This window comes from Sphingomonas sp. 77B (assembly GCF_056497825.1).
The window spans coordinates 1206382-1430511 of sequence record NZ_JBWMBY010000001.1; the positions used below are offsets into that span (position 1 = coordinate 1206382).

At 65.4% G+C, this 224130-nt stretch carries 235 protein-coding genes, 2 tRNA genes, 1 pseudogene and 1 riboswitch (2 of these 239 cut by a window edge); of the genes and pseudogenes, 141 read left to right on the plus strand and 97 right to left on the minus strand.

What is annotated here, in order from left to right; translation table 11 throughout:
* From AC1GI4_RS05435 to AC1GI4_RS05445, 3 genes are all read left to right on the plus strand, one after another.
* A protein-coding gene (locus tag AC1GI4_RS05435; protein ID WP_479628845.1) for a tryptophan halogenase family protein crosses the window boundary here: on the plus strand, positions 1-1095 show its 3' portion. The gene continues 516 nt to the left of window position 1, outside the view; 1095 of the gene's 1611 nt are visible here — the last part of the coding sequence; the start codon falls outside the window, past its left edge; its stop codon occupies positions 1093-1095.
* Between the two features lie 5 nt (positions 1096-1100).
* Entirely contained in the window at positions 1101-2894 is a 1794-nt protein-coding gene (locus tag AC1GI4_RS05440) for a glycoside hydrolase family 9 protein (protein ID WP_479628846.1), read from the plus strand.
* Between the two features lie 61 nt (positions 2895-2955).
* Positions 2956-4401 carry a GH1 family beta-glucosidase gene (locus AC1GI4_RS05445; RefSeq protein WP_479628847.1) on the plus strand — a complete coding sequence of 482 codons (1446 nt, stop codon included), beginning with the start codon at positions 2956-2958 and terminating at the stop codon, positions 4399-4401.
* Between the two features lie 170 nt (positions 4402-4571).
* Here the strand turns inward: AC1GI4_RS05445 and AC1GI4_RS05450 are convergent, their stop codons facing one another.
* The 5 genes and pseudogenes from AC1GI4_RS05450 to AC1GI4_RS05470 all read right to left on the minus strand — a co-directional run bounded on the left by AC1GI4_RS05450 (position 4572) and on the right by AC1GI4_RS05470 (position 11567).
* The gene (locus AC1GI4_RS05450) at positions 4572-7481 is read right to left on the minus strand and encodes a TonB-dependent receptor (protein ID WP_479628848.1); all 2910 of its coding nucleotides are present in this window, start codon (positions 7479-7481) and stop codon (positions 4572-4574) included.
* A gap of 358 nt (positions 7482-7839) precedes the next feature.
* Complete coding sequence (locus AC1GI4_RS05455; RefSeq protein WP_479628849.1) at positions 7840-8895, minus strand: arabinan endo-1,5-alpha-L-arabinosidase; 1056 nt, start codon at positions 8893-8895, stop codon at positions 7840-7842.
* 264 nt (positions 8896-9159) lie between these two features.
* Positions 9160-10712, minus strand: a pseudogene (tnpC, locus tag AC1GI4_RS05460) (IS66 family transposase).
* A gap of 61 nt (positions 10713-10773) precedes the next feature.
* Positions 10774-11121 carry an IS66 family insertion sequence element accessory protein TnpB gene (tnpB, locus tag AC1GI4_RS05465; RefSeq protein ID WP_479628850.1) on the minus strand — a complete coding sequence of 116 codons (348 nt, stop codon included), beginning with the start codon at positions 11119-11121 and terminating at the stop codon, positions 10774-10776.
* Positions 11118-11567: a transposase gene (locus AC1GI4_RS05470; protein ID WP_479628851.1), complete on the minus strand. Its 450-nt coding sequence runs from the start codon at positions 11565-11567 to the stop codon at positions 11118-11120. The genes tnpB and AC1GI4_RS05470 overlap by 4 nt, the downstream gene beginning before the upstream one ends.
* Positions 11568-11896: 329 nt before the next feature.
* On the opposite strand from AC1GI4_RS05470, the gene AC1GI4_RS05475 reads away from it, so the two are divergent.
* The 18 genes from AC1GI4_RS05475 to AC1GI4_RS05560 all read left to right on the plus strand — a co-directional run bounded on the left by AC1GI4_RS05475 (position 11897) and on the right by AC1GI4_RS05560 (position 25250).
* Complete coding sequence (locus AC1GI4_RS05475) at positions 11897-13117, plus strand: tyrosine-type recombinase/integrase (protein WP_479628852.1); 1221 nt, start codon at positions 11897-11899, stop codon at positions 13115-13117.
* A 249-nt stretch (positions 13118-13366) separates the two neighbouring features.
* Complete coding sequence (locus AC1GI4_RS05480; RefSeq protein ID WP_479628853.1) at positions 13367-13738, plus strand: hypothetical protein; 372 nt, start codon at positions 13367-13369, stop codon at positions 13736-13738.
* A 99-nt stretch (positions 13739-13837) separates the two neighbouring features.
* Entirely contained in the window at positions 13838-14026 is a 189-nt protein-coding gene (locus tag AC1GI4_RS05485) for a helix-turn-helix domain-containing protein (protein ID WP_479628854.1), read from the plus strand.
* 260 nt (positions 14027-14286) lie between these two features.
* Complete coding sequence (locus tag AC1GI4_RS05490) at positions 14287-14526, plus strand: hypothetical protein (protein ID WP_479628855.1); 240 nt, start codon at positions 14287-14289, stop codon at positions 14524-14526.
* On the plus strand, positions 14523-14744 hold the full coding sequence (locus tag AC1GI4_RS05495) for a hypothetical protein (protein ID WP_479628856.1): 222 nt from the start codon (positions 14523-14525) through the stop codon (positions 14742-14744). The genes AC1GI4_RS05490 and AC1GI4_RS05495 overlap by 4 nt, the downstream gene beginning before the upstream one ends.
* Positions 14741-15211, plus strand: coding sequence for a hypothetical protein (locus AC1GI4_RS05500; RefSeq protein WP_261269774.1), 471 nt, complete (start codon positions 14741-14743; stop codon positions 15209-15211). The genes AC1GI4_RS05495 and AC1GI4_RS05500 overlap by 4 nt, the downstream gene beginning before the upstream one ends.
* Entirely contained in the window at positions 15208-16194 is a 987-nt protein-coding gene (locus AC1GI4_RS05505) for a DUF7146 domain-containing protein (protein ID WP_479628857.1), read from the plus strand. The genes AC1GI4_RS05500 and AC1GI4_RS05505 overlap by 4 nt, the downstream gene beginning before the upstream one ends.
* A complete protein-coding gene (locus AC1GI4_RS05510; protein WP_479628858.1) occupies positions 16191-17729 on the plus strand; it encodes a DUF3987 domain-containing protein in 1539 nt (512 codons plus the stop codon). Before AC1GI4_RS05505 ends, AC1GI4_RS05510 begins: the two co-directional genes overlap by 4 nt.
* On the plus strand, positions 17722-18150 hold the full coding sequence (locus AC1GI4_RS05515; protein ID WP_479628859.1) for a hypothetical protein: 429 nt from the start codon (positions 17722-17724) through the stop codon (positions 18148-18150). The genes AC1GI4_RS05510 and AC1GI4_RS05515 overlap by 8 nt, the downstream gene beginning before the upstream one ends.
* Before the next feature lie 284 nt (positions 18151-18434).
* On the plus strand, positions 18435-18734 hold the full coding sequence (locus AC1GI4_RS05520) for a hypothetical protein (RefSeq protein WP_479628860.1): 300 nt from the start codon (positions 18435-18437) through the stop codon (positions 18732-18734).
* Complete coding sequence (locus AC1GI4_RS05525) at positions 18731-19159, plus strand: DUF5681 domain-containing protein (RefSeq protein ID WP_479630354.1); 429 nt, start codon at positions 18731-18733, stop codon at positions 19157-19159. Before AC1GI4_RS05520 ends, AC1GI4_RS05525 begins: the two co-directional genes overlap by 4 nt.
* The gene (locus tag AC1GI4_RS05530; protein WP_479628861.1) at positions 19156-19350 is read left to right on the plus strand and encodes a hypothetical protein; all 195 of its coding nucleotides are present in this window, start codon (positions 19156-19158) and stop codon (positions 19348-19350) included. The genes AC1GI4_RS05525 and AC1GI4_RS05530 overlap by 4 nt, the downstream gene beginning before the upstream one ends.
* A gap of 53 nt (positions 19351-19403) precedes the next feature.
* Positions 19404-19577 (plus strand): hypothetical protein, encoded by a 174-nt coding sequence (locus AC1GI4_RS05535; protein WP_479628862.1) that lies wholly within the window; start codon positions 19404-19406, stop codon positions 19575-19577.
* A 54-nt stretch (positions 19578-19631) separates the two neighbouring features.
* Entirely contained in the window at positions 19632-20210 is a 579-nt protein-coding gene (locus AC1GI4_RS05540) for an AbiU2 domain-containing protein (RefSeq protein ID WP_479628863.1), read from the plus strand.
* A 130-nt stretch (positions 20211-20340) separates the two neighbouring features.
* Positions 20341-21159 (plus strand): hypothetical protein, encoded by an 819-nt coding sequence (locus tag AC1GI4_RS05545; RefSeq protein WP_479628864.1) that lies wholly within the window; start codon positions 20341-20343, stop codon positions 21157-21159.
* 38 nt (positions 21160-21197) lie between these two features.
* Positions 21198-21878 (plus strand): hypothetical protein, encoded by a 681-nt coding sequence (locus AC1GI4_RS05550; protein ID WP_479628865.1) that lies wholly within the window; start codon positions 21198-21200, stop codon positions 21876-21878.
* Positions 21844-22134, plus strand: coding sequence for a D-Ala-D-Ala carboxypeptidase family metallohydrolase (locus AC1GI4_RS05555; protein ID WP_479628866.1), 291 nt, complete (start codon positions 21844-21846; stop codon positions 22132-22134). The genes AC1GI4_RS05550 and AC1GI4_RS05555 overlap by 35 nt, the downstream gene beginning before the upstream one ends.
* On the plus strand, positions 22134-25250 hold the full coding sequence (locus AC1GI4_RS05560) for a hypothetical protein (RefSeq protein WP_479628867.1): 3117 nt from the start codon (positions 22134-22136) through the stop codon (positions 25248-25250). Before AC1GI4_RS05555 ends, AC1GI4_RS05560 begins: the two co-directional genes overlap by 1 nt.
* A 378-nt stretch (positions 25251-25628) precedes the next feature.
* Here the strand turns inward: AC1GI4_RS05560 and AC1GI4_RS05565 are convergent, their stop codons facing one another.
* The 6 genes from AC1GI4_RS05565 to AC1GI4_RS05590 form a co-directional block, all read right to left on the minus strand.
* Positions 25629-26081, minus strand: a complete 453-nt coding sequence (locus AC1GI4_RS05565) for a hypothetical protein (RefSeq protein ID WP_479628868.1) — start codon at positions 26079-26081, stop codon at positions 25629-25631.
* Positions 26062-26544: a DUF421 domain-containing protein gene (locus tag AC1GI4_RS05570; RefSeq protein WP_056435158.1), complete on the minus strand. Its 483-nt coding sequence runs from the start codon at positions 26542-26544 to the stop codon at positions 26062-26064. Before AC1GI4_RS05570 ends, AC1GI4_RS05565 begins: the two co-directional genes overlap by 20 nt.
* The gene (locus AC1GI4_RS05575; protein WP_479628869.1) at positions 26544-27071 is read right to left on the minus strand and encodes a hypothetical protein; all 528 of its coding nucleotides are present in this window, start codon (positions 27069-27071) and stop codon (positions 26544-26546) included. The genes AC1GI4_RS05570 and AC1GI4_RS05575 overlap by 1 nt, the downstream gene beginning before the upstream one ends.
* 105 nt (positions 27072-27176) lie before the next feature.
* A complete protein-coding gene (locus tag AC1GI4_RS05580; RefSeq protein ID WP_479628870.1) occupies positions 27177-27899 on the minus strand; it encodes a phosphatase PAP2 family protein in 723 nt (240 codons plus the stop codon).
* 87 nt (positions 27900-27986) lie between these two features.
* Positions 27987-28859 (minus strand): transglutaminase family protein, encoded by an 873-nt coding sequence (locus tag AC1GI4_RS05585; protein ID WP_479628871.1) that lies wholly within the window; start codon positions 28857-28859, stop codon positions 27987-27989.
* On the minus strand, positions 28856-29938 hold the full coding sequence (locus AC1GI4_RS05590) for an extracellular catalytic domain type 1 short-chain-length polyhydroxyalkanoate depolymerase (RefSeq protein WP_479628872.1): 1083 nt from the start codon (positions 29936-29938) through the stop codon (positions 28856-28858). The genes AC1GI4_RS05585 and AC1GI4_RS05590 overlap by 4 nt, the downstream gene beginning before the upstream one ends.
* Before the next feature lie 245 nt (positions 29939-30183).
* On the opposite strand from AC1GI4_RS05590, the gene AC1GI4_RS05595 reads away from it, so the two are divergent.
* On the plus strand, positions 30184-30402 hold the full coding sequence (locus tag AC1GI4_RS05595) for a hypothetical protein (RefSeq protein WP_479628873.1): 219 nt from the start codon (positions 30184-30186) through the stop codon (positions 30400-30402).
* 62 nt (positions 30403-30464) lie between these two features.
* On the opposite strand, the gene AC1GI4_RS05600 is transcribed toward AC1GI4_RS05595, so the two are convergent.
* From AC1GI4_RS05600 to AC1GI4_RS05610, 3 genes are all read right to left on the minus strand, one after another.
* Positions 30465-30866, minus strand: coding sequence for an N-acetyltransferase family protein (locus AC1GI4_RS05600; RefSeq protein WP_479628874.1), 402 nt, complete (start codon positions 30864-30866; stop codon positions 30465-30467).
* A gap of 93 nt (positions 30867-30959) precedes the next feature.
* Complete coding sequence (locus tag AC1GI4_RS05605; protein ID WP_479628875.1) at positions 30960-33044, minus strand: hybrid sensor histidine kinase/response regulator; 2085 nt, start codon at positions 33042-33044, stop codon at positions 30960-30962.
* Between the two features lie 105 nt (positions 33045-33149).
* Positions 33150-33398: a helix-turn-helix domain-containing protein gene (locus AC1GI4_RS05610; RefSeq protein ID WP_479628876.1), complete on the minus strand. Its 249-nt coding sequence runs from the start codon at positions 33396-33398 to the stop codon at positions 33150-33152.
* 134 nt (positions 33399-33532) lie between these two features.
* Between AC1GI4_RS05610 and AC1GI4_RS05615 the strand changes: the two genes are divergently transcribed.
* The 7 genes from AC1GI4_RS05615 to AC1GI4_RS05645 all read left to right on the plus strand — a co-directional run bounded on the left by AC1GI4_RS05615 (position 33533) and on the right by AC1GI4_RS05645 (position 36920).
* Positions 33533-33907 (plus strand): hypothetical protein, encoded by a 375-nt coding sequence (locus AC1GI4_RS05615; protein ID WP_479628877.1) that lies wholly within the window; start codon positions 33533-33535, stop codon positions 33905-33907.
* A gap of 30 nt (positions 33908-33937) precedes the next feature.
* Positions 33938-34480: a hypothetical protein gene (locus AC1GI4_RS05620; RefSeq protein ID WP_479628878.1), complete on the plus strand. Its 543-nt coding sequence runs from the start codon at positions 33938-33940 to the stop codon at positions 34478-34480.
* Positions 34481-34483: 3 nt separating this feature from the next.
* A complete protein-coding gene (locus AC1GI4_RS05625; protein WP_058744695.1) occupies positions 34484-35107 on the plus strand; it encodes a hypothetical protein in 624 nt (207 codons plus the stop codon).
* Between the two features lie 3 nt (positions 35108-35110).
* Positions 35111-35842 (plus strand): hypothetical protein, encoded by a 732-nt coding sequence (locus AC1GI4_RS05630; RefSeq protein WP_479628879.1) that lies wholly within the window; start codon positions 35111-35113, stop codon positions 35840-35842.
* Position 35843: 1 nt separating this feature from the next.
* Positions 35844-36074, plus strand: coding sequence for a hypothetical protein (locus tag AC1GI4_RS05635; RefSeq protein ID WP_479628880.1), 231 nt, complete (start codon positions 35844-35846; stop codon positions 36072-36074).
* Positions 36071-36340 carry a hypothetical protein gene (locus AC1GI4_RS05640; protein ID WP_479628881.1) on the plus strand — a complete coding sequence of 90 codons (270 nt, stop codon included), beginning with the start codon at positions 36071-36073 and terminating at the stop codon, positions 36338-36340. The genes AC1GI4_RS05635 and AC1GI4_RS05640 overlap by 4 nt, the downstream gene beginning before the upstream one ends.
* Before the next feature lie 82 nt (positions 36341-36422).
* Positions 36423-36920 carry a hypothetical protein gene (locus tag AC1GI4_RS05645; RefSeq protein WP_479628882.1) on the plus strand — a complete coding sequence of 166 codons (498 nt, stop codon included), beginning with the start codon at positions 36423-36425 and terminating at the stop codon, positions 36918-36920.
* A gap of 18 nt (positions 36921-36938) precedes the next feature.
* Here AC1GI4_RS05645 and AC1GI4_RS05650 read toward each other — a convergent pair whose 3' ends face one another.
* Positions 36939-37616 (minus strand): hypothetical protein, encoded by a 678-nt coding sequence (locus tag AC1GI4_RS05650; RefSeq protein WP_479628883.1) that lies wholly within the window; start codon positions 37614-37616, stop codon positions 36939-36941.
* Between AC1GI4_RS05650 and AC1GI4_RS05655 the strand changes: the two genes are divergently transcribed.
* A complete protein-coding gene (locus AC1GI4_RS05655) occupies positions 37615-37905 on the plus strand; it encodes a hypothetical protein (RefSeq protein ID WP_206362465.1) in 291 nt (96 codons plus the stop codon). The genes AC1GI4_RS05650 and AC1GI4_RS05655 overlap by 2 nt on opposite strands.
* Positions 37906-38760: 855 nt before the next feature.
* Here AC1GI4_RS05655 and AC1GI4_RS05660 read toward each other — a convergent pair.
* Both AC1GI4_RS05660 and AC1GI4_RS05665 read right to left on the minus strand, forming a co-directional pair.
* Positions 38761-39501 carry an RES family NAD+ phosphorylase gene (locus AC1GI4_RS05660; RefSeq protein WP_479628884.1) on the minus strand — a complete coding sequence of 247 codons (741 nt, stop codon included), beginning with the start codon at positions 39499-39501 and terminating at the stop codon, positions 38761-38763.
* Between the two features lies 1 nt (position 39502).
* Positions 39503-40006: an antitoxin Xre-like helix-turn-helix domain-containing protein gene (locus tag AC1GI4_RS05665; RefSeq protein WP_479628885.1), complete on the minus strand. Its 504-nt coding sequence runs from the start codon at positions 40004-40006 to the stop codon at positions 39503-39505.
* Positions 40007-40371: 365 nt separating this feature from the next.
* Here AC1GI4_RS05665 and AC1GI4_RS05670 point away from each other — a divergent pair, with 365 nt between their 5' ends.
* The 4 genes from AC1GI4_RS05670 (at position 40372) to AC1GI4_RS05685 (ending at position 42645) form a co-directional block, all read left to right on the plus strand.
* A complete protein-coding gene (locus tag AC1GI4_RS05670) occupies positions 40372-40635 on the plus strand; it encodes a hypothetical protein (protein WP_479628886.1) in 264 nt (87 codons plus the stop codon).
* Complete coding sequence (locus AC1GI4_RS05675; RefSeq protein ID WP_479628887.1) at positions 40632-41066, plus strand: LexA family protein; 435 nt, start codon at positions 40632-40634, stop codon at positions 41064-41066. The genes AC1GI4_RS05670 and AC1GI4_RS05675 overlap by 4 nt, the downstream gene beginning before the upstream one ends.
* A complete protein-coding gene (locus AC1GI4_RS05680; protein ID WP_479628888.1) occupies positions 41063-42331 on the plus strand; it encodes a Y-family DNA polymerase in 1269 nt (422 codons plus the stop codon). Before AC1GI4_RS05675 ends, AC1GI4_RS05680 begins: the two co-directional genes overlap by 4 nt.
* A 104-nt stretch (positions 42332-42435) precedes the next feature.
* Complete coding sequence (locus AC1GI4_RS05685) at positions 42436-42645, plus strand: hypothetical protein (RefSeq protein WP_479628889.1); 210 nt, start codon at positions 42436-42438, stop codon at positions 42643-42645.
* A gap of 160 nt (positions 42646-42805) precedes the next feature.
* Here the strand turns inward: AC1GI4_RS05685 and AC1GI4_RS05690 are convergent, their stop codons facing one another.
* The 5 genes from AC1GI4_RS05690 to AC1GI4_RS05710 all read right to left on the minus strand — a co-directional run bounded on the left by AC1GI4_RS05690 (position 42806) and on the right by AC1GI4_RS05710 (position 47316).
* On the minus strand, positions 42806-43402 hold the full coding sequence (locus AC1GI4_RS05690) for a manganese efflux pump MntP (RefSeq protein ID WP_479628890.1): 597 nt from the start codon (positions 43400-43402) through the stop codon (positions 42806-42808).
* Positions 43385-43558, minus strand: a riboswitch (yybP-ykoY riboswitch). (Overlaps the previous gene by 18 nt.)
* A gap of 100 nt (positions 43559-43658) precedes the next feature.
* The gene (locus tag AC1GI4_RS05695; protein ID WP_479628891.1) at positions 43659-44285 is read right to left on the minus strand and encodes an SOS response-associated peptidase family protein; all 627 of its coding nucleotides are present in this window, start codon (positions 44283-44285) and stop codon (positions 43659-43661) included.
* Positions 44286-44405: 120 nt separating this feature from the next.
* Positions 44406-46208, minus strand: coding sequence for a methyl-accepting chemotaxis protein (locus AC1GI4_RS05700; protein WP_479628892.1), 1803 nt, complete (start codon positions 46206-46208; stop codon positions 44406-44408).
* Positions 46209-46455: 247 nt separating this feature from the next.
* Entirely contained in the window at positions 46456-46899 is a 444-nt protein-coding gene (locus tag AC1GI4_RS05705; protein WP_479628893.1) for a hypothetical protein, read from the minus strand.
* Between the two features lie 222 nt (positions 46900-47121).
* Complete coding sequence (locus AC1GI4_RS05710) at positions 47122-47316, minus strand: hypothetical protein (protein ID WP_479628894.1); 195 nt, start codon at positions 47314-47316, stop codon at positions 47122-47124.
* Between the two features lie 228 nt (positions 47317-47544).
* Here AC1GI4_RS05710 and AC1GI4_RS05715 point away from each other — a divergent pair, with 228 nt between their 5' ends.
* Positions 47545-47880, plus strand: a complete 336-nt coding sequence (locus AC1GI4_RS05715) for a hypothetical protein (protein ID WP_479628895.1) — start codon at positions 47545-47547, stop codon at positions 47878-47880.
* 96 nt (positions 47881-47976) lie between these two features.
* On the opposite strand, the gene AC1GI4_RS05720 is transcribed toward AC1GI4_RS05715, so the two are convergent.
* From AC1GI4_RS05720 to AC1GI4_RS05750, 7 genes are all read right to left on the minus strand, one after another.
* The gene (locus AC1GI4_RS05720) at positions 47977-48288 is read right to left on the minus strand and encodes a hypothetical protein (RefSeq protein ID WP_479628896.1); all 312 of its coding nucleotides are present in this window, start codon (positions 48286-48288) and stop codon (positions 47977-47979) included.
* 112 nt (positions 48289-48400) lie between these two features.
* Positions 48401-49315: an endonuclease/exonuclease/phosphatase family protein gene (locus AC1GI4_RS05725; protein WP_479628897.1), complete on the minus strand. Its 915-nt coding sequence runs from the start codon at positions 49313-49315 to the stop codon at positions 48401-48403.
* A 77-nt stretch (positions 49316-49392) separates the two neighbouring features.
* Positions 49393-49845, minus strand: a complete 453-nt coding sequence (locus tag AC1GI4_RS05730; RefSeq protein ID WP_479628898.1) for a hypothetical protein — start codon at positions 49843-49845, stop codon at positions 49393-49395.
* Positions 49846-49870: 25 nt separating this feature from the next.
* On the minus strand, positions 49871-50329 hold the full coding sequence (locus AC1GI4_RS05735; RefSeq protein ID WP_479628899.1) for a hypothetical protein: 459 nt from the start codon (positions 50327-50329) through the stop codon (positions 49871-49873).
* 45 nt (positions 50330-50374) lie between these two features.
* Positions 50375-50728 carry a hypothetical protein gene (locus AC1GI4_RS05740; RefSeq protein ID WP_479628900.1) on the minus strand — a complete coding sequence of 118 codons (354 nt, stop codon included), beginning with the start codon at positions 50726-50728 and terminating at the stop codon, positions 50375-50377.
* Between the two features lie 37 nt (positions 50729-50765).
* Entirely contained in the window at positions 50766-51269 is a 504-nt protein-coding gene (locus AC1GI4_RS05745; RefSeq protein ID WP_479628901.1) for a LuxR C-terminal-related transcriptional regulator, read from the minus strand.
* A 92-nt stretch (positions 51270-51361) separates the two neighbouring features.
* Entirely contained in the window at positions 51362-52573 is a 1212-nt protein-coding gene (locus AC1GI4_RS05750; RefSeq protein WP_062127151.1) for an IS256 family transposase, read from the minus strand.
* A 191-nt stretch (positions 52574-52764) separates the two neighbouring features.
* Here AC1GI4_RS05750 and AC1GI4_RS05755 point away from each other — a divergent pair, with 191 nt between their 5' ends.
* Both AC1GI4_RS05755 and AC1GI4_RS05760 read left to right on the plus strand, forming a co-directional pair.
* The gene (locus AC1GI4_RS05755) at positions 52765-52968 is read left to right on the plus strand and encodes a hypothetical protein (protein ID WP_479628902.1); all 204 of its coding nucleotides are present in this window, start codon (positions 52765-52767) and stop codon (positions 52966-52968) included.
* A 436-nt stretch (positions 52969-53404) separates the two neighbouring features.
* Entirely contained in the window at positions 53405-53659 is a 255-nt protein-coding gene (locus AC1GI4_RS05760; protein ID WP_479628903.1) for a helix-turn-helix domain-containing protein, read from the plus strand.
* A 154-nt stretch (positions 53660-53813) separates the two neighbouring features.
* Here AC1GI4_RS05760 and AC1GI4_RS05765 read toward each other — a convergent pair.
* From AC1GI4_RS05765 to AC1GI4_RS05775, 3 genes are all read right to left on the minus strand, one after another.
* Positions 53814-53898, minus strand: a tRNA-Leu gene (locus AC1GI4_RS05765).
* A 57-nt stretch (positions 53899-53955) separates the two neighbouring features.
* A complete protein-coding gene (locus AC1GI4_RS05770; RefSeq protein WP_479628904.1) occupies positions 53956-54228 on the minus strand; it encodes a hypothetical protein in 273 nt (90 codons plus the stop codon).
* Positions 54229-54251: 23 nt separating this feature from the next.
* Positions 54252-55766, minus strand: a complete 1515-nt coding sequence (locus tag AC1GI4_RS05775) for a YifB family Mg chelatase-like AAA ATPase (RefSeq protein WP_479628905.1) — start codon at positions 55764-55766, stop codon at positions 54252-54254.
* Positions 55767-55962: 196 nt separating this feature from the next.
* On the opposite strand from AC1GI4_RS05775, the gene rpmH reads away from it, so the two are divergent.
* The 6 genes from rpmH (at position 55963) to AC1GI4_RS05805 (ending at position 59908) form a co-directional block, all read left to right on the plus strand.
* Entirely contained in the window at positions 55963-56097 is a 135-nt protein-coding gene (gene rpmH, locus AC1GI4_RS05780) for a 50S ribosomal protein L34 (protein ID WP_007404632.1), read from the plus strand.
* A gap of 59 nt (positions 56098-56156) precedes the next feature.
* Entirely contained in the window at positions 56157-56543 is a 387-nt protein-coding gene (gene rnpA / locus AC1GI4_RS05785; protein WP_433911427.1) for a ribonuclease P protein component, read from the plus strand.
* A 2-nt stretch (positions 56544-56545) separates the two neighbouring features.
* Complete coding sequence (gene yidD / locus AC1GI4_RS05790) at positions 56546-56758, plus strand: membrane protein insertion efficiency factor YidD (RefSeq protein ID WP_294271828.1); 213 nt, start codon at positions 56546-56548, stop codon at positions 56756-56758.
* An 18-nt stretch (positions 56759-56776) separates the two neighbouring features.
* Positions 56777-58474 carry a membrane protein insertase YidC gene (gene yidC / locus AC1GI4_RS05795; protein WP_479628906.1) on the plus strand — a complete coding sequence of 566 codons (1698 nt, stop codon included), beginning with the start codon at positions 56777-56779 and terminating at the stop codon, positions 58472-58474.
* On the plus strand, positions 58471-59145 hold the full coding sequence (gene yihA, locus AC1GI4_RS05800; RefSeq protein ID WP_294271760.1) for a ribosome biogenesis GTP-binding protein YihA/YsxC: 675 nt from the start codon (positions 58471-58473) through the stop codon (positions 59143-59145). Before yidC ends, yihA begins: the two co-directional genes overlap by 4 nt.
* Before the next feature lie 100 nt (positions 59146-59245).
* Positions 59246-59908 carry a glutathione S-transferase gene (locus tag AC1GI4_RS05805; protein ID WP_479628907.1) on the plus strand — a complete coding sequence of 221 codons (663 nt, stop codon included), beginning with the start codon at positions 59246-59248 and terminating at the stop codon, positions 59906-59908.
* A 118-nt stretch (positions 59909-60026) separates the two neighbouring features.
* Here AC1GI4_RS05805 and AC1GI4_RS05810 read toward each other — a convergent pair whose 3' ends face one another.
* Positions 60027-60200, minus strand: coding sequence for a hypothetical protein (locus AC1GI4_RS05810; RefSeq protein ID WP_294271754.1), 174 nt, complete (start codon positions 60198-60200; stop codon positions 60027-60029).
* A 108-nt stretch (positions 60201-60308) separates the two neighbouring features.
* On the opposite strand from AC1GI4_RS05810, the gene dapE reads away from it, so the two are divergent.
* Positions 60309-61424: a succinyl-diaminopimelate desuccinylase gene (gene dapE, locus AC1GI4_RS05815; protein ID WP_479628908.1), complete on the plus strand. Its 1116-nt coding sequence runs from the start codon at positions 60309-60311 to the stop codon at positions 61422-61424.
* On the opposite strand, the gene AC1GI4_RS05820 is transcribed toward dapE, so the two are convergent.
* From AC1GI4_RS05820 to AC1GI4_RS05830, 3 genes are read right to left on the minus strand one after another with little or no spacing between them, the layout of a single operon-like run.
* Positions 61402-61929: a Smr/MutS family protein gene (locus AC1GI4_RS05820; protein ID WP_479630355.1), complete on the minus strand. Its 528-nt coding sequence runs from the start codon at positions 61927-61929 to the stop codon at positions 61402-61404. The genes dapE and AC1GI4_RS05820 overlap by 23 nt on opposite strands.
* Before the next feature lie 25 nt (positions 61930-61954).
* Positions 61955-63313: a murein transglycosylase A gene (mltA, locus tag AC1GI4_RS05825; protein WP_479630356.1), complete on the minus strand. Its 1359-nt coding sequence runs from the start codon at positions 63311-63313 to the stop codon at positions 61955-61957.
* Positions 63314-63339: 26 nt separating this feature from the next.
* Positions 63340-63963 (minus strand): Tim44/TimA family putative adaptor protein, encoded by a 624-nt coding sequence (locus AC1GI4_RS05830; protein WP_479630357.1) that lies wholly within the window; start codon positions 63961-63963, stop codon positions 63340-63342.
* Between the two features lie 218 nt (positions 63964-64181).
* Here AC1GI4_RS05830 and secB point away from each other — a divergent pair, with 218 nt between their 5' ends.
* From secB to AC1GI4_RS05850, 4 genes are read left to right on the plus strand one after another with little or no spacing between them, the layout of a single operon-like run.
* Positions 64182-64688: a protein-export chaperone SecB gene (secB, locus tag AC1GI4_RS05835; RefSeq protein WP_042490310.1), complete on the plus strand. Its 507-nt coding sequence runs from the start codon at positions 64182-64184 to the stop codon at positions 64686-64688.
* Positions 64689-64701: 13 nt separating this feature from the next.
* Positions 64702-66279 carry a murein biosynthesis integral membrane protein MurJ gene (murJ, locus tag AC1GI4_RS05840; protein WP_479628909.1) on the plus strand — a complete coding sequence of 526 codons (1578 nt, stop codon included), beginning with the start codon at positions 64702-64704 and terminating at the stop codon, positions 66277-66279.
* 8 nt (positions 66280-66287) lie between these two features.
* Positions 66288-67295: a tryptophan--tRNA ligase gene (trpS, locus tag AC1GI4_RS05845; RefSeq protein WP_479628910.1), complete on the plus strand. Its 1008-nt coding sequence runs from the start codon at positions 66288-66290 to the stop codon at positions 67293-67295.
* A complete protein-coding gene (locus AC1GI4_RS05850; RefSeq protein WP_479628911.1) occupies positions 67295-67852 on the plus strand; it encodes a P-loop NTPase family protein in 558 nt (185 codons plus the stop codon). The genes trpS and AC1GI4_RS05850 overlap by 1 nt, the downstream gene beginning before the upstream one ends.
* 83 nt (positions 67853-67935) lie before the next feature.
* On the opposite strand, the gene dnaA is transcribed toward AC1GI4_RS05850, so the two are convergent.
* The 3 genes from dnaA to mutM form a co-directional block, all read right to left on the minus strand.
* The gene (gene dnaA / locus AC1GI4_RS05855; protein ID WP_479628912.1) at positions 67936-69480 is read right to left on the minus strand and encodes a chromosomal replication initiator protein DnaA; all 1545 of its coding nucleotides are present in this window, start codon (positions 69478-69480) and stop codon (positions 67936-67938) included.
* A 478-nt stretch (positions 69481-69958) separates the two neighbouring features.
* Positions 69959-70222: a 30S ribosomal protein S20 gene (gene rpsT / locus AC1GI4_RS05860; RefSeq protein WP_007404699.1), complete on the minus strand. Its 264-nt coding sequence runs from the start codon at positions 70220-70222 to the stop codon at positions 69959-69961.
* Between the two features lie 87 nt (positions 70223-70309).
* Positions 70310-71125 carry a bifunctional DNA-formamidopyrimidine glycosylase/DNA-(apurinic or apyrimidinic site) lyase gene (gene mutM, locus AC1GI4_RS05865; protein WP_479628913.1) on the minus strand — a complete coding sequence of 272 codons (816 nt, stop codon included), beginning with the start codon at positions 71123-71125 and terminating at the stop codon, positions 70310-70312.
* 74 nt (positions 71126-71199) lie between these two features.
* Here mutM and AC1GI4_RS05870 point away from each other — a divergent pair, with 74 nt between their 5' ends.
* From AC1GI4_RS05870 to AC1GI4_RS05905, 8 genes are read left to right on the plus strand one after another with little or no spacing between them, the layout of a single operon-like run.
* Entirely contained in the window at positions 71200-71931 is a 732-nt protein-coding gene (locus tag AC1GI4_RS05870) for a class I SAM-dependent methyltransferase (RefSeq protein WP_479628914.1), read from the plus strand.
* 42 nt (positions 71932-71973) lie between these two features.
* Positions 71974-73509: a 2-polyprenylphenol 6-hydroxylase gene (ubiB, locus tag AC1GI4_RS05875; RefSeq protein WP_433910002.1), complete on the plus strand. Its 1536-nt coding sequence runs from the start codon at positions 71974-71976 to the stop codon at positions 73507-73509.
* 15 nt (positions 73510-73524) lie between these two features.
* Positions 73525-74631, plus strand: coding sequence for a hypothetical protein (locus AC1GI4_RS05880; protein WP_479628915.1), 1107 nt, complete (start codon positions 73525-73527; stop codon positions 74629-74631).
* A complete protein-coding gene (coaBC, locus tag AC1GI4_RS05885) occupies positions 74628-75815 on the plus strand; it encodes a bifunctional phosphopantothenoylcysteine decarboxylase/phosphopantothenate--cysteine ligase CoaBC (RefSeq protein ID WP_479628916.1) in 1188 nt (395 codons plus the stop codon). Before AC1GI4_RS05880 ends, coaBC begins: the two co-directional genes overlap by 4 nt.
* The gene (dut, locus tag AC1GI4_RS05890; protein WP_433909999.1) at positions 75812-76261 is read left to right on the plus strand and encodes a dUTP diphosphatase; all 450 of its coding nucleotides are present in this window, start codon (positions 75812-75814) and stop codon (positions 76259-76261) included. Before coaBC ends, dut begins: the two co-directional genes overlap by 4 nt.
* Positions 76258-76674, plus strand: coding sequence for a hypothetical protein (locus tag AC1GI4_RS05895; RefSeq protein ID WP_433909998.1), 417 nt, complete (start codon positions 76258-76260; stop codon positions 76672-76674). The genes dut and AC1GI4_RS05895 overlap by 4 nt, the downstream gene beginning before the upstream one ends.
* Positions 76671-77438, plus strand: coding sequence for a HesA/MoeB/ThiF family protein (locus tag AC1GI4_RS05900; RefSeq protein ID WP_479630358.1), 768 nt, complete (start codon positions 76671-76673; stop codon positions 77436-77438). The genes AC1GI4_RS05895 and AC1GI4_RS05900 overlap by 4 nt, the downstream gene beginning before the upstream one ends.
* Entirely contained in the window at positions 77435-77785 is a 351-nt protein-coding gene (locus AC1GI4_RS05905) for a hypothetical protein (RefSeq protein ID WP_294271500.1), read from the plus strand. Before AC1GI4_RS05900 ends, AC1GI4_RS05905 begins: the two co-directional genes overlap by 4 nt.
* A gap of 228 nt (positions 77786-78013) precedes the next feature.
* Here AC1GI4_RS05905 and galU read toward each other — a convergent pair whose 3' ends face one another.
* Entirely contained in the window at positions 78014-78874 is an 861-nt protein-coding gene (galU, locus tag AC1GI4_RS05910) for a UTP--glucose-1-phosphate uridylyltransferase GalU (RefSeq protein WP_433909997.1), read from the minus strand.
* Between the two features lie 112 nt (positions 78875-78986).
* Between galU and wecB the strand changes: the two genes are divergently transcribed.
* The 4 genes from wecB (at position 78987) to AC1GI4_RS05930 (ending at position 82629) form a co-directional block, all read left to right on the plus strand.
* Positions 78987-80117: a non-hydrolyzing UDP-N-acetylglucosamine 2-epimerase gene (gene wecB, locus AC1GI4_RS05915; protein ID WP_479628917.1), complete on the plus strand. Its 1131-nt coding sequence runs from the start codon at positions 78987-78989 to the stop codon at positions 80115-80117.
* Entirely contained in the window at positions 80101-81363 is a 1263-nt protein-coding gene (wecC, locus tag AC1GI4_RS05920) for a UDP-N-acetyl-D-mannosamine dehydrogenase (protein ID WP_479628918.1), read from the plus strand. Before wecB ends, wecC begins: the two co-directional genes overlap by 17 nt.
* 127 nt (positions 81364-81490) lie before the next feature.
* Positions 81491-82195, plus strand: coding sequence for a metallophosphoesterase family protein (locus AC1GI4_RS05925; RefSeq protein WP_479628919.1), 705 nt, complete (start codon positions 81491-81493; stop codon positions 82193-82195).
* A gap of 161 nt (positions 82196-82356) precedes the next feature.
* A complete protein-coding gene (locus tag AC1GI4_RS05930) occupies positions 82357-82629 on the plus strand; it encodes a hypothetical protein (RefSeq protein WP_294271484.1) in 273 nt (90 codons plus the stop codon).
* A gap of 934 nt (positions 82630-83563) precedes the next feature.
* Here the strand turns inward: AC1GI4_RS05930 and AC1GI4_RS05935 are convergent.
* Together AC1GI4_RS05935 and rpsU are read right to left on the minus strand one after the other, a co-directional pair.
* On the minus strand, positions 83564-84136 hold the full coding sequence (locus tag AC1GI4_RS05935) for an FKBP-type peptidyl-prolyl cis-trans isomerase (protein ID WP_294271479.1): 573 nt from the start codon (positions 84134-84136) through the stop codon (positions 83564-83566).
* A gap of 145 nt (positions 84137-84281) precedes the next feature.
* On the minus strand, positions 84282-84488 hold the full coding sequence (rpsU, locus tag AC1GI4_RS05940) for a 30S ribosomal protein S21 (RefSeq protein WP_007404630.1): 207 nt from the start codon (positions 84486-84488) through the stop codon (positions 84282-84284).
* A gap of 388 nt (positions 84489-84876) precedes the next feature.
* Between rpsU and cysS the strand changes: the two genes are divergently transcribed.
* Positions 84877-86322, plus strand: coding sequence for a cysteine--tRNA ligase (gene cysS / locus AC1GI4_RS05945; RefSeq protein ID WP_479628920.1), 1446 nt, complete (start codon positions 84877-84879; stop codon positions 86320-86322).
* Positions 86323-86467: 145 nt separating this feature from the next.
* On the opposite strand, the gene AC1GI4_RS05950 is transcribed toward cysS, so the two are convergent.
* From AC1GI4_RS05950 to AC1GI4_RS05960, 3 genes are all read right to left on the minus strand, one after another.
* Positions 86468-86782, minus strand: a complete 315-nt coding sequence (locus AC1GI4_RS05950) for a hypothetical protein (RefSeq protein ID WP_294272352.1) — start codon at positions 86780-86782, stop codon at positions 86468-86470.
* A gap of 320 nt (positions 86783-87102) precedes the next feature.
* A complete protein-coding gene (locus tag AC1GI4_RS05955) occupies positions 87103-88935 on the minus strand; it encodes a methyl-accepting chemotaxis protein (protein ID WP_479628921.1) in 1833 nt (610 codons plus the stop codon).
* Positions 88936-89042: 107 nt separating this feature from the next.
* Positions 89043-90074 carry a M48 family metalloprotease gene (locus AC1GI4_RS05960; RefSeq protein WP_479628922.1) on the minus strand — a complete coding sequence of 344 codons (1032 nt, stop codon included), beginning with the start codon at positions 90072-90074 and terminating at the stop codon, positions 89043-89045.
* A gap of 203 nt (positions 90075-90277) precedes the next feature.
* Between AC1GI4_RS05960 and AC1GI4_RS05965 the strand changes: the two genes are divergently transcribed.
* The 4 genes from AC1GI4_RS05965 (at position 90278) to AC1GI4_RS05980 (ending at position 92831) form a co-directional block, all read left to right on the plus strand.
* On the plus strand, positions 90278-91651 hold the full coding sequence (locus tag AC1GI4_RS05965; RefSeq protein WP_479628923.1) for a class II 3-deoxy-7-phosphoheptulonate synthase: 1374 nt from the start codon (positions 90278-90280) through the stop codon (positions 91649-91651).
* Between the two features lie 121 nt (positions 91652-91772).
* A tRNA-Glu gene (locus tag AC1GI4_RS05970) sits at positions 91773-91847 on the plus strand.
* Positions 91848-92095: 248 nt separating this feature from the next.
* The gene (locus AC1GI4_RS05975; protein ID WP_479628924.1) at positions 92096-92377 is read left to right on the plus strand and encodes a hypothetical protein; all 282 of its coding nucleotides are present in this window, start codon (positions 92096-92098) and stop codon (positions 92375-92377) included.
* Positions 92370-92831 (plus strand): hypothetical protein, encoded by a 462-nt coding sequence (locus AC1GI4_RS05980; protein WP_479628925.1) that lies wholly within the window; start codon positions 92370-92372, stop codon positions 92829-92831. The genes AC1GI4_RS05975 and AC1GI4_RS05980 overlap by 8 nt, the downstream gene beginning before the upstream one ends.
* A gap of 49 nt (positions 92832-92880) precedes the next feature.
* Here the strand turns inward: AC1GI4_RS05980 and AC1GI4_RS05985 are convergent, their stop codons facing one another.
* The 10 genes from AC1GI4_RS05985 to AC1GI4_RS06030 form a co-directional block, all read right to left on the minus strand.
* Positions 92881-93930, minus strand: coding sequence for a tyrosine-type recombinase/integrase (locus AC1GI4_RS05985; RefSeq protein WP_479630359.1), 1050 nt, complete (start codon positions 93928-93930; stop codon positions 92881-92883).
* A 5-nt stretch (positions 93931-93935) separates the two neighbouring features.
* Positions 93936-94145, minus strand: coding sequence for a hypothetical protein (locus AC1GI4_RS05990; RefSeq protein WP_479628926.1), 210 nt, complete (start codon positions 94143-94145; stop codon positions 93936-93938).
* 41 nt (positions 94146-94186) lie between these two features.
* Positions 94187-94648, minus strand: coding sequence for a hypothetical protein (locus AC1GI4_RS05995; RefSeq protein ID WP_479628927.1), 462 nt, complete (start codon positions 94646-94648; stop codon positions 94187-94189).
* An 11-nt stretch (positions 94649-94659) separates the two neighbouring features.
* A complete protein-coding gene (locus tag AC1GI4_RS06000) occupies positions 94660-94839 on the minus strand; it encodes a hypothetical protein (RefSeq protein ID WP_479628928.1) in 180 nt (59 codons plus the stop codon).
* A 333-nt stretch (positions 94840-95172) separates the two neighbouring features.
* Positions 95173-97074 carry a ParB/RepB/Spo0J family partition protein gene (locus tag AC1GI4_RS06005; RefSeq protein WP_479628929.1) on the minus strand — a complete coding sequence of 634 codons (1902 nt, stop codon included), beginning with the start codon at positions 97072-97074 and terminating at the stop codon, positions 95173-95175.
* Positions 97075-97076: 2 nt separating this feature from the next.
* Positions 97077-97991, minus strand: coding sequence for a hypothetical protein (locus tag AC1GI4_RS06010; RefSeq protein WP_479628930.1), 915 nt, complete (start codon positions 97989-97991; stop codon positions 97077-97079).
* Entirely contained in the window at positions 97988-98449 is a 462-nt protein-coding gene (locus tag AC1GI4_RS06015; RefSeq protein WP_375243447.1) for a hypothetical protein, read from the minus strand. Before AC1GI4_RS06015 ends, AC1GI4_RS06010 begins: the two co-directional genes overlap by 4 nt.
* Positions 98449-99471, minus strand: a complete 1023-nt coding sequence (locus AC1GI4_RS06020; protein WP_375243448.1) for a hypothetical protein — start codon at positions 99469-99471, stop codon at positions 98449-98451. Before AC1GI4_RS06020 ends, AC1GI4_RS06015 begins: the two co-directional genes overlap by 1 nt.
* Entirely contained in the window at positions 99471-99722 is a 252-nt protein-coding gene (locus AC1GI4_RS06025; RefSeq protein WP_479628931.1) for a hypothetical protein, read from the minus strand. Before AC1GI4_RS06025 ends, AC1GI4_RS06020 begins: the two co-directional genes overlap by 1 nt.
* An 80-nt stretch (positions 99723-99802) precedes the next feature.
* On the minus strand, positions 99803-100633 hold the full coding sequence (locus tag AC1GI4_RS06030; protein ID WP_375243450.1) for a LexA family transcriptional regulator: 831 nt from the start codon (positions 100631-100633) through the stop codon (positions 99803-99805).
* On the opposite strand from AC1GI4_RS06030, the gene AC1GI4_RS06035 reads away from it, so the two are divergent.
* From AC1GI4_RS06035 to AC1GI4_RS06195, 33 genes are all read left to right on the plus strand, one after another.
* Positions 100622-100864, plus strand: coding sequence for a carph-isopro domain-containing protein (locus tag AC1GI4_RS06035; protein ID WP_375243451.1), 243 nt, complete (start codon positions 100622-100624; stop codon positions 100862-100864). The genes AC1GI4_RS06030 and AC1GI4_RS06035 overlap by 12 nt on opposite strands.
* Positions 100861-101553, plus strand: a complete 693-nt coding sequence (locus AC1GI4_RS06040) for a hypothetical protein (protein WP_375243452.1) — start codon at positions 100861-100863, stop codon at positions 101551-101553. The genes AC1GI4_RS06035 and AC1GI4_RS06040 overlap by 4 nt, the downstream gene beginning before the upstream one ends.
* On the plus strand, positions 101550-102029 hold the full coding sequence (locus tag AC1GI4_RS06045; RefSeq protein WP_375243453.1) for a hypothetical protein: 480 nt from the start codon (positions 101550-101552) through the stop codon (positions 102027-102029). Before AC1GI4_RS06040 ends, AC1GI4_RS06045 begins: the two co-directional genes overlap by 4 nt.
* The gene (locus AC1GI4_RS06050; protein ID WP_375243454.1) at positions 102029-102301 is read left to right on the plus strand and encodes a hypothetical protein; all 273 of its coding nucleotides are present in this window, start codon (positions 102029-102031) and stop codon (positions 102299-102301) included. Before AC1GI4_RS06045 ends, AC1GI4_RS06050 begins: the two co-directional genes overlap by 1 nt.
* Positions 102301-102861 carry a hypothetical protein gene (locus AC1GI4_RS06055; RefSeq protein ID WP_375243455.1) on the plus strand — a complete coding sequence of 187 codons (561 nt, stop codon included), beginning with the start codon at positions 102301-102303 and terminating at the stop codon, positions 102859-102861. Before AC1GI4_RS06050 ends, AC1GI4_RS06055 begins: the two co-directional genes overlap by 1 nt.
* The gene (gene dnaN, locus AC1GI4_RS06060; protein WP_479628932.1) at positions 102858-103970 is read left to right on the plus strand and encodes a DNA polymerase III subunit beta; all 1113 of its coding nucleotides are present in this window, start codon (positions 102858-102860) and stop codon (positions 103968-103970) included. The genes AC1GI4_RS06055 and dnaN overlap by 4 nt, the downstream gene beginning before the upstream one ends.
* Positions 103971-103974: 4 nt before the next feature.
* Positions 103975-104712 (plus strand): hypothetical protein, encoded by a 738-nt coding sequence (locus AC1GI4_RS06065; RefSeq protein WP_479628933.1) that lies wholly within the window; start codon positions 103975-103977, stop codon positions 104710-104712.
* The gene (locus AC1GI4_RS06070) at positions 104709-104888 is read left to right on the plus strand and encodes a hypothetical protein (RefSeq protein ID WP_375243458.1); all 180 of its coding nucleotides are present in this window, start codon (positions 104709-104711) and stop codon (positions 104886-104888) included. Before AC1GI4_RS06065 ends, AC1GI4_RS06070 begins: the two co-directional genes overlap by 4 nt.
* Entirely contained in the window at positions 104888-105652 is a 765-nt protein-coding gene (locus AC1GI4_RS06075) for a Rha family transcriptional regulator (protein ID WP_375243459.1), read from the plus strand. Before AC1GI4_RS06070 ends, AC1GI4_RS06075 begins: the two co-directional genes overlap by 1 nt.
* Complete coding sequence (gene ssb, locus AC1GI4_RS06080) at positions 105649-106125, plus strand: single-stranded DNA-binding protein (RefSeq protein WP_375243460.1); 477 nt, start codon at positions 105649-105651, stop codon at positions 106123-106125. The genes AC1GI4_RS06075 and ssb overlap by 4 nt, the downstream gene beginning before the upstream one ends.
* A gap of 81 nt (positions 106126-106206) precedes the next feature.
* Positions 106207-109050, plus strand: a complete 2844-nt coding sequence (locus tag AC1GI4_RS06085; protein WP_375243461.1) for a phage/plasmid primase, P4 family — start codon at positions 106207-106209, stop codon at positions 109048-109050.
* A 292-nt stretch (positions 109051-109342) separates the two neighbouring features.
* The gene (locus AC1GI4_RS06090; protein ID WP_479628934.1) at positions 109343-109780 is read left to right on the plus strand and encodes a DUF6362 family protein; all 438 of its coding nucleotides are present in this window, start codon (positions 109343-109345) and stop codon (positions 109778-109780) included.
* A gap of 163 nt (positions 109781-109943) precedes the next feature.
* The gene (locus AC1GI4_RS06095; RefSeq protein ID WP_375243463.1) at positions 109944-110297 is read left to right on the plus strand and encodes an HNH endonuclease; all 354 of its coding nucleotides are present in this window, start codon (positions 109944-109946) and stop codon (positions 110295-110297) included.
* On the plus strand, positions 110291-110440 hold the full coding sequence (locus AC1GI4_RS06100) for a hypothetical protein (RefSeq protein ID WP_007405285.1): 150 nt from the start codon (positions 110291-110293) through the stop codon (positions 110438-110440). Before AC1GI4_RS06095 ends, AC1GI4_RS06100 begins: the two co-directional genes overlap by 7 nt.
* 91 nt (positions 110441-110531) lie before the next feature.
* Positions 110532-110999 carry a hypothetical protein gene (locus AC1GI4_RS06105; protein WP_240193717.1) on the plus strand — a complete coding sequence of 156 codons (468 nt, stop codon included), beginning with the start codon at positions 110532-110534 and terminating at the stop codon, positions 110997-110999.
* A 13-nt stretch (positions 111000-111012) separates the two neighbouring features.
* On the plus strand, positions 111013-112764 hold the full coding sequence (locus tag AC1GI4_RS06110) for a terminase large subunit (RefSeq protein WP_479628935.1): 1752 nt from the start codon (positions 111013-111015) through the stop codon (positions 112762-112764).
* A complete protein-coding gene (locus AC1GI4_RS06115) occupies positions 112761-114020 on the plus strand; it encodes a phage portal protein (RefSeq protein ID WP_479628936.1) in 1260 nt (419 codons plus the stop codon). The genes AC1GI4_RS06110 and AC1GI4_RS06115 overlap by 4 nt, the downstream gene beginning before the upstream one ends.
* Position 114021: 1 nt before the next feature.
* Positions 114022-114894: a S49 family peptidase gene (locus AC1GI4_RS06120; RefSeq protein WP_205396477.1), complete on the plus strand. Its 873-nt coding sequence runs from the start codon at positions 114022-114024 to the stop codon at positions 114892-114894.
* A gap of 91 nt (positions 114895-114985) precedes the next feature.
* Positions 114986-116287, plus strand: coding sequence for a phage major capsid protein (locus tag AC1GI4_RS06125; protein ID WP_479628937.1), 1302 nt, complete (start codon positions 114986-114988; stop codon positions 116285-116287).
* 69 nt (positions 116288-116356) lie between these two features.
* Positions 116357-116806, plus strand: coding sequence for a hypothetical protein (locus AC1GI4_RS06130; RefSeq protein WP_479628938.1), 450 nt, complete (start codon positions 116357-116359; stop codon positions 116804-116806).
* A 12-nt stretch (positions 116807-116818) separates the two neighbouring features.
* Positions 116819-117472: a hypothetical protein gene (locus tag AC1GI4_RS06135; RefSeq protein ID WP_479628939.1), complete on the plus strand. Its 654-nt coding sequence runs from the start codon at positions 116819-116821 to the stop codon at positions 117470-117472.
* Between the two features lie 15 nt (positions 117473-117487).
* Entirely contained in the window at positions 117488-118033 is a 546-nt protein-coding gene (locus AC1GI4_RS06140; RefSeq protein WP_479628940.1) for a head-tail connector protein, read from the plus strand.
* Positions 118033-118395, plus strand: coding sequence for a head-tail adaptor protein (locus AC1GI4_RS06145; protein WP_479628941.1), 363 nt, complete (start codon positions 118033-118035; stop codon positions 118393-118395). Before AC1GI4_RS06140 ends, AC1GI4_RS06145 begins: the two co-directional genes overlap by 1 nt.
* Positions 118395-118826 carry an HK97-gp10 family putative phage morphogenesis protein gene (locus tag AC1GI4_RS06150; protein WP_287423475.1) on the plus strand — a complete coding sequence of 144 codons (432 nt, stop codon included), beginning with the start codon at positions 118395-118397 and terminating at the stop codon, positions 118824-118826. Before AC1GI4_RS06145 ends, AC1GI4_RS06150 begins: the two co-directional genes overlap by 1 nt.
* Entirely contained in the window at positions 118816-119220 is a 405-nt protein-coding gene (gene gp17 / locus AC1GI4_RS06155; RefSeq protein WP_375243471.1) for a tail completion protein gp17, read from the plus strand. The genes AC1GI4_RS06150 and gp17 overlap by 11 nt, the downstream gene beginning before the upstream one ends.
* 13 nt (positions 119221-119233) lie before the next feature.
* Positions 119234-119698 (plus strand): phage tail protein, encoded by a 465-nt coding sequence (locus AC1GI4_RS06160; RefSeq protein ID WP_479628942.1) that lies wholly within the window; start codon positions 119234-119236, stop codon positions 119696-119698.
* Complete coding sequence (locus AC1GI4_RS06165) at positions 119698-120186, plus strand: hypothetical protein (protein WP_479628943.1); 489 nt, start codon at positions 119698-119700, stop codon at positions 120184-120186. The genes AC1GI4_RS06160 and AC1GI4_RS06165 overlap by 1 nt, the downstream gene beginning before the upstream one ends.
* Positions 120187-120492: 306 nt before the next feature.
* Positions 120493-123633 (plus strand): phage tail tape measure protein, encoded by a 3141-nt coding sequence (locus AC1GI4_RS06170; protein ID WP_479628944.1) that lies wholly within the window; start codon positions 120493-120495, stop codon positions 123631-123633.
* Positions 123633-124229 (plus strand): hypothetical protein, encoded by a 597-nt coding sequence (locus AC1GI4_RS06175; protein WP_479628945.1) that lies wholly within the window; start codon positions 123633-123635, stop codon positions 124227-124229. Before AC1GI4_RS06170 ends, AC1GI4_RS06175 begins: the two co-directional genes overlap by 1 nt.
* The gene (locus tag AC1GI4_RS06180; protein ID WP_479628946.1) at positions 124229-124798 is read left to right on the plus strand and encodes a hypothetical protein; all 570 of its coding nucleotides are present in this window, start codon (positions 124229-124231) and stop codon (positions 124796-124798) included. Before AC1GI4_RS06175 ends, AC1GI4_RS06180 begins: the two co-directional genes overlap by 1 nt.
* On the plus strand, positions 124791-125213 hold the full coding sequence (locus AC1GI4_RS06185) for a DUF6950 family protein (RefSeq protein ID WP_479628947.1): 423 nt from the start codon (positions 124791-124793) through the stop codon (positions 125211-125213). Before AC1GI4_RS06180 ends, AC1GI4_RS06185 begins: the two co-directional genes overlap by 8 nt.
* Entirely contained in the window at positions 125201-127246 is a 2046-nt protein-coding gene (locus AC1GI4_RS06190) for a phage tail protein (RefSeq protein ID WP_479628948.1), read from the plus strand. Before AC1GI4_RS06185 ends, AC1GI4_RS06190 begins: the two co-directional genes overlap by 13 nt.
* Before the next feature lie 15 nt (positions 127247-127261).
* The gene (locus AC1GI4_RS06195) at positions 127262-129784 is read left to right on the plus strand and encodes a hypothetical protein (protein ID WP_479628949.1); all 2523 of its coding nucleotides are present in this window, start codon (positions 127262-127264) and stop codon (positions 129782-129784) included.
* On the opposite strand, the gene AC1GI4_RS06200 is transcribed toward AC1GI4_RS06195, so the two are convergent.
* Both AC1GI4_RS06200 and AC1GI4_RS06205 read right to left on the minus strand, forming a co-directional pair.
* The gene (locus AC1GI4_RS06200) at positions 129777-130595 is read right to left on the minus strand and encodes a 2OG-Fe(II) oxygenase (RefSeq protein ID WP_479628950.1); all 819 of its coding nucleotides are present in this window, start codon (positions 130593-130595) and stop codon (positions 129777-129779) included. The two genes, AC1GI4_RS06195 and AC1GI4_RS06200, sit on opposite strands and share 8 nt — an antisense overlap.
* Positions 130596-130660: 65 nt before the next feature.
* Positions 130661-130984: a hypothetical protein gene (locus tag AC1GI4_RS06205; RefSeq protein WP_479628951.1), complete on the minus strand. Its 324-nt coding sequence runs from the start codon at positions 130982-130984 to the stop codon at positions 130661-130663.
* Between the two features lie 121 nt (positions 130985-131105).
* Between AC1GI4_RS06205 and AC1GI4_RS06210 the strand changes: the two genes are divergently transcribed.
* The 6 genes from AC1GI4_RS06210 to AC1GI4_RS06235 all read left to right on the plus strand — a co-directional run bounded on the left by AC1GI4_RS06210 (position 131106) and on the right by AC1GI4_RS06235 (position 135059).
* Positions 131106-131552 carry a hypothetical protein gene (locus tag AC1GI4_RS06210; protein WP_479628952.1) on the plus strand — a complete coding sequence of 149 codons (447 nt, stop codon included), beginning with the start codon at positions 131106-131108 and terminating at the stop codon, positions 131550-131552.
* 20 nt (positions 131553-131572) lie between these two features.
* A complete protein-coding gene (locus AC1GI4_RS06215; RefSeq protein ID WP_479628953.1) occupies positions 131573-131953 on the plus strand; it encodes a hypothetical protein in 381 nt (126 codons plus the stop codon).
* A 93-nt stretch (positions 131954-132046) separates the two neighbouring features.
* A complete protein-coding gene (locus AC1GI4_RS06220; protein ID WP_479628954.1) occupies positions 132047-132634 on the plus strand; it encodes a glycoside hydrolase family 19 protein in 588 nt (195 codons plus the stop codon).
* Positions 132631-133032: a hypothetical protein gene (locus AC1GI4_RS06225; RefSeq protein ID WP_479628955.1), complete on the plus strand. Its 402-nt coding sequence runs from the start codon at positions 132631-132633 to the stop codon at positions 133030-133032. Before AC1GI4_RS06220 ends, AC1GI4_RS06225 begins: the two co-directional genes overlap by 4 nt.
* Positions 133033-133203: 171 nt before the next feature.
* Entirely contained in the window at positions 133204-133662 is a 459-nt protein-coding gene (locus tag AC1GI4_RS06230; RefSeq protein WP_479628956.1) for a hypothetical protein, read from the plus strand.
* Complete coding sequence (locus AC1GI4_RS06235; RefSeq protein ID WP_479628957.1) at positions 133662-135059, plus strand: polysaccharide deacetylase family protein; 1398 nt, start codon at positions 133662-133664, stop codon at positions 135057-135059. Before AC1GI4_RS06230 ends, AC1GI4_RS06235 begins: the two co-directional genes overlap by 1 nt.
* A gap of 275 nt (positions 135060-135334) precedes the next feature.
* Here AC1GI4_RS06235 and AC1GI4_RS06240 read toward each other — a convergent pair whose 3' ends face one another.
* Both AC1GI4_RS06240 and AC1GI4_RS06245 read right to left on the minus strand, forming a co-directional pair.
* A complete protein-coding gene (locus tag AC1GI4_RS06240) occupies positions 135335-135859 on the minus strand; it encodes a serine O-acetyltransferase (protein WP_479628958.1) in 525 nt (174 codons plus the stop codon).
* A complete protein-coding gene (locus AC1GI4_RS06245) occupies positions 135856-136920 on the minus strand; it encodes an acyltransferase family protein (RefSeq protein WP_479628959.1) in 1065 nt (354 codons plus the stop codon). Before AC1GI4_RS06245 ends, AC1GI4_RS06240 begins: the two co-directional genes overlap by 4 nt.
* Positions 136921-137152: 232 nt before the next feature.
* Here AC1GI4_RS06245 and AC1GI4_RS06250 point away from each other — a divergent pair, with 232 nt between their 5' ends.
* The 6 genes from AC1GI4_RS06250 (at position 137153) to AC1GI4_RS06275 (ending at position 143773) form a co-directional block, all read left to right on the plus strand.
* Complete coding sequence (locus AC1GI4_RS06250) at positions 137153-138370, plus strand: glycosyltransferase family 4 protein (protein ID WP_479628960.1); 1218 nt, start codon at positions 137153-137155, stop codon at positions 138368-138370.
* Between the two features lie 162 nt (positions 138371-138532).
* A complete protein-coding gene (locus tag AC1GI4_RS06255) occupies positions 138533-139111 on the plus strand; it encodes a polysaccharide biosynthesis/export family protein (protein ID WP_294274683.1) in 579 nt (192 codons plus the stop codon).
* A 34-nt stretch (positions 139112-139145) separates the two neighbouring features.
* Entirely contained in the window at positions 139146-139634 is a 489-nt protein-coding gene (locus tag AC1GI4_RS06260; protein WP_479628961.1) for a hypothetical protein, read from the plus strand.
* Positions 139635-139683: 49 nt separating this feature from the next.
* Entirely contained in the window at positions 139684-140973 is a 1290-nt protein-coding gene (locus AC1GI4_RS06265) for an outer membrane beta-barrel protein (RefSeq protein WP_294274679.1), read from the plus strand.
* A gap of 12 nt (positions 140974-140985) precedes the next feature.
* Positions 140986-143130, plus strand: coding sequence for a GumC family protein (locus tag AC1GI4_RS06270; protein ID WP_479628962.1), 2145 nt, complete (start codon positions 140986-140988; stop codon positions 143128-143130).
* A complete protein-coding gene (locus AC1GI4_RS06275; protein WP_479628963.1) occupies positions 143108-143773 on the plus strand; it encodes a hypothetical protein in 666 nt (221 codons plus the stop codon). The genes AC1GI4_RS06270 and AC1GI4_RS06275 overlap by 23 nt, the downstream gene beginning before the upstream one ends.
* Here the strand turns inward: AC1GI4_RS06275 and AC1GI4_RS06280 are convergent.
* From AC1GI4_RS06280 to AC1GI4_RS06300, 5 genes are all read right to left on the minus strand, one after another.
* On the minus strand, positions 143698-145065 hold the full coding sequence (locus AC1GI4_RS06280; RefSeq protein WP_479628964.1) for an O-antigen ligase family protein: 1368 nt from the start codon (positions 145063-145065) through the stop codon (positions 143698-143700). The two genes, AC1GI4_RS06275 and AC1GI4_RS06280, sit on opposite strands and share 76 nt — an antisense overlap.
* A gap of 46 nt (positions 145066-145111) precedes the next feature.
* Entirely contained in the window at positions 145112-146527 is a 1416-nt protein-coding gene (locus AC1GI4_RS06285; RefSeq protein ID WP_479628965.1) for a polysaccharide deacetylase family protein, read from the minus strand.
* Positions 146524-146937 carry a hypothetical protein gene (locus tag AC1GI4_RS06290; protein ID WP_479628966.1) on the minus strand — a complete coding sequence of 138 codons (414 nt, stop codon included), beginning with the start codon at positions 146935-146937 and terminating at the stop codon, positions 146524-146526. The genes AC1GI4_RS06285 and AC1GI4_RS06290 overlap by 4 nt, the downstream gene beginning before the upstream one ends.
* Positions 146938-147019: 82 nt before the next feature.
* A complete protein-coding gene (locus tag AC1GI4_RS06295) occupies positions 147020-148354 on the minus strand; it encodes a cell wall hydrolase (protein WP_479628967.1) in 1335 nt (444 codons plus the stop codon).
* Positions 148344-149660, minus strand: a complete 1317-nt coding sequence (locus tag AC1GI4_RS06300; RefSeq protein WP_479628968.1) for an exopolysaccharide biosynthesis polyprenyl glycosylphosphotransferase — start codon at positions 149658-149660, stop codon at positions 148344-148346. Before AC1GI4_RS06300 ends, AC1GI4_RS06295 begins: the two co-directional genes overlap by 11 nt.
* Positions 149661-149959: 299 nt before the next feature.
* Between AC1GI4_RS06300 and AC1GI4_RS06305 the strand changes: the two genes are divergently transcribed.
* The gene (locus tag AC1GI4_RS06305) at positions 149960-150163 is read left to right on the plus strand and encodes a hypothetical protein (protein ID WP_294274659.1); all 204 of its coding nucleotides are present in this window, start codon (positions 149960-149962) and stop codon (positions 150161-150163) included.
* Positions 150164-150285: 122 nt separating this feature from the next.
* A complete protein-coding gene (locus AC1GI4_RS06310; RefSeq protein WP_479628969.1) occupies positions 150286-151284 on the plus strand; it encodes a transglutaminase-like cysteine peptidase in 999 nt (332 codons plus the stop codon).
* A 3-nt stretch (positions 151285-151287) separates the two neighbouring features.
* Here AC1GI4_RS06310 and AC1GI4_RS06315 read toward each other — a convergent pair whose 3' ends face one another.
* Positions 151288-152397: a hypothetical protein gene (locus AC1GI4_RS06315; RefSeq protein WP_479628970.1), complete on the minus strand. Its 1110-nt coding sequence runs from the start codon at positions 152395-152397 to the stop codon at positions 151288-151290.
* Between the two features lie 79 nt (positions 152398-152476).
* Here AC1GI4_RS06315 and AC1GI4_RS06320 point away from each other — a divergent pair, with 79 nt between their 5' ends.
* A complete protein-coding gene (locus tag AC1GI4_RS06320) occupies positions 152477-153364 on the plus strand; it encodes a glycosyltransferase family 2 protein (RefSeq protein ID WP_479628971.1) in 888 nt (295 codons plus the stop codon).
* Between the two features lie 15 nt (positions 153365-153379).
* Here AC1GI4_RS06320 and AC1GI4_RS06325 read toward each other — a convergent pair whose 3' ends face one another.
* A complete protein-coding gene (locus AC1GI4_RS06325) occupies positions 153380-154855 on the minus strand; it encodes a lipopolysaccharide biosynthesis protein (RefSeq protein ID WP_479628972.1) in 1476 nt (491 codons plus the stop codon).
* A gap of 133 nt (positions 154856-154988) precedes the next feature.
* Between AC1GI4_RS06325 and AC1GI4_RS06330 the strand changes: the two genes are divergently transcribed.
* Positions 154989-156038 carry a glycosyltransferase family 2 protein gene (locus tag AC1GI4_RS06330; RefSeq protein WP_294274646.1) on the plus strand — a complete coding sequence of 350 codons (1050 nt, stop codon included), beginning with the start codon at positions 154989-154991 and terminating at the stop codon, positions 156036-156038.
* Positions 156039-156061: 23 nt separating this feature from the next.
* Here the strand turns inward: AC1GI4_RS06330 and AC1GI4_RS06335 are convergent, their stop codons facing one another.
* On the minus strand, positions 156062-157096 hold the full coding sequence (locus AC1GI4_RS06335) for a glycosyltransferase family 2 protein (protein ID WP_479628973.1): 1035 nt from the start codon (positions 157094-157096) through the stop codon (positions 156062-156064).
* A gap of 230 nt (positions 157097-157326) precedes the next feature.
* Between AC1GI4_RS06335 and AC1GI4_RS06340 the strand changes: the two genes are divergently transcribed.
* The 3 genes from AC1GI4_RS06340 (at position 157327) to AC1GI4_RS06350 (ending at position 159905) form a co-directional block, all read left to right on the plus strand.
* Positions 157327-158523 (plus strand): glycosyltransferase family 2 protein, encoded by a 1197-nt coding sequence (locus AC1GI4_RS06340; protein WP_479628974.1) that lies wholly within the window; start codon positions 157327-157329, stop codon positions 158521-158523.
* On the plus strand, positions 158520-159239 hold the full coding sequence (locus tag AC1GI4_RS06345; RefSeq protein ID WP_479628975.1) for a WecB/TagA/CpsF family glycosyltransferase: 720 nt from the start codon (positions 158520-158522) through the stop codon (positions 159237-159239). Before AC1GI4_RS06340 ends, AC1GI4_RS06345 begins: the two co-directional genes overlap by 4 nt.
* Positions 159240-159362: 123 nt before the next feature.
* A complete protein-coding gene (locus tag AC1GI4_RS06350; protein ID WP_479628976.1) occupies positions 159363-159905 on the plus strand; it encodes a hypothetical protein in 543 nt (180 codons plus the stop codon).
* Here the strand turns inward: AC1GI4_RS06350 and AC1GI4_RS06355 are convergent.
* The 3 genes from AC1GI4_RS06355 to AC1GI4_RS06365 are packed head-to-tail and all read right to left on the minus strand — an operon-like array spanning position 159894 to position 162204.
* Positions 159894-160985 carry an acyltransferase family protein gene (locus AC1GI4_RS06355; RefSeq protein ID WP_294274636.1) on the minus strand — a complete coding sequence of 364 codons (1092 nt, stop codon included), beginning with the start codon at positions 160983-160985 and terminating at the stop codon, positions 159894-159896. The two genes, AC1GI4_RS06350 and AC1GI4_RS06355, sit on opposite strands and share 12 nt — an antisense overlap.
* Positions 160982-161530, minus strand: a complete 549-nt coding sequence (locus AC1GI4_RS06360) for a sugar O-acetyltransferase (RefSeq protein ID WP_294274635.1) — start codon at positions 161528-161530, stop codon at positions 160982-160984. The genes AC1GI4_RS06355 and AC1GI4_RS06360 overlap by 4 nt, the downstream gene beginning before the upstream one ends.
* 2 nt (positions 161531-161532) lie before the next feature.
* Positions 161533-162204 carry a DUF1349 domain-containing protein gene (locus AC1GI4_RS06365; RefSeq protein WP_479628977.1) on the minus strand — a complete coding sequence of 224 codons (672 nt, stop codon included), beginning with the start codon at positions 162202-162204 and terminating at the stop codon, positions 161533-161535.
* Positions 162205-162318: 114 nt separating this feature from the next.
* On the opposite strand from AC1GI4_RS06365, the gene AC1GI4_RS06370 reads away from it, so the two are divergent.
* Genes AC1GI4_RS06370 through AC1GI4_RS06380 form a run of 3 tightly spaced genes read left to right on the plus strand, consistent with a single transcriptional unit; the run spans position 162319 to position 164035 of the window.
* Complete coding sequence (locus AC1GI4_RS06370) at positions 162319-162876, plus strand: TetR/AcrR family transcriptional regulator (RefSeq protein ID WP_294274630.1); 558 nt, start codon at positions 162319-162321, stop codon at positions 162874-162876.
* 60 nt (positions 162877-162936) lie between these two features.
* On the plus strand, positions 162937-163725 hold the full coding sequence (locus AC1GI4_RS06375; protein ID WP_294274629.1) for an SDR family oxidoreductase: 789 nt from the start codon (positions 162937-162939) through the stop codon (positions 163723-163725).
* A 43-nt stretch (positions 163726-163768) separates the two neighbouring features.
* A complete protein-coding gene (locus AC1GI4_RS06380; RefSeq protein WP_294274627.1) occupies positions 163769-164035 on the plus strand; it encodes a hypothetical protein in 267 nt (88 codons plus the stop codon).
* A gap of 120 nt (positions 164036-164155) precedes the next feature.
* Here AC1GI4_RS06380 and AC1GI4_RS06385 read toward each other — a convergent pair whose 3' ends face one another.
* The 4 genes from AC1GI4_RS06385 to AC1GI4_RS06400 form a co-directional block, all read right to left on the minus strand.
* Positions 164156-165001 (minus strand): fumarylacetoacetate hydrolase family protein, encoded by an 846-nt coding sequence (locus tag AC1GI4_RS06385; protein ID WP_294274625.1) that lies wholly within the window; start codon positions 164999-165001, stop codon positions 164156-164158.
* Positions 165002-165303: 302 nt separating this feature from the next.
* Positions 165304-166092 carry a kinase gene (locus AC1GI4_RS06390; RefSeq protein WP_294274623.1) on the minus strand — a complete coding sequence of 263 codons (789 nt, stop codon included), beginning with the start codon at positions 166090-166092 and terminating at the stop codon, positions 165304-165306.
* Positions 166082-167053 carry a 2-hydroxyacid dehydrogenase gene (locus tag AC1GI4_RS06395; RefSeq protein WP_479628978.1) on the minus strand — a complete coding sequence of 324 codons (972 nt, stop codon included), beginning with the start codon at positions 167051-167053 and terminating at the stop codon, positions 166082-166084. The genes AC1GI4_RS06390 and AC1GI4_RS06395 overlap by 11 nt, the downstream gene beginning before the upstream one ends.
* Before the next feature lie 44 nt (positions 167054-167097).
* Positions 167098-168177 (minus strand): PLP-dependent cysteine synthase family protein, encoded by a 1080-nt coding sequence (locus tag AC1GI4_RS06400; protein ID WP_479628979.1) that lies wholly within the window; start codon positions 168175-168177, stop codon positions 167098-167100.
* Positions 168178-168292: 115 nt separating this feature from the next.
* Between AC1GI4_RS06400 and AC1GI4_RS06405 the strand changes: the two genes are divergently transcribed.
* A complete protein-coding gene (locus AC1GI4_RS06405) occupies positions 168293-169300 on the plus strand; it encodes an SMP-30/gluconolactonase/LRE family protein (RefSeq protein WP_479628980.1) in 1008 nt (335 codons plus the stop codon).
* Positions 169301-169658: 358 nt separating this feature from the next.
* Here the strand turns inward: AC1GI4_RS06405 and AC1GI4_RS06410 are convergent, their stop codons facing one another.
* Positions 169659-171116, minus strand: coding sequence for a sensor histidine kinase (locus AC1GI4_RS06410; protein ID WP_479628981.1), 1458 nt, complete (start codon positions 171114-171116; stop codon positions 169659-169661).
* Between the two features lie 266 nt (positions 171117-171382).
* On the opposite strand from AC1GI4_RS06410, the gene AC1GI4_RS06415 reads away from it, so the two are divergent.
* The 8 genes from AC1GI4_RS06415 (at position 171383) to AC1GI4_RS06450 (ending at position 193656) form a co-directional block, all read left to right on the plus strand.
* Positions 171383-173644, plus strand: a complete 2262-nt coding sequence (locus tag AC1GI4_RS06415; RefSeq protein WP_479628982.1) for a TonB-dependent receptor — start codon at positions 171383-171385, stop codon at positions 173642-173644.
* 96 nt (positions 173645-173740) lie between these two features.
* The gene (locus AC1GI4_RS06420) at positions 173741-175117 is read left to right on the plus strand and encodes a glycoside hydrolase family 27 protein (protein ID WP_479628983.1); all 1377 of its coding nucleotides are present in this window, start codon (positions 173741-173743) and stop codon (positions 175115-175117) included.
* 104 nt (positions 175118-175221) lie between these two features.
* On the plus strand, positions 175222-176202 hold the full coding sequence (locus AC1GI4_RS06425; protein ID WP_479628984.1) for a family 43 glycosylhydrolase: 981 nt from the start codon (positions 175222-175224) through the stop codon (positions 176200-176202).
* A 115-nt stretch (positions 176203-176317) separates the two neighbouring features.
* Entirely contained in the window at positions 176318-188347 is a 12030-nt protein-coding gene (locus AC1GI4_RS06430) for a BapA/Bap/LapF family large adhesin (RefSeq protein WP_479628985.1), read from the plus strand.
* A gap of 186 nt (positions 188348-188533) precedes the next feature.
* Entirely contained in the window at positions 188534-189796 is a 1263-nt protein-coding gene (locus AC1GI4_RS06435) for a TolC family protein (protein WP_479628986.1), read from the plus strand.
* Complete coding sequence (locus tag AC1GI4_RS06440) at positions 189793-191943, plus strand: type I secretion system permease/ATPase (RefSeq protein WP_479628987.1); 2151 nt, start codon at positions 189793-189795, stop codon at positions 191941-191943. Before AC1GI4_RS06435 ends, AC1GI4_RS06440 begins: the two co-directional genes overlap by 4 nt.
* Positions 191940-193127 (plus strand): HlyD family type I secretion periplasmic adaptor subunit, encoded by a 1188-nt coding sequence (locus AC1GI4_RS06445; RefSeq protein WP_479628988.1) that lies wholly within the window; start codon positions 191940-191942, stop codon positions 193125-193127. The genes AC1GI4_RS06440 and AC1GI4_RS06445 overlap by 4 nt, the downstream gene beginning before the upstream one ends.
* 76 nt (positions 193128-193203) lie before the next feature.
* Positions 193204-193656, plus strand: coding sequence for a MarR family transcriptional regulator (locus AC1GI4_RS06450; RefSeq protein WP_294274357.1), 453 nt, complete (start codon positions 193204-193206; stop codon positions 193654-193656).
* A 107-nt stretch (positions 193657-193763) separates the two neighbouring features.
* Here AC1GI4_RS06450 and AC1GI4_RS06455 read toward each other — a convergent pair whose 3' ends face one another.
* The gene (locus AC1GI4_RS06455) at positions 193764-194615 is read right to left on the minus strand and encodes an IclR family transcriptional regulator (protein WP_479628989.1); all 852 of its coding nucleotides are present in this window, start codon (positions 194613-194615) and stop codon (positions 193764-193766) included.
* A gap of 62 nt (positions 194616-194677) precedes the next feature.
* On the minus strand, positions 194678-195694 hold the full coding sequence (locus AC1GI4_RS06460; RefSeq protein WP_479628990.1) for a zinc-binding alcohol dehydrogenase family protein: 1017 nt from the start codon (positions 195692-195694) through the stop codon (positions 194678-194680).
* Between the two features lie 139 nt (positions 195695-195833).
* On the opposite strand from AC1GI4_RS06460, the gene AC1GI4_RS06465 reads away from it, so the two are divergent.
* Both AC1GI4_RS06465 and AC1GI4_RS06470 read left to right on the plus strand, forming a co-directional pair.
* Positions 195834-196172: an L-rhamnose mutarotase gene (locus AC1GI4_RS06465; protein ID WP_479628991.1), complete on the plus strand. Its 339-nt coding sequence runs from the start codon at positions 195834-195836 to the stop codon at positions 196170-196172.
* Positions 196169-197287, plus strand: a complete 1119-nt coding sequence (locus AC1GI4_RS06470; protein ID WP_479628992.1) for a mannitol dehydrogenase family protein — start codon at positions 196169-196171, stop codon at positions 197285-197287. Before AC1GI4_RS06465 ends, AC1GI4_RS06470 begins: the two co-directional genes overlap by 4 nt.
* Before the next feature lie 147 nt (positions 197288-197434).
* On the opposite strand, the gene AC1GI4_RS06475 is transcribed toward AC1GI4_RS06470, so the two are convergent.
* The 8 genes from AC1GI4_RS06475 to epsC form a co-directional block, all read right to left on the minus strand.
* A complete protein-coding gene (locus AC1GI4_RS06475; protein ID WP_479628993.1) occupies positions 197435-198658 on the minus strand; it encodes a UxaA family hydrolase in 1224 nt (407 codons plus the stop codon).
* A complete protein-coding gene (locus AC1GI4_RS06480) occupies positions 198655-198954 on the minus strand; it encodes a UxaA family hydrolase (protein ID WP_294274367.1) in 300 nt (99 codons plus the stop codon). The genes AC1GI4_RS06475 and AC1GI4_RS06480 overlap by 4 nt, the downstream gene beginning before the upstream one ends.
* Positions 198951-199979: an aldo/keto reductase gene (locus AC1GI4_RS06485; RefSeq protein ID WP_479628994.1), complete on the minus strand. Its 1029-nt coding sequence runs from the start codon at positions 199977-199979 to the stop codon at positions 198951-198953. Before AC1GI4_RS06485 ends, AC1GI4_RS06480 begins: the two co-directional genes overlap by 4 nt.
* Positions 199976-200863 carry an amidohydrolase family protein gene (locus tag AC1GI4_RS06490; protein ID WP_479628995.1) on the minus strand — a complete coding sequence of 296 codons (888 nt, stop codon included), beginning with the start codon at positions 200861-200863 and terminating at the stop codon, positions 199976-199978. The genes AC1GI4_RS06485 and AC1GI4_RS06490 overlap by 4 nt, the downstream gene beginning before the upstream one ends.
* Entirely contained in the window at positions 200860-201591 is a 732-nt protein-coding gene (locus AC1GI4_RS06495) for an SDR family oxidoreductase (protein WP_294274374.1), read from the minus strand. Before AC1GI4_RS06495 ends, AC1GI4_RS06490 begins: the two co-directional genes overlap by 4 nt.
* On the minus strand, positions 201588-202910 hold the full coding sequence (gene fucP, locus AC1GI4_RS06500; RefSeq protein ID WP_479628996.1) for an L-fucose:H+ symporter permease: 1323 nt from the start codon (positions 202908-202910) through the stop codon (positions 201588-201590). Before fucP ends, AC1GI4_RS06495 begins: the two co-directional genes overlap by 4 nt.
* A gap of 175 nt (positions 202911-203085) precedes the next feature.
* Positions 203086-203826, minus strand: a complete 741-nt coding sequence (locus AC1GI4_RS06505) for a gamma-glutamyl-gamma-aminobutyrate hydrolase family protein (protein WP_479628997.1) — start codon at positions 203824-203826, stop codon at positions 203086-203088.
* A complete protein-coding gene (gene epsC / locus AC1GI4_RS06510) occupies positions 203823-204779 on the minus strand; it encodes a serine O-acetyltransferase EpsC (RefSeq protein ID WP_479628998.1) in 957 nt (318 codons plus the stop codon). Before epsC ends, AC1GI4_RS06505 begins: the two co-directional genes overlap by 4 nt.
* A 221-nt stretch (positions 204780-205000) precedes the next feature.
* Here epsC and AC1GI4_RS06515 point away from each other — a divergent pair, with 221 nt between their 5' ends.
* Positions 205001-206020: a class 1 fructose-bisphosphatase gene (locus AC1GI4_RS06515; RefSeq protein ID WP_479628999.1), complete on the plus strand. Its 1020-nt coding sequence runs from the start codon at positions 205001-205003 to the stop codon at positions 206018-206020.
* A gap of 244 nt (positions 206021-206264) precedes the next feature.
* On the opposite strand, the gene AC1GI4_RS06520 is transcribed toward AC1GI4_RS06515, so the two are convergent.
* The 9 genes from AC1GI4_RS06520 to AC1GI4_RS06560 all read right to left on the minus strand — a co-directional run bounded on the left by AC1GI4_RS06520 (position 206265) and on the right by AC1GI4_RS06560 (position 215198).
* A complete protein-coding gene (locus AC1GI4_RS06520; protein WP_479629000.1) occupies positions 206265-207314 on the minus strand; it encodes a LacI family DNA-binding transcriptional regulator in 1050 nt (349 codons plus the stop codon).
* A gap of 63 nt (positions 207315-207377) precedes the next feature.
* Entirely contained in the window at positions 207378-209060 is a 1683-nt protein-coding gene (locus AC1GI4_RS06525; protein WP_479629001.1) for a GMC family oxidoreductase, read from the minus strand.
* Positions 209061-209119: 59 nt separating this feature from the next.
* Positions 209120-209953 carry a sugar phosphate isomerase/epimerase family protein gene (locus tag AC1GI4_RS06530; protein ID WP_479629002.1) on the minus strand — a complete coding sequence of 278 codons (834 nt, stop codon included), beginning with the start codon at positions 209951-209953 and terminating at the stop codon, positions 209120-209122.
* Positions 209950-210534, minus strand: coding sequence for a gluconate 2-dehydrogenase subunit 3 family protein (locus AC1GI4_RS06535; RefSeq protein WP_479629003.1), 585 nt, complete (start codon positions 210532-210534; stop codon positions 209950-209952). Before AC1GI4_RS06535 ends, AC1GI4_RS06530 begins: the two co-directional genes overlap by 4 nt.
* Complete coding sequence (locus AC1GI4_RS06540) at positions 210531-211352, minus strand: 3-keto-disaccharide hydrolase (RefSeq protein ID WP_479630360.1); 822 nt, start codon at positions 211350-211352, stop codon at positions 210531-210533. The genes AC1GI4_RS06535 and AC1GI4_RS06540 overlap by 4 nt, the downstream gene beginning before the upstream one ends.
* A gap of 17 nt (positions 211353-211369) precedes the next feature.
* Positions 211370-212290: a hydroxypyruvate isomerase family protein gene (locus AC1GI4_RS06545; RefSeq protein ID WP_479629004.1), complete on the minus strand. Its 921-nt coding sequence runs from the start codon at positions 212288-212290 to the stop codon at positions 211370-211372.
* Positions 212287-213591 carry an MFS transporter gene (locus tag AC1GI4_RS06550; RefSeq protein WP_479629005.1) on the minus strand — a complete coding sequence of 435 codons (1305 nt, stop codon included), beginning with the start codon at positions 213589-213591 and terminating at the stop codon, positions 212287-212289. The genes AC1GI4_RS06545 and AC1GI4_RS06550 overlap by 4 nt, the downstream gene beginning before the upstream one ends.
* Before the next feature lie 159 nt (positions 213592-213750).
* Positions 213751-214791: a sugar phosphate isomerase/epimerase family protein gene (locus AC1GI4_RS06555; protein WP_479630361.1), complete on the minus strand. Its 1041-nt coding sequence runs from the start codon at positions 214789-214791 to the stop codon at positions 213751-213753.
* A gap of 14 nt (positions 214792-214805) precedes the next feature.
* Positions 214806-215198, minus strand: a complete 393-nt coding sequence (locus AC1GI4_RS06560; protein WP_294269058.1) for a c-type cytochrome — start codon at positions 215196-215198, stop codon at positions 214806-214808.
* 124 nt (positions 215199-215322) lie between these two features.
* On the opposite strand from AC1GI4_RS06560, the gene AC1GI4_RS06565 reads away from it, so the two are divergent.
* The 3 genes from AC1GI4_RS06565 to AC1GI4_RS06575 all read left to right on the plus strand — a co-directional run bounded on the left by AC1GI4_RS06565 (position 215323) and on the right by AC1GI4_RS06575 (position 217721).
* Entirely contained in the window at positions 215323-216510 is a 1188-nt protein-coding gene (locus tag AC1GI4_RS06565) for a Gfo/Idh/MocA family protein (RefSeq protein ID WP_479630362.1), read from the plus strand.
* Between the two features lie 26 nt (positions 216511-216536).
* Positions 216537-216995 carry a nuclear transport factor 2 family protein gene (locus AC1GI4_RS06570; protein WP_479629006.1) on the plus strand — a complete coding sequence of 153 codons (459 nt, stop codon included), beginning with the start codon at positions 216537-216539 and terminating at the stop codon, positions 216993-216995.
* Between the two features lie 75 nt (positions 216996-217070).
* Entirely contained in the window at positions 217071-217721 is a 651-nt protein-coding gene (locus tag AC1GI4_RS06575; protein WP_479629007.1) for a hypothetical protein, read from the plus strand.
* Between the two features lie 13 nt (positions 217722-217734).
* Here the strand turns inward: AC1GI4_RS06575 and AC1GI4_RS06580 are convergent.
* Both AC1GI4_RS06580 and AC1GI4_RS06585 read right to left on the minus strand, forming a co-directional pair.
* A protein-coding gene (locus AC1GI4_RS06580) for an IS5 family transposase (RefSeq protein WP_479630363.1) occupies positions 217735-218486 on the minus strand; the annotation gives its coding sequence in 2 pieces (ribosomal slippage) (positions 217735-218156 and positions 218156-218486; 753 coding nt in all).
* Between the two features lie 199 nt (positions 218487-218685).
* Positions 218686-219162, minus strand: a complete 477-nt coding sequence (locus AC1GI4_RS06585; protein WP_479629008.1) for a DUF4126 family protein — start codon at positions 219160-219162, stop codon at positions 218686-218688.
* 90 nt (positions 219163-219252) lie between these two features.
* Here AC1GI4_RS06585 and AC1GI4_RS06590 point away from each other — a divergent pair, with 90 nt between their 5' ends.
* The 3 genes from AC1GI4_RS06590 to AC1GI4_RS06600 all read left to right on the plus strand — a co-directional run bounded on the left by AC1GI4_RS06590 (position 219253) and on the right by AC1GI4_RS06600 (position 220856).
* Positions 219253-219462, plus strand: coding sequence for a hypothetical protein (locus AC1GI4_RS06590; RefSeq protein WP_294269046.1), 210 nt, complete (start codon positions 219253-219255; stop codon positions 219460-219462).
* Positions 219463-219468: 6 nt separating this feature from the next.
* Positions 219469-220425: an aldo/keto reductase gene (locus AC1GI4_RS06595; protein WP_479629009.1), complete on the plus strand. Its 957-nt coding sequence runs from the start codon at positions 219469-219471 to the stop codon at positions 220423-220425.
* Between the two features lie 71 nt (positions 220426-220496).
* Positions 220497-220856 carry a response regulator gene (locus AC1GI4_RS06600; protein ID WP_433909927.1) on the plus strand — a complete coding sequence of 120 codons (360 nt, stop codon included), beginning with the start codon at positions 220497-220499 and terminating at the stop codon, positions 220854-220856.
* Between the two features lie 24 nt (positions 220857-220880).
* On the opposite strand, the gene AC1GI4_RS06605 is transcribed toward AC1GI4_RS06600, so the two are convergent.
* Complete coding sequence (locus AC1GI4_RS06605) at positions 220881-222278, minus strand: helix-turn-helix domain-containing protein (RefSeq protein WP_479629010.1); 1398 nt, start codon at positions 222276-222278, stop codon at positions 220881-220883.
* Between the two features lie 185 nt (positions 222279-222463).
* Here AC1GI4_RS06605 and aceA point away from each other — a divergent pair, with 185 nt between their 5' ends.
* The 3 genes from aceA to AC1GI4_RS06620 form a co-directional block, all read left to right on the plus strand.
* Positions 222464-223741, plus strand: a complete 1278-nt coding sequence (aceA, locus tag AC1GI4_RS06610; protein WP_479629011.1) for an isocitrate lyase — start codon at positions 222464-222466, stop codon at positions 223739-223741.
* 25 nt (positions 223742-223766) lie between these two features.
* The gene (locus AC1GI4_RS06615; RefSeq protein WP_167345467.1) at positions 223767-223925 is read left to right on the plus strand and encodes a hypothetical protein; all 159 of its coding nucleotides are present in this window, start codon (positions 223767-223769) and stop codon (positions 223923-223925) included.
* Between the two features lie 162 nt (positions 223926-224087).
* On the plus strand, positions 224088-224130 hold the beginning of the coding sequence (locus AC1GI4_RS06620; protein ID WP_479629012.1) for a cation diffusion facilitator family transporter. Its footprint extends 917 nt past the window's final position; 43 of the gene's 960 nt are visible here — the first part of the coding sequence; it begins with the start codon at positions 224088-224090; the stop codon falls past the right edge of the window.

A 224130-nucleotide genomic window follows, 5' to 3' on the forward strand; every position in this document is an offset into this window, starting at 1 on the left:
TATCTGCGCGGCTATGCCGAGCGCGGCGGGGTGACACGGGTCGAGGGACGGATCGACACGGTAAACCTGCGGCCGGAGGACGGCTATGTCGAGGCGGTGACGCTGGCCGATGGGCGGCGGATCGAAGGCGACCTGTTCATCGACTGCTCGGGCTTTCGCGGCCTGTTGATCGAGGAGGCGCTGGGCACCGGCTATGAGAGCTACGCCCAGTGGCTGCCCTGCGACCGCGCGGTCGCGGCGCCGTGTGCGCTGCCCAACCCGGCCGAGCCCGATCCCTTCACCCGCGCCACCGCGCGCGAGGCCGGGTGGCAATGGCGCATCCCGCTACAACACCGGATGGGCAATGGCCTGGTCTATTGCAGCGACTATTGGGATGCCGAGGCGGCCGAGACACAGTTGCTGGACAGCCTGGAGGGCGAATTGCTGGGCGATCCGCGCCATCTGCGCTTCACCGCCGGGCGGCGGCGGCAGAGCTGGAACCGCAACGTCGTGGCGCTTGGCCTGTCGAGTGGCTTCCTGGAGCCATTGGAATCGACCAGCATTCATCTGGTCCAGGCGGCGATCCAGCGGCTGATCGCCCTGTTTCCCGACAAACGCTTCGATCCCGCCGAGCGCCATGAGTTCAACCGCCAGATGCACGACCTGTACGAGGATGTGCGCGACTTCATCATCTTGCATTACAAGGCGACGCGGCGCGACGACACGCCCTTCTGGAACCGGGTGCGCACCATGGAGGTGCCCGACAGCCTGGCGCGCAAGATGGCGCTGTGGTCGGGCAAGGGACGGCTGTTCCGCGAAGGCTATGACCTGTTCAGCAACCCGAGCTGGGTCGCCGTCTGCCTGGGCCAGGGGCTGGTCCCCGAAAGCTGGGAACCCGCCGCCGATGCGCTGGACGAGGATCTGGTCGCGCAGGCCTTGGCGCAGATGCATGCCGGTTATGCCGACACCGCGGCGCGCATGCCCAGTCACGGCGACTTCCTGCGTATGACCGCCCCCTCCCCGCTCGCCCCCGCCATGGCGGCGCGCGGCGGGCAGGACGGGTTCGACTTTGCACGGACGAGCGGCACGGTGCAGAGCAAAGCGCCGTTGCTGTGACCCGCGTGATCCTTCCCCTGCTCGCGCTGGCCGCGACCGGCGCGGGGGAAGCGCCGGGGCCGCGTCTGAACCAGGTCGGCTTCCGCCCCGACACCGCCAAGCGCGCCATCATCGTGAAAGATGGCGTGGCCGTGCCGTGGGCGTTGCTCGACGACAAGGGCCGCACGGTCGCACAAGGCACCGCCACCGTCTTCGGCCCCGATGCCGCCTCGGGCGACACGGTGCAGCAGATCGACTTCGGCGCGTTCCGCACGCCCGGCACCTATCGCCTGAAGGTCGATGGCCGCACCAGCCATGTCTTCACCATCGCGGCCAATGTCTATCGCCCGCTGTCGCGCGCCGCGCTCAACTTCTTCTACCAGCAGCGTGCCGGGGTTGCGATCGATGCGCGGTTCGCGGGCGGCACCCAATGGGCGCGTCCGGCGGGGCATGCCCATGAGGTTGTGACCTGCTTCAAGGGTGTGGATCAGGCGGGCACCGACTGGCCGGGCTGTCCCTATACGCTGGACGTGACCGGCGGCTGGTATGATGCGGGCGATCAGGGCAAGTACGTCGTCAATGGCGGCATCGCCTTGTGGATGCTGCAGAATCTCTATGAAGTCGATGCGGCGTCGCCCCCCTTCCCCGATGGCGGCGCCGCGCTGCCGGAGGCGGGGAACGGCATCAACGACCTGCTCGACGAAACCCGCTGGGAGATGCGCTTCCTGCTGGCGATGCAGGTGCCCGACGGCCAGACCATGGCCCTGCCGCTCGGGCGGCAGGGGCGCGGGCCGCTGCGGCTGACGCCGGTCGATGCGTCGGGCATGGCGCACCACAAGATCGCCGACCGCCACTGGACCAAGCTGCCCACGCCGCCCGCCGACGATCATGAGGAGCGGCTGCTCTTCCCGCCTAGCACGGCGGCCACGCTGAACCTCGCCGCCACCGCCGCGCAATGTTCGCGCATCTGGCGGGGGATCGACAACGACTTCGCCCGACGCTGCCTGATCGCGGCGGGCAAGGCCTATCGCGCGGCGCTGCGCAACCCGGACGTCTATGCCGCGCAGGCCTTTGACGGCAGTGGCGGCTATGGCGATAGCGAGTTGTCCGACGAACTCTATTGGGCGACCGCCGAGCTTTATGCCGCGACCGGCATGCCCGAGCTGGCCGAGGCGCTGCACAGGGTGCCGCTCCACGCCGCCGCGCTGACCGGCGAGCCGAGCTGGGGCAGCACCGCTGCGCTGGGCACGATCACGCTGGCGACCGCGACGGGTGTCCAGCCCGCCGAACGCGCAGCGGCGCGGGCCAAGCTGATCGCGCTGGCCGACCGCTTCCTCGCCGAGGAAGCCCGGTCGGGCTATCACATTCCCTATGCGTCGACCGCCTATCACTGGGGGTCGAACAGCGTGCTGCTGGGACGCGGACAGATTTTGGCGCTGGCCGCCCGCTTCACCGGCGAAGCGCGCTACCGCGACGGCGCGGTCGACGCGATGGACTATGTGCTGGGGCGCAATCCGCTCGACCAGAGCTATGTCAGCGGCTTCGGCTGGAAGCCGATGCAGCACCCGCATCATCGTTTCTGGGCGCATCAGTTCGACGCACGGCTCCCCGGCCCGCCGCCGGGCGTGCTGAGCGGCGGCGCGAACAGCACCGTCTTTCCCGACCCCGCCTCCGCCGCGCTGAAGGGCCGATGCGTGGGCACACGCTGCTGGATCGACGATGCGCGCGCCTATGCGCACAACGAGGTCGCGATCAACTGGAACGCGCCGCTCGTCTGGCTGGCGACCGATCTGGCCCGCCCCCTGCCCGCCCGCCCCTGACGGCGGCGACAGGCTTCATTCACCCGAACATCGTTACAACAGATACAGAAGAGGACAGAATATGGACCGTCGTAATTTCATGAAGTCCGGCGTCACGCTGGGCGGCGCCGCGCTCGCCACCGGGGGCGGCGCGCTGGCCTCCGCCCGCGCGGCAGCGGCCACGGCGCCGGATCTGGGCTTTCCCAAGGACTTCCTCTGGGGTTGCGCCACCGCCTCCTACCAGATCGAGGGCGCGGTGAAGGAAGACGGACGCGGCCTGACCAACTGGGATGTGTTCTCGCACACCCCCGGCAAGGTCGCGAACAACGACTCCGGCGACGTCGCCTGCGACAGCTATCACCGCTATAACGAGGACATCGCGCTTCTGAAGAATCTGGGCGTGAAGGCCTATCGCATGTCGATCGCCTGGTCGCGCATCTTCCCCGAAGGACGCGGCAAGTTCAACCAGAAGGGCCTCGATTATTACAACCGCGTGATCGACGGGCTGCTGGCGGCGGGCATCCAGCCCAACGTCACCATGTTCCACTGGGACCTGCCGCAGGCGCTGCCCGGCGGCTGGCAGAATCGCGACACCGCCAAGGCCTTCGCCGACTATGCGGGGTTCATGGCGGGCAAGCTGTCCGACCGCGTCCACCGCTTCATGACGGTTAACGAACTGCGCTGCTTCACCGATCTGGGCCACATGGTCGGCATTCACGCGCCGGGCCTGAAACTGTCCCAGGGTCAGGTGAACCAGGTCCGCCACCATGGCTGCCTCGCGCACGGTCTGGGCGTGCAGGCGATCCGCGCCAACGCCAAGGCGGGCACCGAAGTCGGCATCGCCGACAATGCCAGCATCTTCGTCCCCGTCATCGAGACGCCCGAGCATATCGAGGCGACAAAGAAAGCCATGCGCGAAGAGAACGCGATGTTCCTGACCGCCGTCATGGAGGGCAAGTACACCGACACCTATCTGAAGAACGCAGGCGCCGACGCCCCCAAGGTGCAAGCGGGCGACATGGCCGCGATCGGCGCCCCGCTCGATTTTGTCGCGTTGAATATCTACACCCCGACCTTCGTGAAGGCGAACCCGGAGGATCCGCGCGGCTATACGCCGCTGCCGCATTTGGACCATTCGCCGCGCATGGCCTCGCCCTGGCTCTATGTCGGCCCCGAGGCCGCCTATTGGGGCGTGCGCGCGGTCAGCGAGATGTGGAACCCCAAGGCGATCTACATCTCCGAGAACGGCACCTCGGCCGACGACAAGCTGAACGACAAGGGGCTGGTCGATGACGGCGACCGGATCATGTATCTGCGCAATTATCTGGGCCAGTTCCGCCGCGCTGCCGTTGAAGGCTATCCGCTCAAGGGCTATTTCCTCTGGAGCCTGATGGACAATTTCGAATGGGCCGACGGCTATGGCCTGCGATTCGGCCTGCACCATGTCGACTATGCGACCCAGAAGCGCACGCCCAAGCTGAGCGCCCAATGGTATAAGGAACTGATCCGCCGCAACGCGCTGGTCTGATCCGAAAGACTGACGAACAGGAAGCCCCGCCCGTCGCAGGACCGGCGGGGTTTTTCGTGCGCGTTATCCGGCACCGATAGAAAAAGGGCAGAGACGGCGGTTGCCATCCCTGCCCTGCAAGGCTCCGTTGGGGATCATCGCGGGGTGGGCCGAAACCCACCCCGATCCGGTCAGAAGCGGAAGCGCATGCCCAGGCCGTAATAGCGACCCTCGTCACGCACATCGCGCGGATAGGACAGGCCGTTGCCATAGGCACGATAATTATTGAAGGGCTTGGCCAGAATATTGGCTACGTCGAGGGCAACCGTGACTTCCTTGGTGATGTTATAATTGAAGCCGAAGTCAAGACGCTGCAAGCGGGTTACACCCTCACCATTATAAAAACCGGCGCCGTTGATGAAATTGCTGTTCAGATACGCGTCGCGATTGTTGAACGACAGGCGGGTCGACACATCGCCCTTCTCGTAGAAGAGCGCGATATTATAGGTCCACTTCGACAGGCCGGGGATCGGCACGAACGGCGGCGCGGTGGTACCGCCAGTCGAAGCGAACAGGTTGGCCGGGTATTGCTGCTTCCCCTCCAGATAGGTCACGTTCGCCTGCACGCCGATACCGCTCCACAGCCCCGGCAGGAAGTCGAAGAAGGTCTGGCCGCCGACCTCGATGCCCTTGATGCGACCCTTGCCCGCATTTTCCGGACGGTTGATTTCAATCAGCCCGTAAATGGGGTCGATGGTCCGATTGATATAATTTCCGATAAACCCGTTGAGATCACGGTAGAACACGGCCGCCGTCAGCGAAGCGGTCGGCGAGAAATAATATTCGACCGTCGCGTCATAGTTGTTCGAGATCAGCGGCCGCAGATCCGGGTTGCCGCCATCGCCATAGGCGTTGGGACGGGTGTTCAGACCGGCCGGGAAGCGCGGGTCGAGCGGCTGCTCGGGAACGACCTGTTGCGTATTCTGGGTGATGTTCAGCGCCGGGTTCAACTGGCCAAACTGCGGCTTGGTCCGCGTCTTGGTAACGCCGAAGCGGATCTGCAGCTTGTCGCTGGGCCGAATGCGGAGCGAGATGTTGGGCAGGATATCGACGTAATTGACGCGGGTACGGCGAACCTCGCTGCGACGAACGCTGTCGAACAGCACGGTCGAGATACCGCTATATTCGCCCACCGTGTTGACCACGCGCGTGCCCAGCATACCGTCGAAGCGGATCGAGCCGATGTTGAACTCATATTTGGCCTGCCCGTAAAAGGCATAGGTCTGCTCGGTCGCGTAGAACGCGGCCAACGGGTCCAACTGGACATTGGGCGTCGAAAAACGGTTCAGCGCATCGCGATAACCCTGATCGGCGGGGTTCCCCGCCACCAGTCGCTGGAGCGCATTGAAGGCATATTGGCGAAGCTCCGGCGCATTGCCCGCAATGCCGTCACGCGACGGCATCAGCCAGCTGGTAAAGCCCTGATTGCCGCGGAACGCATTCTGGGTCAGCCCCAACTGGCCCGCCGGAACGTCGGCCAACGGGATCGCCAACGGCTCGGTATAGGCATAGCGGTTGCCGCGCTTCAGCGAGGCATCGCGGTCGGTCCAACGGATACCGAATTGCAGCTTGGGGATCAGCGACAGGTCGGTGTCCAGGTCCAGGTCAGTGCGCCACTGCCACCCCTTGCCCTGCACACGGTACGTCGCTTCGAAATAGCCGCGCCAGATGTAGTTGGCCGGATTGGTGTTGTCGAAGCCGGGCAGGTCGAACGATACGCCATCGTTGACGAAGAAATTGACGTTCGCGACCGGCGGCTTGGAAAAAGCCGTGTCGAAGCTCCACTCGTCCGAACCATATTCCGAATTGGTATAGGCCAGGTCCGTCGACAGATGCGCGCGACCGATATCCCATTTGGCGCCGCCCGCCGCCTGGTAGGTGTTGGTGTACCCCTTGGCCGTGCTGCGATAGGCCTCGGGGCGGTAGCCGCCGGTCTTGGTCAGGCTCTGCACCTGAAGCGGCTCACCGGGGCGCAGCACGATGTCGCTCAGCGTCGGATTATTGTCGAGCAGCGGAACGCGGAACCAGTCATTCGCGATCTCGCCGCGATAGCCCTGATAGAGGAAGTCGTAATAAAGTTCGAGGTTATGCGCCGGGCGCCATTGGACGCTGGCGTTCATGGCCGGTCGCCAGCGCTTGCCGCTGTCATTATAGACGCCGACCGCAGTCGGGATCTGGAAATTGCGACCGACCGACGTCGGCAGCACCGTCGTACCCGTCGTCGGCGAATTGGTGTTGCCCTCGCCCCAGCGCACCGCGTTACGATACTGCGCCTGGGTGTAGGTGGCGTTGATGAGCCAGCCGATCTCGCCGATCGGGGTATCGGCGCGCTGGCTGAGAAGCAGATTGCCCAGCGGGTCGAACTTCTTCGACTGGTCGTTATAGGTGCCGCGAACACCGCCCGCGATCGTGAAGCCCTTTTCGAAATCGAAAGGCCGACGCGAACGCACGTTGATGAGGCCCGCCAGGCCCGGTTCCAGCAGATCGGCCGTGCCCGACTTATAGACTTCGAGACCGGCCAGCGCGCCCGCCGGGAAATCCTGGAGCGCGACGCCGCGGCCTTCGGCGGTAAAGATGTCGCGGCCGTTGAAGGTGGTCGCCACGTCGGGCAGGCCACGGACCAGCACCTGGTTCACTTCGTCGCTGTAGCGGCTGACCTGGACGCCGGTGACGCGAGCGAGCGATTCCGCCGCGGTATTGTCGGGCAGTTTGCCGATATCCTGCGCGACGATCGCGTCCAGGATCGCGTCCGAATTGCGCTTGATCGCCTGCGCCGAACCCAAGCTGGCGCGGAAGCCGGTGACGACGATGTCGCGCGGGTCGGTCTCCGGCCCGGGCAGGCCGGTGGTCGACGCCTGGACCGGGCTGCGATCCGGCACCTCACCGACATCCTGGCGGATTCCCGTCGCCGTCTGCGTTTCGATCGGGGGCGCGGCGTCCGCACTCTCGGCCTTTTGCGGCGTGGTCGACGACTGCGCCATCGCGGGTACGGCCAGCAACGCCCAAGGCGTAACCGACAGCAAAAGGATGTGACGCTTCATCAGACTTCCCCTCAAATTGGCCCGAGTTTTCGGTGCCCGTGACGGCGGCATTTGTCTGACTATGACGGTACGGCGTCAAGATAGAGATAACAAAAATGTTAAACGGCTGTCAGGTCGTGGATTTTGGGCCACACCCGCAGCCGGTGCCACGTCCGTCTTGATAGCGCTATTAATGTGTCATTTCATTTAAGAATCAGAGGGTAACGACACATATTCGTGCGGTGCACACGCATTTGGACTTGTCGGTCTTTTTAAATGGAACGGCGGATGAAAGGCGGCCCCAGGCAAGACCATGAATATAGGGCGAAAGCGCGGATCGCCTCATTCAGAGCCTGAAGCGTCTGAGCCCTTCATCGAATCACGGCGTCGATCCGGCAGCCGCCGGATCGACGAACGGCCATCCTGCCTTATCCCAGTGCAGTCGTGCGATCCGCAGGGTCGCGACGCCTTGGGCGGCCGCGTCATAGGCGTGATGGATCAGGTAATCGCTACCGTCCCGGTCGCGCAGCACGGCCGCATGGCCCGGCCCTCGAAACCGATCGCGGCCCGCCGCATCCGCCTGGAGCAGCACCGTTCCGCCACCCTCGCGCATCGCCAGCCCGGCCCGGTCCAGATATGGCCCCTCGATCGACCGCGCACGACCGATGCGCAGATGGTAACTGCTCTTCACGCCCCGACAGCAAAAGTCGAACGACACGATCAGCCAGTACCAGCCGCCATGATCGACGATGAAGGGCGCCTCGATCGCGTCCTCCTTGCTCTCCGCCCCACGCCGGGCGATCGTCATCGGCTTGGCGCCTGTCGCGGGTTTGCCGGTGAGCGGATCGAGCCGGATCAGTTGGATCCCGCCCCAGAAACTGCCGAATGCCAGCCACTCGCCACCCTGCCGATCCCGTGCGAAGGCCGGATCGATCGCGTTATAGGGGTCGCCCTCCCGCGAGGCGATCACCAGCCCTTCGTCCCGCCAACCATAGCCGGGGGCTTCCGGATCGAGCGTCGCGGCGGTTGCCAGCCCGATCGCCGACTGCTGGGTGCCGAAGCGGGAGACCGAGTAATAGAGCCGATAGCGTCCGCCGACTCGCGATATGTCGGGCGCCCACATCTCGCGCGCGCCCGCCACCATCGCTTTCGCCCAACCGGGCAGGTCGGGCAGCGGCGACGGCAACGGACGCCAGTGCCGCAGATCGCGCGACGTCCGGGCGACCAGCGGCCGACGATCGCGCTGGCCGGTCGAGAAGGCGAAATAGCGGTCGCCTTCGCGGATCAGCACCGGGTCATGCGCGGGCACAACATCGCCCGACAACGGCATCTCCTGCGGCGCAGCCCCCACGGCTTTGCCCCCCGGCGCCATCACCGCCAGGACCATCAGCGCGCACAGGTCGTAAGGACGGCACGATCGGCCCGATTGGCGCATGGTCGGTGGCATCCTCGCTTCGCCGCCGGATCGGCAATATCGTCCCGCGCGCTTATATGTCGAAACTATAGTCGGACATATCTCGACGCAAGTCGGCCAATTACCGGGACCACGAAGGCGATGCCTCCCGCGAGAGAGACAATACTCTTAGGGTGTCTACCGCCCACTACGGCAGATCGTCGGCGTCCCATGCTCGATATAGGGCAGCCGTGCATGATCCGCAGCCGCGCTGAAGCAATGTAAGCGTGACGTGGAAGCCGCAGATTATGCTGCTTGCGCAATCGGCTGATCTGCCGGCGGCATCCAGTTCCAGGGCATGAGTTCATCCCATCGGCTGGCAGGCCAGTCTGCGGCGACTTTGGCATGACGTCGGCGATATAGGCCTGCGGGTCGACGCCGTTGGCCTTGCAGGTCTGGATGACGGTGTAGATGGCCGCGGCCCGCTCGCCGCCTGCGCGCGAACCGGCGAACAGCCAGTTGCGGCGTCCGACCGCGACACCGCGTAGCGCACGCTCCGCGATATTGTTGTCGATCTCCAAGCGGCCATCGTCGAGGAAGCGCGACAGCGCTGGCCAGCGCTTCGTGCCATAGGCGATGGCCCTTGCCATGTCGGACTTCGGTGACAGGCGGCGCAAGCTGGCGTCGAGCACCTCGCGCAAGGCGTCGACCAGCGGTCGACTTTTCTCCTGTCGGGCTCGATATCGCACGTCGGGTGGTTGGCCACGGACCTCGGCCTCGACAGCGTAAAGCGTGCCGATCCGCTCGAGGATGTCGGTGGTCAGCGGCGTGGATGACCGCTCATGCAGGTCGAAGACCTTGCGCCGGAAATGCGCCCAGCACGCGACCTCGGTGGCGCCGCTGCGATACAGCCCGTCATAGCCGGCATAGGCATCGGCCTGGAGGAAGCCGCGGAAGCTGGCGAGATGCGCCAGCGGGTGCGCGGCGGTTCGGTCTGGCGTGAAGCGATACCAGGTCGCACGCGGTGCCGTGCTGCCGGACGCCTGGTCGTCGGCCGCATACACCCACAGCCGTCCGGTCGCGGTCTTGCCCCGGCCGGGGTCGAGCACCGGCACGGGCGTGTCGTCGGCATGGATCTTGTCGGCCTTAAGGACTTCGTCCCGAATGCGGCTGACGATGGGGTCGAGAAGTGCTGCGGCCTGTCCGGTCCAGCCCGCCAATGTCGAGCGGTCGATGTCGAGCCCTTGCGCCGCCATCATCTCGGCTTGGCGGTATAGCGGCAAATGGTGGTCGAACTTGGAGACGACGATATGGGCCAGTGTCGCGAAGGTCGCCTTGCCTCGCGCGATGGCGCTTACCGGCGCGGGTGCCTGGACGATCTTCTCGCAGGACCGGCAGCTGTATTTGGGGCGGACGTTGCGCACGCCCCGCCAGCGCACCGGCACTATGTCGAGCATCTCGTGCGCATCCGAGCCGAGCGGACGTAACGCACCACCGCAGTCCGGACAGGTGCAGGCACCCGACGCCGGCTCATGGACGACCTCCTCGCGCGGCAGATGTCCGGGTAGACTGCGGACGGGCACGGGACGCGCCACCACGCCAGGGTCAACCATCTCAGGCCCAGGCGCATCTCGCTCGGTCTCGGGTTCTTCCAGCGCCAGTTCGAGTTGCTCGATCTCGCGGCCTAGCTTTTCGGAGGAGGCGCCGAACTGCATCCGCCGCAGCCGGGCGATCTGTCCGCGCAGCGTATCAATGAGCAGGTCGCGGGCCGCGAGCGCAGCATTGGCCCGGGCGAGCGATGCCTCCAGCGCGGCAATCCGCGCGGTCGCATCAGCAGGGGAAACGGGTGCTTCCGACACCCTGTTTACATAGCAGATTGCAGGTCGGCGAGCGAGCAAAAGCGGCGTAAAACCGCCGTTCTCACCCCGCCAGCGTCGGCGTAAACGTCCGCTCGGGCCGACGCCAGTCGATGCCCTCCAGCAGCATCGACAATTGCGCGGGCGTCAGCGTCACCGTGCCGGTCGCGGTCACTGGCCAGACGAAACGGCCACGGTCGAGCCGCTTGGAAAACAGGCAAAGCCCCTGGCCGTCGAACCACAGCAGCTTGACCAGATGCCCGCGCTTGCCCCGGAACGCGAACAAGGCACCTGAATGCGGGTTCTGCGCCAGCACCTCCTGCACCAGCACCGCCAGGCCATCGAACCCCTTGCGCATGTCGGTCACCCCGCATGCCAGAAACACCCGCGTCGGTAGCGGCGTCGGGCTCATCGCAGCACCGACAGCACCCGTGTCAGCGCGCCTGCATCCACCGCGGCATCCACGCTCACCCGCACGCCGCCCGGCAGCTCGATATGGATGAACCCCGGTGGACATGGTGCCGGCTGCGGTGTCGACGCGACCGGGGCGACAACCTGTACCTCGGCAAATACCGGCAACGAAGCCACGACGCCCGCCAGCTTGCCTTCACGCAATTGCTTGCGCCACGTGTAGACCAGGCTGCTCGACACCTCGCGACGGGCGATGACGTCGCAAACCCGCACCCCGGCCGGAACGCCTCCGCCAGGATCTCCAGCTTCTCCGCGTCCGACCATCGCCGTCGACCCGACACACGGCCGACCACCTCCATCCGACCAGTCATACGAGTGCTCGTATGACCAGTCGTAGAACCGATAACTTCCCGCACCGCCCGCGCCCTCGTCAAAGGCGACAAGCATCCCGGCTACCGGCGTTACCGCAAGGTGGCCTGCTGACCACGCTTACGAAGCAATACGCGGTCATGCCATTGCTGAAGCAAAGTAGGAGAACGCCCCGATCCGACACTCTGGAACATGACTGGGCAAGCGGCGATGCCGCCCTATCCATGGCGCCCGGCTTTGACCGGAAGTGGTGCCCCTGGCCGGTATCTAACTATTTGACCGCCACCGTTCGTTACCGACCGCTCCCCCTCCTATGATGAGAACAGACAAAGTCCATTTGTTCCGCAATCGTTCGTAGACGTTCGCTATAAGCCGCGATATAGTGAGGGAACGGTTGAGGGATAAATATGGGCAAGCTGACAGCCCTATCGGTCAAGAACGCCAAGCCCGGACGCCATGCCGATGGCGATGGCCTGTACCTGCTTGCCAAGCCGACTGGCGCAAAGTCCTGGCTGCTGCGCGTGCAGGTCGATGGGCAGCGGCGGGATATTGGCCTCGGCTCGGTCGACACGTCCAGTCGCGTTGGAGCGGATCGCAACTCCCCTCCCCCGATCGCAATACCCATCCTGCATAAGAAAGTCCTGACGCTCAGCGAAGCGCGGGAGAAGGCTGGGCTGCTGCGCACGGCCGCCAAGTCCGGGCTGGACCCTATCGCTGAGCGCGACCGGGAGCGCCGGAAGGTGCCGACATTCGAGGAAGCAGCGAAAGCGACCCACGACGCGCTGAAGAGCGGCTGGTCGGAGAAGACCGCGACCGTCTTCCTCAGCTCGCTCAAGAATCACGCCTATCCGTCCTTGGGCAAGATGCGTGTCGACCGGATCGATGCCGAGCATATCCGGGACGCGGTTGCTCCCATCTGGACGAGCAAGACCGACATGGCGCGGAAAGTGAGGTTCCGTATCAGCAAGGTGCTGGACTTCGCCAAGTCGAAGGGGTGGCGGAAAAGTGAGGCGCCGCGCAAGTCGGTGACGGTCGGCTTGGCCAAGCAGGCACAGGGCGGGAATTACGCTGCCATGCCATATGACCAGGTGCCAACCGTCGTGGCGCAGCTGAATGCCGGGGCACCGACAAAAGGCCGCCAGGCACTATTGCTGACGATCCTGACGGCCGCTCGCTCGGGTGAAGTTCGGTCGGCACGGCGCAAGCACTTCGATCTCGACAAGGCGGAGTGGCACCGGCCGCCCGAGGTGATGAAGGCCAGGACCGCGCATACCGTGACGCTGAGCAAGCCCGCAGTGGCGTTGCTGAAGCAGATATTCGAGGAAGGCGGCCACGAGCCTGACGACCTCGTCTTCCCCAACCGTAAGGGTGAGCAGCTTTCTGATATGACGTTGAGCAAGGCCCTGCGGGACGCAGGACACGCCTATACCGTGCATGGCTTCCGCAGCTCGTTCCGGGACTGGGCAGCCGAGAAGATGCCAGAGGTGCCCGACGCGGTAGCCGAAGCCGCCCTGGCTCACGTCGTGCCGGACAAGGTGATCCGCGCGTACAAACGCGCCAAGTTCCTCGACATGCGGCGCGGGCTGCTGGAGGCGTGGGGGACGTATTTGGTCACTCGGACGACTTAATTTCGAAGGTGGCACATAGTTATTCCGTGCCCATGAACTATCTTTTCTCGACGGGGATAGGACGGCCATCCGACAAGCGCGCTTCCCACGCGCTTCCCCCTTGAAATTGGGAGCCGCTTGGGAGGCGGTATGTCATCGTACGTTTGGGCTACCTCACGCAAAGCATATGAATACTATCTAGAACGTATGAACCGCACGCCAGCGGACCTTTGGCGCGCCGTACACGACGGACATATTCGCGTATCGATCATGGACGTGGAATTTTCCGGTGACCAGATACGGGCGTTGTTAAACCTAATGCATAAAGACGTCGCTGAAAATGACCGTAAATTTGAACTGCCGATTTGGATGGCCGTTCATATGGATGACGTAGAACGGGCGCTTTGTGCTGTAGACCTTCCCGCCGCTCGCCGGGGGCGCCCCGCGAAGACACGTGACCAAAATAACCGCGATTACCGCCTAGCACTCGAAGTATCAAAGCTATTGGGCACCCGAAAAGCGAGTTCTGTTGCCGACGCAGCTCGTCTCCTCATCGATGAAGGCAACATAGACGGCGCCAGCCATGAGGCAAAAATGAAAACGGTGCAGCGCGCCTACTCGAAGTATTTTCGCCACGATTAAATGTCCGTTTTTGTCCTTTGCGGCTGAGCTCAAGCGCTGCCAACTAATCGTCCCATGAAGTCCGCGGACAACCCGTGCTGACCAAATGGGACCAGTAATATGCAGCCCATCAACAACAATACACCGAAGATTGGCTACAGCGTGCGAGAAGCGAGCCGCGCTTCCAGCTTGGGCCGCACAACGCTCTATAACCACATCTCAGCTGGTCGGCTTCGCGCCGTACGTGTTGGTGGCAGGACAATCATTCCCGCCGATGCTCTTCACGCTCTGATTGCGGGGGATGCTTGAGCCATGCCCCATAAAAGCAAAACCCCGGCTGGCACCGGGGCTTCGCGCGATAGATTTGCAGGCCTGTCGCTTCCCCTCTCTACCCCGCTCGACATGCAAACGCAATTCCTGATCGGGGCATATCATGTCCGCCCCGAATTGGCGGCCATGGTTGCCGGACTGGCATTTGGTGGAGATGCTCGATGAGGAGCCGCACCGATACTAGCGCCGCAGCTTGGGCATCCATCGCCGACGCTACCGGCCATCTCGAGCGCATTGTCATGAAGACGCTGCACGCTCATCCCGACGGCCTCACCGTCGACGAGACCTGCGCGGCGGCGGGCTATCCGCGATATTCGCTGCAACCACGGTTTTCGGCATTAAAAGACCGCAAAGCGATCTTCGACACTGGCTTGCGTCGTCGCAATGTCAGCGGCGCGAAGGCAATCGTCTGGCGGATCACTCAGTTGCAGGCAGACGCGGCGAACGATCGCGATGCCCAGGAAGGCGATGCCGCATGATGAACATCGAGATGTTCAGCGGCGCGATGCCGGTCGGGGACGGGTTCACCGTCTCCTTCCGGTTCGCCAACCAGCAGCTTGAGGCGGATTGGTCCCCCCGTATGCCGGTCGGGCCCTCTGGTCGGAAATACCTTCCGGCCTACCGTCTGGCACGTGACGAGTTCCTGCGCCGCATCGCTAAGCGCACCGGGATCAGCATGATGGTGGTCGACCTATGAGCGGCGCCATTATTCCCATCGCGTCGCGTCAGACGCCTGAAGTGCAGGCCCGCGCCATCGCCGCTGTCACCGCATTGCGGCGGCAGGTGAACGAGCCACGCAGCCTTGCCCGCGTCCTGGGCGTGGATCGTGGGATCGTCGGCTATCCGACGCTTGACGCCTGGTACCGTGCCCAGCCCGTCCCGAAGGGGCGGCTGGGTGCGCGCCTACGCCTCTCCCCCGATGAAAAGCGACTGTATGGCCTGCGCCCCTCTGCCGAACTGATCGAACTGCGCGGGCTGGGTGAAGAGTCGGAGCGCTGGTCGGTCTGCGTCTTCCCCGTCGCAGGCGGTTACATCGTCGGGGTGAAGGCCCCCATGGGCGGCGGTGGCGTCGGCGTGCGCTTTACCAAGTCGCATCAGGCATCGGATTATGCCCACCGCCTGTCGGTCGAGCATGATCTCCCGATCGTGGAGCGGTACGCATGACCCGGCGGCTCGACACCAATACGCTCGCTTCCGTCGTTGCGAGCATTCGCGACCGCTTCCCCTTGTCGGGTGTTGCCGCGAAGGCGGGGGTGAAGCTGCAGCGTGCAGGCCGGGAATGGAAAGCATGCTGCCCGTTCCATCCTGACAGGACGCCTTCGTTTACGATCTATCAGGACGATCGGCGTGCCCATTGCTTCGGGTGCGGCTGGACTGGCGATGTCCTGGACTTCGTGAAGGCATCCTACAGGGTTTCGCTGATCGAGGCGATCGACATGCTTGACGGCGGCGTCCTGCGTGAACTCGAACAGCAGCGTGCTCCTGCCAAGCCGAAGCCCGACATGCGGGCCGTGGCTCAGCGGATCGTCGATGCGTCTGTCTCGATCGATGGTACTCCGGCGGAAGCGTACCTCCGCTCGCGTGGCATCACGATGCCGCTGCCGCATACCCTGCGGTTCGCTCGGATCGCTCCCCCGAAGATCGACGGCAACGGCCTGTTGGCTGCGAACGGCCGCGCACCGCTTCCCGCCCTGATCGGCATCGCCACCAACCCGGCCGGAGAACTGGTCGGTGTGCAGCGCACCTATCTGACCGAGAATGGGCGCAAGGCAGCCACGACACCGACCAAGTCCGACCCGAAGCCGAAGGTGAAGTATAGCCTGGGTCAGGTGATCGGTGGCGCGATCCAACTCGGGCCGCCCGCCGCCAGCATGCTCGTGACGGAAGGACTTGAGGACGGTCTGACGCTTGCCCAAGCGCTGGGGCGGTCTGTGTGGGTGGCGGCAGGCACTTCGATGATGCCGCAGATGACGTTCGCGGATGTGACCCGCGCTATCGTCATTGGCGCAGACGGCGATGCTGCTGGGGCCGTCGCTGCGGGTAAAGCGGCAGAGGCGTTCGCAGCAACCGGCTTGGCGGTACGCATCATGCGCCCGAACCCGCCGTACAAGGACTTCAACGATGAGTTGATGGGGACGCGGTCATGAGCGCGGCATCCATGCAATCCCGGTTCGACGACGCAGAGTCGTTCACCTCGATGCCCTTCGAAAGGTACGCGACCTCGGGTCGCACAACTGGATGGTCGACGCCCGACATGTCGGTTACGCGTGCCAGCCTGGCGCCAGCTCCGCTTTTCCCCGGCGATGTGCTGGGCGACCTGATGCCGCTCGTTCGGGATCTGGCGGCGGGCAAGGGTGCGCCCGTCGACTATGTCGCTATCGGTGTCCTGACCGTTGCGGCGTCACTTATCGGCGGAAAGCGCTGGGTTTCTGCCTGGGAGGGCTTCGACCAGCCTTGTATCTTGTGGGGCGGTCTTGTCGGTGACCCATCGTCCAACAAGTCACCCGGTATCGATGCCGCCACCCTCCCCTTGCGCGCCATGGAAGGTGAGCTGGCCGAGCAGCACCGCATGGTCCTGATGGGCCATGCCACGGTCGCAGAGCGCGCCAAGGCAGAGCGGAAGCAGTGGGAGGACAGGGTAAAGCAGGCGACCAAGGACAATGCCGAAACCCCCGACATGCCCGAGGAAGCCGAAGCGCCGGAGGCGCCGCAGCGCCCGCGTCTGATGGTTCAGGATTCTACGCCCGAGGAGATGGCGTCGATCCTGGCCGGTAACGTCAACGGCACACTGCACCTGCGTGACGAGCTGGCCGGATGGCTGGACAGCTTCGAGCGCTATTCGCCTGGTGGCCGGGCGTTCTGGCTCGAGGCGTACGGCGGGCGGCACTTCGTCGTCGACCGGAAAAGCCAGACCAAGCCACTCGTCGTCCCGTTCAACGGCGTCAGCGTCCTGGGCGGCATTCAGCCGGACAAGCTGCGGGACGCTCTACTTGGCGTATCGGACGATGGCCTTGTGGCACGATTCATGTGGGTATGGCCGGAAGCAATACGGTTCAGCCGCCCGCGTCAGATCGCGGACACCGCGCGCTTGGATAGGCTTTATCGCCGCCTTCAGCAGATATATCGCCCCGCAGACGAGACGGTGACCATCCCGCTTGATGCCCGCGCCGCTGACGTCTTCGAGGAATGGATCGCTGACAATGACGCAGACGTGCGGCAAGCGGCAGGTCTCTATGCGTCTTGGGCGGGCAAAGCGCGTGGCCTGGCGCTTCGCCTCGCTCTGACGCTGGAGTATCTGACCTGGGCGGACGCTGGCGGGCGTGAACCGTCTTGCGTGTCGGTTCTGTCCCTGACCAACGCCCTGACGCTGATCGAGGACTATCTCAAGCCGCATGCGCGGCGGGTCTTTGGCGATGCCGCTCTGCCGCCGGTTGAGAAGGACGCAGCGGCCTTGGCTCGTTTCATTCTCAAGGAGGGCTTGCAGCGCATCAATGGTCGAGAATTGCGGCGAGACGCCCGACTGCCGACGCTGAAAGTGGCCAGCGATGTCGAAGCGGCATGTGCCGCTCTCGAGGAAGCGGGGTGGTTGCGAGAAGCCCCGAGCCGCAGCGGCAATGCGCCAGGACGTCAACGCAAAGACCACCTCGTCAATCCGGCAGTGCATGGTGCAGCCCATGGGTAACTGGCGCCAATCGGCGGCGGCGGCGCTGGCAGACACGGCGCCGACCTATATCCGCACATCGGCCTATGGCCTGCCCACCGCCATAGAAGCCGGACTTCGGGCGCTCGCGAAGCAGAAGCGACCACGACTGGCCAGCCACGACGAATGGCACGCAACCGTTGCCGACGCGATCCGGCTGGCGTCCGAAGGCTGGGCAACCACCGCGCTGTCGATGGGGTGGACCGAGCACGACGTGTTCGGGATCGGCCCGCATGGGAGCAACGAATGGCTGTCGCTCGCGGTCTGGATAGCGGGACGGTCGATCGTCGCGATGGACGACCACCGCGCGTTCACGGTCGACGACGTCTATTACCTCGAACGCTGGGGTCGACCCAACACGACCTTCGTGGACCCGGTGATGCTGTGGGAGATCGGCCGGTGACCGGGGCTATTGGCACTATTGGCGCTATTGGCACGGACGCTGCGTCTCACTCTCTGCCCGCCTCCGCCCTCGCGTCGTCTCCTAAAAAGACTTCTATCTATCTATATAAAAAGGAGAACTTCGTGACGGACGCGCAGGCTCTGCCAATAGTGCCATTAGCGCCAATAGGTGGCGGACCAAGTCGAACGGTGATGGATGACGCCCGTTCCCTTTCGCTCCGACCAACCCGCGCAACAACATGCGGCGGCGGCGGAACCCACCCCAATCGACCCCAGGAGCGCATGATGACCCCGACCAACCTGCCGTTCGTTTCCGGCGGCACGAATGCCGAAACCAAAGAGCAGAGGGCGCGCCGCCTCTTCGACCGGATGGCGCGCAGCATCGGTCGCGAGGCCGTCAACCACCTGAAGACGATGTACCCGGATCACCTCACTGAGCGTGCGCACGCCTCGAAGTCCTGGGAGACCAGCCTGACCAACAGCGTCCGCAACGACATCAACTGGCACATGCGCCCGCTACTGATGGCCCTGATCGCCATGCATCGCGAATGGGACGAAGAAGCAATTGAGGGGCAGTGCGGATGACCGAGCCCCGTAACGAACCCGCAAAATCGGGAGACGGTCGGTTCAAGCCCGGCAACCCCGGAAAGCCAAAGGGCGCACGTTCGCGAGTGACCCTGGCCATTGAGGCGCTGCTGGAAGGCCAGCACGAAGCCTTGACCAAGGCGGCGATCGACAAGGCGCTGGAGGGCGACACCGTTGCCCTGCGCCTGTGCCTGGATCGGCTGGCCCCGCCCCGTCGGGACGCACCAGTATCGATCGAGCTGCCCCCGGTTCGATCGGCCGCCGATGCGGTTGAGGCGTCAGCGGCGGTCCTGGCGGCAATATCCGCAGGTGACATCACCCCGGATGAAGCGGGTCGCATCATGGCCCTGCTGACGGCTCATAAAGCAATCGTGGAAACCGGCGATCTGGAAGCTCGGATCGCGGCATTGGAGGAGAAGGCATGATGATCAAAAAACGACTTGCGGCACTGGAAGCACGGACGACCGGTGGCGGTCTGTCTCTCGCGGCCCGTGCATGGCTTGGGCACACCCTAACCAGCGAAGAGCGCACAATCGCTGAGCGAGAGATGGCAGCAGTCATGCCTGTCGATTGGTCGCGCATCTCGAAGGAGGCAACGACGTGGTTGCAGGCATAAACCACAGGCGCCGGGTGGCGGCGCTGGAAATGAAAACACGGAGGATGAAGCCAATGAATATCCCGCTGATCTGTGCACATCTGGACGAAACGACGGACGACGCTATCGCTCGCCATGTGGCTGAACACGGCCCTTTGCCCGACGACGAGGGCAATCCCACTGTGACGACTGGCATCGTCTTGATCCCGGTTGCCCCTGCCCTGCAAGACGCAGCACGCGTCCACTAAATGGGCGCATCGGCGCCCTTGAGCGAAGGAGGTTGACTAGATAACGTCCGCAAAATGCAAAGCCAGTCGACCCCGCTGCCACTGGACCGCCAGGTCAAAGATCTTGCCCATCAAATCGCGCGCGGTCGCATCTTTTATGATCTTTGGTGGCAACTTCAGGGAGAACCACTAGAAAACCACATCGATGGCATGAATTTATACCCCGACTTCTTCCGCTTCACTCGGCATGCATATCTCTACGCCATGATTGTTCAAACTATGATCCCATTCGATCAACGGCGCGACACCCTGAGCTTTAAGACAATTCTTAAGCAGTTTAGGAAAGACACCAACCAGATAAGCATCGCCGAGAAAGCGGAACAAAAAATATCAGGATCAGCGCTGCTTTGGCAGAAACTTAAAATTGTTCGAGACGAATGCTTCGCACATCGCTCGCGGCTCATCAGCTATGATGCGGTTTGGGATCGAGCCGCTATCCGGCCGATGGATATATACTATGCTCAAAATACCGCAATTGAAGCTGTAAATTTACTGGAACGGGCGTTGGGCATCCCCACAACCGAACCTCACCCCACACCGGGACAAGAAGCGGTTGCACTCTTGAATTTCCTTCAGAAACAAGCACTAGCTTAGTCAAGTAAGTTACATCGCCGCCCCGCCGACCAATTTTCGTTGCCTATCGCCACTAGTTCCGCTATAAAGTCTGAGCGTGCCCATCTGCCCTGCTGCAGAAGCCGTTTCCATCCAGCGGAGACAGGCGGCCATGCATATCAAAACCTCGTCGATCAATGTTTACCCCTCGGACATGGCAGCTGCGGCGGCTGGTAATCTCGATGGGTATCGCGAGCTGCGTGACTTTGCGATCGAGCAAGCCGCCGGGGACACCTATCCTCTTCTTGAATCGCTTATTGCAGCCGAATGCTATGCACGGTTTGCGTCCGCGATTGGCGATCCAGATGATCGCAAGGCGCTGGCCCTGATACTTCAGGCTCGGATCGATGAACGCGAGACGCGCGGGTATTCGAGCGAGCGCCATCTGGCCGAAGTTGCGCACCATTTTCAGGTGTTGGCTGATGCTGGCGATGCGGAAGCGACCGACCAATTGGCTAGGTTGGAGATCGGTCCGGTCTGGCATGCAGACGAGGAAGTCGCGCGGGACATTCGCGCTAGCGAGGCCGAGTTTTCCAGGGCCGCGTATGGCAACACCCAAGCGCTAACCAGCCTGATCGACGTCGTCGTGTCGGGCAAAACGCCAGGCACCGTCAGCTTTGGCGACTTGGTATACATCGAACACATCGCCCGCGTCGGAAGCGAAAGCGGCAATCCCGAACTGCTTGAACGGCTTGCGATGATTTTATGCGCGCGTCGTAAATTTGAACTGCATCAGGGCACGAACCCACGACTGGCGGATAGCCTCGGCGTCGAGGCGGTTTCCATCATGGTTGATCTGGCGCTGCGGGATTGCGGCAAGAACGACCTACTACACCAGGCAATATCCGAAATGACGTGGCGTGACGTCCAGGATTATGCAGCGGCAGTCCCTGCCCTCCTCGCTTTCATCGCTCCGATGGGAGCCGCCTGATGCTTCCCGGTATCATGCCCCCCTTCAATTTGGGCGCCATGTCTAACATACTTGGGCAGCAGCCGAGTGGCATGTTCTTCCGGGGCTTCGGCCAGAAACCGGACTATGCGACGCCGGGTTACGGCGGTCAGGTTGGTGGCATGTCGCAGCAAGCCGCGCCGCAACTGCCCGAAGACCAGGGCTTCTTCTCGCGTGGGGGCATGGGCGTTCAGCTTCTCGGCTCGATCGGCGATGCCGTGTCTTCGGCTTATGGCGGGGGCACGCCGTTCGCAGCCGCCAGCAACCAGTATCGCCAGCGCCAGCAGCAGCTTGAGGATTACCGTATGCGCCAGGCTGACGAGATGGCGCAGTGGACCGCGCAGCAGGAGTGGGAGCGCGCGCATCCGAAGCCAGTCAACAACGACACGGTGAACGATTATCGCTTCATTGAGCAGCAGTTGGGGCCGGAAGCCGCCAAGCAGTACCTAAGCAACGTCGCGGCGGGGCCAGTAACGGCAGTTGACGGCTTTGACGCACAGGGCAACCCGACCAAGACGTTTTTGCCGCGCGGATCGTTCAACCAGAAGCCAACGGCGTCTACGCCTCCGGCTGGAGCGGTCGATTACCTGCGCAAGAACCCCGGCTTGGCGGCTCAGTTCGACCAGAAGTACGGCGCAGGCGCATCGCAGCGCATTTTGCAGGGAGGTGCGGCCCCAAGCGGGTCGCAGACCTTTCCCTGACCCCTTCAAGGCGCCTGGCACGATGACCAGCGGGCGTCGCACCGTCGAGGGCAACCGTCTGGTTGGCGGCGTGCCAAACAGCAGCCACCTGTCGGGCGATGGCGTCGACTATGCGGGCACGAACATGGCGGCTCTACGCAGCTATTATGGCCCTGGCGCCCGCTTGCTGAACGAGGGCGATCATATCCACGTGACGCTGCCCGGCTATGGCCGCGTCCCCTATTTTGGCCGTCGCGGAACGGTTGGAGCGCGTTGATGCATAAGAACCCTTTCGACCAGTTCGATGATGCGGGCGCCAGCAACCCGTTTAACACGTTCACGACCAATCGCGATCCTCTGGCAGTGCGTCGGGATGAGCGGGCCGATCGCACGGACGCTCGTGCGGCAGAAGCAGCGGCCCGTGCGGCGGCGGCGGCGGATCGGGCGGCCGCGAATGAGAACGAGCGGCTCCGTCTGGCCAATCTGGAATACGGTCAGCGCGAGCGCAATTCCAGAAAATCCCAGGCCGCAGAGCTTCGCAACAGCTACGAAACGCTGCCTTCGTACAAGGCCTATGCTCAGGCGCTTCCGAGCTATGCGGCGGGATTGGGTTCCAAGCCGGATTCCGCAGGCGATTTGGATCTGATCTATGCCTACGCCAAGGTAATGGACCCGAACAGCGTGGTTCGTGAAGGCGAGCAGGCATCGGTTGCAGGGGCGGACACTTGGGCAAATCAGACGATCGCCCATCTGCAAAAGCAGACGGGTAACGGTGGCACGTTTCGCCCTGAGTTCCGCCATCGCCTTCGGGAAGAAATGGCGAACCGGATGGCGCAGCTCAATCAGTCGCTGATCGCCGATCGCGTGCGCTACAAGGGGATCGCTGATCGCAACGGCTTGAACCCCATGGATGTGGTTGGGGAACATCCGGGCGCACGGTTTCAGGAACTGTCGGAACGCGTTCTCGGTCGCAAGCAACAGCAGCTAGATTATAACGGCAATCCGATCCCGCACGACACGACGCCAGAGCGTCCCGAATTGATCGGGGCTCCGTCTCTTGGCACCCCACAGCTCGCCTCGGGCGGCCAGAAAACCGAGCGGAATCCGGCGCTGGAGCAGTCGCTGACCGAGCTGCTGCGCAAAGGCGCAGACATCGAGACGCTCAACACGCTGTCGCGCGCCGCCGGATATGGCGAGCTCGATCCTGCCCGTGTGGCTCAAGCCGGGCAGTGGCTCCGGGCGCATCCCCAGTACAAGGGTTCGTTGTTTGACAGCGCGCGCGACGTGCCCACCAGTGGATGGGAGAATTTTGCATCGTCTCCTGCCGGTGTCGCCACGCTTGGCGCTGTTGATGGCGTGTTGGGCGGCACGTCCGACGAAATTACCAGCATGCTCGGCGGCGGCGATTTGGCCGATCTGAATGCCCGCAAGCAGGGCGCCTTTGCGGCTCACCCCTATGCTGCCATTGCAGGCGAGACATTGGGGACGATGGGGGCGATGTACGGTCTGGGGATGGCTAGTCGCGCGACTGGCTTGGCGTCGCGCTTCGCGTCCCCCAACCTCGCTGGTGACATCGCGTTCGGCACCCTGTCTGGTGCAGGCCAGAACAATGACAATCGCTTCCTTGGGGCAGGTATTGGCGCGGCAGGCGGGATGGCTGGCAATCTGGCAGGCCGAGGAATTTCCTCCGGCATCGGCGCCACAATCCGCACTCAGCCTGGGCAGGCTGCGACCAATGCCATCCGCACCTATTTCGGGCGCGCACCCCTCCCCTCCGCCGCGCCGCTCAATCCGGCCGACACGATCGCTGCCAACACGATCAACCGCATTGGTGCGGACAACATTCGCGCTCCCCTGACTGAAGCTGCTGACCTCGGCATACCCATGGCCCTAGTAGACACAAATCCCGCCTTGCGCGAGCTTGGCGGCGCTGCGGTCCGTCGCTCGCCTGTCGCGTCCCAGATCGCGGAAGATGCGTTGATCCCACGCAATCGGGGGCAATATGACCGCTTCGTCAGTTCGGTGGAGCGCGACCTGGGGCCGTCCGCAAACATTCCCCAAATGAGCGACGGCCTAACTCGTCAGGCACAGACGGCAGCCGCGCCGCTGTACGACCAGGCTTATCGCCAGCCGGTCACGTCGACGCCAGAACTGGAAAGCCTACTGAACACGCCGTTCGGGCGCAGCGCAACCGGTCGCGCTCGCACGATCGCCGCCAATGAGCGCCGCAATCCCATGGAGATGGGGTTCGTGCAGGAGGCAGACGGCACCGTGCGCCTGAACCCTGCCCCGACGCAGCAGATCGACGCCGTTGCCCGCGCCCGTGCTGACCTCGACGCAGCGCAAGTGGCATATCGCGAGGCGCGTAATAGCCCAGCTGGAAACTTGGACAGTGCCAGAACCCGTGTGGCAAATGCGCGCGAGGGTCTTCGCCAAGCAGAGGCATCGTTCAATGCCGCGCCCCGCGCTGGGGAAGCCATGCGTCAGCCGGGGTATACCACACAGACGCTCGACTATGTGAAGCGCGGCATGGACGACGTGCTGGAGCAGTATCGCAACCCGATCACAAACCGGCTGGTCCTTGACGAAGCAGGCCGCGCACAGAACGGCGTGAAGAACAATCTGCTGTCCGAGCTAGATCGCCTGAACCCGACCTACGCTCAGGCTCGGGGCGTGTATCAGGGACCGATCGCATCGCGTGACGCCCTCATTCGTGGTCAGGACGCCTATACGCTCCCCACCGATCAGCTTGCCTTGCAGGTTGGCCAGCAGACGCCTGAGCATCTAGGGCAGATGCGGCTTGGCTTTCAGGACTCGCTTCTGAAGCGTGCGGCCGGTGTACGCGACAATGCCAACCCGTTCGAGGCGACACTGGGCACGCCTGCGATGCGCACCCGGCTCGATACGCTGTATGACAGCAACGCGAATGTACCGCGGCTCCTACGCACCCGCGACATCGAGGGAGGCTTGCAGCAGACGACCAACGCTATCCTGGGCAACTCCCGGACTGCCCGCAATCAGATCGCGGACGCCAATTTCTCGACCAATCCGCTGCTGGAGGGCTCGCTGCATGCCGGAGCAGCGCTGGCCACAGGCGGAGCTTCCCTACCCGGCACTGCTGCCCGTGTCGCTGGGACATGGGCACGCGACCGGCTGACGCTGGGGATGGGAAAGCAGGCTGAGGCTAAGGCGGAAGCGCTGGCGCCGTTCCTATTCGACACCAATCCGCGCGCTGCGCTGTCGTCAGTCGATGACCTGATGGGGCGCTATGTCGATTGGCAGGCGCTGGTCGAGGCATCGCGACCGAAGCGGCTGGGGATGATGTTCAACGCTCCGTGGGTCAGCACCGTCAACCAAGCGGGCAATAACCTAACGAACCCGAACTCTAGGTAAGGAAATGAATCTGGCGGAGTGGTCGGCCCCCTGCGACTCATCTGCCGGGGACCATAATCGTCCAGCCCACCGCCGCGCCGCAAATAAACAAGGCTAGGACGAGTAAAATTCCGAAGCGTTCTATCCGCTTAATAGTCAGATCCGGGACGTATACCCCCCGCCAATTCCTCCGAGCCGTCCTAACACGAGGGCCGTCGCGCCATGCTCGATACTTGCCGAGAGCCGGAACCAATACGCCTCTGTACAGCATGATTCCGATCGAGGTGGCTATGATCGGGGCAAGATTCACCCAATAGCCATAGACGAATTCCAACCATCATCCAACAGTGTGGGTCACTATCCGTTGATGCATTTATCAGCCACGATCGCCCCGACCGTCTAGCGATCGATCTGGTTGGGCGACAGCGGGGCCGCCGGATCAGAGATAGGCCGATCCGGATCTTGGTGCGGCTCATACGCGATCACCCATCGCGGATAGCCTTCTGGCGACATGGTGATGTCGGCATGCCCAACCGGGTCGTTGCCGGTTTCGATCCACCCCGCCCCGTGGCAATAATCGCAGATTGCCCGCTTGCACCGGAAGCTGACCAGATCGATCTCAGTGTTCCATTGCCCGTATCCCCTACAGATCGGGCATTTTGCATCTAAGGTCCCGTTTCGTGGCTGAAGCGGGATGATGTCGAAAGCGTGGGGGCTGTTCGGTCCGTCGCAAAAGACGACGTTGCTGGCATGGGCGATCGGTCTTCTCCTAGGCTCTGGCCAACGATTCATCCGAGACGGAGTTTCCACCATCGTGACGGCGTGCATCGCGTTACGCAGTACCAGCGTCATCGTCGTCGGGCTTCACCTCACCACCGTCTTTGCGGATGAAGCTGATCTTGCCCTGTGTCTCCAAGATAGCCCAGGCGACCTGATTCATGTGGGCGATGCCCGCTAGGCGCATCTCGGCTTCGACCTCTGCGCGCGTGATGCGGTCGCGGCGGAGATTCGCCTCGATCAGTTCGCCATCCCGAATGATGACCTGCGGCCGACCGTCCAAGAGCGTTTCCAGCTTAGGCGACAGATAGGTCGCCCAGCTCATTACCAAGGCCCAGAAGGCGAACGTGGCGATCGCCAGGATCGATCCGGTGAGGCTGAAGTCGTTATGCGTGACGCCTTGCTGGACCAGGTCGCCCATCACCACGATGACCACCAATTCGAATGGCGTCAGCTGGCCGATCTCGCGTTTGCCCAGCAACCGCAGCAACAGGTAAAGCGCCGCGAATGTGACGGAGGCCCGTAGGACGATGTCCATTATGGCAGGACCGGGATAGTGACATGGGCCTTGGTCAGGGGGGTGTCGTCATCCAGAAGCGTGACGCTTCCTGCTACGCGCCCGATCAGTGGTGGATTTGTCTGGCCGTCTATTTTGACCTCCAACGTCTCCCCCGCCTTCAATGGGCCGTACTCAAAGCGATACTGTCCGTCCTTGAAACTCTCGTTGGCGGGGGCTGGGACCTGGCTGTTGATGGTCAGATCGCGCCACAGGGATGCATCAACCCCGATTACCGGCTTGGCGATAGCTTGTCTGGCAGTCACCCGAATGTGGGTCTCGAAGAACAAGCCGCTACGCAGCGGGCGGGCGATCTTTAACTCCAATGAAGCGGCGGGAGCAGAGACAGACGTCACGGGCGCAGGTGTACCGCCGAGCAGTCCAGTCGCCGCAACTGCCATAGCCGTGCCTAGCACGATGAAGGCGAGCGGACTGGCGTGCGCCCGCAGACCTCGGACGGGTGCCACATGGCGCTCATCTATGCCGTCAGGCAGGTCGGTGTCACCCATTTGGGTCATCAAGCCATTTTACATCGCAGACGTGTAGACACGACGTCATACAGCTCGGTCCTCAGGGGCCATCCCATCATGAGGCATAAGGGCCTCTTGGCTCAGTTAATGCAATAAACTCAGGTCAATAAAACGCGGTTGGGATGATCCCACGTCTTTGCCATCTTGCTTAAGCCGAGGCGACGACAGCGCCCCTGCAAGACGGATGACCGGCATCGCGTCATCGCCACCGATCGAACGCTGCGGCGCTGCAAGCGCACGCCTAACCCATTGCACCGCTAAATCGATCCCCGCGTCACTGACCCGTTCAGCGATCAGGCCAATGGCGATCCCGGCCAGGACATCGCCCGCATAATGCGTTCCGCGCGGCACCTGTACGACGGACACTGACAGTGCGGCACCACGGGCCGCGCCCGCATGATCGGGATACGCTCGCGCAATTGCCTCTGCGACCGCGACCGCACCGGCGCTGTGACCTGACGGGAACGAGTTCTCCTCGTGACGGTCGCTATCGCCTTCCCGCACCCGTGGATCATCACCGTCTTTCGGGCGCCTGCGGTCGATCACCGATTTAATTCCGCTCTTGGCCCAAGTGGCAAGCGTGTGAGCCGCCAGCATCCTGAAGCCGGTGCTGGTAAGGTGAACATTCCGGCGCGCAACACCCTCTGCGACCGTGGCGGCGCAGATTATCCGCATCTGCGGCTGATCACCGATCTCGCTGGCTGCGCCGATCAGCCGCACCGGCCAGCTGTCGCGCTCGCCATTCACCTCGGAGGTGATTTTGTGGTCCGCCTGTTCGACAGCGGTAGGTCTGCGTTCCCCATCCATAGTCTTTCAACACATGGATTAATCCTTTGGCTCCGTCAGGCGATGCAGGGATGCGCTGTTATACTGAATGCCTCCGGCTTGATCTGCCTACCGAGACGCACCGGCATCGAGCGCTTCGATGACGACGCTTGCTTCCATGCTTACCGATGCGGACACGTCGCCTATAAACCCACCAACTACAGGCAGTACTGCCTCGCTGGTGATTCCGACCGCAGTCGCGATCAGCCCCGCTCCGCCAATTCGTCGCTGGGTCGGATCGAACGCGATCCAGCCCGCACCTGGCAGGAAGACCTCGCACCAGGCATGGGTCGCTCCAACATCTCCCGCTGCCATTCCCGGATCAAACAAATAGCCCGATACCGCTCTCGCCGCGAAGCCGAGCCGTCGTACGGCCCAAAGGAACAGCGCTGCCAGATCGCGGCATGAGCCACTGGCCAGCATCAGCGTGCGCGATGGCGGCTGCGTACCCTCTTCATCACGCGTGCCATAGGCGATGGTGGCCCCTATCAGCTCATTGAGCGCCTTCAACAGCATTAGAGTGTCGCTCGGGGCAGTCGCTCGGAACCCGGCAAGCCACTGCTCCTGACATCCATCGTCATCCGTTTCTTTGGCAAAGAGCCCCGGCCCAAATAAAGCCAGATCACTAGCCGCATAGCCGAAGGGATGCTGGTGGGCTGTCGGGTCCAATCGAAAAACCGGGTACGGCTCCGCAATGTGCCGCAATTCGTGCTCAGCGGTGATAGTTAGGGTCGTGGACGCATCAGCAATCAGAGCCAAAGCCATGCTGTTGCCAGCTGCGTCCTCGCTCCAGACCAGCGTGGCGGCAGGATCGATCTGCAGGGTCGACCTGATTACCGTCACATCGCGCGATGGCCGTGGGGTCACCAGCAAGCGGTGTTCAAGAAAGCGGACCGGCTTGGAATAGCGATAGACGGTGTCATGCCGAATACGCAGTCTCATGGTTTCATGAGCCCAGCCGCCCTCAGTGCGTCATTGATCGTCGTCGTCGGGTCAAAGCGCAACGACCGCGCCGGGGCCTGCTGCTGCGGTACGATTGCGCTGGTGTCGACGGGCCGGGACGGCGCCACCGCAGGTGCGATCCCCCATGCGGCAGCAATCCGATAAGTGGAGGAAATACCCGCACCGAGCATGTGCGGACCCGGCACGCCGCAGGCCTCATTGCCATCCGCAGCCAGTGGCGTCCCATGTCCCATGCCGGTGACCATATACTCTTCGATCACCGCGCGTCCGGCCCGGTCATGCCAGGCGCGGCGGCTGTGGCCGTCGATCCGCTCCCTTATGTCCGGCTCACCTAGGCGGTGGAGTCCGCGCCACTGGTCGACAATCAGCCCGGCGTTGATCGGGTTCACCGTGGTATCTGCTGTGCCATGCCAGACCGAAACCGTTGGCCAGAGCCCACCATGCGCGGATGCCGTGCGCACCCGATCACTCAGGGTAGCGCGGTCGTGGCCGTGACCACGCATCCGTTCCAGCGCTTCAGGTACGCTGTGAGCGGTGCCGAACGGCAGCCCCGCGATAATTGCGCCCCCAGAAAAAATCTCGGGATGACACGCCAGCATTGCGGATGTCATCGCGCCACCCGCCGACAGCCCGGTAACGAAGACCCGCGCCGGATCAAGTTCATAGCGCCCGACCACCGCGACAACCATTTCACGGATCGACTCGACCTCGCCGCCGCCCCGCCGCGTATCCTCGGGCGAGAACCAGTTGAAACAGAGATTGGGGTTATTGGCACGCTGCTGTTCAGGGAACAGGAGCGCGAAACCGAACCTGTCCGCTAGCGTCGACCAACCCGAGCCATGATCATAGGAGGCGGCGGTCTGCGTGCATCCGTGCAGCACAACGACGAGTGGTGCACGGGCGGGCAGATCGTGCGGGATATGCAGATACCCCCGCAGAGCGCCGGGGTTATGGCCAAAATCATCTATCGGCGTGAGAGGGGCGGCTCGCTGAGCCGTCAGTTCTGCGGAGGCCGCAAGGCCGCGAAGGTGGGCGATGGTGTCGGAAATTGAGCGCATAGCGGTGCCCCTTTTTTCGGCAGAGGCCGGACAACGGATAGGGTATGCCTGCCGCACACATCCTATTGTGCATTGCAGCATAGTTGGTGTGCCGGAGCTCGCAGCGCAAGGCAGTCATGCAGACGCCCGCCACGCCACTTGCGGGAATGCCACCTCATCCCCATTTTGAAAGTATCGGACTGCCATACTGAGCATCGGTCCGGCTGAGAGACGGCTTTGCGCTCCCGCTTTAACGAGGAGTCGCCATGTCCCGTGCAATAAATGTCAACGCAACCGAAGCCGAAGTCGTCAAACTGTGCGCCCGTCACGGTGCCACGGTCAGTGCCATCGAGACTTTGGCATCCGGTGGTACACGCGTCGTTTTGATGAACATGATTGCCGCCGACACGATGCGGGCGGCCTTCGGTCGCAAACTGCTGAAGGGTGCTGTGCGGCGCACCCCATTGCGCGGCTGGGCACTCTAGGGCTGATCTTTGCCTCCGATTAATATAAGCAGCGTCGTCGGCCCTAAGGCGATGGCGCGAAGCTAAAGGTCTCGCCGGAAAAACAGCTCCTGCTCGTCTTGCGGCAGTAGCCCGTCAATATGCCCGGCAGGGGTCCAGCCTGTCCCCTGGATGAGTGACAGTGCGGCCGTGTTAGCGGCTCCCGCAGATATATAGATGCGCCCTCTTAGCGTCTTACCAAGGGCCTGGGTCAACGCTTGGGCGATCCCTCTGCGCCGGTAATTGTCATCGACAACCAGCTTGTTGACATAGTCCTTGCCGATGCACCCGCCGTGTTGCCAGGCGAGGTATCCGACTACGGTCGCGTTCACCTCCGCCACCAGCATACGCCTTTCGACAATCTCATTGATGCGGTCGCCCGAAAAACAGTCGAACTCCATCAATCGCGGCAGGTCGCGCGGCTCCCCGCGCCGGATAGCGACCATTGCAACCCCCTCATTTCGTTGCGCTAATTACGGCACAGCGATTGAAGCGTTGCAAGCGCAATGGTCGAGAAACCGCATTAGACGCGTCGAGATTTAGTCGGTTGCCGCCATCATCTCATTCACCTTGCTGGTCAGCGCATCGAGCGTGAACGGCTTGGTCAAAAGCTCCATGCCTGGCTCGAGGTGTCCGTTACCCACTGCCGCATTCTCGGCATAGCCCGTAATGAACAGCACTTTCAGGCCGGGGCGCAACGATCGCCCAGCGTCGGCCACCTGTCGCCCGTTCATGCCATTGGGCAATCCGACATCCGTGATAAGCAGATCGATACGCGCACCGGACTGTAGCACTTTCAGCCCGGCGGCACCGTCAGCTGCCCCAATGACGGTGTAGCCCACCTCGTCGAGCACCTCGTTTACCAGATGCCGGATAGTCGCCTCATCGTCGACGATAAGGATCGTGCCGCTGCCGTGATCCGGCAATGCGGCCACCATTTCTTCCACGTCGTCTTCGGCATCGCCCACATAGCGGGGCAGATAAATGCAGATGGTCGTCCCCATGCCCAGCTCGGAATATATACGGACCTGCCCACCCGACTGCCGGGCGAACCCGTAGATCATCGACAGGCCCAGACCAGTACCGTGCCCTAGCGGCTTGGTCGTGAAGAATGGCTCGAACGCACGATCGATCGTGTGCTGATCCATGCCCGTCCCGGTATCCGTGACGCAGACGGATATGTATTGTCCTGGGGGCAAGTCGCGCTCCCTGCCGCTGCGGTCATCCAGCCACTTATTTGCCGTCTCGATGGTGAGCCGCCCTCCATCAGGCATGGCGTCGCGAGCGTTGATGCACAGGTTGAGTAACGCGTTTTCGAGTTGCCCAGCATCGATGCAAGCTGGCCACAAGCCCCCGGCGCCAATCACCTCAAGGCTGGTTTCCGGCCCCATCGTCCGGCGAAGCATATCCTCAAGACCGCTGATCAGCCGATTGACGTCGGTGGGGCGCGGATCGAGGGTTTGGCGACGTGAAAACGCCAGCAGGCGCTGCGTAAGCGATGCCGCACGACGGCCGGCGCCTTGAGCCGCAAGAATGAAGCGATCCAGATCTTCCAACCGCCCGCGCGCGACGCGGTGCTGAAGAAGTTCGAGGTTGCCCATAATGCCGGTGAGCAGATTGTTGAAGTCATGGGCTAGGCCGCCCGTAAGCTGGCCCACCGCCTCCATCTTCTGCGCCTGGCGCAGCGCCTCTTCTGTTCGGTGCTGCTCGGTCAGATCGCGACCGATGATGTAGAAAAGGTCCGAACCTACGTCCGGTACCGCCGTCCACATGATCGTGCGAGCGCTGCCGTCGCTCGCCAGCACATGATCGACGAAGCCGGTGACCATCTCCCCCGCCGCCAGCTGCGCGACAACATTGGCAGTTTCGGCATAATCGGTCGGGTCAATGAATTCGACAAAGGGTCGTGAGAGCAATTCAGCTTCCATCCAGCCAAGCAGCCGCGTCCACGCTGGATTCACCTGAATAAGGTACCCATCCAACCGGGCGGTCGCCATCAAGTCATTGGTCAGCTGCCACACGCGGTCCCGCTCTGCGGTGCGTTCCTCCACCCGCTGTTCAAGGATCAGGTTCGCGGCCTTCAACTGGGCCTGGCTTTCCTTCAGCGCGGCATCGGCCAGCACGCGTGCGGTCGTCTCGTTAGTGAAGATGAAGAGGCCTGCAATCTCACCTTCTGCGTCTAGGACACGGGAATAGGAAAAGGTGAACCACGTATCAGCAGCGCCACGATCGGTGTCGAGTTTCCAAGGCAGATCGTTGAAGCGCTGGCTCTGTCCTGCAAAGGCTTGGTCAATGATAGGCTTGGCCTGTTCCCAGGCGTCCGACCACACGTCCTTGAACGGGGTGCCCATCGCCCAGTCGCGTCGCGGCCCCAGCAGTGGGATGTAGGTATCGTTGAAAAAGAACGTCAGCTCGTCCCGTCCCCATGCGAGGATCATTGATTCCGGGGAATTGAGCAGGAGGCTCAGAGCGACCTTCAGTCCCTCAGGCCATGTCTCGGGTGTACCGAGGGGGTGTCCGGTCCAATCCCGTTCAAGGATCAGGCGAGCGGCTTCACCGCCGCCAGACAGGAAGCCTAGCGAGCGGGGGAGTTGCAGAGTATCGGCATGGTCGGAGCGAGGCATGGAAGCGAAATACCTCAAGCGCGCCAGCGTTCAATTTTGCCAGATCAACTTCATGATAATGCGGTAAATTGCCTACGCTTGGCCTGCTTGGCGGCGGCTGCCAGGTCAGTCAGTTTCAGACTTCGCCAAGCGGACACCGACGCCACCGGATGTCGATTTTTGATCCGCCCCGATTAGCGTGACACCGGCGGAAGCAAGCGCGCCGGACAACGCCGCAAGCGAAATGTCTGCGATCGGATTGCCCCCCTCGTAGCGGCGCACTGTCGCGACGCCGATGCCAGCTCGGTCAGCAAGTTCTTGAGCGGACCAACCTAAAAGGGATCGCGCGGCCCGGCACTGCTCGACGGTCATCATGTGATATTTATTAGATCACTTTGAGCTTGATTGCCAGAAATACTGGTGATATAAAAACTATCAGTCAGCCGAGATGGGGCATCCTACCTCCCCACCCCGGCCTGACCACAACCGATCTATTGAGGAGATCGACTATGGCTACTGCCGCGCATAGCATCCTTGCGCCTGCCGTCCAGACGGCGGATTGCATCAACGCCCCTACCCCTGCGAATGACACCACTCCCTGCTGGACGACCGACCGGCGCGCTCGTGCGATCCTGGCGACTGTCGCTGCGCATCCGCCCCATGGTGAATGGCACCGTCCGCGCTTCGGCAACACGGTCGATGAGTACTGGACCTATGTCGGCTATCGCTTCGACTGCTTGACCGCGATCCGGGACGCATACGGCCAAAAGGCGCTGGAGCATTACCACGCGACCGGCAACTTCGCGGTGTTCGGCGCCTATTGCGACGCACCCAATGTTAACGATGCGATCGAAGCGGCTCGCGAAGCCGGGCGGGAGGGCTGAACGATGACCAGCTATGCAATCGCCGCAACCGTGACCGACCCCGTCACAGCCATTGTCGAAATGTCGCTCGCGATCGAACGCGTCATCGTCACGATGAACAACGCCAACAGCGAACTCATGGAGCAGGTGGTCGGGCGGCTGAATGACCCGGCGTCACCCATGCATCATGCCGCCTTCAGCGCGTGGTGCACGCACCAGATCGCCTCCGAGAAGCTGGTCGAGATCAGCACGGTCCTTGATGAGGTGGAAGACAGGCTGTCGACCCCGCCGGACAAATCGCAGGCACAGGAAGCCGAGCATGCCGAATGGCATCGCGCGCACGCTGCTTGGACTGAGGCGCACGCAACCGTTCGGCGATACAATGCGACGCCGGGCGGCGTCCCAGGCGAGACGATGAACGCGGCCGTCCGGATCGAGCGTGAGACCGTCTATCAACTCGCTGCCGCGCCAGCGCCAAACCGCGCCGCCGTGGGCATCAAGATCAACGCCTTGCTCGACTATCTCCAAGACTGCGCGATCGACGAGGCGGCGTTGCGGATGATCGCGGCCGACGCACTGCGGGCGGAGGGCTGAACGATGACCACCGAAACCACCCGTCGCGCCCTGTTCGGGGGCGCTGGCCTCGTCGCGCTTGCCGCCACCGTCCCGGCCGTCGCCTCAACCATGCCCGCTAGTTTGGGCGTCAGCCCTGCCCTGGCCAAGCTGATCGCCGCCGCAGACGAAGCCAAGCGTCAATGCGACGACTTCGACACGGCCACCTATGACCCGCTGAAGGCGCGCACCGACGCTTTGGTCGAAGCCGTCCCGCATGTGACGGTCGACATCAAGAACAGCCCCTTTTGGACGACGGCTGAACCCGCCGCTGTCAGCTTCGCTAGGGACATCGTGCGCGGTGATCCGGGCCGTCGGCATCCCAGCAGCGTGCAACTGCGTCGCCTCGTCGCGGCCGACCTGCACCGAACCCGCCAGGCACAGCGGCTGAAACGTCAGACTGGCCTGCGGGCCGCTTATGACCGCTCGAACGCGCTGGCTGACGCCATGGCGACCACCGAATGGGATGTGGCGCTGTTCCCCTGCGAAACGGCCGCGGACCTTCATGCCAAGCTGGCTTTCATGATGGCCCGGCAGATGGATGACGGCGTCGCAGTGCTCGACGTCCTGCTGCCTGATGCCGCCCGCATCGCGAACAAGGAGGGCTGATCCATGAGGACCCCCAGCGAAACCTTCTGCGTACTTCTCGACGCGCACGATGAGGCCGTTCATCGGTTTAACTCCCTGCCGGATGACGCCGACGACACCCCGGAGTACGAACAGGCATCCCAAGCGATGTGCGAGGCGTCCGACCGGGCAGACCAGGCCGTGCCGACGTCTTGGCCGGAGTTCGAACGCCTGCTGACCCATATGGCGAGCGGCGGACAGACCGGGATCGACGAGGACAACGCGAACCGGCTGATGCTGCACGCCCGTCGGCTGTTGTCGGGTGGGCTTCATGTCGAAGCGCGCACGCCGATCCGCGACCTGATGGCTATGCTCGAGCGTGCAGGCCAACGGGGTGAAGCAACGGATCGCGCGCCACAGAACGCGAAGAACATGATGCCGTCGCGGGCATGGGGTCGCCAGCATTCCGCGCTCACGTCCGCCATCATCCACGAGCCGCCCCTGGACGCGGTTGACGTGCTGGCCGTCCTTATGCGGCTGGCTGCGCACCATGACCTCATCGCCAGCGACGGGGACGAGGCACCGCCACGTGATCTTCAGGACCTGAACGAGATGATCGCGGTCGCACTGCCGAACTGCATCACCAAGCTGGCTGAAATGCTGCCTGACGGCGATTGGCGGACGCGCGAGGTGGCCGCTGAGTTGAACTATCACGCCCTTCAGGTTCAGCGCTGGTTACCAGATGCTGCGCCGATCGGCGATGAGGGGGTACGCTGACATGGCCACCCTCCCCAACCCCACGTCCTTCAGCCCCGCAGCCTGGCTCCACGCCCTCGTCCAGATCGGCGGCGGCTACGCTCTGACGTCTGACCGCAAGCTGTGGCTGGTTATCCAGGACTGCCCGTCGGATGACCTGACGCCGCTCATGGCGCAGATCGTTGGGCATCCTGACCGGGCAGAAGCGGTGCGCCAGACCATCGAGCAGCGGCATTATGGGGAGGCGGCATGATGGGACACGCTGCCGTCACCCCGCCCCCCAGCGCCAACCGTGCGATGCCATGGCGCCGATCGCGCCGCCGTCCCTGGCATCGGCTGGACCGGGTTGCATCACCCCATGCGGTGCTGGCCACCATCCCTTCCCTGCCCCGTGCCGAACTAGCGCGGATCACCGAACGGCTGATCGACCGCATGGACGAGCTGGACGGGGATACGGACCTCGAGCCCGAGGACCTGGAGGAAGACGACCCCATGGAGACGGATGACGTTCACTCCTGAGCCGATCAAGCCGCCGGTCCCTTCCCGGCGCATGGAACACAGGCCCGTCGCTCGCGATCGTCGAGCGGCGGGCTCTCCGCGTGTGCATCGCTTCCGGGACAGCTTGGCGCTGTCAGAGAGCTTCGTGGACGCCGATTGGTGGTTGCCGCTCTATCGGCGCGCGTTCCCAACCATGGTGTCAGCGGTGGCGGTGCGCGAAGACGGATGGGCGCAGCGGGGCGGGATAGACCGGCTGCTCACCTTGTCCTGCGGGCGGACATATACCGTCGACGAGAAGGTGCGGATGCACGACTGGCCGGACGTCCTACTGGAGCGCTGGTCGGACGAAGCGCGCCGTGTGCCTGGGTGGATTCAGAAGCCCTTAGCAGCCGACTTCATCGGATATGCCTATGCCCCGGCCGGGATGTGCCTGTTACTGCCTGTCGTGCCGCTCCAGCGGGCCTGGCGGCAGCATGGGCGCAAGTGGATCAACCTCTACGGGACGCGGTCAGCACAGAACCCCGGCTATGTGTCCGTCGGGGTGCCGGTGCCGCGTCACGTCCTGATGCAGGCCATTGTCGAGGCGATGGTCGTAATCTAGCGTCGCAAATCAGGCTGCTTAAAAGACCGCATTCGGAGGCGGTGGGATTTGTACCCATCGTTGAGCAATGCCAGCACAGGCAGCTTTGACTTCGTTGAAGCGATAAACTGCGTTGCTTGGGGCCACATGGCAGTGCCCAGTCCAAACATCAATCACAGCCGTGATCTCACGATCGGCATCAATCTCCCCCAAGCCCTGCTGGACCTTCGCATTCAAATAGCCAACCGCGATTGCCCCCTGCCAGCAAGCCGTCTCCAGAGGCAACGGCTTCCCCTTCGCATATCGCAAAAATCCTAGGCCCATCTTGGGCACATTGGTTCTCGTGACCCGGCGAAGCACAAAGTGGGGCGTGCAGCGAAGTGTGAAACCTTCAATGTCGAGCCCAGGCATCCGGTCCCCCGGAAAAATCTCTTGGGCTTTGATCGGAAGCTTCGGGGCAGTCGCAAGATAGCGTTCGAGGTAATCGGCGTTGTTCTCCGCCTTTTCGATCTCAAAGGGGCTGCCCTGCAAACCGCTTTTTAAGACCGCTATCCGCTGATCAATCAAATCGTGCTCACCGCCTCCCCTTGACATATGCTCGATGATTGATTCACGAGCGGCATCGTGTTGGATCGTAGGAGCAATCGGCGGGTATTTTGATCGGGTAAGTAGCGTGCGCTTTGCCTGCTCAGACGCCGACATATAATCGGCCAGCATGCGTATAGACATGCCAGGGTTTGGACGCAGATTATGGGTCTTTTTTTCTTCCGGCATCAGAGATCCTGAAGCTATGGCTACCTTGTACTTTACCGGCACATCACCAACCGGCAAGAGCCTGACATTGGCACCGATGACATCTCGCCGTGCGGCCGGGCTCGATCCTCAGCCTATGGACTGGGCGGGATATTTTCTCTTCGAAGCGTCAAACAATGGCGAGCGGGTGATTGCCCGAGTTGACGATGACGAAGCTGCCCTTTGCCTAGCGGGGCTTTTGGGTATCGGTTGATGCTCTGGGCAAGACCGGGAAGCGAGAGGAATGAGGCTGGCTGGTAGCAGCCAGCCTCAAGTTTAACCGGCCTTCCGACTTACCGCGGGGGCAAGCCGGTCACATGGTTTCCCCGCCGCCCGGTGTTGATCTCGGACACACGGCCCGGATTCGTACCATAGTCGGCAGCGATGTCATGCTGGTTGTCTCCCGCCCGGAGGCGAGCCCAGATGTCAGCGATTGCCGCGTCGGACAAAGGGAAGCGAGTGCGGCGCTGAGGCCGCTGGGGGATATTGTTTGCCATTTTACATCCTTGTTCGGCAAACGACCGGTCTTGACGGCACAACCTCAAGGTGTAGACGTTTCCGCCGTACCAAGGGGTACATCCCGCTCTCGCGTCCGGACCAAAAGCCGCGAGAGTTGCCCCCGATCAGAAGCCCCGGCGCCTGCCAGCGCTGGGGTTTCCTCGTTTCGGAAACAATCAACAAACCACGTATCCTGAGTCGACTGAGTCGCCAAGCGACTCAAAATACGCGGCAATTTAATTGATCATAGAAAGCCACGGACCGCGCCGCGACTGACGCGGTCCGTTTGGAAATTCCGGTTCAGGAAGCGGGTGCGTTACACGTCCACCAGGAAGCAGAACGCCTTCTTGCCATATGATTTGGCATAGATGCGGCGACCGCCCCGGGTGATCCACGCAACGCACACCCACTTCTTGCCCGGAGGGGCAGGAGTGGAGGGCATCCGAGAGCTCCCACTATGCGGCCCGGCGTTCTTGCTTCCTTAACCGAATGCGCCTATCTGACGCTTGACTGAGGCTCGGTTTTGGATCGCTCACCCTTCTCAGGGGCCGCGTTCTGATCAGAGCTTTTCCTAAGGGGTGCGGTGCATACTGTGCCCCTTTTTCTTTGCTGGCAGTTCGTCACCGTCATCCACTTTTTCGATCTGGGGATTCGGTGACCCTTGCCATGTCATCCTGTAAACATCGCCCTGCGCTACGGACTGAACTGCATGCGGGAAGAGCGCCGCAATGCATGTGCCCTCAGAACGCCTTACTGACGGATATATTATGCCATTGAGACCCTTAGCTCGCGCAGCGTCGGCCAAGGCATTTCCCGCAGGATAGCCAATACTTTTGTCAGGATGCAAACTAGCATGTCCAGGCTGGCCGCGTAGATCTACAAACTCACCAGCAAAGCTGGCAAATAGCTCTGCATATTCGACGGTCGCCTCGAACACGCCGGTCGCAGCCAATGCTTCCGTCAAATGATATGCAACCTCTTGAAGGCAGGTATCCACGTCTAGTGCGGCATACCAAGCCCCACGATCTGATCCGTTAAAACGGTTTGGCTCACGAGGTTTCGCATATGCGAATGATGCGTTGATGAATGCCGCATGCGGCACGCCATACACCAACTCATAGGACTGAATATCACTCGTCCCACGCGTCTGAGCAACAAGTCTGTTACTCGTAGCGCCTTCAATCTCAGCCAATGCAGCCAACTCGTCAGCATCGACTAAATTGAGAAGAACTGACTCCCTCAGTCGTGCCGTCGTAACCAACCTGACGGTTCGTTGCAAAGCATCCCGGGTGATTGTCAGTCCGTTCAGCATATTACAGGCCGCCTCGCACTGCATCAATGTATCGACGCGTTTCTAGCATCATTGGAATACCGCCCTCAATCATAGCGTTGACGGGACTCTGCCGCTGGAAAAGCGGCCCCTTGTTCGGCAGCTTAGGCCAACGATCCGCCATGGCATCAGCGAAAAGGAGATGCAGCCCTTTGTAAACACCAATGGCTGCGGATGCGCGGGTCATTTGATCTTGGGATAACGGCTGGTCCCATGATCCACGCTTTATGCGATCCCAAGTGCTATCGCTCACACCCAGAAGGGCTGCAGCTTCGCTATTCGAAAGACCCCAGTGCTGAATAATTGCGCGGAACGCCTTAAGCGCCACGCCCGAAAGCCGAGCGCGATCATCGCCATTCGAGAAGGTTTGTACATCGATAGGCGTCAGTGGCGCCTTCGTTCCAAATTTTACAACCTCGGCCATGACAACATTCCTCAATCCCCGCAAAGGAAGATGGTCATCACCTGACGCGATGTCAAGCGTCAAATGACAGATTCGGGCCAATCAGAGGGCATCTCCCCACTCTTAGCCACGCGCCTGCCCAGGCCGACATCGATTTGCGGCCACCGGGCTGCGCGGTGCAATCCTGCCCACCCCCTCTTTAGGGCGACAGATGCTGAGGCAGTATCAGATCGCCGCGACGACCAAACGCAGCTTGAACGGCCGTCGCCCCGCCTCGCTGGTACGCTTCGTGATCACTACCGGGCTAGATGATCAGCGGCCCGTGGGTGACGAGCGAGTCTTTGTCCATGTCGACACTGCGTCCCGCAGTGGTATCAATGGAGATCCCAGCCTGTCCTGAGCCGCCTTCACTTGAAGCTACGCGACTCCCCTCAAGCTCCCTCACCCCCTTGACCTATGTTCGCATTTTGTTCCAGCTAGGCCGGGTCACGAATCGCTGGAATATGAGCATGATGCAGCACGACCCCCGCCTGCGCGAAGCCGCGCGCGCTATCTACGAGGCTTGCTACCCCTCGGACGAATGGGCGCAGTTCGTGTTCGATGAAGCGGAGCGATACGGGACCGTGCATTACCGTCAGGCAGTCGATGGGGCGTTGGCGGCCCGCGCCTGCCTAGCCGCCGCCGGTGAACAGCTCGCGCTTCCCGTCACGTGACACCTCAGCCTGCGATGCGCCTGCATGACGTGCCGTTCGACCTCATCCCACGCGAGGTGCCGTTTTTCCTGTGCCGGACCCCGGCGGGCTTTCCGTCGCCTGCCCAGGACGACATGGAAGAGCCGATCGATCTGGGGGCTTGGCTCGTCGAGCATCCGGCCGCCAGTTACATCATGCGGGTCGAGGGCGGATCTATGGCGGGCGCCGGGATCACTGATGGCGACCTGATCGTGGTCAACCGTGCCAAGCGAGCACGCGCAGGTTCGATCGTCGTCGCGCTGGTCCACGGTGATCGCACGCTGAAGCGCCTGAAGCAGATGGATGGCCGCTATTGGCTTGTCCCGGAGGCGGATGGCTTCTCCCACATTCTCGTCGACGAGTATGTCGAGATCTGGGGCGTCGTGGTGGGCGTAGCGCGCAAGGTCGTATGACCTCGCCAATCGCCCTGATCGACTGCAACAACTATTATGTGAGCTGCGAGCGCGCATTCGACTCCAGCTTGGTGGGCGTGCCGGTCATCGTGCTGTCCAACAATGACGGCTGTGCGATCGCGCGCTCTGCCGAGGCGAAGGCGCTGGGCATCAAGATGGGTGATCCGGCTCATCACCTGCGTGACCTGATCCGACGCCACGGCATTCAGGTCCGCTCGTCCAATTACACGCTCTATGGCGACATGCAGCGCCGCGTCCTGGCTGCCTGCCAAGCGTTCGTCCGAGACTTCGAGATATACTCGATCGACGAGATATTTCTCGACCTAGCCGGGTTCGATGACCGCGACCTTGTCGACCATGCCCATCGCCTCCGCGCTCAGGTTCTGCGCTGGACGACGATTCCGACGTGCGTCGGCATCGCGCATACCAAGACGCTAGCCAAGCTGGCCAATGCCGCTGCGAAGAAGCAGCCGCCCTTCAGTGGCGTCGCTGACCTTCGGGACGAACGTCTGCGCCAGGACGTCATGCGGGCTTTCCCAGTCGGTGACGTATGGGGTGTCGGCAAGGCCACGGCGCTAAAGCTGGCAGCGCTGGGCGTAACCACCGCCGCCGGGCTTCGGGATATGCCCATGAAGCAGGCTCGGGGCGTAGGTACGGTAGTCCTAGAGCGACTGGTCGCTGAGCTGCGCGGCATCCCCGCTGACGCTGTTGAGGCGGTCGAGCCGCAGCGGAAGGGCATGGCCGTCACGCGGTCCTTCGGGACGCCTGTGACTGACTTCGATGGCCTGATGGGCGCGCTATCCCAATATGCGCTGCGGGCTGGAGAGAAGCTGCGCAACCATGGCCTCGTCGCAGGGCGACTGACGGCGTTCTTCCATACCAACAAGCACAAGCCCGACCGGCCACAGTATGCCGGGTCCCGCGCGGTGACGCTGCATCCGATGACGAGCGATAGCCTGGAATTGATCGCTGCCGCTCGACGTTGTGCCGAGCGAGCCTGGCGGGATGGATACGCCTATACGAAGGCCGGGATCTTGCTCGACGACTTGGTGGCGGCGACTGATCGCCCCCGAACGCTATTTGAGGCCGTTACGGAAAAGCGGGACCGTCTGATGGCTGCGCTCGACGAGGTGAACGGGCGCTTCGGGACTTTCACTGCGGTCACCGCTGGACAGGGCTTCAAGCGGCAGTGGCGGCTTCGGTCAGAAATGCGATCACCGGCGTGGACGACGCGGATCGATGAGGTGCCAACAGTTCGCGCGTGATGCACGACGCTGTAACAAAACGTGTCGCACGGACCCTGCCCCAGACTGCGCCGTTTCCCCAGCCTCTAACCTACAATTCCTTGTACCGATCTGGGAGTGGTCGCATGAGACGCAGCACAGGTTTCCTCGGTGTGGGCATAATTGGTGCCACGGTACTGGGCGGCTCGATCGCGGTCGGGTACTTGGACCAGCGGTTCAAGCCGCAGACCGCCGCCAAGTCGTCGTTCGGACAGGGCGCGTCGCCCGCACAGGAAATGGAACGCCGGAGAGGCAGGGCTGCAACCGTTGCGATAGCCGAGGCAGCCGTTCGCTAGGTGAACGGGCAATTGGTTGCAGAACGCCATGCTTCGGACAGCGGGCGTCATTCGCGACATGGCTCGACCAATGAGCTGTTGACCGGCTATCCAGTGCCCAGCCGCATAATAGCGAGACGTAAATACGGCCACGCCCCGCGACCCCGTCCCGCTCTTCTGATCAAGATGACAGATGCTGAGCCAGGATTAATCCGCCGATGACGATCAGGACAAAGCCGCCTAGGATGCCAGCGTACCGACCAAGGTAAGGACCAATATGCTTGCCCAGCATGACGCCGATGGTCGCCATCAACGTCGTCGTCCCGCCAATGACCATGCAGGCAGCCCAAATGTTGACGTCCATAAGGGCCAGGGTCACACCGACGGCCGCCGCGTCGACGCTCGTTGCGATCGCCGTTGCAGCGAGCCGGAGCATGCTGGGCTTGGTTTCGCTGTCAATTTGGTGCGCATCGCCTTCACTCGTCCAGGCTTCCCGGATCGTATAGGCGCCAACCGCGAACAGTAGCGTGAACGCGACCCAATGGTCGTAATCGGCAATCCAGTCATTCAACGCAAAGCCAAGCAGCCAGCCGAGTGCAGGCGTCAGAGCCTCGAAAAACCCGAACACAATGCCGACTTTTACCGCATCACGAAGGCGGGCTCGTCCTTCGGTCGCCCCTTTGCTCAACGAGGCCGCGAAAGCATCGACAGACAGGCTTGCGCCCAAAGCGCCAAGCGTCAAAATTCCGGGCATCACGTCATTACTCAGGGCCAGCAAACCAAACGATGCATGCACCCGTGGCCACAAAGCGGAGTGCTGCATCATTGGTCTCGCCGGGCAGGACGAACCTGCTGCTACCGCCACGAGCCGATGGCTCAAGGATGTTGACGGCAACCCCGCTACTGCGGGTAGCTACTCCCCAAGGACGCAGGCCCAATATCTGGTAACGCCTATCGTCTCTAGACGATAAATACGATCAATTCTATCCGATTAATCGAGAGCAAATGCTGGCCACATGCTCGGCGGCCTGGTCCTAACGTTCCCTCGTTGGAAACACGGGCCCACGCACTTTCATTCGATCCGCACGGTACGGGCGCTGGAGCGTCACCGCTTGTTCTGCCGGTGCGCGCAGCCATGTCGTCACATCCTCAGGACGTAAGACGGTGATCATCGCCTTTGGGTGAATGGGCTCGACCAGTTCGTTCGCGTCGCAGGTAACCATCGCGAACGACCGGCCCTCAGCCGTCTGCTGCCAGAACCCCGCGACCGCGAAAGTCGGCTGGTCGGTGACGCTGAACCACATCTCGCCTTTTAGCGGCGGCTTGCCATCTCCTAGGTTGTGGCGGTCGGGGGTGAACTCGCAAAACTCTGTAAGCGGGATGATGCAGCGGTTCGCGGGATCAGCGGCTAGGCGGCGCCACTGCGGCAGTTCCAGGTTTCTTACGTTGGTCATGGGGTACGGCGCTTTCCCGCCCAGTACGTCCCAGGACATGACGTCCCAAGCGCGCTCGCCATCCTGCTCCCGGATCACATAGGATCGCGCCTTCGGACGCAATTCCTGCGGGTGGAAGCGATTGTCGCGAGGACGCTCCTCGAAGAGCTTGGCGGCCGACTGGAATATCGCCTGCGGCTCTCCATCAAATCGGGCTCGGTTACACATGTGCTCGACTGCCCCTGGGTTACCGCAAGCCGCTTCAACGCTCTGCTAAGGGTCTGTTTCCCTTGGGTTTAGGCTAGCATGAGGCCCGGCAGCCCCGATGCCGCCGGGCCTCTAGGCTGTTCAAAATTCCGACCAATCCTCGGAAACTGCTAAGCCGCCGCCGGAGACGAGACGCATTGCAGGTTTCGGGGCCAGCCGACTCGGTGAGACAGCGGCCTGGGTCGCACGGATCCCCGAAGCGCCAATCCGGAAGCGAGCGACATGTCCCGCCAGCTCGTCCGCCTTGTCCGTCAGTTCGCGAGCCGCGGCGGTGGTTTCTTCAACCATAGCCGCGTTACGCTGGGTCACGCCGTCCATCTCCTCGACCGCAACATTGACCTGACCCAAGCCGCCAGCCTGCTGTTCAGCCGAGTTGGCCAAGCTGTTGATCAGGGCGGTGATCTCTTGGACTCGACCGATGATCTGATCGAGCGAGCGCCCCGTCTCCGCCACCAGTTCGACACCTGTTTCAATCTGCTCGTTGCTGGCGACGATCCGCGACTTCACATCCTTGGCCGCATCTGCCGAGCGCTGCGCCAGCGCACGAACTTCCGAGGCGACCACAGCGAAGCCCTTGCCCGCGTCACCGGCACGCGCCGCCTCGACTCCGGCATTCAGCGCCAACAAATTGGTCTGGAACGCGATGCCATCGATCACGCTGATTATTTCAGAGATCTCATGGCTGGACCGCTCGATACCGCTCATCGCTGCGACTGCATCGCGTACGACCTGCCCACCGTTTTGCGCAGCGCTGCTGGCGTCTGCTGCCACCGTATCCGCACGTTTTGCGTCAGATGCCGAACGCCCGACCATGTCCGTGATTTGCTGCATTGAGGCGGCAGTCTCCTCCAGGCTGGCGGCCTGCTGCTCAGTGCGCTGGGACAAGTCCTCGGACGCTGAACGTATCTCTCCTGAGGCCGCACGAAGGCCTTCGGAAACACCACTCACCGCGATCATCGCCTGCTCAACCTGAGCCATGGCGTTGTTGAAGTCGCTGGCCAGCGATGCAAAGGGTTCATCCAGTGCGACATCGATCCGGGCGGTCAGATCCCCGGCGGCCAGGGCCTGCATCCCCGCCCCGATCGTCGAAACTATGAGCGCCGCCTGTTCGTCCTTTTGCCGATCCGCCTGCGCCAGCTGATCGCGCAGCGTGGCGGCGGCGCGCATCATGTCGCCGACTTCGTCTCGCGCGTCGTTCGCGGGGATCGCGACGGATCGCTCGCCCGCCGCCAGCTTGCCCAGCAGGCCGCTCATCGCACCAACCGGCCGTGCGATCAGGCGAACCAGCAGCATCAACATAGCCATGGTCAGCAGGGCGACGCCGATTACGGTGCCGATTACGATCCGTTCACTGGTCTGATAATTGTCCTTCGCCTCGGCCACCAGCGCGTCGATCGCCTGCGACTGCTTCACGCGCATCGTGTCGGCGGCCTTGTTCGCCGTGACGAAATAGGGCCGCGCGACCCGGAAAAGCGCAATAGCCTGGGGCGACCCGATCGCCGCCGCTCGCGAAGTTTCCTCCGCATGGCTGCGATATTCGTTCCAGTCGCGCACGAAGGTATCGAGCGCATTGCGCGTCTCGTCATTCGCCAGCCGGGGCCGAAGCCAGCGCGTCCGCTCCGCGATCTGGTCGCGAAGCTCGTCGATCCGCCGCTGTGCCACCGCCCGGTCCTCCGGGGTGACGGACAACAAATGCTGGCCGATCGTGGCGCGATAGGTCGCCGTGCTGGCATTGATGACCGCGATCGCCTCGAGTTGGGCACGCTGCTCGCCGCCCAGATTGACCGCAACGTCCCGCATATCGCCCAAGCGAACGACAGCGAGTGCCGCTAGTCCCATGAGCGCGATCAGCAGGATGGAAAAGCATGCGATAAGCTTTCCCAAAATGCGGAGATTTTGCACGGAGGCAGTCCCTTCGATCCATTGGCGCCCCCCAGCGCAGGGAGGGCCAACTGCCTGCCTTCGAGTTAACTTTATGATATTGACTATAGTTAAGAACGGTTAGGTGGGCTGGTGCATACTGACGCGGGAGCAAATCAGCCTATGCCACGGCAGATGGGTGCACACGTCTTTTCGCCAGCCCGACGCTGATGCGTAAGGTCGGGGCAATCTATCACCCCGACCCATGCAATCATTTCGCGGGCAGCGGCGCAACCGGCACGGTCGCGTTGACCGCGAGCGGCGGCGGCGCGGTGGCAGCAATCGAAAGGGGCACGTCCTCGTCTACGAAGCTCTTTACGATCGACCCGGCCGGGACCTTGGCACTGGTGCCGGTCATCAAGAAGCCTGCCACCGGCACCAAGGCAATCGCCCCAACGACGCCAGCCGTCCCCGTCACGCCCTTGTCGTCGAAGGCACCCGACATGCGGATTTGGCGACCGTTGACCGTCACGAACAGGACGCGGCCCGCAAGGTGACCCGACTTGCCCCACATGCCCTTGTTACGGACGTCGGTGATCTCACCCATTGCGGGGCTGCCAGCCGGAATGACGGTGACGCCGTTCACGACGACCGGCTCGGCCGTTTCAAGGTGAAAGCGCTGCCCGACGCGTAGCTGCTTGCCCTTGGTGGTCAACTCTTCAGAAAGGCGAAGAGGAACCTCGGTTCCGACGCGCAGGACGGCGGCGCTGGCAACAGGAGCGGCGATAGGCGTTGGCTGAGCAACTTGCGCGTGCGTAGCGACAGAAGCGAGCGCAATGGCGCCCGCCAGGCAATACTTTAACATTAGGCATCCCCCCGTTTCTGATTCGCGGCTCGCGAAGCATTACGGGGATTAGGATTTAGGACCGACGTTTAGTCAACTGTCCAATGCCGCCACTATGACCGGAATGGCACGCCTGACGTAACCGGCAATTGCGATGATCACCGGCAAGCCCATGATCAGCGCAAGGGCGCAGATCTGAATCCAGTCCAGAACGCTGCGCCACTTGCTGATCGGCGGGTTACTTGATCGGCTTCGCACCAGGCGTTCCGCACTTAGCGAACCGCCCATTCGCGGCCTTGCAGCGCGTGGCCTTCGGTGCGGCCGCCTCAGGGCACTTCACGAATTTGCCCTTCGCGTCGCGACATGGTGCAGCGATCGATGGCGTGGCGACGGCGATGAGCGAAAGAGCGGATGCGATAACGGCAAGCGAGCGCATTGGTCTTCTCCTACCCGTGAGTCGGGCAGCGCGATGCTATTATCGATGTCGAGCGCGTACCAGAGGTTGGGCGTATGCCGATGGCGTCATGGCAAGGGCGCCCAAATCCGGCCGTTCTCATTCTTGCTTTGTGTTCTGGCACCGACCATCCTTCGCTGATGTCCGGCCCAGCAAACGATTCCGATTACCTGATCTACAGGTTTTTTGTGGGATTGCTTGCGTTGGCTGCCGTCGTGATCGCTGGAAGCATGGGATGGGAAATTTCTACGGGAATCGTCCATCATCGCACGGGAGGAATGGCCGTTCGAGCGGATGATCCAAGCGGCTTTTGGATTGACCTAGCAATTCAAGGAACGCTGGCGGTCTTCCTAGGCTGGCAGGCTTATCGAATGCGTCGGCTCGCTCGCCGCAATTGACGTCGTCGTTCAACGCAGCACAGGACCTATTTGGGAAAACTGCCAGTCATTCTGCCTCCCCGAGCAGACATTCCGCTATCGCCCAACTTCGGCCGCTCAATCCGCGGGGGTTGCGTCGTTGCCGGGAAAGCGCTTGCCCATTTCGTTGAAGTGCTCGTCGCTGGTGAAGCCACCACCGAGGTCATAGAGGTATAATGTAACCGGGCACCGCTGCGCGTTTGCCCAAGCTATCGCCTCCTGGACCGAAACGGCTTCTAGCGCATCATAATCTACCACCAGCGACGGATCGCTCTCCGGTGCTTGATCGGCATCATGACAACTATTGTCGTGCTCGACCGCTTCCACGATCGCATTGACCTCGCGCCAACGATAAGGGCGGGTGCGTTTGTCTATGACGTTCCAGAGCATGAAGGCGTTGTAGCCCGCCCTTGATCATCCGCAACGGCAGCTTTCCACCAAAACTAGCCATCCGCCACTTCCCAGACGTCGTCGGCTAGGGCGGACGGCAGGCCCCCTTAATTCAATCGGCCAATAGCGCGCTAACCGGACAATGGTCCGACAGGTGCTTCTGGCCCGACGCATAGGTTGTCTCAGCGAAACCGCTCGCCTGTCCCGCCGCTCGACGATCAAAGACGATGTGATCGATGAACGAGCGATACCGGGGATCGCACCGTGGCGTCACACCCTCATCAGCCAGCCGCAGATCGGCGTTGGCGGGACTGCCATCGTCCAGTTCAGTCCAAACTGCGTCGGCAGGTTCAGCAAGGCGACGGTTCCAGTCCCCCAGGACAATAAACCGATCCGGCCCGACGGACGCTCGGTCAATCCAATCCTCCAGCACCGGCACCTGCTGCTGCAGGACGCCACAGGCCTGAGCGCGGTCGCCGTGAAAGCAGCCGGACTTCAGATGGACCGCCAGCAAGCGGACAGGCTGATGTCCCGGCGCCCTCACGCGGACATCGACCCCCGAGCGCAACTGCGGGTTGCCGAGCTGTAGGGCCGTGACGTCCGGATTGTGGTCGAACGCGATACCCTTCCTGATCGCGAACCCAACGGCTTGGCGGATAAACTGCTGCTGCGGCTGCTTGCCGCCACAACTGCCCGACGCGGCGCCGGGGCGCTTCTCCATCACGATGGTGTAGCGGCTCGGGTTGAACACACGCGCCGCCGCCGCTTCGTTCTCCGCCTCTTGGAAAGCGATCACGTCAGCATCAAGCGTATCCACGATCTGACGCATGGCTGCATAATCCGCGTCGGTTCGCGGCTCGCATCCTGCCCCGTCCTTCTCCGCCAGGAACTCCAGGTTCCAGGACGCCACCTTGAGCGGGCGGGTTGCGATCGCGCCCTCGGTACCATCACGGGGAGTGATCTGTGGGATGGTGCAGGACGCCAAGCCAGCGAGGAGAGATGCAATAACGACGGAGCGGATCATCATGCCCGATGTGTGCCAAGGCATGCGTCGGGGCACAATAAGTCTACTGCCCCAACAATCTCGACGAGCCCGCTACTCACTCAGCGGCAGTCCTTTAGGTACCGCACCATCCTCTCTACCCCGGATGGCGTGAGACCAATCATCCGATAGCGTCCATCCCGTTCGCCAGTCCATGAATGCACCAAGCCCTCCCGCTCTAGCACGGCGATCCAGCGCAACCCGGTCGTCTGGGGCACGCAGGCCCCAATGCACGTCGTACTGACCGACTGCGATTTTCCGTCCTCATATGCAATGAAGAGGTCGAGGAGTATGTCCCATGCGGGCTCGCCAAAAATGGCATCGGTACGCTCAAAATGCTTCCCGCGACGCCGTCTCTCGGCATACAATTTTCGGGCTTTGACTGACTCGTGTTCGATCTCATCCCCTGCATGACGCTGTGACTGCAACGCCGTCAGTTGGGCAATCAGCGACGCTACCGCTTTACGAAGTTCGGCAAGCTGGGTTGGCAAAGAGGTATCGATGTTTTGCATCATACAGCCTCGAGCTTGCGCAACGGGACTATTTGACTGATACGTCCCATTTCCACGGGACATCGTGACCAAACAGACGCTTGCGGCGAACGTGCCGCCAAGTACCGGCGGCGGTCAGGAGCAGCATTCCGTAACCCCAGAAGCGGATTTGAAAGCTGTAACCGATAGGCAGCATATCGGGGACCATCGCTTTCGCGACGTGCGCCATCACGGTCGCAGCCTGGAGCCCGGCGACCCAAACAGGCCAGAAGCGACGTGAAGCTATAGCCAGCGCGGTAAGCGCCATCAGAAGTATAAGGTCGATCGTGAAGAAACCCCACGAGACTGTCGTGTGGGCATACAGGCGAGGCAACCTGGGAATTGCGAAACCTGTAAGGAAGGCTGCCAACTGCAACGCCATCGCGATCCTTTCGACCGCGCCGCCCCGGATCGAGACGTATATCAAGCATAGCACAAAACCTGTGACGAAGATCATGAAGGTGTTCATGCTGGCCGAGCGCCCCTTGTTTCAGGCTCAGTCGGCCGACACGATTCAGGCGTCAACCGGGTGACGATCCGAAATGCGCATACTTGCAGGCGTCGGCGGCTGGGTGTCGCCATAATCGCCGTAAGACACAGCGCCTAAGCCAATTTCGTACTGAGCTTCGCGCAGGTCGTAATGCGCTTCATGGATGAGGTTACGCGCCTCAATTAGCCGGACGTTCGCCAACGCGACGTTCTCCAGGCTCTTCTGAGCGATCGTCAAGGGAGCCTTCGCGCGGCGTCGGCCATCGATTATGGCCATCGTCAGCTTGGCGTTGCGAATGATCGCAGCGTCCAATTCCTGCTCGTAAGGTATCAATTCGTTCGCGATTGAGTGAGCGACAGCAAGGCGTTCTTTGCGCATGGGGTGTCTCCGCTGAAGGCGAAGAATCCACCCCCAGCTATCCGGTACTTTTTACGAGGTGCCAAATTGGCCGGAAGAACGTGTTGAGCCCCAGTCCCATAGAGATGGAAAGGGTCAACGCCGCCATGGCCGCAATGGCGATTGCGAAAATCCAAAAGACAGTTGCTAACGGAGATAGGTCATTTCGATTCTGCTCCCCTGTCGAGAGCGGTAGGCCAAGCCCGTGCGTAGGATACTGCCGAGGCCCTGGATCTACCGGCTCATTTGCTGGTGCATCCACGTCACTCGCTTGGCCTGGTTGATCCACCCGTGCTGGATCACCCCTGACCCGATCAGGGGTATAACCCGCAAACACCATCGCAGCGGCTTCACGCCTGTCTTTGGCGCCAAGTGCCTGTACTGCTTCGGCTATGTAACCATCGACCGTCGTTTTAGAGATCCCGAGTTCGCGGGCGATCTCCTTCGAGATACGACGCTCCCAAACGAGGCGGAGGCATTCGAGCTGGCGCGGGCTCAACGATTCGGTCGGCTTTCGATCCATTCCCGATCTGTTAACCGATAATTAACTTGTTCCACTCCCGGTCGTGTCCGTCAACGTGGTGTAATTTCAGGTGTGCCACCGGGCCGCATCGTTCAGGCGGCCTTGGGTGTAATCTGTAGGGGCGGTACCTCCTCGATCTGTGGTGTGGCGAGAGCGGTCATGCCTTCGATCTGCATGTAGCGGTTCTGGAGCTGGTATTCGTCGTTCTGCTCGAGGAGCACGGCGCCGATGAGGCGGGTGATGCTATCCTCGTTGGGGAAGATGCCGACCACGTCGGCGCGGCGCTTCACCTCCTTGTTCAGCCGTTCCAATGGGTTGGTGGAGTGCAACTTCGTGCGATGCTGTTCGGGGAAGGTCATGTAGGCGAGCACGTCGTGCTCGGCGTTGTCCATGCAGGCGCCGAGTTTCGGCCAGCGGGCGCGCAGCTGGTCGGCGACGTGACGCCAGGTCTGGGTGGCTGCGGCATGATCGGGCTGGAGGAAGACCTGCCGGATGGCGGCAGCCACCATGGTGTTCTGGCCCTTGGGCACATGAGCCAGCGCGTTGCGCATGAAGTGGACGCGGCAACGCTGCCAGGTGGCGCCGACGACGCGGGTGATGGCGGCCTTCAAGCCCTCATGCGCATCGGAGATGACCAGCTTCACACCCTTCAGGCCGCGCCGGACGAGGTCGCGCAGGAAGGTCGACCAGAACGGCTCGGCCTCGCTGGGGCCGATGTGCAGGCCGACGATCTCGCGCTTGCCTTCGGTGGTGACGGCGACGGCGATTATGGCTGCCACGCTGACGATGCGGCCGCCCTCGCGCACCTTGAGGTAGGTCGCGTCCAGCCAGAGATACGGCCACTCGCCGGCGAGCGGGCGCTTCAGGAAGGCGTTCACCCGCTCGTCGATGTCCTTGCACAGTTTCGACACGCTCGACTTCGAGATGCCACTCATCCCCATCGCCTGCACCAGATCATCGACGCGCCGCGTGCTGACGCCGGCGATCCAGGCCTCCTGGATGACGCTGACCAGCGCCTTCTCCACCGTCTTGCGGGGTTCGAGGAAGCCGGGGAAATAGGCGCCGGTGCGCAGCTTGGGGATCTTCAGGTTGAGCGTGCCCAGTCGCGTATCCAGGGTGCGGTCGCGGTAGCCATTGCGCCAGGTGCTGCGCTCGCCGGAGCGCTCGTGGCGACCGGCGCCGATGAGGCCGTCGACGTCGGCCTCCATGATGATCTGCAACACGCTCTCGGCGACGCTGCGCAGAAAATCGCCGTCTCCGGTCTTCGCCATCAGTTCGGCAAGCGGTAGTCTGTCGTCGGTCATCGGGAAAAACTCCTCGGGTGTTGGTGAAGCTCGACACTTCCACCTTAACCGATGAGCCCGGTGGCCACCGAGACGCCGACGGGGGTGGGGCCTCGGCCCCACCCCGGCATACACCGTCATCTACACCGGGAAATTACACCACGACCGCGGACGCTACCTCCACTCCCCTCAATTGCGCTTTGGTAATCGACATGCGCAAAAACGATCATACGCCCGACATTCAGACAATCAGGCGATTAGTCACGGAAGCTTTGGCGATCGCGGATCGTCGCAATCTCCTGGACATCGGCATCTGCCTCGATGGCGCACTGGTGCGCCTCTCGGAGGTCGATGGCCACGGAAGCAGTCGTAACAACCAACCATCTGTCGAACCGTCGGACCAGATCGATAATTGACCGCGCCATAGGAGTGGCCATGGGGTTCGATTGCGGCCCTGCGCTCTGTCCGTGAAGACGCGCATAACGGTTTTGTTCTTGCCCGCCTATCGGCGGCAAATGCCAACCGAATAGGCGAATCTAATTCTGATCACCTATGCCTGCTGATGCCGCAAAGCTCGTGTGATGGTTCGGGATACATACACACCGAACGCAAGCCTTCGGCTCACGTTTGCCTTTCAAATCAAAGGCCTGCCTACCGCGCGATAGGTGTCACATTGTGTTACACATTGTCCCACATTGTGTTACGCGCGCAAAATTCACCAATAAACAGACACTTAGTCGCATCGCATTGTGATGGCGTATCATGCTCGCGAGACCATTGCTTCAAGCGGCCGCCGATGAGATAGTACGCGCGACGAAGAGCCCACCAGCCTCCCTGCTAGGAGTCTGGTACATGAATAACATTCGGGAGCCAGCTGGCGCCCTCACCACACGGCAACCTCTCACCGTCACGGTGAAGGTGGCGCTTGCTATGATCGGCATTGGACGCACTCGGTTTTATGAGCTCGTCGCGGCCGGTCAGATCACCACCGTCAAGATTGGCCGACGACGGCTGGTGCACGTAGAGTCGCTGCAGCGCTTGGCAGCTGAGGGCTATGTCGTGGCACCGCCATACATCCGCCCAGAGCAGATTGACCTCGACCTTTGACCTGGTGTGAGAGACTATCAGCCAAGGTCATATGACCGGCACTGTTCGCCATCAATGGGCTCTAATCGGAATCAAATGTGGGAACAGCAGAGGGAGCGAGAAGCATCCTCAAGCACGAAAACTTAGCAAAAACAGGCACTTAAGTGACTGTTAGTGGTGCCCCTGGCCGGACTCGAACCAGCATGCCTTGCGGCGTTCGATTTTGAGTCGAATGCGTCTACCAATTTCGCCACAGGGGCAGCGAAGAGGCGCTGCTAGACGAGGGTGACGCACGGTGCAAGCGTCGATTGTCGGGATCAGGGGCAATCATGGGTCGCGACGCAGACAAAGACCAGCAGGGCATATAGGAGAATGAAGACCGCTCCGATCAAGTAAAACGGAGCGATCAAGCTCTTGGCTCTCCCACGCACAGGCAGCATCGACAGGCCGATCAGCCCGGGTACGGTCGCCAATGCGGCAAGGCCGCAAACGAGGACCGGACCACGAATACCGGACGCCACGGGATCCGACCATAGGATGGCCAGCCATGTCAGCGGTGGCCCGAACCCCATCAACAGAAGCGGGGTCATCCAACGCATTGCCTTACGCCCCATCAATTCACCGGCGGTCGCTGGCGATAGCTCAGCGCCTCGGCGACATGGATACGTCCGACCTCTTCCACACCCGCCAGATCGGCGATGGTGCGCGCCACACGCAGGACGCGGGTATAGCCGCGCGCGGTCAGGCGCATGCGCTCGGCCGCTTCGACCAACAGCGCGCGGCCCGCATCGTCGGGGGTGGCGAAGCGCTCCAGCCATGGGCCGTCCGCTTCGGCATTGGTCCGCACCGTAACCGGCGCATCGTGATAACGTTCGCTCTGGCGTGCGCGCGCCGCCGCCACACGCGCCGCCACCGTCGCCGATGATTCGGCGGCGGCGGGCGAGAACAGGTCGACCGCCCGAACCGGCTGTACCTCGACCGAAAGATCGATTCGGTCGAGCAAGGGCCCCGAAATCTTGGCCTGATAATCCGCCGCACAGCGCGGCGCACGGGCGCAGGCCAGTGCCGCATCGCCCAGATGGCCGCAGCGGCACGGGTTCATCGCCGCGACCAGTTGCACCCGCGCGGGGAAGGTCACATGCGCATTGGCGCGCGCGATGCTGACCGTGCCGGTCTCCAGCGGCTGGCGGAGCGAATCGAGGACCGCGCGCTGGAATTCGGGCAGCTCGTCGAGGAACAGGACGCCCAGATGTGCCAGGCTCACTTCGCCCGGCCTGGCCTTCAATCCGCCGCCGGTCAGCGCCGCCATCGATGCCGAATGGTGTGGCGCACGGAACGGCCGGGTCCGAGTCAACCGCCCTCCGGCCAGGGCACCCGCGACGGACTGGACCATCGAGACCTCAAGTGCCTCGGCAGCATCGAGGGGCGGTAGAATTCCCGGAAGGCAAGCGGCCATCAGCGACTTCCCCGATCCCGGAGGGCCGCTCATCAGGAGATTATGCCCGCCGGCCGCCGCGATCTCCAGCGCGCGGCGGGCATTTTCCTGTCCCTTGACCTGCGACAGGTCGGGGCCGGGCACGCCCTCCTCCACCAACCCTGCTTCGGGCGATGGCAGTACCGAATGACCCTTCAAATGATTGATGAGCGACAGCAGATCGGGCACGGCGATGACCGCGCCGCTGCCCGCCCAACTCGCCTCCGCGCCTTGCGCGGCGGGGCAGATCAGGCCCTTGTCGACCGACGCCGCATGGATCGCCGCCAGCAGGACGCCCGGCGACGGCCCGATCCGCCCGTCCAGCGCCAGTTCGCCGACCACGACATGATCGGTCAGCAATTCGGCATCGACCACCCCCATCGCCGCCAACAAGGCGAGCGCGATCGGCAGGTCGAAATGCGATCCTTCCTTGGGCAGGTCGGCGGGCGACAGGTTCACTGCGATGCGTTTGGGCGGCAAGGCAAGGCCCATGGCGGCGATCGCCGCGCGCACGCGTTCGCGGCTCTCTCCCACCGCCTTGTCGGCCAATCCGACCAGATTGAAGGCGGGCAATCCGGCAATCAGCTGGACCTGCACCTCGACGGCGCGCGCCTCCAGCCCCAGATAGGCCACCGTGGACACGATCGTCGCCATAGAAATTCCCCCGCGCGAACGCTCCCCTGCCCGCCGATGCTTCCTGCAAAGGATGACGTCCGACCGCAAGGGGCGATAGGCACAGGCCACGCGCGTGGAGCGGATTGACTTGAAACGCCGCTTTGCGTAAGCGGCTTGCCACCAAGGCCGTCCTCGTGGCGGCCGTTTTTATTCAGACGTATCCAAGGAATGAACGATGAAGCGGACCTTTCAGCCGAGCAATCTGGTGCGCGCTCGCCGTCACGGCTTCCGTGCGCGGATGGCCACGCCGGGCGGCCGTGCGGTGATCCGGGCGCGTCGCGCGCGCGGCCGCAAGAAGCTGTCGGCGTAATCACGACGCTGACCCGCCGCCGCGATTTCCTCGCGGCCAATGGCGGGCGACGCGTGGCGATGCCCGGCTTCGTGCTGCAGGTTCGCCCGCGGGATGACGGTGACGAGAGCGTTCGCGTCGGCTTCACCGTCACCAAGAAGATCGGAAACGCGGTCGTTCGCAACCGGATGAAACGCCGGTTGCGGGCGCTCGCGCGTGATCTGTTGCCGGAAAAGGGCATTGCGGGTGCCGATCACGTCCTGATCGGGCGGCAAGGCGGGATCGAGCGCGATTATCAGGCGCTCACCGCCGAGCTGGCCAAGGCGCTGACCCGCGCCGCCTCGCCCGATACCGGCGGCCATGATCGCCCACGCGAACCCCGCGTGCATCATGGCCGTGGCAAGGGGCGCAGCCCCCGTGGCGGCGCGCACCGCCAGCCCACCACACCGACTCAAGAGCCCGCGTGACCCTGTTCGCGCGGGCCTTGATCCTCGTCGCGCGGGGCTGGCAACTCGGCCCCTCGCTCATTTTGCCGCCCACGTGCCGCTATCAACCATCCTGTTCGGCCTATGCAATACAGGCCATTGCCCGCTATGGCGCGGTCAAAGGGGGCTGGTTGGCGCTCAAGCGCATCGCGCGGTGCCATCCCTGGGGCGGGCACGGGCCCGACCCGGTCCCCTGACACTAACGGGGTTTCCACGTGAACCAAGACCGCAAGAATTTCGTCGTGTTCGCGGTGATCGCGGCGCTGATCCTGTTCGGATGGCCGCTCATCCAGAGCAAGTTCTTCCCGAGCAATCCGCCCGCGACCAAGATCGTCGACGGCAAGCAGGTGCCGGTGGCCAACAGCTCGGCCAACCCGACCGCCACGACGCCGTCCGCGATTCGCGACCGCAAGGTCGTGCTCGCCGAAACGCCGCGCGTCGCGATCGACACGCCGCGCCTGAAGGGGTCGATCAACCTGAAGGGCGCGCGGATCGACGATCTCGTCCTGCTCGACTATAAGGAAACGGTCGCCAAGGACTCGCCGCCGATCCGGCTGCTGTCGCCTGCCGGTACGACGGGTGCCTATTTCGCGGGCTTCGGCTGGCGCGCCGACGGACTGGCCCCTCCGGCCGCCGATACGGTGTGGACCGCCAGCGCGCCCGTGCTGCGCCCCGGCCGGCCGGTCACGCTGACCGCGGCCAACGCCACCGGCCAGCGCTTCCAGATCACCCTGTCGGTCGACAAGGACTACATGTTCACCGTCCAGCAGACGGTAGCGAACGGCGGCAATGCGCCGGTGCCGGTCGCGGCTTACGGCTATGTCAATCGCGGCATCTCGGCCGATCCCGACACCTGGACGATCCATGTCGGCCCGATGTCGGTCAACAACGGCTCGGCCAATTACGGCCCGAACTGGAAGGACCTGGACAAGGCCCCGACCCGCTTCACCACGACCGGCGGCTGGCTGGGCTTTACCGACAAATACTGGCTGGCGACGCTGATCCCGGATCAGGCGAAGGCGTTCGATGGCCAGTTCCGTGCGGGCGCGGGCCAGACCTATCAGGCCGACTATACGCTGCAGCCGCAGACGCTGGCACCGGGCAAGCAGCTGACCCAGACCACCCGCTTCTTCGCGGGCGCCAAGGAAGTCGCGCTGCTCGACCGCTATACCGACAAGGAAGGCGCGACGAAGCTCGATTACGCGCTGGACTGGGGTTACTTACGCGTCCTCGAAAAGCCGATCTTCTACTATCTCGACTGGCTGTTCCGTCTGGTCGGCAATTTCGGCATCGCCATCATCCTACTGACCGTCACGATCCGGGCGCTGATGTTCCCGATCGCACAGCGCCAGTTCGCCTCGATGGCGGCGATGCGTGCGGTGCAGCCCAAGATGAAGGCGCTGCAGGAGCGCTACAAGGACGACAAGGTCCGGATGCAGCAGGAGGTCATGGCCCTCTACAAGCAGGAGAAGGTCAATCCGCTGGCGGGCTGTCTGCCGACGCTGATCCAGATCCCGATCTTCTACGCTCTGTACAAGGTGCTGATGCTGACGATCGAAATGCGGCATCAGCCCTTCTTCGGCTGGATCAAGGATCTGTCCGCGCCCGATCCGTTGACCCCGGTCAACCTGTTCGGCCTGCTGCCCTTCGTGCCGCCGCACTTCATCGCGATCGGCGTCGTGCCGATCCTGCTGGGCATCTCGATGTACTTCCAGTTCAAGATGAACCCGCAGCCGATGGACGATGCGCAGAAGCAGGTCTTCGCGATCCTGCCCTGGGTGCTGATGTTCGTGATGGCCCCGTTCGCGGTCGGCCTGCAGGTCTACTGGATCACGACCAACTGCATCTCTATCCTGCAGCAGCGCCTGCTCTATGCCCGCCATCCGGGCCTGAAGCAGCCGGCGGCCAAGTGAGCGAGCTTCCCACCCCTGCCCCCTCCGAGACGCCCGAGGGTTTCTCGGAGGAGCTGGTCGAGTCGGCGCGCAAGCTGTTCGCCGGGCCGGTCACCTTCCTGAAGTCCGCGCCCGCGCTGAAATTCCTGCCCGATCCGATCGTGCCGGAAGTCGCGGTCGCCGGGCGGTCGAACGTGGGCAAGTCCTCGCTGCTCAACGCGCTGACCAACCGCAACAATCTGGCGCGCACCTCGAATACGCCGGGGCGGACGCAGGAGCTGAACTTCTTCGACGTCGGGACGCCGCCGACGCTGCGGCTGGTCGACATGCCGGGCTATGGCTTCGCCAAGGCGCCCAAGGACATGGTCAAGCAGTGGCGCTTCCTGGTGAACGACTTCCTGCGCGGGCGCCAAGCCTTGAAGCGCGCGCTGGTGCTGATCGACTCGCGTCACGGCATCAAGGAAGTGGATCGTGAAATCCTCGAGATGCTCGACCGCGCGGCGGTCAGCTATCGCATCGTCCTGACCAAGGCGGACAAGGTAAAGGCGACCGAACTTGCCGACGTCGTCGCCCGCACCGAGATCGAGGCGCGCAAGCGTGCCGCCGCGCATCCCGACATTCTGGCCACCTCCAGCGAGGGCGGCATGGGAATCGCCGAACTGCGTGCAGCGGTGCTCGAAGCCATTGGCTGATCCGCTCTGGCGGTGATGGAAAAAAGGCCCGCCCGGTTCCATCGGGCGGGCCTTTTTTGTTCGGTTGCAGCGATCGGACGGGGCCGTTACGCCTTTGTCCATGAAGCTCATCATCGGTAACAAGGCCTATTCCTCCTGGTCGCTGCGCGGCTGGCTCGCATGCCGCCAATCCGGCCTGACCTTCGAGGAGGTGGTCGTTCCCCTGTACGACGCCGACTGGGACAAGCGCCGCGAGGGCGCGGAGTTCGCGCCGTCTTCGGGCAAGGTCCCGATCCTGTGGGACGGCGAGGCCGTAGTCTGGGACAGCCTGGCGATCATCGACTTCCTCGCCGACAAGGTCGGGCGCGATCGCTTCTGGCCCGAAGACGACGCCGCGCGCGCCATGGCCCGCTCGATGGCGGCCGAGATGCATTCCAGCTTCGTGGCACTGCGCCGCAAGCACAGCATGAACATCCGCCAGGTCTATCCCGCCCAGACGCCGGACGATGACGTGATCGTCGACCTGAAGCGGCTGATGGAACTTTGGGCGCAGGCGCGGGCACGATTCGGCGGTGGCGGGGATTTCCTGTTCGGCGCATTCGGCGCGGCGGACATCATGTTCGCGCCGGTGGTGACGCGGATCGTCACCTATCAGCTGCCTGTGGCCCGCTTCGCCGTGCCCTATATGGACGCGGTGCTTCGCCATCCCTTCATGCAGGACTGGATCGCCGCGGCGCAGGAAGAGGAATGGGTGATCGAGCGGTTCGAACAGCCGGTGGGGTAAGGATTGCCCTTGGCCTTCGACTTCGCTCAGGCTGAACGGGGTCAGGGAGCAGGCCACCTATACTTCGCTCCGTTCAGCCTGAGCGAAGTCGAAGGCCACGCCCCTCCCCCAGCCCCACCTACCTTGCGGCTGGCGGTACGTCGTTGAGCGGCGCCCGCTGCTCACCCGCCGGTTCGGCCACGCGCGACGCGAAAGTATAGACCAGCACCCCGGCAATCCCGAGCGCGATCAGTAGCCAGAGCAGCAGCCGCTTCCCGGCCTTGTGGCCGTTGGGATCGGGGTCGTTCATCATATCGCTCCTGTCATTCGGGTGCAGGAACGATGTCGGGGCGCATCGGCTCCGTAACCGTCATCAATCGCATGATTGCCGTTCACGCGCGTGCTGCCTATGCCGCGCACCATGACCGACGCCCTCTCCCTCGCCCAGGCTCTGATCCAGGCCGACAGCGTCACGCCCGCGCGTGGCTCCGTGTTCGATGTGCTGGAGGCCGCGCTGGTGCCGCTGGGCTTTGCCGTGGATCGCTTCACGGTCGGCGAGGAACCCGATGGCCCGGTCGAGAATCTGCTCGCCACGCGCAGCGGAACGGGCACGCACCTGGCCTTTGCGGGTCATGTCGATGTGGTGCCCGCAGGCGACGGCTGGCAGGGATCTCCCTTCTCCGGCGAGGTGCGTGACGGGCTGCTTTTCGGACGTGGCGCGGTGGACATGAAGGGTGCGGTCGCCGCCTTCGTCGCTGCCATTCCCGCCGAACCGGGCATCCCCCTGTCCCTCATCATCACGGGCGACGAGGAAGGCCCCGCCATTTATGGTACCCGCGCGCTGATCGATCGGATGGCCGAGCTTGGCGTCGCCCCCGACCTCTGCCTGGTGGGTGAGCCGACCTCCGCGCACCGGCTGGGCGACATGATGAAGATTGGGCGGCGCGGCTCGGTCAATATCTGGATCACCGTGCCGGGGCGACAGGGGCATGTCGCCTATCCGCATCTGGCCGACAATCCGATCACCCCGCTGGTCGCGATACTGGCCGAGATCGAGGGGCTGACGCTCGACACCGGCAACGCCTGGTTCCAGCCATCGAATATCGAGATCACCGACCTGCATGTCGGCAACCCCGCGACCAACGTCATTCCGGGCGCGGCGCGGGCGCGGCTATCGATCCGCTTCAACGACGAGCAAAATGGTGAGGCCTTGGTCGAGCGGATCACCGCCATCGCCCGTGCCCACGCCCCCGCCGCGCAGGTGACCGGCCGCATCTCGGGCGAGGCCTTCCTGACCCAGCCGGGTCCCTTCTCCGCGATGATCGCCGACGCCATCCGGGCCGAAACGGGGATCGAGCCGGAGCTGTCCACCACCGGCGGCACCTCCGACGCGCGCTTCCTGTCGAAGCTGTGCCCGACGGTCGAGTTCGGCCTGCTGAACGCGACGATGCACAAGGTCGACGAGGCGGTGGCGGTGGACGACCTCCATGCGCTGACCCGCATCTATGCGGGCGTCATCGCTCGCGCGGGCGCCTGAAGACGATATAGAGCGCGCCCTGACCGCCATGGCGCGGATGGGCGCCCCGGATCGCCGCGATCGCATCGGCATGGCGCGAGGCGCCCAGCCAGTCGCTGATCGCCGCGCGGATTGCGCCGCGTGCATGGGGCCGCTCGCTTTCGGGACGCGGCGGCTTGCCGGTCACCAACAACAGCACCCGATCGCCGCGCGCGATGGCCCGTCCAAGCCCCTGGTCGAGCAACGCATGCGCCGACGCCAGCGTATGGCCATGCAGGTCGAGCGAACTGTCGGGCATGACGCTGCCGCGTGACAGGCGCTTGTCCCAGCCGCCGTCCAGTGTCTCGCCCGGCCCCTTCTTCGCAGCGGCGGGTGGCGGCGCAGGCTGGCGAAGTGGCGGCACGCGGCCCTTCACCCGCACCTTGGGCGCGCCCGGCGTTTCGTGGAACACCGCCTCCATGCCGGGCGGCGGCGGCGCGGGTCGGGCGGGGACGACAGCGGCGCGCAAAGGGCGCACCGTCTCCATCACCCGCGCCCAGAGATGCGCCTCGTCAGGGTTGAGGGATCGCACCGACCGTCCCGACAGGCGCGGCAATCCCGGTGCGCGCCAGCGTGCCGATGGGGACAAGCAGGAAGGCCGTGCCACGCGCCGACATGCCACCTGCCACGGCCCGAGCGGTGTCGCCCGCGCCCCAAAAGGTATCGAACCGATTGGAGCCCTTGATCGCGCCGCCGGTGTCCTGCGCCACCCACAGCCCGGTCGCGTCCTGCCGGTCCATCGACAGGAAGACGGGTGCGCCCAGCGGCACGAACTTCGGGTCCGCCGCCACGCTGACCTGCCCGGTCACCGCATAGCCCATCGCCCCCTGCGGCGCGCCGTTCAGCTCGCGGAAAAACACAAAGCTCTTATTCTCGCGCATGATCGCGCGGCCTTCCTCGGGGTGATCGTGCAGCCAGGCGACGATCCCCTGCATCGAGGTCTGACCCGGCCCCAGCAGCCCGCGCGCCTTCATCAGCGCGCCGATGCCGGTGTAGTCGCGGCCATTCTGCGTGTCATAACCGACCCGCATGATCCCGCCATCGGGCAACCGCAGCCGTCCCGAGCCCTGAATCTGGAGGAAGAACACCTCGACCGGATCGGCGCCCCAGGCAAGGACCGGCGCGCGCCCCTCCAGTGATCCCTGTTCGATCGCGGTGCGGTCGTCATAGGGGACGAGGTTGGTGCCCTGAACCTTGCCGCGGATCTTCTTGCCCTTCAGATCGGTCGTGAAGGCGCCCAGATCGACGTCGATCAGGTCGCGCGGCCGGGCATAGATCGGCACCTCATACCCCGAGCGACGATCGCGCGAGCCCGCGATCTCGGGCTCGTAATAGCCGGTTGCCAGCGAGCGGCCGTCACCGACCTGCACCGCCTCAAAATAACGCGCGAAGAAATTGCGTGCCTGCCCGCGCGGTACGCTGGCGGCGGCCTGGCACGCGGGTTGCCAATCGGTGCCCTGCGTCAGGCCGCTGGCGTCGGTGCGGCGCATCAGGCCGGGGCAGGACAACAGGAAGGCGGCACGCGCCGCCTCGGCCTGCGGCTCGGTGATGGGCAGCGAAGCAACCGGCGGCCCGGCCAGCACGCCCGCCTGCGCCGCCGTGGCCGCCCCCGCAATCGCGACGACCGGGGTCGCGGGCAAAGGGGTAGTGCCGACGATCCGCACCGGCCCATCGGCGACGCGCGAGACGCTGGGGCCGCTCGGCTGAACCGAGGAGCCACCGGGTCGGGGGCGCGGTTGCGGCCTGGGCTGAGGCTGCGCTTCGCCCCGCGACGGGTAGGTTCCCGACGCGCTGGGCGGAACGATGCGCCCCGCACAGGCCGACAGGCTGACCGAAAGCGCGACCATGGTCGCGACGCGATACCCCCTCATCGCGGACATTCCCCCGTCAGGCCGGATCAGGCTTCGTCGGTGTCGACGAGCTTCCAGTTCGGATCGCCGCTCTTCAGCGTCCGGGCGAACGTCCAGACATCGTGCGTCTCGACCGCATCGCTCAGCGAACCGGCGACCACCTGACCCTCGGCATCGCGCGTCACGGCAGCGATGTCGGCGTCGAAGCGCACGGTGATCCGTGCTTCGCGACCCTCGACCGCCGCATCGACGATCTTGGCGCTTTCCACACGGATCAGTCGGTTGTCGAGCGTCTGCCCCGCCTCGCGGCGCTGTTCGATCGCCTCGGCGAAGGCGGCCAGCACGTCGCGCTCGACCAGATCGGCCAGCGCGTCCTCGTCACCCTTCCAAAAGGCTTCCAGCGTCATGCGATAGGCGGCCTGCGCGCCGTTCAGGAACTGCGCCACGTCGAAGCCGGACTCGCCCGCGATCACCGCGCGGAGGCCCTGTTCGGCCCGCGGATCGATGTTGCGGTTCACGACCGGCGAGGAGGCCTGCGCCGCCTCGGTCGTGCGGGGCAGCGTAACCGGCAGCGGCCGGTCATCGGCGCTGCGCGCCAGCGGCTGCTGTTCATGGCCGGTGCGCTTGCCCAGCACGCTGTACAGCCGCAATGCGAGGAAGAGCGCGACCATCGCGAGAAGAACGACGTAGAATAACAACACAGGCGCCTTTCACTATCGTGACCGATATAGGCGTACGAGCCGACAATGAAAGCCCGGCCCTCCGACGAAGCGGGCAAGGTTGAAACCATGCCGACCCGCTGCTACGCGCAACGGCTATAAGGCCGAACGCGCGAACCCGCCCTTTCGGTTCCTAATCTCCTTTGATCTCACGCAAGAAGGTATCGACGATGGACGAACAGGGTTTGCCGCAGGGTTTTGAAGCGCCGAACGGCGACGATGCCGGCCCCGCCGCCGGTATGATCTCGCAATATGTGAAGGACCTGTCGTTCGAGAACCCGAACGCGCCCGCCATCTATCAGGCGCAGACCGCGCCGGGCATCGACGTGCAGTTCAACATCTCGGCGGCGCAAGTCGGCGAGGAAGTCCACGAACTGACCCTGAAGATCGAGGTTCGCGCCGAGTCCGAGGGCAAGACCGCCTTTATCGTCGACCTCAGCTATGCCGGTCTCTTCGGCTTCCGCAACGTGCCCGCCGACCAGATCCAGCCCTTCATGCTGGGCGAAGCGCCGCGCCTGCTCTTCCCCTTCGCCCGCCGCGTGCTGGCCGATGCGGTGCGCGACGGCGGCTTCCCGCCCCTGATGCTCGAGCCGATCGACTTCGCGCAGTTGTATCTGCAGCAGGCCGACGCCCAGGCGGGTGCGCAGCCGAACACCCCGGAAACCGGCCACGCCTGATCCGGACTGACAGATGAACCTGACCAAGGCGCTGGGCTCGGTCGGCGGGCTGACTCTGGCCAGCCGCGTGCTTGGTCTGGTTCGCGACTCGCTGTTTTTCCGCTTCGTGGGCGCGAACTTCGCCTCCGACGCGTTCCAGATCGCGTTTCGCCTGCCCAACATGTTTCGCGCCCTCTTCGCCGAGGGTGCCTTTTCCGCCGCCTTCATCCCGATGTTCAACCGCAAGGTGGCAGAGGGGGATCAGGCGGCGGAAGGGTCCGGGCTGGCCCACGGCCTGGCCTTTGCCGAAAACGCACTCTCGGTCCTGCTGCCGATCCTGATCGTCATGACCGCGCTGGTCGAGTTGGCCGCCTGGCCCGTTACCTGGGTCCAGACCTTCGGCTATGGCAAGGGAACGCCTGCGCAGTTCGATTATATCGTCCTGCTCAACCGGCTGACCTTCCCCTATCTGCTGTTCATCAGCCTGGTGTCGCTGCTCGGCGGCATCCTGAATTCGCTGCACCGTTTCTGGGTAAATGCGGCCGCGCCGATCCTGCTCAACCTGACACTGATCGTCGCGCTCCTGTTCTTCCATACGCATGACCCGATGGCGACCGCACGCAATCAGGCGATCGCGGTGACGGTGGCGGGCATCCTGCAGTTCGTCTGGCTCTGGTGGGCATGCCGCCGGGCGGGCGTTCGGCTCCGGTTGAAGCGGCCGGTCATCAATGACGATGTCAAGCGCCTGATGAAGCTGATCCTGCCCGCCGCCGCCGGTGCGGGCGCGGTGCAGATCAACCTCGTCATCTCGACCGCGCTCGCCGCGCGCTTCCTGCCCGCCGGGTCGGTGTCGTACATCTATGCCGCCGACCGGCTGAACCAGTTGCCGCTGGGACTGATCGGCATTGGCCTGGGCACCGTCCTCCTCCCCACCGTCTCGCGCCTGCTGGGGGCGGGCAAGGAGGTGGAGGCGATGGAAACGCAGAACCGGGGCATGGAACTGGCACTGCTGCTCACCCTGCCCGCCACGGTCGCGCTGATCGTCTGCGGCCAGCCGATCGTCGCCGCGCTGTTCGAGCATGGCAAGTTCACCGCGACCAACAGCTATTACACCGCGCAGGCGCTGGCCGCCTTCTCGGTCGGCCTGCCAAGCTATATCCTCGTGAAGGTGCTGACGCCCGGCTATTATGCGCGGGCCGACACGCGAACGCCGGTGCGCTTCGCGACCTGGTCGATGCTGGTCAATCTGGGGCTGAACCTGATCTTCATCTGGTGGCTGGGCCATATGGGGCCGCCGCTGGCGACCGCCATCGCCTCAACGGTCAATGTCGTGCTGCTCTATCGCACGCTGGCGCGGCGCGGGCATTTCGTGGCGGACGCGCAGTTGCGGCGGCGCAGCTGGCGGATGCTGCTCGCCGCGATCCTGATGGGCGGGGCGATGGCGCTGCTCAACGCACGGTTCCAGCCCTATGTCACCGGCACCAACCTCGAGCGCTGGGGCGCCCTCATCACGCTGGTCGTGACGGGGATGCTGGTCTATGCGGTCGCCACCTTCGCGACGGGTGCCTTCCGTCTCGGAGACATCAAGCGGCTCGTTCGCCGCAACAGTTGAGGACCATCATGCGCGTCGTTTCCGGCATCAAGCCCACGGGCAACCTTCATCTCGGCAATTATCTGGGCGCCGTGAAGCAGTGGGTCGCGATGCAGGACGACATCCAGGCCAAGGGCGGCGAGACTATGTACTTCATCGCCGACCTGCACGGCCTGACCGAATGGATCGCGCCCGACGCCATGGCCGCGAACACCATCGAGATGACAGCGACGCTGATCGCGGCCGGGATCGACCCCGAACGCTCGATCCTGTTCAACCAGACGCGCGTACCCCAGCATAGCGAGCTGAGCTGGCTGCTGAACAATGTCGCGCGGGTCGGCTGGCTGAACCGCATGACCCAGTTCAAGGACAAGGCGGGCAAGAACCGCGAGGGCGCCAGCGTCGGACTGTACGATTATCCGGTGCTGATGGCGGCCGACGTGCTGCTCTACAACGCCACGCACGTCCCCGTCGGCGAGGACCAGAAGCAGCATCTGGAGCTGGCCCGCGACATCGCGACCAAGTTCAACAACGATTATGGTCGTGAGCTGTTCACCCTGCCCGAACCGTTCATCAGCAAGGCGGCCCCGCGCATCATGTCGCTTCGTGACGGCGCGTCGAAAATGTCCAAATCGAACCCGTCGGAAATGTCGCTGGTCAAGCTGATCGACAGCGATGACCAGATCGCCGAGAAATTCCGCAAGGCCAAGACCGACGCGGACGTCCTGCCCGACACGATGGAGGGGCTGGAAGGCCGCGCCGAGGCGCGCAACCTCATCACCATCTATGCTGCGCTGTCCGACCGCGATCCGGCCGATGTGCTGGCCCAGTTCGCAGGGCAAGGCTTCGGCGCGTTCAAGCCCGAACTGGCCGATCTGGCGGTCGCCACGCTCGGCCCGATCCGTGAGCGGCTGACCCGGTTGCTCGACGATCGCGGCGAGGTCGGCCGCATCCTGGAGCGGGGCGCGGAAAAGGCTCGCGAGCTGGCCGCGCCGTTGCTGCTCGACGTGCAGCGGACCATGGGGTTGCAGATCTGATGACGCCCCGCCCCGTCACCCGAATCATGGTGATGGGGCCGCCGGGCAGCGGCAAGTCGACGCTGGCCCGGATGCTGGGTGAGCGGCTGGATTTGCCGGTCTGGCACGCCGACGCGCTGTTTCACGGTCCCCGATGGGTCGCGCGACCGCGCGAGGACTTCATCGCCGACATGGCCTCGATCGCCGCGCACTCCGACTGGGTGATCGACGGAAATTATTCCAGCGCACATTATGGTCCCGCGATCTGCGATCGTTTGGCGCGGGCGGATCGGATCATCCTGCTCGACCTGCCACGCCGCGTGACCATCTCGCGAATCCTGCGGCGCGTGGCGCGGCATCGGGGACAGGTGCGCCCTGACAGCGCGCCGGGATGCCCGGAGCGGCTGGATTTTGACTTTCTGGCGTATTGCTGGCGCTGGCGACGGGCCGTGCGGCCGGGGATATTGCGCGTGTTGGAGCCGGTGGCGGAGCGTGTCGTCCGCTATGAACGGCCACCTCGGCTGGAGCGTTTGCTTGCCGATCTGGATCTCTGTGGCCTTCGACTTCGCTCAGGCTGAACGGAGCTTTGGGACTTGGGCTCAACGGCCGTTCAGGCTGAGCGAAGTCGAAGCCCACGCCCCGAACTCCGCCCAAGAAAGGCTCAGCCCTCCAATTCCTTCATCAACACCCGCACCGCATTGTCGATATCGCGGTCGGTATCGCGCAGTTCCTCGATCTTGCGCACCGCATAGATGACGGTCGAGTGGTCGCGCCCGCCGAACTTGCGGCCAATTTCGGGCAGCGAGCGGGTGGTCAGGCGCTTGGCGAGATACATGGCGATCTGGCGCGGGCGGGCGATCGCGCGGGCGCGGCGGGCTGAGACCAGGTCGAGCGGCTTCAGCTCGAAATGGCGGCTCACCAGCTTCTGAATCTCGTCGATGGTGATCCGCCGCTGCGCACCGCGCAGCACCTCGCCCAGTGTGGCGACGGCGAATTCCATATCGATCTTGTCGCCGGTCAGCTGCGCATAGGCGACGACGCGGTTCAGCGCGCCTTCCAGCTCGCGGATATTGCCGCGAATCCGCGAAGCCAGCAGGTCGAGCACATCGGTCGGCACATGGATCTCGGGCAGATCGGCGACCTTGCGGTTCAGGATCGTCCGGCGCAGCGTCAGGTCGGGTGCCTTGATATCGGCGACCAGGCCCGCGCCCAGACGGCCGATGATGCGCGGCTCGACGCCATCGAGCGACTGGGGCGAGCGGTCGGCCGAGATGACCAGCCGCTTGCCCGCGCCGACCAGCTCGTTGACCGTGTGGAAGAATTCCTCCTGGGTCGAATCCTTGCCCGCGATGAACTGAAGATCGTCGATCAGCAGCAGATCGGCGGAGCGCAGCCGCGACTTGAAGCTGTGCGTGTCGCGCGCGCGCATCGCGGCGACGAAATCGAACATGAACCGCTCGGCCGACATGCACAGCACGACCGCTTCGGGATGCGATTCGAGAAAGGCATGGGCGATGGCGTGCATCAGGTGGGTCTTGCCCTGCCCCGTGCCGCCATGGAGAAACAGCGGGCTGAAACGCGGCGGACCCGGCTCGGCGAGCGAGAGGGCGGCGTTGAACGCGACGCGATTCGACGAGTCGACCACGAAACGATCGAAGGTCAGGCGCGGATCGAGCGGCGGCCGATCGGCGGGGACGCGCAACACGGGCGCAGGCGCAGCGGCGACAGGCGCCGGGGCCGCCGCCTTGGCCCGTGACGGGCGCGGTGCCGCTGCAGGGGCCGGAGCAGGTGCGGGCGCGCCGAACAGCGAGGGCTGATCGTCCTGCTCGACCGGCAGCGACTCGACCGCCCGGAGGCTGGCGACGGCCGCGCGCGGGGCGGGTGCCGGGTCGAGCGTCTCGACGCTGGTCAGCCGCGCAACCTTGCTGGGTGCGCGAGTCTCGATGACCACCGAGCGGACCTCGGGCAGCACCGCCTTGAATTCCAGGTGGAGGCGGTCGGCATAATGGCTGCGCACCCAATTGGTCGCAAAGGCCGAGGGAAGCGCCAGGCGAACCGTGTCGGGCTCGTCCCCCTCGATCAGCTCCATCGGCTTCAGCCACTGGTCGAACAGGCGGGCACCAGCCGATTCGCGCAGGTTCGCGCGGACGCGCGCCCAGGCACGAGCCTGGTCCGTCGTCGGTCGCGTTGCCTGCCAATTCGTCACCCGCGCACTCCACTTCTGCCGACCCCCATGATGGGTGGTCGAGCCCCTATTCCACTCGGCGACACGTACCCCATCGGCGAATCAAACGGATTCGACCCGGTCTGTCACTTCGCTATGTCCATGACGCGGGGCACGAAGCACCGCCGCTGGGAAACCGATTATGAGCGATGACGGGGTCCGATCAAGACCGTCTCCGGCCATAAATCTGAAATAAACCGGATTGACAGCCAAAAGCCCGCAGAAACCCGTCCAACTATCTCATAAAGTACTGAATTCGTTACATATTAACCAAGGCGCGCATCATCCCTCCGAGACCCGAATCACTCGAATCGCGGATAAAGCTGGCGTTGCGCGAAACGCGGGATTGTTCCCACGGATCGCGTTTCGCGAAGCGTTAAGAGATGGATGGCGCGCGCACGAAAAAACCCGCCGGGGGACCGCCCCCGGCGGGTTTCATTCGTCGCGAAAACCGAGAGGCTTAGGCCAGTGCGGCGATACGCTTCGTCAGGCGCGAGAACTTGCGCGCGACGGTGTTCTTGTGCAGCACGCCCTTGGCGACGCCACGGGCCATTTCCGGCTGCGCCGCAGCCAGAGCGACCGTCGCGGTTTCCTTGTCACCGGCGGCCAGGGCGGCTTCGACCTTCTTCACGAAGGTACGGATGCGGCTGACGCGGTTGCCGTTGATGACGGCGCGACGCTCGTTGCGACGGATACGCTTTTTGGCCTGCGGCGTGTTCGCCATGAAAACCTCTAAATCTCGATCAAAAGGGATAGCGGCGCGACGCACCAGCTTTGAAGCCGCCGCCCTTACCGGCTGGCGGGCATCCCGTCAACTCCGCTGGCAGGTCGCGCACCAGAAAGTCGAGCGCCCCGAATCGGTTCGCCGCCGAACCATGGCGCCGCATTCGCATGCCTCGCCCTCGCGACCATAGACCCGCCACTCCTTGGAGAAATAGCCCAGTTCGCCGTCCGGCCGCACATAATCGCGCAGGGACGATCCGCCCGCGAGGATCGCCGCCTCCAGCACCGCACGGATCGCCTCGACCAGTCGGGCGAGTCGCGCCTTCGATATCTGCCCGCCAGCGCGGCCCGGCGTGATCTTTGCCATGTGCAGCGCTTCGCACACATAGATATTGCCCAGGCCCGCCACGATCCGCTGGTCGAGCAGCATCGCCTTGATCGGCGCCGCTCGCCCCTCCAGCGCCTTGGCCAGATAGTCGGCGGTAAAGTCCGGCCCCAGCGGCTCCGGCCCCATGGCGAGGAACGGCGGGTAGCTGGCCAGCTCGGCGGTCGGCCACAGATCGACGAAACCGAATCGCCGCGGATCGTTTAGCGCCAGCCGCCGCCCCGCCCCCGTCTTCAAGAGCAGATGGTCGTGGCGCTGCGGTTCGCCCGGATCGATCCGCCAGCGTCCCGACATACCCAGGTGAAAGACCATGGTGTCGCCGCGATCGGTATCGATCAGGCCATATTTGGCGCGGCGGCCGAGCGACGTGACCGTCGCCCCCGTCATCCGCTGGCGCAGATCGGCCGGAAAGGGATGGCGCAGGTCTGGGCGGCGCGGTTCGACCAGGGTCAGCCGGGCGTTTGCCAGCACGGGGGTCAGGCCGCGAACCGTTGTTTCGACCTCGGGAAGTTCGGGCATCTAATCTCTGCTTTCGTCGGCCTCACAGCTAGGTAGCGTTTGCCCCGCCAGCAAGGCCGGGCTAGGGCAAGCCGATGAGCGATACCGTCTCCTTCGGCTATGAAGATGTGCCCCGCGACGAAAAGGTCGCCCGTGTCGGCAGCGTATTTACGAATGTCGCGGCCAAATATGACCTGATGAACGATGCCATGTCGGGCGGTATGCACCGGCTATGGAAGGATCGCTTCGTGCGCCTGGTGAAGCCGCGCGCCAGCGACCAGATCCTCGACATGGCGGGCGGCACCGGCGACATCGCCTTCCGCCTGGCCGAGTCGGGGGCGAGCATCACGGTGGCCGATATCAATCCGGCGATGCTGGAGGTCGGCATGAAGCGCGCGGCGGAGCGCGGGTTCGACGAGCTGGTCTGGACCGAGGCCAATGCCGAGCAGCTGACCTTCCCCGATAAGTTCTTCGACGCCTATACGATCGCGTTCGGCATTCGGAACGTCACCGACATTCCAGCCGCACTCAAGGAAGCGCACCGGGTCCTGCGGCGTGGCGGGCGGTTCTTCTGCCTGGAATTCTCGACCACCGTCTGGCCGGGCTTCTCCGAGGTCTATGACGCCTATTCGCACAAGCTGGTGCCCAAGCTGGGCCAGATGCTGGCAGGCGATGCGGACAGCTATCGCTATCTGATCGAATCGATCCGTCGATTCCCCGACATGCCGACCTTCGAGGGGATGATCCGCGAAGCGGGCTTCGTCGAAACCAAGGTCGAGCCGATCATGGGCGGCCTGGTCGCGATCCATTCGGGCTGGAAGATTTGATGCGGGGACGGCCGGGCGGACTCGCCCTGTGAGACGTGCGCTATGACCCAGCCGGTGGTGCATCTCTGGCGTCTGCTCAAATGGGGGCGGACGCTGGCGCGACATGGCGCGCTGCGCGGGATCGAGCGCGATCCCAACACGCCAGCACCCGTGCGGCGACTGGCGCGTGTCGCCCGTTTCGGGGCGCGCCAGCCCGCCAAGCCCGCCTATGCCGATGCGTTCCAGGCGATCGGCCCGGCGGCGATCAAGCTGGGTCAGACGCTGGCCACGCGCCCCGATCTGGTCGGCGAGGAAGCGGCGCACGATCTGCTGCGCCTCCAGGATCAGCTGCCCCCCGTCCCCTTCGCGACGATCTGTGCCGCGATGGAGGCGAGTATGGGGCGCCCGCCCTCGCACTTCTTCGCCTCGATCGAAGAAGCGCCGGTCGGCGCCGCCTCGATCGCGCAGGTGCACCGCGCGGTGACGACCGATGGCCGCACGGTCGCGGTCAAGGTGCTGCGCCCCGGCGTCGAGGACGATTTCGCCCGCGCCATCGACACCTATCAATGGGCGGCCGCCCAGGTCGAGGGGATGAGCGGCGAGGCCGCGCGGCTGCGCCCGCGCCTGACGGTCGAGAATTTCCGCCGCTGGACGCTGCGCGAGCTGAACTTCCGGCGTGAGGCGGCCAGCGCGTCCGAACTTGCCGAGTCGATGACCGCCGAGCCCGATTTTGTCGTTCCACAGATCGACTGGGCCCGTTCGACCGCCAAGGTGCTGACGGTCGAGTGGATCGACGGGATCAAGCTGTCCAACCGCCAGGCTTTGGTCGAGGCAGGGTATGACCTGCCGCATCTGGCGCAGACGCTGGTGCGCGCCTTCCTGCGCCAGGCGATCGCGGAGGGTTTCTTCCACGCCGACATGCACCAGGGCAATCTGTTCGCCCTGCCCGGCAACAAGATCGCCGCGATCGACTTCGGCATCATGGGCCGGATCGACCGGCGTGCGCGGGTGTGGCTGGCCGAGATCCTCTATGGCCTCATTACCGGCAATTATAAGCGCGTCGCCGAGATTCATTTCGAGGCGGGCTATGTCCCCGCGCATCATAATGTCGCGGAGTTCGCGACTGCATTGCGCGCGGTCGGCGAGCCGATGCGGGGCCTGCCGGTCAAGGACATGTCGATCGGCATGATGCTGGACGGCCTGTTCTCGATCACCCGCGACTTCGACATGGTGACGCAGCCGCATCTGCTGCTGCTGCAAAAGACCATGGTGATGGTGGAGGGCGTGGCGACCAGCCTCGATCCCGACATCAACCTGTGGGACTCGGCCGCACCGTTTGTCCGCGAGTGGATTCGCACCGAACTCGGCCCCGAGGCCAAGATCGCCGACCGGCTGATCGAGGATGTGCAGACGCTCGCCCGCCTGCCCGAACTGGTCCGCCGGATCGAGGCGCGTTACCCCGCGCCGGGTGGCGAGCCGCCCGCCCCGCCGCTCAAACAGATCGAGGTCGTGCGGATCGGTGGCGGCTGGCGTTATGCGCTGATCTCGATGCTGTCGGCCGCCGCCGGGGTCGCGGCCACCTTCGCCGTGCTTCGGTAGGATGCTGGGATAGGCATGCCGGGCAGCGCGCCCCCCGTCTCCTCGCGCCGCCTGTCGCGGCCGCTCTGGCTGAGCCAGCCGGGGCGGCTGTCGGGCATGACGCCGCCGATCGCGATCGGGGTGCTGGTGCTGCTGCTCTTGATGATCGTCGTCACGCTCTGGAGCGGTGGCGATACTTCTACCCTCGGCGACCGGCTGACTCCGGTGTCGGCGGCCATCCTCGACCATGTGCGACACGGGCAGGATTTCTATTCCGCCGCGATCGATGCCTTGCGGGAGAATGGGCGGCCGCTGCGCCCCGTGGTGCTGGCGGTGCCGTTGCCCGCGCTTCCCGTGACGCTGGCGCTGCTGCCGCCACGGATCGGCCAATGGCTGCTCGTCCTGCTGGGATTGGCGGTCGTTGCGGCCTGGTCACGGCGGTGCTGGCCGTTGTTCGAGGGGCGCGCCCCCCGCGCGCTGGCGATCGTCCTGCTCGTCGCCGGGCTTTACCCTGCGCTCGACCGGACGATGGTGGCGGTGCCGGAAGTGTGGGCCGCACTCCTGATCGCGCTGTCGCTGGTGCAGCGGCGGCCCGACGCCATGCCGACCGCCGTCGCGCTGGGGTTGGCCGCGATGATCCTCAGCCCCGTGGCGCTTCTCCATGCGCTGCTGATGGGCTTCCTCGCATGGCGCGCAGGGGCGGAGCGTGAGGCGACGGGGTGGATCGGCGCGACCGCCGTCGCGATGATCCTCTACGCCGCCCACGCGCATCGGCTGAATACCATGGTCGGCCCGATCGACCCCGCCATCCCCTCGCCCATCGCACTCCAGTCGCCCGGCGAGTGGCTGGCGGCCATCGCCTCGGCCAGCGGACTGGGCGTGCTGCCGGTTGCGATCGCGTTGCCACTGGCCGTGCTGGCGGCGCTGGGATGGGTCCATTGGCGGCAGCCGGTGGCGCGGCGGGCGGGGATTACGCTGGCCGTCTATGCGCTGTTCGGCCTCGTCACCGGCGCGCCTGCCTTTGCGCTGGCAGTCGCACCCCTTCTGTTCCTCGGCGTCGTCTTCGCCCCTGATGCGGTTCGCGAGCTGATCGCCGCCGCGCGCGAGCGGCGACGCATCACCGTGACGCGAGTCGTGCGATGAGCCATATCCTGTTGATCGTCGGGGGCGGGATCGCCGCCTATAAAAGCTGCGAGCTGATCCGTATGCTTCGTAAAGGGGGGCACAGCGTGCGCTGCGTCCTGACCAAGGGGGGCAGCCATTTCGTCACGCCGATGACGCTGGCCGCGCTGTCAGAGAATCAGGTCTTCACTACACTCTGGGACCTGAAGGACGAGGCGGAGATGGGCCATATCCAGCTCAGCCGCGAGGCCGATCTGGTCGTCGTCGCACCGGGCACCGCCGATCTGATCGCGCGGATGGCGGGCGGCCATGCCGATGATCTGGCGACGACCCTGCTGCTCGCCACCGATACGCCGGTGCTGGTCGCCCCTGCGATGAATGTGCGCATGTGGCTTCACCCCGCGACCCAGCGCAACGTGGCACAGTTGCGCGCCGATGGGGTCGAAGTCATGGCCCCCGACGAGGGCGCGATGGCGTGCGGCGAGTTCGGCCCCGGCCGCCTGCCCGAGCCGCCCGCGATCCTCGCGGCGATCGAGGCGAAACTCGCCCCCGTCCATCGCCCGCTGGCGGGGCGGCATGTGCTGGTGACGGCGGGGCCGACTCACGAGCCGATCGATCCGGTGCGCTACATCGCCAACCGCTCTTCGGGGCGGCAGGGTTTTGCGGTCGCGGGCGCGCTGGCGGCGCTGGGCGCGCGGGTGACGCTGGTCGCCGGGCCGGTGACGCTGCCCACCCCGCCGGGTGTTACCCGCGTGAATGTGGAAACCGCGCGCGACATGGCGCAGGCGGTCGCCGACGCGCTGCCCGCCGATGCCGCCGTGATGGTCGCCGCCGTCGCCGACTGGCGGGTCGAGGCGGCGGAGCAGAAGGTGAAGAAGGATGGCGGTGCCGCTCCTGCGCTGACGCTGGTCGAGAATCCCGATATCCTCGCCACCGTGGCCGCCGCACCGAACCGCCCCGCGCTGGTCGTCGGTTTCGCCGCCGAGACCGAGCATGTCATCGACCATGCCGTAGCCAAGCGCCTGCGCAAGCGCGCCGACTGGATCGTCGCCAATGACGTATCGGGCGACGTGTTCGGCGGTGACGCGAACCGTGTCCATCTCGTCACCGCCGATGGCGTCGAAAGCTGGGAACGGATGGGCAAGGACGCGGTGGCCAGGGGGCTCGCGCAACGTATCGCGGATGCGCTACAAGCAGGGTCATGACGACTGCACCAATCTCCATTGCCATCAAATATTTGCCCCATGGCGAAGGGCTCCCTCTGCCCGCTTACGCGACCCCCGGTGCGGCGGGCATGGATGTCGTCGCAGCCGAAACGCTGACGCTGGAACCGGGCAAGCGCGCCGCCGTCGCGACCGGCTTCGCCATCGCGATCCCGCCCGGTTACGAGGTGCAGGTGCGCCCGCGCTCGGGACTGGCGCTCAAGAACGGCATCACCTGCCTCAACACGCCCGGTACGATCGACGAGGATTATCGCGGTGAGGTGAAGGTGATCCTCGCCAATCTGGGTGAAGAGCCGTTCGAGGTGGTGCGCGGTGAACGCATCGCCCAGCTGGTTCCCGCTCCCGTCCAGCGCGCGACCCTTGCCCAGGTCGATGAACTCGACTCGACGCAGCGGGGTGACGGCGGCTTCGGATCGACCGGCCGGTGATCGCGGCGCTGCTCCTTGCCGCTGCGGCGCAGGCGACCACGCCCACGCCGCTTGTCCCCACGACGCCCCCCAGCGCCGCCGAGCCTCCGCATGACTGGTCGACGCTGGCCGCGCTCACCTTGCCCGCTGCCGGACCCGATATGGTTCGCTTCGTCCGCGAGGAAGTGACCGCCGGACGCTGCACCCGCGCCAAGGTCAGCGACGCGCAGATGGTGCTGGTCGTGCCGCTCGCCATCCGGATCAGCGCGGACGGCAATGCCGACAGCGTGGTACCGCTGGCCATCGGCTGCCCCACGGTCGAACAGTTCAGCGCAGGCGTGGCACAGCGCATGGTACGCCACCTGGCGCACCGCACCATGATCCCCGGCGATCGCTGGTATCGCACGGTCATCACCTATACATGGCCGGGATGATCCTGAACGACGACGAACTGGCCCGTTACGCCCGCCACATCGTGCTCCGCGAATTCGGCGGGGGCGGGCAGCTGAAGCTGAAGCGGGCCAGGGTCGCGGTGATCGGCGCGGGCGGCATCGGCTCTCCGGCCATCCAGTATCTGGCGGCGGCGGGCGTCGGATCGCTGGTGCTGATCGATGACGATGTGGTCGAGCCGTCCAACCTGCAACGCCAGACCATCTTCACCACCGACGATCGCGGGCTTTCCAAGGTCGAGGCGGCCGCCGCCCATGTCGCGCGGCTCAACCCGCATGTTTCCGTGACGGTGCACCGGACGCGGGTGACGCCGGACAATGTCGCCGCGCTGATCGATGGCGCAGACGTGGTGCTGGACGGCTGCGACAATTTCGCGACGCGGCTGGCGGTCGCCGACGCCGTGCTGGGCCTGCGCATACCGCTCGTCTCGGCCGCTGTCGGCCAGTTCGAGGGGCAACTGGCCGTTTATCGCGGCTGGGAAGCGGACAAGCCCTGCTACCGCTGCTTTGTCGGCGAGGCGGCCGACCAGGCCGGGCTGACCTGCGCCGATGACGGCGTGCTGGGGCCGGTGACGGGGGTGATGGGCAGCCTCGCCGCACTGGAGACGTTGCGCGCGATCGCGTCGTTCGGGCGCGACACGGCGGGCAGCATCCTGATCGCCGACATGCTGACCATGCGCTTCCGCACGCTGGCCCTGCCCAAGGACCCCGGGTGTCGCTGCGCCCATGTCATCGCGGTGGCGGCATGAGCGCGCGGCCGACGCCGCCGCCCGGCTGGCTCGACTGGACCGGCGACAAGGGATGGATCGGCCAGGTCACCGGCCTGCCCGACAGCACGCTGCACGCCTATGCGGGCGTGGTAATCCTGACCCTTTCGGCGCTGATCCTGCGACGCAAGCCCTGGGACTGGCGCTGCTGGCTGACCGTGCTCGTCATCGAGACGATCAACGAAGCCTATGACCTGCTGCAGCCCTTCTACGCCACCGACGAAGGCAATCTCCCCGCCAGTTGGTTCGACATCTGGAACACGATGCTGTGTCCGACGGTCATCCTGCTGACCTTCGGCTGGCTCTCACGACGGGCGGACAGGCGGTAACCGTCTTAATCCTCCCCATCTCCGGTGGGGAGGGGGACCGCCGGGCGCAGCCCGGTGGTGGAGGGGCATGATCCTGCCCTCGCCCGATCGCGCCGCAAAGGGTAATGCCCCTCCACCATCGCTGGCGCGATGGTCCCCCTCCCCAAGCATAGCTTGGGGAGGAATGAAAAAAAAGGGCGGTGACCTTGACCTTTCGGCTCCGCCCCCTTCGACAACGCTGAAACCCGATCAGCCGAGCAGGTTCTTAGCGAACTCCCGCACCGCCGGGCCGATGTCCTCGCGTGCCAGGCCCAGTGCCAGGTTCGCGGTCAGCCAGCCCGCCTTGTCGCCGCAGTCATAACGCTGCCCGTCGAAGGTGAAACCGTGGAAAGGCTGGTTGCCGATCAGCTTGGCCATCGCGTCGGTCAGCTGGATCTCGCCACCTGCGCCCGGCTCCTGTGCGTCTAGGATCTGCATGACCTCAGGCTGGAGGATGTAGCGGCCGGGAATCATCAGGTTCGACGGCGCCTTGCCCTTGGGTTTTTCGACCAGCGCGGTGACCTCGGTCAGGCGGCCGTCCTGCTTGCCCGGCGAGATGATGCCATATTTGTCGGTCTCGCTGTCGGGGACTTCCAGCGCACCGATGACGTTGCCGCCGACCTTGTCATAGGCCTCGACCATCTGCTTCATGAAGCCGCCGACCATCAGTTCGTCGGGCAGCAGCACCGCGAAGGGCTCGTCACCGACGATCTCTCGCGCGCACCATACCGCATGGCCCAGGCCCAGCGGCTCCTGCTGGCGGACATAGACGGGCGAACCCGGCTTCTGGCGGATGCCTTCGACGACCGCGAGGCTCTTGCCGCGCGCCTTCATCGTGGCCTCCAGTTCGTAGGAGATGTCGAAATGATCCTCCAGCGCACCCTTGCCACGGCCGGTGACGAAGATGATCTGCTCGATCCCCGCTTCCAGCGCTTCCTCGACCGCATATTGGATCAACGGCTTGTCGACGACGGTCAGCATTTCCTTGGGCATCGACTTGGTCGCAGGCAGAAAACGCGTCCCCAGCCCCGCTACCGGAAAAACAGCCTTGCGAACCTTCTTGATCGTCATGAAACCTCCCTGGATCGATATGACTCTAGCCGGATCGTGCGGCGCAACATAGCCTTGCGCCACTGGGATGCGATTAGGGTGTCCTTAAAAGCGACAGGTTACGAATCGCCCGATGACGCGCCCCCCGATCCTCATCATCTTCGGCACAAGGCCGGAAGCGATCAAACTGTTCCCTGTTGTCAGGGCGTTACGTGATTCAGGCACCGTGCCGGTGCGCGTTTGCGTCACCGCGCAGCATCGCGGGATGCTCGATCAGGTTCTCGAGATCGCCGGTTTGACGCCCGATCATGATCTCGACCTGATGGAGCCGGGCCAGTCGCTCGACCGGCTGACGGCGCGGCTGCTGACCGGGCTGGGCGAGGTGATGGATGCCGAGCGCCCGGCGATGGTGGTCGTGCAGGGTGACACGGCGACCGCTATGGCGGGGGCGCTGGCCGCTTATTACCGAAAGGTGCCGGTCGCCCATGTCGAGGCTGGCTTGCGTTCGGGCGATATCTATCAGCCCTGGCCCGAAGAGGTGAACCGGCGGATGATCGCCCCGATCGCCGCGCTGCACTTCGCCCCCACCGACACCGCCGCCGCTGCACTCCGCGCCGAGGGGATCGATCCGGGCAAGATCCATGTCACCGGCAACAGCGTGATCGACGCGCTGCATTGGACCAAGGAGCGCATCGCCGCCGACCCGTTGCTGGTGGCGGGTCTCGATCCCGTGCTGTCGCGGCTGGCGGGCAAGCGAATCCTGCTGGTCACCACTCACCGGCGCGAGAATTTCGGCGGCGGCATGGCCGCGATCGCGCGTGCCTTGCGCCGCATCGCCGAGCGGCCCGATGTCGGCATCCTCTTCCCCATGCACCCCAACCCCAATGTCGTGGCGGTGATGGACGAGATGCTGGGCGATCACCCCGCCATCGCGCGGATCGCGCCGCTCGACTATCCGCAATTCGTCCGCGCGCTGGATGCGGCGCATATTGTGCTGACCGACTCTGGCGGCGTGCAGGAGGAAGCCCCTGCGCTCGGCAAGCCGGTCCTCGTAATGCGCGAGACGACCGAACGCCCCGAAGGCGTCGCGGCAGGCACCGCCCGGCTGATCGGCACCGACGAGGATCGGATCGCCCGGGAAGTCTTCGCGTTGCTCGACGACGCCGATCGCTATGCGGCGATGGCGCGGGCGCATAACCCGTTCGGCTCGGGCGATACCGCCGACCGGATCAACAGGATCATGACCGATGCCCTTGGACTCTGAGCTTTCCGTCACCGTGATGGGGCTGGGCTATATCGGCCTGCCCACCGCCGCCATCATCGCGCGTACCGGTGCGATGGTGACGGGTGTCGACGTCACCCCAGCCGTGGTCGAGACGATCAATTCGGGCCGCGTCCATATCGAGGAGGTCGATCTCGACGGCCTCGTATCAGGCGTGGTCGCGCGCGGCAGTCTGAAGGCCTCGCTGACCGTCGCCCCGGCCGACGTCTTCGTCATTGCGGTGCCGACCCCCTTCACCGAGGATCGCCAGCCGGACATCACCTTCGTCCTCGACGCCGCCCGCGCCATCGCGCCCGTCCTGAAGAGCGGCGACACGGTGATCCTCGAGTCGACCTCCCCCGTCGGCACCACCGAGCAGGTCCGCGACCTGATCGCGCGCGAACGCCCCGACCTGAAGCTGCCAGGCGCCACCAGGCCCGGCGAGCAGGCCGATCTGGCCATCGCCTATTGCCCCGAACGCGTGCTGCCCGGGCGCATCCTGGTCGAACTGATCGACAATGACCGGGTCATCGGCGGCATTACCCCGCGTTGTGCGCGCAAGGCGCTCGCCTTTTACCGGCGCTTCGTGCGCGGCGCCTGCGTCACCACCACCGCGCGCGCGGCGGAGATGACCAAGCTGACCGAAAACGCGTTTCGCGACGTCAACATCGCCTTTGCCAATGAACTGAGCCTGGTGGCGAACACGCTGGGCGTCGATGTGTGGGAGGTAATCCGCCTCGCCAACCGCCATCCGCGCGTCAACATCCTGTCGCCCGGTCCCGGCGTCGGCGGCCACTGCATCGCGGTCGACCCCTGGTTCCTCGTCGCCGCGGACCCGGCCAACACACCGCTGATCCGCACCGCACGCGAGGTGAATGACGGCAAGACGGATCATATCATCGCCCGCGCCGCTGAAATGATCGAGGCACAGGACGGGCCGGTCGCCTGCCTGGGCCTCGCCTTCAAGGCCAATATCGACGACTTCCGCGAAAGCCCCGCGCTGAAGGTCGCCGCCGCCCTCGCCGCCCGGTTCGGCGAGCGCGTCCATATCGTCGAACCCTATGCCACCGCCCTGCCCCGTGCTTTCGACGGAACCGGCGCGCGCCTGATCGATATCGACACCGCGCTGGAAACTTGCGGGGCGATGATCGTTCTGGTCGACCACGACATTTTCCGATCCGTTCCGCTCGATGAGCGGCGGGGGAAGATTGTCCTGGATACCCGCGGGCTCTGGCCCGACCAGAGCTGATCCCTTGCGTTGCATTGCACGGGCGCGCGGTCGGGACTAAGCACAACCGCCTATAGCGGACATCAAACCATCCATGCTTGCCAAGCTGCTGAATCTACGAAAGCGCGTTCCTGATTTCGTACCTGCCATGGAGCCCGGCCTGCGGGTCTATGCCGTCGGCGACATTCATGGCCGTCTGGATTTGCTCGATGCCATCCTGACCCGGATCGACGCGGACCATGCCGCCCGTCCCCCCGCCGACCGGCATATCATCTTCCTGGGCGATCTCGTCGATCGCGGGCCCGATTCGGCGGGCGTGGTGGAGCGGATTCGCGGACTATGCGCTCGTGATCCGCAAATTCACTGCATCATGGGCAATCACGAAGAGATTTTCCTGCGGGCGATCGACGGCGACGACAAGGCGCTTCGCTTGTTCTGCCGAATCGGTGGCCGCGAGACCATGCTGAGCTACGGCGTCACGGCCGAAGACTATGAGCGTTTGGACTATGCGGAGGTCGTCGAGCGACTGAACGCCGTCGTCCCCCCCGAACATCGCGCGTTCCTGGGGGGTCTGAAGGAAATCATGATCCTGGGGGACTATGCGTTCGTCCATGCAGGCGTCCGCCCCGGCATCCCGATCGCCGACCAGAAGCTGGCCGAAACGCGCTGGATTCGCGACCCTTTTCTCGACCACCGCGCTCCGCTCGAAAAGATGGTGGTGCATGGCCATACCGTGGCGGAAGAGGCAGAAATCCTGCCACATCGAATCGGGATCGACACCGGCGCCTATCATAGCGACCGCCTGACCGCGCTGATGCTGGAAGATCAGGCGCGCGAGATTTTTTCCACCTGACGTCTCTTTACTGAGCCGAAACGTTTGTCGGGGCATTCCGTTTGTCGGCAAAGCAACGTATAGCCGCAAAGCGGTAAAGTAATGTTGCATTGCCGCATCAGTGTGGGAGCATAACTGTCCCATGCTCGTTGGTGGGGTTGCCTTGGGACGATCTGCGTGCCATGGCCCTGCTGACAATTTTAAGGGAGTTCGACATGCGTCTTGGGAAGTTTCTCGTCGCCGCTGCCGCCGTTTCGATGACCGTCGCTCCGGCGATGGCTGCGAACCCGGCTGCCAGCCTTTCGGTTTCGAAGTCGGTTCGCGCTTCGGCTCCGACCGCCAAGAAGAACGGCCTGGCCGGCGGTGGCATCCTCGTCGCCGTTCTGGCGGCTGCTGCGGTTGTTGCCGGTATCGTCGTGGTCGCCGATTCGGACGACAACGCCGACAGCAACTAAGTTGCTTCAGCCTCACGGCTGAAAGGAATAGCGGTCTTCGGGCCGCTATTTTTTTTGCCCGGCGGAGATGGTTCGATTTTGGCTGGGAGGCATAGCGGCCCAACCCGCGCGAGTCTGCGTCGCCCGGCACCCGCGCCCTTCCCGACCAAGACGCCTCGGCCCCGATCTGGATTGCTACGCTACGCCCGAACGGGGGGCACGGTCAGCCCGATGATTGCACAGGCATCGTTTAGATAACGGCCTTTGGACTCGCCAGACGCAGGAATATGCCTCGCGACGTCCATCGGGCAACTGACCCTTCCTTGCCTGCTACAGCCACCAGACAAGCCCACGGCGACCTGTAATCGCCCCTCTAGACTGTGATGACGTTGCGTTGAACCAAGGAGAGCCCCTCCCCTTCAGGGGAGGGGTTGGGGTGGGGCCTCGCCACGGGCTGCACACGTGCCATAAAGCCCCTCTCCCCGCCATCCTCCCCTGAAGGATTCCTCTGCGAAAGTCGGCACGTCGCCCAGGAACATATACCACCCCGGCGAAGGCCGGAGCCCAGTTGGGTAACCATAAGAGTAACTTACAGTCGCCCCGCGACTGAATCCCGGCCTTCGCCGGGATGGTGAAGAGGGAGTTTCGCAGTGGAGTCGTTGAAGGGGAACGAGATCCTCCAAAGGATAGTGGAGAGGTGCCCGCAAGGGCAGATCCAAGCTCTCCGACCGGGACACCCCTCCGTCAGGGCTTCGGCCTGCCACCTCCCATGCAAAGGGAAGGCATGACATGACGATCGGTCCGGCCCAGGTCCGCGTCGGGGCTTACGCTCTCCCCTTATGCCTGTGGCTGGCGGATACTCATTCCCGCCACCAATTCCACAACGCAAAATCGCCGGACCCCTGGGGGCTCCGGCGATCTCGATCCGATCGGAAACGTTGTTGGCGAATGCGCCTTAGCGGGGCGACGGTGCGCCGGGAGCACCGCCGGGCATTCCGCCAGGGCCGGCTCCACCCATCATCGACTGCTGCGCCTGCATCTGCCGTAGAACCGATTCGGGGATGAAGTCGATCATCTCGACATCGAACACCAGTTCCGAATTGGCCGGGATCGGGCCGTTCGCGTGATCGCCATAGCCGAGCTTGGCAGGCAGCCAGAAACGATACTTCGAACCCTTGGGCATCAGCTTGAGGGCTTCGGCGAAGCCCGGCAGCACGCTCGACAGCGGCATCGGCGTCGGCTGCTTCGAGGCGTCGAAGACGGTGCCGTCGATCAGGCGGCCGGTATAGTTGACCAGCGCCACGTCGGTGGCGGTTGGGTGCGGCCCGCCCTGACCCGGTGCGATCACCTTATACTGGAGGCCCGACGCGGTCGTCGTGACACCCGGGCCGCGCGCTTCGCGCACCAGGGCGGCATCGCCCTGACGCGCCAGCAGAGCGGCGACGACGACGGCCGCCACCACCGCAACCCATATCCAGACCAGATAGGAACGCCGGACGGGACGAAGGGGGACAGCGGTTACGGACATGCCTGTTTCTCGCTCTGTGCGTGGGCGTTCAGAGAATAAAGCGCTCCAAGCGCAGGCCGAATCGCCTTACGCGAGTCGGCCGATGCCGGATCGCGCCATTCCCTTCGCCGGAGGCAAAGGGGCATGGCGCCATCCGGCGAGACGCTTACCGGGCGCCGTCGCGCTCGGCGCGCTTGCGCTCCAGCTTGCGAGCACGACGCACGGCCGCGGCACGCTCACGAGCGCGCTTTTCCGAGGGCTTCTCGTAGTGGCGACGGAGCTTCATTTCGCGATACACGCCTTCCCGCTGCAGCTTCTTCTTGAGCGCGCGAAGGGCCTGATCCACATTGTTGTCGCGAACGATGATCTGCATAAAAACGAATTGCTCCGGCAAAACAGGATAAAGCGGCCGCAGAACAACTGTGGCCGCATCGTCGGGCGCTCCTAGCAGCGCGGTCGGCCGAATACAACCCGTCGCATCGCAAATCGCTCCGCCGCCCGGCGTCCTCGCTTCGTCGTTTGCCGTCACGATATGAACAGCCTTGTCATGTGGCGGCCATGCTGCGGTGATCCGGCCCAAACTAAAAGCGTTGCTGTCCGGCTAACTCCCGTATGCCGGGCACCCTGACATGTTCATGGGCCTTTGAGGTTCAGGAACGAAACGGCACGGTGCCTCCCCTGTCACCGCGTCACCCCCGGTTCGGTACCCGCCGAACCGGGGCCTCTTTCGGGCCGCAGCCGACATAGCTAAGGCAGGCGCCATGACTGCACCCGCCACCCCGCTGACCCTCTATAACAGCCTGACCCGCACGGCCGAACCGTTCCGGCCGATCGATCCGGCGAATGTGCGCGTCTATTCCTGCGGGCCGACCGTCTATAATTATGCGCATATCGGAAACCTGCGCGCCTATGTCTTCACCGACACGCTGTCGCGCGTGTTGCGGTGGAAGGGCTGGCCGCTCACCCACATCATCAACATCACCGATGTCGGCCATCTGACCTCCGACGCGGATGCGGGCGACGACAAGATGGAGGCCGCCGCGAAGAAGAGCGGTCAGGATATCTGGGCGATCGCCGCGCATTACACGTCCGCCTTCAAGCAGAATCTGAAGGACCTGGGCATCGCCGAGCCGACCCGTTTTCCGCTGGCGACCGAGCATGTCCCGCAGATGATCGACTTCGCCAAGGCGATCGAGGCCAGGCATTGCTATCGCCTGCCCGACGGGCTGTATTTCGACGTGACGACGGTGCCCGATTATGGCCGCCTCGCACGCCACCAGGACGACGAGGGCGAGAGTCGGATCGATCCGGTCGCGGGCAAGCGACACCCGGCCGACTTCGCCATCTGGCGCGCCTCCGCGCCGGGCGAGAATCGCCAGATGGAATGGGACAGCCCTTGGGGCCCCGGCGCACCCGGCTGGCATCTGGAATGCTCGGTGATGAGCAAGCAATATCTGGGCTCTCAGTTCGACATCCATACCGGCGGCATCGACCACCGCGAAATCCATCACCCCAATGAGATCGCGCAGAACCAGGCGCATAGCTGCACCGCCGACAGCGGCGCCAATATCTGGATGCACAACAACTTCCTAGTCGACCGCACCGGCAAGATGTCCAAGTCGTCGGGTGAGTTCCTGACGCTGCAGGCGCTGATGGATCGGGGCTTCCACCCGCTGGCCTATCGCCTGATGTGCCTTCAGGCGCAGTACCGCTCGGAGATGGAATTCGGCTGGGACGGGCTGGCCGCCGCGCAAGTGCGCCTCAAGCGGCTGGTCCAGACGGTCGAGGGGCTTCGCGCCCGCGCCGACGCGCCGGAAAAGGGCGATGCGGCCGCCTATCGCGAGCGGCTCGATGCCGCATTGTCGGACGACTTGGCGACGCCGCGCGCGCTGCCGGTGCTGGATGAGATGCTGGGCGACAAGAAGCTCTCGCCGGGCGTGCGACTCGCCGCGCTGGCCGATTTCGATGCGACGCTGGGGCTGCAGCTGACGACGCTGACCCGCGTCGACCTGCGTACCCGGCCCAAGAGCGCTACGCTGAATGAGGCGGACATCGAAGCAAAGCTGGTCGAGCGACGCGCGGCCCGCGCGAACAAGGATTTTGCGAAAAGCGATGCGATTCGCGACACGCTGCTCGCCGCCGGAGTCGAAGTGATGGACGGCGATCCGCTGGGCTGGGACTGGAAGCCGGTACTGCCGGAGGGTTGAAAATATCCATTCCTCCCCTGGCAGGGGAGGTGGCAGGCCGAAGGCCAGACGGAGGGGTGTCCCGCTATCGATGGCGGGGACACCCCTCCACCATCTTGCGGATGGCCCCCCTCCCCTGCAAGGGGAGGAATTGTCGAAATACCGTTCAGCGGCGTCCGCGCGGCGATCGCATCCTCAGGCCGATGAACAGCACGGTCGGCCAGAACATCGTGTTGGCGATGTCACCCAACGTATCGTCCCAGCGCCACGATCCGTAATGCAGCCGGTCGAGGATCTCGTTCCCCGCCTCGGCCAGCGCGACGCAGGCGAGCGGAATCGGGGTCGATAGCGACTTGCGGGTCAGGATGCGCGCCAGGAACAGCACCGCCATGCCCGCATGGACGTGCAACAGGCTGTCGGCCATGCCGGTACCGTCGCCGATCCACTGGATGAAATCGGCATAGCGTTGGGGAATATCCATGCTTGCCGCTTGCCCCGGCAGGCCGCGACTTACAATCCCCGCATCGCGCCCCGACATGCACAAGGCACCTGCCACCGTGTCAAAATGCGAAAAGGCCCGCAATCCGCCGAGAGGGAGATTGCGGGCCTTTTAGAGCAAGATGACATGAGATGGACTCACCCCTCCCCTTCAGGGGAGGGGCCGGGGGTGGGGCGCTTCCGCAAGCGTGAGGCCTATGGCGAGGCCCCACCCCAACCCCTCCCCTGAAGGGGAGGGGCTTGCGTCGATTCAATGCAATGTCATCACGATCTAATGAGCCGACCTGCGGGATCAGGACGGAGTCAGAAACTGCTCCAGTCGTCTTCGTCCTGCTTTATGGCGAGGTTGCCCTGCACCGGGCTTGGGGCACGCCGCATTGGAGCGGGCGCAGGCGCAGACGGGGCCGCGCGGCGCATCGACACGATGGGTGCGGTCGGTGCCATCCCCGTATCGTCGACGCGGAAACGGTTGATCTGCTGCTCCAGCGCCCGGGTTTCGGCGGACAGCGCGCGGACGGCGGCGGTGACTTCCTCGACCATCGCGGCATTGGCCTGGGTCACGCCGTCCATGTCGTTGATCGCCAGATTGACCTGCTGGATGCTGGTCGCCTGCTCGGATGCGCCACCCGCGATCGATTCGACCAGCCCGCTGATGTTCTGCATGCCCGTGGCGATTAGGCGCAGCGACTCGTCGGTCTTGTTGGCCAGTTCCACGCCGCTGCGCACCCGCTCGACCGTGGTCGTGATCCGTGCGCTGATGTCGCGTGCCGCCTCGGCCGAACGTTCGGCGAGCGCCCGCACTTCGGAGGCGACGACGGCAAAGCCCTTGCCCGCGTCGCCCGCACGGGCCGCCTCGACGCCTGCGTTCAGTGCCAGCAGGTTCGTCTGGAAGGACAGGCCGTCGATCACCGCGATGATCTCGGCAATTTCGTTCGACGAGCGCTCGATGTCGCCGATCGCCGAGACGGTTTTGCGCACGATCGCCTCGCTATTGGCGACGTCGCTACTCGCCTTGCGGACGATGCCCTCGGCCGACTGGGCCTTGGTCGCCGCGGCCGTCACCGACTGGGCGATCTCGTTCATCGCGGCCGAGGTTTCCTCGATACTGGCCGCCTGCTGCTCGGCCCGGCGGGCGAGATCATCGGCGGCTTCGTTCATTTCCACCACGCCGCTGGTAATACCGGAGGCGTTGACCCGCACCGCCGCCAGCGAACCCGACAGGCGCGAGACCGCCGTGTTGAAGTCCCGCTCGATCGCGGCATAGGAGGGCGGAAAGCCGGACAGCCGGGTGGTCAGGTCGGAGTCGGCCAGCTGGCCCAAAGCCCCGCCGATCCGGCCGATCACATCATTCTGTTCGGCATCCGCGCGCGCCTTGGCGACGGCGGCATCGCGAAACACGACCACGGCGCGCGACATGCTGCCCAGTTCGTCGCCCCGTTCGGCGTCGGGTACCGTAATGTCGTTACGGCCACGCGACAGTTCATCCATGATCCCGGTCAACCGGACGATCGGCCGCCCCAGCGCCCGCGCCAGCAGCATCGCCATCGCCACCGCGACGCCGATCATCATCAAGCCACCGACGATCAGGCTCCACTGCCCGGTCGCCACGGCGGTCTTGCGTGCCCCGCGCACGATGCTCAACTGTTCCACGGTCTGCGCCCGTACGTCCCGCAGCGCCTGGAGCACGGAGGTGACGCGGACGCGCTCGCTGTTCTGGCGAAGCCAGGCCTGCGCGCCCTCGCGGTCGGCACGACTGCGTTCGATCAGCGGATCGCCGACGTCACGACGCCATTCCTGCATACGCTCGTGCGACTGGGCGACCTGCGCGCGCGCCTTGGGATCGTCGGCCAGCAGCGCGTCGAGCTTGGCCGCTGCCTCGATCTCGTTCGCACGCGACTCGCGATATTGCTTCAGATAGGCTTCGTCCAAGGTAATCAGGAAACCGCGCATCTGGCTGTTTTCACGCTGAACCCCGCCCTCCATCTCCAGCGTATAGCCATAGATGTCCTGAGCATGGCTGCTTTGTGCCGTCGTCGTCTGGATGCGCGCAAAAGCCCACCACAAGACGCAGATCATGACGAGCACCGTCACGATGACGAGGGCGAAGGACAGACCGATCTTTTTCGGTATGGGCAAGGATGAAAACATGGCGATTCCCGATCACGCGAGCCATCGTGCCCCGCGAATTCGATCAGCAATATGCCTTCAACTGCAAACGGTTGGTTAAGCCGTTACATTTTAACCTATTTTAGCGAAGTCCCCGCCTGGTCGAGCAGCGGCGGCCGATACGGTATCGGCGCACCGGCCGGGATCGCCGCGATCTCGGCCGCGACCGCATCCGCGCGCGCCGAGGAGGATGGATGCGTGCGGCTTCGGAAGATACCGCCATCGACCTCGCCACCATGTTCGCGCCAGAAACGCACCGCATCCTGCGGATCGTAACCGGCATTGCGCATCAGGACGACGCCCAGCAGATCGGCCTCGGTCTCGGTCTGGCGGAACAGGCGCCCGTTGCGCCCGAATTCGGACAACAGGCCACGCTTCACCCCTGCCGCGTCCAGCCTGTCGCGGTGATGCAGGATATTGTGCGAGAACTCATGCCCGACGACGACCGCGATCATCCGATCGTCGAACCGTTCAAAGAAGCGCGAACCGATCTGGACGATGTCGCCGTCCGCCGAGGCGGTCAGGCCCGGGCCCATCAGCATCTCGAAGCGCGACCGGCAACCGGGCTGTGCCGCGACCGTCACCTCGCGCCGCTGACCATGACGCAGCACGGTCAGCCGCAGCGGTCGGTCGGCGGGCTCGGCCGCGATCTGGCGCTGAGCCGCGTCGCGGGTCGCGGTGTTCGCCTGTGACGCGCCTGCCGGGTTGACGACGAAGGGCTTGCCGTCGACCGCCGCGATCGTATCGTTGGCCTGCACCCCGGCCTTGGCTGCCGCGCTGCCCGGCACCACCGCCTCGACCGCGACAGGTCCTTCGAAACCGAAGATCGCGGGCAGCTGCTTGCGCACGCCCGGATCATATTGATCGATCGCATGAACGACGATGCCCGGCGTCGGCGCCCGGTCGGGACAGATCGCCGCGTTCGCCGTCGCCAGCCTCCATGCGATCGTCGCCAACCGCAGATCGGCATCGCGCATCGCCCCGAACAGCGCGGTGTCGTCGGTGTTCTCGACCGACACCATCGGCGCGGCGGGGGCCCGATCCGGCACCGACAGCAAGAAGGCGGACAGGGCGACGACCGCCGACGACAGGATGGAAGCACGCGACATCGCGCCTCCGCTACCGCCTCAGCCGCAAATCCGCAAATCCGCAAAGCCGGTCGCCGCAATCGGCCACCATTCGGCGCAAACTCGTATCAGGCGCAACAAAGCAGGCGACTTGGGGGCCTCAAACGCCAACTTCATTGCGTATGGGGTCGAATCGGCGCATGGGCGATGGTCGAAACCAAAGAAGACGAAAGAGCAGGACGATCATGGCCGCGAACTGGGCCCCCGACAGCTGGACGAATGCCGAAGCGCGCCAGCTTCCCCGCTATCCCGACCAGAATGCGCTGGACGCCGCGACGAAGACGCTGGCGACCTATCCGCCGCTGGTCTTTGCGGGCGAGGCGCGCAGCCTGACCGCCGAACTGGCCGAAGTGGCGGCGGGCCGCGGTTTCCTGCTCCAGGGCGGCGATTGCGCCGAGAGCTTTGCCGAGCATAGCGCGAACAACATCCGCGACACCTTCCGCGTCATCCTCCAGATGGCAGTCGTGCTCACCTGGGCATCGAAGCTGCCGGTGGTGAAGCTCGGCCGCATGGCGGGCCAGTTCGCCAAGCCGCGCTCGGCCGATACCGAGGTCGTCGGCGGCGTCGAGCTGCCCAGCTATCGCGGCGACAATGTCAACGACATCGCCTTCACCCCCGAGGCACGCGTGCCCGACCCCCAGCGGATGCTGCGTTCCTATGCGCAGTCGGCCGCGACGCTGAACCTGCTGCGCGCCTTCGCCCAGGGCGGCTATGCCAATCTGCACCAAGTGCACCGCTGGACCCATGACTTCATGGGCCGCAGCCCCTGGGCACAGAAATATAGCGAGATGGCCGACCGCATCGGCGAGGCGCTCGACTTCATGGCGGCCTGCGGCATCGACCCCGCGTCGGTCCCGCAGCTGGCGCAGACCAGCTTCTACACCAGCCACGAGGCGCTGCTGCTGCCCTATGAGCAGGCGCTGACCCGTCAGGATTCGCTGACCGGCGACTGGTACGACACCTCGGCGCACTTCCTGTGGATCGGCGACCGCACCCGGTTCGAGGGCTCGTCGCATGTCGAGTTCCTGCGCGGCATCGGCAACCCGATCGGCGTGAAGTGCGGGCCGAGCCTGGAGCCCGAGGCGCTGCTGCGGATGCTCGACACGCTGAACCCCGGTCGTGTCCCGGGCCGCATGACGCTCATCACCCGCTACGGCCATGACAAGATCGAGGCGCATCTGCCCAAGCTCGTCCGCGCCGTCACGCGCGAGGGGCATCCGGTCGTTTGGTCCTGCGACCCGATGCACGGCAACACGATCAAGGCGGCGACCGGCTACAAGACGCGTCCCTTCGAACGCATCCTGGCCGAAGTACGCGGCTTCTTCGCCGTCCACCGCGCCGAGGGCACCCATGCAGGCGGCATCCATGCCGAGATGACCGGCCAGAACGTGACCGAATGCACCGGCGGCGCGATCGACGTGACCGAGCAGTCGCTGGCCGACCGCTACCACACGCATTGCGACCCGCGCCTGAATGCGGGCCAGAGCCTGGAACTGGCCTTCCTGCTGGCCGAGATGCTCAACGAGGAAATGGCCGAACGCCGCAAGGACGCGGCCTGATCGGCACGAAGAGGGCGGGACGACACCCTGTCGCCCCGCCCTCCTCACTTTTATCACGTCTCACGCGGGAAGTCGCTTGACGCCCCACGCCACCCCCGCTACTAGCGCCCCTCCACTGCACGGCCCCTTCGTCTAGCGGTTAGGACGTCGCCCTCTCACGGCGAAAACACGAGTTCGATTCTCGTAGGGGTCACCAGCCGCAGAAAACTGCGGTTTTTGTTGCACTGGGTCGGGCAATTTGCCCCCGCAAAACCCTTCAATTTGCCCCCCCACCAATTTTGCCGCTCTCCGCTTTAGTGACGCTCGACACTTTTCGATTGGCTTCGACGCCATCGAAACGTGCTGCTGTGGGGACTCAAGCCGCCGGGCGATTGTTGGAACGTTAGAGTGGCTATTGCGCTAGTAACGTAAAACTAACATTTAGGCGTGGATGAGAGTCACAGCATGAGCATCTTCGTCATCGTCCAGCAGAACGCGAGTGGCCCTTCAGGGACGCTTGCTGCCAAAATTGCTTCGGTGGGCCACCCGTCCTACCCGCTTAGCGTTGGCGTTTGGCTGATGGCGTTCCGAGGCACGGCGATGGACCTCTGCTCAGAACTTGGCATATCGCCTAATGCAGAATTCGGCACTGCCGTGGTTACAGAAGTTAGCTCCTATTATGGGCGCGCCAACCCAGCAATTTGGACGTGGATAAAGAGCAACTGGGAGGGCGCGCCGCTTGGCTAACAACACGCGCCTTCCGGGACCCTCTGATCCAGAAGAGTTTCCACAGGTTGAACCAACCGAGCTTCACCCCACTAACAACATTCGGTTTGTTATGTGGGAAGTGGCAAAGCTCACGGAACGTGTCGACAACCTATCGACATCGGTTGAGAAGATGGCGGCTGCGCTCGAAAAGAATGCTGACCGACACGCAACAAGTGCATCCCAAACGGCTGAGCGAAACCTAACGACGCTTAAAGAATCGCTGGCTACAAACTACGCCGATGTTAAAGAGCGACTTACAGACTTCAAGGCATCGGTTGACGATATTAAGGATGACGTCAAAGAAGCCAAAAGTGACCTTGTCGAAATCGGCAAAAAAGTCGCTTTTGTCAAAGGTGCGATGTGGGTCTTTGGTGGCCTTTTTGCAATTGCGATCGTTATCCTTGGCGTGATCGCTAGGGCTTATATCAAGTAAGAGATGCGAGCCTCAATTCGCTAAGTTGAAAGGCCGTGCTTCGCTCGTGTCAACGGGCTCGCGCAATGGGTACGATGGCCCCGTTCGTAACCCGTTCAGCCGCATTTTTGGCGATCATCAGTGCGCGAGCGCGCTTGCCGTAATGGCGCACCATCTCGCTCGACATCCCGAGGATTGATCCCGTTTCGGTGTCGCTCAAGCCGAGCTCCAGCAGGTAGCAGCATGCGTTCTTGCGCAGGCCGTGGAACGAGAAGCTGGCGTCCGGTGCGATCAATTCGCGCGCGACAAGATCGGCGTGAACCTGTCGCACGTCCTTGTCCGCCATGAGATCGCGTAGTCGCGCCTGGATGGCGCCAGTCGTCTTGAAGGGCGCGCCGCTACGCTCGTACAGCAGCGTCGTGGCACTGCGCGGCAGCTTCTTCAGCTCGCTTAGCCAGAACCCATGCATCGGTATCGCGACAGCCTTGCCGGTCTTCTTCTGCGACAGCTCCATGATGCCGCCCTCGATCCAGCCGTACTGCATGCGGATGCAGTCGCTAACGCGCTGACCCGAGCATAGGCCGGTGACGATCGCAAGGCGGGTCATCGGCGTGGCCTTCTCCAGCGCTACCGCCAACAGATCCGCAGGCCACGGCTCATGCTCGCCCAGCTCCAGCCGCTTGATACCGGATGCAGGATTGTCGGCGCGCATATCGAGGCGTGTCCCATAGGCCAGCAGCGAGCGCATCACGCTCAGCCATGCGTTCGCCTTGCCGGGCGTCTCCGCCATCCGGTCCCGCATCGTATAAATGTGCATCGGGCGGATGCCCTTCACCGATCGGTCGCCGACTTCCTGGACGATCAAGTCGAGATAGCGCGACTGATTAATCCGGGTACTCATCTCCAGCGCCTGGAATTCCGGATTGGCGCGATACAGCTCTACAAGTGCGGCGATCGAGCCGGGCGCACTGACCCTGCGCGTCGTGTCCGGAGCCGAAAGGCGTTTGTACTCCAGATGAAATTCAGGCGCGTCGGCATCGGGCAGACGGATATAGGTATCCTTGCCGCTGACCTTGCGGCGGAAATAGAGATTGCCAGATCCGCGCGGCCGCTCTGTCACATTCTTCAACGAAAGTCGTCCCATGAGCTATCGCCGTCCTCGCTACGCGCCTGCGCGCGAGGCTGCTTGATGCTGAACTGCTTGGCAATGTGTCGATCGAGCTGCGCGCGCGCCCAGAATACGTCGGCGCCTTCCTTGACCCCGATCGCGCCGAAGCGCGTAAGGAAGGTCGATTTCGACACGGACATGTAGACGGCCGCGATATCAGCCGTCATGCGCGCTGGCCAATCCGGCAAGCGCTGAAGGACCTCCGCTTTCACGAGGCCGCCCTCCTTCTCTCCCACTGTTGATAGTCATGCGACAGCCAGATGTGCGGGCCGGAGCCTGCGCACACCGGCTGATGCTGCCATGCCAGTGCCTCGACCAGTTCGGCCTGCACGGCCGCATCGCGGTTGTCGCGTTGTCTGCGCGCCAGCTCCCGCGCGCGCGCGGCCGCTCGGTCCAAATCCTCGCGCATCTCCTCCCAGGTCGCGCCGAAGCGCGCCTGGAAGTCGTTCGGCTCCGGCAGAGCCTCATCGTTCAAGACCGCGCGCCAGATCGCGACTACCGCGCGCATGACGCGGATCCGCGCGTCGGCGAGCGCCTGGTCCAGCTTCTGAGCGGCGATCATGGCAGGATAGCCCCTCTCGCGTTCCGACAGCAGCTGCACGGCCGTGCGGCCGAGGTCCGCCCAATCGCCACGGCGACGCGGATACGGACCGTTGCCGACGAAGGTCATGGGCGGCCGCGTCACGAACGACGACCCATGACGCGGTGCTTCGCCCCGACGATGGCCGCATGCCCGATCTGCCGTGCCAGACGTCGGCTGGCACGCTTAGCAATCGGCTCAATCGCTCGGGCAACGATGGCTTCGGCTGCCCTCTTGCCCAGCCAGCCGACCAGCTGGGCCGCAGGATCCTGCGGGTTCATTCGACACCCCGCTTCCACCTAAATCGATGGCCAGCCTGGGCTGAGGCATAGCCCTGAGCTTCGGCGCAGCGTTTAGTGCAAAAGACGCCTTGGTTCATGTAGCTCTCGCCGTCCCAGGCGTTGAAAGAACGAATGTACCCTTGCTTGTCCCGGCGGCTTGATATGATGAACGGCAAGTTTGTATGCCGTCGGCAGTCAGCCAAAGACCGAAGGTCTTCGTGAACCCTGGCTAGATGGTCCGCGCCATTGCGATTGGATGGCGGGCTAACTTGGACATAGTCCATGCGACGCGGCACAGGGCGGCCGCATACGATGCACGCCTTCGAGGGTGCCTTAACCATTCTGCTCTCCCCCGTCGCTATCGGGAGAGGCGGCAGCTGTCGTAGCGTGCGCTGCCTCGAACTCGTCGAACGTCGCATACCATGCCGTGAGGATCACGGCCGTATCGAATAGACCTTCCAGCCCGTCGGTGCCCATCGCATCGCCGGCGTCGGGATGCCATTCCACGAAGTCGTAATAGTCCCCGCTTGCCCACCGATACCATGCGGTTGGCTCGTCCTCCTCGTACATCGCCGCCATGACGACGGCGGGCTCTTCGCTCAAGGCGCGGATCTCTGCCATGATGGTGGCGAAGGCGTCCTGACGCTGCTGCTCGGCCGCCTGCTTCTGCTCCTCGCGCGCAACCTTCGCGGCTTCCCGGGCTTCCCGCACTTCGACCGCCTTAGCCTTGCCAGCGTCGAGGTGCGCCGCGATCTCGTCCTCGGTCACGAACACGCGGACGGTGAATGACGGCGTGCGATTCCCACTGACAGGGTCGCCCGGCAGCACGCGGTGCATGTCGAGCCAGTTGTCGTCATAGAAAGTCCGGCCCGCGAACCCGGGGATGTCCGAAATTTTCGGCCCAGCGAGACGTGCTGCCCAGATGCGACCGTCGCGCTCTATCTCCTGAGCGATCCGCTCCTCCTCGGTCAGGACCTTGCCGCCATATTCGGTCTGCTTCTTGGGCAGCACCTGCTTCTTCATGTCCTTGGCGACGTAGAAGCGGGTCCGGTCCCATCCGCTGACATAGCCGAGTGGCGACCCGTCATCGTCTTCCCCGATCGGCTTCTCGCGCTCGATCCCGATGACGACCTGGATGGGGGCCCCTAGTTCCAGCGCACGCTTCCAGCAAGCGTCCACGCTGACATGCTGGCCCAGCTGACTGTCCCATCCACCCGTGATCGCCGCATAGCCGGCCGGGGCTGAGGCGTTACCCTCGATCACCAGCGACCCGGGCACGACATATCCGGTGATGGAGGGATATTCGTTCTTGGCCTGTAACAGGACGCGCTCGGCTTGGAACTGGAGGCAGCGCTCGGCGATCTGCCGTGCGAGCGGACCGTGGGTCAGCTTGCGGCCCTGCCCCTCCTGGAGCTCGGAGAACAGGTCCTCCACATAGCCGCCCCCTTCCCGCTCATAGGTTTCGCGATCAATGAAGCGGAAAATCGCATCGTCTTCCGTCAGCTGCTCGGAGGACAGGGCGGCGCGCAGGCTCCACAGATTGTCACGATTGTAGGTGGGACCGCGCTGCAACCCGTGAAAGACCTTCGCCTGAAGGTCGGGGTCTGGATACTTCGCATATTCCAGCGCGAAGCCCAGGCTGAGCTTACCGTCGCGCAGCGCGTCCAGCACGACCGGGGCAAGAGCCGCCAGCCGGAGGCGCTGCTTGATGTATGTCTCGGTAAAGCCGAACCGCTTGGCAAGATCGTTGGTCGACAGCGCGCCTGGCGCCATGAGCGCCGCGAAGGCGGTGAACTCATCCGCCGGGTTCATGTCGCGACGGGCAAGGTTCTCCGACAACGACAGCTCGATCGCGTCCGCCTCCGGGCGGATCAGCACCGGGACGGGCCATGCTTCGTCAATCGTCCCGCGCTCGCGCAGCAGGTCAAGCGCCTGGAGGCGTCGACCACCGCCGACGATGTAGACCACCTGGGCATCGATCTTCGTCGCGCCGGCATAGCCGATCAGCGACTGGAGCAACCCGTGCGCGGCGATGTCGTCGGCGAGGCTTTCGACGTCGGCCGCGATGTCCGTGCGGCGGACGTTCTCCGGTGCGCGCTTCAGGCGACCGAAGGGAATGGTGGTGATGTTGGTCGGTGCGACGGCCGCGATCGGCGTAGTCGTCGTATCAGCGACCGCCTTGCGGGCGCGCGACTTCTTGGCCGGCGTACCGGCGTCGGCAACGTTCGTAGCCATGATCAGGATTCCTTGGTTGTCGCGGTCACGCCGCTGGCATGAGAAGCGGGGGTGGCGGGACGGTCAGGCATCGCGAACCAGAACAGCGGTCGGCTATATCCCTCCGCCTGCTGGTCCCAATCCTCCAGCATCACGGAATCGGCTTCCCATGCGCCGACGCGCTCGCACCACTTCATCGGCGTCGGGCGATCCAGCCCACCACCATCGGCGATGAACCACGTCCCATCGCGCGGTGCCGTTTCGATGCTTTGCCACCCCTCCCTCTGGCGGATCGCGTCTGCGGAGAGGGTGGAGAGCTTGTGCGGCAGACCGACTTTGTCGCTGGTCGCGTTGAACTTCGCGATCGTCGCGGCGATTAGATCAACGCCACGGCGGCGCGCCAGCTTGTCGAGGCAGATCAGGACATCTGCGCACTCGTCCGCGAAATCCGCAGGCTTCGCGCGCGATCCGCGCCAGCCGCGTTCCTCCCGCTCGAGCTTCTTGACGACGTTCAGCAGCTCGCCGACTTCGCCGCCCAGCTCGAGCGCGTCGAACATGATACCGGCGTCGGCACCCTCAACCCATGCCTCATACCGCTCAGTGTTCACGCGGCGCAGTTGGTGCAGGAAGTCCACCGCTTCCCGATCCACCGCAGGCGGGGCGGCGATAGTATCCGCGGAACCCGCGATCGATCCCGTCGCAACGAACGCTTGCAAAAGCGGAACGAGGCTAGCGGCCATGTCCTGGGTAAGATGCGCGCGGCCACCCGTATCCGCATCGCTGCCCAGCCAGATCGCAGCCTCTTCGGCAAGCGAGCTATCTTGGATGCTGTAAGGCGCTGCATAGCGGTCTACGCCACGCGCGACTGCGAAGCCTCGCGCTGTCCGCGTTACCTCCAGCTTCGTGCTATCAGATATCAAATGGTGCTGGTCGGTCATGCCGCTCGCTCCTGTGTGCAGAAGAGGGTCAGGACAGGACGACGCGCGGGCGCAGTCCTAGGCGTGGGTGGCGTCCATTTCTCATCGTGGATGTCGAGCATCCAGCCGCGCTGATAACCGTGCTCGGTCGCCCAGGCGGCGAACTGGTAGTTGAGGCGCTTGATCAGGACAGCGATGGCGTCCTGGGTCCACCAAGTCGGGCCGCCCTGCCCGTCCTCACCGAACGTCTCTTCGTTCCGGGCCGCGAACGCGTCGGCGATGGGGCCGCCCTCCGTTGCCATCGCGGGGGTGAAGATGTCGAGCTCGTTGGCTTGGGGCTCCGCCTGGGCGGTCCAGAAGCCGACGTCCGGGAAGCGCGCGGCGGCAGCGGTGGCCGCCTCCTCCCGCGTCGGGTGCGGGCCGAACCAAAACTCGGCATCCTCGAACGCGGGCGTCGTGCTGTAGTAGAAGGCGCGCATCAGAACGGCACCTCCTCGTCCAGCTTTGTAGCGCGGTCGAGCCGGGCCAGCGCCTCGCTGACGAACGAAGGTCCGGCTTGATCCACGAGATCTTCAATGAACCCGGCCGTGCCGGGATCTTGGCACCGCTCCAGCAATGCGAGCGTATACCGTGCCGCCTCGATGTCGCTGCCGCACCGGCTTTCGTGGCAGGCGCAGGGGCACGCCGCCATACGATTGCGCCGATCCTGCTCAGCCGTGATCGCCGGCGCTCCGGCTTCGACCGGCATGAGGCATAGCACTTTCCGATAGGCGATGATGGCATGCAGTTGCCCCTCGGTCAGGACCGTCCCATGACTGGATCGCGTGCCGACCGGTGTGTTCTCGTCGAACTCACCATAGACGCTGGCGTAGTCCAACAGCTCCGACACGCGGGCATGAGACAGCATCGCGGTGCAGGCCGGGGTGGGGATCGCGGCTACCACAGACCTTGCCTTGTCGGCAGCGGCCCGGGCTTCTTTGCTGATTGGATAGTAGCACCGCGTGTTGGCGTGGCCGCGGCGCTCCATGAACGGTTGGAAGCCCGCGTTCATGACCAGATCCCGCAGCGTTCGATGCGGAGCGTTCATGGACAGAGCTTCGGCCGCCTCGGTCAGGGTGAAGCCGCCCGGCAGCTGCGCGAGGGTCTTGCGAACAGTGTCGGCATCCAGGTCGATTTCGGGGATCGCGCTCTCTACCGGCGGACGCGCAGCCTTGTCGTGATAGGGCGGCTTGAAACCATCGACCGGTGCGGGATCCAGTCCAAGCGCAGAACGCGCCGCGTCGATCCGGACCAGCGTAGCGGTCGGATAGCGCTTCCGGAGGTCGGCCGGCTCCGAAGTCGAGAGTATGAGAGCGCTTTCGGCCGTTATGGGCCGGAAGGACTTCCCACCGCGCCCGCCGTGATCGTCTGCGACACAGTCGCAACCGTACAGCTTGGCGAATGCGGCAGCGTGGAAGGTCTTGCCGGTGGCGGGCGGGCCATAGATCACGGTCTGGGGCATCAGATCCTCCCCGCCGTGCGGAGGCCGATGGCGATGCCGGCCGCGATGTAGACCAGCGCAGCACAGAGCAGCCCAAGGAACGCGCCGTTCGGGCCGTCGTCGTGAGGCTCGGGATCGGGCGGTAGGATCGGATCGTCAGAGCGTGCCGCATGGTGGTCGCGGACGACGATCGGGAGCGCATGCGGGGCGGCGCGCCAACGGTGGACGCGTGCCGAAAGGTCGGTTGAATATCGGTGCACGATGGCCTCCATCGCCGCTGGATGCGGCGGGTGAGGCCTTATGTGCGATGTTTTCGCACAAGGTCAAACGATATTTTCGCACATCTTGTGCGCTAGATCCGCCGCACGATGGCCACCACCCGCCCGATGATAAACGCCTCTCCATCTACCGCGACTATTGGACTGACGGCCGGATTATCGCTGTTGATCTGCAAGGATCCGTCTGGAAGCGCCCGCAGCCGTTTGATCATTCCAAAGCCACCATAAGATACGGCCCAAATCCGATCCTGCTGACGCATAGTCTTCTGGGATCGATCGATTATGACTATATCCTGATCCATTAGGGTGGGCGTCATTGAGTCACCGTCGCCCCGCGCCACAAAGAGTGCCGAAGCTGGAGATTGCGTCAAACTGCGGAGCCATGCTCGACTAAATGGCACCGATTGCACTTCGGGATAATCAGACACGTCTGATCCACCACCCATGGAATAGCTAACATCCAATTCTGGCAACATTACCGCGTCAAGCCTAGCGGCAAGTATTTCTGGACTTTGCTCTAGGGAGCCATCAGCCTTGATACCAGCAAGCGCGAGCGTCGCTTCTCGTGCAATGCCGTTTTCGAAAAATATGTCGGCCAGCTTTTCTGCCAAGGGAATGGGGATAGCTGGCTTTTTGAATTTTTTTGGATCCTCATACGCAGCGTAGGTGCTGGGAGGCATGCCAAGAGCGTCCGCCAAGGCGCGGACAGTCAGTTCCGCATGCTCTCTCAAGGACTTAAGGCGAGTCGTTACGGGGATGCCATGTTCCATTGCGTCTTGTGACGAAAAACTCGCACAGTGTCTGTGCGATTTAATCGTTGCTCTCTGTGCGAAACTGTCGCACATAGCGTCGATATGACGACGCTCTTCGATAAGTTCGCCGGGGTTCGGCCGATGGCTGATCATCTTTCAGAGCCCCCTTCCACTGTTCAGAGCTGGAAGACGTGCGGCCGCATCCCCGCCCACAAGCAGGCGTCCGTACTCCAGAAAGCCGAAGAGCTTGGCCTCCCGGTCACAGCCGAGGATATCGTGTTCCCTCTTGGGCGCGTGTGCGTTCATAACCCGAACAGTACGATCTGCTCGCCATCACCGTCATTCGGAAAGGCGGATGAACTTTCCGACCGGGTGTCGGCATGACCGCGCGTCATATTGTTGAACTGGGCGGCCGGGTGTTGCCCTCGGCCCAGCGGCCGGACGGTCACCTAGACTATACGACGACGCTGAACGTCGTGCGTGGGCCGCATGGCGAGCCGCGCGTCGAGCCGCTTATGCGGGCGCGTCACGCGCGCATCACCACGGCGTCGAGCATCCGCACTGACTATGCCACGGCCTATCCCAAGCATGGACGCGTCGATCCGATCTGGATGGCGGGCGGCAAGTCGCTGCGCGTCGTCGAGGTTGATGCACCCAATCTCGTCCCCGCCAAGGCATTGGGTGACGCGCTATTCGAGCTCCTCGTCGTCGTCGATGTCGTCCTTGTCGGAGGCGGCCGCGTCTCGGTCGGCGGCGTCGCGTTCCCGTATCTTGCGTTCCACGAATTCATCGAGTCGCTGCTTTACTGGCCCGTGATCGTAGGTGTTGCAGGTCCAGCAATGGGGGCAGTCGATGTCGTAGACCGCGACATGTTCCAGCCAGCTGAACGGCACACTGAACTTTTTGCGGCACTTCTTGCACGCGATTGGGCCGCATTCTTCCTCATCATCGAACATGACTTCACCGATCCCGCTTGGGCGCTGTTCCAGCGGTCGCGGTTCCCCGGTCACGCCGAGCTGTTCTTGGCGAATATCCGGCGCGGCGCAAGCGAAGCCGGGAGCCCACGCGCATGACCCCCGAGCTGCTGAACCTTAAGCGCGCGACGGCGGAGATGATCAAAGGTGTCGGTGGTGTCGAGGCGGCGGCCGGGTTCTGCCGGGTCGGCAAGTCGACGCTGTCGGACGCACAGAATTACCGGCGGCCGGACGTCTTCATCGCGCTGGACGTCGTATTCGACCTGGAGCCGCTGGCGCGGGACCGTACCGGGTGGCCGCATATCACGCGTGAACTGTGCACGGCCATGGGCGGCGTCTTCGTGCCGCTGCCCGAACGTCAGGCGACACGTGAGGATCTGTTGATGCTGCTGGCCGCCAAGGCGCGCGAAAGCAGCGAGCTGACCCAGGCCGCGGTCGAGTGCTGCACGGCCGTGGACGACAATCCCGCCGTGCGCGCTGCGGCCGCGCGGCGGGCCATCAAGGAACTGGATGACGTGGTCAGCATCGCGATGACGATGCGGGCGGCGCTCGAAACTCTGGAGGGAGAGGATTGATGCGGAAGTTGCATCTGATGGCGGTGCCGTCGAGCGAAGGCGCGCGCCGGGTCGCGCAATGGGTGATGATCCTGCCGGGCGGCGTTGCCCAGGCGGCGGAGGCGCTGGAGATCTCGGAGGAATGGGTGCAGCGGATCGTCGACGGCGATCTCGTCCCCGGCCTGCGCATCGGCGCCCGCCTGTCGACGCTGATGGGCGTGACCGCCGCAATGTTCCAGCGCGCGGCGCGCACCGGCTGGTTCGACCGGGTGCCGGAGGCGCTGGCGGCGTGATGGCAACTGTACCTGCGATCCACGCGCTGGACGAAGCGCCGGGCGTGGTCGCCTCCCCCGAGCGGATCGACGCGTGGATGCGGGTCGCCAAGGCGGGCGACACCTTCCTGTACGCGACGCGCGCCACGCTGCCGATTGGGTCGGCGGGCAAAAAGCGGATGCTCGATCTGGCAGAGCGTGACCTGGTCTGCCTGACGCGTCCGCGCTCCAAGCTGGACCCGACCCTGTTCAACTACACCGCGACGCGCACGAGCAAGCCATCACCGCTGACCAGGCCGGTGCGCGACGTCCTGCGCGCGCCGGCCGCCCTGATCATCGAGCATGAAGCCGCCAGCGTCGACGCACTGCTGCCGGTGCTGACCCGGTTCGCTTCGTCGGGGCGGCCATGCCCGACTGACCGCCAGCTGGCGGAGCGGGCGGGGCTCGCGCGGGCCGCCATCCCTGCCGTCCTGGCGGCGATGGTCGAAGCCAATCTCATCCGCATCGTCGGCGCGCCCGCCCCGACAAACCGCCGGATCTACATCATCGCAACGGGCGCCATGACGGGGTTTGCCAAATGAATGGTTCGTTCGAGATCGAGGTCGCGACCTTGCGCGGCGTCCTGAAGGATGTCGTCGGCGTCGTCGAGGCTCGCTGCACGGTGCTGGTCCTGTCCAACGTCCTGCTGACGGTTGATCATCAATCGCTGACGGTGACGGGGACCGATCTGGACCTGATGGTGCAGCGGCGGGTGCCGCTTGCTCAAGCCGAGCCGTTCCGCATCACCGTCGAGGCGGCGATCCTCGACAGGATCGCATCCAAATTGCCGGCGGATGCCGAGGCAAAGATCAAGCTGGCGGACGGCAAGCTGACCGTGTCGGCCGGACGGTCGCGGTTCCAACTGCCGACGCTGGCAGCCGATGACTTTCCGATCATGCAGGCGGTGGCACGGGATGCGTGCGAGTTCAGCATGCAGTCAATCTACCTGGGCGGCGCGATCGGGGTCGTCAGTCACGCGATCAGCACCGAAGAGACGCGCTATTATCTGAACGGCATCTTCATGCACGCTCCGGATGGTCAGGACCTGCGCTTCGCGACGACGGATGGGCATCGGCTGGCGCGTGGCATCATCGCCTTGCCGGATGGTGCGGACGGCATGCCCGACACCATCATCCCGCGCAAGCTGACCAAGCTGCTGTCCGGGCTGCTCGACCGCCACGAAGGCGAGGTCCTGATGACCGTCACCCAGCGGCTGCTGCGATTCGAGATGGGCGATACGACCGTCACCGGCAAGACCATCGACGGGCAGTACCCGGACTATGCGCGGATCATTCCGATCGCCAATCCGCACCGGCTGGATATCGATCGCGACGCGCTGGTCGCGGCGATCGGCCGCGTGGTCACGGTGGCGACGGACAAGACGCGTGTCGTCAAGCTGTCGTTCGCGCGTGATCTGCTGGTCATCACGGTGACGTCGGCCGAGAAAGGCGAGGCGCGTGAAGAGGTGCCGTGCAGCTGGTCGGCGCAGCCGATGGAGATCGGCTTCAACAGCAAGTATCTGCTCGATACGCTCGGCCAGTTGACGGCGGACTCGGTCGAGGCGCTGTTCAGCGATCCGGCCGGGCCGGTCCTCTGGCGTGATCGCGAGGACGCCAGCGCGGTCTTCGTCATCATGCCGTCGCGGATCTGAGGCGATGGGGCACGCCAAAATCCATCGCCAGCAGATGCTCGACTGGATCGAGCGCTGCGCCAATGAAGGCGTCGCGGTGCCGGACGATGCGGCGATCTGCCATGCGTTCGGCTTCTCCTCGACCGAGCATGCGCGCACGCTGCTTGCCGAGCTCGCGGACGCGGGCAGCATCACCGTCCAGGGCGGCTATGGCGCCGATCGCCGGATCCTTTTGGGTCGCGTGCGGTCCGGCGCGTCGACGGCCACGCGGCCGATGCCGAGCATCGTCAAGGACGATCCCGTGGTCGGACAGGCCGTCGCCAAGATCATGGCAATCGCCAAGCGCCCTTCCCCCTCCTCGGCCGCCAGCCCGGCGGCCCCTTTGAAAGTCGAACCCATGACCAAAACGCTGTCGAAGTCCGTCACCGTCGTCGTGTCCGGTGACGTGCTGGAAGAGTTGAAGCGGCGCACGGCGGACGGCACCCCGTACAACCGGGCCACGCTGGAGCTGCTGGACCAGGCGCTGGGCAAGGTCGCGGCTGCGCCCATTGTGCAGGCTGTCCCCGCCCTGGAGGATATCGAAGCCCATGAGCTGGTCAGCGAATTGGCGCGGCGGCTGGCGGAGGAGCGGCCCAACCCTGCGCTGGCCCAGGCGGAAGAGCAGCTGCGCACGGCAGCGCAGCAGGCTACGGCGCTGGAACAGCGGGCCATCGCGGCGGAGGAGGCGCTGGCGAAGGTTCGCAGCGCAGTGGGGCTGTCATGAAGGCGACCATCATATGCACGCCGGGCTGCGGAGGCGTCGATCTGCGCGCAGCCGGGGCGGTGATCGTGACCATGGCGGGTGACCATGCGCTCAAAAGTGAGCGCATGGTCGCGGCAGATCCTACCGTTACGATCGTGTTCCAGCGCCGTTTGCGCTCCCCCCACAGGAACGCCTGATGGTGCAGGATCTTGTATGCATCGAGAGCGGCGCAGTCGTAACAGACAGCAGGAATGTCGCTGAGGCATTCGGCCGGCAGCACAAGCATGTTCTGGAGGCTATCCGCGATCTGCTTGCACGGCGCCCTGATCTTGAGCCGACTTTTCGGCTTAAGATCACACAGGTCGATACGGGCAAAGGCGGCCAGCGCGACACCCATTATTACACGATGACCCGCAAGGGGTTCGTCGTGCTGGTCGGTGGCTTCAAGGGTGACCGCGCGCTGGATTTCCGCATCGCCTTCTACGACGCGTTCGAGCAGCTGGAGCAGCGCCTCGCGGCGATGGCGGCGGAAGAGACCGCGCTTGCGGCACCGCCTGTCTCGTCAATCATGGAGGATCATGACCGGATGCGGAACGCCATCGCGTTCGTGCGCGCGGCGCAGATGGCTAAGCGGTGCCCGGTGGCCCGGCATGCCTGGGCGGTCGCAGGTCTGCCCGACGTGTTCGGGCAGGATCAGCCGTCCACCATCATCGGCATGGATGTGACGGTGTCGTCGATCGTCCGCGGCTGGTCGACGGAGCGGCTGGAATGGGTCGAGGGCGCGCGGACCCCGATGGCCTGGCTGTTCGAGGATTTCCGCCATTGGTGCCGGGACCAGGGCGTGCCCCCGATGTCGATGACCAGCTTCGGCCGGAATCTGACGCGCATGGGCGTCGACAGTTTCAAGAGCAGCGCCATGCAGCGCTGCGGCATTCGCCTGAGGGCGCAGGAGGTTTCATGAGCAGCGTCAACAAGGTCATCTTGGTCGGCAATCTTGGGCGCGATCCCGAAGTCCGGTCTTTCCAGAACGGCGGCAAGGTGGCCGAGCTGCGCATCGCGACGTCGGAGACGTGGAAGGATCGCAACAGCGGCGAGCGCAAGGAAAAGGTCGAATGGCACACGGTCAAGATCTTCAACGATGGGCTGGTCGGCGTGGCCGAGCGGTTCCTGCGCAAGGGATCGAAGGTCTATGTCGAGGGCGCGTTGACCACTCGCAAGTGGCAGGACCAGCAGGGCAATGACCGCTATTCGACCGAGGTGACGCTTCAGGGCTTCTCCGCGAAGCTGGTCCTGCTCGACGGGGCCGATGGTGGCCAGCGCGGCAGCCGGTCGGCCGGCGGGGCGCAGGGCGGCACGTCTTCGGGCGCAGGCGATGGTGGCGGTTTCGGTGGCGGCGGCTTCACCGACGACCTGGACGACGACGTCCCCTTCTGACGTCGAATGCGCGCCGATCGGCGCGGCTGACCCGCTCACAGGCCGGGCAATGCCTGTGACATCCATTCAGGGGCATCATCCGTGGTTCAAGAATCCTCGCTGTCGGCCATGGGGCAGGCAGCGCTCCTATACGCTCGTCTCGGCTGGCCGGTGTTCCCGTGCCGTGAGCGCGATAGCGCGCCCTATATCGATCAGAAGACCAACGAAGAGCGTCGGTCGAAGGCCAAGCAGCCCTATATCGGCAAGGGCCTGAAGGCCGCGACGCGTGACGAGGGTCAGATCCGCTCATGGTGGCGTCGCAATCCGGAGGCAATGATCGGCCTGCCGCAGGGTGCGAACGGCATGTTCGTCGTGGACTTCGACCCGCGCTGGGAGGAGGTGATCGATCCGGAGACGGGCGAGGTCCAGCGCGACGACGACGGTAATCCGGTCAAGCGGCTGTGCACGCTGGAGGAGCTGAAGGCGGCGCTTGAGGCGCAGATGGGGGTCCCGCTGCCGCGATCGGTAACGGCGATCACGCCATCGGGCGGCGTGCACGTCTATTTCCGCCAGCCGGAGGGGGAGCCGATCCGGAACAAGGGCTCCCTGCCGCTGCACGTCGACGTGCGCGGCGCGGGCGGCTATGTGATCGGCGCGCCCAGCAGCTGCATCGAGGCGGCCGATAGCGCGACGGGTGATTACCGCTGGCTGCGCGATCGTGGCGACTGGCGGGATACCGCGGCCTATGCCGAGGCTCCGGCCGAGCTGATCGCGATCCTGCGCGCTCCCAAGGTCAGCAAAGCGAATAACGCCGCTGGCGACCAGCCAGCGTCCGCTCGACCTTCCACGCCTCCCCGGCCGTTTGGGAGCGGTGATGATCCCGTCGAGGCGGCCGTGCGCAAGTATGTGCTGTCGGCCGTATCGGCCGAAGAGGAGAAACTGCGCAACGCGCCTGGTGGGACACGGAACAATCAGACCAACGCGTCAGCCTATGCGGTGGGCCAGTTCGTCGGTGCCGGGGTGCTGTCCGAAACCATGGCTCGAGCCTTGCTGCAAAGTGCCGTCACGGGATTTAACGATGTCGCCTTGGCGCATCGGACAATCGAAAACGGGCTGACCGCCGGCATGGCCGTGCCGCGCGACCTGTCGGCCGTGATCGAGTCCGCGCGTCGCCGCGCCGATCGTGGCCCCTCTCGCCCCCATTCCCCCTCCCGTGGGGACAATGATGCTGCAAGCTCCCAAGCGGGAGGGTCCCTTGCCTTGGAGCGGCAGGGGAAAGGGCCTGAGGTCGATAGAGAGGCCGAGGCGGCACAACGTTGCGCACTGCTGCCCCAGACGGACCTGGGCAACCTCGAACGCTTCCTGAAGCGCCATGGCGCCAATTTCCTGTTCGTCGAACAATGGGGCTGGCTGGCCTGGGACGGTCAGCGATGGAGCCGGAACATGGCGGTGCCGCTGCTCGGCCGCGCGGTGCAGGACACAACGCGCGCCATTCAGGCGGAGGCCGATTTCGTGAAGAGCACCGGCGTCCCGGAGCCGGAGGAGATCGGCTGGGATGCCGAGCAGATCCGCGCGCATCAGGCGCAGCAGAAGGGCAAGCTCGACCGGATCGTGAAGGTCGCGCGCGACGGGACGATCACCATGCTGTCCGACGTCATTTCGAAGTGGGGCCGCACGTCCGAGGGCGCGAGCCATATCAAGGCGCTGCCCGGCATGGCGGAAGCGCGGCTGGCGGCGCGAACCGAAGATTTCGACACGGATCCGTTGCGGCTGAACGTCGCCAACGGCACATTGATCTTTTCTCGACCGGCGGACGGACAGCCAGCGCGCGTCGAGCTGGTCGCGTATAGCCGCAAGGACAAGATCACGAAGATGGCGGCGGCCGAATATCTGCCTGATGCCAAGTGTCCGATCTATGACGCGTTCCTGGAGGAGGTGCAGCCCGATCCCGAGATGCGCGAATTCCTGGATGTGTGGTCGGGCTATAACTCGCTTGGCCTGGCTGACGCGCAGAAGATGTCGATTTTCTATGGTCAGGGGTCGAACGGCAAGGGCGTCTGGCTCAACACCATCGCCCACATCCTCGGCGACTATGCCTGGGCGGCCGCGATCGAGACTTTCATCGATCAGGGCAAGTATCGCAAGGGCTCCGACGCATCGCCCGATCTGGCGGCGCTGGCCGGGCGGCGCATGGTCTATGCGAATGAGCCGGAAGAGGGGTCGAAATTCTCCGACGGTCTGATCAAGTCGATGACCAGCGACGAGCCGATCGGCGGTGTGCGCGAGCTGCTGAAGCCGCCATTCCAGCTGGAGGTCACCTTCACCAACACGGTGGCCGCCAACCACAAGCCACGCATCGGCACCGATCATGGCATCCAGCGCCGTGTCGAGATCATCCCGTTCGACGTGATCGTGCCATCCGAGCGGGCCGACCCGCTGCTGAAGGCTAAGCTGAAGGCCGAGGCGTCAGGCATCCTGAACCGGATGGTCGCTGGTGCCCTGCGCTATCTCGACAGCGGATTGCCGCGCCCCAAGGCCGTGGAGGATGCCACACGCTCCTATCAGGAGGAGAACGACCTTCTGGGCCAGTTCCTCAACCTGTGCATCCAGAAGGTGCCCGGCGAGTCAATCGGCTCGACCGCGCTGCACGAACTGTTCGCCGCGTGGCAGTCCTGGGCGCAGCTGCTGGCCGCCAGCGGCAAACCGTGGTCGCCGAAGTATCTGGCGGGTCAGATGGAGAAGAAGGGCTTCAAGAAGCGCAAGTCCTCCTCGATGGTGTGGGACAACGTCCACCCGCTCTATTCGCCGTCCGATTTCGTCGACGAGCATGGCAAGCCGATCGCCGACGACCTGCCGTCGCCGCGCGTGATCGACGCTCCCGGTGCGACACCCCCCTCCCCCAACCCCTCCACGGGTGCTGGTTATGCCGATGATGAACCGCTTTGATCCTCCCAACCTCTGGTCGGCGGGAGGTTGCGGGGAGGCAAGAAATCGCGGTTTTCCGCCATTCCGGGAGCGCTGGGAGGGTCGGGAGGCAGTTTCAGGAAGGTGGCCGTGCGTGCAGGCGCGCCCGCGCACATAGGCGCGCACATGAGAAACCTTCCGTGATTTCCCTCCCAAGCTCCCTAAGGTATCAAAAATGGCTGATTTCTGCGACTTCTATCCTCCCAATGAACCTCCCGCTGTTGGGAAGGACAATCCTAAGCTCCCTGATACTGTGGGCATGGACGCGGCCACAGTGGAAGATCGCCTCGTCGAGGCGGTGTTGACGTGCTGGCGGACGCCGGATCGCGAACGTGGGTGGCAGCAGCTTCGTTCGGCCTGGCCAGAGATCAGCCGCGATCCTCTGCTGGGCGACTATGATGCACGCGGCGGTGACGGGACCAGCTCCGACGTGCCGATGCGACTGGCGTCCCAGACCCGCGAGGAAGTGGCCGAGATGGAAGAGGCCTTCGATTGGCTGGCCGTGCTGGATCCTGACGATCGCAAGCTGGTCGGACTGGCTGTGGCCCAGCTGGCGGCGGGCAAGCGGGAGATCTCGTGGGTCAAGCTGCTGCGGCGGATGGGCCTACAGCGGGGCGCGGACGGCCTGCGCATGCGGTATGGCCGCGCCCTCGCTGCCATCGTCGCGGCGCAAACCCGCAGAAAAGCAGGCGGGAGCGTGTCAAGCCGGTGAATGTGCGGCGGCCGAACATTTTGTTGTTCGTCTATCGGGCGAAATCGGCCTATTTCTTATCACGCTGGGACGGGCCTTTAGGCGGTCATAGCGAACCTCCCCTACCCTCGAAGGGCGTCGCGGCTTCGGTCACGGCGCCCTTCGCGTTTTCAGAGAACTGCACTTGGGCAAGCTGACCAGCCTGCGGCCGCGTCTGTCGACGCTCCGCTCCAAGCTGGCGAGTGCGCCGGTCACTCGGCAGGAGCGCGACCGCGTCCGCGACCAGCGTCCCTGGCGTCGCTGGTACAAGACATCGCGCTGGCAGAAGCTGCGCATGGCGATCCTGCTGCGCGACCGGTTCACCTGTCAGTGGCCCGGCTGCGGTCGGGTTGAGCCCGACACCTCGCAGCTGGTCGCCGACCATCGCAAGGCACATCGCGGCGATGAGGCGCTGTTCTGGGATCAAGGCAACCTCTGGTGCCTGTGCAAGCCGTGTCACGATAGTCTGAAGCAGCGCGAGGAGCGAAGATCATGCTGACTGAATTGGCTTGCATCGTCGACGACTTATGGACCTGGGCCAGACGCCGGACATGGTTTGAAGAAAGGGACGGCCGGGTGATCATGTGGCGCGATGATCGTCGCTGGTGGCATTTCGTGCGGCGAGCATTCGGCAGACGCTGAGGTCGGCGAAGACAACCCCGGGGGGGGTGCAAACTGACGAAGGGCACCCGGCTCCAGACCGCAGGTGTTCTCACTTGGAGATTTTTTTCTCATGTCGGAAGATTTAGGGCTCGACCTGTTTGGCGACCCCGTTCTGCCGACCAAGGAAGCCCGTGGGAGGCCCGAACATTCGTGGTCTCGCGAAAACTCCAACAAGGTCCTTTTGGCGTTTGCCATGGGCCGGAGCGAAAAGGAGGCGGCAACGGCGATCGGGATCTCGGTCCCGACGTTGCGCAAACATTATTTTTCCGAAGTCGCAAAACGCAAGGATGCCAAGCTGCGGATGGAAATGACGCAGCTTTCCCGGCTGAACAATGCCGCAGCCGACGGTAACGTCACTGCCGAGAAGGAATTGTTCAAGCGCTTGGACAAAGCCGCCATTGAGCAGCTGGCTGATCGCGTCGTCGAGCGCGGTCGGCAGAGCAACCGACCGAAGGGCAAGAAGGTCGCAGAGCGTGAGGCCGCCCAGGAGGCTGTAAAGAAGTACCAGCCCCGGCAGGGCCCGGCCCTGTTGAACTGATACGATGCGTCCGATGGAATGGTCCACCGCGTGCCCGGATTGGGAAACGCGGATCGTAGAGCGCCGCCCGATCGTGCCAGAACCGCTGTTCCGGGATCAGGCCGAGGAGGCCCTTGCCATCTTCAAGGGTCTCCGGATCGTCGACGTTCCGGGTCAACCGACGTTTGGAGAGGCATGTGAGGAATTCGTTTTCGACTTCGTTCGCGTCATCTTCGGCGCGTACGATCCGTCACAGGCGCGGCAGCTGATCAACGAGTTCTTCCTCCTGATCAGCAAGAAGAACGCCAAATCGACGATCGCTGCAGGGATCATGGTTACGGCCCTGATCCTCAACTGGCGGTCCTCAAACCTCCTTCTCGTCCTCGCGCCGACGAAGGAGATCGCGAACAACGTCTTCACGCCAGCGATGGGTATGGTTCGCGCCGACCCGGAACTGCGCAATCTCCTGAAGCCGGTCGAGCATCTGCGGACTATCAGGCATTTGGCCAACGGCTCGGAACTGAAGGTCATCGCAGCGGACAGCGAGATCGTGGGGGGCACCAAGGCCGGATTCGTGCTGGTCGAGGAGGTCTGGCTATTCGGTAAGAACCCGAAGGCCGCAGCGATGCTGATGGAAGCGAAGGGTGGCCTAGTCAGCCGCCCCGAAGGCTTCGTCGTGTATCTATCGACGCATTCGGACGAAGCGCCACGCGGCGAGTTCAAGCGCTTGCTGGACCTGTTTCGGGGCATCCGTGATGGTCGTATCATCGACCGGCGCAAACTCGGTATGCTGTATGAGTTCCCGGTCAAGATGATCGAGACGAAGGCGTATCGCGACCCGGCCAACTTCTACATCACCAATCCTAACATCGGCCGCTCGGTCGACCCGGAGTGGTTGGAAGAAAAGCTGGCGGAGGCAGAACGGGGCGAACCTGGGCTGCTTCAGATTTTTCTATCCAAACACTTGAACATTGAAATCGGGACGCGGCTTTCCAGCGACCGCTGGACCGGCGCGGACTATTGGGATGCCGCCGTCGATCGAGCCCTTACCCTTGAGGATTTGATCCGCCGCAGCGAGGTCATCGTTGCAGGCATCGACGGCGGGGGCCTGGACGACCTCCTGGGTCTATGTCTGATCGGCCGAGAAAAGGGATCGAAACGATGGCTGGTCTGGGTTCGTGCCTGGGCATGGTCTGTAGTCTGGGTCCGGAGGCAAGACATTGCCACCAAGTTGGACGAGCTCGTCGCAGAGGGTACGCTGGTCCGTTGTGTCATGCCGGAGCGGCCCGAAGGCGATCCCGGTGCGCTCATCGAAGACGACGATGGCAAGGCCGATGACGAAGAGCTGACGGAAGACGTTCGGGGCGTTTGTGACATCCTTGAACGGGTCCGCGATGCCGGGCTTTTTCCCGAAGAAGAGGCCATCGGCCTGGACCCCGTGGGCGTGTCCGCAATCGTCGACGAACTTGCTGCCCGGGAGTTCGATCCGGAGAAGAACCTGCGGGCGATCCCGCAGGGATATAAGCTGAGCGCAGCCATCAAAGGGTCTGCGCGAAAGGTCGCGGCGCGAACGCTTCGTCATGCCGGCACGCTGCTGATGCAGTGGTGCATCGGCAACGCCAAGATGGAGCCGAGAGGCACCAGCGCCGTCGCGATTGTGAAGGCGTCCGCCAGCGACAAGATCGACCCGCTGGCGGCGATGATGAACGCCGTAATGCTCATGACGGAAAACCCCGAGGCCGCTGGCGGCTTCGTCTACAACGAACGTGGGATGGTGATTTTGTGACGGGACCAGACAGCTACGTCCGAACCCGTCGCGGGTTCAACACATCCGAAGGCCACTATGCGGTGGCGCCGGTGCCTGGCCGCCCTGCCCCCTCGAACGTCACGGACGGCCGCTTCTTCGGGGATGAGGTGTGGAACGTCATCGCCGGTCAGACGGCGGAGGCGAACACGGCAGAGACGGCCGCGCGCGTGGCGGCCGTTTTTTTCTGCACGTCGATCATTGCCGAGGCGGTCGGCAGCATGGGGCTCGATTTCAGGGACGACCGCGGCGCGCGCAACGACTTCCCGCTGGCCAACACGCTGGCCTATGAGCCCAACCCGCTCCAGACCGGTGCGGAGTTCTGGGCCGCCATGGCGTTCTGTGCAGTGCTGCGCGGAGAGGCGTTTGCCGAGCCGACCGTGGGGTATGACGGCGTCGAGGTATGGCCGCTCAATCCGCTGCGCGTCGTCTCCGAATGGGGGGAGCGCAGCATGTCGGTGGTCTACCAGTCGGAGACAACCACCCGTCGGCTGCTGCCGCAGCAGTTGTTCTGGTTCACCACGCTGTCGGACGGTCGCCTGCAGCCGATGGTGCCTTGGAAGCAGGCGAAAGGGGCGATCGACTTTCAGTTGGCGCTGGAGGTCGGTGCGCGTGCCTATTTCCGTAACGATCGCCGCCCTGCGGGTGTGGTGACGACCGAGCAGAAGCTGAACGAAGAATCCCACGGCCGGCTCAAGGACGGTGTTTCGACGTGGAAGAAGGGCGGTATCCCGGTCTTTGAGCAGGGCGTCAAATATCAGTCGGTCAGCAGCTCGAACGACGACGATCAGCTGGTCGACCTGTTCAAGCAGCGGACGCTGGAGCTGGCGCGCTACTGGCGTATCCCGCGATCAATGGTTTCGGACGAGGGCGGCAATGCTGGCAACAACGAGCAGGACACGCGCAGCTTCGTCAACTGGGCCGTCCGACCGCTGACGCGGCGCATCGAACAGGCGATCACCGTCCGCATGTTGCCGCCCGACATTCGAGCGGCCGGTGTCCGCGCGAAGTTCAATCTGGACAGCATGTTGCGGGGCGATGCCGCGACCCAGTGGAAGAACGCAGTCCTGGCGCGGACCGGATCGATCATGAGCATCGACGAGATCCGCGCCGGCTGGTTCGGGCTCGCGCCGCTCAATGAAGACTGGTCGCGCGATCCGCGTGCCGCCCTCAACAGCAATCGTGCGGCTGATACCGCCACGGGCGGGGAAACCGCCCCGCAGGACAAGGTGAACTGAGATGGACATGACCGTCGCGTCCGCCCTGTGGGCGATGCACCCCGACTTCCTGGCGGCGCAGCTACGCTCCGGTACGATCGACGCGATGCTGCCCGACAGCGTGCGCGGTTTCGCTTCGCTGATGGGTGGCCAGCCGCAGCAGGCCAAGCAAGCCGATCCCATCCGCGACGGAGCCACGATCATCATTCCGATCACCGGTACGCTGGCGCCGCGTGGGCTGTCGGGCTCGACCTATTACGACGTCATCGCCGATCGGGTGCGTGAGGCCGGTGCCGACGCCAAGATCGGCGCTGTCGTTCTCGCGATCCGGTCACCCGGTGGGTATGTCTGGGGCTGTGCCGAGGCCGGTGATGCGATCTTTGAGGTGCGCCAGTCCAAGCCGGTCATCGCCGTGTCCGACCCGTATTGCTTCTCGGCAGCCTATTGGCTGGGCTCGCAGGGCAGCGGCTTCTACTGCACGACCAGTGGCGAAGTGGGCTCTGTCGGCGTTCGCTCCGGGCACATCGACATGAGCGGTTTTGAGGACAAGATCGGCGTGAAGACGACGTTGGTCGCCTCGCATCCCGACAAGATCGCGGGCCATCCCTACGCCCCGCTGGACGATGACACGCGGGCGGAAATTCAGGCGTCGGTAGACGAGAGCAACGCGGCCTTCGCAGCCGCCATCGCGCGTGGCCGGGGGATCAAGGCGAGCGAAGTCGCGGGTATCCACGGCACCGGCAAGACCTTTTCCGCCAAGCAGGCCTTGGCGAACGGCGCGATCGACGGGGTCGCGACGCTGCGCGACGTCGTGTCGCAATACAATTCCAGCCGCAACCGCCTGGCGCTGATGCGCCGGCAGGCAGCGGCGATGGAGATGGCGCTGTCGATCTGACGGCGGTCATCTGAGGTTCGTCCACCGGGACGAAACGGGCGGCTTCGGTCGCCCTTTTTTGTGGGCCACGCGCCCGAGAGGAAAAGCGATCATGATCAATATCGCAGTGTTGAAGACGGAGGCGCGTTCGGTCGCAAAGCGGCAGCAGGAACGCCTCAACACCGCCATCACCGAAGGCCGCGACCTGACGGCCGAGGAAGAGGCGGCGGACAAGGAAGATACCGACAAGCTGGCGCGCCTGACGGCCCAGATCCAGCGCGCCGAAGCGGCCATGGCGGCGGCCAGCGCGATCGGTGCCGAACCGAACGCAACGCCCCCCGCCACCGGCCCGCCCGTCGGCACGGTTGCTGCCCAGCCGCGAGCCCAACTCGACACCGGCGGGTTCAACAACCTCGCCGAATTCGCCTCGGCCGTCCGTTTCGCCAACCCGGCGGCCGGGCAGCATTACCGCGTCGACGATCGCCTCGCCGCTCCGAGCAACGTCCACATGGAAGGCGGCGACACCACCGGCAGCTATCTGGTCCCGGCAGAATTCCGTCAGAACATCGTCAACCTCGTCTTCGACGACGGCAACGATCCGGTGATGGACCTCATTTCGGCCGACCCGACTGGGTCCAACCGCGTCATCGGCCTGGGTGACGAAACGACCCCGTGGGGGTCGAGCGGTGTGCGTGCGGCCTGGCGTTCGGAGGGCGAGCAGATGCAGCCCAGCCGGTTCGACCTGACGCCGCGCGAAACCAAGCTGGGCGAGCTCTATGCATTCGTCCTGGCGACCGAGGAACTGCTGGAGGACGCACCGCGCGTGTCGACGTTGCTGACGAAGCACGCGGCTGGGGCGATCCGCTGGAAGACGGCCGATGCGTACATGTATGGCGACGGTCTCGAGAAGCCGCTGGGCTGGCTTAACTCGGCCGCGACCATTTTTGTGCAGAAGGAAAACGGTCAGGGCGCCGCCACGATCGTGCGTCAGAACATCGCGAAGATGTTCGCGCGGATGATCATGCCGACGCAGGCGAGCTGGCTGATGAACAGCGACGTCCTGCCCTCGCTGATGGAAATCCAGACCGCACAAGGTGTGCCGCTCTGGTATCCGAACTATCAGGTTTCGCCCGGCGGCACGCTCCTTGGCCGCCCCGTGATCTTCAACGAGCATTCGCGCTCGATCGGTCAGGCGGGCGATATCCAGTTCGTCAACCCGAACGGGTATGAGGCGTTCCGCAAGCAGAATGGCGTCAGCTTCGCGGACTCCATCCACCTCTATTTCGACTACAACATCCGCGCCTTCCGCTGGGTGTTCCGGATCGGCGGCCAGCCGGTCCTGTCGAAGCCGGTGACCCCTGCCAACGGCAACACCACCAAGTCGCACTTCGTCGCGCTCGCCGAGCGCGCCTGAGCCCAGCCCCGGACCCGCGCGACGCGCGGGCCGGTCGTCCCCTGACGGCCGGAGCATAAGGACCATCATATGTTCAGCAATCTGAACCCCTCGGACCGCGCTGGGATCGCGGCCGTCATCGACCCCGCCCAGGCGGCGCCCGGCACGATCACCACGCCGTGGGTCGATGCCCGCACCTTCTTCTCGCTGCTCGCGATCATCTCGATCGGCGTCCTTGGCGCTGGCGCGACCGTCGACGCCAGCTTCGAGCAGGCCATGTCGAACGCCGGCGCCGGCGCCAAGGCGGTGGCGGGATCGGCGATCGGCCAGATCGTGAAGGCCACCGGCGACAGCAAGCAGGCGCTGATCAACATCCGGCCGGAGGATCTCGACAAGAACGGCGGCTTCAAGTTCGTCCGCCTGACGATCACCATCGGCGGTGCGCCGAGCTTCCTCTCCGCCCTCGTACTTGGCCTCGACCCTCGCTACGGCGCGGCCGGTGCCAACCAGTCCAGCACCGTCGCCCAGACGGTTCGTTAAGGAGGCATCCCCATGATCGAATTCCTTCAGGACTATGAGACGAAGGCGATCCCGCCCGAGTTTTTCGAGCTGGGCCAGCAGGTCAAGCGCAGCGAAGACAGCGAGCTGTACTTCGTCCGCCTCGGCGTGGCTGGCTATGTGACCGAGAACGGCCTGGTCGGCGAAGATTACCGTCCCATCGTTCCGCCCTCCACCGTGGCCGAGGTCGTGACGCCCGGTGATCGGCGCTTCGCGATGGGCGGCCGTGCTGGCGAACTGGCGCTCGGCCTGGATGCTCCGCAGCGTGCGACCAGCGGGCCGGGCAACGTCCTGCTCGCGGGTGGCGATCAGCAGACCGCCGCGGCCCAAGGCGAGCTGGAACGGCTGATCGCCGAACTGGCGGATGCGAACGCCGAGGGCGATGATCTTGCCAAGAAGTCGGAGGTCCTGAAGTCGGAACTGGCGGCCGAGCGGCAGGCCCATACCGCCGCGCGTGACGAACTGGTGCGTGTGCAGACGGATCTCGGCGCGGCGGAAACCGGCCGGGCCGAGGCCGAGAAGACGTTGGAGGCGGCCAATCAGCGTGTCGCCGAGCTGGAACAGCAGCTGGCGGAGGCGACGAAGCCGGCGGCCGATCAGGCTGGGGACGACGGCACCTCGGCCAAGGCCGGCAAGGCGTCGAAGTAAGAGAGGGGGCGGTCCATGGCCATCACGATCCGTGCGACCGCCCCGCTCAATGCGGCTGCGGTATTGCCCGACGACCTTGTCGCGCAACAGCTGCGGCGCGACAGCGACGATGACGCCACGCTGGTGGGTAGCCTGCGGCTGACGGCGCTGCGCTGGATCGAAAAGCATGTTGCGGTGTCGCTCCAGCGCCGGAGCTGGATGGTCCGACTGGACGGCTTCACCGACACCATTCGGTTGCCGGTCTCGCCCGTCGTCAGCGTCGAGACAGTGACCTGTCTCGACGCTGGCGGGGTCGTGATCGACACGGGCGGTTCGTGGCGTCAAGCGGATGGCCTGGTTGTCCCCCTGCCCGGCAGAGCGTGGCCCGCCACACTGGCTGGGCCCGGGGCGGTCACGATCACGTTCACGGCTGGCTATGTCGATGCGCTGAGCGAGGTCCCCAATCTGACGGCCGCAGCACTGATGATGATCCAGCATCTTTATGACGGCGGCAATCTGGAGAAGCTGCCTCCAGCAATCGACATGCTTATCGACCTCGATCGCGTTCCGGTGATGGGTTGATGGCGATGGACGCACGTAAGTTGGATCGTCGTATCCGGATCGAGCGTGATGGCCCGGCAAGTCATGATGGGTTCCAGAACGTTCCTGGCGCGCCCGAAATTCTGGTAGAGGTATGGTCGTCCTATCGCGCTGGTGGGGGGCATGAGCGTTACGCCAATGCAGAAAATGCGGCGACGGCACCTGTCATTTTCCGCATCAGGTGGCAGCCGGGTCTCGATCCTGACACACCTCAGGGGCTGACCCCGGCGGACAGGGTCCGCTATCCCGCGCGCGATGACGGCTCGCTGTACGACATCAAGGCGGTCACGCCGATCGATCGTAAAAAATGGATCGACATTGCCGCAACTCGAAGGGTCGGCTGATGGCCGGGAACTTCACCTTCAAAACGGAGGGGTTCGACCGGCTTGAGCGCCAGTTGGACCGGATCGCGAAGCCGACGACGGCGCAAAAGCGCGAGGCTTTGCGAGCCGGAGCGGAGATCATCGCTGCTGAAATGCGGCGCCTGGCCCCGGTAGATACCGGTCGGTTGCGCGACAGTATCACGGTCAAGGTCATTGGTATGGCCGCAGCGCAGCGGCAGGTCGACGTCCGTGCGACGACGGTCCTGATCGGCCCCCGCCAAGGCGGGAAAAACGATCCGTTCTATGCCTTCATGGTCGAGTTCGGCACGGTCAAGGCGGCTGCCCATCCGTTCCTGCGGCCGGCGTGGGACGCGGAGCGTGACGATGCCAGCGCGATCGTGATGTCCAGCCTGACCGAGGCGATGCTGAAGGACCTGCACAATGGGTCTTGAAACGGCGCTGTCGGCCCGGCTGCTGAATGACGCAGTCTACAAGGCGGCGATGTCAGGCCGCATCGACTGGATGCGGCGGCCGGGGCGCACGCTGCCGGCGACGACGTTGCAGATCATCAGCGACCCGCGCCCGCAGCACATGAAGGGTTTTCAGACGCGGCAGACCCGCGTCCAGATCGACATTTGGGCGGCATCGCCGAAGCAAGCGGCAGAACTGCGAGAGATGGCGATCGTCATTCTTGTGCCGGCCGCCCAGATCGAGGGGGTCCGTTTTCAGCGCGCCGCGATCGCGAATATCCGGCCTGGCATGGAACAGGAAGGAGCCACCGAAGGCCAGCCGCAAGGCGAGCTGTACCGCGAAAGCATCGACTTCATCTTCACGCACAACGCCTAAGGAGGCAAATCACATGGACGCAGACGGCAACAGCGAAGCCCAGATCGCCTGGGGTGGTGAATTCTGGCTGGCGAACGCGCAGGGCGCCCTGGTGGAGCTCGACGAAGTGGTCGAGATCAATCCGCCCGAGGACGCAGCGGATGACGTGACCGTCACGCACATGAAGTCGCCGCGCAAGCGCGTCGAACGCAAGCCCGGCATGGTCGATCCCGGTACCGGGACCCTCCTGCTCAACTATATCCCTGGCGGGCCGAGCGACGTGCTGGTTGGAGAGGCGATGCATAAGGTGCGCGCCTTCCGTCAGGTGATCCCTGACGAGGACGGGAAGGGGAAGGTGCAGATCGACGGCTTCCTCTACATCAAGAGCCGCAGCCGGCCGATGAAGGTCGGTGAGCTGATGCAGACGACGCTGAACCTTCAGTTCACCGGCGCGAGCGAAGAGAAGGCCTATGCCGCGCCCGCCGGAGGTGGTGCCTGATGCGCGGGGAAGTCGTGTTCGACGCCCTGGGCAAACGCTGGACGCTGTTCCTGGGCACATCGGCCCGCTGCGCGATCGAGCAGCAATATGACCGGGGCTTCTTCGCGGTGGTGGCGGACGGCATGCCCGACGTCGATCCGCAGACCGCGACCGCCATCGCCCTGTCGATGTCCGAGGGGGCGCAAATGCCCCCCGCCCTCGCCGCCAAGGCTGTCGCGGCGCTGCGCGGGGTCAAGATCTCGGTGCTGCGCGATCTGGCCTGGCACGGGATGCGCAAGCATCACCCGCAGGTGACGCCCGACCTCGTCGACGACATCATTGACGATATCGGTGACGATCGCTTCGGCACCGTCATTCGCGAGGCGCTTCAGGCGACGCAGCCGACGCCGGAACCGGCTGATGCAGCCAAGCCGGAGGTGGGCGATGCGGCCAAGCCGGGAAAGCCCGCCCGCGCTCCCCGGAACAAAAAACCGACTGGGCGGCGCTAGAGCGACAGTGGGCAGAATATGGGTTCGACCCTGCTGCTTTCTGGCTTCAGTCCCCGGCGACCTATCAGACCGCGATTGCCGGGGCGATTGCGCGGCGTCGCGCGGACTATGAACTGGCGCTGTTCGGTGCGTGGAACGGTGAGCGTTTCCACCGCGTCGAACGGCTCCGCCCCTTCCCTCACTATGCAAAATCCATGCGGTCGGCTGCGGCGCCATCGCGCCCGCAGACAGCGCAGGAGCGATTGGCGGTCTTCACCGCCATGGCAAGCGCTGGCGTCGCGCTGAAAATCACGAGGATCCCTTAACATGCAGGCATTGCTGGCGTCGCTTGTCTTCTCGATGAGCGTCAAGGACGAGTCGTTCCGCGCCGCAATGGCGACCAACCGGGCGGCTGTTCGCAAGACGCGGCAGGATTTCGACCAGCAAGGCGCGGGCATGGTGGCTGCCATGCAGAATACCGCGCAGCGCATCGACGACGCGGCGCTTCGGATCGTCGATAAGATGAAAGAGATCGGCGATCAGGTGCAGCGCGCCGGTCTGGTGATGACGCTCGGCTTGAGCGTTCCCCTCGGCATATTGGGCAAGAAATCGAAGGACACGGCCTCCGATTTCCAAGCCGCCATGAACAACGTCCATTCGGCGATGGCAGACGCCTCGCCCGATCAGCTGGACAAGCTGCGCAATGCGGCGCTTCAGCTGGGCCCGGCGATGGGCAAGAGCGCGATCGCGGCCGCTGGCGCGATCGAGGCCCTTGCAAAGAATGGTATGGATGCGGCCGACATCCTGTCCGGCGGTTTGGAGGCGGCGTTGAAGCTCGGCGTCCTGGGTCAGACCGATCTGGGATCTGCGGCGGACGCTACGACCGATATCCTTCAGCAATTCCATATGTCGACCAGCCGGTTGCCGGATGTCGTCGACAAAGTCAGCGGCGCGCTCGACGCGTCGAAGCTGTCCTTCGACGGCTATAAGGACGCCATCGGCATGGTCGGCGGCATCGCCGGCGGCCTGGGCTATCAGTTCGATGACATGAATACCGCGCTGGCGGCCGTCATTCCATTGATGACGGGCGGCAGCGACGCGGGCACGTCGTTCAAGACGTTCCTGCTGTCGCTGGTCCCAGCCTCGAAAGAGGCCGAGCGCGTGATGAAGCGGCTCAATCTGCAATTTTTCGACGTGAAGACCGGCGGAGCAAAATCGCTGGGTGATGTGGCCAACCAGCTGAACAAGGCGCTGGCGCCGCTCAACGATCGGTCGCGTCAGAAGGCGTTGACGGAGATGTTCGGGACAGACGGTATGCGCGTCGCGCTCGCGCTGATGCAGGCGGGCGCGAAGGGTATCGCCGACGTGCAGGCGCAGATCGACCGCGCCAGCGCGGATCGCAAAATCGAGATCCTGATGGATGGCGAGGCCGCTGCGACCCAGAGGATGGCCAGCGCCTGGGAACGGTTGAAGATCGCGATCGGGGAGGCGGGTCTCATTCAGGCGTTCACGCTGATCAAGGATGCATCCGCCAGCATGCTCAACGCGATCGCGAGCGGGCCGCCATGGTTCTACAAGCTGGCGGTCGGGGTCGGTGCGCTGGCAGCGTCCATTGGTCCCCTGACGATCGCGGCCGTGGGGCTGGCGAAGATCGCGCTGCCGCTGCTCGCGCTGCGGCTCGGTCCAATCGCGCTCGGTTTTGCAGCGATCATCAATCCGGTCGGCGTCCTGATCCGGCTGCTGGGTCAGCTGGCGCTACAGGCCGGCGCGGCATCCCTGCTCGGTCGCCTGGGCACCTCGCTCATTGGTGTCGCGGGACCGATCGGTCTTCTGGTCACTGGCCTGTCGCTGCTGATCCCGATGTTCCTGCGCTTGAGCGAAGCATCGATGGCGACGCAGCAGGCACAGGAGCAGTTGAATGCTGACCAGTCCAAGGGCCGCGACATCATGCTCCAGCTGGCCACCGCGACCGGCAAGGCGAGGATCGAGGCACTGGCGCACGCCAAAGCTCTCCGGCAGCAGGGAGCCGAAGCCATCGCCACCGCGCGCAAGAACCTGATGCTCGCGCGGACCGCGTATGTCGAGGAGCGGTCGCGGGAGAAGTCGGGCGCGTCGACGACGCCGGTCAATACGCTGATCAGGCTGTTCAAGGGTACGAAGAACCGGACCGGTGCCGCCAAGGATCTGGTCGCGGCAAATGACGTGCTCAACCAGCGGCTCGCGGATCTCGACAAGCTCGACGCGGCCATTGCGGCGGCCGGAACGGCGGCTCCCGCCAAGATCGATATGTCGTTCGACGATCCGGAGAAGAAGCGGAAGAAGAAGGGCCGCGATGCCGAGCGCGACGAGGCCAGTTACCTCGACGAGCTCGGCCGGTCGCGTGTCGAGATCCTGCGCGCGCAGGCGGACATGACCGAGAATGCGCGCGCTCGGCACCGGGCAGAGATGGCGGCGCTGGACGAAGATCGAGCGGCCTATGCGCGCCAGCTCGACCTCGACAAGGGGCTGACCGATGGCAAGCGGCAGGAGCTGCTGGCCCAGCGTGACAAGCTGATCTTCTATCAGCGGGCAGTCATCGATGCCGATCTGAACCGCGCACTGGAGCAAGAGGGCTATGACCTCGCGAAAGCCGACAACGATGCGCAGCAGGACGCGCTCCGTTTGCGCATCGACGGCGTCGACAACCTGGCTGAACGGCGGTCGCTCGAGCTGAAACTCCTCGACCTGCAGCGTCAGCAGGAAGAGGCGGACCTCGATCTGATCCTCGCAACCAAAGCGACCGCGTCTGCCGAGTGGGCCAATGCGCAGAAGCGCAAAGGTCTGCTCGACGACGTCTATGGCCAGCGGCGCGACCAGATCATGCGCGGTAGCGAAGGGCCGGGCGCTGCCTATCTGCGCGTCATCAACCGGTCGTCGGCTGCGATGGGAGAGGATGTCGAGCGCGGCGCCGTCGATGCGCTGGGCCAGCTCAACACAGGCCTGACCGATGCCATTTTGGGCACCGCCAAACTGGCGGACGCTTTCCAGAACATGGGCAAGCGGATCATTGCCTCGCTGGTCGATATCGCGATCCAGCAGGCGATCATCCGGCCACTCGCCAATAGCCTGTTCGGTGTCGCGGATGCGGCTGGCAACCGCTCTGGCGGGTCACTGTCGGGCATCGGCAGCTTCCTCGCCCGGACCTTCGGTGGCGGACGGGCAAAGGGCGGCGGGGTCAGCAATTCGGAGTGGTATGTGGTCGGAGAGGAAGGGCCGGAGCTGTTCGCGCCGGGTGTGTCCGGTGCGATCGTTCCAAACGGCGGGCGCGGCGCGCGCCAGCAACAGACGGCTCCGATCATCCGCCTAATCATGGATGAAGGCGGCCTGTTCCAGCCGCGCGTAGAATCGATCGCCGGGCCGGTGTCCGTCCAGACGGCGCGCTCGGCCGGGCGGTCGAACGCGATGCGCGCACGCCAGAGCCTCGACTGATGGCCGTGATCGAACTGCCCGACTGGGCCGTGCCGAACAGCGCAACCCCTGCCCTGCTCGACTTCGGCGGCGTGTTGCGGCCGTCGACCGGTGCGGAGCTGCTGCGCGTCGATCGGCAGGGGTCGCGGTACAAGGCGGCGATGACGTTTCCGCCCTTCGTCGAGGCGGCGCAGGGGCGGATCATCGTCTCTCGCCTGATACGTGCCAAACGGATGGGCCTGCGGGTGGAATGGCCGCTTGTCGATGTGCAGCCGTGCGAAGATGCGGTGGTCGACGGCGTCGGTCAGGCGGGAACGTCGCTGAACATCCGGGGGCTGTTTCCCGGCCGCGTCGTGCGCGAAGGATACTGGCTGAACGTCGTGCGCGCGGATGGCCAGCACTTCCTGCACAATGTGGCGGGTCAGGCGCTGGCGGACGCGGCGGGCAAGGCCACCCTGCCCCTCTCCGAAATGCTGCGTCGGCCGTTTGCGGATGGCGACAGGGTCAAGCTGGTCCGGCCGATGATCGAAGGGATCGTGGACGGCAATGAGCAAGCCTGGGCGATCAGTGTCGAGAAGTTCGTCAGCATCGAATTCACCGTCGAGGAGGCGGCATAATGGATCGTATCCTGCTCGTCGGCATGCTGAGGGCCGAACTGCCCGGCCGTACCGTTCTGCTGTGTGACGGGGGCTTCGTGACGTGGAATGGCGAGACCTATCTGTCGACCGACGACGTGTTCGGAACGGCAGGCGGGTTCGAGGTCCCGGAGGAAGGCGTGGGGGACGTGATCCCGTCCGGGACGCTGACAATGTTGCCGCCCGGCTCCGCTGCCGCGATCGCATTGACGAACCCGGCTTATCAGGGATCGCGTATGCGGTTCTGGATTGCGGAGGTCGACGAGGCGACCGGTCGGGTGATCGGTGAACCCGATCTTCAGGCGGAATGGCAGATGGACCGTACGACCCTGCGCAGCAAGCGAGGCTCGCGCACTGTCGATATTGACTGCGTCTCCCAGGCGCAGAGGCTGCTGGGCAAGGTGGAGGGCAACGTGCTGTCCAGTGCCTTCCATTCGTCGATCTTTCCCGGGGAGCGCGGCTTCGACAACGCCACCGGCCTGCCGACCGAATTTGCCTGGGGTACGGCGTCCAGCCCGCGTGGCACCGTCGCGAGCAACACGCGTGCTTGACCTGGCGCAGCGGGTCGACGCGACCGAGAAGGTCGTCGCGCGGTTTCGCGGGCGGCCGTTCGACTGGCGTGATCGGCGGACCTGCATCCACCTCGCACGTGCGCAGGCGCGGGCGCTGGGGCACCGTCTCCCGGCAATCCCGGACTTCCGGTCTGCGCTAGGTGCGAAGACAGCGTTGAAGGCCACTGGTCACGCGACTCTGGAGGCGCTGCTCGACAGCCTGTTCCCGCGCATTGCGCCGGCCGCGATGTGGGTCGGGGACCTGGCGCTAATGGAAGGCGGCGATGGCTTCGACGCGATCGTCATCTGCGCAGGGAGCAAGATGATCGGCTATCATGACGATCATCTGGCGGATGGCATCGTCAATTTGATGGGTGCAGGCGAGCGACCATTCATCGGGGCGTGGCGGCTGTGAGCGGGGCGTTGGGCAAGGTCGCGATGGTCGCGGGGCTGGTCGCGCTGGCCGCGACCGGAGCCGGTGCCATCGCAGGTGCCGGGTGGGGTATTGCCGGGGTTGGTAGCTTCTCGTCTATCGCGACGGCCGCCAGCATTGCTGGCGCAGCCGCCAGCGTTGGCGCCAGTGCATTGGCCAAGACGCCGCCCGCGAAGGGATCGGTGTCGTCGACGACAATCGGAACCGATCAGCCAATGCCGTTCCTAATCGGCGAGACCTATTACGGCGGCAGCCGCATGCATCAGATCGGGTACGGTCCGACCATCAAGAAGGTGCCGAACCCCTATGCGCTGATCGTCGATAGTTATTCGGGTGCAGGCCCGATTGAGGGGCTGGTCGATGCTCAGGCGGACTTCGTATCGTTGGGCATTCCCACCACCGGAGGTGCAGCTTCAGGATATGCGGCCGGCTTTCTTTGGGCTTCCGTCCAGCGCGGTGCGATGCCAGAGCCTTCCGCGCTCCAGCCGCATTGGGTGGGCGCGCCCGGTTGGGGTGCCGATTACCGCCTTTCGGGACACGCGGCCATCGCGTGGTCGCTGCTGTTCGATCGTGACGGCAAGGTGTTCGCCTCGGGCGCGCCGCAGCTGGGGGCGGTCTGGCGCGGACAGCTGGCCTGGGACCCGCGCAAAGACAGCAGCTATACGGGCGGTCAGGGCGCACACCGCTGGGCTTCGCCAGCCGACACGGTGGGCCATGACGCGGCACGGGCAACATGGACTTTCACAGAATCCCCCGGTCTCGTCGCGCTGAAATATGCGCTGGGGGCCTATCACCGCGATCCGCGTGTGGCTGGAACGGCCTATCGCAAGGTGGCGGGGATCGGTCTGCCGATCTCAGCGATCATCGTCGAAGACTTCGTCCATCTCGCCAATGTCTGCGATGCGAACGGGTGGAAGGTCGGCGGGGTGGTGTTCGAGCCGGCGATTGGTTCGTCATCGAACCGTTGGCAGAACCTGAAGGACATCCTTGCGGCCGGTGGAGCGACACCATGCTTCCGCAACGGCCAGCTAGGGCTGAAGGTCAGCGCGCCGCGGATAGCGCTGGATACGATCACCGAAGTCGATCTGACGGATGACGAGATCGTCGTGTCGTCGGGCCTTGGGTGGGAAGAGCGGCTGAACACGCTGATCCCGAAATACCGAAGCCGGGACCATAAGTGGGAATATGTCGCATCGACCGAGCCGGTTTCGGTGCCGACCTTTGTTGCGGCCGATGGCGAGGTGAAACGCGAAGAACGCCAGTTCAACCTGGTCCAGCAAAAGGATCAGGCGGCGCAGCTCTGTGCATATGAACTGCTTGATCGGCGTGAGCTTGGCGAGATCGAGATCGTGGTGAAGCCGCGCCTGCGCAAATACGGTCCCGGCGATTTGCTTATCGTCGATCTGCCGAACGACGGGCTGATCAAGCAACCCTGCGTGATCATGAAGCGCCAGCCGATGCCGGATCGGATGGCCTGGAAGTTTATCCTGTCTGGCGAAACACCGTCAAAGCACGCCTATGCACTCGGGCAGACGGCCGTGGCGCCGCCAGTCCCGGCGTTGCGCTCGACCGGCGAGATCGACGGCGTAGCGGCTCCGGTGGCTGACCAGAGCGTGGAGCAGCTGCTCATCACCACCAGTTATACGGTGGGCGCTACGATCAGCGCGACCGATGCCGGGGGCAGCGCCACCGCGACAATCTCTGACCACAGCCGGGTTTATCAGGACCGCACCGTCGCGGTGACTGGCTTGACGATCGCTGGACTGACCAGCGGCACGGCCTATTTCTTCTATTATGACGACCCCGCGCGGGCTGGTGGCGCAGTCATGATCATCGCCACGACGAACGCGGCCGATGCCTATCCCAACTCAGCAACGCCGGCCCGCCACCATCTCGGGTCGGTGACCACCCCGGCAACTGGCGCGCCACCATCCGAAGGCGGCGGCTCCAGCCCGCCGGGCGGCGATGGGCGACCTATCCGATACCCTGAAGAACGCCTTCCCAACGAAAACTGATCACCGGAGAAGCCCGTGGCTCATTCTGCCTATCTTCCCATCATCGCAGACCGTTACGGCGCGGTGGTCCGCCACATCTTTGTGGCTGGGCTCGACCTGACCGATATCGAGATGCGCGCCCAGGTCCGCCTGTACGGCGATGTCCCCGGCGCCCCGCTGGTCGACCTGCTGACCGTGGCCAATGGCAATGCCCAAGGACTGCGCCTCGTCGAGGTGACCAGCGACGACGCGGGGCTTCCGACCAGTCACATCGAGTTGGTCATCAACGAGACCACAATGGAAGCCCTGCCCTACGCCGGGGAAATCGGCGACGTCACGACGCTGGCCTGGGACTGGCAGATCACGATCGCAGGCCGGAAGCGCCGCTTGGCAAAGGGCGAATTCCAGATCACCGGCGACGGCGTCACCGGCGCCGAGGTCGCCCCCTCCAATCGCATCTCCCCCTTCGGCCTCCCCCAGCGCCCCGTCGCTGACGTCTGGTCGTCCGCCCGCATGACTTTCGGAGAAGAGCAAGTGACCGTGGAAATCGATGGAGCCGACCTGCTGGCCCCCCTCGTCAAGGCGGCGGAGAATGCACGCGATGCGGTCAAGCCGATGTTCGGTAACGGCGCGCCCAGCGCCGCCATCGGAATGATCGGGAGCGTGTACTATGACACCACGGACCCATTCCAGCTCGTAGTCTATGGCCCCAAGACGGGCGCGGGTTGGGGTGTCGGCAGGTCTATGAAGGGAGAGCCTGGAGGCGCGGGCAATGTTGCCGCCAATCTCGACCAGCTGAAGCGCGCTGCCATCGATGCCGCCGGCATGTATTATGACGGCCATTGGTTCGCATGGATCGCAGGTGATTATAGCAACCGCGTTGACGACGTCATGTTCGTGAAGGCCAATGGTCAGGCTGCCGCTGTGGGTGCCTGGGTGCGGCAGGTTGACGTGATCACGCCCCAACTCTGGATGACCAAGGCGACACGTGCTCAATTCGTGCAGGGGCTGCTTCCTGATTGTATCGAGGCGTTTCAGAAGGGCTTGGATTTTTGCGCCGGCAAAAATTTGACGTCACTTCAAGGCGGGCGCCGTCTGAGCGTGCCCGGCGGCCGCTATTCGCTGAGCCGCCCTCTGGTCTTCAACTTCCGCAAGATTTCTGGCGTCACGGATGATCAGGACATGCGCCGCCCTATGATCGAGGGTGAAGGCCGGGCGGCTGTCGAGATTTTCTATGAGGGTGCTAATGGCGCGGCATTTGAGGGATCGGTGTCGGGCACTGTGCTGACGGTCGCGGCGGTTACATCGGGGGAACTACACGTCGGCGCAGTTATCCTTGGCCCTGGTATACCTGACGACACGGTGGTGACTGAGGCTCTGACCGGCACGGCGGGCACAGGAACCTATCGCATCAATCGTAGCCTCTCGGCGTCAGGATCGATGACGTCCAAAAGCTGCGCCATTTTTTTACAGGGGAATTCCGGTCCACCGACGGAGGGCGTGAACCTCCACACCGTGATCAGCAATATCACGCTTCGCGCCCGAGGATCGTCGGCGCGAAAGGTAGATGGCATACGGCTTTACGAGGCGAGTAACATTATGCTCGACGACACGACGGTCGACCTGTTCGACACCGGCATTGATGGCTCGGACTGTATCCGTCTCAGTGTCACGAGATGCGAAATCACTGGCAACAATGACGCCTGCTACTTGCGCCCGAGTATCTACTCTCGCCCGAACGTCGTAAAATTTAGCCGGGTCGACTTCGGCGGTAACATCAAAAGCATTCTGCGGGTTACCAAAGGAGCAAATGTCGAATTCCATCACTGTGGCATGGAAGGAAACGGAGATGGGACAAAGTCGATGGTTCAGGTTGAAGGGGGCCCAGAGGAGGGCGGCATCTGCTTCACCGCCCGGGGGTGTTACGTCGAAAACAATCATGGAATTGCAACATTCGATATCGACTTTAACGAAGCACCTTTCAGCGGAACGATCGATATTAGCGGCAATAGCTTGCGCAGAAATGCTAATAACCGTGTATGCAAGCACGAAATCCTGCTTCGCGGCGAGGGTACTGCGCGTTTGATTGCGACGATTGCCAACAACGGCTTTGAGGCAAAACCTGAATACATTCCCTCGGCCGACCGACCGGTTGTAAAAATGACGTTCGCTTCGACTAAGGTTCGCATTCATGGCTTGGCCTCGAACGATTACGAGCATCAGATAGAGCGGCCCGACCTGAGCGGCTTCATTGCCGAAGGATATGGCTATGACGAGACAGTCGCGAATGCGCGGGTGAACGCAGATGGGACGCTTGCAGTGGCAGAGAACATCGCTTTTGTGGACAAGGGGGCAGGTCCCGGCGTCAACCGCCTCCACTATAAGGTGGCCCCACGCTCCCCAACCGTCATTCCGGCAACGCTCGAAGCCCTTGGTGGGCCAAGTTCGGTAGCCAAGCTGACGGCGGAGAATGCGGCTTATGCAGAGGTGACGACCTATGCCAACGGCATCCCGACGGACATGCCGTTGGCCGTCACTTTGAAAGGCCTGCTCAGTTAGCCGGCTCGTTCAAATGGGTAAGGCGACCAACGCCACTGGGTTTCAATTTCCGAAGAGCGCCGCGGGCGATTGCGTCGGCGCGTAAAACGGCGTCGGCAATCCGTTGTTCGGGCCGCCCCCGAAATGTGGTCACGTGGAACTGGTCATCGACTGCCATCGGCTCCGGGGTGAAGTAATAGTTGCTTACGCACATCCGGACCTGATCGGTGGCAATCGGGCTCACGGAATGCCACGCCTTGCCATGAGTGACCATGACGGCAAGTCGATTGAAACGGCTATGAATTGTGATTTGGTCGCCGCCGACGCCGGACGGCCACAGTTCAAGATTTCCACCCTTGTCCTCGGGCCATTCAGGCGAGACGTAATACAGGAGGTTGAACGCCCGCCAACGTGCGCGATCCTTGTCGTGAGAATTGTCGAGGTGAGGGTTTAGGAAATCGCCAGCACCCATCGCCGAGATGCCGCCGGCATACAGGAACGGATCGGCCTCGATAGTGGAAACGCCAGTGATCTGCCCGACCAGCGCGAGAACCTCGGGGTCATGGAAGGCATAAATCGCCTCTCCAACAAGAGGTGCGCAGTCCGCCATCCGCGCCATGATCGCTTTCCGTTCGCGCAAACTGCGCTTGGCCGTCATCGCTTCTTTCGCAGGAAAGGCGGCCGCAATTTCATGTGCAAGTTCCGCAGGAAGCAAATCGTCAACAACGAAATAGCCGATCCCGCTGCGCGTCTCCTCGTATTCCCGGCGGGCTTGGTTTGCGGAGTCCTTAAGTCGACCTGCAATGAGGGCGGCAATCTCAATCCTGTTCATTAGTTTCCTCCTGTTGCCATTATCGAGGATACGCGTTTGCGATTCCTCCTCGCAAGCCACTTAGATCAGTCTTCCTGCCTCTGCGCTGCATCTGCCGCGCGCTCAAAGGACTGGCTCTGCGTCGGCGCGGCACGGGTGTACGCCTCGGCCGGGTTGGCGGTCGCGCCGATCGCGAAGCGTTCGATCCTAGTCGAAACGCGGTTGTTTATGCGGCTCTTGATCCGGTTGTTGATCCGGCGGCTGTTCTGTCCGGTGGTCGGGTCGGCGGGATTCAGCAGCCGCGACCCATATGCAGTGACAGTGTCCTGCGCGGATCGGGTCGTTTGTGCCGATGCTGCCACGCTGTTGGCGGTGAGGACCGCGAAGATCGCTGCATGAGAAAGTTTCATGCGGTGTCCAATATCACATCGGAGATTTCCTGACATGAGCAATAGAAGCTTCGCAGCCCAAGCGGTTGCGGAAGGGCCGTCGACGATCGCGCCCCCGTCGTTTGACGGGCACGGTTGGCTGGTGGTCCTCAATCTGGCGATCATGACGTTCGCCACCGTTGTCGCGCTGATGTTTGCGGTGGACGCCATACGGGGCTGGCATCGTAACCGAGCTGTCGACCGCCCCTCCCACCCCGTCTCGATCTGGAGGTGGGCGGGGTTCTGCTTCGCGATGGGGATCGTCCTGACGCGCGGGTCGGACGCAATCGTGCTCTGGAACTGGGACACGCGCGACCCGGCAGGTACTGGCTGGTGGCTGACCTTCCAGCGCTTCGTCGATCCGATCGCCATGTGTTTCGGGCTGACGGGCCTGGCGCTGCTCTATCTTTCGGCGCGCGGCATGGTCGTGCAACTGCGGCGCAGGCCGTTCCCGATCGACATGTGGTCGAGCCTGCCGATGCTGAAGCGACCCGCATGGATCGCACTACTCAGCCTGATCGCAGCCATTGGCGTGGTGTCCACGCGATGATCTGGAAAATGGGGGCAACCATGGGAGCGTTCATCCCCGTCGCGGCCGCGGCTGTTGCACGGGACACGGGGGCGACCGTCGCGACGAGCGCGCCCACCATCTGGCACTTTGCCGGCTATCCGTTCGAGGCGGGCAGCATGATCGCGGCGCTGTGCGCGTGCCTCGCGGTCCGCTTCTATGTCGCCCAGACCGATCGGCAGAAGCATCGGTGGACAGTCGATGCGCCGGTGACGGTCCTGGCGCTGTTGTTCACTGCGGGGGCGGTGATGCGGCTCCGCCCGGATCCGGCGCTGGCGCTGATCTATGGCACGGGCCTCGGCGCTTTGGGCGCGGGCATCATCGCGATTGCGTTGAACTTCGTGCAGTCGAAGTTCCCGGGGGCCGACAAAGCTCAACCGTGATTGTAGGGGCCGCCACTAGGGAGATCGGGCGGCCCCTACGCCATCCTCGTTAGCGGGCTCCAAGCGACCCGTATCCAACAAAAGGACATGATTATGGACGTTGCACTTGTGCAGCGGCGGCTCGGCGTGCGCGTCGACGGCGCATTCGGGCCGGTGACGCTGACAGCCTTGTTGCGTAAGCTCGGAGCGCCCGCCGGGACGGCCGGGCCGCTTGCTGGTGGCGTGGGGTCTCTGGAGGGCGCGGTCATTCTCGATAGCGGTCTAAGGCTCGCGCATTTTCTTGCCCAGGCGGCGCATGAGACGATGACCTTCAGCCGCATGACCGAGATCTGGGGGCCGACGCCGGCCCAGCGGCGCTATGAGGGCCGTAAGGATCTCGGCAATGTGCAGCCCGGCGATGGCTTTCGCTATCGTGGGCGCGGTATCCCGCACCTCACCGGCCGTGACAATTACCGTCGTTTCGGAAACCTAATCGGCGTCGACCTCGAAGGTCAGCCTGACCTCGCGGCCGAGCCAGCCATCGCGATGGCGATCGGCGGAGCCTATTGGACGGCACGACGCATCAATGCTGCTGCTGATCGCGACGATGCCGAAGCGGTCACCCGGCTGGTCAACGGTGGGCTGAATGGCATCGACGATCGTCGACGTCACCTGGCACGTGCGAAGGCCATCCTGCTGTGAGTCGGACGCGCAGCGTCGCCATTGTCGGGGGTCTCGCTCTTCTCATCGCCCTCCTGGCGGCCTGCTACATCGCTGGCCGCCGTGACGGCGGAGCCATCGCGGATGGCAAGCAGGCGGCCGTTGATCGCGCCGTCGCGGCGGAGCGAGGCAAGCGAGAAGCGGCCGTCACCAAAGGCGATGCTGCTGGTCAGGCCCGCGAAACCGATCGTCAAACCCATGTCAGGGAGATCACCCGTGAAATCAATACGATTACCGAGCGCCCTGTGTATCGCAATGTGTGTGTCGACGCTGACGGCGTGCGCATCCTCGATCGCGCAGCAGCCGTCGCCAATGGCGACGATCCCAGGTCATCTGCTAGCGAGGCCGGAGAGCCTGCCCACGCCGCGCCGGGCGGCTGACGGGACACAGGACGGCGCGGCGGCTCTGGCCAGCCAAGCCGATCTGTATGACGTTGCCGGCGCGATCCGGCTCCGATTGATCCGCTTGCAATGCGCGGTCCTCGCATCGTCGGGCAGGCCCCTGCGCGCCGATTGCCCGCGCGACTGAACTTCTCTTCGGAAAGGACTAAGATGAAAATCCTGCTTTTGGCGGGCGCCGTGGCGCTCGCCTGTACCTCTGTGCCATCTGCGGGTCAGATTCGATTGCCGCCGGTCAAGGACTGGTACGGCAGCACTATTCCGGGTGATGCCAGCGCCCTGGTCGACAAGGACGGCAAACCGATTGATCTCACCAATCCCTTGCCTGTGACTGGCCGGCAGGAGTTGGTCACGCTCGCCACGGTCAACACGGCTGCGCCGGCCGCGACGTTGTACGGCGGAACCTATATCCTCAACCAAGCCTGCTCGGCTTACGGCTCGGTGACGCTGCGCTATCGATCGCCGGACGGCGCAACGATGCTCGCCCTGATCGCCAAGAGTACGCCGGACAGCGGCGGCGGCTCCACCATCCAGTTCGGGACCGCCCAGGTGGTCGACGTCGCGCTCAGCGGGACGACCGGCTGCAATGTCACTCTGTCGAGGGTCCCGTAATGCGCAATCTATTCGCGGCGCTCGCCGCCTTCCTCCTGGCAGCCCCGGCAGCTGGTCAGGTCATTATCCCCCCGCCCGCGCCGGGCGGTGCGCTGGCCAGCCCCGATTGGGCCGCTGCGCCGGCTGATGGCGACAAGGGGCCGGCGGTGGGCGGACGCGCCTACCAGCGCTACCGGATCGCCACCCCGACCGCCGTTCTCGCGTCGTTCGATCAGGTCGGGCGGCTCACCGGCGCGCCGAGCGAGGCCAGCGATGTTGCTGCTGATCCGCTGTACGGCGATACGCGGATCACCGTCACGCTGGCGTCGTTCAATGCAATCCAGCTGAAGCCGGCGGCCGCGATGGCGGCAGCGGTCAATGCGACCGGTCAGAATGTCCGCATCTGGACGAAGCCGCTGGCCAACGTCGATCCTCGCCTCGATAGCTACAAGGTCCGCCTCTATTCGACCGGGTCCCCTGGCTCGCCGGGCGCAAACTATCACGAGTTCAATTTCGCCGGCCTGATCCGGGAGGGCCAGAAGGACAAGGAGCAGCGCTGGGGATCGTTTGCGGTGCCTGTCAGCCAATTTGTCGCGGTGGGCACCGGTGCCGACCTGACGGCGGTGACCTGGGCGATGGTCACGATGCAGGCCAACAGCAGCGCTGGCCTGACGATCGCGGCCGGCAATGTCGAGCTGGTCGCCAACGGCCTGAACAAGGCGAAGATGATCATCAGCTTCGACGACCAGTTTCCGAACACCATCAACTATGCCTCGCGGGCGATGGCGCGTTACGGGTTCCGAGGCGTGTTGTACGTCTCGCCGGCAGTCGACACCGGTCGGACGAACAAGCTGACGATCGCCCAGCTGAAGAACCTCCACGACAATCTAGGCTGGCAGATCGCCAGCCAAGCCTGGTCGACCGAGAACAATGTCGGCGCGGGCGGGATCGACGTGATCAGCGGCGACCAGCGCACGGTCGAGATGGCCAAGCTCCGCAATTGGCAGAATGCGATGGGCCTTTCGGGCGGTTCGACCGGCTCGTATTTCAGCAATGTCGGGTCGACCGACATGATCGCCTATCCGATGTTCCGGCAGGCCTTCCGGTCAATGCGCGCCTATTACTTTGGCGAGTTCAGCGTCATCGAGACCTATCCCTGGGCCGATCCGATGCGCATCCGTGCCATGGGTGCCGGCGAATTCCAATGGGGCAACAACGCCGCGATCTATACGACCTATTGGAAGAACCACGTCGACCGCGCCATCGCGCAGAAGGGCGTAGGCTTCATCGTCTTCCACGACGGACTGGGCGGCGGCCTGTCCAACTGGCGGTCGGCGTTCGACCAGCTGCTTGCCTATCTCGATGCCAATCGAGCTGCGATCGATGTTGTGACCGTGGAGGATCTCGAAGCGCCTTAAACGGGACTTGGGGCGGGGGTGCGTTTGCCCCTGCCCTGCTAACTCATTGAAAACCAATACCCCGGCCCTGGGAGCTAACCGGGCAAATACCATTGATAACAAACGACATTCCGCGTCCACGGCGAAAACACGAGTTCGATTCTCGTAGGGGTCACCAGCACCCGCCAGAATGGCGGATTTGCGCGGCTGATGTGGATTGCACGAATATCTGATGCTATCCGGATCGGCATGGACGATGCCGCGATCCTTGCGTTCGGCTTGCCGGAAAGCGCCGTTCAGTCGGGCGCGCGCTCGATGATCCGGGCAGGATTGCCGACCGCGATCGCTCCGGCGGGCACGTCGCTCAGCACCACCGCATTGGCGCCGATGATCGCACCATCGCCGATCCGCACCGCGCCCAGCACCACCGCGCCCGCGCCGATCTGAACCCGATTGCCGAGGATCGGCGCTTCGAGCGGGCGCGCTTCGCTGCGATTGCCCAGCGTCACATTCTGCCGCAACACACAATCGTCGCCGATCACCGTCGACCCATGGACTATGATTCCGCCGAAATGCTCGATGCGCAGGCGGCGACCGATCGTCGCGGTTTCGGGTAGCGAGATGCCGCAGGCGAACTCGGCCCATTTGCCCGCCAGCTTGGCCGCCACGCCCCACAGGCTGCGCACCACGCCGCGACGCCGGGCAAAACGCCCCGCCGACAGTCGGTAGATGGCAAGCGCCCAAAGCCCCTGCGCCAGCCAGCCCTCGCGGTACAGCGCGCGGTCTTCGCAGATCTTAGCCCACACCCCCATCCGGCTCATGCCACCCCCGCGACCTGATGTGGTGCCCCTCGAACGGGCCGCGACCAGCGATCCGCGATCCTTCGTCCCAACCGGGTCAATGGCTGCTCGAAGTAGAATGTCGACACATGCGCCCCCGCAAAGGCGAGCAACAGGCTGAACATCCGCTTGGTATAGCGAACCGCCACGTCCCCGCTCCCCATCCATCCCGCATAGGTCAGCGGATGTAGGACATAGAGCGCATAGGAAATCCGCGCGACATAGCCCAGTATCCGCCCGCCCAGTATCCGTGCCAGCGCGCTGTCACCCATGGTCAGGCTCAGCCCCACCAGCAACGTGGCAAGATAGGGCCGCGCATAGGCGATCACGGGCACCGCCGCGACGACGGGCTTCAGCATGCCGAAGAACAGGAGGACGAAAAGACCTACGACAAGGACCGGGCTTCTGGCCCAACGAGGCGGCTGCCACCGCTTGGCGACCAGCAGCGCGAGCGTTCCCCCCGCCATGATCTCGTCCACCCGGTCGAAGGTGTGACTGCCGAAGGTCGCATGATGCCCGACCCGCCAGGCGGTGACCGCTATCGCCAGCGGCGGCAGCAGCCAGAGCGCGCGTCGCCCCCCGATCGCCACCAGCAAGGCGACGAACGCATAGAACTGCACCTCGACCGACAGGCTCCAGAAATGCGGCGCATAGACCAGCCACGCCTTCTGGGTATTGGCGAAGAAGAACAGATTGGCCCCGATCACATCCCAGGATGCCCCCTGCCCGGCGATCACGACCAGCGTGAAGAGCCAGGCGAGCGGCACGATGCGGAACAGGCGCTTGATGATGAACGGAACGACCGCATCGTCCCGCAGCAACAGGCTGACGATCAGGAAGCCGGAAAGCGCGAAGAACACCGCCATGCCGATCGAGGAAATGGCGACATTGCCGCCCCATTCCGCCCGGCCGACGGGAAACATGTGCCCCAGCATCACCGTCAGGATGGCGATAGCCCGGCAACCGTCCAGCCGCGCCAGATGATGGCCCGCCGACGGCCTGTCCGGGTTCGATCCCGACAAAGGAACGACTAGCCCGTCCATCAATGATGGGATCGCTGACGATGCGTCGAAAAGTCCTTGCGATGCATGTGATTACCAGCTCCCCGACCGATCACACGCCGCATAGGTTCATGGCGCGTGACGGGGAAGCGCCGTCATCGGCGGCCGTCATCGTTATTGCCCCGTATTGATACGTTACCCGGATATGCCACGTTGCATCCGCCGGGTCCGCTTTCCAAAGGCCGCTGACGCCTCTCACGCATCGGATACGCCCATGGCCATCGGCTATTTCATCAACCAATATCCGAAGGTCAGCCACAGCTTCGTCCGGCGTGAGATACTGGCGCTGGAGGCGCAGGGCATAACGGTTCATCGCTGGGCCTTGCGCGGGTGGGACGCCGAACTGGTCGATCCGGTCGACCTGTCCGAGCGCGACCGGACCCGGTTCCTGCTGCGCGGCGGGGTCGCTCCGCTGTTGATCGCGGGGATTGCGATGCTCGTCCGCTATCCCGGCCGCTGGCTCGCCGCGTTGCGCCTGACGCTGGCGATGTGTCGCAAGACGGATCGGTCCATTCCCCTCCACATCGTCAGCTTCCTGGAGGGCGCGCGCCTCGCCCGGGACATGATGGCGGCGGGCGTACGGCATCTCCATGCCCATTTCGGCACCAACGCCGCCGAGATCGCGATGCTGGGCGCGACCATGGCGGGGATCCCCTACAGCTTCACGGTCCATGGCCCGGACGAATTCGACCGGCCGCTTTCGACAAAGCTGGGGCTGAAGATCGCGAACGCCGCGCATGTCGTGGCGATCACCGATTTCTGCGCCAGCCAGCTCTATCGCTGGGCCCGGCTGGAGGACTGGCACAAGGTGAAGGTGGTGCGCTGCGGCCTGCTTCCCGACTTTCTGGACGTGCCGCTGACGCCGCCTGCCGATGCGCCGCACTTCGTCTGTATCGGCCGTTTGAGCGGACAGAAGGGGCAGCTGCTGCTGATCGAGGGGCTGGCGCTGGCCCGGCGGCGGGGTGTGCCGGCGACGCTGACCCTGGTCGGCGACGGCGAGATGCGGCCCGAGATCGAGGCGGCGATCGCCCGGCACGATCTGGCCGCGCATGTCACCATCACCGGCTGGGCCGACGAAAGCCGGGTGCGGGCCGAGCTGGACCGCGCGCGCGCCATGGTGATGGCGAGCTTTGCCGAAGGGTTGCCCATCGTCGTCATGGAAGCGCTGGCGCTGGGCCGTCCGGTTCTGGCCACCAACGTCGCCGCGATGGCCGATCTGGTCCGCGACGGCGAGACCGGCTGGCTCTATACCCCCGGTTCGGCCGAGGCGATCGCACAGGCGATCCGCGAATGCGCGGGCACCGACGGCGCGACGCTGGCGGCTATGGGGCGCACCGGCCGGGCACGCGTCGCCGAACGTCATGACCAGATGCGCGAAGCCGCCAAGTTGAGTCGCCTGCTGTCCATAGACATGCCGCCCCGGAATGGCTGAGCGGCATCGACCTTTGTCCGGAATCGGGACGTAACAACGGAAAGCCGCGCCCCGGCCGCTATTCACGGATCGTTGTTCGCGTATGCAGCACAACATATAAAAGCATGCCGGTTATTTGGGGGCATTCGTATGCGTGATCTTTGCTTGTGTCTTTCCTTGCTGATGATGGCCGCGCCCGTCGCGGCCCAGCAGGGCGCGGCACCCGCGGCCGAGGCACCCGCCGCCACCGCCCCGGCGATGGCCGGGGCGACGACCGGGGCCACGACGCCCGTCGCGCCGCTCGTCGACTATAAGCTGGGCGTCGCCGACAAGGTCCGCATCATCGTGTTCAACGAGGATACGCTGTCGGGGGAGTTCACGGTCAGTGATTCCGGCGTGCTGTCGTTGCCGCTGATCGGCGACGTCAAGGCGATCGGCCGTACCCCGCGCGAGGTCATCAAGGACATCGAGACCAAGCTCGCCGACGGATATCTGCGCCAGCCGCGCGTCAGCATGGACGTGCTCACCTACCGCCCCTTCTACATCCTGGGCGAGGTCAGCAAGCCGGGCGAATATCCCTATTCCAACGGGCTGTCGGCGCTGAACGCGGTCGCGCGTGCCGAGGGCTTCACCTACCGCGCCAACAAGAAGAAGATCTTTATCAAGCGGTTCGGCGAGACGGCGGAGCGGGAATACAAGCTCGACTCGGGCGTCACCATCTATCCGGGCGACACGGTACGCGTCGGCGAACGTTATTTTTGATCGCTCCAGGGGACGGGGCAACAGGGGAAACCACATGTCGAACATCGCACACAAGACGTCGGGCGTCGTGACCGTCATGGCGCTGGGCATCGCAGCCCCGGCGCTGGCGATGGCGCAGAACCAGGCGCCCGCCACGCCCGCCACGCCCGCATCGCCCCCCGCCTCCACGAGCGAGCCCGATCCGGCCGCGGTTCAAAAGGTCGCGGATGCGATTACCGCCGCCGTCGCCGCACTGCCCGCCACGGCCAGCGAACAGGATGTCGAGGCCGCGATCACCTTCGCGGTTTCGCAGCAGGGGCAAAGCGCAGCCGTCAACGTCGCCGCCCTGACCTTTGTCGGCAAACAGCCGGGCAACCAGAGCCGCAAGGTCAAGGCCGCGCTGGCCAATGCGTTGTCGGCGGCCCGCCGGGGCCAGTCGGGTACCGGCGGTACCGGCGGCGCGGGCACGACGGCCGCGGCATTGGGGGCAGGTCCGGCCATCGGCGGCGGCGGTGTCGGCGTCAATTACACGACTCAGAACTAAAAAATCTCCGGGCCGGTCATCGAACCGGCCCCAACTCTTGGGGGGTTCCATGTTACGCTTCTGGACGATGGGCGTCGCCGTCGGCGCCCTGACGGTGTCGGCTGCGGCCGAAGCACAGGTTTCCAACGCCATCGATACGGTCGTGCCGATCGCATTCGACCGGGGGCGCAACGAAAGCGTCCTCGAACGCGCCCGTCCGGAAACCAATCCGGTCGGTTACAAGGTCGGCGGCTTCACCCTGTTGCCGACGCTGGACACCCAGGTCGGCTATACCGACAACGTCTATCAGACCACGTCGAACCAGACCGCAGACGAGTTCCTGCGCGTCGCGCCGCGCCTGCTCGCCCGTTCCGACTGGTCGCGCCACAGCCTGCAGCTGACCGGCGGAGGCGATTTCTATCGCTACGCAGAGGCGACGCCGCGCAACCAGAACGGTTGGTCGCTGGGTTCGCTCGGCCGCTTCGATGCGACCAGCGACATCGCGCTGACCCTGGGCCTGGACACCGCGCGGCGGTTCGAATCGCAATTCTCCGGCGCCGCGCTGGTCAATGTGCGCAGCGTCACGCCCTATCAGCAAAGCCAGGCGCGGTTCATGGCCGATGCCCGCTTCGCGCGCGTCCGCGTCGTCGGCAGCCTGGATTACGCCAAGTATAACTTCCTGCCCGTCCGCACGCTGACCGGCTTCCTGATCTCGCAGGACAATCGCGACCGCGAAGTCGCGCGCGGCGCATTGCAGCTGGAATATGGCCTGACGCCCGATACCGGCCTGTTCGGCCAGGTGACCTATACCGGCACCAGCTATGACCAGCCGCTGGCCCCCACCATCGCCAATCGCGACTCGCGCGAAATCCGCCTGCTGACCGGCGTGTCGCTGGACCTGACCGCCTTACTGCGCGGCTCGGTCGGCATCGGCTATATCGACCGCCGCTTTACCGCACCGATCTATCGGAATGTCAGCGGCCTGTCGTTCGACTCGAAGCTGGAATATTTCCCGACGGCGTTGACCACGGTCACCTTCAACGCCTTTCGCGACATCCAGGATTCGACCTTCGCCGGCAGCGGCTTCTTCAATACGGGCGCAGCCTTGCGCTTCGACCACGAGCTGCTGCGCAACCTGTTGCTCAACTATAATATCAGCTTTGCCGAGAATGAATTCGTCGGCGTTCCTGGCAAGGCGCGGGTCAAGCAGGTCGGGGGCGGCGCTTCCTATCTCGCCAGCCGCCTGCTGACCGGGCGTCTCGACCTGGGCTACTCGCGGCGCAGCAGCGACAATGTCGGGCTGAACGGCCCATCCCTCTCCGAATTCCGGGCGCTCGCGGGCGTCTCCATCCATCCATAAGGCGCCAGGACCATGCTTACCGAACGACTTGGCGAACCCGCCGCCGACCTGGCGCCGCCCACCGGCCCCGGCGTGATCCGCGCCCTGTGGAGCGCGACCATCGGCATGTTCCGGCGGCGCTGGCGCATCTTCGCGGTGATCGCGATCGTCACCTTCACTGTGGCGACTGCGCTGATCCTGATGATGCCGTGGAAGTACGAGGCGGTGGCGCGGGTGAAGATCGACCCGTCGCCCAATGCCGCGCTGGGGCAGATGAGCGGCGAGCGGCCAGACCAGAACATCTTCGATACCGAAGTCAACGTGATGCGTTCGCGCAATATCGCGGCGGCCGTGGTCGACAAGCTGAACCTGGGCGGCAACACCGCCTTCACCAAGGGGTTGAAGCCCCTGCCCGCCAACGCCACCCCGGCCGAACGCGACAAGCGCGAGGAGGAGCTGGCCGACCGCCTGCTCGGTCATCTCGACACCGCGCGCGACAAGATGACCTATATCGTCAATGTCGGCTATACGGCGAGCGATCCCCGTCTGGCGGCCGATGTCGCCAACGCCTTCGCCAATGAATATATCGCCTACAGCATCGGCAAGCGCAGCGGCACCGCCTCGCGCGAGACCAGCTATCTCGACCAGCGCCTGTCCGAACTGAACCAGCAGGCCGCGCAGGCCGATGCGCAGTTGGCACAATATCGGGCGCAGTCGGGCATCGTGAACGACGGCGACGCGACGGTCACCGGCCAGCAGATCAGCCCCCTCGCCAACCAGCTCGCCACCGCCGAGTCGGAAGCGGCGGCGGCGCAGGCCCGCCTGCGCGTCGCGCGCGCGCAGATCGCCTCGGGCGGGATCGATGCGGTGTCGGCGGTGCTCAATTCGAACGTGATCGCCGAATTGCGCAGCCAGCGCGCCCAGCTGATCCAGCGTCAGGGCGAGGTTCTGTCCCGCTATGGCCCGCGCCACCCCGAAAGCATCAAGGTCAACGAACAGCTGACGGCGCTCGACGCGCAGATCAAGGACGAGGCCAATCGCATCGTCGGCGGCCTGCAGAGCGAGGCCAATGCCGCCGAGGCACGCGCCGCCAGCCTGCGCAGCGAGATGGGCCGGCTGCGCGCGCAGCAGTCGCGTGACACCCGCGCGACCGGCGCCGCCGAAAGCTACAAGCGCAAGGCCGACGCCGCCCATGCTGCGCTGGACAGCCTGAACCAACAGGCGCAGCAGGTGACCCAGGTGTCGCGTAGCTCGCTCAGCCAGGCGCAGGTGATCGAGAGCGCGGTGGCGCCCGATGCGCCGACCTCGCCCAATCGCCGCATGTTGCTGGCGCTCGCCGGGATCGGCGCGCTGGTGCTGGGCAGCCTGGGCGTGGTGACACGCGAAGTGCTGGCGACCGGACTGTACGCGATCCGCGATATCGAGGCGCTGGGCCTGCCGGTCCTGGCCAGCGTGCCGCGTATCGCCACCAGCAAGCTGCGCAACGCGGCGGGTGAGCGCTGTTCGGCGCCCGCGCTGCTGCTCGAAAAGCCGATGAGCTCCTATGCCGAGACGCTGCGCGTGCTGCGTCACGGCCTGCCCAAGAACAGCAAGGTCGTCGCGCTGGTGTCCAGCCTGCCCGACGAAGGCAAGACGAGCAGTGCGCTGGCGCTGGCCCGTATCTGCGCGCTGGCGGGCGAGAAGGTGCTGCTGATCGACACCGACCTGCGCCGCGCGGGCCTGCGCGAGTCGGCCGGGATCGAGCCGCAGGTCGGGCTGGTCGAGGTTCTGACCCAGCAACTGCCGGTCGACCAGGCGATCATGGCCGACAAGCAGCCGGGTCTCGACCTGCTGCCGGTCGCCGATACCGCCTTCCGCGCCGACGACCTGTTCAGCGGCGAGGGAATGCGCGACCTGCTGACCGCGATGGCGGCGCGCTATGATCGCATCGTCGTCGACACCGCGCCGCTGCTCGGCGTCGCGGACAGCCGGACGATCGCCGCACTGGCCGATGCGGTCGTGATGGTCATCAAGTGGGGCGATACCCCGGTCAATGCGGTGAAGACCGCACTGGCGGGCTTGCAGCAGGACGACGCACGCCTGGCCGGTGCGCTGTTCTCGATGGTCGAGTCGGGCGAGGAGGCTTACGGCGCGCTTTATTACTCGTCCAAATACAATGCCTACTACCGCGCCGAATAAGCGGCGTTCGGCCGCCACCCGTTCCGTCAATGCGATCGCGTTGACGGCATTGGGCGGCGCGCTGGTCTTCACCCTATCGGTCCTGCGCGACGAGCGCCGTGTCGTGCGGATGCGCGACGCCTCGATCCGTCAGGCCGCGGATCTGGCGACCTCGGATGATCTTCGCACGCTCGATCCCTCGGCGGCCGACACCGATACGCTGCCCGCCCGCGCGGCGCTCTTGCGCGGCGTCATGCGTGCCCGCGCGGCGTCGGGCGATCCGGCCCATGCCCCCGCCCTGCTGGCCGCCGCACGCCGAGACATCGCCCAGGCACAGGCCACGCGTCCCATCTGGGGCGAGGCGGCCGTGGCCAGGGCCTATATCGAGCTGCTCGACCACGGTGCCGAGTCGCCCCAGGCGATTGCCGCGCTGGCCGCGAGCTACCGCGCCGCGCCGTTCCTGCGCGACAGCGCGCCCTGGCGGATCCGCTTCGGCGTGGCGGTCTGGCCCCGGCTGGATGCGCAGACCCGTGACCGGCTGGTGTCCGAGACGGCCTGGCTCGCCGAGGCGTCGGGTCGGACCTATGCCTATGCGCTGGGCCTGGTAGCCGGTTCACCCGCCGAGCCGTTGGTCAGGAGCCGCCTCTCCCCGTCTTCCTCCTGAATCGCCAGCGCCCCCGCCACGAAGCGGGAGGCACGGCCCCAGACCAGCCCCGCCAGCATCGCCGCCATCGCCGCGATCGCGGGCATGTCGAGCGCAATGTCGGTGCTGGCGCAGACGAGGATCAGCCCCAGCGCCACGACGGCGCCGACCACGGCGGGCTCGCGCAGGCGATGCGCACGGCGGAAAAAGGGAAACAGCAGCGCCCCGGTCAGCGCGATCATCAGCACCAGATAGGGATAGCCGCCGGTCATCAGCAGCGACAGCACGACATTGTGCGGCGCATGGACATACCAGGCGATACGCGCCTCATGGATCGAGGCGAAACCGTGCAGCGCGGCATCGTCGAAACCGCCGGGTCCATAGCCGAGCGGGGCCTGGGCCGCGAGCCGCCCATACAGGCTCCACATATCCGTCCGCCCGGTCCAGTCCTCACCCAACAGCGTGATGCGATCGAAGGTCGCATCGCCGAGCAGGACGAACACCAGCAGCAGCAGGCCGATGACCCCGGCCCCGATCGCCAGCGCGCGGACGTTACCGCGCTGCTGGCGCATCCATTGCGGCCCGAACTGCGCGCCGATCAGGACCATCGCGACGACCAGCGCGAGCAGCGCGGTACGTGACCCGGTGATCGCGCACGCTCCGATCCCGCCCAGAAAGGCGATCGGGGTGGTCACCTGCGTCACGAAGGAGCTGGAGGTCGTCCGATCGAATGCCAGCGCAAGCCCCCGTCCCAGCGCAAGCACCGCCAGGACCGCGAAATAGCAACCGGCCGCATTGGCGTTCAGAAACGTACCCGTGAAACGCTCGCGAAGATCGCCCTTGTCGAGCCCCCAAACCGCGTCCGGATCGTAATGCCGGAGCGCCAGCGCCAGCGCGATGTCGATCAACCCCCAGAGCAGCCAGCGATCGATCGTCAGACGAACACCGCCCCGACGCCAGCCGATCGCCGCCGCCGAGGTCAGGACGGCGATGCCGCCCAGAAAACGCGTGCTGGCCTGGGGCAGCATGTCGGGCGCGCTCCATTGCCGCCCAAAGGGATCGACCGCGAACCAGGTCGGGCTGGCGATCCAGGCCCAGGCCAGGACCGCCAGCGCCAGCGGCAGGGCGAAGATGCGCCAGAAGGTCAGGCTGGGGCGGACGAGCAGCAGGACGGCGGCGCCTACCAGCAGTTCGGCCACCGCCGCAATCGTCGCCAACAGCGGGCCGTCGACCCCGATCGCCGCCACTTCGCCGAACAGCACGGCCGTCAGCAGCGACGCGGCAAGGCCGACCTTCCTGTCCGCTGCCGTCATCCCCCCTACCCCTCTTCTCATTCGCGCCCGACCGGCGGATCGCCGGTTACGGGTTTTCCAGATCCTCGACCGTGACGACGTCGATACTCGCTCGATTGGCATCGAGATAGGCCATCAACTGGTCGAAGCCGGACTGCCAGTTCGACATCGATCCCGACAGGCCGTCGTGAAAGACCAGGAATCCCACGCCCTTTTGCGCGATCGCCCGGTCGACATGATTCTTCCAATAGGTCGAATAGATGGAGGGACTGTTACCCCATTGGAACTCGCCTGCCCCCATCGCGCGGATACGCATCGGGTCACCCCAGGGATAGGTCTCCACCTGCGCAAACTCGCCGAAATAATAGGCACGCATCGACTTAAAATGCTGGCGGAACATCGGATAGGCGATCATGTCGCTGACCCCGACATTACTGAAATAGCTGCCATGGCCGCCGCCGGTCAGGCCCATTCCGTTCTGCCAGTTGCGCAGCTTGGCCATTTCGGCGGTACGCTGGTCGGCGGTCATCGTGTCGATGCCCCCCGCCCCCGTCGCGGCCTCGGTCGACCAGGCCTGGCTGGCGATCTGCCACCCCAGATTGTCGTGCAGCGATTTGAGCATGACAGGCGCCAACTTGCCCGCCCGGCCGGTGTCGATCGCCGGTGACAGATACAGCACGCCGCGAAAGCCATAGCGCGCCATCGCACGCGAGGCATAGGCGATGGAGGCGGGATATTGATCGTCGAAACCGATAATCATCTTCGCCTTGGCCAAGCCGTTGGCGACGACTTCGACATTGCCCACCGCGATGGTCATCGGCGAAGAGCCGTTGGCCTGTACCTCGACCATCGCCCAACTGATCGCTCCCGTATTAGCCCCCGAACCGACCGCGGTGAAGGCGCTGACCGGCACGGTGAAGCTGCCCCAGCGCTGCTCGCCCCCTTTCTGTCCCTCGCGGATCAGCGAGGCGGCGTTGAACTCCAGATAATTGCCGCCGGGCGAACCGGGTGCGCCTTCCGAATAGAGCCGGATCCGGTAGGCGGCCAACCTGGGATCGACACCGGCGATCGGCTTCGTCCAGAAGCGGATCAGCTGCCCCGTCGCGTTGACCGGCGTCGACAGCGCCGTCAGCGGACGCAGCTGCCGCGCATTGGTGGACGCCATGCTCAACGTCAGTCGCGTGTCACCGTAAAGCGGATCGCTTGCCACGTCGCTGGCCTCGGGCGGGGCGGCGATCAACCGGGTCGTCTGGTCCAGCGAGGCCAGCACCGCGACGGGCGCGGCGATCCGGTAGCGCTGGTGGATTCGCCCGCCGACCAGCGGCGCCTTGTCACCATCAGCGGGTTGCTGCGCCCATTCCGGGCTGGACAGGACGCTCGCGGGCGACGCACCCGGCCCGCCGGTCAGCGCTTGCCCGACCGCGGGCGCGGCGGCCAGCGGCATGGCCGCAACGACGCAGGCGAAGAACAGCCGCCGCATCATGCGGGCACCCGTGCCAGCTGGACGCCACAGCCGGTCGTCCCCGACAGTTGAACGTCGACCACCGTTCCTGCGCCGAGATACAGGGTGGTCCCACCGCCGGAATCCCCCGCCGAACGGCTGACCAGCGGCAGCATCGTGCTACCGTCCGCTGCGAGATATCGCAGGACGACGGTGCCGTAACCGCTGCACATTTGGTTGAGCACATAAAGGCCGCCCAGCGTAGTCGCAGGTGCGGCGGCGACGTTGCTGCTCGCCAGAACCAGCCGTTCGGCCCTGGATGCCACCGGCATCGGCGCATCTGCCGTAATCGCCGTACAGCGCCCATCCCCCTGGACGACGCATGGTGCGGTCAGCGGCGCATAGCCCGCCGGAGCCTGCACCTGCTGCGCGACCGCAGGTGGCGCTGCCATGACGGTTGCGATGCTCGCCAAGGCGATTCCGCCTCGTACAATCCCCTTCATTCTCGACCCTCCCTTTAACCGGAAGTTCACCCTATGTTCCGATTTCCTGCCTGTAGGACAGCGAAATCTTCGTCGGTATCAGTAAGCGCTCGGGGGAAGCTGCGGTCAGTGCGGCCGAACGACCCGCCGTACCGGGCAGGCATTGCTCGGGCTTGTCGCGTGGGGTTCGGGCGCAATCCCACATCGCTTTCTGCTCGTCGCCATGGCGGGACCACATGAAGACAACCCCGGCGGGACGTGCCTCGGTCACCGCCACCGGCACGCGCCGGGCCGAATCCCAGCCATAGACCAGGCAATTGGTCCGCTTGCCGCAGGCCTGCAGCGCCTTGATCGCATAGCTGCCCGGATAGTCGTCGGGGCTGAGCAGCAGATAATAGATGCCGCGCCATTCGTCCGACCGCACCACCCCGCCGGGCGCCGTCGCGGCGGCTCCGGCCGGATCGCTGCTGCCGGGCGCCACGGCATTCGCGGCGGCGGGATCGGTCGCAACACCGCCTGCCACGTCCCCAGCCGGGCCGGTCGGCGACAGGAAAGCGGCCAGCGCACCGGGATGCTCGCCCGGTTGCGCGCCGCCGCGCAACAGCCCCGCCGCCCCCGCCGGGCCACGCCAGCGGAAGAAGAGATGGGTGTGAAAGGCCAGCACCTTGTCCATCGCGCCGCTCCAGCGCGGCACGACATAATCCGCATGATAATGGGTCGCGCTGCCCACCGCACGGAACACGCCTCCACCGAGCGCCCAGCGCGCGGTCGACTGGGCCAGGGTCAGCGCGGCGGGCGACGGCGTCCGGCGGTGGAGCGATCCGTCGCACATGAAGCTGAACTGGCATCCCGTGCTGCGCTCCGCCCCTTGCGTCACCACGCCGCAAACGGTCTTGGGAAACGCAGGGTGACGGACGCGGTTGAGCACGACCTGCGCCACCGCCGCCTGCCCCATCGGATCGCTCCCCGCCTCATAATAGACGGCGGCGGCCAGGCATGCCTCGGCCGCCTGTCGATCGGCCACGCCCTCGCTCAGGGAAAAGGGGCGCGCGGGCGGGTTCGCGCCGCGCGCGAAGGGGGTCAGTGCGTTGATGCGCCGCGCGATATCGGGCGGCAGCTGAAGATTGGTGACCGGCGCCACCGTCGGGATGCCGGTGACGATGGGCAGCGCGTTGACCTCGCGTGCGACGCGGGCGGCATAGCCAGCCGGATCGGCCGACATGCGTGCACGATGATAGTCGTCCGCCTGCCAGGGTGACCAGCCCAGCCAGGCCAGCCCCGCGACGATGGCACACAGCAGCGCGCCACAGGCCAGCAGCATGTCGCCGCGCCGATCCTCCCACAACAGGCGCAGCGGGTGGATGCGGATCGAACCGTCAATAAGCATTGCGATGGACGATGACCCTGACCGTGGACAGCAGGATCATGATATCGCGCCACAGGCTCCAGTTGTTGAGATATTCCAGATCGGCCTGAAGACGGCTGACCAGATCCTCACGGCTATGGGTCGCGCCCCGGAAACCGCGCACCTGCGCCAGGCCGGTCAGGCCGGGCTTGCAGGCGTGACGGTGGTGATAGCGCGCGTCGACATGCCAGAAGAGCTGATCTCCCGCGAGCGAACCCAGCGCATGGGGGCGCGGCCCGACGACGCTCATTTCGCCGCGAAGGACATTGAGCAGCTGCGGCAGTTCGTCGACGCTGGTGGCCCGGATGATGCGGCCGACGCGGGTGATGCGGTCATCGTCCCGGCTGGCCGAGCGGCCGCCCCTGGCGTCGCTAGTTTCCACCTTCATGCTGCGGAACTTGTACATCATGAACAGGCGGTTGCCGTATCCGACCCGCTGCTGGCGGAAGAAGATCGGCCCCCGGCTGTCCAGCTTGACCGCGATCGCGATCATGACCAGCAGCGGCAGCAGGAAGGCCAGTGCCGAGATCGCCAGCGCCAGGTCGACGGCACGCTTTACGATCCGGTCATAGGGGCCGAGCGGATCGGTCGAGATCAGGATGGTCGACGACCCCGCGACGATGGCATGACCGACGCTGCCCAGATCATCGAGTTCGGGGATGATGATGTCGGCGCGCGTGCCGATCCCCTTCAGCGCCATCGCCCAGTCGCGCCGCCGATCGGCATGGCAGGCGACGGTGAGATGATCGACATCGGCAAAGCGCCGCGCGAACTGGTCGAGCAGATAGGGGTTGTTGAAGTCGCCGCCGTCGATCCGCTCGATCTGGAGCGCGTTCTGGCCCGCCGGGATATCCATCGTGACGCCATCGATCAGCAGGACGTGATTGACCGCGCCCCCCTGGAACGCGCGCGTGGACAAGGTGACGAGCAGCGCGCGCAGGACGAGCGCGACCACCAGCGCCAGCATCACGCCATATCCGACGAGCAGGCGCGAGGCGTCACCGATCGCATGGAGCAGGAAGCCGAAGAACAGCAGGACCAGCACCGCCTTGCCCAGCGCGATCGTCATCGACACGATCGAGCGGCGCCAGTCGTTCAGATAATCGGGCCGCATATTGGCGAGATCAAAAAAGCAGAAGAACGGCACGAGTCCGAGAATCAACGTCGCCGCTTCGGGCGAGAAAGGCGTATCGAATCGCAACAGGCTGCCCAGCGTCATCGCCAGCATCACGGCAATCGCATCGGCCACCAGCATCGCCACATAATATTGCAAGCGAAGGGCACGCATCGTGCTTCGGGCATCGCCCTCCTGCGTGTCTTCTCCGACTCGTGAAAAGCTGACGATCTGCACCGAATACCCCCTGCCCGTCCTATACGGGGCCGGGCTCCGGAGCGTCCACGACCAGCCATGGTGCGAAAATCCCATTGCGGGGCAGTTGTGCGATCATCGCGCAGACCGATCGGAACGTCAGCAAGCTCCGCCGGAAAGCCGGAATTTCGCGCCCCGCACTGGTATTCGCGCCGTTAACCCCGATGTTAAGCGTTCATAAAGCTCGGCCCGCTAAGGTGTCCGGGAAGGAACGATCCATGATCCACAGTCACGAGTTCGATACCGCCACTGCTACGGACCATTCCGATCTCGCGGCCGAGGACCTGGCGGCGACCGGATTGCCGATGCGTGGGCGGCCGGTCGCGGCCAAGTCGATCTCGCTTGCCAATCTGGTGACGATCGGGGCCGCAGCCTCCTTCTGCTGGGGCGTCGTGGCGATCTGCATCATCGCGCTGCGCTAAGCGTCGAGGTGTCAGGCGAGGGACCATGTCCGAACAAATGGGTTAACAACGTCTAAACCTTTCCGCTGAACCCCGGCGTAAAGGTCAGTGCCGCATCCCGGCCTCCGAACACGGAGGTAGAGATGCGATATCAAGCAGGCTTGACCATTGCTGCGATCTCGGTGGCGGTCGCCGCCGCGAGCCCGGCCCATGCCCATTCCGGCGGATCGCACTTCCTCCTTCGCGGCGATGTCATGGCTCCGCCTGCAGGCTTCGTGGACATGTGCCGGACGGACGCGACCTTCTGTCAGATCCAGGTCGACGCGCCGCCCAGTCCGCCGCCCGCCTTCCGCGACGGACGCGGCGCCACCGGCTTGCCCGCCTTCGCCATGACGGTTACCAACATGATCGCGGCGGTTATGCCCGACATCATCCACCGCCTGGAAAAGCCCGGTGCGGTTTCCTTCCGGGTGCGGGCCGTCGCGCGGGGCGCCGACCTGTCCGTCGTGCCGAGACTGTCGCCCATCGTCCTTGACGATCTCGCGACGCCTCGCGCCGAATCGATCGGAGCGCCCACAATGCCAGGCGCCGTCGTCCCCTTTCAGGGCGCGTCCGATCCGGTCGCAACGCTGCGGCCGTGGCGGGTCCAGCCGGTCCTGACCGGGGAAATGCCGTTGCTGGTCGGTGAGACCGTGGTGGCCCCCGACGTGACCGTCACCGCGCCCGGTCGCGGCCCGGCTCCCGCCGAAGCCGATCGGGCGGGTGACAAGCTGCTCGATTCGGTCAACAAACTGGTCAACAGCCGTGTCCGCCAGCGCCCGGACATACAGATCTATGCCACCGCCGAACATTGGACGCGCAGCGGCATTGGCCATGGCGCACAGGGCGACTGCGAAGACCTGGCGATCGAGAAGCGCTTTCAACTGATCGCCCAGGGGTTCGACAGAAAGCGACTGAGCTTCGCGGTTGTCTATAGCCGCCAGACCAAGCTTCACACCGTCCTGATCGCCCGCACGGCCGATGGCGACATGGTGCTGGACAGCGACACGCCCTGGGTCCGCAGGGTCGACCAGACCGACTATAGCTGGATCAGCGTTCAGTCGCCCGAAAACGGCATGCGCTGGCAGAGCGCGAGGCTGTAACGCTTATTCCCCCGATCGTTCGGGGGTAAGCGGCGGCGGAGCCGGGGCGATGCGTTCGCCCGGCCCGCCGACATGGCGCGGCGTGTTGTTGAGCACGCGGACCAGACGATCACGAATCGTCCGCCGATCCGCGAAGAGATGGTCGATGGCGGTCTTGTCGCATCCCTGCTCCAGGGTCGCGAGCGTCATCGTCTTGATCGTCCGATCGACGACATAGCCTCCGAAGCGCTGATAGGCGCGCGCCAGCACCTTGCCTTCGCGGGTCAGCGGCAGCTTTTCGATGTCGACATCGGCCGGAATGGCGAGCAACGCCCCCATTGGCACCTCCCCCGCATAGCCGTTACGGCCGCCATCGTCGGTGAAACTGGCGGGCCAGACCTTCTGCTTGAACATGGTCGATCCCTTGCGCAGCTGATCGTTGGACAACAACACGGCCAAGGCATGGGGGATATCGCCATTCGCCAGCTCGCGGCAACGGATCAGCCCGCCGGCGAGCGATCCGCCAAAGGCGCGGATGCCCTGCGACTGGCCATCCACCAGCGATATGCCCGATCCGCGCAGGTCGGTGCGGACCAGATAGGTGGCGTGATAGCCATCGCCCCTGGCCTCCCCCAGCCAGACCTCATAGCCATAGCGGTGATCGGGATCGATCAGGATGGCATGCTTGTCGGTCCCGCCCAGGAAACGAATATCGGTGGGCGTTGGCAAGTCGATCCAGCCGTTCAGGATCGGCGGCCCGCCCCGCCACGTCGGCCCCCCCCCCGCCCGCGCGTCATAGGACCAGCGCCGAACCGGGTCCGAGGACTTCGCCATGTATAGCCCGATGGCGTCCTTCCCGATCCAGGGGAAGGAGCCCACCGGGCCGCCCGCATCGTCGGTATGAAGGAGCAGGCTTTCGGGAGAGTCCGGCGCGTCATAGATCGCCCCGCGTCCGATCGGCGTGTTCCAGACGCTCTGCGCCGAAAAGGGCTGTTCGCCGGGATCGCGTTGCCGTTGTGCTGGCAGCGCTGCCCCATAGAGGATGGCCGCCACCCCCAGCGTCAGGTGCGCGGCGCGGCGAAACCATACGGCACCGCGCCCATCGGGCCGACGAGTTGTACGAGTATGGAGCATCGACCTTCCCAATCCGCGCTCGTATCGAAATGCCTTTATACCCTATATCCTCGCCGGTTACGGGGGAGATACGGGCATTATGACAACGACGATATCGGTCGTCATTCCGGCGCGCAATCGCGCCGCCGTGATCGGGCGCGCCATCGCTTGCGCCAACACACAGACCTTTCGGCCGATCGAGATCATCGTGGTCGATGACGGGTCGGACGACGATGGGGCGACCATCGCGGCGGCACAGGCCGCCCGAAGCGAAGCCGTACCGATCCGCATCATCCCGCTCGACAAACGTGCCGGGGCACCCAACGCCCGCAATATCGGCGCGGCGGCGGCGACCGGCGAATGGATCGCGCTGCTCGATTCCGACGATGGCTGGGACGAGACCAAGCTTGCCTCGCTCGTGCCCCTGATGGACGACGATGTCGTCGCGGTGTTCAGCGACACGCTCTATTATGATGGCAACGACGGCGGCAGTCGCCAGTTCGGCCCTCATGTCGAAGACATGACCGGCCTGCTCTACGAAAACACGCTTGGTGGCTGTTCCGCCGCGTTAGTACGGCGCCGCACCTTCCTGGATGTCGGTGGCTTCGACGTGACGCTGCCCAGTTGCCAGGACTGGGACATGTGGCTGAAATTGCTTGATGCGGGCCGAATCGCGCTCTGCCCGGAGCCGCTCACCCATTTTTACTTCGACGGAAACGATCGGATTTCGCGCAATCCCATTTCGGTGAGCAAAGGGCATCGTCAATTGCACGCACGCATCCTGGATCGATACGCACCAGCGGATCGGATCAAGGATATCCGTCGGTTCCAGCGTCTCTACCTGCCGCAGATCCTGACCTATGCGACTGGCTTGCGCGGTCGGGCTATCGTTCCGGCAATCGACAATATGATACGCCCTCATGGGCGCACGACGCGCCGGAAGATGCTGCATCTGTTCGCCACCAGCCTGGGCTTGATCCGCGCCTGATCCTACCCGGCGCGATCAGGCCGGATCGCGTCGCATCGGCCGACGCGCCATGGTCCGGCCGACCCATCCCCCGACCATGCCCAAGCCAGCCCGTCCGGGTTCGGACATGAACTGGATCGGCAGCGCGGCGGCATAGGCGACGATCACCAGAACAACCAGATGCGGGACGGGCGACAGTCCGGCGGGCAGGATGAACTGAACACCGGCCGTCGCCCCTGCCGCGGCCACCGTAACCAGGTGCAATCGCGCGATGTCCGACACCTTCACCGGCGTACCGCGCGCGGCCAGCCAGAACAGGATCGGCGTGCGTAGTGCCTCGCCGAAGAAATAGGCCTTGGCCATGCCGATCGCGCCCCAGGGCAGGCCGATCATGAAGCCGATCACGACGGTTGCCGAGGCGAACAACCCCCAGTGCATCATCAACCGCGAGCGATTGGTCGACATGAACAGCCACGGTGCGGATTCGTTGACCAGCAGCATCGCCGCCGTCGCCGACAACCAGCCGAAAATGGGTCCGGTCGCCTGCCATGCATCGCCCAGCAACAGGCGCACCGCCGCATCCGAACCGACGGAGGCCGCCATGATGGCGGGTATGGCGCCGCTGACGATTCCCTGCATGAACATCAGATAGGCGCGGCGATACCGCTCGGGCTCGCTCCGGGTGCGCGCCAGCACCGGCAGCAGCGTGCGCGACAAAGGTCCGCTGAAATTCTGCAGCGGCGAGAGCATCAGCTTGAACGCACGATCATAAAGCCCAAGCGTCGCCGGACCCCAGACACGCGCCAACAGCACCTTGTCGATGTTGCGCGTCACGAACAGGGCGAAGCCGTAGACCGAGATGCCGCCGCCGAAACGCACCATCGGCGCGATGCTGCCCCATTGGAAGGTGAAGCGCGGGCGCCACCGCTCGATGACCATGAACGAGGCGGTATTGACGAGGGTGGACGCGATCGCCCCGATCAGCAACGCCCAATAGGAGCGGATCAGCAACGCGGCGATGACCGTCGAGACGAACATCGCGATGCTGCTGACGATGTCGATCACGCTTTGGGCGTGGAAACGCATCTGGCGATTGAGCAACGCATTGTAGAGCGGATTGGGCGCCATCGCCAGGATCAGCAAGCCCGAGACGGCGACCAGCACGCCCGCCTGGCTGCTGCCATAGAACATGCCGACCACGGGCCCCGCCGCCACCAACAGCATCGCCAATCCCAGGCACAGGGCGATATTCAGCCAGAACAGCGACGACAGCTGTACGTCGGACACCTCGTCCGACTGGACCACCGCATGATCGAAGCCGATATTCTGGAACAGCATCGCAAATCCGGTGACCGGCGCGGCCATCGCGTAGATGCCATAATCGGACGGTGACAAAATACGCGAGGCGACGATGATGGAACCGACACTCGCCCCCACGCGAAAAAGTTGCGCGATCAATGTCGTAATCGCGCCGCCCATGACCTTGCGACGATAGCCGTCCTGCTTTTGCACGCTCTTCCCCCGGCGGTACCCAAATCCGGTCTAGCCTTGGCCCCAACGCTGCGCCATGGCGCAAAAATGTCAGGATGAGACAATCTGCGACGTCGAAGGGGATCGACAGCGCGTGACATAAGGGGGGCACCACTTGCCGTTGATCGATATCGTGCTGCCTGTCCGCAACGGCGAGGCGTTCATTGCCGACGCGATCGAGTCGATCCGCGCGCAAACTGAGCGCGACTGGCGGCTGCTGGTGTTCAACCATGCCTCGACGGATCGGACGGGCGAGATCGTCGACAGGCTGGCTGCTGTCGATCCACGCATTGCGCATATTCCGTGCGATACGGAGCTCGGCCTGTCCGATGTCCTGAACCTGGGCCTCGATCGATATGATGCGCCGTTCGTCGCGCGCCAGGATGCCGACGACCTCTCGCTTCCCGACCGTCTGGCCCTGCAGCGTCGATTTCTGGAGGCAAACCCGGCGCTCGCGCTGGTCGGGGGGCAATATGAAATCATCGACGCCACGGGCGAGCGATCCTTCGGCATCCGACGTCTGCCACACGATAGCGACCGTCTGCGCGTCGCCTGCCTGTTCAACAACCCAATCGCGCATCCGACCGTGATGATGCGGCGCTCGACGCTTAAGGCGCTCGGCGCCCGCTATGGCAGCGGCTTTCTTCGTGCGCCGGGGGTCGCCAATATCGAAATCAAGAATCTTGCCGAAGATTACTGGCTGTTCGCGCAACTGGCCCTGCAGGGGCTCTGCGCCAATCTGCCCGACACCCTGATCCGCTATCGCCGTCATGACACGAGCGTGGGCGTCACCAAGTTCGAAGCCCAAATGGCGATTTCCGAGGACATCTCCGACCATCTGATGACGGTGGTCGCCACCCTGCATGACGAAAAGCCGCAATCGGTACGCCCATTTTGCAACCACGGCGCCAGGCTTGCCCCGCTCGACGCGAACGGCGTCCTGCCGTCCCAATGGCGTTCCCTGCGTGCCCAATTGCTTCGCATCTTCGGCGACACGCCGGGCGTACGGCGCGAACTGGCGTTTCGCGACGTGCTGGCCAACCGGACGCTGCCGGTCGTGCTGGCCCGCTTTGCCCGTTTCCGCCTGACGAACAGCGTCGATACGGACGAGATGGCGACACTGCGCCATATCCTGTCGCAGCAGAAGAAACGGCTCCTCGGCTGAGGGCCACCGCTAAGGGTGCGGGGTTACCAGAAGCCCGCACCCTTGCCACGCGCCAGCCGGATTTGCGCGGCCATGAAGGCCAGGCCGTCGAAGCCGAGACCGACCACCGCCATCAGCGTCTTGCGCGGGGTATAGGGACCGTTCTTCAGAAAATAGGTGGTGCGGTAAGTCAGGAACGGCCACGGCACCCAGCCGAACCGCGCACGCGGCAGTTCGCGACGCAGCAGCGCGGGCAGCCAGTTCGGATCACGCGCCGCCTGATCGAGTTGCGCGACCAGCGCCTCCTCTCCGTCACGCGCGCGCAGCGGAATGATATGGCCGAAGACAGCAGCGTTGATCGCGCCGCCGACGACGATCCGGATCTGGTGCCGGATCAGCGAACCCAGCCTGCGTTCCGATGCATAAAGGTGCATCACGCCGTCGGGCTGGTCGATGCGGTCATAGCGGATCGGATCGGCGAACCGGCCGGTGATGAGTGCGTGGCGGACGAAACCGTCCTCGACCGGCAGGCCGATGGGCACCCGGAGCCGCCGCGCGACCGCCCCCCGCATCACATAAAGCTGCCCGCAGATCGAACTGCGCGAATTGCCCATGCTGCCACCGCCCGCCGAGATCAGCCGCTCGACGAAGCCGAGCGGGATGGGGTAATAGTCGATATCCTTGACCGGCTGGCTGGATGTCGCATCCACCCCCGGATGCGCGTGCAGAAAGGCGACGAGCCTGGCAAGTACGTCCTGTTGCGGCAGGGCGATATCGGCGTCCATGAAGGCCAGCATATCGACATCGGCGCGGGCAATATCATGGACGAAGCGGTTCCATGTCCGCGACTTGCCGCCCTCGGCCAGATCGAACACCTCGACCATGGCAGGATCGGGAAAGGCCGCAACCGCGTCCCGCGCCGCCGCCGCTGTCTTGTCACGGCAGCCATTGGCCAGCACGACGACCCTCACCGAGTAGCGATCGTCACGCAAGACGCTCTGCCGCGCGAGATCGCGCAGCATCTCCCCGATGCCCGCTGCCTCGTTGTGCGCGAATATGCCGATATCGATCGTGGTCATGATCGTTTGCCTGCCCCCAAGGCCAATCCCCCGCCCCAAGGTGGCCGAGCACCCCCCTATCGCTCGTCACCGGACAAATGAACGGCTTTGTCGCAGTGCAGCGTCAGACTTTGGGACGGTCGCCACGATCATCGCGCCTGTTCCGACGGAGAGCCTCGCGCTAACGGGATGCCGGTGGTCTCGCCCTGCTTTCGGGGGGTCCGGGTGAGATCGGGCGGGGGGACAGGTGCATGACGATATTGGGCAACGGATTGCTGCTCGCCGCGCTTTTGCTGCTGATGCCGGCCGTCCTTCTGTTCGCGGCCGAAATCCTGCTGGGGCTTCGTTGCCCAACGCCACAGGCCCGCGCGGACGCCCCCCCCTTCACCGTCCTGATCCCCGCGCATGACGAGGCGGCGGTCATCACCCCGACGCTGCGCGCCATCGCGGCGCAGTTACGCGCGCAGGACCGGATGATCGTCGTCGCCGACAATTGTTCGGACGCCACCGCCGCGATCGCCGCAGCACAAGGCGCGGAGGTGACCGAACGCCACGATAGCGTCCGGCGGGGCAAGGGTTATGCGCTGGCGCATGGCCTGGCCCATGCCGCGCAATGGGCGAATCCGATCACGATCATCGTCGATGCCGACTGCCTGCTCTCGCCGAACGCCCTGCATCAGCTGGCCGACCGGGCCGCTCGTACCGGGCGTCCGGTCCAGGGTGACTACCGGCTGGAGGCTGCCGCCGACGGATCGCGCGCCAGCCGGTTCAGCGCCTTTGCCATCCGGGTGAAGAATTATGCGCGCCTGCTCGGTGGCTCGCGGCTGGGCATCCCCTGTCTGCTGACCGGCAGCGGCATGGCCTTTCCGACCATTTTGCTGTCGCGCGTCGACCTGGGATCGGGCGAGATTGTCGAGGACCTGCTGCTGGGCGTCGACCTGACGCTTCAGGGTGCCGCCCCGATCTTCTGTCCGGAGGCGCGGATCACCAGCCCGCTGCCCGCCACGCGCGAAGCCGCCGAGACGCAGCGCGCGCGGTGGGAGGGCGGCTATATGTCGATCATGCGCCGCTATGTATTGCGCCTGTTCGGCACCGGCCTGGCACGCAAAGATGCGAAGATCCTGGGGCTGGCGCTCGACCTGGCGATCCCGCCGCTCAGCCTGCTGGTCGCGGGCCAGGGTGCGCTGGTGCTGCTGGCCGCGCTCTGGGCGTTGCTTTCGGGCGAGGTCGCGCCGCTGATGCTAGGCGTCGCCCAGACCGCTTTGCTGGTCGCGGCGGTCGGCATGGCCTGGCTCCGCTATGGCCGCGACCTGCTGAGCCCCGGAGAGGTAGCGCGGCTGCCGCTCAGCGTGCTGGCCAAGCTCGGCTTTTACCGTCGCCTGATGCGCGCGCCGCAACGCGGATGGGTGCGCACCGCGCGCGGTGACGAGATGAAGGGGCGCGAATGATGGCGGACACGACCGACTTCCTGGGTTTCCGGTTCGAACAGGGCTCGCGAGAAGACCTGTTTTCGCGCCTCGTCGCGATGAGCGCCGCGCCTTTCGGCTATGTCGTCACGCCCAATGTGGACTTGGTGAACCGTGCCGCGCGCGATCCCGCGATCCGCGCGCTCTACGACGGTGCCGCCGTGCATCTGTGCGACAGCAAGATCCTGACCGTGATGGCCAAGGCAAAGAAGATCGCGCTCGATTGCTATCCGGGCTCGGACCTCGTCGCCGACCTGCTGGGACGCGGCGGCGCGGGACAGCGGATCGCGGTGGTCGGCCCCGACGCGCAGGACTGGCAGGCACTCGTCGCGCGCTATCCGCAGGTGCCGTTGACCCTGATCCCCTCGCCGCCGATCATGGCGCCGGGTTCGCCCGAGTGGCGGCGCTGCGTCGCCGAGGCGGCGGATGCGCCGTGGGATATCCTGCTCATCTGCCTGGGCTCGCCCAAGCAGGAACGCTTCGCGCAAGCCGTCGGCGCGCTGCGCACCGGGCCGGGCGTCGCCTGGTGCGTCGGCGCCTCGATCGACTTCCTGACCGGCCGCCAGACCCGCGCGCCGCAATGGATCCGCACGCTGCACATGGAGTGGCTGCACCGGCTGGCGAGCAACCCGAAGCGGCTGTGGCGGCGCTATCTGGTCGAGGGACCGCAAATCCTGCGATTGCTCGCCCGGTCCTGAACAAAGCCGGCTTGGGGCGCGAACCTGACGGACATGACGTTCATTGCCGCGTGCGCGATGTTATGTAATGCCTGCGGTAACGGAAACCAGTTCGCCATTGCCTTGCACAGGGAAATCGGTTCGATGACATCACGCTCCCGCCTTCCGCTGGCCGTCCTCGCCGCTTGCCTGACCGCCTCGCCCTTGCTCGCGCAGGAAAGCGACGGGCAGGATCACCCCGAACTTCCGCGCTATCCCAGTGCGGTGATCGACGGATACCGTGCACCGTCGCTCGAGAATGTCGTCATGCCGACCGGCCCGATCGCCACCGAGGACGGGACGATCAACCGGCAGCTGCTGGACGGGCGCGTCACGCATATCGATTATCGCGTCAAACCCGCCACCGCTCCGTTGCAGATCGAACGCTATTATACCGACCAGCTGCGCAAGGCGGGGTACAAAGTCGCCTATTCGTGCATTGGCCCGGCCTGCGGCAATGCGATGGGCGCGCTTATCCTCAATTCCGGCAAGGTCGCGCCCACCGGCCTCGCGGATGGCCTGTTCAACGATCGCATCCGCGTGGTGATCGCCCGGCGCGATAGGAACTGGGTGCTGCTCCACATCGCCGAAGGGCCGGATCGCTCGCAGATTTTCGAGACGGTCGTGGAAAACGCCTCACCGGCCTGACAGACGGGCGCGGATGGGTTCATCCCAGAAGCGCCATGCCGCGCCCGCGAAGACCAGGGTGAAGAGATACAGCGCCACCGCGACCACCGCCGTCTTGCCACCGGACGCGGGGCTGGTCGCCACCCAGTTCATATAGACATACACGAACGGATAATGGGTGATGTAGAGCGGATAGGACAGTCGCCCCGCCGCCTTGCATAGGCGCATCGTAGCGGCGCTGCCCGCCGAATGCCGCCCGGCGACAAGGATCAGCGGGAACAGGATCAGCACACAGACCGCCTGATAGATGCCGTTCCACTTCACGCCGCCGACCTCGCGCCATACCGGCGCGGCGAACAGCAGCAGCAGGATCAGGCTGAGCGGCAGGAACCCCAGTCGGACGCGCGGCAAGCGATCGCCCAGCCGATACAGGATCAGCCCGGCCAGAAACGGATAGGCCAACCGCACGGGCGCGCCCCAGACATTGTGCAGCCCCCAGCCCGTATCATAGGACCCCAGCGTCAGCGCCGTCGCCGCCGACGCCAGCGCCGCCAGGCCCGCCAACGCGATCAACGCCCGCAGTCCCAAGCGACGCAACACCAGCGCATAGGCCAGATTGGCGATATATTCCTGCAACAGCGTCCAGGCGGGCGCATTGAGCGGATGACTGTCCCCCAGCCGGTTGGGTAGAGGCGCGGAGGGCAGCGCCAGAAGCGCCGCGACAAAGGCCAGCCCGACCAGCCAAGCGGGCGCATCCTGCCGATCCCCGGCGAAGGGATCGCCCAGATAGCTCGCCAATCCCAATATCGCGCCCAGTACCACCAGCGGATGCAGCCGAACGAGACGCCGCGCCAGGAACCCCCGCACACTCATCCGTCCCCAGCGATCGTCATAGGCATAGCCGACGACGAAACCCGACAGCGCGAAGAAGAAATCCACGGCTAGATAGGCATGGGGCAGGAGAAGCCGGTTCGCCTCGAACAGGACGGTGATGCCCTGAATATGGAACGCGACCACCAGCATGGCGGCCGTGCCGCGCAGGCCGTCCAGCACCTCGAAATGCGGCTTGCCCCGATGCGTGGTGTCGGGCGTCGTCGTCATGCGAGCGGGCGGGCCGGATTGCCCACCACCGTCTGCCCCGCGGCCACGTCACGCGTCACCACGCTGCCAGCGCCGATGATCGCATCGTCGCCGATCGTCACCCCCGGCAGGATCAGCGCCCCGCCGCCGATCCAGACATTGGCGCCGATGCGGATCGGTCGCCCATACTCCCAGCCTTGCGCCCGGAGCGCGGCGTCACGCGGATGGTCGGCAGTCAGGATCTGCACGCCCGGCCCGATCTGCGTCCATGCGCCGATCTCGACCCGCGCCACGTCCAGGATCACACAACCGAAGTTGAGGAACACCCGCTCGCCCAGCGCGATGTTATAGCCATAGTCGCAGTGGAAGGGCGGCCGGACCACCGCCCCCGCCCCCACCTGCCCCAGCCCTTCGGCCAGCAGCGCATGGCGATCGGCCGCCTCCCAGGCCAGGGAGTTGTTGTAGCGCTCCATCCACGCCGCCGCGCGGGCGGCATCGGCGGCTAGTTCGGGATCATCGGCGGTGTACAACTCGCCCGCCAGCATCTTCTGCTTCTGACTGGTCATGCTCAGCTCAGATCATGCAGGTCTTTGCCGAGCGGCGGGGTGATGCGCAGATCGGAGAAGCGCACCTCCAGCCCCTCTCGTTCGGGCGTGCAGGCCATCGGGCCGACGCGGTAGCTGGCCGCGACCGGAAACGGCGCCAGCCGGACCAGCGGCCAGTGCTGGCCATCCGCCGAAACCTGCAGGCGCAACACACCCTTGGCCACGGTCGCGCGCATCCAGAAGTCGGCGGCATCGCCCTCATAAGGACCCGTCGCCCAGTCCGAGCGTCCGTCGGTCAGCACGCTGCTGAGCATCGCGCGGCCGTCGGACAACTCGATCCCCGCCTTGACCCAGCGCCGTTCATCGATCCGGACCATGATCCCCGCCTGATCGTACAGCTTGTCGTAGCGGCCGCGGATGCGCAGCTGCGCGGTAAAGGCGTCGCCGGTGGGGAAGCCCAGAAAATGGCCGCTGTCGCGGGTGAAGCCATAATGGGTCTCACGCCAGAAATCGGTGCCGCGATCGGTGGTCATCACCAGATCGCCATTCGCCTCGGCCCGCCAGACCCTGGGCGCGTTCAGCCACACGCCGTCCTTTCGCCCCAGCACCGCCGTCCCGGCCGGAGCACCCGCCGCCGCCGCCATCTGCGGCACGGTCAATGCGACCGCGCTGCCCAGGATCGCGCGACGCGACATTTGTGGTTCATCCATGGTTCTTCTTTCCCGTTTCGCGCTACGGCAGACCGTTATCCTGCCCCGCCTCGACAGTATGTGTACATTTGTACATATTCGATGCAACGGAGTTTTTGCATGGCCGACCGATCCGCGAGACAAAACGACCCGGAGCGTCGGCAACGCATCATCGCCGCCGCGCTGGAGGTGATCGCCGAACACGGCGTACCCGCCACCACCCATCGCCGGATCGCGGCGGTGGCGGGCGTGCCGCTGGGCTCGGTCACCTACTATTTCGCCTCGCTGGAGGCGTTGCTGACCGATGCCTTCACGCAACTGGCGGAGGAGTCGTCCCACGCCTTCGCCGCGCGCATGGCGCAGGCGCGGACGGGCGAGGAAGCGTGCGAGGCGATCATCGACATCATCGCAGGCTCGGTCTGGGCCGCGCCGCGCACCCTGCTCCTTAGTTACGAACTCTATGCCTTTGCCGCCCGGCACCCGTCGGTATCGGCCGTTATGCAGGGCTGGATGAACAACAGCCGCGCCGCGCTGGAGCGGTTCTTCGATCCGCTGACCGCCCGCGCGCTCGATGCTTTGGTCGAGGGGATCGGCATCCACAACTCGATCGACCCTGCCCCGCTCGACCGGAATGCGATCAGTGACATCGTACATCGGATCACCGGCGGCGCGGGGTGAACGAAAGCCGGTGGCGATCATTGTGCGGAGGATCATTTCACCCGACCCGGAGACACATCGATGAAGACCAGCGGCAACACGATCCTGATGACGGGCGGCGGCAGCGGTATCGGCGAAGCGCTGGCGCACCGCTTCCATGATCGCGGTGACACGGTCATCATCGCCGGGCGTCGGCGTGAGGCGCTGGAAAAGGCGGCGGAAGGGCGCGAGCGCATTCATGTCGTCACGCTCGACGTCGAGGATGCGGCGGCGGTCGACGCCTTCGCCAAACAGGTCGTCGCCGACTTCCCCGCGCTGAACGTGCTGTTCAACAATGCGGGCATCATGAAGTTCGAGGATCTGACCGGCCACCGCGACCTGGCCGATGCCGAGGCGACGCTGACCACCAATATCCTGGGTCCGATCCGGCTGACCAATGCGCTGATCGATCATCTGATCCAGCAGCCCGACGCCGCGATCGTCAACGTGACCTCGGGCCTCGCCTTCGTGCCGCTGGTCGCTGCCCCGACCTATTCGGCGACCAAGGCGGCGATCCATTCCTATACCGTGTCGCTGCGCACCCAGCTGGAGGGCAAGGTCGAGGTGATCGAGCTGGCCCCGCCGGGCGTGCAGACCGACCTGACGCCGGGCCAGGCGCATCGGCCGGGCTATGTCCCGCTCGAGGAATTTGCCGATGCGGTCGCCGCGCAGTTTGCGCAAACGCCGACGCCGTCGGAAGTGCTGGTCGATCAGGTTCGCCCCTTCCGCATGGCCGAGCGCGAGGGCAAGTTCGACGAGACGCTCAAGAACCTGACCAAGCGTGCCGCCGAGCAGCGCGCGGCGGGCGACCGTATCCAGGCGGGTAACTGACGGCAGGGCTTGGGAACGGGCAACGGGTCGGCTATGAACGGCCATGGATTTCGACCAGTTGCTCGTCCGCTTTTTCGGCACCGAAGAGATTGCCGACCTCTCCCCCGATCAGCTCAGCGCCGGGGTGGATCGGCTGCGCGTCCAGTTCGGACTGGAGCGCGACAGCGGCCGCCGCTTCGCGCTCTGGTGCCTAGCCTATATGATCGGCGTGGCCCCCGACATCGACGACGCGTTCGACAATGAAGAAGACCGCGAAGCTGCGCGCGACTTCATGGACAGCGTCGACAGCGAGATGGACGAAGACGACTGATTGCCTTCTAGCCCCTCCCCTTCAGGGGAGGGGTTGGGGTGGGGCCTCTCCCATAGGCGTAGCATTTGGGGAAACGCCCCACCCCCTGCCCCTCCCCTGAAGGGGAGGGGTGATTTAAGTTTACCCCGCCGCAACGATGCGCTGAGTCTGCTCGCCCAGCTTCTCGATCCCCAGCCGCACCGTCTGGCCCGCGCGTAGATATACCGGCGGCTTCTGGCCCAGGCCGACGCCTTCGGGCGTGCCGGTCGAGATGATGTCGCCCGGCTCCAGCGTGCAGAACTGGCTGACATAGGACACCAGCTCGGCGACCGTGAAGATCATGTCGGCGGTGCTGCTGTCCTGATAGCGCTTGCCGTCGACCTCCAGCCACAGGCGAAGCGCCTGCGGGTCGCCCACCTCGTCCGCCGTGACCAGCCAGGGGCCGGTCGGGCCGAAAGTGTCGCACCCCTTGCCCTTGTCCCAGGTGCCGCCGCGCTCCAGCTGGAACGCGCGTTCCGAGACGTCATGCACCACGCAGTAACCGGCGACATGCGACAGCGCCTCGGCTTCCGTCAGGTAACGGCCACGCGTGCCGATCACGACGCCGAGTTCGACTTCCCAATCGGTCTTTTCCGAGCCGCGCGGAATTTCGACATCGTCGTTGGGGCCGACCACAGCGCTGCTCCACTTGCCGAAGACGACCGGCTCGGCGGGGATGGGCAGATTGCTCTCGGCGGCGTGCGCACGGTAGTTCAGGCCGATGCACACGAACTTGCCGGGACGCGCGACGCACGAGCCCAGGCGCGGATTGCCCTCGACCACGGGAAGCGTTTCGGGATCGAGCGCGGCGATTTCCGCCAGGCCCTGCGGCGTCAGCCGATCGCCCGCCAGATCGCCCAGCGCCTCGGGCAGCGCCCGGATGCGGCCCTGATCGTCGAGCACCCCGGCCCGCTCACGCCCCGTCTCGCCATAACGCAACAACTTCATCCGTCGGTCTCCTTATGCGTGACGCCGACACGCGGTCGTGACGGCCATGAAACTTGTGCGAGCCCAGAGCGGGGACGATCGCTTGGGCGAAGATGATTCTGGACCATCGACAAGGGCCGCTGGCGCGCCACCGCCGGTTCCGCGAGGGCGGGCGCAAACGGGGCGGGTGGGCTTGGTCATGGGGCTTTTCCCTATCGCCTTAAGAAGTTGAGCGCTACCAGCCTTGCCCTTGCGATGGTTCGGACCATCGCGTTCCCGGCACATAGGCGAAGAGTTAAGACGGATTGGCGTTGCCCCGCCTGTCAGGTCGCCAGCGTACGATCCGCGGCCAGCTTCAGGCACAGGTCGGCGCGGCCGGGCATTTCAGACCAGATATGACGGGTCAGCCGCTCGTAATGGCTGACGAAACGGGCCAGTTGCGCGTCATCCATCATGCCAGCGCCCGCGCCATGCATCCTGCGCAAGCCTTCCTCCTGCTCGGTACGCCAGCGCAAGACGGTGGACCATTGCGGCGGCATCATTAGCACCAGCGTATCGATGGGGGCGAACAATCGGGGATAGTCGCTCGCCAGCGCGGCATTCACATGCCATCGCCAGATCCCTTGCGAGTCCTCCGCCGCCTCCAGCGCGTTGAGCGGCGCGACCAGTTCGACCTCGTCCTGCGGCCGCGCACCCACGCACCATCCCTCGAAGATCAGCAATTCGCATCCTTCAGGTGCGCAGGGCCAGACGGATGGCGGCGCGCGATCGTCGATCGCCTTGTCGAAACGCGGCAAGGGCACCGCTTCGCCCCGTGCCAGGGCGGCGATCGTCGCGACGCCCAGCGCCACGTCGTGCGTCCCCGGCACGCCGCGCGTCGCGAACAGCGGGTGGACCTCGCGCGCCAGCCTTTGGCGCTCGGCACGGGTGAGATAGAGGTCGTCGAGCGACAGGACCGCGCTGCGCTCCACACGAGCCGCCAGTCGCGCGGCGATCGTCGACTTGCCGCTGCCCTGCGCCCCGCACAGCCCCAGGATCAGCGGTGCATCCCCGGGCCGCCGCCGGGCCAGCCGATCCTCGACCAGCGCGGCGATGACGGCCTCAGGCGACACGATCGGCCGGTTCCTCGCCCCGATCGTACGCCGCGAGATTGGCCGCCGCGCGCATGCCCATCGCGGTTCGCGCCTCGATCGTGGCGCTGCCCAGATGCGGCAGCAGGACGGCGCGGGGATGTGCCAGCAGGTCGGGATGCACCTCGGGCTCACGCTCATAGACGTCCAGCCCGACACCGCCGATCCGCCCCAGATGCAGCGCCTCGACCAGCGCGCCCTCATCGATCACCGGCCCGCGCGCGGTGTTCACGACGATCGCGTGCGGCTGCATCCTGGCGAGCAGGGCGGCGTCGACCATGTGGCGCGTCTCCTCGCCGCCGGGGACATGCAGCGACAGGACATCGCACTCCCCCGCCAGCGCTTCGAGCGAGGTCGCGCGCGTGGCACCGAGTGCGCGTTCCACCTCGGGTGCTGCGGCCGAGCGACTGGCATAACGGATGCGCATGCCCAACCCGCGTGCCTTCGCCGCCGTCGCCTGCGCGATCCGGCCGAAGCCGACCAGGCCCAGCGTCCTGCCCCACAGCCCCTGCCCGATCAGGTGCGAGGGGCGCCAGCCGGTCCATTGCCCGCCGCGCAACTCCCGCTCGCCCTCACCCGCCCGGCGCGCCGCCATCAACATCAACAGGATCGCGATCTCCGCCGTCGCATCGGTCAGCACATCGGGGGTGTTGGTCACGACCAGCCCGGCGGCGCGCGCGGCGACCAGATCGATATGATCGACCCCGGCGCCGTAATTGGCGAGGATGCGCACGCGACGGCCCGGCGTCGCGATCAGATCGGCATCGATCCGGTCGGTGATCGTCGGTATCCAGGCGTCATAGTCGGTCATAGCGCCAGCGAGCGCGTCGCGGCCAAGCGGCGCATCATCGACACTCAGCGTCGTATCCCAGGTCTCGCACAGATGCCGTTCGACAGGGTCCGGCAGGCGGCGGGTCACGAGCAATCGAAGCCTGTCAGTCATGATGATCGATCATCCTCCGCCCTGTCCGCGCCGCGCCTGACCGATCAGGCGCTGGCGAGCAGCGCCTCGATATGCGCGGCATGGGGCCGCCAGTCGATGCCGCGTGCGTCGAGCCACGCATCGTCATAATAGGTGCAGCCATAGCGCTCGCCGCCGTCGCAGAGCAGCGTGACGACCGATCCACGCTCGCCCGCCGCCGCCATGTCCTCGATCAGCGTGGCGCAGGCGATCAGATTGGTGCCGGTCGAACCGCCGACCCGCCGCCCGAGCCGCGCCGACAAGGCGCGCATCGCGCCGATGCTGGCGGCATCCTCGACCGCGATCATCCGGTCGATGACCGAGGGGATGAAGCTGGGCTCGACACGCGGCCGCCCGATGCCCTCGATACAGCTCGCACATCCCTCGGGCAGCGACAGGGCTTGGCGGTCGGCGAAGTGGCGGTGGAAGACCGAATGGACCGGATCGGCGACGCACAGCTGCGTCGCGTGACGCTGATAGGCGATGAAGCGCCCGATCGTCGCCGATGTACCGCCGGTCCCCGCCCCGCAGACCACCCAGCGGGGAATGGGATGCTCCTCCGCCGACATCTGCGAAAAGATGCTCTCGGCGATGTTGTTGTTGCCGCGCCAATCGGTCGCGCGCTCGGCATAGGTGAACTGGTCGAGATAATGACCACCCGTCTCGGCCGCCAGGCGATGGGATACGTCATAGACGGTGCGCGGATCGTCGACCGCATGGATCTCGCCGCCGTGGAAACGGATCGCGTCCAGCTTGGGCGCGGCGGTCGAGGCGGGCACGACCGCGATGAAGCGCAGCCCCAGCATCCTGGCGAAATAGGCCTCACTGACCGCCGTCGAGCCCGAGGAGGATTCGATCACGCAGGTATCCGGCCCGATCCAGCCATTGCACAGCGCATAGAGGAACAGCGACCGCGCCAGCCGGTGCTTCAGGCTGCCGGTCGGGTGGCTGCTCTCATCCTTCAGGTACAGCGTGATCCCCGGATAGCGCGGCAGGTCGACCCGGATCAGATGCGTGTCCGCCGATCGGTTGAAATCCGCCTCGATCCGCCGGATGGCTTCCGCCCGCCAGGCGCACAGTTCGGCCTTGCTCCGCTCGACAGTCATCTTTGCCCCATTCGTCCCATGACGCGCTCATAGTCGCGAACGGGCGGTTTGGGAAAGATGGTGTCGCCAAGCCCCCGCCCTTGCGGGCACCGGGGGCCTGGCCCATGCTGGCGGCATGATCGCTTCCCGCCGCTCCGTCCTCGCTGCCGGTCTTGCCCTGGCAGCGGCCCCCGCCGTCGCGGCGGAAACGACGCCGCGTCTGCGTCGCCTGTCGCCCGCGCTCGACCGGATGATCGCACCCGGCACCGAGCCGGAAGTGATCGCCACCGGCATCCGTTGGGCGGAAGGGCCCGTCTGGGTGCCCGGCGGCAACTATTTGCTGTTTTCCGATCCGCCCGCCAATATCGTCCGCCGCTGGCAGCGTGGGAAAGGCGTATCGGCGGCGCTGACCCCCTCCGGCGCGGCGGGGACCGATCCGGCGCTGGTCCGTGAGCCCGGTGCCAACGGGCTGGCGCTGGATGCAAACGGCGCGCTGTTGATCGCCAATAGCGGCGGGCGCAGCATCGACCGGGTCGACCTGAAGACCGGCCGCCGCACCGTGCTGGCCGATCGCCATGCGGGCAAGCGGTTCAACAGTCCCAACGACCTGCACGTCGCCAGCGACGGCGCGATCTGGTTTACCGATCCACCATACGGCTTCCAGGACGGGGACGCCTCGCCGTTGAAGGAACAGCCGGTCAACGGCGTCTATCGGCGACGGCCCGACGGCACCGTCGACCTGATCGACGGAACCCTCACCCGCCCCAACGGCATCGCGCTCTCCCCCGACGAACGGCGGCTTTACGTGTCGGTATCGGACGACGCCGCGCCGCGGATCATGGTCTATGACGTCGACAGAAGCGGGCATGTGACCAATCGCCGGATGCTGCTCGACGCGCGGGCGATGCTGGCGGCGGGCGGGGCAGGCCTGCCGGACGGGATGAAGGTCGCGCGCGACGGCACGCTGGTCTGCTCGGTGCCGGGCGGCATGATGCTGATGACGCCCGAAGCCGAGCCGCTCGGCCTGATCGAACAGGGCGCGCCGATCGCCAATTGCGCGTTCGGCGAAACGGGCCGCGCGCTGTTCCTGGCGGCGAACGACCGCATCCTGCGGATCGCCCTGCGCCCCGGCTGGCAGGGTTGATGCCGATGCGGATCGCCATTCAGGCAGAATGCCACACATTCCTCCCCTGGAAGGAGAGGGGGACCATCCAAAGGATGGTGGAGGGGTGTCGCCGGTGGAGAGGTAGGTCTAGAGCAAGATGACATGTGATGAACGCACCCCTCCCCTTCAGGGGAGGGGCCGGGGGTGGGGGCGCCTCCGCAAGCGTGCGGCCCGTGGCGAGGCCCCACCCCAACCCCTCCCCTGAAGGGTAGGGGCTCTCCTCGGTTCAACGCAACGTCATCACGGCCCAACATCTCCAACCGGGACACCGCTTCGTCAGTCCTTCAGCCTGCCACCTCCCCTACAAGACGAGGAATGACGTGAGTGTCGATCCGCCCTAGGCGCCCTCGCCTGGATACACCGTTGCCGATACGGGGATGGCGATGGTGCAATGCACGCCGTCGTCACCCAGATGATAGGTCGTCCGGGCGCCCAGCTGATAGGGTAGCGCCCGTTCGATCAGCTCGCGCCCCTGCCCCGTGCCCGTCGGCCAGCTTGCCTCGCTAGGCATCCTGACGCTGCTTTCGCGCCAGTCGATATGCAGCCATGGCTTGCCGTCCGCTCCCTCGGCCTCCAGCGTCCAGCGGATCGCCAGCCGCCCCCCGTCCTGACCCAGCGCGCCATATTTCATCGCATTGGTCGCCAGCTCATGGATCGCCATGGCCAGCGTGTGGACGGTCGAGGAACGCAGCCTTACGCCCGATGGACCTTCCAGCGTCACCGCATCGGTGCAGCCGTCCATCGCCACCAATTCGGCATGAAGCAGCTCGTCGAACGTCACCCGGTCATGCTCGTTCAGCCGCGACAACAGCGCCTGCACGCGCGACAGCGCGTCGAGCCGGTCGTCGAAATGCCTGCGGAAATCGTCGAGCCCTGTCGCCACGCGCGCGGTATTCTCGACGATCGAGCGCACCACGCCCAGCAGGTTGCTGGTGCGGTGTTGCAGTTCGGCGATCAGCACGCGCTGCAACGCCCCGCTCCGGCGCAACGCCTCGTCGGATTTGCGCCGTTCGGAGAGGTCGGCGGTCACCACCAGCAGCCGATCGGACTGGCCGTCGCTCTTGGGCAGGACCGACAGCGTGCTGCTGGCCCAGGCCAGCGAGCCGTCGGGCCGGGTATAGCGCTTGTCGAGGGTCGCGGGACGCCCGGTGGAAAGCGCCTCGCCGATCGCGACCAGGCTGGGCGGCACGTCGTCGGGATGGGTCACGTCGGGTACGCGCAACTCCAGCATCGCCTCCCGCGAACGGCCCAATATGCGGCAGAGTTCGTCATTGACGCGCAGAAAGCGGCCATCCAGCGACAATACCGACAGTCCGACCGGCGCAGTGGCGAAGATCGCCGCCAACTGCCCTTCGGTATCGGCCAGCTTGGCCTTCACCACCTCCTCGCGCAGCCGTACCACCTCGGCCTGCGACTCTTTCCATTCGGTGATGTCGCGCGTCGTGGTGGCCACGCCGTCGCCCAGCTTCACGACCGTCTGGAAAAACCACCCGTCGAACTGCTCGTGCACATAATGATGCTCGGCCTGTTCGGGCAGGCCGGTCTCGGTGACGCGACAAAAGGCATCGAAAATGCCCTCTTCAATAACACCCGGATTGCGCTGCAACAGGCTTTCGCCGCGCACCTCGCCATATTTGCGCGCCGAGGTGTGATTGTTCAGGACCCAGCGGAAGTCGACGATCGTGCCCGCGTCATCGCGGATCGCCTCGAACACCTGAATCATGTCAGTCGACGTATCCATCGTCGCCTGAAGCAGTTCGTGGCTGGCCTGGAACTCGAACTGTGATCCGTGCATCGCTTGCTCGTTCTTCCCTGTCCAGGATGGCAGCCCGTCTGCCGCCGGGCTTCGGGACGGGCCGCCTCATAGCATGATCGTCGTCCCAGGTAATGCGAGGATGATGCCCCGATGGGCGATGTCCAATGGTTCCCATCCACAGCCCCGATCCGACAAGCCCCTGATACTCTCACCTTTGTTGCGATTGACTCGCATATTCATCGCTATTAATTCGCTATCGCAACGAAATTGGGGGTTTTGGAATGTGGGTTCGCGCGACACTGGTCATGATGCTGTCTTCGGTGGCGGCGCCCTGTCTGGCGCAAAGCACGGCGTCGCCGGGGCCGGACACCGCGTCGACGGAGGCGGGCAACGACATCGTCGTCATGGGCGAAAAGGCCGACCGGACGCTGCGTGATACGCCCGCCAGTGTCGCGGTGACGACTGCGCAAACCATCGCCGACCAGAATCTGATCGACATGTACGACGTGCTGCAACGCACGCCCAATATCTCGATCGGGGCCGACCGGACGAGCTTCACCATTCGCGGCATCGATGCCTTGAACGTCTCGGGTGCGGGCGATGGGGCGCTGGCCAGCGTCTATCTCGACGGCGCGGTCCTGCCGCGCGCGGCGCTGAACACCGGGCCACTTGATTTGTACGACATCGCCCAGGTCGAGGTGTTTCGCGGGCCACAATCGACGGTGCAGGGGCGCAATGCGCTTGCCGGGGCGGTGGTCCTTCGCACGACCGACCCGAGCTATGCGTGGAACGGCAAGGCCAGGGTGATGCTGACCGGCCCCGATGGACAGCGCCGCGCCGCCGCCGCGCTGGGCGGCCCGATCCTGGGCGATCAGATCGCGTTCCGCGTGGCCGGCGAGATCGCGCGTTCCGATGGTCTGCTCTACAACGCCACGCTCCACCGCGACGCCGATCCGCGCCAGTCGGAGACGCTGCGCGGCAAGCTGCTGTTCACGCCCGACGCCGTGCCCGGGCTGCGGATCATCGCGACCTATATGCACGACCGCCATGTGCGTGGTGCCTATTCGTTCGAATTCGACCCGCCCTATGACCGGCGCGACCGCATCGTCACCGACGACGTGGCGACCGTCACCCGGACGTTGAGCGACATCGCGACGCTGGAGGCGCATTATACGCTGGGCGGTGGCTTCGACCTGAGTTCGATCACCAACTATTCCAATGTCCGCGCGCTCTATATCGCCGATCCCGACCGCAACCCCACGCCGGGTCAGCTGAGCCGGACCAGCGATCCTGCCAAGACGATACAGCAGGAACTGCGCCTGGGCATCGACCTGCCCTGGGTACAGGGCCTGATCGGGGCCTATTATCTGCGCGAGGACAATCGCGATTATCGGTTCGAGGCGACACAGAACATGAACCTCACGCGGCTGGGCGTCGACCGCCAGTTGCTGGCGCTGGGCCTGTCGCGACCGCTGGTGGATACGGTACTGGGCTTTTACGGCGGCGTGGTTCCGATCGCGAATGTCCTGACCCAGCCGCGCCTCACCCGCAATCTGGCGGGCTTCACCGACCTGACCTTCCCGCTGACCACGCGCCTGAAGCTTCGTGCCGGGCTTCGTTACGACAATGAGCGTCAGTTGCGCGGCGCGACCCAGTCGGTCGTGCTGAACGGTACGCTGCCCGATCCGGCGCGTCTGCCGGTGCCCGCGCTGGCGCCCGTCGTCACCCGGCTGAACGCGCTGCTGCTGGCGACGGCGGCGGGGGCGACCAGTGTCGATCCGACGCGCACCATCACCTATGACGCCTGGCTACCCAAGCTGGGCCTGACCTGGGACGTGACGGCCCAGGCCTCGCTCAGTGCGACGGCGCAGCGCGGCTATCGCGCGGGCGGTGCCGGGATCAACCAGCAGCGCGGGCAGAACTTCACCTATGCGCCGGAATATACCTGGAATTACGAAGTCGCGCTGCGCACCGACTGGTTCGACCGCCGCCTGAGCTTCAATGCCAACGCCTATTATATCGACTGGCGCGATCAGCAGGTCTCGGTACAGCTGACCCCCGGCGCGGTGTTCGACAGCCAGGTCGTCAACGCTGGCAAGTCGCGCCTTTACGGTTTCGAGGCGGAGTTGCGGGGGCGACCGACCCGTCATCTGGAGCTGTATGCGGGCGTCGGGCACAGCCGTACCGAGTTCCTCGACTTCACCGTGCCGATCGGCATCGCGAAATGGTCGGCGACAGGCAACGAGTTCGCCAACGCACCGCGCTGGACCGCCTCCTGGGGCGGCACCTGGCACAGCGCGGGCGGGCTGTTCGCCAATATCAACGCGACCTACCGCGACGCCATTTTCCAGAGCACGATCGACCATACGGTGCGCGACATCCGCCCGATCACGCTGGTCAACGCCAAGCTGGGTTGGCAAGGGCGGCATTTCGGGGTCTATCTGCTCGCCAGCAACATCTTTGACCGGCAGCAGCCGACCTCTTTCTTCACTGATTTCGACGGCCGGGTGCGCGGCACCCTGTCCAATCCCCGCATCCTGGGGCTGAGCTTCGAGGGACGTTTCTGATCCACAATCGAATGTCGGACATGATAATTACCCCCCGCCTTGCTATCCGCCTGACAAACCATAGTCTTGTTCGACTAAAGATACGGGAGCGGATGGATGAGCAAGGACGGGGGCGGGATCAGCCGTCGACAGGCATTGGCCGGGTTCGGCGCGATCAGCGGCGGGGTCGCGCTCGGCGGAGTGGGGGCCACAGCGGCGGCGGCGGAACGCCCGACGACCATGCTGGCCCCGCGTCCCCCCATGGGCTGGAACAGCTGGAACAGCTTTGCGACCACCATCACCGAGGCGCAGGCGCGCGAGACCGCCGCGATCATGCGCGCCAAGTTGCTGCCCTTCGGCTATGACGTCTTCACCGTCGACATCCAATGGTACGAGCCCGAGGCGTCCAGCTATACCTATAATGCCTTGCCGGTGCCCGCGATGGACGGCTATGGCCGGTTGATCCCCGCGCCCAACCGCTTTCCCTCCAGCGCCGACGGATCGGGCTTCACCAGACTGGCGGCGGACGTCCACGCCATGGGCATGAAGTTCGGCATCCACCTGATGCGCGGCATCCCCCGACTGGCGGTGAAGAAGAACCTGCCGATCCTCGGCACCCGTTACCGCGCCGCCGATATCGCCGACACGTCCAGCATCTGCACCTGGAACCCGGACATGTACGGCGTCGACATGACCAGGCCCGGCGCGCAGGCCTATTATGACAGCGTGTTTGCGCTCTATGCGTCCTGGGGCGTCGATTTCGTCAAGATGGACGATATGAGCCGCCCCTATGACGCGCATGCGCCCGAGATCGAGGCGGCGCACCAGGCGATCCGGAATAGCGGCCGCCCGATCGTGCTCAGCCTGTCGCCCGGCGAGACGCCCGTGATCCGAGGGCCCCATGTCCGCCGCTTTGCGCAGATGTGGCGCATCTCGGACGATTTCTGGGACGAATGGTCGATGCTGGAGGCGCAGTTCACCCGGCTGGAGAACTGGACGCCCTATCGCGGGCCGGGTTCGTGGCCGGACGCCGACATGCTGCCGCTCGGTCGGCTGGCGCTGGGCAAGCGCGACACCAAATTCACGCCCGACGAACAGCGCACGTTGATGACCCTGTGGTCGATCGCGCGCTCGCCGCTCATCATGGGCGGCGACCTGCGCTATCTCGATGCGCCGACACTGGCCCTGCTGACCAATCGCGCGGTGATCGCGGTCAATCAGGCCTCGACCGACAATCAACCGCATTTCGTCGAGGACGGTGCACGCATCTGGTCCGCCAGGCCCGAGGGTGCGCCGCGCGACCGCTATCTGGCGCTGTTCAACACCGGCGACAAAGCCAGGGAGGTCGGCCTGGCGCTTCACTATCTGGGCCTGTCGGGCGAGGTCGGCGTGACCGATCTGTGGAGCGGCGCATCGCTGGGCAAGGCGAAGGGTCGCTTTGCGCAAATGCTGCCGCCGCATGGATCGGGGCTGTATCGCCTGCGGGTGGGTTAGGGCGGCCGCACCGCCCTCCCCCTTCCGGCACAGTCATCAAAAACATGGACAAAATCCTCTCCCGCAATAGCTTGGCCAAAAAAGACGGGTGGGAGAGGACGACCATGAAGAGACTGAGCGCATTCGCCGCCGCCGGGCTGGCGCTGACCGTCGCGGCGGCGGCGATCGCCCGCAATCCGCAGTTCGAGGGGGCCGACCCGCACGCGATGATGATCGGCGACGAACTCTGGATTTTCCCGACCGGCGGGCCTGGGGGAAGCTGGGCCGCCGATCGCTTCGGCGCCTTTTCCAGCCGCGACCTGAAGACATGGCAACCGCGCGGCGAGCTGATCCGGCGCGACCAGATACGCTGGATCAAGGATGACGGCGCGCCCGAACATTTCCTCTGGGCGCCCGGCGTCGCCACCCGGAACGGCCGCTATTATCTCTATTATTCGGTCGGGCCGCAGAATCCGACGCCCAGCCGGATCGGCGTCGCGGTCGCCGACCGGCCCGAGGGCCCCTATCGCGACAGCGGCCGTCCGCTTGTGACCGGCGACAAGGCATTCGAGGCGATCGACCCGATGGTCTTCACCGATCGCAAGTCGGGCAAGACCTATCTCTATGCGGGCGGCAGTGCGGGCGCTCGCCTGCGCGTCTGGGAACTCAAGCCCGACATGGTCAGCATCGCGCGCGAGGTGACGGTCGCCACGCCGCCGCAATTCACCGAAGGGGCGTTCATGCACGAGCGCGGCGGCATCTATTACCTGTCCTACAGCCATGGCCGTTTCAACGGTCCCGATTATTCGGTCCACTACGCCACTGCCCCCTCGCCCACCGGACCTTGGCGCTATCGCGGCGCGATCCTGACCAGCGATGCGCGGCACCAGGGGCCGGGCCATCACAGCTTCGTGACCTTGCCGGATGGACGTCCGCTGATCGTCTATCATCGATGGGACCGTGCGCCCGGCCCCGGGCCGTTTCAGGGCGAGCGGGTCGTGGCGATCGATCGCATCGCCTATACGCCCGATGGCCGGATCCGTCCGGTGCGGATGACCGACGATGACGCCCCGGTCATCCCCGCCCGCCCCCAGGATGCAAAATAAGTTAACAACCATTAACCAACTGAATTAATTCCGAAAACGGTCCCCACGCATCACGCGCCGAACTTTGCGGTTAGCATGTGTGCAAGGGGAGGCTGCGTGGTGGCCCAGTAAAACCATGACCGCGCCCCCCGACCCGGCATCCGTGCCGGGGCATGACGACATGCAATGGGAGGAACAGGCCATGCAGACCGAGATCATCGCAAAGGCGACCGGCACCACCACCACGACCACCGCCAACGTCATCGAGTTGAGCGCTCCCAGCGTGGTGCGGCTCAACCTCGATCGGTCGCAGGTCGCCGAGATGACGCGCGAGGGCAATGACCTCATCATCCGCCTGACCGATGGCCAGACCATTCGCATCGACCATTTCTATGACCAGCAACAGGGCAAGGCGAGCGACCTGGTGTTGCGCGAGGATCAGGGCAGCCAGTGGCTGGCCAACCCTTCGGCCAGCGGGTCGGGCCGGTTCAAGGCGATCACCGACCTGGACGATCTGCTGGGTGCGGCAGGCGCGCAGGAGGGCGGCGGATCGTCCTTCGTCCTGCCCGCCATATTGGGGGTGGCCGGGCTCGGCGGGCTGGTCGCGGCGGTAGCGGGCGGCGGTGGTAATGGCGGAAACCAGCCCGGTCCCTCCGTCGATACGCAGCCGCCCGCAACCCCCACCGCCAGCTTCACCGCCAACGGCGCCAGCGTGCGCGGCACCGGCGAGGCGGGCGCGACCGTCCGCGTGACCGACGGCGCGGGCAATGTGATCGGCACTGGCACGGTCGGCACCGACGGCACCTTCACCATCCCGGTCAACCCGCCCCAGACCAACGGCCAGCCCGTCACCGTCGTACAGAGCGACGCGGCGGGCAACGTCTCGCCCCCCGCGACGGCGGCCGCCCCGGACATCACGCCGCCCGCTTTGCCCACCGCGACGATCAACGGTAACGGAACGAGCATCACCGGCACCGGCGAGCCCGGCGCGACCGTCACCGTTCGCAACGCCGCCGGACAGATATTGGGCACGGCCGTCGTCGGTGCGCAGGGCGGTTATACGCTGACCCTGACCACGCCGCAGGCCAATGGCGGCACCCTGACCGTCACCCAAGCCGACCCCGCGGGCAATGTCTCGCCCGCCGCCACGCTGACGGCGCCCGACATCACCCCGCCCGCCGCGCCGACCGCGACGATCAACGGCGACGGAACGAGCATCACGGGCACCGGCGAGGCGGGCGCGACCGTCACCGTGCGCAACGCTGCCGGGCAGGCGCTGGGCACCGCCGTCGTCGGTGCTCAGGGCGGCTACACGCTGCCCCTGACCACGCCACAGGCCAATGGCGGCACCCTGACCGTGACGCAGAGCGACCCGGCGGGCAATGTCTCGCCTGCCGTCACGCTGGCGGCGCCCGACATCACCCCGCCCGCCGCCCCCGCCGCGACCCTGTCCGCCGATGGGGCGACCGTCAGCGGGACAGGCGAGCCCGGCGCGACCGTGCGCGTCACCGACCCCAACGGCCAGCCGATCGGCACCGCCGCCGTCGCCGCCGATGGCAGCTTTACCGTAACGCTGACCACCCCGCAGACCGGCGGCGGCGTGCTGGTCGTGACCCAGACCGACGCGGCGGGCAATGTCTCGCCCATCACCCGGATCGACGCCGTCGATACCGGCACCATGCCGCTGCCCACGGCCCAGATCGACGCGCAGGGCATTACGGTCAGCGGCACCGGCGAGCCCGGTGCGACCGTGATCGTCCGGGACGCGAACGGCCAGACGATCGGTCAGGCGACCGTCGACGCGAACGGCAATTACAGCCTGACGCTGACCACGCCCCAGGGGAATGGCGAAGCGCTGACCGTCGTACAGAGCGACACGCTGGGCAATGTGTCCCCGACGATCACCCTCACCGCCCCCGACTTCACCGCGCCCGAAGCCCCCACGGCGACCATCGCCGGAGACGGCGCCATCATCACCGGCACCGGCGAACCCGGCGCGACGGTTACCGTCCGCGATGCCGCAGGCCAGCCGCTAGGTACCGCGACGGTCGATGCGCAAGGCAACTACACCCTGCCGCTGACCACGCCTCAGGCCAATGGCGGCACCCTGACCGTCACCCAGGCCGACCCGGCGGGCAACACCTCCCCCGCCACAACAGTCAGTGCGCCCGACATCACCGCCCCCACCGCGCCCACCGCCACCGTCGCCGGAGACGGCACCAACATCACCGGCACCGGCGAACCCGGCGCGACCGTCACCGTTCGCGATGCGGCGGGTCAGCCGCTCGGTACCGCGACGGTTGACGCTCAGGGCAACTATACACTGCCGCTAACCACCCCGCAGGCCAATGGCGGCACCCTGACCGTCACCCAGGCCGACGCGGCGGGCAACACCTCCCCCGCCACTACGGTCAGCGCACCCGACATCACCGCACCCACCGCGCCCACTGCCACCATTGCCGGTGACGGCACCAGCATCACCGGCACCGGCGAGCCCGGCGCGACCGTCACCGTTCGCGATGCGGCGGGTCAGCCGCTCGGTACCGCGACGGTTGACGCTCAGGGCAACTATACCCTCCCGCTGACCACCCCGCAGGCCAATGGCGGCACCCTGACCGTCACGCAAAGCGATCCGGCGGGCAACACCTCCCCCGCCACTACGGTCAGCGCTCCGGACGTTACCGCGCCCACCGCACCCACCGCCACCATTGCCGGTGACGGCACCAGCATCACCGGCACCGGCGAACCCGGCGCGACCGTCACCGTTCGCGACGCGGCGGGCCAGCCGCTCGGTACAGCGACAGTCGATGCGCAGGGCAACTATACCCTCCCGCTGACCACGCCGCAGGCCAATGGCGGCACCCTGACCGTCACGCAAAGTGACCCGGCGGGCAATATTTCGCCCGCCACTACGGTCAGCGCACCCGACATCACCGCACCCACCGCGCCCACTGCCACTATTGCCGGTGACGGCACCAGCATCACCGGCACCGGCGAACCCGGCGCAACAGTTACCGTTCGCGATGCCGCAGGCCAGCCGCTCGGTACCGCCACGGTTGACGCACAGGGCAACTATACCCTGCCCCTGACCACGCCGCAGGCCAATGGCGGCACCCTGACCGTCACCCAAGCCGACGCGGCGGGCAATACGTCGCCCGCTACCACGGTCAGCGCGCCGGACGTTACCGCGCCCACCGCACCCACCGCCACCATCGCCGGAGACGGCACCAGCATCACCGGCATCGGCGAACCCGGCGCGACGGTTACCGTCCGCGATGCCGCAGGACAGCCGCTCGGCACCGCGACGGTCGATGCGCAGGGCAACTACACCCTGCCGCTGACCACTCCGCAGGCCAATGGCGGCACCCTGAGCGTCACGCAAAGCGACCCGGCAGGCAATATTTCGCCCGCCACGACAGTCAGTGCGCCGGACGTTACCGCGCCCGCTGCACCCACCGCCACCGTTACGGGAGACGGCACGGTCGTCTCCGGCACCGGCGAGCCCGGTGCCACGGTCACCGTCCGCGATGCCGCAGGCCAGCCGCTCGGCACCGCGACGGTCGATGCGCAGGGCAACTATGCCCTCCCGCTGACCACGCCACAGGCCAATGGCGGCACCTTGAGCGTCACCCAGGCCGATCCGGCGGGCAACACCTCGCCCGCGACCACGCTTGCCGCGCCGGACATCACGCCGCCCACCGCGCCGGTCGTCAGCGTCAGCGCGGACGGCACGCTGCTGACCGGCACGGGCGAGCCCGGCGCGGTCGTACGGGTCGTGGACGCGGGCGGCCAGCCGGTCGGCACCGCGACGGTTGCTGGCGATGGCAGCTTCAGCATCGCCCTGCCCACCGGGGTCGCCAACGGCCAGACGCTGTCGGTCGTCCAGACCGATGCGGCGGGCAACGCCTCGCCCGCCAGCGCCGCACCGACGCCCGATCTCGTCGCCCCCGTCGCGCCCGTTGCGACAGTCAGCCCGGACGGCACCAGCATCAGCGGCACCGGCGAGCCGGGGGCCACCATCACCGTACGCGCGGCCGATGGCAGCATTCTCGCCACCGCGACCGCCGGTGCCGATGGCAGCTTCGCCGCGGTGCTGACCACGCCGCAGGCCAATGGCGAAGCGTTGAGCGTCACGCAGACCGATGCGGCGGGCAACATCTCCCCCAGCGTCGGCGTCATCGCGCCCGACATCACGCCGCCCGCCCCGCCGCTCGCCACGCTTTCGGCGGATGGAGCCACGGTCTATGGCAATGGCGAGCCGGGCGCGACGGTGCGCGTCGTCGACGGCACCGGCACCGTGCTGGGCAGCGCGGTCGTAGCGGCGGACAGCAGCTACAGCCTGACGCTCACCCCGCCGCAGACCAGCGGCCAGACCCTGTCGGCGGTGCAGACCGATCCGGCGGGCAATCCGTCGCAGCCCGCCAGCGTGGCCGCGCCCGACCTGACCGCACCCGCAGCCCCGACCGCGACCATCGCGGCCGATGGCACCAGCGTGACCGGCAACGGCGAACCCTTCGCCACCGTCCGGGTGCGCGCCGCCGATGGCACGGTGATCGCGACAGTGACGGTGGGCGCGGATGGCAGCTTCACCTCCCCGCTTTCGCCACCCCAGGCCAATGGCGAGACATTGTCGCTCGACCAGACCGATCGCGGCGGCAACATGTCTCCGTCGACCGCATTGACCGCGCCCGACATCACCGCACCGACCGGGCTGACCGCCACGATCAGCGGTGACGGCGTGATCGTCTCCGGCGCGGGGGAAGCGGGCGCGACCGTTACCATCCGCGATGCGAACGGCGCGGTCATCGGCACCGCCACGGTCGCGGCCAACGGCATCTACAACGCGACATTGACCGTCCCGCAGACCAATGGCGAAACGCTGCAGGTGACCCAGGCCGATGCGGCAGGCAATGTCTCCGCCCCCGCCAGCGTCATCGCGCCGGACACGACGGCGCCGCTCGCCCCCGCCGGATCGGTCGTCGATGCGGGCGCAACGCTGTTGGGCACCGGCGAGCCCGGCGCGACCGTCACCATCCGCGCCGCCGACGGCACGCTGCTGGGTAGCGGTCAGGTGGCGCCGGACGGCAGCTTCGCGGTCACGCTGAACCCCGTGCAGGCCAATGGCCAGACCCTCCAGCTGATCCAGACCGACGCGGCGGGCAATGCCTCGCCCGTCGTCATCGTGGCTGCCCCCGACATCACCGCGCCGACCGGGCTGACCGCCACGATCAGCGGCGACGGCGCGGTCGTCACCGGCGTGGGTGAGGTCGGCGCAACCGTCACCGTCCGCGATCCGGGCGGCACGATCATCGGCACCGCCGTGGTCGGCGCGAATGGCAGCTATACCGCCTCGCTGACCCCGGCGCAGATCAACGGCCAGACGCTCGCCGTGACGCAGGCGGATGCGGCGGGCAATGTCTCCACCCCGCTCGCCCCCGTCGCCCCCGACCTGACCGCGCCGCTGGTGCCGGTCGGCACATTGTCGGCGGACGGCATTCTGGTGAACGGCACAGGCGAGCCCGGCGCGACCGTGACCGTCCGCGCCGCCGACGGCACGGTGCTGGGCACCGCCCAGGTCGCCACCGACGGCAGCTTCTCGGTCCCGCTGTCGAGCGCACAGCTCAACGGCCAGACCCTGTCGGTCGTACAGGCCGATGCGGCGGGCAACGTCTCGCCGCCGCTCGCGCTGACTGCGCTCGACACCACCGCCCCGACCGGGCTGACCGCCAGCATCGACGGCACCGGCACCATCGTCAGCGGCCAGGCCGAGGCGGGCGCGGCCATCACCGTACGTGCCCCCGATGGCACGATCATCGGCACCGGCACGGCAGGCACCACCGGCGCCTATGCCCTGGCCCTGACCACCCCGCAGCTGAACGGTCAGGTTCTGCAGGTGACGCAGGCCGATGCGGCAGGCAACACCTCGCCATCCGTTCCCACCACGGCCCCCGACCTGACCGCGCCGCTCGCGCCCTTGGGCACATTGTCGGCGGATGGAACGCTGGTGAACGGCACGGGAGAGCCCGGCGCGACGGTCACGGTGCGCAATGCCGCTGGACAGGTGCTGGGCACCGCTCAGGTCGCCACCGACGGCAGCTTCTCGGTCCCGCTGGCGAGCGCGCAGCTCAACGGCCAGACTCTCTCGGTCGTACAGGCCGATACGGCAGGCAACGTCTCGCCCCCACTCGCGCTGACCGCGCTGGACACCACCGCTCCGACCGGATTGACCGCCAGCATCGACGGCACCGGCACCATCGTGAGCGGCCAGGCCGAGGCAGGCGCGGCCATCACCGTGCGTGCGCCCGATGGCACGATCATCGGCACCGGCACGGCAGGCACCACCGGCGCCTATGCCCTGACCCTGACCACCCCGCAGCTGAACGGTCAGGTCTTGCAGGTGACGCAGGCCGATGCCGCTGGAAACACCTCGCCCTCCGTTCCCACCACCGCACCCGATGTGACCGCGCCCAATGCGCCGCTCTTCACGATCGACGGCACCGGCGCGACGGCGACCGGCAGCGGTGAGATCGGCGCGATCGTCACGCTGCGCAACGCCAGCGGCACGGTGATCGGCACCGGCCAGGTCGGTACGGACGGCACGTTCAGCGTGTCGCTGACCCCGGCCCAGGCCAACGGCGGCACGGTCAGCGCGACCCTGACCGATGCGGCGGGCAATGTCTCGACGCCCACCAGTGTCCCCGCCCCCGATATCACCGCCCCGGCCGCCCCGGTCGCGACTCTGGACGCGACGGGAACGGTGGTCTCCGGCCAGGGTGAGGTCGGCGCGACCGTCACGGTACGCGACGCGGGTGGCGGCGTGCTGGGAACCGCGATCGTCGGGCCGCAAGGCGCCTATTCGGTCGTCCTGTCGACACCGCAACTCAACAGCCAGGTGCTGAGCGTCACCCAGGCGGATGCGGCGGGGAACGACTCGCTGGCGACCACCGTAACCGCGCTCGACCGAACGCCGCCCGACGCCCCGGTGGCGACCGTGTCGGCGGACGGGACGGTGCTGAACGGCATCGGCGAGATCGGCGCGACCGTGACGATCACCGATCCGGTCGGACTGATCCTGGCCACCGTGCCGGTAAATCAGGATGGCAGCTTCACCGTGACGCTGAACCCGCCCCTGACCAACGGCCAAGTCCTGACGCTGACCCAAGCGGATGCGGCGGGCAACGTCTCCACGGCCGGTAGTGCGACCGCGCCCGACCTGATCCCCAATGACACGCCGGGTGCCCCCACCGCGACCGTGTCCGTCGACGGCGCGAGCGTATCGGGCACGGGCCAGGTCGGCGCCGCGATCATCGTGCGCAACGCTACCGGCGCGGTGATCGGCAATGCGCAGGTCGCCGGGGACGGCACCTACACCGCCACGCTGACCACGCCGCAACGCAATGGCGAGACGGTGCGCGTGACCCAGACCGATGCGGACGGCGATGTGTCGCCCCCTGCGACGGCGATCGCACCCGATCTGACCGCGCCCAATGCGCCCGTTGCCGCGATCGATCCGACCGGCACGCTGGTCAGCGGAACCGGCGAGGTCGGCGCGACGGTGCGGGTCCTCGCCGCCAACGGCGCAACGCTCGGCACCGCGATCGTGGGTCCGAACGGCGCCTATGCGGTCACGCTCACCACGCCGCAGGTCAACGGCCAGCCGCTGACCGTCGTACAGAGCGACGCGGCGGGCAATCCCTCGCCCGCATCGCCCGTCATCGCACCCGACCTGACCGCACCGCTGGCGCCGGTCGGCACGGTGTCGGGCGACGGCACCAGCCTGACCGGCACGGGTGAGGCAGGGGCCACCGTCACCATCCGGGGTCCGGGTGGGGTGGTGCTGGGCACCGCGGTCGTCGATGCGAACGGCAACTTCAGTGCCCCGCTGACGCCCGCTCAGGCGAACGGCCAGATCGTCACGCTGAGCCAGGCCGATGCGGCGGGCAATATCTCGCCCGTCGTCCAGGTCGCCGCGCCGGACATCACCGCACCCATCGGCCTGACCGCCGCCATCAACGGCGCGGGGAGTCTGGTCACGGGCACCGGCGAGATTGGCGCAACCGTGACCGTGCGCGACGCGGGCGGTACGATCCTGGGCACGGCGGTCGTCGCCTCGAACGGCTCCTATGCCGCGATCCTGACCCCCGCCCAGCTCAATGCGCAGACCTTGCAGGTCACGCAGGCCGATGCGGCGGGCAATGTCTCGACGCCCGCCACTGTCATCGCGCCCGACCTGACCGCGCCGCTGGCGCCGGTCGGCACGGTATCGGGCGACGGCATCAGCCTGACCGGCACGGGCGAGGCAGGGGCTACCGTCACCATCCGGGGTCCCGGCGGGGTGGTGCTGGGTACTGCCGTCGTCGACGCGAACGGCAACTTCACCACGGCCCTGAACCCGCCCCAGGCGAACGGCCAGATCGTCACGCTGAGCCAGGCCGATGCGGCGGGCAATGTCTCGCCCGTCGTCCAGGTCGCCGCACCCGACATCACCGCGCCCACCGGCCTGACCGCCGCCATCAACGGTGCAGGAAGCATCGTGACCGGGACCGGCGAGGCAGGAGCGACCGTCACCATCCGCGATCCGGGCGGCACGGTGATCGGCACCGCCATCGTCGCAACGAATGGCAGCTATTCGGCGATCCTGACACCTGCCCAGCTCAATGCGCAGACATTGCAGGTCACGCAGGCCGATGCGGCGGGCAACATCTCGACGCCCGCCACCGTCATCGCGCCCGACCTGACCGCACCGCTCGCGCCGGTCGGTACGGTATCGGGCGATGGCACCAGCCTGACCGGCACGGGTGAGGCGGGCGCGACCGTTACCATCCGGGCTCCGGGTGGCGCGGTGATCGGCACTGCCGTCGTCGACGTGAACGGCAACTTCACCACGGCCCTGAACCCACCCCAGGCGAACGGCCAGATCGTCACGCTGAGCCAGGCGGATGCGGCGGGCAATATCTCGCCCGTCATCCAGGTCACCGCGCCCGACATCATTGCCCCCATCGGCCTGACCGCTGCTATCAACGGCGCGGGCAGCATCGTGACCGGCACCGGCGAGGCAGGAGCGACCGTCACCATCCGCGATCCGGGTGGCGCGGTGGTCGGTACCGCCATCGTGGCAACGAATGGCAGCTATTCGGCGATCCTGACGCCCGCCCAGCTCAATGCGCAGACCTTGCAGGTCACACAGGCCGATGCGGCCGGCAATATCTCGACGCCCGCCACCGTCATCGCACCCGACCTGACCGCACCGCTCGCCCCCGTCGGCACGGTATCGGGCAATGGCACCAGCCTGACCGGCACGGGTGAGGCAGGGGCGACCGTTACCATCCGGGCTCCGGGTGGTGCGGTGGTCGGCACCGCGCTGGTCGATGCGAACGGCAACTTCACCACAGCCTTGAACCCGCCCCAGGCGAACGGCCAGGTATTGACGCTGACCCAGGCGGATGTAGCGGGCAATATCTCGCCGATCGCACAGGCCAATGCCCCCGACATCACCGCGCCCACCGGGCTGACCGCCGCGATCAACGGCATCGGCACGCTGGTCACGGGTCTGGGCGAAGCGGGTGCGACCGTCACCGTGCGGGGCCCGGGCGGCGCGGTGATCGGCACCGCCATCGTCGCGGCGAACGGCAGCTATACGGTCACGCTCACCACGGCGCAGGCCAACGGCCAGGCGCTGACCGTGAGCCAGGCGGATGCGGCGGGCAACGCCTCGCCCCCCAGCCCGCTGACGGCACCCGACATCACGCCTCCGGCCCTTCCGCTCGCGACGATCAACGGCAACGGCACGATCGTCACCGGCTCGGGCGAGCCCGGCGCGACCGTGCGCATCCAGGGTCCGCAAGGGCAACTGGTGGGCACCGCCATCGTCGATACGAATGGCGGCTATACCGCGACGCTGACCATCCCCCAGGCCAATGGGCAGGCGCTGACCGTCACCCAGGTGGACGGCGCAGGTAACGTCTCGCCGCAGGCGCCGCTGACCGCACCCGACATCACACCACCCAATGTGCCCACGGCTGCGATCAACGCCACCGGCACGATCGTCACCGGCACCGGCGAAGCCGGTACGACGGTCGAGGTGCGCAACACCTCCGGAGCCGTCGTCGGGACCGGCACGGTGGCGATCGGCGGCACCTATGCCGTCACGCTCACCACGCCGCAGGTCGCGGGCGAGACGCTGAACGTCGGGCTGCGCGACGCCGCAGGCAATCCGTCGGGCACGGTGGCGATCATCGCGCCGTTCGACATCAGCGCCTTCGACAATGTGGCCACCGCCCAGGTCGACCTGGTGCCGGTGCAGACCAACCAGAATCTGGGCGGCGCCAACTATCTTGCGCTCGTCTCGCTCGGGGCGGTCAATCTGGACGCGCAGGTGCTGGCCATTCCCAATGTCCAGTTCACCGTCCAACAGGGCCATCGGCTGAATGCGACCTTCACCTATGACGCCACCCTGTCGCTGGGTGTCGCCAGCGGCTATTCGGTGGTGGTCCAGCGGTTCAACGGGACCAACTGGGTCGCGGTGAATGGCGGCGGCAGTTCCTCGCTGCTCAACGTCAGCCTGCTGGGCGGCGACCTGGTCGCCTCGGCCGATCTGGCGCCGGGCCAGTACCGGGCCTTCGTCACCTTCGACAATACGGCGGGCGTCGGCCTGCTCGGCGGGTTGCGCGTCACCGGCGTCGACTCCGACTTCACCGATGTCGGCCAGATCGTCCCGGCGACGACCAACGGCAACGTCATCACCGATCCCGGCCCCACCGGCCAGGTCGATGTGGTCAGCCCGCAGACCCGTGTCGAGAGCGTCACGCTCAACGGCGTGACGACGGCGGTCGGCACCAACAGCCAGGTCATCGGACAGTGGGGCACGCTGACCATCAGCAGCGACGGCCGGTACAGCTACACCCCCAATGCCGACGCCGCCGTGCTCGGCAAGACCGACCGCTTCACCTACACGCTGCTCGATGCCAGCGACGGCGAGCGAGAAAGCGCGGCGCTGACCATCACCATCGGCAGCCCGGACATCACCGGCGCACCGATCGCGGTCAACGACGTGGCGACCGCCGCTGCGACCTTCGTCAACGTGGTGGAAACCCGCGCCCCGGCGATCGACTCGTCATTCGAGACCCCGACTGCCGCCCTGTTGACCGGCTCGCGAACCGGGCAGATCACCGACAGCTTCACGGTCGATGCGAACAGCCGCGGCAACATCACCCTGTCCGCCGTGATCGCACCGGGGCTGGCCGTCGTGCCCAGCTTCACCATCACCGTCACCAATGCGGCGGGGACGGTGGTCGGCTCCCAGAGCGGCACTGCGCTGGCCGGGGTCGGCGGACTGGTGGGCTCGGGTATCAGCGTGACGATGAACAACCTGCCCTCGGGCACCTACAACTACACCGTCACCAGCACCAACACGGTCGGGCTGCGCTATAATACCGACGTCTATGTCGGCGGGACGATCACCCATCTCGACCAGTTCGCCCTGTCCGGCACCACCCCGGTCAGCGGCAACCTGCTCGCCAACGATACCCTGGGCAGCGACTTCCTGGGCATCAAGATGCTGGTCGGCGGCGAGTTCGTGGATGTCGGCGATGCGGGCCGGACTTTGACCGGCACCTATGGCACGCTGACCATCAGCGAAGTCGGGCAATACACCTATCAGCCCTTCGCCAATCTCGGCTATGCCGCGACCGACCCGATCGACCGCTTCACCTATCAGCTGGTGCAGCCCGACGGGCAGGTGTCGACGGCACGGCTCGACGTGGCGGTCGACATCAACAACGGGGTCGCGCCCGTCTTCCCGCCGACGCTGACCGCGTTCGCGCTGGAGGATCCGGCGCAGGTCCACAGCGATGTCGTGCCGATGACGCTGGCGTTCCTGCAGGACGCGGTGCCGCTATCCCTCGATCACGCCGATGCGCATATCGCCCTGTCGCTGATGGAGGGGCAAGGCGGTATCGAGGATGTGCTGTCCCGCTACCTCGACGCACAGAGCCCGGCGGGCGAGCCGTTGGCGTCCGAATCTCTCGACGCCACGACCGATGTTTCGGCGATACCAACCGTTACCGATACCACGACAGAAACATCCACGGCATTCGATCCGTTGGGCTATCTGACCGTTTCGGTCGATCCGGAACAGGAGCGACTCGCCACTGTGCACAGCTTCTGACCATCTTGCGCAATGATCCGAAAATGGAGTTGATTTCGGGCGCCGAAGGGGTTCCCCTTCGGCGCTCAATCCCTTTTGTTTAAATAGTTTAGCCAGCCTCTTTGTCAGGGAGAGGTCACAATGCGATCGATGAAGCGAGAGTGGCGAGAACGCTACCGAAGGCGATCGGGAATGTTCGGGAGGGTGATGATCGCGATGAGCGCCGTCACGGCAACGGCTGCGGCAGAACCCGCGACCGTGACGATGGAAAGTGCGATGCACGAGGTGCTGGCCTGGCATCCCTCGGTCGTCCAGGCGACGGCGACGGTCGAGGCGCGGGCCGAGGACGTCGCGGTCGCGCGCGCGGGCTATCTGCCCCGGATCAGTGCGGGCGTGGGCAGCGGTTATGACAACCGCATCGGCAGCGCGTGGCGACCACGGCCGCAGGTCTCCGCGTCGCAGATGCTCTATGACTTCGGCAAGGTCGCCGGTGCGGTCGAGTCCGCGCGCGCGGGAACCCGGATCGGGCGCGCGGACCTGTTGCTGGCGGTCGACGGACTGATCCGCGACACCGGCTTCGCGCTGGTCGAGGTGCAGCGCAATGCGGCACTGCGCGGGATCGCGATGGAACAGCTGGGCCGCATCCGCGAGATCAGCGCGCTGGTCGACAAGAGGTTCGGCAAGGGCGCGACCACCCGTTCCGACGCGCTTCAGGCGCAGTCGCGCGTGGCCGCCGCCGAGGCCACGCTGACCCGGATCGAAGCCGAGCAGCGGCGCTGGACCACCAGCCTCGCCTTCCTGCTGGGCCGCGAGGCGGCGCCCGCTGTCGATCCTGGGGTCCCCGACTGGCTGATGGCCAGCTGCAACCGCGCGACCACGGTCGAATGGGCCGATATCCCCGCGATCATGCGCGCGCGGGCTCAATATGAGCAGGCCAGCGCCGAGAGCCGCCGCATCCATGCCGCGCGCCTGCCCACCATCGCGCTGGCGGGCGATGCGGCGACCGATGTCGCCTCGCCGTTCTCCGACCGCAGCCTCTATAATTTCGGGCTGAACGTCAGCAGCGACGTGTTCGGCGGCAATGCCGTGCGCGCCCGTGCGCGCAGCGCCGAATATGGCGTACGCGCTGCGCAGGCCGCCGAACAGGCCGCGCGCAACGAGGTCGGCCAGGCGCTCGCCGCCACGCAGCAGCAGATCGCCGGGCTGTCGCAACTGCTCGACACGCTGGCCGAGCGGCAGGACAATATGGTCGAGACAGGCAAGCTCTATCGCCTTCAATATCTCGACATGGGCACGCGCACGCTCGTCGACCTGCTCAACGCCGAGCAGGAATTGCAGCAGGCGCGCTTCGATGCGGTCAACACGACCCATGACCTGCGGCGGCTGGCGATCGAGTGCCTCTATTATTCGGGCCGGGCGCGCGACGATTTCGGGCTGACCGGCACCTCGATCCGCGGCGTGACGCTGTGAGCGGCCCGACCCAGACCGATCCACTGGCGTGGATCGACATGATGGGTCAGGTCGCGCGCCACTATCGAATGCCCTTCGCCGAACAGCGTGCGCGCCTGACGGCTATGTGGCAGGGTGGCGGCGACGAGGAGGCGCGGGTCCGGGCGCTGGCGCGGGCAAGCGGCCTGTCGGTGCGCTTCGTCATGCCCGGTGCCATGCGGCTGACCAGCTGGCGGTTGCCGGTCATCGCCTGGCTCAACGATGGCGAGCTGGCGCTGATTACCGGCATCGACGCCGATGGCCAGGCGGTCTTCTCGGTCGCGGGCGAAGAGGGGCAGAACGCGCAGCGTCCGCTGTCGACGCTGGTCGAACAGACCCGCCTGTTCGTCGTGCCCCGCCCCGCCCGCTCGGCCGCCGACATCCGGGTCGACAGCTATATCCGCCCGTTCGAGGAGCATTGGCTCCGCCGCCTGCTGCTGCAGGACATGAAGGGCTATGGCCATGTCGCCATCGCCTCGGTCGTGACCAACTGCCTGGGGCTGGCGGGGGTGCTGTTCTCGATGCAGGTCTATGACCGCGTCGTTCCCGCCCAGTCGATGCCGACGCTCTACATCCTGTTCATCGGCGTCATCCTGGCGACGGGGTTCGACTTCGTGTTGCGGCGGCTGCGGGTAGGGATCACCGACATATTGGGCAAGCGCGCCGATCTGCGCCTGTCGGATGTGGTGTTCGGCCATGCGCTGCGCGTACGCAACCGGGCGCGGCCGACCTCGACCGGCACCTTCATCGCGCAGCTTCGCGACCTGGATCAGGTGCGCGACATGCTGACCTCGACCACGGTGGCGGCGATCGCGGACCTGCCCTTCTTCTTCCTGTTCCTGGCCATCCTCGCCTTTATCGGCGGGTCGCTGGCGCTGGTGCCGGTGGTGGCGCTGATCGCGCTGCTGCTGCCCAGCCTGCTCGCCCAGCGCCGGTTGCGCGCCTATGCGACCGAGTCGATGCGCGAGACCTCGCTGCGCAACGCCCTGCTGATCGAGTCGGTGCAGGGGATCGAGGACATCAAGACCCTGCAGGCCGAGGAGCGTTTCCAGCGCCAGTGGAACCACTGCAATGCGGTGGCGGGTGAGGCGCAGCTGCGGCTTCGCGGTCTCACCGCCAGCCTGTCGACATGGGCGCAGAGCGTGCAGAATGCGGTCTACGCCACCGTCATCTTCGTCGGCGCGCCGATGGTGATCGCGGGCGACATCACGACGGGCGCGCTGGTCGCCACCTCGATGCTGGCCAGCCGGATGATGGCGCCGATGGGACAGGTCTCGCACCTGCTCGGCCGCTATCAACATGCCAAGGTCGCGGCGAACAGCCTGGACCAGATCATGGGTCTGCCGGTCGACAATCCGGATGCCGAGCATCGCATCCCCCTGCCCTCGGTGGACGGCCGCTTTGCCTTGCGCGGCGCAGTGTTCAGCTATGCCGATCCCAATGCGCCGCCCGCACTGACCGTGCCCAAGCTGGAGATCGCGGCGGGTGAGAAGATCGCGTTGTTGGGGCGCAACGGCGCAGGCAAGTCGACGCTGCTCCAGGGGCTGTCGGGCATGTTACAGCCGGTGTCAGGCGAGATCCTGCTCGACGACCTGGCGCTGCACCAGATCGACCCCGCCGATGTCCGCCGCGACGTCGCGCTGCTGACCCAGAACAGCCGCTTGTTCCACGGCACCCTGCGCGAGAACCTGACCATGGGCGCGGTGACGGCCAGTAACGAGACGATCCTCGCCGCACTCGACATGGTGGGCGCGATCGACTTCATCCGGCGGCTGCGCGACGGGCTGGAGCATGTCGTGCTCGAAGGCGGGCTCGGCCTGTCGGGTGGTCAGCAACAGGCGCTGCTGCTCGCGCGGCTGCTGATCCGCCAGCCGCAGGTCATGCTGCTCGACGAGCCGACCGCGGCGATGGACGAGGCGGCCGAACGGCTGTTCATCGACCGCTTCCGCACCTGGGGTCAGGGTCGCACCGTCATCGTCGCGACGCACCGGATGCGCGTGCTCGAACTGGTCGACCGGATCATCGTCATCGACCAGGGCCAGATCCTGCTCGACCAGCCCAAGGCGGCCGCGCTCACCACCATGCAGGGTGCGGCCCAGAGACAGACCGGCCGGAGTCAGGCGGCATGACGACGCTCACCCATCCCGCCGACCTGCCCTTCGCCGATGAGGGCGCGGCGCCTTTGCTGGCGGCCAAGCGGATGAATTGGGCGCTCGCCGCGCTGTTCGTCGTGCTCTTGGTCTGGGCCTGGTTCGCCAAGCTGGATGAAGTCGCGACCGGCACCGGCCGCGTCGTGCCCACCAGCCTCGAACAGGTGCTGCAATCGCTGGAGGGCGGCATCCTCGCCAAGATGCTGGTCCGACAGGACGATATCGTGAAGCCGGGCCAGATCCTCGCCCAGCTCGACCCGACGCAAGCCGGATCGACCGTCGAGGAAAGCGCCGCCAAATATCGCGCCGCGCTGGCCGCCCAGGCGCGGTTGCAGGCGGAGGTGAACGGCACCCCCCTGACCTTCTCGCCCGAGCTGAACGCCTTTCCCGATCTCAAGGCCGAGCAGCAGCGGCTCTACAATGCGCGCCGCAGCAGCCTGTCGAGTTCGATCGGGTTGATCGACGAGTCGCTGGCGCTGATCGGGCGCGAGGTCGGGATCGGTGAATCGCTGATCGATGTGGGCGCGGCCAGCAATGTCGAGGTGCTGCGCCTGAAGCGTCAACGCGCCGAGCTGGACCTGAAGAAATCCGACCTGCGCTCGCAATATATCGTCGAGGCGCGGCAGGACCTGGCCAAGGTCAGCGAGGAGGTCGAGGCGCTCGCCCCCGTGGTCCGCGGCCGCTCCGACACGCTGCAACGCCTGACCCTTCGCTCGCCGGTGCGCGGCGTGGTGAAGAATATCGAGGTGTCGACCATCGGCGGCGTCGTGCCCCCCAATGGCAAGATCATGGAGATCGTGCCGCTCGACGAACGCCTGCTGGTCGAGGCGCGGATTTCGCCGCGCGACATCGCCTTCATCCGTCCCGGCCAGCGGGCCAGCGTCAAGATCACCGCCTATGACTATGCGATCTATGGCGGGCTGGAGGGCAAGGTCAGCAGCATCTCGCCCGACACGATCCGGGACGAGGTGAACCCGGACGTCTATTATTACCGCGTCTTCGTCCGCACGACGGCGGACTCGCTGGTCAACAAGGCGGGCAAGCGCTTTCCGATCGTGCCCGGCATGATCGCCACCGCCGACATCCACACTGGCAGCAAGACCGTGCTGCAATATCTCCTCAAGCCGCTGAACCGCGCGCGCGAAGGACTGCGCGAGCGATGACCGGCCACCTCCGCTCCTCCCATCCGCCGCCATGCCATGGACAACGCCGTCCATCGCCCCAGCCAAGGATTGCCTGATGCCGAAGGACCTCGCTGCACGCTATCATCCCCCCACGCATCGCGGCCTATGGCCGCCCGTCGCCCGCGAATCCGGTCCCAGCCTGCTCGACCTGGCGCGCCAGACCCAGGCGATGCGCGCCAACACCGCCAAATTCTTTCCCCGCGACGTGTTCCGCGATTCCGCCTGGGACATGATGCTGGAACTGTTCATCGCGGATCAGCAGAACCGCCCGATCTGCGTCAAGGAACTGATCCTGGTGTCGGGCGAAACCGCGACCAGCGCGCTGCGTCGGATCGACCGGCTGGAGAGCGCGGAGCTGCTCCGGCGGCGCACCGATCCCGCCGATCACCGACGGCTGGCCGTTACCCTGACCCAGCGCGGCACCGATGCGATGACCGCGATGCTGCGCCATCTTTACATGACCACGGGCGCGGGATCGCATCGGGGCACGGAAGCGCGACCCGACTGACCGAGCTTAGAGCAGGATGACATGAAATGCCCCACCCCAACCCCTCCCCCGAAGGGGAGGGGCTCGCGTTAACTCCATACAATGTCATCACGGTCTAAAACAGCCTCTTATCCGCGCGATGCGGGCAGGGCGCCGTCCACATCGTCGCCGCGATAGCCCAGCGCCTGCGAGATGCGGGCCGTCGTCTCGATCAGGATTTGCCGCGCCTGGGGGATCGAGCATGTCTGCGATCCGTCGATCGTCTCCAGGAACGGGATGGTCAGCGCCGCCATGCAGTCGCCGCCAAAGCCGAAGATGGGCGCGCTGAGGTCGGTGACGCCGCGCGTGATCGGGCTTTCGCGCAGGCCGTGCCCCTGGGCGCGGACCCGTTCCAGCTCCTCGGCCAATGCCACGCGGTCGATGGCCTGGCCCTGCGCCGCCTCCGCCCGGTCCAGGATGCGCGCCCGTTGCGCAGGCGCGGCAAAGGCCAGCAGCACCTTGCCCGAGCAGCTGGCGACGATGTCGATCGACGCACCCATGCGCAGCGCAAAGCCGCGCGTGCCGGGATTCTCCTCCCGCGCGATGACCAGGCCCGCCCCGCCCTCGATCACCACCAGATGACAGGACTGGCCGACATTCAATGCCAGCGACTGCATCTCGGGCAAGGCGGCGGCGGTCAGCTGCCGCGCGGGCGTGGCGCGATAGGCGATGTCGAGGAATTTATAGGTGACGCGATACCGATCGTCGATCGGCGACTTTTCGAGGTAGCGCGCCTCTTCCATCACCACGACGATGCGGAACAGTTCGCCCAGCGAACGGCCCAATGCCGTCGCCATCTCGCTGACCAGCATCCCTTGCGGATGGCTGGCCAGCAGTTCGATGATAAGGAACGCCTTGTCCAGCGCGGGTGCGGCATAGCTGCCCTTGCGCGTCCGTCCTTCGCTGGTCTTGCCGCCGTCGCCCGTCATATCTTTCCTCACAGCCGCGACGATTACGGCGGCGACGGGCGCCGGGCAAGCGGCGTCGCCCGGACCATTACCGCTCAGGCGATGGTGATGATCGCCTTCAGCACCGAATCCGCCTCGGCGATCAATTCGGGCAGGCGCCGGGGCGCTTCGTCCAGCGTCAGCGTGTGGGTGCGGATCGCATCCGTCGGCACCGCACCGCTGCGGATGCTGGCGATGACATGGTCGAAATCGACGGACAGCGCGTTACGGCTGGCGATCAGGGTCGTCTCGCGCTTGTGGAACTCGGGGTCGGGGAAGACCAGATCGTCCTTGCACACGCCGACCAGCGTATAGCTGCCGCCATGCGCGACCCAGTTCAGCCCGGCGCGCATGGCATGGATGTTGCCGGTGGCGTCGAAGACATGGTCGAACATCTCGCCCCCGGTCATTTCGGAGAGCGTCGCGCCCAGCGCATCGGCGGCGACCACGCCCTCGTCAAAGCCCAGATGGTCGCGCGCATAGGCCAGACGCGGCGCCCGCGTGTCGACCAGCACGATCCGGCCCGCGCCCGCGATCCGCGCGAATAGGCCCGCCGCCACGCCGATCGGCCCCGCGCCGATCACCGCGACGCTTTCGCCGCTCGCCACGCCCGCACGCCGCACGGCATGGGCACCGATCGCCAGGAACTCGACCATCGCCGCCTGGTCGAGCGACAGGCCGACCGCATCGATCACCGCGCTTTCGGGGACCGACAACAGCTCGCACATGCCGCCATCGCCATGCACGCCCAGCACGCTGATCCGCGCACAGCAATTGGGCTTGTCCCGGCGACAGGCACGACAGGTGCCGCACGCGATATACGGGTTGACCGTCACCACCTGCCCGACCGTGAAGGCCGAACCGTCCGGCACTTCGGCGATTTCGCCTGCCAGTTCGTGCCCGATCAGCCGGGGATATTCGAGGAACGGGTGCTTGCCGCCATAGATGTGATAGTCGGTGCCGCAAATCCCGGCGCGGCGCATCCGGATCAGGACCTCGCCGTCGCGGCGCACCGGCGCGGGTCGATCCTCGACGCGAATGTCATGCGGCTGGACACATACGAGTGCCTTCATGGCGACCCCTCCCTCAATTCCTATATGCGACTTCACTCTCATATATGCCATTGATGGTGAAGATTGGGAACGCTAAAACAACGCCGAGCAGACTGGGCGCCCATGAACGGCCCAGCCGCCTTGGAGAGAGGAGCCCGAATTGGCCCGACGCCTGTGTTTCGCCTTGGATCTGGTCGCGGATGCCGACCTGATCGCCGAGTATGAAAGGGCGCACGCCCCCGGTGCGGCCTGGCCCGAAGTGACCCAGGCGATCCGGGCCAAGGGGTTCCTGGCGATGGAAATCTGGCGCACCGGCGACCGGCTGTTCATGATCGCCGAGGTCGCCGACGACTTTCCCCGCGCGATCCCCACCGAACTGGCGGCGGTCGATGCCAGATGGGAAGCGACGATGGACCGTTTCCAAAAGGCCCTGCCCCATGCCGTGCCGGGTGAGAAATGGGTGGGCATGGACCGGATCTTCTCGCTGGACGAGCAATGAGCGAGGCGGCCGTCATCCTGCAATTCGGCACCAGCCGCTTCCTGCAGGCCCATGTCGACCTGTTCGCCGAGGACGCGCGTGCCGCCGGTCAGGCGGTGCCGCCGATCGTCATCGTCCAGACCACCCGCGATCCCGAGCGGGCCCGGCGGCTGGCGGGGTTCGCCGATCCGGCGGGCTTTCCCGTCATTCTGCGCGGCCTGCGCGACGGTATGCGCGACGAACGCACGGTCCAGGTGCGCAGCGTACGCGAGGGGCTGAGCGCGACGGGCGACTGGGACCGACTGGTCGCACTGACGGTCGGGGCAGCGACGCATATCGTCTCCAACACCGGCGACAGCGGCTATGCCATTCCCGATGCGGATCGCACCGTGCCCGCCGCTAGCCAGGTGCCGGCGAGTTTTTGCGGGATGCTGACCGAGCTGCTGCACCGACGCTGGCAGGGCGGGGGTGCGGGCGTCACGCTGCTGCCCTGCGAGCTGGTGGTGCGCAACGGCGACGTGCTGCGAGCCGCGATCCAGGGTCTCGCGCGGGATCAGGGGCGTGAGGCGGCGTTCCTCGAATGGCTGGAGCATGAATGCATCTGGGCCAACACGCTGGTCGACCGGATCGTCAGCGAACCGCTCCATCCGGCGGGCGCGGTGGCCGAGCCCTATGCCCTCTGGGCGATCGAGCGCCAGCCGGGACTTGCCCTGCCCTTCAGCCATCCCGACATCGTGCTGGCCGACGATCTGGAACCGTATGAGCGGCTGAAGCTGCACATCCTCAATCTCGGGCATAGCTGGCTGGCGGCGCGCTGGCACGACGGCGGCGGCGCGGCCGACCAGACGGTGCGCGCGGCGCTGGCCGATTCCGACACCCACATGGCGCTGGAGCGGGTGATGGCGCAGGAGGTACTGCCGGGCTTCGCCGCGCATGGCATGGCGGACGAGGCGCGCGCGTATATCGCGACCACGCTGGAACGCTTCGCCAACCCGTTCCTCGACCACCGACTGTCGGACATCTTCGGGGGCCATGCCGCCAAGATCGACAAGCGGATTGGCGGGTTCGTCCGTTGGGTCGACGCCTCCGGGGAGACGGTCGCGATGCCGGAACTGCGCGCGTTGGCGCGTAAGTAAGGGGGACGCCCATCCCCCACCCCCGTTCAGCCTGAGCGAAGTCGAAGGCCAGGGGATTCCCGTTCCGCAAGGTCCGGGGCATGCACTTCGACTTCGCTCAGTGCGAACGGATGTAAGGATGGGAACAGAGGTTGGAATTGCTTCCCCTCACGCCGCCTGCGGTAGACAGCCCGGCCCTTTCGCGCCCGCCGCCTTGTAGGTCAGGACGAACTCCTGATGCCCCAGCGCTTCCGACTTGGTCTCGGCCCCGCCCGACACCGCGACGATCAGGTCGACGATCTCGGCACCCACCTCGTCCAGCGTGGCGTCGCCATACAGGATGCGACCCGCGTTCACGTCCATATCGCCTTCCATCCGGGCGTACATCTCCGGGTTGGCGGCGATCTTGATGACCGGCGAGATGGCCGAGCCGACCACCGATCCGCGCCCGGTCACGAACAGGTTGATATGCGCGCCGCACGCGATCAGCTCGCCGATCTCGGCATTGTCGACGATGTTGGGGAAGCCGAATTTGGGGTCGCCCGCAGGCACCACGTCGAGCAGGTACAGCCCCGGCCCCGGCGCCTGTTCGGCGGGCAGGATGACGCCGGTGATCGGGCGGCTGCCCGACTTGGCATAGGCGCCCGCCGACTTCTCCTCCTGGCTGGTCAGGCCACCCTCGGCATTGCCCGGCGCAAAACTGCCATAGCCCATCGCGCGGTAATAACGCTCGGCCTGCGCGACCGAGGCGATCAGGTCCTGCGCCACTTCGGGCGTCGCGGCGCGCTCGGCCATGTGGCCCTCGCACCCGATCATCTCGCCGGTTTCCTCGAAGATGCAGATCGCGCCCGCATCGTAAAGCGTGTCGAAGGCGCGGCCGACCGCCGGGTTGCCGGTGATGCCGCTGGTCCCGTCCGACCCGCCGCAGATGGTGCCGATCACCAGTTCGGAGACGGTCATCGGCACGCGAACGGCCTGAGCCTCCGCCTGCACCCGCACGCGCTCGACGGCGGCGATCCCGGCCTCCATCGCGCCGCGCGTGCCGCCAGACTGCTGGATCACGATCGTCTCGACCGGGCGGCCCTGCTCGCGTGCATGGGCGGCCAGCGCCTCGCGGTTGAAGCTCTCGCAGCCCAGCGACAACAGCACGACGCCGCCGACATTGGGATGCGTGGTCAGCGCCTTCATCATCGCCAGCGCATAGTCATTGGGGTAGCAACCGGGAAAGCCGATCAGCTGCACGCGCGGATCGTCCATCTTCTCGACGATCCGCCTGGCGACATGATGCGCGCATTCGACCAGATAGACGACGACAATCGCGTCGCGAATGCCCTTGCGCCCGTCGGGACGCGCCCAGGCCTGCCAGGTCCGCTGGGTCATGGCGCCGTTCATGCGTGATCTCCGTGCGCGTCGCGCAGATGCGCGGGGATGTAATCGCTTTGCATATTGTGCATGTGGACCCAGCCACCGGCGGGCGCGTCATCGGTCATCGATCCGATCGGCATGCCGTATTTGATGACCTTGTCGCCGGTCGCCAACGCCACGACGGCCAGCTTGTGGCCCAGCGCGACGCGTTCGGTGACGGTCAGTTCATGCCCGTCGACCATGATATGCTCGCCCGGCTCGACCGTGCGGCAGCAGACGGCGACATTGTCGGTCGGGGTCAGCCGGATGGCGGCGACGCTCATGCACCTTCTCCGGGCAGGGGCGCGTCGGAGCGGACCAGCCCCTGGGCGCGCAAGTCCGTCCAGAAGGCGGACGGGATGGGTTCGGCGTAAAGGCGCATCGTGTCGGATACCTGTTGCGGATCGGCGATACCGGGAATGACGCTGGTGACCAGAGGATGGGCCAGCACGAAGGCGAGCGCGGCGGCGGGCAGCGAGACCTGATGACGCGCGGCCACAGTCTCCAGCGCGCGGACCTTGGCAAGAACCGCCTCGGGCGCGGGCGCGTAGTTATAGCGCCCGGCCGCCGCACTGCCGGTCGCGAGGATCCCACTGTTATAGGGGCCGCCGACCACGATCGAGGTGCCGACCGCTGCGCAGGCCGGGAACAGCGCATCGAGCGCGCCCTGCTCCAGCAGCGTATAGCGCCCGGCAAGCAGGATCACGTCGAACCGCGCCGCCTGCATCAGGTCCAGGCAGACCTCGACCTCGTTGACGCCCAGTCCGAAGCCAGCGATCGCGCCCTGATCGCGCAAGCTCTCCAGCGCACGAAAGCCGCCGCCCGCGATCAGCTGTTCGCGATACCGCGCATCGGCCTCGCCATGCGTCACCCGACCGATGTCATGGACGAACAGGATGTCGACGCGTGCCAGGCCCAGCCGTTGCAGGCTGTGCTCGTGGCTGCGCAGGATACCGTCATAGCTATAGTCGTAGCGGGCACGGAACGGCATGGCGGTGTGGAAGCCGTCGCGCTCGCGATCGTCGGTGATGCCGGCGTCCGGGTCCATCAGCCGCCCGACCTTGGTCGAAAGGATGACGTCCTGCCGACCGCGTATCGCATCGCCCAGCCGCCGTTCGCTCAGGCCCCGGCCATAATGCGGGGCGGTATCGAAATAGCGGAAACCGGCCCCCAGCGCGGCGGCCAAGGTCGCCGCCGCCTGGGCGTCGTCGATCGCGGTATAGAGATTGCCCATCGCCGCCGCGCCGAACCCCAATTCGGGCAGCGTGCAGCCGCTCTTGCCTACCGTGCGGCGGGGAATATCGGTCACAGGTTCAGGCCCAGTCGATAGATCCGGTTGGCATTGCGCCCCCAAAGGTCGCGCCGCTCCTCATCGGAAAAGCCGGTCAGCAACGCCTCATAAGCACCCAGCGTGCGGTCGAGATCGGCGGCGAGCCGGTCGGTCGGAAAGTTGGTCGCGATCATCACCCGGTCGGTGCCGAAACGGTCGATCACCTCGGCGACGATGTCCGCGAACGCCGCCGGGTCGAAGCGCGGCCCGACGAAACCGGCGCCCGACAGCTTGATCGCGGCATGGGGCATGGCGGCAAAGGCGATCAGCCCGGCGCGCCATTCCTCCAGCCCGTCCGCCGGGATGGGCAGCGCGAGATGGTTGAGGATGACCGGCACCTCGGGATGCTGCGCCGCCACCTCGGCCAGCCCCGACAGCTGCGCGGGAAAGCCGTGAAAATCGTAGCTGAGACCAAAACGTCCCAGCACCGCATAGCCCGCCCGCCAGCGCGGATCGCGGGTCAGGTCCTGGGGATAGGCGCGGCGGCTCGCATCGGCCGGATGCCAGTTGATGAGGTGCCGTATGCCCTTCACCCGTGGCTGCGCCGCCTGCCAGGCCAGTTGCGCCTCCGCCGCCGGATGGTCGAGTTCGACCCGCGCGACGATTCCGCTGGGCAGGCCGTCCTCATCGGCGACCTCGTTCAGCCAGATCGTCTCGTCCGCGCCCTGGTCGGGATGCGCGCCCGCATCGACATGCACCGCGCCCACCGGATTCCATGCCGCCAGCTCCGCCCGATAATCGGCGATGCGATAGGTGGCGGCGATCGGCGCCGTCTCGGGCGCATCCAGCCATGGGTAGCGCAGCACTGCGTGATCCCACAGATGGAAATGCGCATCGACGAAAGGCGGGCGCGTGTTCGTCACGCCATCGTCCATCCGCCATCGATGGCGTGCAGCTGGCCGGTCGTATAGGCGCTCTCGTCCGAGGCGAGATAAAGGGCGAGGGCTGCGACCTCCTCTGCGCGGCCCAGCCGCCCCATGGGCTGGCGCGCGACGAAGGCGGTACGCGCCGCCTCCGCATCGCCGGTCGCGGCCAGCCGCTCGTCGAGGCTGGGCGACTGCACGGTGCCGGGGCAGATCGCGTTGCAGCGAATGCCCTTGCCGACATAGTCGACCGCCACCGAACGGGTAATCCCCGCCACCGCCGCCTTGGACGCACAATAGGCATAGCGGTTGCCGACGCCGATCATCGCGCCCGCGACCGAGGCCATGTTGACGATCGAAGCGCCGCCTTGCGCGATCATGGCGGGCAGGAACGCCTGGAGCATGTGGGTGATCGCATGGACGTTCAGGTCGAAGGACAGGCGGTATCCCGCGTCCTCCGTCGCCAGCAGGTCGCCCGCATCGACATAGCCCGCGCAGTTGAACAGCACGTCGACCGCGCCGATACGCTCGCCGAACGCCGCGACCGCGGCTCGGTCGGTGAGGTCGAGTATCTCGGTCGTGCAGCCCCCAAGGCTGGCCAGCGCCTCGGCATTGCGATCGACCGCGATTACCTGCGCGCCCTCGGCGGCGAACAGTTCGGCGGCGGCGCGGCCGATCCCCTGTCCGGCACCCGTCACGATCGCCCGCTTACCCTGCAGACGGTTCATTCCTTCATCTCCTTCCGGCGCCCCATCATCAGGGCGAAGATCATCACGACCATGAAGCTCATGGTCGGGACCAGCATCGCGCTGGTAATTCCGGCATGGTCGGAGACCAAGCCCATCAGCGCGGTCAACCCGGCGCCGCCGATGATCGCCATCACGATCAGCGACGCCCCCGCCCGGCGCAGCGGCCCCAGCCCCTCGATGCCCAGCGCGAAGATCGTCGGGAACTGGATCGACATGAAGAAGCTCGCCGCGACCAGCGCGATCAGGCCCGGCCAGCCGCCCAGCAGACCCGCCACGGCCGTCAACAGCACCGAGATGCCCGCGAACAGCGCCAAAAGCTTGACCGGCGCGGCGCGGCCCATCAGCGCGCTGCCCAGGAACCGCCCGGCCGCGAACAGCGCGAGCGACAGGAGCAGGGCGTCCGCCCCGTCGCGCTCGGCAAGTCCGACATTGGCCTGGCCATAACGGATCGTGTAGCTCCATACGCCGACCTGCGCGCCGACATAGAAGAACTGCGCGACGACCGCCGCCAGCAGGCGCGGCTGGCGAAAGACGTCGACGAAGCGCCCGCTGCGCCCCTCATCCTCCGGTCGAACCGCCGCGCCCGTGGGAAAACGGACCAGAGCGGTGGCCACGGCGAACAGCAGCACGACGATCGCGATCGCGACATAAGGCGGCGCGATCGCCTGCACCTCGGCCTTGTAGAAAGCGGTGCGCGCGGCCGCGTCCATCGTGGCGAGCGCGCGCTCGTCATGCTCGATGCCCGACAGGATAAAGAAGCGGCCGATCAGGATGCCGGTGATCGCGCCCAGCGGATTGGCCGCCTGCGCCCAATTGAGTCGCCGGGTCGCACCCGCCGGATCGCCCAGCTCGCCCATCAGCGGATTGGCCGAGGTTTCGAGGAAGGCGAGGCCCGCCGCGATCACGAACAGGCCGAGCAGGAACAGCTGGTACAGGCTCGCCGCCGCCGCCGGATAGAAGAGCAGCGCGCCCGTACCATAGAGCGTCAGCCCCAGCACGATCGCGGCCTTGTAGCCGTAGCGGCGCATCACCATCGACGCGGGCACCGCGAGCAGGAAATAGCCGAGATAGAAGACCTGCTGGACGAAGCTGGTCCCGAAATCGCTGAGGGTGAAGGCCTTGCGGAATTGGGCGATCAGGATGTCGTTGAGATTGTTCGCCATTCCCCACAGGAAGAACAGGCTGACCGTGATGACGAGCGCGGGAAGGTAACCACGCGAGACGGTGTCGCCATGGTCGGCGGCACTACCGCCCTGCCCTGTCCTGGCCATGGGGGGCAGATCGACGGGCAGGGCCATCAGCCATGTCCTCGCTTGTACCGCCCGGTGCCGCCTGTCGCCATCACAAGCCCTTCTCCATGAGAGTTCTATTTTATGAGCGCGACTCTATGGTGGAGGCAGGGTTGATGGCAAGCGCTATCGGACGGTGCGAACCGTCGTTGCGACAATCCATGGAGCAGTGGGAAAAAGGTGGTCAGGCGTGACCGCGTACCGACTCGCCCAGCAGGGTGAAGAAGCCGCGCGCGATGCCGCAGGTCGCGATATCCCATTCCGGATGCCACTGAACCGCCAGCACGTCCGCGCCGCAGCCGGGGGCGCGAAACGCCTCGATCAGCCCGTCCTCGGCATCGCGCGCTTCGACCACCAGGCCATAACCCAGCCGGTCGACACCCTGCTGGTGCACCGAGTTGACCTCGACCCGGCGATGCCCGCTGCGCCCGGCCAACGCGCCGCCGGGCATCAGGTCGACCGGATGATGATGGCCGAACAGCGTCTCGTAATCGCCCTCCCACGATCCGCGATGATGGCGCGGCAGACCGCCCAGGCAGGTCAGCGATCCGCCGAACAGTACGTTGATCTCCTGCATCCCCCGGCAGATGCCGAACACCGTTTTGCCGCGCTCGATCATTCGACCGGCCAGCGCCAGCGCAACCGAGTCCCGCTGCGGGTCGCAGGCTTGCGGCGCCAGTTCGGCGCAGTCGCCATATTGCGCAGGCGCGACATGCGACCGCCCGCCGGTCAGCAGCAACCCGTCGAGCATGTCGGCCATCAAGGCGGTGTCGACCGCTTCGGGCACGGCGGGCACGATCAGGACGCTCGCGCCGCACAGCTGGACCAGCGGTTCGATGAAGCGCGTCGCGACCGCCTGGATCGGTCGGTTCGCGACCTCGTTCCCGCACATCAGGCCGATGACCGGCTTGCGTCCCTGCTTCATGCCGTCCCCTCCAATTCCTGCCGCAGCGCCCGCGCATCCGCGCGCGGCAGCGCCAGCGCCTCGGGCTGGACGAGCACGCTGTCCGGCTCGACATCGGTCAGCAGCCAGACATTGCCCCCGATCACCGACCGCGCCCCGATCGTCACCCGCCCCAATATCGTCGCGCCTGCATAGATGATGACGTCATCCTCGACGATGGGATGGCGCGCGAAGCGATCACGCGGCGAGCGCGGCGCGGTGCCCAGCGCCGAGCGCGCGCCCAGCGTCACATGCTGGTATACGCGCACCCGCTCGCCGATGATCGCGGTCTCGCCGACGACGACGCCGGTGCCGTGGTCGACGAAGAAATGCCGCCCGATGGTCGCGCCGGGATGGATGTCGATGCCAGTACGCTCATTGGCGAGTTCGGAGATCATCCGCGCCACGATCGGCGCGCCCAGTTCGTGCAGTTCATGCGCGATACGGTGGTGCAGGCTGGCGACGGCGCCGGGATAGCAGAGCAGGATCTCGTCGACGCTGCGCGCGGCGGGATCGGCCAGGAACGCCGCCTCGACATCGCTGTCAATCAACTCGCGCACCTGCGGCAGCGTCGCCCCGAACAGCCGCGCGACCAGAGCCGCCTGTTCGGGCGGAAAGGCCGCATCGACATCCTTCTGCCAATAGGCCAGCTCCGCGCCGATCTCGCGCTCCAGCGCGGTCAGCGCGGCGAGCAGCTTGGCCGCGACGAAGCGATCCTCCTCCTGCGCCGCCCCCCGGAAATGGCCCAGGCGGCGCGGATAGAGCGCGGCGGCGACCAGTGCCACGACATCCTCGACGCCGCTGCGCGACGGAAACCGCTCGACATCGCGGCCCGCATCCTGCCGCACCCGCCAGCCATGCCGGGCGGTACGCAGCGCCGATACGATGCCGTCAATGCCCGTCGAGGCATGACCCTGCACGGGGGTGTCCGTCATCAGCCGTCCGGTCGTCATAAGCGATCCTCCGACCTCCATCATATCCCATTTGCGAAGTGGGATATAACAGATTTGCTACGGTCCCATAAAGCGCCAGCTTTGCTTAACGTCAGGTTGCGCATGCGAAGAGGCCGGTCCATGGTCCGCCCGCCACCATGGCTTGGCCCGGCGGGAGGGAGCCCGCGGGGCCGATCTTTTCCCGGCCCTTCCCGGAGCAATCGATGACGACGCCGCGCCAGACGACGCTGACCCGTTTCCTGATCGAGGAGCAGCGCCGCTCCGAAGAGACCTGCCCCGCCGAATTGCGCCTGCTGATCGAAACCGTCGCGCGGGCGTGCAAGGCGGTGAACCAGGCGATCTCCAAGGGCGCACTGGGCGATGTGCTGGGCAGCCTGGGCAGCGAGAATGTGCAGGGCGAGGTCCAGAAGAAGCTGGACGTGATCGCCAACGACCTGCTGCTCGACGCCAATGAATGGGGCGGGCATCTGGCGGCGATGGCGTCGGAGGAGATGGAGACGATCCACCGCATCCCCAACCGCTTCCCGCGCGGCGAATATCTGCTGCTGTTCGATCCCATCGACGGATCGAGCAATGTCGATGTCGACCTGTCGGTCGGCACCATCTTCTCGGTCCTGCGCGCGCCCGAGGATTGCGCGGGCCGCGAAGTAACCGAGGCGGACTTCCTTCAGCCCGGCCGCGCGCAGGTGGCGGCGGGCTACGCCATTTACGGGCCTCAGACGCTGCTCGTCCTGACGGTCGGCACCGGCGTCTATGAGTTCACCCTCGACCGCGAGATCGGATCGTGGCGGCTGACCGACGGGCCGATGCGTATCCCCACCGGCACCAAGGAGTTCGCGATCAACATGGCGCGCCGCCGCCAATGGTCGCCCGGCATCGCCCGCTATATCGAAGAACGCATCCTGGGCGCCGAGGGGCCGCTGGGCGAGGATTACAATATGCGCTGGACCGCCTCGATGGTGGCGGACGTGCACCGTATCCTGAAGCGCGGCGGGGTGTTCCTCTATCCGGGCGACCACCGCAAGGACGGCAAGGCCAAGCTGCGCCTGCTTTATGAGGCGAACCCGATGAGCTTCCTGATCGAACAGGCGGGCGGCGCATCGATCGACGGCGCCACGCCGATCATGGAGGTCGACGCGGTCGGCCTGCACCAGCGCGTCGGCGTGGTGCTGGGCGATCCCGAGGAAGTCGCGCTGATCGCGGACTATGGGCGGACGGGGTAACGCCGCCCCCTGTTACCACCCCGGCGGAGGCCGGGGTCCAGTTGCGGTGAACCATGGGGATCGGGGTGGATTGGCCTCCCCCGCCCCGTCGCTCACTCTACACGCGGGGTTGAGCCTGGGCCCCTCCGCCCCCGCCGGGAAACGACCATCCCTCCGTTCAGCCTGAGCGAAGTCGAAGGCCACGGGATACGGGCAGCCTCCGGGCGTGCACTTCGACTTCGCTCAGTGCGAACGGCCGTGGGGGTTAAGGGGCCGTCGCCCCCACCGACTCCCGCACCACCAGTTCGAAATCCACCACCCGGTCCTCAACCACCCGTGACCGCAGCGCCGCCAGCACCTGCTCGACCGCGCGGAAGGCCATGTCGCCGACCGGCTGGCGGATCACGGTCAGCGGCGGCCAGAGACGCGCGGCGATCGCGGTGTCGTCAAACCCCGTGACCGCCAGCTCGTCCGGCAGGCGCAGGCCCATGCGCTGCGCCTCACCGATCAGCCCCGCCGCCATATCGTCGCTGCTGCACAGAATCGCGCTCGGTCGGTCGGGCAGGTCCAGCAGCGCGCGCCCCGCCGCCGCGCCCGCCGCCGGATCGAACCCGGCACGCACCATCAGCGACGGGTCGTAATCCAGTCCGCTCTCCGCCAGCCCGTCGCGAAACCCCGCCAGCCGCTCGTCGGCGACGGAGAAATGCTGCGGGCCCGCAAGAAAGCCGATGCGGCGATGCCCCGCCTTCGCGACATGCACCGTCATCGCCGCCATCGCCGTGCGATTGTCGATCCGCACCGTCGCCATGTCGGGCATCGCCTGCCCGGTCGCGATCGCCGCCGCCGCAACGCCCAGTTCCTCGAACAGCCCCGAGCCGCTGAGCAATTCAGCAAAGGGCGGCAACAGCAGCACCGCCGCCGCGCCGCTCTGCACCAGCGTGCGCAGCGCCGCCTCGGCCGCGTCGCGAGTCAGTCCTTCCTCGGCCTGGGCGATGAATTGCAGGCCGCGCGCGTTGCTTGCCCGCAGCGCGCCGAGCAGCACCGAGTCGATGAAGGGCGTGCCCTTGTCGCTGTAGAGCAGCCCCAGCGTCGTCGCCCGCGCCTTGGCCAGTCGCCGCGCGGCGACATTGGGGACGTAGCCCAGCGCCTCGATCGCGGCGAGCACCGCCGCGCGCGTTGTGGGACTCACCCGGCCTGCGCCGTTGATGACGTTGGACACGGTCATCGCCGACACCCCCGCCCGCTCGCCGACCGCGCGGATGGTGACGCCCTCGGGGCGTTTGGTGGGAAGGATATGCTTGGAAGGGGATGTCACGCTAACGCCCCCCTCCCCTAAAGGGGAGGGGCTTTGCCCGGATCGACGCAACGGCTTCCAACCTCAAACCGTCCCGGCCTTCAGCCCCTTGACCGCATGATCCGCCGCGCGCGCGGTCAGTGCCATGAAGGTCAGCGAGGGGTTCACGCACGACACCGACGCCATCTGCGCCCCGTCGGTCACATAGAGGTTCGAGGCGTCATGCGCCTGGCTCCATTTGTTGAGCACCGACTGGCGCGGGTCAGCCCCCATGCGCGCGCCGCCCATCTCGTGGATCGCGTCGCCGGGCACATGCTCGGACTCGCCGCTGGTCACGTTCTTCAGCCCCGCCGCGCGCAGCATCGCCTCGCCCTCGCGCCGGGCGTCGGCCATCATCTTCAGCTCATTGTCGCGGAAGGTCACGTCGAACTTCATCAGCGGCACGCCGAAGCGATCGACCTTGCTGGAATGCAGCGACACGCGATTGTCCTCGTAAGGAAGGCATTCGCCGAACGCGCCCATGCTGAACTGCCACGGCCCATAGCGGCGCATCCCATGCTTCATCTCCGCCCCGAAGCCGACCGGCTTGGCGGCGTTACGAAAGGCCGAGCCCTGATAGCCATAGCCGCGCCGGAAGCCGAGCCCTTCGTCACCCTTCAGATTGCGGAAGCGCGGGACATAGACGCCGCCCGGACGGCGGCCATATTCGATCAGGTCCTCCATGCCGGGGATTTCGCCCGACACGCCGACGCGGAAGATATGGTCCATGACATAGCGGCCCAGCGTCCCGCTGCTGTCGAAATGGCTGCGCTCCGAACCCGGCGCGCGCGAGTTCATCAGGATCTGCACCGACGCCATCGCCGAGGCGCAGACGAAGACCAGGTTGGCACTGACCATCTGCGCCTGGCCCGTCTTGGCATCGACATAGCGCACGCCGGTGACCTTCTTCCTCGCCGGGTCGTAATCGAGCCCCGTCACCACCGCATCCGACTGGAGCGTCAGCCGCCCGGTGGCGCGCGCGGCGGGCAGGGTCACGGCTTGCGTCGAGAAATAGGCCCCGAACGAGCAGCCATTGCCGCACTGGTTGCGGAACTGGCATTTGGTGCGGTTCTGGTCCGGCTTGTCCTCGGTCATGTTGGACAGGCGGGTGTGGATCAGCTTGCGCCCCGGAAACTGGCCCTCCAGCCGTTCCTTCAGCCACGTCTCCGCCACGTTCATCGGCATCGGCGGCTGGAACTCGCTATCGGGCAGATAGGGCAGATTCTCCCGCGAGCCCGAGACGCCGATATATTTCTCGACATAGGCGTACCAGGGCTCGACATCCTCATACCGGATCGGCCAGTCGGCGGCGACGCCCTCGCGCTTGTTCGCCAGGAAGTCGTCCGCGCTCCAGCGGAACGACCAGCGGCCCCAGATCAGCGACTTGCCGCCGACCGCACCGGGCCGAATCCAGTAGAATTTGCTCCCCTCGTCATAGGCATAGGGGTTCAGCCGGTCGTCATTGTAGAATTTCTGATTGCTGGGCGCGACATAGCCCTGTTTGGCGATGAAGTAGTCGCTCTCCAGCAACGGCTTGGGCATGATGTTGCGCGCGGGCACCTCGAAGGCGGGCTTGCCGTCATAGGGGTATCCCTCGCCATGCTCGACCATGACGCCCCGGTCGAGCATCAGGACGCGCAGGCCCTTTTCGGTCAGTTCCTTGGCGGCGAACCCGCCGCTGATCCCCGACCCGATCACGATCGCGTCGAAACGGTTCGTCGCCGCCATGGCTTTCCTCCCTAAATTCTTATGTCGTTACATGTGTTCGTCATTGCGAGCGGCATGGGTCAGAACCGCAGGCTCCGCAGCGTGCGGAAGCTGGTCGTGATGTCGGGCAGATAGGGCGCGGGCGCCTGGTCGTTCTCGACATAGAAATGCTTCACGCCTGCCAGCCGGTTGAGCTTGAAGATCGATGCGAAGTCGATTTTTCCGGCGCCCACCGCGGTCATGCTGCCATCCGCGCGCGCATCCTTGACGTGATAGGCATAGATGCGCCCGGCCAGTCGCCGGATCAGCGCCTGCACATCCTTGCCCGCATGGATCGCCCAATACAGGTCGATCTCGACCTTCACGAGCGCCGGGTCGGTGCCCCGGAGCAGCCGGTCGTACAGGCTGACGCCGCCGGGCTTGTTGGTGAATTCGAAGTCGTGATTGTGATAGGCGAAACCGAGCCCCGCCTTCTTCAACCCCTCGGCAAAGCGATTGAAATTGGGCAGCGCGGCGTTCCAGCCCTCTTCGGTTCGATGCTGGTTGGTCATGAACGGCAGGACGACCGTATCGGCGCCCAGCGTCTTGGCCATCGCGACGCTGGCATCGAACTTGTCGCGCAGGCTTTCATAAGGAACATGGATCGACGGCGCCTTCAGACCCAGCCGGTCCTGCGTCCGGCGAAGCATGGCATGGTCCATCGCCTCATAGCCGCCGCCGCCATATTCGATCTCGCGATACCCGATGCCCGCCACGGCCTCGAGGGTCTTGACCGGATCGGCCGAGAAGAGCTGGCGGATCGTATAGAGTTGCAGCCCGATGGCCCCCAGCCGGGCGGCCTGCGCCTCGCGCGGCAGCAGGACCGACGCCCCCAGCCCCAGCCCCGCGCCCATCAGCGAACGACGATCGATCATGCCGAATATACCTTGTTGACCTGAGAATAGGGGAAAGCACCATTATATTCGCCGGGCACGGGCAGATATTCGCGCTCCTGCGTGATGCCGATCTCCGACGTGTAATAGCCGGTGATGACGAGTTGCCGGAACGGCTCGAAGAATGCCCGCCCCTCGGGCAGGACGCCCTCCATCGCCTCGGTCAGCAACGTGTCCTGTTGGGTGGGTGTCGCCTTGGCGGCGGCCAGCTTGTTGACGCTCTGGCTGCGCGCTTCGATCGCGTTCAGCCCGGCGATGATCGGCACCCGGTCGGCGGGCAGCGCCCAGTCGGCCAGCATTTTCTCGATGAACGCGGGCACACCCGCCGCGATCGCACCGGGCGTGTCGGTGGTGGGCAACACGCGCTCCGCCAGCGCGGTCATCGTCGCGCGCTGGACGGGGGTGAAGACCGCGACGCTGGGCGGGCCGTCCGAGATGACGGGGATGGTGCCGCGCGCCTGCTCCACCGCGCCCGCCGCACGGGCGATCGGGGCGAAGAGTGCGGAGCCGAACATGGCGGAGATCCCCGCCAAGGCATGTCTGCGGTCGATATGGGGGGTCATCGGGCATCCTCCGGCAGGTCCTGCGCGATCGCCTCGGGCGACAGCGGGCGGACCCAGATATTGCGGAACGAGACGGGCGAGTCGTGATCCTGAAGCTGGATCGGCGCGGCATCGCCATGCGCCTGGTATTTCTCGACCTGCCGCCAGACGGTGGTGCCTAGTATCGCCTGGTGATTCTGCACGACGACGCCGTTCAGCATCGCGGTGACATAGGCGGGCCGCAGCAGCTTGCCGTCAGCGGCGAAGCGCGGGCGCTCGAAGATGATGTCGTAGCTTTGCCACTGGCCGGGCTTGCGTGCGGCGTTCACCAGCGGCGGCTTCCAGGCATAGACCGCCCCGACCTGCCCATCGGCATAGGTCGGGTTGTCATAGCCGTCGAGGATCTGCACCTCGTAGCGCTGCATGAACCAGATGCCGCTATTGCCCCGGTCCTGCGACGATTTTTGCGGCGGATTGGGCGAGCGGAATTCGAGGTGAAGCTGCACGTCGCCGAAGCTCTGCTTGCTGACCAGCACGCTCTCGGCCTTGCCGTCGCGCGGCGGCACGGTCATCGCGCCGTCCTTCAGCACCCACGGCTTGCCGCTGGGCGTCCACGCCTCCATCGAGCGGCCGTCGAACAGCACCACCGCATCGGATGGCGCGCCGCCCGGCTGCGCGGCGGGGGTGACGACCTTCGGCGCGGGCCGGTCGGGATCATGAACATGCCATTTGCCGCCGGGCAGCATCGGCGTGTCGCGGAAACCCAGGCCGGGCTTGTCCGCCTGCTGACCTTGGGCCACCGCACCACTCGCCACGGCCAATGCGATCAACGACAGCATCCGCATCGCTCCCCTCCTCATATTCTCGGATCGATCGCGCGATACGCGGCGATCAGCTTCTCTTCACCCACCCGGCCCTTGACCGAATTGCCATGTTCCATGCCGATCACCCCGGCATAGTTCTGGGTCTTCAGAAAGCGGCAGATATTGGCGTAGTTGATCTCGCCGCTGCCCGGCTCGTTGCGACCGGGATTGTCGCCGAACTGGATATAGCCGATCTCGTCCCAGCACAGCTTCATCGTCGGAATCAGATTCCCCGACTGGATCTGCTCATGATACAGGTCGGCCAGCACCTTCACGCCCGGACTGTTCGCCCCGCGCGCGACGGCATAGCCCTCCGCGATCGACTGCATGAACACGCCCGGATGGTTGGTCCGGGTGTTGAGCGGCTCCATCACCAGCGCCATGCCATGCGGCGCGACGATGTCGCCCGCGCGGCGCATCACGTCGATGATCCGCCCCATCTGGATCGCAGGGTGCAGTCGCTTGTCCATGAAGCCGGTGACGACGGTCATCCGCGTCGCGCCGACCCGCTTGGCGACATCGACCGCGCTGGTCACGTCGGCGAGGAACGCCTGTCGCTCGGCATCGTCGTCACCACCCAGCAGGGGCCGCGATTCCGACCATTTGGGCATGGATGCCACGAACACGCCCATCGTCATCCTGCGGTCGCGCAGCGCCTTGGCGATCGCCTCCTGCTCCGCGACGGGGCGGAGGCGGTACTCATTGTCCTCCCACGCCCAGAAACCCTGATCGGCGGCATAGGCGATCTGCTCGACCGAGCTGTCGCCGCGGCTGGCAAAGCTGCCGAGATGCGGGGCGAAGCCCAAGGTGAAGCGTGCGGCGTTGGACGCCCTGCCCGCCTTCTGCCCCGCCAGCGCGGCGACGGGTACGGCGGCGGCGAGGCCCCCCATGACGGTGCGACGCGACCAGCTCATGCGACATTCTCCGCAACGGGGCGACGGGGACGACGGCGCTCGGCGAGCCAGATGCCGCCGAACACGAACAACAGGATCACCGGCACGATCGCCAGCCGCGCAAAGGACTGCGACGCCGCCGCATCCTCGACCTGGCGCAGTGCCTCGCCGGTCAGCCGCTTGAACGCCTCCGGCCCACCGGCCAGCTCGACCTTGGCGGCGTCGAACATCGCACCGAGCTGCGGCAGGACGAAGAAGCTCGCCAGCGCGCCCGCCGACCCGACCAGCCCCAGCGCCCAGGCCCCGCCGCGCGGGTAACGCTCGGCGACCGAGGCGAGCATGGTCGGCCACATGGCACAGACGCCCAGCCCCCAGACGGTCGAGGCCAGGATCGCCGCCACCGGCGACTGCGCGCGCGACAACAGGAACAGGCCGATCCCCGCCATCAGGCTCGATACCCAGAGCAGCCCCGGATTGGACAGCCGCCCCGCGATCCGCCCGGCAAAGTGGCGGAACACGAACATCAAAGCGCTGACATAGACGAGGAGCAGAATGCCACGCATCCCCACCCGGCTGCTGAGCGCCACATCGAGCCACTGGCCCGGCGCTAGTTCCGACGCGGCGGTCAGGAACATCGCGCCGAACCATACGAAGAAGCTCGGCCGCTTGAAGACCTCCGCGATCATGCCGCCGAAGCCGACATCGCGAACCTCACGCGGAACGGGCGGGAAATGCGTCGTCGCCGCCATCACCAGCACGCCGAGCGCCGGGATCAGCACCAGCGCCATGATCGCCTGCCACGACAGGACTTCGGCCAGCAGCACCCCGGCCAGGCCACCGATGATCAGACCGCCGGGATACCAGGCATGAAGCACGTTCAGCCGGTGCGTGGTCTCTTCCGGGTAAAGCCGTGCGGTCAGCGGATTGATCGACGCCTCCGCCAGACCCCAGCCGATACCGCTCAAGAGCATTCCGCCCCAGACGATGTGATAGACGCCCATGCCGGTCGCGACATGGCCCGCGCCGATGATCGCGGTGGTGCCGACCAGAAAGCACAGCCCGCAGCCGATCAGCATCTGCCGCGCACCGATCCGGTCGAGCAGCGCGCTCGCCACGAACAATGTCGCCGCGAACCCCAAAAACGCCGAGCCCAGCGCCGAGCCGATCAACTCCCCCGCCTGGACCGGCGCGATGGGGTCGATCCACTGTGCCTTCAGGCTGCTTGCCACCGCGGCGCGCAACGCCGCACTCGCGGCGGCCGTAAACAAGGCCAGCACGCTCAGCCAGAACAGACGCGACCGATTGTCCGGTACCGCTTCCATGCCCCTCTCCCGCTTATATTTTGTCGGGCCTGACCTTCCGGGGCGGATGGTCAGGCCATTAATTTATTATCCGTCATTGCGAGCGAAGCGCGGCCATCCAGGGCGTCTTGCCCGGACACTGGATTGCTTCGCTGCGCTCGCCATGACGAAGAGCATCATTCAAATACCCAGCCAGCGCCGGTTAGCCGCCGGATCGCCACCACCAGCAAAGTCGTCGAAAGCGCGCTCGGCCCGGCGGATCATGTGCGCCGCGATAAAGGGTGCACCCTCGCGCGCGCCGTCTTCCGGATGCTTCAGGCAGCATTCCCATTCCAGCACCGCCCAACCGTCATAGCCGTACTGGGTGAGCTTCGAGAAAATCCCGCCGAAATCGACCTGCCCGTCGCCCAGCGAGCGGAACCGCCCCGGCCGGTCCACCCAGTCGCTATAGCTGCCATAGACGCCCGCGCGGCCGGTCGGGTTGAACTCGGCATCCTTGACGTGGAACATGCAGATGCGGTCGTGATAGAAATCGATGAACTGCAGATAGTCCATTGCCTGCAGCACGAAATGGCTGGGGTCGTATAGGATGTTGGCTCGCGCATGGCCGCCGACCGAATCCAGAAAGCGCTCGAAGGTCGTGCCGTCGTGCAGGTCCTCACCCGGATGGAGTTCGTAGCAGAGGTCGACGCCCTCCTCCTCGAACGCATCCAGGATCGGCCGCCAGCGCTTACCCAGTTCGGCAAAGCCTTCCGCGACCAGCCCGGCGGGCCGCTGCGGCCAGGGATAGACGAAGGGCCAGAGCAGCGCACCCGAGAAGGTCGCATGGGCGCTCAGACCCAGCCGCCGACTGGCCTTCGCCGCGTAGAGAAGCTGCTGGACCGCCCATTGCTGGCGCTCGGCGGGCTTGCCGCGCACCGCCTCCGGCGCGAAGCCGTCGAACGCCGCGTCATAGGCGGGATGCACCGCGACCAGCTGCCCCTGCAAATGGGTCGACAGCTCGGTGATCGCCACCCCCGCCTCGGCACAGCGCCCGGCCAGGTCGTCGCAATAATCCTGACTTTCGGCCGCCGCCTTCAGGTCGATGCAGCGCGCATCCCAGGTCGGGATCTGCACGCCCTCATAGCCCGCCTCCGCCATCCAGCGTGCCGCCGAGTCGAGCGTGTCGAACGGCGCGGCATCGCCCATGAACTGCGCCAGGAAGATGCCCGGCCCGCGCATGGCAGGGGCAGCGGTCACTTGGCCGTCTCGGCCTTGAGATACGCGATCAGCGCGGCGCGCTTGGCGGGGTCGGCGACGCCGATCGGCATCCGCGTGCCCGGCACCTTCTTCATCGGCGCGGCGATGAACTCGCCCAGCGTCTTGTCGTCCCATTTCAGGCCCGACGCCTTCATCGCGGGCGAATAGTTGAAGCCCGCGACCGAGCCCGCCTGTCGCCCGAACACGCCATTCAGATTGGGACCGACACCGTTGCGGCCGCCCTTGTTGAGCGTGTGGCAGGCCCGGCATGCGGCAAAGGCCTGCGCACCCGCCGCCGGGGCCGTCTGCGCGGTCGATGGTGCCTGCACGGCCAAGATACCAGCAACCATCGCCGGCACGGCGGCGGCCAGCCCGATCAGCTGCCTCATCCTCACTCTCCCGAAATTTTCTTGCCCAGACTCGCTGGTTGTTGCGGGAGTTTACCGTTAAACCGTCGCCACGCAAGCACGGAATATCGCAATAATAAGCGATTGGGATGAAAGGCAGAGGATGATGGCGGGACGCAAATTACGGCTGGCCATGGCGGGCGGCGGCGAGGGCGCATTCATTGGCGGCGTGCACCGCATGGCCGCGGCGCTGGACGGCGACTGGGAACTGGTCGCTGGCACGTTCAGCAGCGATGCCGCCCGCAACCGGCGCAGCGGCGAGCAACTGGGCCTGGCTCCCGACCGGGTGCATGGCTCGATCGATGCGCTGCTCGCCGACGAACGCGCGCGTCCCGAGGCCGAGCGCATCGACGCCGTCGCGATCGTCACCCCCAACCATCTCCACGCCCCCATGGCGATCGCGGCGTTGAACGCGGGCTTTCCCGTTTTCAGTGAAAAGCCGATGGCGATGAACCTTGCCGAAGCGCGCGCCATCGCCGAGGCCGCACGGGCGTCGGGACAGCTTTATGCCCTGGCCTTTACCTATAGCGGCTATCCGATGGTCGAGGAGGCCCGGGCCCGCATCGCACGCGGCGATCTGGGCGCGATCCGGCTGGTCCATGTCGAATATGTCCAGGGTTGGCTGAGCAGCCCGCTCGACCGCGAGGGCAACAAACAGGCCGAGTGGCGCACCGATCCGACGCGCGCGGGGCTGGGTGGGGCGCTGGGCGATATCGGCACCCACGCCTTCCAGCTGGCCGAGCATGTCGCGGGGCTAAGGGTCGAGGCGCTGTCGGCGGACGTGACCACCCATGTCGCGGGGCGGATGCTGGACGACGACGTCAACGTGCTGCTGCGCTTCGCCGAGGGGGCACGCGGCACGCTGCGCGCGACGCAGGTGGCGGCGGGCGAGGAGAATGGCCTGCGCCTGCGCATCCATGGCGAGAAGGGTGGCCTGGAATGGTCGCAGATGGAGCCCAACACCCTCACCCTGCGCTGGCTCGACCGCCCGGCCGAGATCGTCCGCGCGGGCGGGCCGGGCCTCAGCCCCACCACCCTGCCCCGCCTGCGCACCCCCTCGGGCCATCCGGAGGGCTATATCGAGGCCTTCGGCAACCTCTACCGCGCGGTGGCCGACGCGTTGCGTAAAGACAGCGCCGCCACGGGCGGGGCTCCGGGTGATTCGGACTGGTATCCGGGACTGGAGTCGGGCCTGCGGACGATGGCGTTCGTCGAAGCGGTCCTGAAAAGCGCGAAATCGCAGGAGAAGTGGACGGCGTTTCCGGTGGTGGACGCTTCGCCCATTCGCGGATAGCCTTCATTCTATCGGGGGGAGAGAATATGCGGTCCTGTCACATCGTCTCGGGTCTCGTGCTGGCGCTGCTTGCAGGCACGGCATCGGCGCAGGCATCGTCCGACCGGGCGATCCTGACCCTCGTCCAGTCGTTCAACGACGCGCGCAATAGCTTCGATGCGAAGGCGCTCGATGGGTTGCTGGCACCGGATTATGTCGAGGTTTCACCGCGCGGCGAGATCGATCGGCGGCCAGCGGTCCTGGGCTTTTACACCCCCGACAAGGCGAGCCCGGTCCCGCCGATGCGCTTTCATACCGACGATGTACGGCACCATGGCGACAGCGCCATCGTCATCGGTTCGATCGACTATACGCTGCCCGATCCAAGCGGCGGCACCGTGACCCGCAGCGTGCGCGTGACCTATGTCGAGCAGCGGATCGGCCAGACATGGAAGATGACGTCGGTGCAATATACCAGCGTCATGCCGCCCAAGCCCGCTTCCTGATCCGGGTGACGGCCGAATGGCTATCACCACCCTCTTTTCGCATCGAGCGTTCGACGACGTCAGCGTGAGGAACGGATGATCCTTTTGCCCCTGGTCCTGCAAACGGAAGCCGCCTTATCCTTTGGGGAGGCGCGACAACTCCCCCCGGCTGTCGTTGGCGAGCGTCTTTTAAAAGACGTGGAGCACGGGCCTGTCGAAACATTCATCGCGCCGGTCGGGGGGATGAACGCCCCCGGCACTATCGACGCCGATCTTGTGGAGCGTCCGGCCGCGACGGCTCAAGGCTGTACGAGAGTCCGATGGACCGTGCGCTTCCGTACCCATCCCGGAAACCCGCTGGACGATGCGATACCCGACAATCGCTATCCGACGACGGAAATCGCGCGGGCCAAGCCGTCAGGATGCTCAACCGCCGACTATGTCCATGTGAATCCGGGCATCGATCCGTCACGGGGCTTCGCCGTTCTGGAACAGCTGGATCGCCTTCGTTCCGGCGGCGCGAAGTTCACGATCGAATGCACGGATCAAACCCGTTGGGGATTGTGCGATAAAAAGGCGACAATCCCGACCGAATTGGCGCGCCTCAAGCCGTGGAATATCTCCGCCGATCCCGATGGCTTGCTGATATGGCTCGGCACACCCGGCCGCACCGTCACCGAGGTGCGCTTTGATGAGCAGCAACCCGACCGCGTCTGGATCAGCCGAAGCATCCCCGCGCCGTTCTAGGCCGGATCGACATTCATCGTAGCCAGATCATGGCGGCGGCGAGGTGGACAAATCCGGTGAAGTGGATGGTGCGGCGGTCGTAGCGGGTGGCGAAGCGTCGGAAGTGCTTGAGGCGTCCGAAGCATCGCTCGATCTGATTGCGATGCTTGTAGATGTCTTCGTCGTGCGGGATGGCGACCTTGCGATTGCGTTTTGACGGGATGACAGCGGTGGCGTTCATGCCTGCGATCCGGTCACGCAAGTCGTTGCCGTCATAGGCTTTGTCGGCCAGCACCGCCACGGCGTGCTGACCTTCGAGCAGATCAGATGCGGAGGCGATGTCGCTGGCTTGCCCCGGCGTGATGCGGAACCGCACAGGGCGACCGAACGTGTCGGCGAGCATGTGAATCTTGGTTGTCAATCCACCTCGGGAACGCCCCAGCGCCTGATCCTTGGCCCCCCTTTTCCGGTCGCAGCCTGCTGGTGTGCTCGAACGATGGTGCTGTCGATCATCAGATACTGGTTGTCCCGGTCGGCCGTCAGCGCCTCGAACACCTGCTCCCAGACGCCGGCGTGGCACCAGCGGCTGAAACGCCGATGCACCGTCTTCCACTTGCCGTAGCGTTCCGGCAGGTCGCACCAGTGCGCTCCCGAGCGCAGCACCCACAAACATCCGTTTACGAACAATCGGTTATCTGAACCCGTTCGGCCGGGATCAGTCGTCTTGCCCGGAACCAGCGACGCAATCCGCGACCACTGCGCCTCGCTCAACTCGTAACGCTTGATCCCCATCACTCCCTCCGCGCTTTGACACGGAGGCCTATGAATCAGCCTGCAGCGGCTTTGGGAAGCCTGAATGTCGATCCGGCCTAGAGCATGATGACATGAGATTAATTCACCCCTCCCCTTCAGGGGAGGGGCTCTCCTTGGTTCAACGCAACGTCATCACGGTCTAAACGTGGGCGGGGATGCTGGCCAATAGCCCTTATCCTCGCCGCCCCCGCACGATCCCCACCGCGCTCGCCAGCACGGCGGCGTCCTCGGCAAAGCCCGTCTTGGTCTGGCCATAACGGCCCAGCGCCGCCATCCGGCCGCGCCAGCCGGGGTAGGAGGCGACGACCGCCGTCACGCCGCCGATCGCCGCGCCCAGCCAGCGATGCTTCGGGCTGGCCAGCGCCGCGCCCGCGATCGCCGACGTCGTGAAGCGCGCCGCCAGCCCGATGGGCACGATGCGGTTGGGCGCGGTCTTCTGCTTGTCGCCCGCCATTTCGCCGATCGCCAGCGCCAGCGTGCCCGCCGCGACGATGGGGTTGGCCAGCCAGCGCAGCACGCCCTTGCCGGCCGGCAACTGCCCACGCGCCGCAGCGATCGATACGGCGGCCAGCGGCGTCATCGCACGCTGTCCGCCGACCAGACCCATTTTGAACGGCGCCAGCAGATGGGCAGGCAGGGAAGCGGACATGGCATGGACCTCGTTGTACAAATCAGGTCGCGACAACGCATCGCCCCTGCCGCAGGGTTCCCCCCTTCCCCACCACCCCCGGATTTTGGCATGATGGCGGCCATGATCCGCATCCTGATGACCGCCGCGCTGCTGACGCTGGCCGCCTGTTCCTCGCACGACCAGCCCCAGGGGTTGAGCGCAGAGGAGAACCGCCAGTTGAACGACGCCGCCGCGATGCTCGATGCCAATGCATTCGATCTGAACGCGATGGCGCCTTCGGACGTTGGGGAAGACAATCCCACCGATAACGAAAGCTGATACGCCATGACCGACATGCCGCTTCGCCGCCTGGGCTCGACCGACCTGATGATCGCGCCGCTGGTGCTGGGCGGCAATGTCTTTGGCTGGACCGCCGACCGCGCGGCGAGCTTTGCGGTGCTCGACGCCTTTGTTGACCAGGGCGGGGTGATGATCGACACCGCGGACGTCTATTCCGCCTGGGTCGACGGCCATCAGGGCGGCGAGTCCGAGGCGATGATCGGCGAATGGCTGAAGGCCAGCGGCAAGCGCGACCAGGTGCTGATCGCCACCAAGGTCGGCATGCTGCCCGGCGAAGGCGGCGAGAAACTTGCCCCCGCCCGCATTGCGGCGGCGGCGGAGGCCTCGCTCAAGCGGCTCGGTACCGACCGGATCGACCTGTATTTCGCGCATCAGGATGACGAGGATCAGCCGCAGGAGGCGGTGATGGAGGCCTTTGCCAAGCTGGTCCAGGCGGGCAAGGTGCGCGTCATCGGCGCGTCCAACTTCCACGCTGCCCGCCTGAAATCGGCCAATGAGGCCGCGCTGGCCGCCGGACTGCCGCGCTATCACGTCCTGCAACCCGAATATAATCTGGTCAGCCGCCACAAGTTCGAGGGTGAGTTGCAGGATTACTGCGTCACCGAGAATATCGGCGTCGTCCCCTATTATGGCCTGGCCGCCGGCTTCCTGACCGGCAAGTATCGCAGCGACGACGACCTGTCGCAAAGCGTGCGCGGCGCAAAGATGGGTGAGTTGCTCCATGGCAAGGGCGCGGCGGTGCTGGCGGCGCTGGACGCGGTGGCGGAGGAAACGGGGGCCACCCCGGCCCAGGTCGCGCTCGCCTGGCTGATCGCGCAGCCGGGCGTCACCGCGCCCATCGCCAGCGCCACCAGCGCGAAGCAGCTGTCCGAGCTTACGCCCGCGATGCGGTTGACCCTGACCGACGAACAGCTGGCTCGGCTGACGGACAGCGGCGCGTAAAGCCCACGGATGAACGCAAAATTAAACCGTTTTCGGAACGGATGCTAAGGTGCAGGTTTAATGCACGTCATATGAAGCCTCCGACCATATTAATCGTCGAAGACCAGCAGCTTTTGCTGATGCACGTCCAATTTGCGTTCGAGGATGCGGGTTATGTGGTGATCCAGGCCGACAGCGCCGACCAGGCGTTGCTGGCCCTGGATCGGCACCCCGAAATCCGCGCCATCTTCACCGATGTCGCGATGCCCGGATCGATCGACGGCGCCGCGCTGGCGGCCAGAGTGCACCAGACCCATCCACATGTGACGATCATCGTCACATCGGGCGAGCAGCTGCATGTCGCCGATGAGCTTCCCGACGGTGTGCTGTTCGTGCCCAAGCCCTATACGGGGCATGATATCATCCGGCTGATCGGAGAGAGCGTCGCCTGATCGGCTCGGCGCTTTGCCGGAACGTCAGTCTCCGACGAAATTCCACGCCGTCACGCCGCGCTCCCGTTCATTCACCAGCACCGCGCGGCCGATCGGCGGATACGAACGCTGCGGACATTCGGCCCGCAGACAACGGCGACAGCCCGGGCCGACCGGCACCGCTGTCCCGCTCACCGGATCCTGTCCCCGGATCGCCGCCAGCTGGCCCGCGAGATCCGCCGTCACCCCCAGCATCACCGCGAACCGCCCCGCGATGCCCGACAGTGTCCGCCCCGCCCGCGACGTTGCCTGCGTCAGGGTGACGAAGCGCTGGCCATCGGGCATCGCCACGGTCTGGACCAAGGGATCGCCGCTCCGGTCGAAGGCGTAAAAGACGTTCATCAGCGGGCACAGCCCCTCTGCCTCGACCAGACCGGGATCGGCCGCGCCCGCCAACCGCTTCGAGACTTGTCCTGCGCGGTCGACCCGCATCAGGAAAAAGGGCAGGCCCCGCGCGCCGACCCGATTGAGGGTCGTCAGCCGGTGCGCCAGCTGCTCGAACGACACGCCGAACCGCCGTTGCAGCACGGGCAGGTCATAGCCGGTCGCCTCGCACGCACGCAGGAAACGGGCATAGGGCATGACGATGGCGGCGGCGAAATATTGCGCGAGATAGCGTCGGAACAGCCGCTCCGCGATCCGGTCGCCAAAGGCCGCGCCGCGTGCCAGCGCCTCGATCTCGCTGCGCGCCTCGGACTGGGCGAGTTGCACCGCCAGCGCGAAGACGCGTGCGGGGGCCTCCAGCATCTCGGACAGCTGCAATTGCCGGGCATGGAGGTCCAGCCGGACGAGCCGGTCGGGCAGGATGTTGATCGGCAGCACCCGGATCGACAGGGCGTGGCGCACCCGCAACCGCTCCGCCAACGCGCCGTACAGGTCGCCCGCCGCCAGCCGTAATTCGTCCGCCAGCGTCTCGGCGGCGGCGTCGAGATCGGGAAAGTGGTTGCGCCACCGCTCGATCTCGCGCCGGACGGACAGCGTCGGATCGGGCGTGGCCGGAGTGTTCGCCGCGTCCCCGCCCGCCCCCGCCAATCGGTCGAAGGCGCGCGCAAACGCCTCCGCTCCACCCGGCGCCGCCGCCAGCCATTCCTCCAGCTCGGTGCGGTCGATCTCCAGATCGGCGAACAGCGGATCGGCCAGCCGCCGCCGCATCGCCGCCGCGCCGCCGCCGGGCGCATCGCTGGTCAGGGCGCGCGGATCGAAGTCGAACGTCTCGACCAACCGCACCAGCAACGCCGCCGACACCGGCCGCTGGTTGCGCTCGATCAGGTTCAGATAGCTGGGCGAGATGTCCAGCATCTCGGCCATCGCCGCCTGCGACAGGCCATTCTGCCGGCGCAACCGCCGCACGGCATGGCCCGCGATCACCTTGGCTCCGCTCATCGCCGCTCTCCTCATGACAGAGGCTGCGCTGCGCTCCACCGACTGTCAATTATTTACATCCAGACAAAAATGGTCGGCGGATTACAGACGAAGCGACGCTGTCGGACACCAGCAACACCTTCTGCACCCATACCGTTTCCGGCAATCTCTCGGTCACGAACAGTCACATTGTAAAGGATGACGCGATGCCGAGCTTCCAGGATCTGATCCCCGCCCCCGCCGGGCGGTTCGACGGCATCGCCCGTCCCTACACTCCCGCCGACGTCGCGCGACTGCGCGGCTCGATCACGGTAGAGCATACGCTGGCCCGGCGTGGCGCGCTGAAATTGTGGGAGCTGCTCCAGTCCGAGGATTATGTCCCGGCACTCGGCGCACTGTCGGGCAACCAGGCGATGCAGATGGTCCGCGCCGGGCTGAAGGCGATCTATCTGTCGGGCTGGCAGGTCGCGGCGGACGCCAACACCGCCGGGCAGATGTATCCCGACCAGTCGCTCTACCCCGCCAATGCCGGGCCGGAACTGGCACGCAAGATCAACGCGACGCTGGCGCGCGCCGACCAGATCGAGCATTCGGAGGGCGGCGCGACGCGTGACTGGTTCGCCCCCATCGTCGCCGATGCCGAAGCCGGGTTCGGCGGGCCGCTCAACTGCCATGAGATCATGAAGGCCTATATCGCGGCTGGCGCGGCGGGTGTGCATTTCGAGGATCAGCTCGCCTCGGAAAAGAAGTGCGGCCATCTGGGCGGCAAGGTCCTGATCCCCACGGCGGCGCACATCCGCAACCTGGATGCGGCGCGGCTGGCGGCGGATGTGGCGGGCGTACCGACCGTGATCTGCGCGCGCACCGATGCCGAAAGCGCCCGGCTCATCACCTCGGACGTCGACGAGCGGGATCATGAATTCCTGACCGGCGAGCGGACGGCGGAAGGGTTCTTCCGCCTGAAGCCGGGGACCGGCGTCGACCATTGTATCAAGCGCGGCCTGGCCTTCGCCCCCCATGCCGACCTGTTGTGGTGGGAGACCTCGAAGCCCAACCTGGCGGACGCGCGCCGCTTCGCCGAAGCGATCCGGCGCGAGCATCCGAACAAGATGCTGGCCTATAATTGCTCGCCCAGCTTCAACTGGGAGGCCAATCTGGACCGCGACGATATCGCCCGGTTCCAGCGCGAGATCGGGGCGATGGGGTACAAGTTCCAGTTCGTCACGCTCGCCGGGTTCCACCAGCTGAATTACGGGATGTTCGAGCTGGCACGCGGATATCGCGACCGGGGCATGGCGGCCTATTCCGAGCTGCAACAGGCGGAGTTCGCCGCCGAGCCCCATGGCTATACCGCGACCCGCCACCAGCGCGAGGTGGGCACCGGCTATTTCGACCTGATCGCGCAGATGGTCGCGGGCGGCGACAGCTCGACCACCGCGCTCGCCGAATCCACCGAAGCCGCCCAGTTCGTCCGGGCCGCCTGACACCCATAACGAAGGAGAATATGCCATGCCGACCGAACCGCAACGCAGCCGCGCCGTCTTCTCCACCGAGGACTTCGCCCTAATGAAGGAAGCGATCGCCGAGCACGTCAAGCGCGTCGCCGACGATCCCCGCTCGATCAAGTTCGCGCATCTGTACCACCGGCTGGGGCGGATCGCATCCTGAGGCAATCCCTTGGCCTTCGACTTCGCTCAGGCTGAACGGAAGTTGGGGAAAGTCCCCCCAATCCGTTCGCACTGAGCGTAGTCGAAGTGCACGCCCATAGCTCTGCCAGACGGCTTCGTTAGCCCCACGGAACAACCAGCCCGATCGCACGCTGTACCGGCCATGCCAGACACCGGCCTGACCGCGCGCATTCGCGAGAATATCG

Coding starts and splice junctions, on each gene's coding strand:
- AC1GI4_RS05445 (WP_479628847.1), top strand. CDS start 2,956: ATGGACCGTCGTAATTTCATGAAGTCCGGCGTCACGCTGGGCGGCGCC.
- AC1GI4_RS05450 (WP_479628848.1), bottom strand. CDS start 7,481: ATGAAGCGTCACATCCTTTTGCTGTCGGTTACGCCTTGGGCGTTGCTG.
- AC1GI4_RS05455 (WP_479628849.1), bottom strand. CDS start 8,895: ATGCGCCAATCGGGCCGATCGTGCCGTCCTTACGACCTGTGCGCGCTG.
- tnpB (WP_479628850.1), bottom strand. CDS start 11,121: ATGAGCCCGACGCCGCTACCGACGCGGGTGTTTCTGGCATGCGGGGTG.
- AC1GI4_RS05470 (WP_479628851.1), bottom strand. CDS start 11,567: ATGCTTGTCGCCTTTGACGAGGGCGCGGGCGGTGCGGGAAGTTATCGG.
- AC1GI4_RS05475 (WP_479628852.1), top strand. CDS start 11,897: ATGGGCAAGCTGACAGCCCTATCGGTCAAGAACGCCAAGCCCGGACGC.
- AC1GI4_RS05480 (WP_479628853.1), top strand. CDS start 13,367: ATGGACGTGGAATTTTCCGGTGACCAGATACGGGCGTTGTTAAACCTA.
- AC1GI4_RS05485 (WP_479628854.1), top strand. CDS start 13,838: ATGCAGCCCATCAACAACAATACACCGAAGATTGGCTACAGCGTGCGA.
- AC1GI4_RS05490 (WP_479628855.1), top strand. CDS start 14,287: ATGAAGACGCTGCACGCTCATCCCGACGGCCTCACCGTCGACGAGACC.
- AC1GI4_RS05495 (WP_479628856.1), top strand. CDS start 14,523: ATGATGAACATCGAGATGTTCAGCGGCGCGATGCCGGTCGGGGACGGG.
- AC1GI4_RS05500 (WP_261269774.1), top strand. CDS start 14,741: ATGAGCGGCGCCATTATTCCCATCGCGTCGCGTCAGACGCCTGAAGTG.
- AC1GI4_RS05505 (WP_479628857.1), top strand. CDS start 15,208: ATGACCCGGCGGCTCGACACCAATACGCTCGCTTCCGTCGTTGCGAGC.
- AC1GI4_RS05510 (WP_479628858.1), top strand. CDS start 16,191: ATGAGCGCGGCATCCATGCAATCCCGGTTCGACGACGCAGAGTCGTTC.
- AC1GI4_RS05515 (WP_479628859.1), top strand. CDS start 17,722: ATGGGTAACTGGCGCCAATCGGCGGCGGCGGCGCTGGCAGACACGGCG.
- AC1GI4_RS05520 (WP_479628860.1), top strand. CDS start 18,435: ATGACCCCGACCAACCTGCCGTTCGTTTCCGGCGGCACGAATGCCGAA.
- AC1GI4_RS05525 (WP_479630354.1), top strand. CDS start 18,731: ATGACCGAGCCCCGTAACGAACCCGCAAAATCGGGAGACGGTCGGTTC.
- AC1GI4_RS05530 (WP_479628861.1), top strand. CDS start 19,156: ATGATGATCAAAAAACGACTTGCGGCACTGGAAGCACGGACGACCGGT.
- AC1GI4_RS05535 (WP_479628862.1), top strand. CDS start 19,404: ATGAATATCCCGCTGATCTGTGCACATCTGGACGAAACGACGGACGAC.
- AC1GI4_RS05540 (WP_479628863.1), top strand. CDS start 19,632: ATGCAAAGCCAGTCGACCCCGCTGCCACTGGACCGCCAGGTCAAAGAT.
- AC1GI4_RS05545 (WP_479628864.1), top strand. CDS start 20,341: ATGCATATCAAAACCTCGTCGATCAATGTTTACCCCTCGGACATGGCA.
- AC1GI4_RS05550 (WP_479628865.1), top strand. CDS start 21,198: ATGTCTAACATACTTGGGCAGCAGCCGAGTGGCATGTTCTTCCGGGGC.
- AC1GI4_RS05560 (WP_479628867.1), top strand. CDS start 22,134: ATGCATAAGAACCCTTTCGACCAGTTCGATGATGCGGGCGCCAGCAAC.
- AC1GI4_RS05565 (WP_479628868.1), bottom strand. CDS start 26,081: ATGACGCTGGTACTGCGTAACGCGATGCACGCCGTCACGATGGTGGAA.
- AC1GI4_RS05570 (WP_056435158.1), bottom strand. CDS start 26,544: ATGGACATCGTCCTACGGGCCTCCGTCACATTCGCGGCGCTTTACCTG.
- AC1GI4_RS05575 (WP_479628869.1), bottom strand. CDS start 27,071: ATGGGTGACACCGACCTGCCTGACGGCATAGATGAGCGCCATGTGGCA.
- AC1GI4_RS05580 (WP_479628870.1), bottom strand. CDS start 27,899: ATGGATGGGGAACGCAGACCTACCGCTGTCGAACAGGCGGACCACAAA.
- AC1GI4_RS05585 (WP_479628871.1), bottom strand. CDS start 28,859: ATGAGACTGCGTATTCGGCATGACACCGTCTATCGCTATTCCAAGCCG.
- AC1GI4_RS05590 (WP_479628872.1), bottom strand. CDS start 29,938: ATGCGCTCAATTTCCGACACCATCGCCCACCTTCGCGGCCTTGCGGCC.
- AC1GI4_RS05595 (WP_479628873.1), top strand. CDS start 30,184: ATGTCCCGTGCAATAAATGTCAACGCAACCGAAGCCGAAGTCGTCAAA.
- AC1GI4_RS05600 (WP_479628874.1), bottom strand. CDS start 30,866: ATGGTCGCTATCCGGCGCGGGGAGCCGCGCGACCTGCCGCGATTGATG.
- AC1GI4_RS05605 (WP_479628875.1), bottom strand. CDS start 33,044: ATGCCTCGCTCCGACCATGCCGATACTCTGCAACTCCCCCGCTCGCTA.
- AC1GI4_RS05610 (WP_479628876.1), bottom strand. CDS start 33,398: ATGATGACCGTCGAGCAGTGCCGGGCCGCGCGATCCCTTTTAGGTTGG.
- AC1GI4_RS05615 (WP_479628877.1), top strand. CDS start 33,533: ATGGCTACTGCCGCGCATAGCATCCTTGCGCCTGCCGTCCAGACGGCG.
- AC1GI4_RS05625 (WP_058744695.1), top strand. CDS start 34,484: ATGACCACCGAAACCACCCGTCGCGCCCTGTTCGGGGGCGCTGGCCTC.
- AC1GI4_RS05630 (WP_479628879.1), top strand. CDS start 35,111: ATGAGGACCCCCAGCGAAACCTTCTGCGTACTTCTCGACGCGCACGAT.
- AC1GI4_RS05635 (WP_479628880.1), top strand. CDS start 35,844: ATGGCCACCCTCCCCAACCCCACGTCCTTCAGCCCCGCAGCCTGGCTC.
- AC1GI4_RS05640 (WP_479628881.1), top strand. CDS start 36,071: ATGATGGGACACGCTGCCGTCACCCCGCCCCCCAGCGCCAACCGTGCG.
- AC1GI4_RS05655 (WP_206362465.1), top strand. CDS start 37,615: ATGCGTATAGACATGCCAGGGTTTGGACGCAGATTATGGGTCTTTTTT.
- AC1GI4_RS05650 (WP_479628883.1), bottom strand. CDS start 37,616: ATGCTGGCCGATTATATGTCGGCGTCTGAGCAGGCAAAGCGCACGCTA.
- AC1GI4_RS05660 (WP_479628884.1), bottom strand. CDS start 39,501: ATGCTGAACGGACTGACAATCACCCGGGATGCTTTGCAACGAACCGTC.
- AC1GI4_RS05680 (WP_479628888.1), top strand. CDS start 41,063: ATGACCTCGCCAATCGCCCTGATCGACTGCAACAACTATTATGTGAGC.
- AC1GI4_RS05685 (WP_479628889.1), top strand. CDS start 42,436: ATGAGACGCAGCACAGGTTTCCTCGGTGTGGGCATAATTGGTGCCACG.
- AC1GI4_RS05695 (WP_479628891.1), bottom strand. CDS start 44,285: ATGTGTAACCGAGCCCGATTTGATGGAGAGCCGCAGGCGATATTCCAG.
- AC1GI4_RS05710 (WP_479628894.1), bottom strand. CDS start 47,316: ATGGGCGGTTCGCTAAGTGCGGAACGCCTGGTGCGAAGCCGATCAAGT.
- AC1GI4_RS05715 (WP_479628895.1), top strand. CDS start 47,545: ATGGCGTCATGGCAAGGGCGCCCAAATCCGGCCGTTCTCATTCTTGCT.
- AC1GI4_RS05720 (WP_479628896.1), bottom strand. CDS start 48,288: ATGCTCTGGAACGTCATAGACAAACGCACCCGCCCTTATCGTTGGCGC.
- AC1GI4_RS05725 (WP_479628897.1), bottom strand. CDS start 49,315: ATGATGATCCGCTCCGTCGTTATTGCATCTCTCCTCGCTGGCTTGGCG.
- AC1GI4_RS05730 (WP_479628898.1), bottom strand. CDS start 49,845: ATGATGCAAAACATCGATACCTCTTTGCCAACCCAGCTTGCCGAACTT.
- AC1GI4_RS05735 (WP_479628899.1), bottom strand. CDS start 50,329: ATGAACACCTTCATGATCTTCGTCACAGGTTTTGTGCTATGCTTGATA.
- AC1GI4_RS05740 (WP_479628900.1), bottom strand. CDS start 50,728: ATGCGCAAAGAACGCCTTGCTGTCGCTCACTCAATCGCGAACGAATTG.
- AC1GI4_RS05745 (WP_479628901.1), bottom strand. CDS start 51,269: ATGGATCGAAAGCCGACCGAATCGTTGAGCCCGCGCCAGCTCGAATGC.
- AC1GI4_RS05750 (WP_062127151.1), bottom strand. CDS start 52,573: ATGACCGACGACAGACTACCGCTTGCCGAACTGATGGCGAAGACCGGA.
- AC1GI4_RS05755 (WP_479628902.1), top strand. CDS start 52,765: ATGCGCAAAAACGATCATACGCCCGACATTCAGACAATCAGGCGATTA.
- AC1GI4_RS05760 (WP_479628903.1), top strand. CDS start 53,405: ATGAATAACATTCGGGAGCCAGCTGGCGCCCTCACCACACGGCAACCT.
- AC1GI4_RS05770 (WP_479628904.1), bottom strand. CDS start 54,228: ATGACCCCGCTTCTGTTGATGGGGTTCGGGCCACCGCTGACATGGCTG.
- AC1GI4_RS05775 (WP_479628905.1), bottom strand. CDS start 55,766: ATGGCGACGATCGTGTCCACGGTGGCCTATCTGGGGCTGGAGGCGCGC.
- rpmH (WP_007404632.1), top strand. CDS start 55,963: ATGAAGCGGACCTTTCAGCCGAGCAATCTGGTGCGCGCTCGCCGTCAC.
- rnpA (WP_433911427.1), top strand. CDS start 56,157: ATGCCCGGCTTCGTGCTGCAGGTTCGCCCGCGGGATGACGGTGACGAG.
- AC1GI4_RS05805 (WP_479628907.1), top strand. CDS start 59,246: ATGAAGCTCATCATCGGTAACAAGGCCTATTCCTCCTGGTCGCTGCGC.
- AC1GI4_RS05810 (WP_294271754.1), bottom strand. CDS start 60,200: ATGATGAACGACCCCGATCCCAACGGCCACAAGGCCGGGAAGCGGCTG.
- dapE (WP_479628908.1), top strand. CDS start 60,309: ATGACCGACGCCCTCTCCCTCGCCCAGGCTCTGATCCAGGCCGACAGC.
- AC1GI4_RS05820 (WP_479630355.1), bottom strand. CDS start 61,929: ATGGAGACGGTGCGCCCTTTGCGCGCCGCTGTCGTCCCCGCCCGACCC.
- mltA (WP_479630356.1), bottom strand. CDS start 63,313: ATGAGGGGGTATCGCGTCGCGACCATGGTCGCGCTTTCGGTCAGCCTG.
- AC1GI4_RS05830 (WP_479630357.1), bottom strand. CDS start 63,963: ATGGTCGCGCTCTTCCTCGCATTGCGGCTGTACAGCGTGCTGGGCAAG.
- secB (WP_042490310.1), top strand. CDS start 64,182: ATGGACGAACAGGGTTTGCCGCAGGGTTTTGAAGCGCCGAACGGCGAC.
- murJ (WP_479628909.1), top strand. CDS start 64,702: ATGAACCTGACCAAGGCGCTGGGCTCGGTCGGCGGGCTGACTCTGGCC.
- trpS (WP_479628910.1), top strand. CDS start 66,288: ATGCGCGTCGTTTCCGGCATCAAGCCCACGGGCAACCTTCATCTCGGC.
- AC1GI4_RS05850 (WP_479628911.1), top strand. CDS start 67,295: ATGACGCCCCGCCCCGTCACCCGAATCATGGTGATGGGGCCGCCGGGC.
- rpsT (WP_007404699.1), bottom strand. CDS start 70,222: ATGGCGAACACGCCGCAGGCCAAAAAGCGTATCCGTCGCAACGAGCGT.
- mutM (WP_479628913.1), bottom strand. CDS start 71,125: ATGCCCGAACTTCCCGAGGTCGAAACAACGGTTCGCGGCCTGACCCCC.
- AC1GI4_RS05870 (WP_479628914.1), top strand. CDS start 71,200: ATGAGCGATACCGTCTCCTTCGGCTATGAAGATGTGCCCCGCGACGAA.
- ubiB (WP_433910002.1), top strand. CDS start 71,974: ATGACCCAGCCGGTGGTGCATCTCTGGCGTCTGCTCAAATGGGGGCGG.
- AC1GI4_RS05880 (WP_479628915.1), top strand. CDS start 73,525: ATGCCGGGCAGCGCGCCCCCCGTCTCCTCGCGCCGCCTGTCGCGGCCG.
- coaBC (WP_479628916.1), top strand. CDS start 74,628: ATGAGCCATATCCTGTTGATCGTCGGGGGCGGGATCGCCGCCTATAAA.
- dut (WP_433909999.1), top strand. CDS start 75,812: ATGACGACTGCACCAATCTCCATTGCCATCAAATATTTGCCCCATGGC.
- AC1GI4_RS05900 (WP_479630358.1), top strand. CDS start 76,671: ATGATCCTGAACGACGACGAACTGGCCCGTTACGCCCGCCACATCGTG.
- AC1GI4_RS05905 (WP_294271500.1), top strand. CDS start 77,435: ATGAGCGCGCGGCCGACGCCGCCGCCCGGCTGGCTCGACTGGACCGGC.
- galU (WP_433909997.1), bottom strand. CDS start 78,874: ATGACGATCAAGAAGGTTCGCAAGGCTGTTTTTCCGGTAGCGGGGCTG.
- wecB (WP_479628917.1), top strand. CDS start 78,987: ATGACGCGCCCCCCGATCCTCATCATCTTCGGCACAAGGCCGGAAGCG.
- wecC (WP_479628918.1), top strand. CDS start 80,101: ATGCCCTTGGACTCTGAGCTTTCCGTCACCGTGATGGGGCTGGGCTAT.
- AC1GI4_RS05925 (WP_479628919.1), top strand. CDS start 81,491: ATGGAGCCCGGCCTGCGGGTCTATGCCGTCGGCGACATTCATGGCCGT.
- AC1GI4_RS05930 (WP_294271484.1), top strand. CDS start 82,357: ATGGCCCTGCTGACAATTTTAAGGGAGTTCGACATGCGTCTTGGGAAG.
- AC1GI4_RS05935 (WP_294271479.1), bottom strand. CDS start 84,136: ATGTCCGTAACCGCTGTCCCCCTTCGTCCCGTCCGGCGTTCCTATCTG.
- rpsU (WP_007404630.1), bottom strand. CDS start 84,488: ATGCAGATCATCGTTCGCGACAACAATGTGGATCAGGCCCTTCGCGCG.
- cysS (WP_479628920.1), top strand. CDS start 84,877: ATGACTGCACCCGCCACCCCGCTGACCCTCTATAACAGCCTGACCCGC.
- AC1GI4_RS05950 (WP_294272352.1), bottom strand. CDS start 86,782: ATGGATATTCCCCAACGCTATGCCGATTTCATCCAGTGGATCGGCGAC.
- AC1GI4_RS05960 (WP_479628922.1), bottom strand. CDS start 90,074: ATGTCGCGTGCTTCCATCCTGTCGTCGGCGGTCGTCGCCCTGTCCGCC.
- AC1GI4_RS05965 (WP_479628923.1), top strand. CDS start 90,278: ATGGCCGCGAACTGGGCCCCCGACAGCTGGACGAATGCCGAAGCGCGC.
- AC1GI4_RS05975 (WP_479628924.1), top strand. CDS start 92,096: ATGAGCATCTTCGTCATCGTCCAGCAGAACGCGAGTGGCCCTTCAGGG.
- AC1GI4_RS05990 (WP_479628926.1), bottom strand. CDS start 94,145: ATGACGGCTGATATCGCGGCCGTCTACATGTCCGTGTCGAAATCGACC.
- AC1GI4_RS05995 (WP_479628927.1), bottom strand. CDS start 94,648: ATGACCTTCGTCGGCAACGGTCCGTATCCGCGTCGCCGTGGCGATTGG.
- AC1GI4_RS06000 (WP_479628928.1), bottom strand. CDS start 94,839: ATGAACCCGCAGGATCCTGCGGCCCAGCTGGTCGGCTGGCTGGGCAAG.
- AC1GI4_RS06005 (WP_479628929.1), bottom strand. CDS start 97,074: ATGGCTACGAACGTTGCCGACGCCGGTACGCCGGCCAAGAAGTCGCGC.
- AC1GI4_RS06010 (WP_479628930.1), bottom strand. CDS start 97,991: ATGACCGACCAGCACCATTTGATATCTGATAGCACGAAGCTGGAGGTA.
- AC1GI4_RS06015 (WP_375243447.1), bottom strand. CDS start 98,449: ATGCGCGCCTTCTACTACAGCACGACGCCCGCGTTCGAGGATGCCGAG.
- AC1GI4_RS06020 (WP_375243448.1), bottom strand. CDS start 99,471: ATGCCCCAGACCGTGATCTATGGCCCGCCCGCCACCGGCAAGACCTTC.
- AC1GI4_RS06025 (WP_479628931.1), bottom strand. CDS start 99,722: ATGGAGGCCATCGTGCACCGATATTCAACCGACCTTTCGGCACGCGTC.
- AC1GI4_RS06035 (WP_375243451.1), top strand. CDS start 100,622: ATGGCTGATCATCTTTCAGAGCCCCCTTCCACTGTTCAGAGCTGGAAG.
- AC1GI4_RS06030 (WP_375243450.1), bottom strand. CDS start 100,633: ATGATCAGCCATCGGCCGAACCCCGGCGAACTTATCGAAGAGCGTCGT.
- AC1GI4_RS06040 (WP_375243452.1), top strand. CDS start 100,861: ATGACCGCGCGTCATATTGTTGAACTGGGCGGCCGGGTGTTGCCCTCG.
- AC1GI4_RS06045 (WP_375243453.1), top strand. CDS start 101,550: ATGACCCCCGAGCTGCTGAACCTTAAGCGCGCGACGGCGGAGATGATC.
- AC1GI4_RS06050 (WP_375243454.1), top strand. CDS start 102,029: ATGCGGAAGTTGCATCTGATGGCGGTGCCGTCGAGCGAAGGCGCGCGC.
- AC1GI4_RS06055 (WP_375243455.1), top strand. CDS start 102,301: ATGGCAACTGTACCTGCGATCCACGCGCTGGACGAAGCGCCGGGCGTG.
- dnaN (WP_479628932.1), top strand. CDS start 102,858: ATGAATGGTTCGTTCGAGATCGAGGTCGCGACCTTGCGCGGCGTCCTG.
- AC1GI4_RS06065 (WP_479628933.1), top strand. CDS start 103,975: ATGGGGCACGCCAAAATCCATCGCCAGCAGATGCTCGACTGGATCGAG.
- AC1GI4_RS06070 (WP_375243458.1), top strand. CDS start 104,709: ATGAAGGCGACCATCATATGCACGCCGGGCTGCGGAGGCGTCGATCTG.
- AC1GI4_RS06075 (WP_375243459.1), top strand. CDS start 104,888: ATGGTGCAGGATCTTGTATGCATCGAGAGCGGCGCAGTCGTAACAGAC.
- ssb (WP_375243460.1), top strand. CDS start 105,649: ATGAGCAGCGTCAACAAGGTCATCTTGGTCGGCAATCTTGGGCGCGAT.
- AC1GI4_RS06100 (WP_007405285.1), top strand. CDS start 110,291: ATGCTGACTGAATTGGCTTGCATCGTCGACGACTTATGGACCTGGGCC.
- AC1GI4_RS06105 (WP_240193717.1), top strand. CDS start 110,532: ATGTCGGAAGATTTAGGGCTCGACCTGTTTGGCGACCCCGTTCTGCCG.
- AC1GI4_RS06110 (WP_479628935.1), top strand. CDS start 111,013: ATGGAATGGTCCACCGCGTGCCCGGATTGGGAAACGCGGATCGTAGAG.
- AC1GI4_RS06120 (WP_205396477.1), top strand. CDS start 114,022: ATGGACATGACCGTCGCGTCCGCCCTGTGGGCGATGCACCCCGACTTC.
- AC1GI4_RS06125 (WP_479628937.1), top strand. CDS start 114,986: ATGATCAATATCGCAGTGTTGAAGACGGAGGCGCGTTCGGTCGCAAAG.
- AC1GI4_RS06130 (WP_479628938.1), top strand. CDS start 116,357: ATGTTCAGCAATCTGAACCCCTCGGACCGCGCTGGGATCGCGGCCGTC.
- AC1GI4_RS06135 (WP_479628939.1), top strand. CDS start 116,819: ATGATCGAATTCCTTCAGGACTATGAGACGAAGGCGATCCCGCCCGAG.
- AC1GI4_RS06140 (WP_479628940.1), top strand. CDS start 117,488: ATGGCCATCACGATCCGTGCGACCGCCCCGCTCAATGCGGCTGCGGTA.
- AC1GI4_RS06145 (WP_479628941.1), top strand. CDS start 118,033: ATGGCGATGGACGCACGTAAGTTGGATCGTCGTATCCGGATCGAGCGT.
- AC1GI4_RS06150 (WP_287423475.1), top strand. CDS start 118,395: ATGGCCGGGAACTTCACCTTCAAAACGGAGGGGTTCGACCGGCTTGAG.
- gp17 (WP_375243471.1), top strand. CDS start 118,816: ATGGGTCTTGAAACGGCGCTGTCGGCCCGGCTGCTGAATGACGCAGTC.
- AC1GI4_RS06160 (WP_479628942.1), top strand. CDS start 119,234: ATGGACGCAGACGGCAACAGCGAAGCCCAGATCGCCTGGGGTGGTGAA.
- AC1GI4_RS06165 (WP_479628943.1), top strand. CDS start 119,698: ATGCGCGGGGAAGTCGTGTTCGACGCCCTGGGCAAACGCTGGACGCTG.
- AC1GI4_RS06170 (WP_479628944.1), top strand. CDS start 120,493: ATGCAGGCATTGCTGGCGTCGCTTGTCTTCTCGATGAGCGTCAAGGAC.
- AC1GI4_RS06175 (WP_479628945.1), top strand. CDS start 123,633: ATGGCCGTGATCGAACTGCCCGACTGGGCCGTGCCGAACAGCGCAACC.
- AC1GI4_RS06180 (WP_479628946.1), top strand. CDS start 124,229: ATGGATCGTATCCTGCTCGTCGGCATGCTGAGGGCCGAACTGCCCGGC.
- AC1GI4_RS06200 (WP_479628950.1), bottom strand. CDS start 130,595: ATGAACAGGATTGAGATTGCCGCCCTCATTGCAGGTCGACTTAAGGAC.
- AC1GI4_RS06205 (WP_479628951.1), bottom strand. CDS start 130,984: ATGAAACTTTCTCATGCAGCGATCTTCGCGGTCCTCACCGCCAACAGC.
- AC1GI4_RS06215 (WP_479628953.1), top strand. CDS start 131,573: ATGGGAGCGTTCATCCCCGTCGCGGCCGCGGCTGTTGCACGGGACACG.
- AC1GI4_RS06220 (WP_479628954.1), top strand. CDS start 132,047: ATGGACGTTGCACTTGTGCAGCGGCGGCTCGGCGTGCGCGTCGACGGC.
- AC1GI4_RS06230 (WP_479628956.1), top strand. CDS start 133,204: ATGAAAATCCTGCTTTTGGCGGGCGCCGTGGCGCTCGCCTGTACCTCT.
- AC1GI4_RS06235 (WP_479628957.1), top strand. CDS start 133,662: ATGCGCAATCTATTCGCGGCGCTCGCCGCCTTCCTCCTGGCAGCCCCG.
- AC1GI4_RS06240 (WP_479628958.1), bottom strand. CDS start 135,859: ATGAGCCGGATGGGGGTGTGGGCTAAGATCTGCGAAGACCGCGCGCTG.
- AC1GI4_RS06245 (WP_479628959.1), bottom strand. CDS start 136,920: ATGGACGGGCTAGTCGTTCCTTTGTCGGGATCGAACCCGGACAGGCCG.
- AC1GI4_RS06250 (WP_479628960.1), top strand. CDS start 137,153: ATGGCCATCGGCTATTTCATCAACCAATATCCGAAGGTCAGCCACAGC.
- AC1GI4_RS06255 (WP_294274683.1), top strand. CDS start 138,533: ATGATGGCCGCGCCCGTCGCGGCCCAGCAGGGCGCGGCACCCGCGGCC.
- AC1GI4_RS06260 (WP_479628961.1), top strand. CDS start 139,146: ATGTCGAACATCGCACACAAGACGTCGGGCGTCGTGACCGTCATGGCG.
- AC1GI4_RS06265 (WP_294274679.1), top strand. CDS start 139,684: ATGTTACGCTTCTGGACGATGGGCGTCGCCGTCGGCGCCCTGACGGTG.
- AC1GI4_RS06270 (WP_479628962.1), top strand. CDS start 140,986: ATGCTTACCGAACGACTTGGCGAACCCGCCGCCGACCTGGCGCCGCCC.
- AC1GI4_RS06275 (WP_479628963.1), top strand. CDS start 143,108: ATGCCTACTACCGCGCCGAATAAGCGGCGTTCGGCCGCCACCCGTTCC.
- AC1GI4_RS06280 (WP_479628964.1), bottom strand. CDS start 145,065: ATGACGGCAGCGGACAGGAAGGTCGGCCTTGCCGCGTCGCTGCTGACG.
- AC1GI4_RS06285 (WP_479628965.1), bottom strand. CDS start 146,527: ATGATGCGGCGGCTGTTCTTCGCCTGCGTCGTTGCGGCCATGCCGCTG.
- AC1GI4_RS06290 (WP_479628966.1), bottom strand. CDS start 146,937: ATGGCAGCGCCACCTGCGGTCGCGCAGCAGGTGCAGGCTCCGGCGGGC.
- AC1GI4_RS06295 (WP_479628967.1), bottom strand. CDS start 148,354: ATGCTTATTGACGGTTCGATCCGCATCCACCCGCTGCGCCTGTTGTGG.
- AC1GI4_RS06300 (WP_479628968.1), bottom strand. CDS start 149,660: ATGCGTGCCCTTCGCTTGCAATATTATGTGGCGATGCTGGTGGCCGAT.
- AC1GI4_RS06305 (WP_294274659.1), top strand. CDS start 149,960: ATGATCCACAGTCACGAGTTCGATACCGCCACTGCTACGGACCATTCC.
- AC1GI4_RS06310 (WP_479628969.1), top strand. CDS start 150,286: ATGCGATATCAAGCAGGCTTGACCATTGCTGCGATCTCGGTGGCGGTC.
- AC1GI4_RS06315 (WP_479628970.1), bottom strand. CDS start 152,397: ATGCTCCATACTCGTACAACTCGTCGGCCCGATGGGCGCGGTGCCGTA.
- AC1GI4_RS06320 (WP_479628971.1), top strand. CDS start 152,477: ATGACAACGACGATATCGGTCGTCATTCCGGCGCGCAATCGCGCCGCC.
- AC1GI4_RS06335 (WP_479628973.1), bottom strand. CDS start 157,096: ATGACCACGATCGATATCGGCATATTCGCGCACAACGAGGCAGCGGGC.
- AC1GI4_RS06340 (WP_479628974.1), top strand. CDS start 157,327: ATGACGATATTGGGCAACGGATTGCTGCTCGCCGCGCTTTTGCTGCTG.
- AC1GI4_RS06345 (WP_479628975.1), top strand. CDS start 158,520: ATGATGGCGGACACGACCGACTTCCTGGGTTTCCGGTTCGAACAGGGC.
- AC1GI4_RS06350 (WP_479628976.1), top strand. CDS start 159,363: ATGACATCACGCTCCCGCCTTCCGCTGGCCGTCCTCGCCGCTTGCCTG.
- AC1GI4_RS06355 (WP_294274636.1), bottom strand. CDS start 160,985: ATGACGACGACGCCCGACACCACGCATCGGGGCAAGCCGCATTTCGAG.
- AC1GI4_RS06360 (WP_294274635.1), bottom strand. CDS start 161,530: ATGACCAGTCAGAAGCAGAAGATGCTGGCGGGCGAGTTGTACACCGCC.
- AC1GI4_RS06365 (WP_479628977.1), bottom strand. CDS start 162,204: ATGTCGCGTCGCGCGATCCTGGGCAGCGCGGTCGCATTGACCGTGCCG.
- AC1GI4_RS06370 (WP_294274630.1), top strand. CDS start 162,319: ATGGCCGACCGATCCGCGAGACAAAACGACCCGGAGCGTCGGCAACGC.
- AC1GI4_RS06375 (WP_294274629.1), top strand. CDS start 162,937: ATGAAGACCAGCGGCAACACGATCCTGATGACGGGCGGCGGCAGCGGT.
- AC1GI4_RS06380 (WP_294274627.1), top strand. CDS start 163,769: ATGGATTTCGACCAGTTGCTCGTCCGCTTTTTCGGCACCGAAGAGATT.
- AC1GI4_RS06385 (WP_294274625.1), bottom strand. CDS start 165,001: ATGAAGTTGTTGCGTTATGGCGAGACGGGGCGTGAGCGGGCCGGGGTG.
- AC1GI4_RS06395 (WP_479628978.1), bottom strand. CDS start 167,053: ATGACTGACAGGCTTCGATTGCTCGTGACCCGCCGCCTGCCGGACCCT.
- AC1GI4_RS06400 (WP_479628979.1), bottom strand. CDS start 168,177: ATGACTGTCGAGCGGAGCAAGGCCGAACTGTGCGCCTGGCGGGCGGAA.
- AC1GI4_RS06405 (WP_479628980.1), top strand. CDS start 168,293: ATGATCGCTTCCCGCCGCTCCGTCCTCGCTGCCGGTCTTGCCCTGGCA.
- AC1GI4_RS06410 (WP_479628981.1), bottom strand. CDS start 171,116: ATGCACGGATCACAGTTCGAGTTCCAGGCCAGCCACGAACTGCTTCAG.
- AC1GI4_RS06415 (WP_479628982.1), top strand. CDS start 171,383: ATGATGCTGTCTTCGGTGGCGGCGCCCTGTCTGGCGCAAAGCACGGCG.
- AC1GI4_RS06420 (WP_479628983.1), top strand. CDS start 173,741: ATGAGCAAGGACGGGGGCGGGATCAGCCGTCGACAGGCATTGGCCGGG.
- AC1GI4_RS06425 (WP_479628984.1), top strand. CDS start 175,222: ATGAAGAGACTGAGCGCATTCGCCGCCGCCGGGCTGGCGCTGACCGTC.
- AC1GI4_RS06430 (WP_479628985.1), top strand. CDS start 176,318: ATGACCGCGCCCCCCGACCCGGCATCCGTGCCGGGGCATGACGACATG.
- AC1GI4_RS06435 (WP_479628986.1), top strand. CDS start 188,534: ATGATCGCGATGAGCGCCGTCACGGCAACGGCTGCGGCAGAACCCGCG.
- AC1GI4_RS06445 (WP_479628988.1), top strand. CDS start 191,940: ATGACGACGCTCACCCATCCCGCCGACCTGCCCTTCGCCGATGAGGGC.
- AC1GI4_RS06450 (WP_294274357.1), top strand. CDS start 193,204: ATGCCGAAGGACCTCGCTGCACGCTATCATCCCCCCACGCATCGCGGC.
- AC1GI4_RS06460 (WP_479628990.1), bottom strand. CDS start 195,694: ATGAAGGCACTCGTATGTGTCCAGCCGCATGACATTCGCGTCGAGGAT.
- AC1GI4_RS06470 (WP_479628992.1), top strand. CDS start 196,169: ATGAGCGAGGCGGCCGTCATCCTGCAATTCGGCACCAGCCGCTTCCTG.
- AC1GI4_RS06475 (WP_479628993.1), bottom strand. CDS start 198,658: ATGAACGGCGCCATGACCCAGCGGACCTGGCAGGCCTGGGCGCGTCCC.
- AC1GI4_RS06480 (WP_294274367.1), bottom strand. CDS start 198,954: ATGAGCGTCGCCGCCATCCGGCTGACCCCGACCGACAATGTCGCCGTC.
- AC1GI4_RS06495 (WP_294274374.1), bottom strand. CDS start 201,591: ATGAACCGTCTGCAGGGTAAGCGGGCGATCGTGACGGGTGCCGGACAG.
- fucP (WP_479628996.1), bottom strand. CDS start 202,910: ATGGCCCTGCCCGTCGATCTGCCCCCCATGGCCAGGACAGGGCAGGGC.
- AC1GI4_RS06505 (WP_479628997.1), bottom strand. CDS start 203,826: ATGAAGCAGGGACGCAAGCCGGTCATCGGCCTGATGTGCGGGAACGAG.
- epsC (WP_479628998.1), bottom strand. CDS start 204,779: ATGACGGACACCCCCGTGCAGGGTCATGCCTCGACGGGCATTGACGGC.
- AC1GI4_RS06515 (WP_479628999.1), top strand. CDS start 205,001: ATGACGACGCCGCGCCAGACGACGCTGACCCGTTTCCTGATCGAGGAG.
- AC1GI4_RS06525 (WP_479629001.1), bottom strand. CDS start 209,060: ATGGCGGCGACGAACCGTTTCGACGCGATCGTGATCGGGTCGGGGATC.
- AC1GI4_RS06530 (WP_479629002.1), bottom strand. CDS start 209,953: ATGATCGATCGTCGTTCGCTGATGGGCGCGGGGCTGGGGCTGGGGGCG.
- AC1GI4_RS06535 (WP_479629003.1), bottom strand. CDS start 210,534: ATGACCCCCCATATCGACCGCAGACATGCCTTGGCGGGGATCTCCGCC.
- AC1GI4_RS06540 (WP_479630360.1), bottom strand. CDS start 211,352: ATGCTGTCGTTGATCGCATTGGCCGTGGCGAGTGGTGCGGTGGCCCAA.
- AC1GI4_RS06545 (WP_479629004.1), bottom strand. CDS start 212,290: ATGAGCTGGTCGCGTCGCACCGTCATGGGGGGCCTCGCCGCCGCCGTA.
- AC1GI4_RS06550 (WP_479629005.1), bottom strand. CDS start 213,591: ATGGAAGCGGTACCGGACAATCGGTCGCGTCTGTTCTGGCTGAGCGTG.
- AC1GI4_RS06555 (WP_479630361.1), bottom strand. CDS start 214,791: ATGCGCGGGCCGGGCATCTTCCTGGCGCAGTTCATGGGCGATGCCGCG.
- AC1GI4_RS06560 (WP_294269058.1), bottom strand. CDS start 215,198: ATGAGGCAGCTGATCGGGCTGGCCGCCGCCGTGCCGGCGATGGTTGCT.
- AC1GI4_RS06565 (WP_479630362.1), top strand. CDS start 215,323: ATGGCGGGACGCAAATTACGGCTGGCCATGGCGGGCGGCGGCGAGGGC.
- AC1GI4_RS06570 (WP_479629006.1), top strand. CDS start 216,537: ATGCGGTCCTGTCACATCGTCTCGGGTCTCGTGCTGGCGCTGCTTGCA.
- AC1GI4_RS06575 (WP_479629007.1), top strand. CDS start 217,071: ATGATCCTTTTGCCCCTGGTCCTGCAAACGGAAGCCGCCTTATCCTTT.
- AC1GI4_RS06585 (WP_479629008.1), bottom strand. CDS start 219,162: ATGTCCGCTTCCCTGCCTGCCCATCTGCTGGCGCCGTTCAAAATGGGT.
- AC1GI4_RS06590 (WP_294269046.1), top strand. CDS start 219,253: ATGATGGCGGCCATGATCCGCATCCTGATGACCGCCGCGCTGCTGACG.
- AC1GI4_RS06595 (WP_479629009.1), top strand. CDS start 219,469: ATGACCGACATGCCGCTTCGCCGCCTGGGCTCGACCGACCTGATGATC.
- AC1GI4_RS06600 (WP_433909927.1), top strand. CDS start 220,497: ATGAAGCCTCCGACCATATTAATCGTCGAAGACCAGCAGCTTTTGCTG.
- AC1GI4_RS06605 (WP_479629010.1), bottom strand. CDS start 222,278: ATGAGCGGAGCCAAGGTGATCGCGGGCCATGCCGTGCGGCGGTTGCGC.
- aceA (WP_479629011.1), top strand. CDS start 222,464: ATGCCGAGCTTCCAGGATCTGATCCCCGCCCCCGCCGGGCGGTTCGAC.
- AC1GI4_RS06615 (WP_167345467.1), top strand. CDS start 223,767: ATGCCGACCGAACCGCAACGCAGCCGCGCCGTCTTCTCCACCGAGGAC.